Source organism: Citrobacter sp. RHB36-C18 (genome assembly GCF_013814485.1).
GTDB classification, from domain to species: domain Bacteria; phylum Pseudomonadota; class Gammaproteobacteria; order Enterobacterales; family Enterobacteriaceae; genus Citrobacter; species Citrobacter braakii.
Genome location: NZ_CP057125.1, coordinates 3050214 through 3280899, shown reverse-complemented (window position 1 = coordinate 3280899; position 230686 = coordinate 3050214). Strand labels below are relative to the sequence as shown.

Sequence of the window (230686 nt, the reverse complement as noted above, 5' to 3'; positions counted from 1 at the left end):
CCATCAGTGTGAGCAAATCATGGATTGGATCAATGACATCAATGGAGAAAATAAAATATAACTCTCGGTGCTTATCTGGGTGCCTTGAATTATTTTTTATAAATTAAACTATTTTTGTACGCTGCATATGGAAGAGGTTATGAGAGGAAAAATACCCAAGACGGAGTTGCTGGTAACTTTTGAAGTGGTTGCGCGTCACGAAAGTTATACCCGGGCAGCTGAAGAGTTGGCGTTAACACAAAGTGCTGTTTTCCGCCAGGTGAATGCACTGGAGGATTTTCTTAATACCGCGCTATTTAATCATGCCAAAAAACGTATTTTTTTAAATGCGGCCGGCAAACATTATTTAAGTATCGTTAAAGAAACGTTAAATAAACTCGAGCGCGATACGACCACAATAATGACCTGGCAACCGACCGTACAGGTTATTGAGCTGGCGGTAAATCCGACGTTCAGTACGCATTGGTTGATCCCCAACCTGCGCGAGTTTAACAAACTCAATCCTGATATTATTGTGAACATCCATTCGCTGGCGAATATCGGTGATTTTCTTAATCGTGAGTATGATGCGGCAATTATGCGCGAAGATTTCTACTCACCGTGGTCAGAGGTTGAGTACCTGTTTGAAGAGGAAATTCTGCCAGTTTGCAGCCGCTGTCTGCTGGCCGAACCGGAACGGAAACTGTCAGTCCACGAACTGCTGAACGAATACCCGCTGTTGCACCAGAGTACGCGAATCAAAGGCTGGCAGGAATGGTTTGCGCTGTCCAACGTCAGCAGTCCGCTGGTAAATAAAGGCCCGAGATTTGATCTGTTGTCGATGTTGATTGCGGCGGTCCGTTCTAATCTGGGGGTTGCGCTGCTTCCTCGTTTTGCCATTCAGCACGATCTGGATAATGGTGATATGGTCATTCCTTGCGATGTTCCAATGCGCACCGGAAACCGTTTCATTATGACGTGGCGTGAAGAGAAATCGGAGTCTGCGCATTTACAGACATTTCGTAACTGGTTGCTCAGTAAGTCCGTGGTGTCGGCTACCTGATGGTGGTTTGCGCTTTATCAGGCCTACAAAGATTGGTAGGCCGGATAAGACGCGTTAGCATCGTTATCCGGCAAAAGAACGGCTACCAGTCGATTCCAATCTGTGCCTGAATCCCGCGGTCAAACGCGTGCTTGACCGGGCGAATTTCACTGACCGTATCGGCCAGTTCCAGTAGCAGCGCATGGCATCCGCGCCCGGTCACGATGACGCTTTGCTCCGCAGGGCGATTTTCGATGGCGCTGATAACCTCCTGGGTGTCCAGATAGTGGTAAGCCAACATGTAAGTAAGCTCATCCAACACCACCAGATCGTACTGCGGATCAGCCAGCATGCGCTTACTTTCCTGCCAGACTACCGTTGCCGCCTCGATATCCGCTTGCCGATTTTGGGTTTCCCAGGTAAATCCGGTGCCCATAATATGAAATTCGACACCGAGCGGTTGCAGCGTGTTGTACTCGCCATTATCCCACTGGCCTTTAATAAACTGCGCGATGCCAACGGTTTTTCCGTGACCAACCGCGCGCGTTGCCGTACCAAAGGCTGCGGTGGATTTTCCTTTACCGTTGCCGGTGAAGACAATCAGGATCCCTTTCTTCTCCGTTGCTGCCGCCACGCGGGTATCAACCTGTTCTTTCAGTTTCTGCTGACGCTGGCGGTGTCTGTCATTATTGGCTCGCGCTTCCATGGTGACTCCTTAATGTCCTGCCGGACAGGTTGCGCAGCGGTGCTGCTGCTCAAACTGGCTAAAGAAGTTATTGCCTTTGTCATCCACTAATACGAAGGCCGGCATATTTTTAACTTCCATCATCCACACCGCTTCCATTCCCAGCTCGGGATATTCAAGGCAGTGCAGGCTCTTCACGTACTGCTGCGCCAACAAGGCTGCGGCGCCGCCAATGCTGCCAAGGTTAAAACCACCATGTTTGCGACACGCATCCGTGACTTGCGCGCTGCGGTTGCCTTTCGACAACATGATCAGACTGCCGCCCGCGGCCTGGAAAGCATCGACGTAACCGTCCATGCGCCCGCCGGTTGTGGGACCGAGCGAACCGCAGGCCAGATTACTGGGGGTTTTAGCCGGGCCCGCGTAATAGACGATATGGTTTTTCATGTAATCTGGCATCGGTTCGCCGTTATCCAGGCGCTCTTTGATTTTGGCATGCGCGATATCGCGAGCCACAACAATCGGGCCGTTTAACGATAAACGCGTCCCAATTGGCAGAGTGGTGAGATCCTGCAGGATCTCGCGCAGCGGACGATTCAGATCCAGTTGTACGGTCTGAGCGCCATTTTCCACCCGCTGCGAATCGGGAATAAATTTGCCCGGATTATGCTCGAGTTTTTCCAGCCAGATTCCGTGTTTGTTGATTTTGGCCTTGATGTTGCGGTCGGCTGAGCAGGAGAGAGCCATGGCGATAGGGCAGGAGCCGCCGTGGCGTGGCAGGCGGATCACCCGGATATCGTGGGCAAAGTATTTGCCGCCAAACTGCGCGCCGATGCCAAACTCGCGGCTGGCGTTGAGCAGCTCGGCTTCCAGCGCCGTATCGCGGAATGCCTGACCCAGTTCATTCCCGCTGGTGGGCAGGTTATCGTAATATTTAGTTGAAGCCAGTTTAGCAACTTTCAGCGTCTGGTCGGCGGACAAGCCTCCAACGACGAAAGCGATGTGATACGGCGGGCAGGCGGCTGTACCCAGTGATTTCATTTTTTCGATCAGAAACGCGGTGAGCTTTTCCGGCTGCAGAATAGATTTGGTTTCCTGGAACAGCGCCGCTTTGTTAGCAGAGCCGCCGCCTTTGTTGACGAACAGGAAACGGTATTCGTTACCCGGCGTGGCGCTGATGTCGATTTGCGCCGGCAGGTTAGTCTGGGTATTGACCTCGGTATACATGTCCAGCGGGGCATTTTGCGAGTAACGCAGGTTGTTTTCGGTGAAGGTGGTGTACACGCCTTTGCTTAATGCTTCTGCGTCATCGCCGCCAGTCCAGACATGCTGTCCTTTGCAGGCCACAATGGTTGCCGTCCCGGTATCCTGGCAGTTGGGCAGGACGCCTTTGGCCGAAACCTCAGCATTGCGCAGCAGTTGCAATGCGACGTACTTATCGTTACTGCTGGCCTGCGGATCGTGCAGAATGCTGGCTATCTGTTTTAAATGTCCGGCGCGCAGGAAAAATGAAGCCTCATAAAATGCCTGCTGGGCTAATAAGGTTAGCGCTTCTGGCGCAACCTTAATCACTTCCTCTCCGTCTAACTCCGTTACCGCAACGTGCTGGTTACTCAGTAATTCATATTCGGTATTATCTTTACTCTGAACAAAGAGTTCCTGCCAGACAAATGGTTTAGACATGTTTACATCTCACCTTTTAGTTAATATGTCGGATGGCGCTCACGCCATCCGTAATTGCTTAATGCGCTAAAAAGACATTGGCTTTTGTCGCTTCGGCGACATATTCGATCGTTTTCTGGGCGCGAACGCTGTTACCGGCTTCATCCAGCGGCGGAGAATAGACGGCAATCGCATATTCGCCCGGGACAACGGCGACCATGCCGCCGCCGACGCCGCTTTTTGCCGGGATGCCCACGGTGTAGAGCCATTTACCGCTGCCGTCGTATAGTCCGGCAATCGCCATTTCTGCCAGCACCTGCGGAACATATTTTTCATTCAGCAACTGCTTGCCGTTGAATGGAGATTTGCCTTTGTTCGCCAGTACCGCCCCCATTTTGGCCAGTTGCTCAACGGTGATATCCACCGAGCACTGACGGGTATAAATTTCGACAGCTTCGTCGGTATTGCCATAGAAGCTGTTATAGGACTCCATCAGCTTCGCCAGTGCCTGATTGTGCTGGTTGGTTTCCATCTCGGATTTAAAGACCGGCTCATTAACCGTGAGCGTGGCGTCGGCCCAGACGTTCAGGTTGTCGAGGATTTTGTTCCAGCGATCGGTTTTGTCTTTGGCTTCAATCAGGCTAACGGTGCTCATCGCCCCGGCGTTTACCAGCGGGTTCTCAGGTGCGCCTTTGGTCAGCTCAACCGCTAAACCGGAGTTGAAGGGCATGCCAGTGGCATTGGCCCCGAGTTTGTCCAGCACCACCTGAGGGCCGTGCTGTTCCATGGCGAGCGCCATGGTGAAGACTTTGCTCAGGGATTCCATGGGGAAGGGTTTGTTAACATCGCCAACCTGGTAGATCTTGCCGTCCACCGTGGCAATGGTGATGGCAAAGTTATTCGGACTGTAGGTCGCCAGAGCAGGGATGTAGTCGGCGACTTTTCCATCGTGGTTACTTTTATATTTTTGATGTGCCTGGTCGATAAGCTTTGCGTAATCCGGCGTGGTTTGCGCGAGAGTCGTTGCGCTGAACAAAACGCTGAAGGAAAAAATACTCACGCCGAGAAGAGTTTTAGTCATGGTGCAATCCTGTTGGTGTACTCATCATGGTGCCGGATGGCGGTGTACCGCCTTATCCGGCCAACGGATAGTGAAACGTTATGCAGGCCGGATAAGCGCAAGCGCCATCCGGCAATAACGTCGTATCAGGACAACGCGACTTCTGTTTCGGTAACCGGACGTTCTTGTTCCGGGGTCTTCACTGGTGCAGTGCCACGACAACCCTGGCCGAAGTGTTCACCTTCCCAGCGACCTACAATGGCAGCACCCATTGCGTTACTCATGACGTTGGTAGCAGAACGACCCATATCGAGGAACGGATCGACGCCCATCAACAGGATCAGACCGGCTTCAGGAATGTTGAACTGGTTCAGGGTTGCGGCGATAACCACCATTGATGCACGCGGTACGCCCGCCATCCCTTTAGAGGTCAGCATCAGGATTAACAGCATGGTAATTTGCTCGCCCATGCTCAGCTCAATGTTGCACGCCTGAGCAATAAAGACGGTGGCAAATGAGCAGTACGCCATGGAGCCGACCAGGTTAAAGGAGTAACCGATAGGCAGAACGAAGCTGGCGATTTTTGAAGAAACGCCGAATTTTTCCAGCTTGTCCAGGGTGCCAGGGAAGGCGGCTTCTGAGCTGGAGGTAGTAAAGGCCAGCAGTGCAGGCTCGAGGATTGATTTGGTCAAACGCGCGATGCAAGGCCCGACTATCATGGTTGACAGGCCAATCAGGATTGCCCACAGCATACCCAGGGTCAGATAGAATTCACCCATGAAGATCCCGGCGCTGACCATCACACCCAGACCACGTTCGGCAATCAGACCAGAAATAGCGGCAAAAACGGTCAGTGGTGCAAACAGCATGACGTAGCCCGTCAGCTTCAGCATCACGTGTACCAGTGAATCCAGAACCTTCACGATAGGCTCGGCTTTTTCACCAATCGCGGCCAGGCTGCAACCGAGGAAAATTGAGAACACTACGATCTGCAGAATTTCGTTACGCGCCATCGCATCGACAATACTGGTCGGTACCGCGTGCGAGATGAACACTTTCAGCGTGAATGGCTCTGACTTAACGGCGGCAACAGCCCCGACGTCATGTGGCACGAAGTTGATCCCCGCGCCTGGCTGGAAGATGTTAACGATAACCAGACCCAGTGCAATTGACACCAGAGAGGCGCAAATAAACAGGAAGAAGGTTTTCGAAAATATACGTCCCAGCGTTTTGGCATCGCCCATTTTGGCAATACCAACAACCAGAGTTGAAATAACCAATGGCGCGATAATCATTTTTACCATGCGTAAGAATATGGTGGTAAAAATAGAAATATCTGCTGCATAGGATTTTGCGGTTTCAGCCGCGGCCATATTATTTATGGCCACCCCGGCAATCATGCCGAGTATCAGGCCTAATATGATCATCTTCGTTAAACTTATTTTCTTCATGTGTACTCCATCGGATAAAGGCTGGTAATTGGAATTGTGTAGGGTGGCGTGCGCCTGAGCCTGGACAGCAGCTCAGACGCACGCCTGTTGTGACCAACCGCATGAATAATTCGAAGCACTGTGATACCGCTGAATTCTGTGCTCCAATGGTTGTTATTGTGTTTTTTGTTACAAGTCGAACTCAATACTTAATAATGGAGCGTGTTGCTGAGCACCATAAACATCATTATCACCGACGTTGCCGGAAATAATATCGCGCGGCATGACGATTTTTACGGCATTCGCCGGATCGAACCACACGATATTGTGAATGAAGTCAGGTTCAACATTATATAAACTGGCAATGAGCTGCGGTGTTAATTGCTCGCAGGCTTTTACCCGCTGATAGTCTTCCCTGGTTTTAAATAAAATATCTAAAACCAGTTCGTACGGTCCGGCGTTTTTGGAGCGAATAACCTGCGCCAGTGAACAAATTGAGTGTTTCATGCCTGAACTCCTTCTGGCGTCACCTGTTCAATGTGGAAATCAAATCGCAGCGCATCGCTCGCTTCAATCAGGTGATAGATCGAGAACTCATACACCGGTCCACTTTGAATATCAGATGGCGAGAACGGGAAGGCGAGGTTGCCCGCAGTCGCAATGCGATTTTCATAGCCGTAGTGCAGCAGGGTAGAGCGTACCAGCGAGCAAACGCTGTTGGCGATATCCTGCGTCGGCGCAACGACATCCAGTAAAATCCCCAGCTCATGACCGGCGGTTTTCATCGGTTCATGGTTGCCCATCACACCGTTCTTACCATACAGGTGGAACGTCATGCGGATACTGTCGTCATTCAGTGAGAGGTTACGCGCCACGCTTGCCTGTACCTCTTCGAGAATGGTGTCAATCCCGGCAATCATAATTGGGTCGCGCGTTCCGGCGATGGTCAGGCAACGGAAGCCAACCTGACGCGCGCCTTCCAGTTTCAACGCATACGGTGTTTCTTCATGACGTGAACCACTGACATACACTTCGCCCTCGTTAACCTGGGTAAAGGTGCACGCTTTCAGGTTCAGCACGCCGCCTGGTCCTGGCAGGAAGTACGGATCGGACTTCTCATACAGGGTGTGCGCCGCAGCGGAAGTTTCAGTGAACTTACGCTTGGGATTGAACGCCTTCAGCGTAAAGCCGTTGTCATCAATGATCCCCATCGCACAATCTGAGCCGGAGCCAGGGGTGGCGGCAATGGCAGCACACTCAAGGATCTTCCCGCAATGAAGTGCCAGACCTTCATCAAAGCCCTGCATTATTGGCAGCGCGGCGAAGCAGGCCGGATCGTAGGCACGTCCGCCCAGCACCACCTGCGCGCCAGCTTCGAGTGCACGCTGAAAAGGCTCGACGCCCATCTGCGCGACAATGTAGGTGCTCTCTTCAATTGCATCGTGAGTCAGTTCAGGCACAAAATCGAGCGCGGTGATTTTGCCGTTATCCAGCGCCTGATGAACGATTTCTTTGTCGACATCAGACGGGATTAACGCCATTGAGAAGGACAGTTTTTCTTCCTGTGCGATCTCATGGATTATCTGGCGACACCACTCCAGATGCGGAGCTGCGCCAGAACCACCGGCCGTGCCGATCACTACCGGGATGTTGTTCTTCACGCCTGCCACGATCATATAGCGCAGATCGCGTTTCACACCGGCCCGGTCGGTAAAGGGTTTACCCGCCCCCAGATAGTGGGGGCCTGGATCGGAGGAACCTGCGTCAACAGCAATAAGATCCGGTGACTCTTCCATGGCTTTACGAAAACTTTCTTCCGGGAAGCCATAACCCAGGATAGCCGTAGGCGATAAGATCTTAAATGTGCGTGCCATCTCTTAATCCTTAGTTTGCAACAGCGCGATGGTGCGGTTCATTTCGTTAAACACGATGTTGAGACCTTCATCGAAACCCATACCCGGCTTGATCAGCATGCGCATTGGACGCGCAGCCAGCGCGACGTGTACGCAGGTACGCGCACTGATTTCCGTTTCGTTACAGGTACCGCCCTGATAGGCTTCCATTCCGTGTTTGTTGCAATACAGCACTGCATCGACGATGTTGTGAATACCGCCCAGATCCGGGGTCTTGATCTGCACCATGTGGCAACTGCCCGCGTCGGTGAAGTCCACGATATCCTGATAGGTGTTACACCATTCATCCGCAACAATTTTCACGCCGGAACCCAGACGGGTAAGCTCCTGAGTGATCTCGGTGAGCATGCGGATCTGATCCGGCTTGTTACCGGCATCTACCGGGCCTTCAATGTACAGCGGCAGGCCTTGAGCTTCGGCTTCGAGGCTGGCGATGTATTCGGCGCAACGCACCGGATCCATATCGAAGATCAGACCGATGGTGCCGTAGACATCAATATGCAGCGTCGGGTGATAGGTTTCGTTGGTGCGCAGGCTCAGGATGCGGTTTGATAACCAGCGGACGTACTCACGCAGTTTTTCGCCTTTGAAGCCCAGCTTCTCTTCTACGTTATTGATCAGCGCATGCGGCAGGACGTCCACACCTTTGAGGATCATCTTGTCGACGGCGATATAACGGTCGTCGCCGCTCTGGCCAAATAATGGAATGGCTTCCGGGACGCACGGCAGTTGCCATTCATCACAAACCACTTCTGCTTTCAGACGACCGGTAGCCAGTGCCGCCGCGTCGAGCAGCGCCTGAGACAGACCATAACGTACGGCGGTATGCAGCAGATGGCCGTCAATACGCAGTTCGTCAAAGAAACGGGCGTTGGTCAGGAACGAATCAACGTCGCGGCCTTCCAGCAGCGGTTTGATGTGATCGTTAAGGAACGGAATGAAGTTTTCAGCCAGGAACAGCGGATCGCGTCCACCTGCACCTGAATATTGCACCGCTGCACAATCGCCCACTGCTACTGCGCCGTTTTCCAGAATCAGCTGTACGGATACGCATTCACCCGCCTGACGAACAGACGTAAATCCAGGCGTTACCGGAGCGCCGGTATAGATAAATCCGTCATGACCGGCGCCGTTTTTGATGGCCTGCTGATCGTCAAAATAAAATGAGGAGTAGCCAGCTGTGAAAAGGGCCTGTTTAATTTTCATTATGGTCTTCCTATTAATTTACTGTGGGATACGGCGTTGATGTCATCAATGACCATCTGGAAAGAAGGCTTGCGGCCTTCGAAATGCGCGCGCTCTGCGACGTAGTCGTGGTGCAGGGCGAGAATGTCTTTCGGCAGCGGAACGGCACCGGCTTCGAGAATACGGATGGCGCCTGTGTTATCGCGAACAGGCAGGATCTTACCGGCGTTACAGGCGGCGGGCGCGAAAGGTACATCCAGTACGCCTGCTTCAAAGGCCAGCACTGTACCGCGCGCAATGTCGCCATTGCCAAGTTCGAAGACTTTCTTCAGCACCGCGCGGACTTCGCTCTTAATCAGATCAACTTCCTGCTCCACGGCAGCGCACTGCGGGAATTTCTGGTCGCTGACCATGTTGAGCATCTGGCGTGAAGCTTTCAGACCCTGGGCGTTCGCTGCCGCCGTTGGGATACCGAACGCTTCGTGCGGGCTTTTGGTGATCACTTTGGTGGCACCTGACATACCGGCAACCGCTGCGCCCCAGGCGATAACGGAGAAGGCTTTTGCTTCATCTTCCGGGAATCCGCCCATCCACTGGTGGAAAACGGTACTCAGTTCGTAATCGTCGAAGCCGTGGTTATGGAAATATTCGTGGGAAAGTTCGCGCAGCGCCTGAATCGCTGCAATATCCTGCGTTAGGCTACCGACCTGGCCGTAGCCAACGGTAATTGACTTGACGCCTTGTTCCAGAGCCAACAGACCTTCGATAATCGCCACCGAGTGGGACATAAACGGCGGGATCAGGGTGCCGGTCAGTGGGCCAAATGGTTCACGGTTGATACGAATACCGTTCTCTTCGTACAGGCCCATCAGGCGGTCGCAGTACTGCCAGTCGCGGATGGATTTTTCCAGAGTGACACGTTTAGCGTAAGGAATGTTGTAGGAGATGCCGCCGCCTTCGTAGCTGGTAAAGCCACTGGCCATGGCGATTTCTGCCAGCAGGCGCGCATCCGGCGTGCCGTGACGAACCTGGATCGGTTTTTCCAGCGCTTCAGTCATACGACGGCAGGCAGCAACCCCGTGATTGACGACCGGTAAACCATTCAGCTTGGAAGTACCTGCTTCGATAGATTTCTGGATCCCGACAGCGGCTTCTTCATAGCGGTTCAGACGGGTATAGGCATCGATAGTACTCGGCAGGAGGTCGCACTCTTCCTGCAATGTTTTGAGCAGCGCAATATGCTCATCCATTAATGCTACGCCTGCGCGCGGCTGGCTCAGGGTTTTCCCTTCCTGATCGGCCTTCAGCAGAGCAAGGGAGAAGCGCTTTTTATCCGGAATTGATTGCTGGTACTTCACGCCATCTTCGAAGTTCTCAACGTCTTTGCCGGTTTCCCAGGTTTGTAATACCTGATGCCTTTCGGTCATGAATTCGTCATGGGTCAATTTTTTATTTCGAAGTTCCATTCGTAGCTGCCTTAAGTTTTATAGGGTTAAACACTGAATGCTGGTGCGAGCAGCGGCTTGCGGATACAGCCTGGCGACGTTTGCCAGTAGCGGGAGCAGGCCATTTGAATCGCGGTAATACTCAAACTGATTCGGTAACAAAATTCTTTTACCCTGGTCGTCCAGCTCCCGGTATTTGAGCCAGCTATGGATATCGAACTGGCTGGCGCGAGAGAGCCATCCCCCTGAACCGACGACTTTGCGTACGGTGGTGAGATCGCGACCCATCTGTAAATCCACGTTACCCACGCAGGTGCAAACCTGCTTTTTAGTGCCCGCGTGGCGCTCAGCGGCATAGCCCACGCACAAACCTGCCAGCAGGGTGTCGAAATATTTCTCCTCCTCGCTGAGCGGCAGGTAATCCGGTTGCCCAACCAGATGACGCAGGTAGCGGTAAAATGCTTCCTCGCGCTGCGGTTGTTGGGCGAAGATGACTTTCACCATATCCTGCGTGCTTTCTCCCACCACGACGGCGGAAACGCGCATTCCCAGGTCGCCTTCAACGGTACGTTTGACGAACGGTTCAGGAACACCATGCAGGACGGTATCGGGGGAGAGGGTATTCGCGCTGGCCGAATAGACATCCGTGGTGGCTCCGCCCATATCAATCAGCATGAATTCCTTCCATGCGCTGTCGTAATCGCTAATGGCTTTGACTAACTCATATACCGTCCATGGCGTCGGCATTGGCTCTTCGCCGGTTTCGCCGACGATGACGTCCAGACCTTTACCTTTGACAATGCGTGACAAGAACACATCGCAAATCGCCTGGCGCGCGGCAAACGGATTCGGGTGATCGAGGTCAGGCAGAATGTTGTCTACCGTGGTCAGATCTTTATGTCCCAGAATCGTTTGTATTTCGTCCTGAATGTCCCGATTTCCAGCGTAGATAATGGCGCAATCAAGCGTTGAGCCTGCCAGCGCGTGCGCATTCGCCAGGCCGTAGCTTTCTTCGCCACCGTCTGTACCGCCGGTAAACAACAGAATGTCTGGCGGTGATGATTCCAGCTCCTGGATGTCATGCCGGTTCAGTTTGTACGAATAATATTGCGCGATTTTCGCTCCTGCCGAATGGGCGGTAACTTTTGCTGATTCCAGCGTAATGGAAGGCACCAGCCCCATTGCTGCAACGGCGAGTCCACCTTTGGCCGAGGAGGAGTATTTCAACTGCACTTCACCACTTTTCAGTAACGGGCGAGCATCGGCAACGTTCAGCACCTGATTCAGGCTGGCAAAAAAACCGTCTGCCAGATGATGTGTGGTGGTTGGGGTCAGGACATGGTTTACCAGGGTTAATTCCTCGCCTTCATGGGCGAAGAGGGCAGCCTTGGTCCATGTCGAGCCGATATCGACAGAAACTGTTTGCATCAGATAGCCTCTTCCAGGCAACGCTGCTCGAGGCCATTGTGTTGGCGAATATCATTGGTGATAAGCGCGCAGACATCTTCCAGGTCGTGGCTCGGTGCGAAGACGCGGTTAAAACCCATCTCCTTAAACTTCACTTCCACATCGCCGAAGTCATGTTTACCAACTACCAGGTTGCCACCGACGTACAGCAGAATGTCGCCGAGGCCGCGTTCGATGCAGCGCTCACGTAACCCGAGGCAGTCAATGTCGCCATGACCGTAGATAGAGGACACCACGATGGCATCGGCGCCTGTTTCAATCGCGGCATCAATATATTCATCCTGGCTCACCATCACCCCGAGGTTGATTACGTGAAAATCATGAGCAGTAAAAACGCGATCCAGAACTTTATTACCTACTGCATGGCAGTCAGCACCGATGACGCCAATAACAAGTGTAGATTTCTTCATGGGTAATCCTCTGTAGGGCTGATGGTCAATAAGTGAAAATTATTTTCTAATATTTAGAACATGGTTTGTGACAACCTCTTAATAGGGTCGGAGTTTCTGTGTAAGCGGAAAAGGAAGCAATTGATCTATTTTCAAAATATCCTGCGCAAAATGATTGTTATATTTTTTATTTATAAAAATCCTTGTTTATCAGGTAGTTGAATGTTGTTTTTGCGGATTTTTTTAATTTGCCAGGAAAATGACGAATAAATGACTTGCCATGTTTGTGATCGAAATCTTATTTTGTTGTGCGTCTCATTTATGCGTCATTTTTTATAATTTAAAAAATTATCTTTACTAAATAACTTGTGAACGGGATAACGGTTTTTTATTTTTTAATCTTATATGACATAATTATATTTTGTTAAATTTAAGATAAAAATGATAATGAATTGTTTGTGGCATATTTAAACGTTGCCACATAAGAGAAAAAGAGAAGTGAGTGATAACTTTCAGTGATGCTTTAAGCGAAACGCCTGCGCTGTGCTGAGGAACGTCAAACCCAATGCGTCTGTCAATGAGGGACGCTTTCGCTTCCATTTGAGATAGTTACATCTTGGTGTTAATTATAAGTAAAATTTAAATGAATAATTTGTATGAAATAACAATTCCATGACTTGCTAAACAAAAAACTGTGAGCTACCCGGCAATAGTGACTCTTTATCTGCTGGCAATTTTGTCAGTCGGGCAGGTTAAAAGATCGTGTAGATTTAAATAAATATCCTATCATTTGTAGTAACGGCAATTACTCATTGAAAAACATACCGTTAACATGGCGTTCACTAGTCGCCTGACTGTTAAACACTATTAACATTAAATTTGAAAATTGATTTAAATCAATGTTTAAAACTTGGTAAACAGCCTCAAAAGAGGTTAAATTGCTGCAGATCAAATTGGTCTGAAAGTGATAAATTAGCTATAAATTGATCACTATCGAAAAATGCAAATTTACCTCGATAAAAACCTGTTTATTGTAAGGATTTTACGGCGTAATATAATTGCGGGATCAATTTGAGTGTTTTATTAACATGTTTGTAACCTTTCATCATTGTCCTTTCTTCAATTGAGAAGAAAGAGCAGCGGCGGAGGGAAGCAGATAAATTTGTATTGGGGCATGCGTGTGACCCTTTCTAACGGGGTTCACTCTCGGAGTCTTCATGCGATGAGCAAGGAGTCATGATGTTAGATATAGTCGAACTGTCGCGCTTACAGTTTGCCTTGACCGCGATGTACCACTTCCTGTTTGTGCCACTGACGCTAGGTATGGCGTTCTTGCTGGCCATCATGGAAACGGTCTACGTCCTTTCCGGCAAACAGATTTATAAAGATATGACCAAGTTCTGGGGCAAGTTGTTTGGTATCAACTTCGCTCTGGGTGTGGCAACCGGTCTGACCATGGAGTTCCAGTTCGGGACTAACTGGTCTTACTACTCCCACTATGTAGGGGATATTTTCGGTGCGCCGCTGGCGATCGAAGGTTTGATGGCCTTCTTCCTCGAATCCACCTTTGTAGGTCTGTTCTTCTTCGGCTGGGACCGTTTGGGTAAAGTCCAGCATATGTGCGTCACCTGGCTGGTGGCCCTGGGTTCTAACCTGTCCGCACTGTGGATTCTGGTTGCGAACGGCTGGATGCAAAACCCAATCGCCGCGGATTTCAACTTTGAAACCATGCGCATGGAGATGCTGAGCTTCTCTGAACTGGTGCTCAACCCGGTAGCACAGGTGAAATTTGTTCACACTGTGGCATCTGGTTATGTTTGTGGCGCGATGTTCGTTCTGGGGATCAGCTCCTACTATATGCTGCGCGGTCGTGACTTCGCGTTTGCTAAACGTTCTTTTGCAATCGCCGCCAGCTTTGGTATGGCTGCTATTCTGTCTGTTATCGTTCTGGGTGATGAATCCGGTTACGAAATGGGCGACGTGCAGAAAACCAAACTCGCTGCTATTGAAGCAGAATGGGAAACGCAGCCTGCACCGGCTTCCTTTACCCTGTTCGGTATTCCGGACCAGGATGCGCAGGAAAACCATTTTGCGATTCAAATTCCTTATGCGCTGGGCATCATTGCCACCCGCTCGGTTGACACACCGGTCATTGGTCTGAAAGACCTGATGGTGCAGCACGAAGAGCGCATCCGTAACGGGATGAAAGCGTATCAACTGCTGGAAGAACTGCGTGCGGGTACTACCGATCAGGCCGTTCGCGACCAGTTCAACAGCATGAAGAAAGACCTGGGTTATGGTCTGCTGCTGAAACGCTATACGGATAACGTCACCGACGCGACCGAAGCGCAAATTCAGCAGGCAACGAAAGATTCTATTCCTCGCGTTGCGCCGCTGTACTTCGCTTTCCGTATTATGGTGGCGTGCGGCATTCTGATGCTGGCAATCATCGCAGTGTCCTTCTGGACCGTGATTCGTAACCGTATCGGTGAGAAAAAATGGCTGCTGCGCACCGCGCTGTATGCGATTCCTCTGCCGTGGATTGCCATTGAATCCGGTTGGTTTGTTGCAGAGTACGGCCGCCAACCGTGGGCGATTGGTGAAGTGTTACCAACAGCCGTAGCGAACTCTTCGCTGACCGCTGGCGACCTCATCTTCTCGATGCTGTTGATTTGCGGCCTGTATACCCTGTTCCTGGTGGCTGAACTGTATCTGATGTTCAAGTTCGCACGCCTTGGGCCGAGTAGCCTGAAAACCGGTCGTTATCACTACGAGCAGTCCACTGTGACTTCTCAGCCGGCACGCTAAGACAGGAGTCGTCAAATGATCGATTATGAAGTATTGCGTTTTATCTGGTGGCTGCTGGTTGGCATTCTGCTGATTGGTTTCGCGGTCACTGATGGCTTCGACATGGGGGTGGGCATGCTCACCCGTTTCCTCGGTCGTAATGATACCGAGCGTCGAATTATGATTAACTCCATCGCCCCGCACTGGGACGGTAACCAGGTTTGGCTCATCACCGCGGGTGGCGCACTGTTCGCTGCCTGGCCGATGGTGTATGCCGCTGCGTTCTCCGGTTTCTATGTGGCGATGATCCTGGTACTGGCGTCTTTGTTCTTCCGTCCGGTCGGTTTTGATTACCGCTCCAAGATTGAAGACATGCGCTGGCGCAACATGTGGGACTGGGGCATCTTCATTGGTAGCTTCGTTCCACCGCTGGTTATTGGCGTGGCGTTCGGCAACCTGCTGCAAGGGGTTCCGTTCCACGTAGACGACTACATGCGTTTGTACTACACCGGTAACTTCTTCCAGTTGCTGAATCCGTTTGGTCTGCTGGCGGGTGTCGTGAGTGTTGGGATGATCATCACCCAGGGCGCGACCTATCTGCAGATGCGTACGGTAGGTGAACTGCATCTACGTGCGCGTGCAACGTCGCAGGTTGCGGCACTGGTCACTATGGTCTGCTTCGCGCTGGCTGGTGTGTGGGTGATTTACGGTATTGACGGTTATGTTGTGACCTCAGCACTGGATCATCATGCCGCCTCTAACCCGCTGACCAAAGAAGTGGCTCGCGTGGCTGGCGCATGGATGGTGAACTTTAACAATGCACCTATCCTGTGGCTGGTTCCTGCACTGGGCGTGGTTCTGCCGCTGTTGACCATCCTGACTTCTCGTATGGAGAAAGGGGCATGGGCGTTCGTCTTCTCTTCACTGACGTTAGCCTGCATCATCCTGACGGCTGGTATCGCAATGTTCCCGTTTGTGATGCCATCCAGCACCATGATGAACGCAAGTCTGACCATGTGGGATGCAACGTCCAGCCAGCTGACGCTGAATCTGATGACGTATGTAGCTTGTGTGTTCGTTCCGATCATTCTGCTGTACACCGCCTGGTGTTACTGGAAGATGTTCGGTCGCATCACCAAAGAAGATATTGAAAGCAACACCCACTCTCTGTACTAAGTAAGGAGCTTAAAATGTGGTATTTCGCATGGATTTTGGGAACGCTTCTTGCCTGTGCATTTGGGATAATCACAGCGCTGGCGCTTGAGCACGTTGAATCAGGCAAAGCCGGACAAGAAGATAGCTGATGACCAACATTATCGCGATGCAGTATAACGCGATGGATAAGCGCCCCTTGCGGGCGCTTTCCTTTGTGCTGGCAATCGTGTTGGCTGGCTGCATATTCTGGGATCCGTCACGTTTCGCGGCCAAAACCAGTGAGCTGGAAATCTGGCATGGTCTCCTGCTGATGTGGGCGGTCTGCGCAGGCATCATTCACGGCGTTGGTTTTCGTCCTCGCGCCGTACACTGGCAGGGCATTTTCTGCCCGCTAATCGCGGATATCGTCCTGGTTGTTGGTCTGATTTTCTTCTTCTTTTGAATAAGAAACATCCTTAAATATTTATGGGCTTGCATAAGCCCATAAATTTTTACTCTCCGTTTACTTTCCCCCATTCCAAACCACCATTCCCGCGCGTATAGTAGCGAAGTTTGAAAGCATTAACCTAAGGTTGTGCCCTGGAGTTGTGTGCGGTGGCGACACTGGACCATCAGGACGCAACTTAATTGCATTACCGGGATGTAAAGTGAATACAGCGCGATATACAACGACATTCTTGAAGCATCGCGGCGGCAAGAACGCGAGTCACCAGGCGCTTACAAAGTTAAGCGACCGGTGTGAGTGGGCGAAGCCAACAAAGAGGCAGTAAGAATGAACAAGTATATGTTTCGATGGCCGGTTCGTGTCTACTATGAGGACACCGATGCCGGAGGGGTGGTTTACCACGCCAGCTACGTCGCTTTTTACGAAAGAGCACGCACAGAAATGCTGCGTCATCATCACTTCAGTCAGCAGGTCCTGTTGGCCGAACGTGTAGCCTTTGTGGTGCGCAAGATGACGCTGGAGTATTTTGCGCCTGCCCGGCTCGACGATATGCTCGAAGTCCAAACCGAAATTACGTCAATGCGTGGCACCTCATTGGTTTTCACGCAACGCATTGTCAACGCAGAGAACACCGTGCTGAATGAAGCCGAAGTTCTGATTGTTTGCGTTGATCCACTCAAAATGAAGCCTCGTGCGCTTCCCAAGTCTATTGTCGCGGAGTTTAAGCAGTGACTGACATGAATATCCTTGATTTGTTCCTGAAGGCAAGCCTTCTGGTTAAACTTATCATGTTGATTTTGATTGGTTTCTCAATCGCATCCTGGGCCATTATTATCCAGCGGACCCGTATTCTTAATGCGGCTTCACGTGAAGCCGAAGCATTTGAAGACAAGTTCTGGTCCGGCATTGAATTGTCGCGCCTGTATCAGGAAAGCCAGGGGCGTCGTGATAACCTGGTGGGCTCGGAACAAATTTTCTACAGCGGATTCAAAGAGTTTGCGCGTCTGCATCGAGCGAATAGTCATGCGCCGGAAGCGGTCGTTGAGGGGGCATCCCGTGCGATGCGTATCTCGATGAACCGTGAACTGGAAACGCTGGAAACGCATATTCCATTCCTCGGCACCGTCGGCTCTATCAGCCCGTATATCGGCCTTTTCGGTACCGTTTGGGGGATCATGCACGCATTTATCGCGTTAGGCGCGGTAAAACAGGCAACGCTGCAAATGGTCGCACCGGGTATCGCGGAGGCGTTGATTGCAACGGCTATCGGTCTGTTTGCGGCAATCCCGGCGGTTATGGCTTACAACCGACTGAATCAGCGCGTGAACAAGCTGGAACTGAATTACGACAACTTTATGGAAGAGTTCACCGCGATTCTGCACCGCCAGGCGTTTACCGTTAGCGAGAGCAACAAGGGGTAAGCCATGGCCAGAACGCGTGGACGAGGTCGTCGCGAACTCAAGTCCGAAATCAATATTGTACCGCTGCTCGACGTACTACTGGTGCTGTTGCTGATCTTTATGGCAACCGCGCCGATTATTACGCAGAGTGTGGAAGTCGACCTGCCGGATGCGACCGAATCGCAAGCTGTCAGCAGTAACGACGAACCGCCGGTCATTATTGAAGTTTCCGGGATAGGGCAATACAGCGTGGTCGTTGAGAAAGATCGTATGGATCAACTGCCGCCGGAGCAGGTTATCGCGGAAGCGAAAAGTCGCCTGCAGACCAATCCGAAAACGGTCTTTTTAATCGGTGGTGCGAAAGACGTGCCTTATGATGAAATAATTAAAGCGCTGAACTTGTTACACAGTGCAGGCGTAAAATCGGTTGGCTTGATGACGCAGCCAATCTGATGACTGCGTTTTGCTGGCTTGAAAGATAGCGCGTAACAGGCGAACAGTTTTTTGGGAACCGAGAGTGTCAAAGGCAACCGAACAAAACGACAAGCTCAAAAGGGCGATAATTATTTCAGCGGTGCTGCATGTCATTTTATTTGCAGCGCTGATCTGGAGTTCGTTCGATGAGCACATTGATGCTTCAGCCGGCGGCGGTGGCGGTTCGTCCATCGACGCCGTTATGGTCGATCCTGGCGCCGTTGTGCAACAGTACGACAGGCAGCAGCAACAGCAGGCAAGTGCTAAACGTGCAGAAGAGCAGCGTGAAAAACAGGCGCAGCAGCAAGCTGAGGAACTTCGCGAGAAGCAGGCGGCCGAGCAAGAGCGACTGAAGCAACTTGAAAAAGAACGTTTAGCCGCGCAGGAAAAAGTGCGCGAACAGGCGGAACAGCAGAAACAGGCCGAAGCCGCCGCCGCGAAAGCGCAAGAGCAACAGAAACAGGCTGAAGAAGCTGCGGCGAAGGCTGCTGCAGACGCGAAGGCCAAAGCTGATGCTCAGGCGAAACAAGCGGCAGATGCCGCGAAGAAAGCCGCTGCGGACGCACAGAAAAAAGCAGAGGCTGAAGCCGCTAAAGCCGCCGCTGATGCGAAGAAAATTGCCGAAGCACAAGCTGCTAAGGCTGCCGCAGACGCTGCGAAGAAAGCTCAGGCTGAAGCCGCTAAGCAAGCAGCAGCCGAGAAAGCTGCTGCAGAGAAAGCAGAAAAAGCCGCTGCCGCGAAAGCTGCCGCTGCTGAAAAGGCTGCGGCTGATAAGAAAGCCGCAGCGGAAAAAGCAGCAGCAGATAAAAAAGCTGCAGCCGAGAAAGCCGCTGCCGATAAGAAAGCTGCGGCAGATAAAGCGGCGGCTGCGAAAAAGGCTGCGGCCGAAAAAGCAGCTGCAGCCTCTGGCGTTGACGACTTGTTGGGCGACTTAAGCTCCGGTAAGAATGCACCGAAATCGGGTGGTGGAGCGAAAGGAAACGGTCAACCGGCGAAAGATAGTGGTACAAGTGGTGCAAATGGCGGTGCATCTGGCGCTGATATCAGTGCTTACGCATCTCAAATTCGTAATGCGATCCAGAGCCGTCTGTATGGTGCCGATTTGTATGCGGGTAAATCTTGCGTATTACATATCAAGTTAGCACCCGATGGTCTGTTACTGGATGTGACCGAAGAGGGCGGAGATCCGGCATTGTGTCAGGCTGCGCTGACGGCTGCGAAAACAGCCAGAATTCCTAAACCGCCTAGCCAGGCTGTTTATGAAAAAGTAAAAGATGCCAAGCTGGACTTTAAACTGTAATAACGTCCCTGAGAATTCAGGGGAAACGGTCTAAGGTTGAGACAGCGTTCTGGTAGTTTTGTGTATTTGAGTTTGTTAACATTCTGCTAAATTATCGTGGGCTTTCCGTCCAGATAAGGGAGATATGATGAAGCAGGCATTACGAGTAGCATTTGGTTTTCTGATGCTGTGGGCAGCGGTGCTGCACGCAGAAGTACGTATCGAGATCACCCAGGGGGTGGACTCGGCACGCCCGATTGGTGTTGTCCCATTCCAGTGGGCAGGGCCGGGTGCTGCACCTGAAGATATCGGTGGTATCGTAGGCGCTGACCTGCGTAACAGCGGTAAATTTAATCCGTTAGACCGTTCTCGCCTGCCACAGCAGCCGGGTACCGCACAGGAAGTTCAACCTGCCGCATGGTCTGCGCTGGGTATTGATGCCGTGGTAGTAGGTCAGGTTACGCCAAATCCGGATGGTTCCTACAGCGTTGCTTATCAACTGGTAGATACCGGTGGCGCACCGGGTACCGTACTGGCACAGAACACCTATAAAGTGAACAAGCAGTGGTTGCGTTACGCGGGCCATACTGCAAGTGACGAAGTGTTTGAAAAACTGACCGGTATTAAAGGTGCATTCCGTACCCGTATCGCTTATGTTGTTCAGACGAACGGCGGCCAGTTCCCATACGAATTACGTGTATCCGACTACGATGGCTACAACCAGTTCGTGGTACACCGTTCTCCGCAGCCGCTGATGTCTCCGGCATGGTCTCCGGACGGTTCAAAGCTGGCATATGTCACTTTCGAAAGCGGTCGTTCTGCGCTGGTTATTCAGACGTTGTCTAATGGCGCGGTTCGTCAGGTAGCGTCGTTCCCACGTCACAACGGTGCACCTGCGTTTTCTCCGGATGGCAGCAAACTGGCGTTTGCCCTGTCTAAAACCGGTAGTCTGAACCTGTATGTCATGGACATTGGTTCCGGTCAGATCCGTCAGGTGACGGATGGTCGCAGCAACAACACGGAACCTACCTGGTTCCCGGACAGCCAAAACCTGGCCTTTACCTCTGACCAGGCCGGTCGTCCGCAGGTATATAAAGTTAACGTCAACGGCGGTGCTCCGCAGCGTATTACCTGGGAAGGTTCGCAAAACCAGGATGCGGATGTGAGCAGCGACGGTAAGTTTATGGTAATGGTAAGCTCAGCCAATGGTCAGCAGCACATTGCCAAACAAGATCTGGTAGCGGGTGGCGTACAAGTCCTGTCGTCAACGTTCCTGGATGAAACGCCAAGTCTGGCACCTAACGGCACTATGGTAATCTACAGCTCTTCTCAGGGGATGGGATCCGTGCTGAATTTGGTTTCTACAGATGGGCGTTTCAAAGCGCGTCTTCCGGCAACTGATGGTCAGGTTAAATTCCCTGCCTGGTCGCCGTATCTGTGATAATAAATAATTGATTAATAAAGGAATCATTGAAATGCAACTGAACAAAGTGCTGAAAGGGCTGATGATTGCTCTGCCTGTTATGGCTATTGCAGCGTGTTCTTCTAACAAGAACGCCAGCAATGACGGCAGCGAAGGCATGCTGGGTGCCGGCACTGGTATGGATGCAAACGGCAGCGGCAACATGTCTTCTGAAGAGCAAGCGCGTCTTCAGATGCAACAGCTGCAGCAGAACAACATCGTTTACTTCGATCTGGACAAGTACGATATCCGTTCTGACTTCGCTGCAATGCTGGATGCTCACGCTAACTTCCTGCGTAGCAACCCGTCTTACAAAGTCACCGTAGAAGGTCATGCGGACGAACGTGGTACTCCTGAGTACAACATCTCCCTGGGTGAGCGTCGTGCGAACGCCGTTAAGATGTACCTGCAGGGTAAAGGCGTTTCTGCTGACCAGATCTCCATCGTTTCTTACGGTAAAGAAAAACCTGCAGTACTGGGTCATGACGAAGCGGCTTACGCCAAAAACCGTCGCGCCGTACTGGTTTACTAAGAGAATTGCATGAGCAGTAACTTCAGACATCACCTGTTGAGTCTGTCGTTACTGGTTGGCATAGCGGCCCCCTGGGCCGCTTTTGCACAGGCGCCAATCAGTAGTGTCGGCTCAGGCTCGGTCGAAGACCGTGTCACTCAACTCGAGCGTATTTCTAACGCTCACAGTCAGCTTTTAACCCAACTCCAGCAACAACTCTCCGATAATCAGTCCGATATCGATTCCCTGCGTGGTCAAATTCAGGAAAATCAATATCAACTGAATCAGGTTGTTGAGCGACAGAAGCAGATATTGCTGCAGATGAATAATCTTGGCAGCGGTAGTGCGCCTGCGGCACAGTCTACAGGTGGCGATCAGAGTGGGGCGGCAACCCCTGCACCTGATGCGGGAGCTGCAGCAACGTCAGGGGCTCCCGTGCAAACTGGCGATGCGAATACCGATTACAATGCAGCGATTGCTCTGGTGCAGGATAAATCCCGCCAGGATGACGCGATTGAAGCATTCCAGAACTTCATCAAAAAGTACCCGGACTCTACTTACCTGCCCAATGCGAATTACTGGCTGGGTCAGTTGAATTACAACAAGGGTAAAAAAGATGATGCTGCGTTCTATTTTGCTTCGGTAGTTAAAAACTTCCCAAAATCACCTAAGGCTGCAGACGCGATGTATAAAGTCGGCGTCATCATGCAGGACAAAGGTGACACAGCAAAAGCTAAAGCAGTTTATCAGCAGGTTATCACTAAATATCCTGGCACTGATGGCGCGAAACAAGCGCAAAAACGCCTTGGCGCGATGTAATGACCACCATGCGACCAGAAATCGTGTTATTTCTGGTCGTGTCGTGTGATTCCTAAGCAGTTGAGTTATTTACATCGAAATTTTTGTTGCGCTAAAATCTGAAATCAGTAATATATGCCGCCGTTGCCAAGGGATATCAAACAGCCCGAAAGCGGCGAAAAAAAGTGGGGCGTTAGCTCAGTTGGTAGAGCAGTTGACTTTTAATCAATTGGTCGCAGGTTCGAATCCTGCACGCCCCACCACTTAATGCAGTATCCAGCGTAGTATCGGGTGATTAGCTCAGCTGGGAGAGCACCTCCCTTACAAGGAGGGGGTCGGCGGTTCGATCCCGTCATCACCCACCACTCGGGGCGTTAGCTCAGTTGGTAGAGCAGTTGACTTTTAATCAATTGGTCGCAGGTTCGAATCCTGCACGCCCCACCAACTTTAACATTGTACTCAGGTGTTAAACGTGAAGGATAACGTTGCTTTAGCAACGGCCCGTTAGGGCGAGACGAAGTCGAGTCATCCTGCACGCCCCACCAATTCTTATATTGGTGTCGAGTAAAGAATTTTCAGGTGACATCCGAGCGGGTCGTTAGCTCAGTTGGTAGAGCAGTTGACTTTTAATCAATTGGTCGCAGGTTCGAATCCTGCACGACCCACCATCCTGAATAATTGAAGCAGTAAACCCCATACGGGGGCGTTAGCTCAGTTGGTAGAGCAGTTGACTTTTAATCAATTGGTCGCAGGTTCGAATCCTGCACGCCCCACCAGTGTAAAAAGGCGCCCTAAAGGCGCCTTTTTGCTATCTGCGATTTATAAGATTGCCTGATGTCCTTTGCTTATCAGCCTACAGACGACACTACTCGTGTAGGCCGGATAAGACGTCAGACGCCATCCGGCATTCATCACACGCAATTATTGTGACTTTTCTGCGCCAATCCGCTATCTTGTTTAGCATACAAAACAAATCAAACCGAATATGGCGTGCGTCACGCTTTTAATCGGTTATTTCGTTAAGCCAGTGAAACGAGAAAGCAAGATGAGCGTGATGTTTGATCCAGAAGCAGCAATTTATCCGTTTCCGCCGAAGCCAGTACCGCTAAGTGTGGATGAAAAGCAATTTTATCGTGAAAAAATCAAGCGCCTGCTGAAAGAGCGTGATGCCGTTATGGTCGCGCATTATTACACCGATCCTGAAATTCAGAAGTTAGCGGAAGAGACCGGGGGCTGTATTTCTGATTCTCTGGAGATGGCGCGGTTCGGTGCAAAGCATTCTGCCTCTACGCTGCTGGTTGCGGGCGTGAGGTTTATGGGAGAAACTGCCAAAATTCTCAGCCCGGAAAAGACCATACTGATGCCGACCTTACAGGCGGAATGTTCATTAGATCTGGGCTGTCCGATTGACGCGTTCAGCGCATTTTGCGACGCGCATCCGGATCGTACCGTGGTGGTTTACGCCAATACCTCTGCTGCCGTTAAAGCACGTGCGGACTGGGTCGTGACTTCCAGTATCGCGGTTGAACTTATTGAACATCTTGATAGTTTAGGTGAAAAAATCATCTGGGCTCCGGACAGACATCTGGGCAACTACGTGCAAAAACAGACCGGCGCAGACGTGCTCTGTTGGCAGGGGGCCTGTATCGTCCACGACGAGTTTAAAACCCAGGCTTTAACACGCATGAAAGGGCTTTACCCTGATGCCGCGGTGCTGGTGCACCCGGAGTCCCCTCAGTCTATCGTTGATATGGCAGATGCGGTTGGCTCAACCAGCCAGCTCATCAACGCGGCTAAATCGTTACCGCATAAGCAGTTGATTGTGGCGACTGACCGGGGCATTTTTTACAAAATGCAGCAGGCCGTTCCGGATAAAGAGCTGCTTGAAGCTCCGACGGCTGGCGAGGGGGCAACCTGTCGCAGCTGTGCGCATTGTCCGTGGATGGCGATGAATGGCCTGAAAGCGATTGCTGAGGGCCTGGAACATGGCGGCGCGGCTCATGAGATACATGTTGAGGACTCGCTGAGAGAAGGGGCGCTGTTGCCGTTAAACCGTATGTTGGAATTTGCGGCTACACTTCGAGCGTAATTATTTATTTTTGCTCTGGGGGAAAAGATGGACTTTTTTAGCACGCAGAACATTCTGGTACATATTCCGATTGGCGCGGGTGGTTACGATTTGTCGTGGATCGAAGCCGTGGGGACGATCGCCGGGTTGCTGTGTATTGGCCTGGCGAGCCTTGAGAAAATCAGCAATTACTTCTTCGGTCTGATAAACGTCACGCTGTTTGCAATTATCTTCTTTCAGATCCAGCTCTATGCCAGCTTGTTACTGCAAGTTTTCTTCTTTGCCGCAAATATCTACGGCTGGTATGCCTGGTCCCGGCAAACCAACCAGCATGAAGCGGAACTGAAAATTCGCTGGCTACCGCTTCCAAAAGCGATCGGCTGGCTGGCGGCTTGCGTGGTGGCGATCGGCCTGATGTCGATCTATATCGATCCGGTCTTTGCGTTCCTGACAGGCATTGCAGTGAATATTATGCAGGCATTGGGATTACAGGTTGTTGTGCCTGAACTACAACCCGATGCATTCCCGTTCTGGGACTCCTGCATGATGGTGCTGTCGATTGCGGCGATGATCCTGATGACGCGCAAATACGTTGAAAACTGGCTGCTGTGGGTGATCATTAACGTCATTAGCGTGGTGATCTTTGCCCTGCAAGGCGTATATGCCATGTCGCTGGAATATATGATCCTGACGGTTATCGCCCTGAACGGTAGCAGGATGTGGATTAACAGCGCGCGTGAGCGGGGTTCCCACGCGCTTTCTCATTAATGGTGATGATGTGAATGGCCGGACACGCCCTGATACAGGTGACAGTCCGGCCCATTGCACGGCTGATACTCCATCTGGATTGTGGCGTGTTCAATCTGGTAGTGATGGATAAGGAAATGCTGAATACGCTCCAGCAACGCATCGTGATCGTGTGGCGGGATCACCTGAACATGCAGCGTCATTACCGGTTTTTCGCCCACCATCCAGACATGGACATGGTGAACGTTGCGGACTTCAGGAATATCCCGGCTGAGATGGCGCTGCAGTGCGGCGATATCCAGCGTCAGCGGGGCACCTTCCAGTAATTCATTAACGCTATCTTTTAGCAATCGCCAGGCGCTACGCAGCACCAGTACGGAAACCAGAATCGAGAGAATTGGGTCCGCGGGTGTCCAGCCCGTCCAGATAATAATCAGCGCAGCGATGATTGCCCCGACCGAGCCAAGTAAATCACCCATCACATGCAGCGCCGCGGCGCGGACGTTCAAATTTTTCTCTTCACTGCCGCGATGTAAAACCCAAAAAGCGAGCACGTTGGCCAGTAGACCCGCGACAGCAATAACCATCATCATGCCGCCAGCCACGGGGCGAGGTGTCTGGAAGCGCTCAATCGCCTCCCAGACGATTAAAATGGTGATAACGACCAATGCGATGGCATTAACAAATGCGGCCAGCGTCGTGAGCCTCAGCCAGCCGAAGGTGTGTCGTATTGTGGGCGGGCGACGGGAAAACCGGACGGCCAGCAGCGCGAAAAGCAGCGCCGCAGCATCCGTGAGCATATGCCCGGCGTCGGCCAGCAAGGCCAGTGAACCAGAAAGTATTCCACCCACCACTTCAACCAACATAAATCCGGCTGTAATGCAGAATGCGAACATCAGTCGGCGGGCATTATTGTCCTTGGGTTGCTCAGAGGAAGTATGAGTATGTGCGTGCGCCATTATGCCATCCCTTTGTTATTCTCATCTTTACTGTATGCCATCATACCGTTTTTGGGATGATAAAATTAAAAAGGAGAGCTATTGCTCTCCCGTTATTAGCTTTAATTTCAGCGTTACTGCGTGGTGCCATCAGTTTTTGTGTCAACATCATTGTTGATGCCGTTTCCGGTCTCAACCTTCTTATTCACATCAGGGCAGCGACCGTCCTTACACATCGTGTTTTTGTGCATCTCATCTTTGGTCATCCCTTCATGGTTCATTGATGAACCGTCCGGGTGCAGCATTGTGCCACCTGAATTCACGTTACTGTTGTCGACATTATTTGGCGCCACGTTTTCGCGGGCGTCTGGGGCGATTTGTCCTGCATCAGCCGAGGAATTTGCCTGACCGTTATTGGACTGCGCGTTGCTTTCAGCAGCCAGTGCCGCGCCGCTGGCGAGGCTGAGTGTAGCGGTAAGGAAGAGTGAAGCCAGCTTTGTCATATGCATAATATGCTCCTGTTAAGGTCGATATGTCGGATAACGTCTTCCAACAGTGCATGTGCCAGTTACATCATTAATATGTGGTTAATCGTTTTGCTATGGAAATTAAAACCAGCATAGAATCTTGAAATCTATGAAAATTAAAGCTGTTACAGTTAGAAATTGTAGTTTGGATCTCGTTTTTCGCTACTTTATTGCGTTTTTTTGGCCAATTCCAGGATTAATCCGTCCAAAGTGTAAAACCCCGTTTACACTTTATGATTGAAGATATAGATTGGAGGGATTGCATTCATTTATATAAGTATGGCAACGCTGGAATAATCATGAATTATCAGAACGACGATTTACGCATTAAAGAGATCAACGAGTTATTACCACCAGTCGCACTGCTGGAAAAATTCCCCGCTACTGAAAATGCCGCCAATACGGTGGCTCATGCCCGTAAGGCGATTCATAAAATTCTGAAAGGGAGCGACGATCGCCTTCTGGTGGTGATTGGGCCGTGCTCTATTCATGATCCGGCAGCTGCCAAAGAGTATGCCACTCGTCTGCTGGCGCTGCGCGAAGCGTTAAAAGGTGAGCTTGAAATCGTCATGCGCGTCTATTTTGAAAAACCGCGTACCACCGTTGGCTGGAAAGGGCTTATCAACGACCCGCACATGGACAACAGCTTCCAGATCAATGATGGGCTGCGCATTGCGCGTAAACTGCTGCTGGATATCAACGACAGCGGATTGCCGACTGCGGGTGAATTCCTCGATATGATCACCCCACAATATCTCGCCGATCTGATGAGCTGGGGCGCGATTGGGGCACGTACAACAGAATCTCAGGTGCACCGCGAGCTGGCCTCGGGTCTGTCCTGCCCGGTTGGTTTTAAAAACGGTACCGATGGCACCATCAAAGTGGCGATTGATGCAATAAACGCTGCAGGGGCACCGCACTGCTTCCTGTCTGTCACCAAATGGGGTCATTCAGCGATCGTGAATACCAGTGGTAATGGCGATTGCCATATCATTCTGCGCGGTGGCAAAGAGCCGAACTACAGCGCTCAGCACGTTGCGGACGTGAAAGAAGGTCTGGTCAAAGCAGGACTCTCTGCGCAAGTGATGATCGACTTCAGCCATGCCAACTCCAGCAAGCAGTTCAAAAAGCAGATGGATGTTGCGAAAGATGTTTGCGGACAAGTCGCCGGTGGCGAAAAAGCAATTATTGGCGTGATGATCGAAAGCCATTTGGTGGAAGGTAATCAGAATCCGGATAGCGGTGAGCCGCTGACCTACGGTAAGAGCATCACCGACGCCTGCATTGGTTGGGAAGATACCGATGCGGTGTTGCGTCAACTGGCGGATGCGGTAAAAGCGCGTCGCGGTTAACCAAGTCCCATAGGCCTGAGAAGCGTAGCGCCATCAGGCATTCCGGTGCAGACTGCCGGATGGGGCGATGCCTTATTTGGCCTACATTTTCTGGTAGGGCCGAAATAAAAAAGCGTGGAGAAATCCACGCTTTGTCTTCAACTTACCGCGAAAATTACTTCGCTTTACCCTGGTTCGCTACGGCCGCCGCTTTTGCTGCGATTTCGTCAGCGTTACCCAGATAGTAGTGTTTGATCGGCTTGAAGTTTTCGTCGAACTCATACACCAGCGGTACGCCGGTCGGGATGTTCAGTTCAAGGATCTCATCTTCGCCCATGTTATCCAGGTATTTAACCAGCGCACGCAGAGAGTTACCGTGAGCGGCGATAATTACGCGCTCACCGCTTTTCATGCGCGGCAGAATGGTTTCATTCCAGTAAGGGATAACGCGATCGATGGTCAGCGCCAGGCTTTCGGTAACCGGTAACTCTTTGTCGGTCAGCTTCGCATAACGCGGATCGTGACCCGGATAACGCTCGTCGTCTTTGGTCAGTTCCGGCGGGGTAACCGCAAAGCCGCGACGCCACTGCTTAACCTGCTCATCACCGTATTTTTCAGCGGTTTCTGCTTTGTTCAAACCCTGCAGCGCACCGTAATGGCGTTCGTTCAGTTTCCAGGATTTCTCAACCGGCAGCCAGGCCTGATCCAGTTCGTCCAGTACGTTCCACAGGGTGTGGATGGCACGTTTCAGCACGGAGGTATAAGCAAAATCAAAGCTGTAGCCTTCCTCTTTCAGCAGTTTTCCTGCCGCTTTTGCTTCGCCCACGCCTTTCTCGGACAGATCAACATCATACCAACCGGTAAAACGGTTTTCGTTGTTCCACTGACTTTCACCGTGACGTACCAGAACCAGCTTAGTTACAGCCATACATTCACTCCTATAAATCATATCGAATGATAATAATTCTCATTATATTGCCGTAATGTGTAAGCGGCAATGCTTACGCATAACCATAGCGAAAATAGCGCTACAGTGTAAGGTTCTTGTGAACTCAAGGTTGCGATTTTGTCTTTGAGTGGTGGGGATTTGAGCGGTTCTACTGTGATTAACAAGCACCAGGCCCGAAAAGATACGTCATCGGGCCTGGGAGGGGAAACGATCAAGCTGGAATAAACTGATATTCCGTCACGCTGGCATACTCTTCACCCGGACGCAGGAAGCAATCCGCCTGTGGCCACTCAGGGTGGTTCGGGCTGTCCGGCAGAAATTCACTTTCCAGCGCCAGGCCTTGCCAGTCTTCGTAGGCCTCTGGCCCGCGGGAAGGCGTACCACCGAGGAAGTTACCGGAGTAAAACTGCAATGCCGGGGCCGAGGTGTAGACCACCATCTGCAGTTTTTCATCCTGTGACCACAACTGAGCGACCGGCGTACGCGCGTTGCCCTGTGCCTGAAGCAGGAAGGCGTGATCGTAACCTTTCACCTTGCGCTGATCGTCATCGGCCAGAAATTCACTACTGATGATTTTAGGGGTGCGGAAATCGAACGTGCTACCGGCGACGGATTTCAGTCCATCATGCGGGATACCCATTTCGTCAACCGGTAAGTACTCGTCCGCCAGAATTTGCAGCTTATGCTGGCGCACATCCGTTTTATCGCCGTCGAGGTTAAAATAGACGTGATTTGTCAGATTCACCGGGCAGGGTTTATCGACCGTGGCACGATAAGTTATCGAAATACGATTATCATCAGTCAGGCGATACTGCGCGGTGGCGCAAAGATGGCCTGGGAAGCCCTGATCGCCATCGTCAGACGTTAAGGCGAACAGCACCTGACGGTCATTCTGATTGACTATCTGCCAGCGACGTTTGTCGAAACCGTCTGGTCCGCCGTGCAGTTGGTTATTGCCCTGACTCGGCAGTAATTCAACGGTTTCGCCAGCAAAGGTATAGCGGCTGTTGGCGATACGGTTCGCGTAGCGGCCAATCGAAGCCCCCAGAAATGCAGCCTGTTCCGGGTATTGTTCCGGACTGGCGCAGCCGAGTAATGCTTCGCGCACGCTACCATCGCTAAGCGGAATACGCGCAGAGAGCAGGGTAGCCCCCCAGTCCATGAGCGTGACTACCATCCCTGCGTCATTGCGCAGGGTGAGCAGGCGAAACGGTTGACCGTCCGGAGCCTGCACGGGGATTTCGTTTAACATTGTCCGGCTCCTTGTGAAGGTTTGCAGACGTAGAATGTTTCTTTAATACCGGTTTTTGCCTCGTACTGTGCGGCGACAGCCTGCTGTACGGCAGGAACCAAATCTTGTGGGATCAGCGCCACGATGCAGCCGCCGAAGCCGCCGCCGGTCATACGCACACCGCCTTTATCACCGATGGTCGCTTTGACAATCTCTACCAGCGTATCAATTTGCGGCACCGTGATTTCAAAGTCATCGCGCATTGAGGCGTGAGATTCCGCCATCAATTGGCCCATGCGCAGCAGGTCGCCTTTTTCCAGTGCCTGTGCAGCTTCAACGGTACGCGCATTTTCCGTGATGACGTGGCGCACGCGTTTGGCGACAATCGGATCCAGCTCGTGAGCGACAGCGTTAAACGCTTCGAGGCTGACATCACGCAGCGCTGGCTGCTGGAAGAAACGCGCGCCGGTTTCACACTGTTCGCGACGGGTGTTGTATTCGCTACCGACCAGCGTGCGTTTAAAGTTGCTGTTGATGATCACCACCGCTACACCCTCAGGCATAGAAACGGCTTTGGTGCCCAGCGTACGGCAGTCGATCAGCAGCGCATGATCTTTCTTGCCAAGTGCGGAGATCAGCTGATCCATGATGCCGCAGTTACAACCGACAAACTGGTTTTCAGCTTCCTGGCCATTCAGGGCAATCTGCGCGCCGTCGAGCGGCAGATGATAGAGCTGCTGGAATACCGTACCAACAGCGACTTCCAGTGAGGCAGAAGAGCTTAAGCCAGCACCCTGCGGGACGTTACCGCTGATCACCAGATCCGCGCCGCCAAAGGCGTTATTGCGCTTTTGCAGATGTTTTACCACGCCACGCACGTAGTTTGACCACTGCTGGCTATCGTGGGCGATAATCGGCGCATCGAGAGAGAACTCATCAACCTGATTGTCGTAATCAGCGGCGATGACGCGTACTTTTCGATCGTCGCGCGCCGCGCAACTGATGACGGTTTGATAGTCGATGGCGCAGGGCAAAACGAAGCCGTCGTTATAATCGGTATGTTCGCCGATCAGGTTTACACGACCCGGTGCCTGAATAGTATGGGTGGCAGGGTAGCCAAACGTTTCTGTAAACAGAGATTGTGTTTTTTCTTTCAGACTCATTATTTACACTCCGGATTCGCGAAAATGGATGTCGCTGACCGCACGCAGTCGCTCAGCCGCTTGTTCTGCGGTCAGATCTCGCTGGGTTTCTGCCAGCATTTCATAACCGACCATAAATTTACGCACGGTCGCGGAACGCAGCAGCGGCGGGTAAAAGTGCGCGTGCAACTGCCAGTGTTCGTTTTCTTCACCGTTAAACGGCGCGCCGTGCCAGCCCATGGAGTAGGGGAATGAGCACTGGAACAGGTTGTCGTAACGACTGGTCAGTTTTTTCAACGCCAGCGCCAGGTCAGCACGCTGCTCGTTGGTCAAATCGGTAATACGCAGCACATGCGCTTTCGGCAGCAGCAGCGTTTCGAACGGCCACGCGGCCCAGTAAGGGACAACCGCCAGCCAGTGCTCAGTTTCAACGACCGTACGGCTGCCGTCTGCCAGTTCACGTTGGACGTAATCAACGAGCATCGGCGCGCCCTGTTCGGCGAAGTATGCTTTCTGTAGGCGATTTTCACGTTCAGCTTCGTTGGGCAAAAAGCTGTTGGCCCAAATTTGACCGTGCGGGTGCGGGTTCGAGCACCCCATCGCCGCGCCTTTATTCTCAAATACCTGCACCCAGGGATAGGTTTTCCCTAAGTCTTCGGTCTGCTCCTGCCACGTTTTTACGATTTCTGTCAGCGCAGGGACGCTGAGTTCTGGCAGCGTTTTGCTGTGATCGGGGGAGAAGCAAATTACGCGGCTGGTACCGCGCGCGCTCTGGCAACGCATCAACGGATCGTGACTGTCCGGCGCGTCCGGGGTATCGGACATCAGCGCCGCAAAATCATTGGTAAAAACATAGGTCCCGGTGTAATCCGGATTTACATCACCGGTAACGCGCGTATTGCCAGCACACAGGAAACAGTCCGGGTCATGTGCAGGCAGTACCTGCTTAGACGGGGTTTCCTGCGCTCCTTGCCACGGGCGTTTGGCGCGATGCGGTGATACGAGGATCCACTGCCCGGTGAGCGGGTTAAAACGGCGATGTGGATGATCGACAGGATTGAATTGCGTCATGATTGGTCCTTAATCCGAATATCCTTGCGGGTGGCGTGACTGCCAGTGCCAGGTGTCTTGTGCCATTTCATCCAGTGTGCGGGTCACGCGCCAGTTGAGCTCGCGATCGGCTTTGCTGGCATCTGCCCAGTAAGCCGGAAGATCGCCGTCACGGCGCGGGGCGAAATGGTAATTAATGGGTTTACCGCAGGCTTTGCTGAAGGCGTTGACCACGTCCAGTACGCTGCTGCCGATGCCTGCTCCGAGGTTGTAAATATGCACACCCTGTTTGCCCGCCAGTTTTTCCATCGCGACGACGTGGCCGTCGGCGAGATCCATCACGTGGATGTAGTCGCGAACGCCGGTGCCATCTTCAGTTGGGTAGTCGTTGCCAAATATGGCAAGGGACTCGCGGCGGCCCACGGCAACTTGTGCGATGTAAGGCATCAGGTTGTTGGGAATACCTTGCGGATCTTCCCCCATATCGCCCGACGGATGAGCACCAACCGGGTTAAAGTAGCGCAGTAAGGCGATACTCCAGTCGGGGTGTGCTTTTTGCAGGTCGGTCAGGATTTGTTCTACCATCAGCTTGCTTTTGCCGTACGGACTTTGCGGCGTGCCGGTAGGGAAGCTTTCAACGTAAGGAATTTGTGGCTGATCGCCATAGACGGTCGCGGAGGAACTAAAAATGAAGTTTTTCACGTTGGCTGCGCGCATTGCATTCACCAGACGCAGGGTGCCATTGACGTTGTTGTCATAGTACTCCAACGGCTTGGCAACCGATTCTCCAACGGCTTTTAAACCCGCAAAATGGATGACCGTGTCAATGGCATGATCGTGCAGAATCTCGGTTATCAGCGCTTCGTTACGGATATCCCCTTCCACGAAGGTCGGCTGCTTGCCACCTAAACGCTCAATGACGGGCAAAACGCTGCGTTTGCTGTTGCAGAGATTGTCCAGGATCACCACCTCGTGACCGTTTTTCAACAACTGCACGCAAGTGTGGCTTCCAATGTAACCGCTACCACCTGTAACCAATACTCTCATAATTCGCTCCGTTAAGCCTATGGTATGCAATAACCATAGCATAACAAAGATACGAAAAGTGTGACATGGAATAAATTAGTGGAATCGTTTACACTCCATAAGTTTCACGCATTTTTAATGGTTATTTTATTTTAAATCATTATGTTAGGTTGTTATTTCAGCGTTTGTCTGAAAAAAAGCAGAAAAAAAGGGCGTGATAAACGCCCTGCAATGAAAACTAACGCAGAGACGTTAGTCGATAGGCGTAGATGTCGTTCTCGGGCACAAACTCCAGTCGATGGGTAATGCAGGCTGGGGCATCTTCGGCGTGGTGAGAGACGAACAGCAGTTGAGTTTCACCTTCACCGATTAGCACATCCACAAAACGGCGAATCAGTTGGCGATTGAGCGGATCTAACCCTTGCAAAGGCTCGTCAAGGATCAACAACGTCGGGTGTTTAACCAGCGCGCGAACAATCAGTGCCAGCCGCTGCTGTCCCCAGGAAAGACTATGAAATGGCGCATCCGCGGTACGTTTATCGAAGCCAAGGATATCCAGCCACTGTTGCACCAGCTTGTGCTGCCTGTCGGAAACGGCCTGATAGATGCCGATTGAATCAAAATAACCAGAGAGAATAACGTTGCGAACTGTGGTACTCACCCGGTAATCCAGATGCAGACTGCTGCTGACGTAGCCGATGTGTTTTTTGATATCCCAGATAGTTTCACCGCTGCCACGGCGACGGCCAAACAGGGTCATGTCGTTGCTGTAGCCCTGGGGGTGATCGCCGGTGATTAAACTGAGCAGAGTTGATTTTCCCGCTCCGTTGGGGCCGACGATTTGCCAGTGTTCCCCCGGATTTACCTGCCAGCTCAAATGGTGAAGGATAGGGCGATCGTTATACGAGACCGTGCCATCGTTAAGCACAATTCGCGGCTCGTTATCTGACAACGTACGGCGCACCGAAGGCTCGTCCGGTTCAGGTAACTGAATTCCTTCCAGCCGCTCGCTATGGGCAAGCTGAGCGATTAATGCCTGTTGCAGAAGGTCGGTTTTTGCGCCGGTTTCTGTCAGTGTGCAATCGGCAAGTACGCCAGCAAACTGCACGAATTTGGGAATTTCATCAAAGCGGTTAAGTACCAGCACCAGCGTAAAGCCGGCCTGATGCAACTCAGCGAGCAGTTCTGCTAACTGACGGCGTGACGCCACGTCCAGCCCGTCAAACGGCTCATCAAGGATCAGTAAATCCGGCGCGGACATTAACGCCTGACAGAGCAGGGTTTTGCGTGTTTCACCGGTGGAAAGGTATTTGAAACGCCTGTTGAGCAGGGAAGAAATGCCAAACTGCTGCGCCAACGCAGCGCAGCGGGCGGGATCGTTGACCTCATCCTGGATGATTTCGGCGGTGGTGCGCCCGGTGTCGTCTTCACCGGGACTAAGAAGATCGGTGTTGTTTCGCTGCCACTCGTCGCTGACTAGCTTTTGTAGCTGCTCAAAGGAGAGTCGGGTAATACGCGTGAACTGACAGTGGCGCTCGCCTTTCAGAAGCGGCAGCTCACCCGCCAGTGCGCGGGCCAGCGCGGATTTCCCGCTCCCGTTAGCGCCAACAAATGCCCAGCTATCACCCGCGTTTAACGTCAACGCATCTAACTGGAGCGTTTTTGTGTCGCTAAGACGAAACGTGCCTTGCGAAATTTGCAACGATGACATTTTGTATCCCATTATTTGCAGCGATTAATAACAGGGATACGTGTTCTTCAGGCTGATGTCAATCTACTCAGCACAGCGTGGCGATAATCACTCTGTCTGCATTAAACCAGGCGGTGACGTTAGCGCCTTCTTGCAACGTTGCGGCGTCCTGGGCCGGAACGGTGGCGCACAGCGTCTGGCCGTCTGGTAACGTCATCAGCACTTCACACTGTTCCGCACCGCGTTCAATATGGCTAATCGTGCCCTGCAACTGGTTATCGGCGGCCTGAGCGATGGCGTCGTCCTGAGTGATTCCCACCCATGGCGCTTTCAGCAGAATCAGTACTTCTTTGCCTTCCTCAAGACCCAGACGCTCGCCGCTTTGCGCAGTGATCGCCACTTTCAGGCGCGTTTCGCCATCGGCCAGTAGGACGTCGACATGCTGCTGGACCTGATCGTGGTCGCGGGCGGTGATTGTACCAAACCATTGGTTACGGGCGCTGGTTTGCAGTGAAAATCGAGAGATAGCCGCCAGCAGGCTATTGAGCGGTAGCGCATCGTCATCGCTCAAAACATCAAAGGCTTTTTGTTGGATCTGCGCCAGCAAATCATACAACTGAATTAAGCGTTGGCCGTAGCGCGTTAATACCGCGCCGCCGCCGCCTTTGCCGCCTGTGGCGCGCTCAACCAGCGTCTGCTCGCTGAGCTGGTTCATTTCGTTAATCGCATCCCAGGCGCTTTTGTAGCTAATACCTGCATCCTTCGCGCCCTGACTGATAGAGCCGGAAAGCGCAATATGCTTAAGCAGAGAAATGCGACGGGGATCGGCAAACAGTTTTTGCTGAAGTTTCAGCGTAAGAAGGATTTCGGCCTGCATCACAAGCTCCTGGCAAAAAAGGGTATTGTGACGGAAAACCGTGCCTGAGCAAAGTCGACCGCACAAAAGGGGAGTGCTTTTCTGCGTTATGTGGTTAGAATACAGCTAAGGACTACATCTGGAGTTGACCATGTTAGAGTTATTGAAAAGTCTGGTATTCGCCGTAATCATGGTACCTGTGGTAATGGCCATCATTCTGGGTCTGATTTACGGACTGGGTGAAGTGTTCAACATTTTCTCCGGTATCGGTCAAAAAGACCAGTCCAGACAGAATCATTGATTCCCCAAACGCCCGCTCAGTCGGGCGTTTATATTTTTTACACCTTCCAACCCGTTTTCTCTGTCTACCGTTTCTCAAGATCCTGCTTTCCCTGCCGATATTTTCTTCGTGTAACCTCAAATTGGTATCAATAACCACTGGGAAAATCCTGGTTTAATCGTTATATTTGCGGCTACATAACGAAATGCAAAGGAGTTACAGATGGCACGTACATGGTTACGCTTGTTTGCCGGGGCAACACTTTCTCTTACTGTTGCCGGGCATGCGCTGGCGGATGAAGGAAAAATTACTGTTTTCGCAGCGGCTTCACTGACTAACGCGATGCAGGATATTGCGACGCAATACAAAAAAGAGAAGAACGTTGACGTTGTCTCTTCTTTTGCGTCTTCTTCCACGCTGGCGCGCCAGATTGAAGCAGGCGCTCCGGCCGATCTGTTTATCTCTGCCGATCAGAAATGGATGGATTACGCAGTAGACAAAAAATCGATTGATACCGCCACGCGTGAAACGCTGTTGGGTAACAGCCTGGTGGTTGTCGCACCGAAAGACAGTGCGCAGAAAGACTTCACCATCGACAGCAAAACCAACTGGACCCGTTTGTTAAATGGTGGGCGTCTGGCTGTTGGCGATCCGGAACATGTTCCGGCGGGCATTTATGCTAAAGAAGCGCTGCAAAAACTGGGGGCATGGGATACTCTGGCCCCGAAACTGGCACCTGCCGAAGATGTGCGCGGTGCGCTGGCGCTGGTAGAGCGTAACGAAGCGCCGCTGGGGATCGTCTATGGTTCCGATGCTGTCGCCAGCAAGGGTGTAAAAGTTGTTGCGACTTTCCCGGAAGATTCACACAAAAAAGTGGAATACCCTATCGCAATTGTTGATGGGCACAAAAACGCAACGGTCAGCGCGTTCTATGATTACCTGAAAGGGCCGCAGGCTGCTGAAATCTTTAAACGTTATGGATTTACGACCAAGTAATGATACTGACCGATCCTGAATGGCAGGCCGTTATACTGAGCCTGAAAGTTTCTTCCCTGGCTGTGTTGTTTAGTCTGCCGTTTGGGATCTTCTTTGCCTGGCTGCTTGTGCGATGCAAGTTCCCGGGCAAAGCGCTGCTCGACAGCGTTCTGCATTTGCCGCTGGTACTGCCGCCGGTCGTGGTGGGCTATCTGCTGTTGGTTGCCATGGGACGCCGCGGATTCATTGGCGAATGGCTGTACGACTGGTTTGGCATTACCTTTGCCTTTAGCTGGCGCGGTGCGGTACTGGCTGCGGCGGTGATGTCTTTCCCGCTTATGGTACGGGCTATTCGTCTGGCGCTGGAAGGTGTCGATGTCAAGCTGGAGCAGGCGGCCCGCACGCTGGGCGCTGGACGCTGGCGCGTATTTGTCACGATTACTTTACCGCTGATGCTACCTGGCATTATTGTCGGTACGGTGCTGGCGTTCGCGCGTTCCCTCGGGGAATTTGGCGCAACGATTACCTTTGTCTCCAATATTCCTGGCGAAACCCGCACTATCCCGTCGGCGATGTATACCCTGATCCAGACCCCCGGCGGCGAAAGCGCGGCGGCAAGGTTATGTATCATTTCTATTGTGTTAGCGCTGATTTCACTGCTGATTTCTGAATGGCTGGCGCGTATTAGCCGTGAACGGACGGGGCGGTAATCATGCTGGAACTTAATTTCTCCCAGACGCTGGGGACGCATTGTCTGACGCTCAACGAAACGCTGCCAGCCAGTGGGATCACCGCTATTTTTGGCGTTTCCGGCGCGGGTAAAACCTCGCTGATTAACGCCATCAGCGGCCTGACGCAGCCGCAGTCCGGGCGCATCGTGCTTAACGGACGGGTTTTGAACGACGTCGAGAACGGTATCTGTTTAACGCCCGAAAAACGCCGGGTGGGCTATGTTTTCCAGGATGCGCGCCTGTTTCCGCATTATAAAGTGCGCGGCAACCTGCGTTACGGTATGGCGAAAAGTATGGCCGGACAGTTTGATAAGCTGGTGGCCCTGTTGGGCATTGAATCGCTGCTTGACCGTCTGCCTGGCGGTCTTTCTGGCGGTGAAAAACAGCGCGTAGCCATCGGTCGGGCGCTGCTTACCGCGCCGGAACTGTTGTTGCTTGATGAGCCGTTAGCCTCGCTGGATATCCCGCGTAAGCGCGAACTGTTGCCTTACCTGCAACGCCTGGCGCGTGAAATTAATATTCCGATGCTGTACGTCAGCCACTCGCTCGATGAAATCTTGCACCTGGCAGACAAAGTGATGGTGCTGGAAAACGGGCAGGTCAAAGCGTTCGGTTCGCTGGAAGATGTCTGGGGCAGCAGCGTGATGCACCCGTGGCTACCAAAGGAACAGCAAAGCAGCATTCTGAAAGTCAGCGTGCTGGAACATCATCCACATTACGCAATGACTGCACTGGCGCTTGGCGATCAGCATCTATGGGTCAATAAGCTGGATCAACCGCTGCAAACTGCGCTGCGTATTCGTATTCAGGCATCTGATGTTTCGCTGGTGCTTCAACCGCCGCAGCAGACCAGTATTCGTAACGTGCTGCGGGCGAAAGTCGCGCAGTGCTATGACGATAATGGTCAGGTGGAGGTTCAGCTTGAAGTGGGCGGTAAAACGCTGTGGGCGAGGATCAGCCCGTGGGCCAGGGATGAACTGGGTATCAAACCTGGCCTGTGGCTGTACGCGCAAATTAAGAGCGTATCGATTACCGCGTGATTACAGCAGGTGGGAGTAGATAAATTTCGCGATGCTGTCGGTGGTGTTGTCACCAATTACGATGTTGGCGCGGGCTTTGACCGCGTCGTCCGCATTACCCATCGCCACGCCGGTACCTGCGGCTTCCAGCATGCTGATATCGTTAAAGTTGTCACCAAAGGCAATGACGTTTTCCATTGACCCGCCCTGTGCTTCAATCCACTGGGTAAGGCGTCGTCCTTTGCTGTTGCCTTTACGGGCAATGTCGACCTGATCGTGCCAGGACCATTCACACTCCAGCCCCAACTGTTGTTCAACATGCTTACCAAACTGCTGCAGTTTCGGAATATCTTCGTCGGTGAGGGCAAATTTCCAGACGGCGTTAACGTCATGTGCGGCCTGCGCCAGCGAAGGCACCTGGGTGAAGGTCGGGCGCTGTTCCGGCGGCAGGGTTTGCGCCCAGTTAGCGGTACGCACCACATGCCCGGTTGGGCGCTCATACAGCATGGCCTCATCCACATACATCAGCCCGTGGATCTGATGTTCATCCAGCATTTCGATCAGCTGTAATGCCTGGTTTACCGGTAGGGGATCGGATTCCAGTACCTTTTTTGCCTGATAATCATACAAGTAGGTGCCGTTGCAGCAAATTGCAGGTGTATCCAGCGCCAGTGCCTGATAAAAAGGATGAATAGCAACGTGATGGCGACCTGTGACAATGATAAGTTGGTATCCTGCTTCTCTGGCGCGCGCGAGCGCTTCAACAGAGGATGGCAGCAAGGTTTTTTTCGGGGTCAACAGGGTACCGTCTAAATCCAGGGCAATCACGCGTGCGGTCATAGTTATTTCCAGATTAAGGTTGAGAATTTTGTCTGCTGGAATGGTACACCGAGACGGGAGCCGGACAAAATTCTGCGCCTTAATTAAGCATTCACCGTTAAAAGCGTCTACCTTAGGCGTGTGTCAGGCAATTGCAGCCACCTGCCAAAAAGCAAAGGAGTATTCATGAAGCAAACCGTTTATACCGCCAGCCCTGAAAGTCAGCAAATCCACGTCTGGAGCCTGAATCATGATGGTTCTTTGACGCTGACGCAGGTGGTTGATGTGCCGGGTCAGGTACAGCCGATGGTCGTCAGCCCGGATAAGCGCTACCTCTATGTTGGCGTGCGCCCGGAGTTTCGCGTGTTGGCTTACCGCATTGCACCTGATGACGGTGCGCTGACCTTCGCGGCGGAGTCTGCGCTGCCGGGTAGCCCGACGCATATTTCTACCGATCATCAGGGACGTTTCGTGTTTGTCGGCTCTTATAACGCCGGGAGCGTGAGCGTCACGCGTCTGGAAGATGGCCTGCCGGTGGAACAGGTTGACGTGGTTGAAGGTCTGGACGGCTGCCACTCGGCCAACATCTCACCGGATAACCGTATCCTGTGGGTTCCGGCGTTGAAACAGGATCGTATCTGTCTGTTTGAGGTAAGCGATGATGGACATCTGGTGGCGCAGGAACCGGCTGAAGTGACCACCGTTGAAGGTGCTGGCCCGCGTCATATGACGTTCCATCCGAATAAGCAATTTGCCTACTGTGTGAATGAGCTGAACAGCTCCGTTGACGTCTGGGCGCTGAAAGATCCGTACGGCAAGATTGAGTGTGTGCAGACGCTGGATATGATGCCGGCTGATTTCACTGATACCCGTTGGGCAGCGGATATTCACATTACACCGGATGGTCGTCATCTGTACGCCTGTGACCGCACCGCCAGCCTGATTACGATCTTTAGCGTGTCTGAAGATGGCAGCGTGCTGACCAAAGAGGGTTTCCAGCCTACTGAAACTCAGCCGCGCGGGTTTAATATCGATCACAGCGGTAAATACCTGATTGCTGCCGGGCAAAAATCGCACCATATCGCGGTGTATGAGATTGCTGGCGAGCAGGGGCTGCTGGCAGAGAAGGGGCGTTATGCAGTGGGGCAGGGCCCGATGTGGGTCGTGGTGAACGCGTACTAACGCCATCAGTCAGAGCAGGAAAAGCCTGTCCAAAGATAAAAAGCGAGGTTCACATCCGTGTGAACCTCGCGGGGAAAATAAGTTATTTCAACGGATAAACACACTTAGCATCGGCCCAGGGGAAACATATTAAATCCGTCTTTTCTAATTTAAAATAAATCCCTGTAGTTTCAGGAAACTCCCAGTCTGGGTATTGATAATTATAGGAAAGCCCCACCTTGAGAACATCAATGTTCGTGAAATCGATTTCAGTTGCATCACCATGAATAGACGTAGCACCGACATCCCAATATCCCCCCGTATCTCTATTGGGGGGCGACGAAGGGAAAGTAGCCGCAAACATTTCCATCCCCATTCCTGGTTTGGCATGCCTATCCGTTCTTAATATCTTCATTTTCTTGCCCTGCCCCGTGGGAACATATTTCACAGCCGCAATAGGGAAGGTATAAAAGGCGTCCTTTTTAAACATTGTCTTATTTGTATGCTGGAAACCAATGACTTCAATAACGAGATATTCCAGATCGTTACTTGATATAAGTATGTCTTTAGGGACTTGATGTCCATCCTGGCCACCACAGAATCGACTGCCTGCTTTATCACAGGGGGCGTCGCTTTGGGAAAAAAAGATCGCTGAGAGCCGGACATTAGGATCGTCCACCTCATCCTGCTTATTCGCCGGTGGATACTCGTAACCGCCATAGCGATGTTTAAAGAACCGTGTCACTCTGTTAAATTTATCGGGGACCTTGCCCTGAATATAAATACCATTGTCAATCTCGAGATAACTATAAACCAAACCTTCAAGGTGTTCTGACGAAGCCTCCGAATTACCTCTAAGTTTGTCTCTACCGTTATCACATTGCCTTTCCTCTTTAAATGGACAACGCGGTAAATTTGGTGCAGTAACACTAAGATTATTACGACCTTTATCCTGATCGTACCCTTTCGTTTTCCAGTACACGTTCACGCCAAACGATTGTATAGCATCAGTACTAAATTGCCGACTAAAGTTATCTGCCGTTACCCGAACGGTAAAATAATGCGGCCCCAGCGAGGCCGACGTGCGTGTCAGAAAACCAAAATTTGCGCTGACGTCTTTTCCTGAATTGGGAGCATTATTCGAAGATATTGCACTTGTGCTAAAAAGCAGCATTGCCGAGATCAGCCCTGCCGATAAAACAGTCCTTTTCATTTGTCACTCCCTCTTTATGCGACGGAAATAATCTGATATTTACCACTGCGCAACAGCACGACCTGATAGTCGCCAAACACCATACTACCTGGTGCCACGGTGCGCGTTTTGTTGTTAAACCGGACGGTAATCCGGGTTCCGCCCGGTCCCTGAGAAACCAGCACCACCCGAGGTTGAGCGTCGGATTTTTCTTCCGTGGACGCCCGCCCGGCGCGCGCCAGCATCGGGGTGTTGTTCAGCAAGGGTTGCGGGTCGAGCGCCACGCCCCGCCAGGCAATTTCCAGGTGCAGATGGGGACCGGTGCTAAAACCGCTGCTGCCGGATGCGGCGATCTCTTCGCCCGCCGTCAGCTTTTCGCCTTTTCGCACCCGTGTAGAGGCGAGATGAAAATAGCGGCTCTGCCAGCCGTCCGCATGACGGAGTGTGATAAAGTACCCGGTGCCGCGACCGTAGCCGCTCTCCACCACTTCGCCGTCGGCAATTGCATGCACGCTGCTGCCGAATGGCACAGGAATATCCATCCCTTTATGCTGCATCATGCGCCCCAGCACAGGGTGCAGGCGTTGTCCAAATCCTGAGCTGATCTGGCGCTTCGCCACGGGCCAGATAAAGCGTACTGGGGCGTTATCATCATCCACCGCCGCAGCGCTGGACGGCATCCTCAGGTTCTCTTCTGACCACATTTGCGCCGCCTGTAATGACGGAACGAAAGCCTGCTGCCAGGCCTGCTCGCAGCTGGTCGTCGCCAGCGGCGACATTGTCAGCCATATGCTCCATATCAGACACGACACGATCGACCCCCGTCAGAGCAGCAGTAAAAACGCGACCAGCGCGATAGCCGGACCGAACGGAATATAAAAGCGATGTTTGTCATCCTCTTGCGTATAAAAGAACCGCACACCGGCGTAAAACAGCAGCCCGGCCAGCGCCGAAAAGCAGAGTAATTCCGGCAGGCGCTGCCAGCCAAGCCATGCCCCGCAGGCGGCGTAGAGCTTGACGTCGCCGTAACCCAGACCGTCACGTTTGCATAATGTCTCCCACAGCTTCATCACGCTCCACAACAGAAGCCAGGCGGCGGCGACGCCATAAACCGCGTCCTTCACCCGCACCATGGAGTACCCCGATGCAGCAAGCAGTAGCCCGCCCCAGAGCACGGTGAAGACCAGCGCGTCTGGCAGAATCAGATGTTTAAAATCGATAACCGCCGCGCTGTAGAGCACCATAAACAACAGCGCATATGCCAGCGCGAGCTGAGGAGACCATTGCGGCAGGTAAAACCAGGCCAGCGCCCCCCATACCAGCCCCATCGCCAGTTCAGAAACCGGATAAATAACCGGGATCGCAATGCCGCACTGGCGGCATTTGCCCTTCAGTAACAGCCAACTGAGAACCGGAATATTATCCCAGGGCTTAATATCCGATTTACAGGCAGGGCAGTGCGACGGCGGCCACCACAAATTAACAGCCGCCCCTTCTGAATCATCCTCATCTATTACGCCAAGCATCAGCGGCAGACGATAAATAATCACGTTGGCTAAGCTGCCAAACAGCAATCCAAGTGGGATAAAAATAGCCACCATCCATGGCATTAACAGTTCCATGATTTAATTTTCCTAAAAAGAACCGCTGGCGCCCATCGCCGCCAGCTTGTCGCTGAGCGCAAACAACGCGGCAAAAACCCAAATAACGCAACCGCCTAATATCAGCGTGGAGAGCGCTCTTAATAACCCGGAAAGTTTAGTGATATATTCCCGAATGTGTTCACGTGATTTATTCGATACCGCCAGCAGCACCTCATTAAACGAAGGTAGAGCGGCGTAAAGGCTGATATTGAGCAGCGTTTCCGTGTTCAGTAAACCCGAGTTGAGCGCTTCACCATAGCTGACGCCCGCCGCCATTTTCTTCTGCATCCCGGCCAGGTGCCAGCGCAGCCAGCGGCTGGAGTTCAGGCTAATAATGCTGAGCGCATCGTTGAGCGGAATGCCGTTTTTTAACATCAGCGCCAGGTTGTTGAGAAAAATAGAGGCAGTCAACTGCTTATACGTTGAGAACGGCATAATTCGGTCAAGAAACTGATTACGAATATTCCCGGTCATTTTGCCCATTGCTATTTTGATCACGGTAACCAGCGCAATAAATCCAATGAGGATATATATCCACAGCCCTTTACACAGCGCCATCCCAAAAATATAGAGCGCGCGGGTGACGCCAGGCCATTTCTCAACGGGTACCACGCTTTCAAAAGCCGGGAACACCTTATAGGCATAACCCGCAATTACCACCAGCGACAGGACCAGCATAATGAGCGGGAAGGTGATGGCACCGACAATTTTCTTGCGCAGCTCGTCGTTATAATTAATCACGTTTACCAGGGTGATAAAACCGTCGGCCAGGCTGCCGCTGCGTTCCGCCGCGTTAATTACGCTCAGTTCAGATTCAGGGACCAGCCCCTCGAAAACCATCGCAATGGAGGTGGTTTTCGCCATTTTGCTTGTCAGCTCTTCCAGACGTTTAGCAAATCCTTTGCCGAGCAGTTTTTCCCCTTCCGCGCGTAATTTTTGCAACGCGTCATATAGCGGAAGCTCAGCGTTAATCATGTCTGCGCAAAACTGATAAAGATAAATACGCTGTTTCTTACCGAATTTTTTCAACTATTACCTCCAGTTCTTCATGAACGACTTGTCCAAATTCCATTTGAAACCAGGTCGCGCACACGCGTCCCTGAAGTACCGCCGCCATCGTTTTTTCTTTAATTTCGAATCCTTCGCTCAGGCCGGTCTGTTTTAATCGCTTCGCGCGCCAGACGGTATAAACTTTAAGCCATTTCTGTTCAGCAATGGCCTCCAGCTCGTCATACACCGGCAGCAAATACTCCATCACCAACTGGCGTCCGCCAATACCGGTATGTTTGCAGGCCGGACAGCCTTCAGCGTTTTTTTCATAAAGCTGGAATTCTCGTCCCTTAATGGCGGTGGTCCGTAACGACGTTTTACACTGCGGGCACAGTACTGGTATTAGCTTCTGGCACTGTAAGCCCGCAATAAAGCCCGGCGTTGAAAGCTTATCGCTGGTAATCCCGAGCGCGGATAAGCGTTGCAATAACGAAACGATGTTACCTGCGTGCACGGTGGTAAAGCAGTAGTGACCACTTTCCACCGCCCCGGCCAGCGCGTTAGAAGAGATATTGTCGCGAATTTCCCCCACCATCAGTACGTCCGGGTCGCGACGCAGCGAGGATTTGATCGCCGAATGGAATCCTCCGGATTCGCCGCTTAATACCGAACTTTGCGTCGCGCCATAGATCTGATATTCGACCGGATCTTCTACGGTCAGAAAACAGCCGCGATTGTCATAGCGGTTGATCTGCATCCACTCCATCAGATTTTTCAGGGTAGTGGATTTTCCCGAACCGGTTGTTCCGGCAATAATATAAGCCCCGTAGGGGTTGCTCAGGATCCTTTTGAGGTCGCTAATTTCCTCATCGGAAACGCCAAGCTTATCCAGGCTCGCGACGCTGGCTCTGTCCAGACCCGATGGAATAATACGCAATACCGCGTGATAGCAATCGCTGGTCTCGCCAAATATCGGATAGTGCGCATAGCGGAAGCGGTAGCTTTTCCCCGCCAGCGAATAGAGGATATTGGCGTTTTGCGCAATATTGCGGTTCCAGGTGGTGTCGCGGGTGCTTGCCTCAACGTTGTAGAGCACGAACACCAGCTCATCGCAGCGTGACGCCTTCATCTGTATAAACGGACAAAGCACGCCGTTAATGCGCAGCTCAATATTCGCCACCATATCATTACGCGTGATATGCAGGTCGCTGGCCTTCAACGCCACGGCCTTTTTCAGCATCTCTTCCAGCGCAAGCTGTGTGTTACTGCTTTCCTGCTCAAGCAGCTTACTTCCTGCCGACAGCAGCTGTTCAACGATCAGGTAATAATTTTTCTCAGTAACCTGCGCTATTCCCTTAACCTGAATATTATGGGAAACCTGCAGGCGGTGGCACACCGCCTGCATTGGCGCCAGATTATCAATCAAAGGCGTGGATACCAGTAACCAGGCTTCATCCGCATGTTCAGCAACCAGAATATCGCTGTCATACTCCTGGAATTGCCACTCCTGAGAATGAATGTTCTCCTCGTTAAACTGGATATAATCGATCACTTACCCACAACCTCGACCGTCACGTCATTTGCCTGGTTATGACGCGCAATATAGTCATAACCGCCGTAGCTAAAACGCTGATTCAGCGGCACCATCTTCACGCCGCCGTCGGCGCCGGCAATCGCCACGCGTTTTTGACCCGCGATTTCGGAAATCAGCAGCGGCCGCAGCCCAGGCGCAGATTCTGACGTTGCTCCTGGGGAAGCGCTAATATCATCCATTGTGCTGGCGGTGCTCACCGGCATAACCGCTACGCTATCCGCCTTTTTCTCACCGCGTAGCTTACGCAGCTCGCTGCGGACTTTTTCCAGCGCAAGCTGATTCACCAGCTCACGGTACTGGCTCTCGAAGTTGAAATCTTTTTCTATCATCTCAACAACGTGATCCTGCATCGGCGATACGTCGCTTAACGGCGGCGTGCCTTCCGCTTGTACAACCTCCTGCGCAGGGATGATTTCTGCCGTATCTGCGGCGTAAAGAGCAGGTGAAAGCGTCAACACTATTCCCGCAATAATTAATTTCCCTTTTTGCATGCCAGTCCTCCGGTAACAAGCGTTGATTTTTCATTGAATACGATTGATTTGATAATAAACGCGTCGGCAAAGGGTTGCTTATTCAACACCAGCGACACGCCCGAGATATCCATTTGGGTCGGTGAGGTGATCGTCCAACCGGCGAACAGCATGCCGAATGACGTTACCGCACTTTTCAGCGCGCTTTCATTTTTCTCGACGGCAGAGGAGGGCATCCCCGTTAATACCAGTTCAGTATTTCGTCCGCCTAATGAGTTCCAGGTGCTGATATAACTTAATACATCGGTACAGACCGGCAGATTGACCGTGTTTTTACTCTGCCAGGCGCTGAGCCATGGGTGTTTATTCATCCCGGACTCAACGCCCGTATAGTCCAGCGTGTTTTTTGAAAAACTGGGCGACCAGGTTTTGCCCCAGAGATTAATATCGGCCACGCTAAATATCCGCCCTGGATTCAGCGCATAGCTGAGTGAACAGCCCGTACTGATACATTCAATACTTTTTGGCGCAAAGCCCACCTGCGACAGTTTTTTATTCGCCAGCAAGAGCTGCTCCAGCAGCAGGCTGGCATCAGAAATGCTGCCGCCCGTGAGCGAGTTGCGATAAAAATCTTCGATAGCTTTGATTTTTTGCTGGCGGGCAGCCTGTTCAGCCTGGACTCTGGCCAATCGTTCCTGCTCCGGTTTCCAGATAAAATAGTAATAGCCTGACCCGCCGCCGCCAGCTAATAAAATCAGTAGCGTAACGACCCAGACGATAATATTACCTCCTCGCCCGGTAGAACCGCCCCCTATATTACGACGCTTCCAGAAATAGAGATTTTCAGAGACCGCCACGTTCTCATCCTTTTATAAATAATTTCAGTAGTGTCATAAACACCAGTAAAAATACGATGCCGCCTGCTATCAGAACGCCGATCATCATCTGTCGCCGCTTTTTCTGCCGCCGTTGATGTTCAGTACAGCCTTCAATCACCGCCTCAATGTGCTGTTCCGTTAACTGAATTAACGGTAGCTCCGCATACTGTGGCGATTCTTTCAGCTGTTCTTTCAGCTTCATCCAGAAGCGTCTGGAGACCAGACGATCGCTGCCCGAAACGGGAACACCGTGCGAGATAATCAGGAAATAGCAGCTTTCCGCCTGCTCATAATAATAAATACCGTCACCGTACAGGGCTTTCATCCACAGGGCGAAAGGCTCATATAAGGTGGAGTGTTTGGTACAGAAACCCGTAACCATTTCCCCTTCATCAGACTGGCCCGTTAACTGGCGATGGGTTCGCCGCAAATGTGATAACCAGTCAAGATAATAAGGCTCGTGAGAGGCAGGCTCGTAGCTCCAGACCAGATCAATTAATACCCGATTTTCTGATAAGTGCTTAAGCATGATGCCCTCATCGGGTCTGCGTTGGGGCACGGTAATTATCAATACCGACTACCATCACCACGGTTTCGACATGATCGCTGTTGGTAACCGAGCCTGCCAGCACCGACCATCCCTGACCGTCAGAATCCTCTTTCGCTTCGTATTTGCTGACCAGCAGCAGGCTACCCGGCGTAATTGTGGAAATGTTAAACATTTCCGTCGTGCTTACCGACGGCAGTTGAACTTCATCAAAGGTATCGATTGAGTTGAGGTAGCGCTTGGTAAAGCCGCTGGCCACTTCAATTCGCCCGTCCGTTAAGATACGCGGGGTAAGAATAAAGCTGGTACCAGTGACCAGTTCCGTGGTTTCCACCTCCGTACTGACGTCTCCTGAATTGGAATCTTCTTCCCTGGTGCGACTGGAGACATAATATTGCGACGTGGTCATGTTGAGTGGAATAGGGATGTTATTGCGGGTAATAAACGAACCGCTCTGGATCACCTTACTGCCGGTGAGTTCGTACAGGGCATCCAGTTGAGAGCTGATATTCATATGCTGATTGGTCCAGCCTGCGGTTAAGCCTCCGGAGAGCTTCATCAGCATTTCTGAGCTGTCGATACCAAAAGAGGAGGTCCCGTCGTTGAAGGTCATATTGACCCCACCGCCCAGCTCTTTCGTTTTGCGCTTATCAAGGGTAAATATTTTGTAAGTCACGACAAACTGACGGGTATTATCCGCCTGGAATTTCTTCAGCGACTCATTCAGCGCGTGATACTCTGAAGGGCGCGCGGTGATCGTCAGAATCGAGGCGTCTTTAAAAATGCTGTAAACGCCGCTGGAGACAAATTTTTCTGCCATATCCTCAACGTCGTCCCAGAAGCTGGATGAAAATTTGGTCTCGGCTTTGCCTTTCAGACCGCCGCTGGAGGTGGCTTGATTACCGGACAGATCGAGACTGGTCTCAAACTTATTCTCTTCGCCGTAAAAATCGAGCTTCAGCACATAGTTCTGGAAATAAGAGACGACCAGCACGCCGTTGTTATCCAGCACTGGGTTCACGTCATATAGCGCGGAAATATAGCGGGTAAATTCCTCAAACGTTCCGTTGAACTTAACGCTACGGAACTCCGGTTCCCCCGCATCCGATTTTCCACCGGGAATGGAAGTATTAATACGGTAGCTAATACCGGTTTGCGCGGTCACCGCCTCAAGAATTGTCGCCAGATCGGTAGGCTCGTAAGACTGAATACTCACCTGCTTACGCAGCAGCGCCTGTTTACGGGAGTTATATTCAACCTTTTTGCCCAGATAAGGCTCGTTATATTTCATATAACCGGTCGTTTTCATCTCATCCGGAGTGGTCGGGTTGCCGGTTTCCTGCTGGACAATACTTTTATCGTATTTGGTATCAATAGACGTACAACCCTGAAGAGCCAGCGTCAACGCCAGAAGCGAAACTTTAATTTTCATAGCATTTTTCCCTTGCTTAATTACTGCTCATCAATGATCAGTACGTTATTCGCCTGGTAGTCTTTAATCACCAGCCCGTAGTTTTCTGACGTAAATACTTGTCCAAGTTTAACCAGCACATCCTGTATTGATTTACCCTGCAAATGAATTGCCTTGTAAATAACAAAATCAGTTGAGCTGTTCCAGAGCAGCTTATAGCCATTTTGCTGCGCCCATTTTGTGAGCTGCTGGCTTAATAACTCCTCTTCCAGTAAATCAATTTTTATTTCCACTACTGGCGCACTGACAGGTGCGACGCTTTTCACCGTATCATCCCCTGAAAAGGGATTTCGCGGCGTGGTTGTACTTTCTTTCACTGGCGTGGTGGTTAACATCCCTGCGTCAATTTTTTGCCCGGCTGGTGCGCTGGCGGCAAAACTTCCCTGGCTGCCTAATAATGCGGACACGGCAGCCCCAATTATCCATGTTTTTTTCATCTTACTCTTCCAATGATTAATAGGTGATTCTTTCATGGTCCGGAATATCAAGTTCATTACCGTTTTCTTTGTAAAACTTAAGATCGTTATCTTCCGCAACAAGAGAATGGAGCACATACTTATTCGGTACCGCCTCACTCCAGGCGTAACCTTCGGATGAAATCATTCCCCCTTGCGGGATCGTGCTGCACCACTGGTTAATCACCACTGAGAGAGACTGCGGATTCATTTTATTGATACCATCACCATCGGGATTAATCATTGCCGAGGTGGCGCTGATTAACCAGAAGGGGGCGGGGTCGTCCTTGGTACCTGCACCTTTGAACCAGTCTTCCGCGATCCAGTCCTCAAAGGTTCCGTTTTTGTCCCTTTTCACCGGATCGTTGGCAGGGGCTGCAGTATCTTTGTTAATCACAATATTGGCCTGGATCGCAACACCCGCTACCGCCCCCACTTTGTTGCGGGTTTTAACGGTATTCAAACGCGTTGCCCCCTGCTGGGTGTAGTCAGTATAACCAGTGTCTGTTTCAGCATTCTCATCTGCCGCGACCGATGATATGGCGACCGACAGGCGGGGATAGAGGCTTCGCAGCGTGGTGTTACCGTCTTTATCGATACCGGTGACTTTAGGACACGTTTGCAACGGTAAACGAATTACGCCCGGCTCACTTAAGAGACCAGCGTAATTTGTAATATCATTTGCGGCTGTATAAATAGTATCAGCCCCTGTCGGACCTTTACCCTGCGGATAATCGTTTTTAAATGACTGATAAAAGGTGGTGGTGGGCGTCACCAGCTCATACTGACCACTGAAGGCATCAGAAAATACGCGTTCGGCATTATCACCACCCTGTTTGCCATCCTTAAGCGCATTCGCCTCTGCTTGATCGTAAGCCACATGCCATTTTTCCGGATGCTTGCGCGAGGTATTTTCCATCACGATATTGGCGTACAGCGTGCCGGTGGTGCCTTTGAGTGAACTTGGTGAAGCAGGTTCCACCTCGCTACCGTCTGTTTTATCCGCGCTGGTACGCAGATGCAGAATGCGATCGTCCGGGTTATCCGTGCCAGGATTGACGCCGTTGCTGTTCATTGCCGCCAGGCATAGCGTGCTCTTGTTTTGCTCTCTGCTCCAGCACATCGCCGGTTCGTTTTTATCTTTGCCTTCCGCATCGCTGCTGGTAATCAGCAGGCGGTCTTCATCAATCGCCGTAATGCACGGTCCAGCCTCGTCTTTGGCATCGTTCCAGCACAGTTTGGCAGTTGGAATAGAACCATCGGCTGCAATATCTTCACTGCTTTTGTCTAAGCTTAAGCGAATGCCGTAACGTTTATTTGTATTGAGCCTGTCCATATGATTGGGAACGTCCCCCATCTGCAGCGGTTGGCCTGCGGCCGTTGTTACCAGGCTAAAATTACCGTTACCCTCGATTTCAAACACCACCGCCTGCAGATAGCCGAGATCAACGCTTTTCAGCGCTTTTTCCAGCGGCTTAATAAATCCGGCAAAATGGAGACCTTCGTTCTCGGCCTCTGTCTGGTAGGTGAGGTAGAAATCGACACGTTCAATACCTGGCCCGCTGGTGCCTGCTTGCCGAATGTTGTTGACGAAGTCCACGCGTTCCAGCATCAGATCCAGCGATTCGGCGCCAGGGCGCAGTTCACACGGCAGCATGGACTCCGCAAGGGCGAAGGGTAGTTTTCCTTTATTTTTACATTCACTACCCAGAAACAGATAGCGAGAACCCCGGGTCGGTGACACCTGGGCTTGCGTTGATACACCAACAGACCAGCCGGAATAAAACTTGTCTGTATCCGTATTGGGATAGGGTTGATCCTGTAATGTTTTATTGGTGACGCGATTATCATAATTCGCGATGGCGACGTTAGTATTTTTCGTCCCGAATAGTGGGTTGGCTTCTTCACCGCCACCCAGAACATTCAATTTATTTTGCGCAATAAAGCGCATTACGCCAGAAATATCACGGACGATCATATCAGCGACAATAAGCTGGTGACTTTGCTGTGCTTCTTTTCGTTTATAATTTGCATAAGTCATCAGACACATGCCGATAATGGCAAGCACAAGAATCATTTCAAGAAGGGTGACACCTGCCTGCGGGCGAACGTTTTTTTTGAGGTATTTGTACGACATTTTTCCGTCCGTGGTATAAACAATGCCCCCATATACATGGGGGCAATTTATTAGAAAATAACGCTATAAATTAACGGCTACCGAGGATGACTGCGTTAGCAGAACCAGGGTCTGTACAGACAGAAGAACCCGTAATCACGTCCGGAGAGATGATATCACCAGCCAGTGTTTTAATGATCGGTGCAGCAGCCCCCACACCCATCAACAACTTCGCTGCTACAGCAGTACCAGCGTCAGCAGGAGGTGCTACAGCATAGGTACTCTGACTTCCAGCAGCAACAACCGCAGTTGCGACATAATCCCAGTTGCTAGCGGTCTGAGAAAGGAGATTACGACACTCCTCCTGACTTAAACCATTCACGGAAATATAGAAGCCTTTTGCTTTAGTATCAGTAGCATTAGCACCAATGCTTGCAGGCCCAATTTCAAATGGTTCATTGGAGAAACCGTTAAAAGCCTCACCCGTGGTCAGTTTACCCATTTTCAGCATGGTCATAACTGGCCCCTTGTATGTTGGGTTAGCTTCCGTTTTATCTTTATCCAACATAGCTTTAGTGATACCAGTCAGATCAGTAGACCCTGGATAACCGTTCGCATCACGATATACATCAGTCATCGATACGCGAATTGTGTTGGTATTATCAACAACATCGGTCATGTCCTGTGCAGCAAACGCACGCTGTGCCAAAATTACCACGCCCGCAGCAATAATACCGATAATGCCCAGAACGATAATAATTTCAAGTAGCGTTACGCCTTTCTGTTTTTTCAGCTCACGATACTGAGCCGCCTTTTTTTTCCATGAATGAATCATGCTTTTCATGTCTATCAATCCTTAGATATTGCTGGTTACTGAAAAATTAAAAATTAACTCCGCACTCACTGTGCCAAAACATTATATGCGGCATTTTTAAGAAAGCACCAGAAGCTAAAAGTTGTGACGGGATAATTAGGAAAAAGGGTGACTGGTCAGATGAGTTGTTTTTGAATCATTTTCCCATATATATATTTTATATATAACAAATATCATAAGGTTTTTTTTGAGTTATTTTTAGATTACGTTACGGTAATTTTCCTTTTCTGGAGAGTGATATATATTGATATGGTTAATATATTGAAATTAATATGGATTGGCTTTTATCTATTTTGGGTTAAAAATTGAGTTTAGCGGCTGGATAATATTTATCCAGTTAAGCGTTTCTGTAACTGACTTATGTTAGCGCCTGGGCTTGCCTTCATACAACTCGAATTATTTTGGCTATAAATAGATTGATTCACGCGATCGATTTCAAACCTGCGTTGGTGAAAATATGACCTGTGTGAAGAAAAGACGTTGAAAGCGGTGAAGGGGGCTGGCGGGAGTGTTCCCGCCAGCGGTTTGATGGCTGTGATTACTGCTTCGGTTCGGCAACCACTTTGCTACCGATACCGCGGTTGTTGTATTCCCACATGCGGTTAAAGTTGGTGTCGTTCAGGTTGCGCTGGATTTCACCTTTGTCATCTTGTGCACCGGTATTACCGGCAAAAGGACGCTTCGAGATAACGCTGTCAGCCCATGGTTTTGCCATGTTAAAGCCTTCGTTGATCACGCTGTCGCGGATAACGACCTGACCGTTAGTGTTCGAATCGACATCCAGCGAGCGGCCCAACTGTGCCACGCCATCACCACTCGCCGTGAAGCGGCTATTTGTGGCGAGGAAGCCGTAGTAGATGTTTGACAGCGTCGCTGGTGCAAACACATAGGCTTCCTGCTGCGTACGGGAGTTCACAACGCGGAAATCGGTGTTATCGAACACCACGGCGCCGCGACCGGAAACAATATCCACATCCCCTTCAATGTAGCTGTTGGTTACCAAAGTACGCGGTTGACGATCGTTTTCCAGACGGTTTTGTACGCCGCTGTTAGTCACGAAAAACGTATTCTGGCGACCGAGGATGTTGACCTTATTGATCTGCACTTTATCGCCATCGGTACGTAGCGCAACGGCCGGGTGATTACCCGCATCAACGCTGTCACCCAGATTGTTTTCGATGGTCAGGTTCTGCAATTGCAGACCGTTATTTTGCGACCAGACGACGGCAGAACACATCACGCCAATATTTGTGCCGCGCTTGTTCTGGCAATTATCAAACATATACCACGCCGGTTTACCCGGCATGTATTTACCGCCCGGGTTCACCGTACGACGCCAGTCTGCGGTGCTCATGTCACCATCAATAGCCTGGCCAATTTTCACATCCAGCGGTTTTTCGCCCATGCCGTACAGCGTCAGACTCCCCGTTGCTGCCGGGATATATACCGTGCCCTGATACTCGCCCGGCATAATCGCGATGTACTGACGTTTGTTAGTACGTTTGATGATTGCCGCATCAACCGCAGCCTGAATGCTGGTATGGGTGACGCCCTGAGTCCCAGCCGGGCCAACCACGAAGTCAGGCTGTGCAGGCAGAGAAATAGCAGAAGGACTCCACGGCGCGGTGTTTGGCGTCAGCGCGGAAAAATAGTGCGCAGCAACGAAGTTATTCGCTTCATTGGCCGACAAGATCGGGCGCGAAGAAGTACCTGGCGCGGTCTGATCGGAAGGAATTTGATCGGGCGGCGTAGAGCTACAGGCGGTCAGCGTCACGCCAAAAGCCATTGCCAGCGCCAGACGGGAAACTGATGATATGTTCACAGGTTGCTCCGGGCTTTGAAAGTTATCCATTGAAGCCTGCTTTTTTATACTAAGTTGAGCGAAACGGGAAGGTTAAAAGGTAAAAAGTTGTTTTTATCGCCGTAATGCCCGGCGCGGAGAGTCCTTATATCACAAATACATAACAATTACGGTCCTTCAGGTTGACAACATCCGTATAATCAAAAATAAATGTCTATACAACCTATGACAAGTGGTGAGTCGAATGCAGCAATTCTTCCCTGATGATGTTATCTGGCGCAATGTTCGTCTGGCGACCATGGATCCCGAACGTAACACCCCGTATGGGCTGGTGGAGGGTCATGCGCTGATCGTCCGTCAGGGGAAGATTCGCGATATCGTCCCGGAGTCATCGCTCTATCTCACACATGACAATACCTTTGATATGCAGGGCAGGCTAATTACACCTGGCCTGATTGACTGTCATACGCATCTGGTCTTTGGTGGAAACCGCGCAGGTGAATGGGAGCAGCGGCTAAACGGTGTCTCCTACCAGCAGATAAGCGCCCAGGGCGGGGGGATCAATGCCACCGTATCAGCAACCCGCAGCGCCAGTGATGAGCAACTCTTACATCTAGCGCATCAGCGTATGGAACAGCTGATCAAAGAAGGCGTTACGTTGCTGGAAATAAAATCCGGTTACGGCCTGGATTTGCAGACAGAAGAGAAAATATTGCGCGTGGCAGCGGCGCTGGCGGCGGAGAATATCATTGAAATAAGCCCCACGCTGTTGGCTGCCCATGCGACTCCAGCAGAATACCGGGATGATCCTGACGGCTATATTACGCTGGTGTGTGAGACCATTTTGCCGCAGCTGTGGGAACAAGGGCTGTTCGAGACCGTCGATCTGTTTTGTGAAAGCGTGGGTTTTACGTTGGCGCAGAGCGAGCGGGTGTTTCAGGCCGCGCAGGCGTTGGGCATCCCGATTAAAGGTCATGTTGAACAGCTGTCATTGCTGGGTGGCGCACAGCTGGTAAGCCGCTACCACGGGTTATCCGCCGATCATATTGAATATCTCGATGAAGCGGGCGTAGCGGCGATGAGCCAAAGCGGTACGGTCGGCGTGCTGCTGCCCGGCGCATTCTATTTCCTTAAAGAGCAACAGCGTCCGCCGGTGGCGTTGCTGCGTCAGTATCAGGTACCGATGGCGGTGGCGACAGATTTTAACCCAGGTACCAGCCCGTTTATCAGCCTGCACTGGGCGATGAATATGGCCTGCGTTCAGTTTGGCTTAACGCCGGAAGAAGCATGGGCGGGCGTCACCCGTCATGCGGCCCGGGCGCTGGGACGTCATGCCACTCATGGTCAATTGAAGGCCGGGTTTGTGGCCGATTTTGTGGTGTGGGATGCAACTCTCCCGGTCGAGATCCTGTATGAACCGGGGCGTAACCCGCTCTACCAACGCGTATTCAAAGGACAAATAGTATGACTCACTGGCAACCTGTTTCACCTGCGCTGTGGCAGGGACGTGATGACCGCGCCGAATCGCCGAATGCGCTGCGCCTGTTTCAGACTATCACGCTGAGCCCGACATTTAGCCCAGAAATGTATCGCGAGAAGATAGCGCTGCTTGGGTTTGCCTGCGACGAAGGCGTGAAACGTAATCAGGGCCGGACGGGAGCCGCCGGAGCGCCCGATGTGCTGCGCAAGGCGCTGGCGAATTTAGCCAGCCACGATGGGCATCATCGGCTGGTAGATCTGGGAAATATTGTGGCGCAGGCCCCCGATCTTGAGGGCGCGCAGCAGGCGCTACGCAATGCGGTGCAGCGCTGTCAGCAGGAGAATATACGTACCTTTGTTCTGGGGGGAGGACACGAAACCGCATTTGCGCACGGCGCAGGCGTGCTGGATGCGTTCCCGCAGGCGAAAGTGGGGATCGTCAACTTCGATGCCCACCTCGATTTGCGCCATGCCGATCAGGCTACTTCCGGTACACCGTTTCGCCAACTGGCGCAGCTTTGCGATGAACAACAGCGTGAATTTCACTATGCCTGTATCGGTGTCAGTCGGGCGGCAAACACCCAGGCGTTATGGGATGAGGCGCAGCGGCTTGGTGTGACCGTGGTGGAAGATCTGTACTGTGCAACGGCGCAGGCGCAGTTAGCGCAGTTTGTCGCCAACCTGGATGTTATCTATCTGACTATCGATCTCGACGTGCTGCCGGTGTGGGAAATGCCCAGCGTGTCGGCACCCGCTGCGCTGGGCGTACCGTTGGCGACGCTGCTGAATCTGATTGAACCCCTGTGTCGTAGCGGTAAACTGCAGGCGGTGGATATGGTTGAATTTAATCCACGCTTTGACGATGATGGCAGAGCGGCGCGCGTTGCGGCGCGATTAGGTTGGCAAATCGCGCACTGGTGGCACTGATATACCTGATGGCGTTGCGCTTATCAGGTTCGGGTAATGTCTGTAAACTGTACCCACTCACATTCTCAGCTTAAGGAAGGCTTACGCATGCTCCCATCCCGTTCTGCTCCGGCACCTTTTTACGAAAAGGTCAAACAGGAGATCAGCGAAAAGATTGCCAGCGGTATCTGGCAACCTCACGATCGCATTCCCTCTGAGGCGGAGCTGGTGGCGCAGTATGGTTTCAGCCGCATGACCATCAACCGGGCGCTGCGTGAGTTAACGGATGAAGGGTTACTGGTTCGTTTGCAGGGCGTAGGGACGTTTGTCGCCGAGCCGAAGGGCCAGTCTGCGCTGTTTGAAATTCGCAGCATCGCGGATGAAATCAACGCCCGTCAGCATCAGCACCGCTGCGAGGTGATCACGCTTGAACGAACCCAGGCAAGCGCGCAGCAGGCTTTGGTGTTAAACGTCAAAGAAGGCACCTCCATTTTTCACTCTGTCATGGTGCACTACGAGAACGAACTGCCGGTGCAGATTGAAGATCGCTGCGTGAATGCCGAAATTGTGCCAGCGTATCTGGCGCAGGATTACAGCCAGACTACGCCGCACGCTTATCTGTCGCTGATAGCCCCTTTAACGGAAGGCGAGCATATTGTTGAAGCGGTCCGCGCCAGTGCCGAAGAGTGCGCGCTGCTGAATATCAAAGAACACGATCCCTGTCTGCTGATCCGCCGTAAAACCTGGTCTGCGTCATCTATTGTCTCTCATGCGCGTTTGCTCTTCCCGGGGGCCCGCTATCGCCTGCAAGGGCGGTTTATGTCCTGAAAAGCGTGATTGCTACCGCAGTATAATAAAATTGTATCTTTTTTGTTAAAAGCACGCTTGCGATAACTTGTATAGACAAGTATATGTTACTTATCTGTCCGATCGTTCGCGAGGAGTGCTCTACCATGTCTCATAGCAAGTACCGTCAGCAGGATATTCGTGCCCCACGCGGCACCACCTTAACGGCCAAAAGCTGGCTGACCGAAGCGCCGCTGCGCATGTTAATGAACAACCTGGATCCCGATGTGGCGGAAAATCCGCATGAGCTGGTGGTATACGGCGGGATTGGTCGCGCCGCGCGGGACTGGGAATGTTATGACGCCATCGTCAACGCGCTGACCAAACTGGAGACCGATGAGACCCTGCTGGTCCAGTCCGGTAAACCGGTTGGCGTTTTCAAAACCCATGACAATGCGCCGCGCGTGCTGATTGCCAACTCCAACCTGGTGCCACATTGGGCTACATGGGAACACTTCAACGAGCTGGACGCCAAAGGGCTGGCGATGTATGGCCAGATGACCGCCGGGAGCTGGATCTACATCGGTAGCCAGGGCATCGTGCAGGGGACTTATGAAACCTTCGTTGAGGCCGGGCGTCAGCATTATCAAGGTAACCTGAGCGGACGCTGGGTGCTGACCGCCGGGCTGGGCGGCATGGGTGGGGCGCAACCGTTAGCCGCAACGCTGGCAGGTGCTTGCTCGCTGAATATTGAGTGCCAGCAAAGCCGGATCGATTTCCGTCTACGTACCCGCTACGTGGACGAGCAGGCGACATCGCTTGACGACGCGCTGGCGCGTATCGAAAAGTACACCCGCGAGGGGAAAGCGGTCTCCATTGCGCTATGCGCTAACGCCGCCGACGTTGTGCCGGAACTGGTGAAGCGTGGTGTGCGCCCGGATATGGTCACTGACCAGACCAGCGCCCACGATCCGCTGCATGGTTATCTGCCGTCCGGCTGGAGCTGGGAAGCGTATCAGGCGAAAGCGGTGTCCGATCCGCAGGGCACGGTACAGGCGGCGAAACGCTCAATGGCAACACACGTTGAGGCAATGCTGGCGTTCAGCAAAATGGGCGTGCCGACGTTTGATTACGGCAATAACATTCGCCAGATGGCCAAAGAGATGGGCGTGGAAAACGCCTTTGATTTCCCCGGTTTCGTACCTGCTTATATTCGCCCCCTGTTCTGCCGCGGCATTGGCCCGTTCCGTTGGGTGGCGCTTTCCGGCGATCCGCAGGATATTTATAAAACGGATGCCAAAGTGAAAGAGATCGTGGCTGACGATAAACATCTGCACCACTGGCTGGATATGGCGCGTGAGCGGATTAACTTCCAGGGATTACCGGCGCGTATCTGCTGGGTCGGTCTGGAATGGCGTCAAAAACTGGGGCTGGCGTTTAATGAAATGGTGCGCAGCGGCGAAGTGTCTGCGCCGATTGTTATTGGCCGTGACCATCTGGATTCCGGCTCCGTCGCCAGCCCGAACCGCGAAACCGAAGCCATGCGCGACGGTTCTGATGCAGTATCCGACTGGCCGCTGCTGAACGCGCTGCTTAACACCGCCAGCGGTGCAACCTGGGTGTCACTGCATCACGGTGGCGGGGTAGGAATGGGCTTCTCCCAGCATGCCGGGATGGTGATTGTTTGCGATGGCACTGATGAAGCCGCAGCGCGTATCGCCCGGGTATTACATAACGATCCGGCTACCGGGGTGATGCGCCACGCCGACGCCGGGTATGACATTGCGGTGGAATGCGCCGTCGAAGAAGGGTTGAATTTGCCGATGGTCGCGGCGACGCAGGAGAAACGCTGATATGAACACCATGACATTAACGCCGGGTCATCTGAGCTTTGCGCAACTACGCGACATCTGGCAGCAGCCGGTCAAACTGAGCCTGGATGCCGGGGCGATTGATGCTATCAACGCAAGCGTCGCCTGCGTCAATAATATTGTCGCTGAAGGCCGTACGGCGTATGGCATTAATACCGGCTTTGGCCTGCTGGCTCAGACCCGTATCGCCACGGAAGATTTGCAGAATTTACAGCGTTCGCTGGTGCTTTCCCATGCGGCAGGCGTTGGTGAGGCGCTCGATGACGCGATGGTTCGCCTGATTATGGTGCTGAAAATCAACAGCCTGGCGCGGGGTTTTTCGGGTATTCGTCTCAGCGTGATTGAAGCGCTGATTGCGCTGGTGAATGCCGAGGTGTATCCGCTGATCCCGGCGAAAGGGTCAGTGGGCGCATCGGGCGACCTGGCACCGCTGGCGCATATGTCTCTGACGCTGCTGGGCGAAGGTAAAGCGCGCTGGCAGGGGGAATGGCTTCCGGCGACCGAAGCGCTGAAAAAGGCCGGGCTGGAGCCGATTACGCTGGAGGCGAAAGAAGGGCTGGCGCTGCTCAACGGTACCCAGGCTTCCACAGCCTTTGCGCTGCGCGGGTTAATTGAAGCCCAGGAGCTGTTCGCGTCTGCGACGGTGTGTGGGGCGCTGACCACCGAAGCGGTATTGGGTTCTCGTCGTCCGTTTGATGCCCGTATTCATGCCGCACGAGGACAGCGTGGGCAGATTGATGCCGCAACGCTGTACCGCCACGTGTTGACCGACAACAGCGCGCTTTCTCAGTCGCATCATAACTGTGAAAAAGTGCAGGATCCGTATTCTTTGCGCTGTCAGCCGCAGGTGATGGGGGCGTGCCTGACGCAAATACGTCAGGTAATGGAGGTCCTGCTGGTAGAAGCCAACGCGGTTTCCGACAACCCGCTGGTGTTTGCCGAAGAGGGCGATGTCATTTCCGGCGGCAACTTCCATGCTGAACCGGTGGCGATGGCGGCAGATAATCTGGCGCTGGCGATTGCGGAAATCGGGGCGTTATCAGAGCGACGCATTGCGCTGATGATGGACAAACATATGTCGCAGTTGCCGCCGTTCCTGGTGAAAAACGGCGGGGTGAACTCCGGCTTTATGATTGCTCAGGTAACCGCGGCCGCGCTGGCGAGTGAGAACAAAGCGCTGGCGCATCCGCACAGCGTGGACAGCCTGCCGACCTCCGCCAACCAGGAAGATCATGTGTCTATGGCACCGGCAGCGGGCCGCAGGTTGTGGGAGATGGCGGCGAATACGCGCGGCGTGATTGCCGTGGAGTGGCTGGCGGCGTGTCAGGGGATTGACCTGCGTGAAGGGTTAACCTCAAGCCCGCTGCTGGAGCAGGCGCGCCAGGCTCTGCGCGAGCAGGTTGCCCACTATACGCAGGATCGCTTTTTTGCTCCGGATATTGAGTGCGCAACCGAACTGTTAGCCCAGGGGGCGTTGTTGAAATTGTTGCCTGAATTTCTGTAGAGAAGCCTTGTTTAGTAGGCCGGATGCGGCGAAGCCGACATCCGGCACAACACAGCTTAACTGAACATTGCCGTAATCGAGGCGCTGGCGAGCGAGTGGAAGTGAACGTTAAAGCCAACCATCGCGCCGCTGGCGTCCTCATCGACATCAATACGCTCCACATCCAGCGCGTGAACCGTAAAGATATAGCGATGGGTTTCACCCTTCGGCGGCGCAGCACCGCCATAACCTGCTTTACCAAAATCCGTACGGGTCTGAATCACCCCATCCGGCAGCGCAACCAGCCCGGAGCCGAAGCCTTGCGTGAGTACGCGGGTATCTGCTGGCAGATTTACCACCACCCAGTGCCACCAGCCGGAGCCGGTTGGTGCATCAGGATCGTAGCAGGTCACGACAAAGCTTTTGGTCCCTGCGGGCACGTCATCCCATGCCAGATGCGGGGAAATATTATCCCCGTCATACCCCATGCCGTTAAAGACGTGGCGATGCGCAAGCTTTTCGCCATCGCGCAGATCGTTACTGATTAGTTTCATGCTGACTCCTCTCGTTAGCCAAAAAGTGTAGCCAGAAACCGTAGAGCTTACCGCTGATTAATCGCTAAAAAATGTTGCACTGCGCACAGCCTCGTTTACGGCCTGGGTCAGACGACGCAACTGATCGGGCTGAATAATGTACGGCGGCATCAGATAGATCAGTTTGCCAAACGGTCGTACCCACACGCCCTGTTCAACAAAGAACTTCTGTAATGCCGCCATATTCACCGGATGCGTGGTTTCGATCACGCCGATGGCGCCGAGTACGCGCACGTCGGCTACCCAACTCGAGTCTGCCGCCGGGGCGAGTTCTGTCCGCAGTTGCGCTTCAATAGCCGCTACCTGTAAGCGCCACTCACCGGTTTCGAGTAACGACAGGCTGGCGGAGGCGACGGCGCAGGCCAGCGGATTACCCATAAAGGTTGGACCGTGCATGAAGCATCCGGCTTCACCGTTGCTGATGGTTTCCGCGACCTGACGCGTGGTCAGGGTGGCGGAAAGGGTCATGGTTCCGCCGGTTAAGGCTTTGCCCAGACACAAAATGTCCGGGGTTATGTTGGCGTGTTCACAGGCAAAAAGCTTGCCTGTACGACCAAATCCCGTGGCGATTTCATCGGCAATCAGCAGGATCCCTTCACGGTCGCACATCTTACGGATGCGTTTTAACCATTCGGGATGATACATGCGCATGCCGCCAGCGCCCTGCACAATCGGCTCAAGGATCACCGCCGCAATCTCGTGGCGATGCGCGGCCATCAGGCGGGCAAAAGGCACCATATCCAGTTCGTCCCACTCGCCGTCCATGCGGCTTTGCGGGGCGGGCGCAAACAGGTTCTCCGGCAGATAACCCTTCCACAGACTGTGCATCGAGTTGTCGGGATCGCAGACCGACATCGCGCCGAAGGTATCGCCGTGATAACCGTTTCGAAATGTCAGGAAACGCTGACGGGATTCGCCTTTGGCCTGCCAGTATTGCAGCGCCATTTTCATTGCTACTTCTACGGCGACCGAACCTGAATCCGCGAGAAAAACGCACTCCAGCGCCTCTGGTGTCATCGCCACCAACTGGCGGCACAGCGCAATGGCCGGGGCATGGGTAATGCCGCCAAACATCACATGTGACATGGCATCAATCTGCGTTTTCATCGCGGCGTTCAGCTGTGGGTGATTATAACCGTGGATCGCCGCCCACCAGGACGACATGCCGTCTATCAGCTTCTCACCGCTGGCTAAAATCAGTTCGCAACCTTCGGCACGCGCCACCGGATAAACCGGTAACGGGGAGGTCATGGAGGTGTAAGGGTGCCAGATATGGCGTTGGTCAAACGCAAGATCGTCCGTTGTCATAATCGACTTGTAAACCAAATTAAAAAGATTTAGGTTTACGAGTCTACACCAAACTCATAACGAAACGTATACCAATATGGCTCATTCTTCTCGCTGGACAATGTCGCAAGTCACCGAATTATTTGATAAACCGCTGTTGGATCTGCTGTTTGAAGCGCAGCAGATTCACCGTCAGCACTTTGATCCGCGGCAGGTTCAGGTCAGTACGCTGCTGTCGATTAAGACCGGTGCCTGCCCGGAAGACTGCAAATACTGCCCGCAAAGCTCCCGCTATAAAACCGGTCTGGAAACGGAACGTTTGATGGAGGTTGAACAGGTACTGGACTCAGCGCGTAAAGCGAAACAGGCCGGTTCAACGCGGTTTTGCATGGGCGCGGCGTGGAAGAATCCACACGAACGCGACATGCCTTACCTGGAACAGATGGTTCAGGGCGTAAAAGAACTGGGGCTGGAAGCGTGTATGACGCTGGGTACGCTGAACGAAAATCAGGCCCAGCGGCTGGCCAATGCGGGTCTGGACTACTACAACCATAACCTCGACACCTCGCCGGAATTCTACGGCAATATCATCACAACCCGTTCGTACCAGGAGCGCCTGGATACGCTGGATAAAGTGCGTGAGGCGGGCATTAAAGTTTGCTCCGGCGGGATTGTGGGACTGGGGGAAACGGTGACCGACCGCGCGGGTCTGTTGCTGCAATTAGCAAATCTGCCAACGCCGCCAGAAAGCGTGCCGATCAACATGCTGGTGAAAGTGAAAGGCACGCCGCTTGCCGATAACGACGATGTGGATGCTTTTGATTTTATTCGTACTATCGCCGTGGCGCGGATCATGATGCCGACTTCATATGTCCGTCTTTCAGCCGGACGCGAGCAGATGAACGAACAAACCCAGGCGATGTGCTTTATGGCCGGAGCTAACTCGATTTTCTACGGCTGCAAACTGCTGACCACGCCGAATCCGAACGAAGATAAGGATTTGCTGCTGTTTCGCAAGCTGGGTCTCAATCCGCAGCAAACGGCGGTGCTGGCCGGTGATAACGAACAGCAGCAACGCCTGGAGCAGGCGCTGCGTACCCCGGATACCGACGAATACTACAACGCGGCAACCGTATGACCTGGCAGCAAAAAATAGACGATGCGTTAACGGCGCGTCGTCGTGCTGATGCGTTGCGTCGGCGCTATGCGGTGACGCAGGGCGCCGGTCGCTGGCTGCAGGCCGACGGTCGCCAGTACCTGAACTTTTCCAGCAACGACTACCTTGGCTTAAGCCACCATCCGCATATTATCTGCGCGTGGCAGCAAGGCGCTGAGCGTTTTGGCGTCGGCAGCGGCGGCTCGGGTCATGTCAGCGGTTATTCCGTTGCTCATCAGGCGCTGGAAGATGAGCTGGCGCAATGGCTCGGCTATTCACGGGCGCTGCTGTTTATCTCCGGTTTTGCCGCTAATCAGGCGGTCATTGCCGCGCTGATGGGCAAAGAGGACCGGATTGTTGCTGACCGGCTCAGCCACGCCTCACTGCTGGAAGCTGCCAGCCTTAGCCCTGCCGTGCTACGTCGCTTTACCCATAACGATCCCCAACATCTGGAACGTCTGCTGACCACCCCCTGTCCGGGGCAACAACTCGTGGTCACTGAAGGTGTGTTCAGCATGGATGGCGATAGCGCACCGCTGGCGGAAATTCACGCGGTAGCAGAGCGGCAGGGCGCGTGGTTGCTGGTGGATGATGCGCACGGGATTGGCGTCAGCGGTGAGGAAGGGCGCGGTTCGTGCTCCCGACAGCAGGTGAAACCCGAGCTGTTAGTGGTGACGTTTGGCAAAGGGTTTGGCGTCAGCGGCGCGGCAATCTTGTGCTCAGACAGCGTGGCCGATTATCTGCTGCAGTTTGCCCGTCATCTGATCTACAGCACCAGTATGCCTCCGGCCCAGGCCCAGGCCTTGCGCGCCGCGCTGGAGGTGATCCGCAGCCGCGAAGGCGATGAGCGCAGAGAAAAACTGGCGATGCTGATCCAGCGTTTTCGCGCTGGGGTGAATACGCCGGACTTAACGCTGGCGCAGTCAGACAGCGCCATTCAGCCACTGATCGTGGGCGACAATCATAAAGCCTTGCAGCTGGCGGAGGCATTACGTCAACAGGGATGCTGGGTGACGGCTATTCGCCCACCGACGGTGCCGGTTGGTACGGCCAGGCTGCGGCTTACGCTGACCCAGGCGCATGAAGTCCAGGATATCGATCGCTTACTGGAGGTGCTGCATGGCTCAGGTCAATAAGCAGGCGATTGCTGCCGCGTTTGGCCGCGCGGCTACTCACTATGAGCAACACGCGGAACTCCAGCGTCAGAGCGCCGATGCGTTACTGGCGCGACTCGATGGTCGGGCATTCTCTCAGGTTTTAGATGCGGGCTGCGGACCCGGGCGTATGAGCCGTTACTGGCGGGAGCAGGGGAGCGAGGTCTGCGCGCTGGATCTGTCGGCGCAAATGCTGACTGAAGCGCAGCGTCACGATGTCGCCCACCGCTATTTGCTGGCGGATATTGAAGCCATTCCGCAGGCTGCTGCTATTTTCGACCTGGCCTGGAGCAATCTGGCCGTACAGTGGTGCAGCGATCTGCGCGGCGCGTTACGCGAGCTTTACCGGGTGGTGCGTCCTGGCGGGACGGTGGCGTTTAGTACCCTGGCGCAGGGGTCAATGCCGGAACTTCGTCAGGCGTGGCGAGCAGTTGATGAGCGGGAGCACGCCAATCGTTTTTTGCCCGTGGAGCAACTGGAAAACACCCTGCATGGGTGGGACGTTGAATACCAGTCTCATGCCGTCACGCTGTGGTTTGACGATGCGCTGAGCGCCATGCGCTCGCTGAAGGGCATTGGCGCGACGCATTTGCATGATGGCCGCGAGCCGCGCGTCCTCACCCGCTCACAGTTGCGCCAGCTACAGCTAGCCTGGCCCTGCCAGCAGGGGAAATATCCGCTGACCTATCATCTATTTTTGGGAGTGATTCAACGTGACTAACACTTTTTTTGTCACCGGGACGGATACCGAAGTGGGGAAAACTATCGCCAGCTGCGCGTTGCTACAGGCGGCGGGGCAGAGGGGATTGCGAACCGTCGGCTATAAGCCAGTGGCGTCGGGCAGTGAAATGACGGTTGAAGGTCTGCGTAATAGCGATGCCCTGGCATTACAGCGCAACAGCTTTGTGACGGTGGATTATGCGGCTATCAACCCCTATACCTTCGCGGAACCTACCTCACCGCATATCATCAGCGCGGACGAAGGTCGCCCCATTCAGGCCTCTGTAATGTCTGCGGGTTTACGCGCGCTGGAACAACAGGCTGACTGGGTGCTGGTGGAAGGTGCCGGCGGGTGGTTTACGCCGCTTTCGCCAACGCTGAGTTTTGCTGACTGGGTGAAAACAGAGCAACTGCCGGTTATTCTGGTGGTTGGCGTTAAGCTCGGCTGCATCAACCACGCTGTGCTGACCGCCCAGGCGGTGCAGCAGGCCGGACTGACGCTTGCCGGATGGGTCGCCAATGATGTGACGCCACCTGGCAAGCGTCATGCTGAATATATGGCAACGCTCAGGCGTGTGCTTGCGGCTCCGCTGCTGGGGGAGATTCCCTGGCTGGCAGAAGAGCCGGAGCGGGCATCAACAGGACGTTATATCGATCTTAGCGTTTTGTCTGTAGCGCCCCCCAGTCGGTGATTAGCGGGTTGCTGAGCTGTGTGATTTGCCCCTGAGCCACGTTGCGCCCACGGTGTAACAGGCAGTAGCAGTCAGCGACCCGACGTATAAACGGCAGGCTCTGCTCCGCGAGCATTATGGCGATGCCGAGCTCCTGGCTTAACCTTACAACCAGGTTCCCCAGCTTGTGAATATATGCCTGGCCACTTCCCCGCGTGGGCTCATCGAGGATCAGCAGGCGCGGACGTGTGACCAGCGCGCTGGCGAGCGCAAGCTGGTGCTGATCATCTTCCGATAATGCCGCCCCTTTGGCCTGACGCAGTACGAACAACTGTGGAAACAGGCGGTAAATATCACTGCTGTTCATCGTTTCGCTTTCCTCAACCGCCTGGCGCGCAATATGCAGATTTTCCTCTACCGTCAATTGCGAAAAAATCCGTCTCTCTTGTGAAACGTAGTTAATGCCCAGCGCGATGCGATTTGCCGCCGGAATGGGACTCAGGTCGCGCGGTGGTGCGCCAGCCTGATGCCAGAACATGGTGCCGCTTTCGATCGGTAAATTGCCGATAATGCAATTGGTCAGTGTAGTCTTTCCCATCCCTGGAAGCCCCAACACACCGGTACATTTACCGGGCAGCAGGTCGAGATCCACATCCCATAGGGAGTGTTGATTACCGTAATAATGATTCACTGCGCGAAGACTCAACATAGATTCCTCCAGCATGATGCTATCCGCCCCACGTACAGGTCGTCGGAAGAAAATTGCAATTCTCTTGCCAGAAGAGGGATTGGGGTCAAAAAACAGCAGGAGAGTGTGCCGCGCAGGCGGTAACGTCTGGCTAGCCGGAGGGCTGGCGTTGTTTTGTGCACATTGCCAGTGCCTGGCGGTGTCGTAATGGTGCAGGCAAGAAAATGATGAAAATGCGAGCAAGATCCCGGCCATTCCAGGCCGCTTCGTTAGCTGATAAATATCAAAAAATAGCGATAAATTTTTTTTATCCCTCCGGAAAAGGGAGTGAGGGCGTTTTTGCCAGGCTACAGTCCATACGGGCTGGAGGCAGTTATCCACTATTCCTGTGGATAACCTTGTGTATTAGAGTTAGAAAACACAATGTAAGCGAGAGAAGACGCGGCCTGCGACTAAATTGATGCGAAAGACGGCTCGGGATAATAGTCATTAAATTACAGAATGTTAGATAAAATCAATGGCTGTCGCAGAAGTGTCATGCGTTGCCACAAAACTTTCATCGGGCAGCTTGACAAATGTTAAAAAAGTCATTGCTTTGGGGATAACACGTTTTTGCTGGTGTTTTATCTTGTCTGAGGCCAAATTTTAGCCTGCAGTCACGGTCATTCTGATGGCGTATCAGAAATATTCTGGTACGTTACTGTTTTTTCATCCAGTATATTTTACTGGCAAAATATACGACTGCGAGTAAAATTACACACCTGCCCGCCCATTGCTTCAGGTAGCTGCTCATGAGTAAACCGTTCAAACTAAATTCCGCTTTTAAACCCTCTGGCGATCAGCCTGAGGCTATTCGCCGTCTGGAAGAAGGGCTGGAGGATGGTCTGGCGCATCAGACGCTGCTGGGGGTGACGGGCTCGGGGAAGACATTCACCATCGCTAACGTAATTGCGGACTTGCAGCGGCCTACCATGGTGCTGGCTCCCAATAAGACGCTGGCCGCGCAACTGTACGGTGAGATGAAAGAGTTCTTCCCGGATAACGCGGTGGAGTATTTCGTCTCCTACTACGACTATTATCAGCCGGAAGCCTACGTTCCAAGTTCTGACACCTTCATCGAGAAGGATGCCTCGGTTAACGAACATATTGAGCAGATGCGTCTGTCGGCGACCAAAGCGCTGCTGGAACGTCGGGATGTCGTTGTCGTCGCGTCAGTTTCCGCTATCTATGGTTTGGGCGATCCGGATCTGTATCTGAAAATGATGCTGCATCTGACGGTGGGGATGATTATCGACCAGCGTGCGATCCTGCGCCGCCTGGCGGAACTGCAATATACCCGCAACGATCAGGCATTTCAGCGCGGAACCTTCCGCGTGCGTGGTGAAGTGATCGACATTTTCCCGGCTGAATCCGACGACATTGCGCTGCGCGTGGAACTGTTTGATGAAGAGGTCGAACGTTTATCGCTGTTTGACCCGCTTACCGGGCAGGTTGAATCCACGATTTCGCGCTACACCATCTATCCTAAAACGCACTACGTGACGCCGCGCGAACGTATCGTGCAGGCGATGGAAGAAATCAAAGTGGAGCTGGCAGAGCGGCGTAAGGTCCTGCTGGCAAATAACAAACTGCTGGAAGAACAGCGGCTAAGTCAGCGTACGCAGTTCGATCTGGAAATGATGAACGAGCTGGGTTACTGCTCGGGGATTGAAAACTACTCCCGCTATCTGTCCGGGCGTGGCCCCGGCGAGCCGCCGCCGACGCTGTTTGATTACCTGCCTGCCGACGGCCTGCTGGTGGTGGATGAATCCCACGTCACTATCCCGCAAATTGGCGGTATGTATCGTGGTGACCGGGCGCGTAAAGAGACTCTGGTCGAATACGGATTCCGTCTACCGTCGGCGCTGGATAACCGTCCGCTTAAATTTGAAGAGTTTGAAGCGCTGGCCCCGCAGACCATCTACGTCTCAGCGACGCCGGGCAACTATGAGCTGGAGAAATCCGGTGATGACGTCGTCGATCAGGTAGTACGACCGACCGGCCTGCTGGATCCAATCATTGAGGTACGCCCGGTGGCGACGCAGGTTGACGATCTGCTGTCTGAGATCCGCATCCGTGCGGCGATTAACGAACGTGTGCTGGTCACTACGCTCACGAAACGGATGGCAGAGGATCTCACCGAATACCTCGAAGAGCACGGTGAGCGGGTGCGCTATCTGCACTCAGACATCGATACCGTGGAACGTATGGAAATCATTCGTGACCTGCGTCTGGGCGAGTTTGACGTGCTGGTGGGTATCAACCTGTTACGTGAGGGTCTGGACATGCCTGAGGTCTCACTGGTGGCGATTCTGGACGCAGACAAAGAAGGGTTCCTGCGTTCTGAACGTTCGCTTATTCAGACCATCGGTCGTGCGGCGCGTAATATCAACGGGAAGGCTATTCTCTACGGCGACAAAATTACCGCCTCAATGGCTAAGGCGATAGGTGAAACTGAACGCCGTCGTGAGAAACAGCAGCTCTACAACGAAGAACACGGTATTACGCCGCAGGGGCTGAACAAGAAAGTGGTCGATATTCTGGCGCTGGGTCAGAATATTGCGAAGACTAAGGCGAAAGGCAAAGGGAAGTCACGCGCAGGCGCGAAGTCTGAAATTGTCGAACTGGATATGACGCCAAAAGCGCTGCAGCAGAAGATTCATGAGCTGGAAGGGCAGATGATGCAGCATGCGCAGAATCTTGAATTTGAAGAGGCTGCGACAATCCGCGACCAGTTGCATCAGTTGCGCGAGTTGTTTATCGCGGCATCGTAAGATTGTTTCCACTTTCCAATTCGCCATCGCGTAAATGCCATGGCGATTGGAAAAATACAGAATTTATTATCATTTATAATTATATTATTAGTTTTTCTATTGCCATTTATTATTCTTAAAATTAATGCGCTCACTCTAATTGATTCTTTGCTGAATTGATTTTTGTTTTTCCACTTTGTGAACCTCATCGTTTTATTCTTTACATTTCTGACGATTCTTTCAGCATTTTGGCAGCAAGAAAAAGGCTGTCATTGTTCCTTTTTTTATAATTGTCCTGTCATAGAAATTTCCCTGACGAAAATATAAAGGAAAATTATGAAAGAGATAATATGCAATTACGCTGAGAATGATTATGCCATTCAGGACGCCATGATATGTTCTGGCGTTGGTGAACAACACCAGAAAAATTTTGGTGCAGTCAGCCCTCCGCTAGTAAAAACCAGTCTGTTTGTGCAGCAGAGCTATCAGCAATACTGTGATGATATGCAGCACGAAGCTGAACGTTACATCTATTCCCGGGGGCTTAACCCAACAACGGAACTGTTAGAGCATAAACTGGCAGCGTTGGAGCGTGGCGCGGCCTGCAAAGTTTTTGGCTCGGGCATGGGCGCGATAAGCGCAACATTGTTTGGCCTGCTGAAAAGTGGTGACCATATTATTCTGGTGAATAATGTTTATGGTCCAACAGTTGTGCTGGTGAAGCAAATGCAACAACGATTTGGTATTGACTATGACATTGTTCTCAGTGGCGATGTCGAGGATATTCGGCAGAAAATAAAGCCGAATACTCGCATGATATACACGGAATCCCCAGGAACAATGACCATGCGAGTTGTGGATCTGCAGATGATAGCAGAGTTGGCGAAAGAGAATAATATTATTACTGCCATTGATAATACATGGGCTACGCCACTCTTCCAAAAGCCATTGACTCTTGGTTTCGATTTAGTGCTCCACTCTTGTACTAAATATATCGGCGGTCACAGTGATTTAACGGCGGGTGCTGTGGTAGGCGCAAAAGTCTATCTTGATATTATTCGTGATTTTTCACATCAGCTTCTTGGCGCAGTGCTGGCCCCAGATAGTGCATGGTTAGTGATTCGCGGTTTACGAACGTTGCCGCTGCGCATGAGACAACATCAGAATAATACCTATGCAATTCTTACTTTTCTCAATAGCAGAGCAGAGGTTGAGAATATCTGTCACCCTCTTATGGCAGATGCAAAACAACGTGAAATTGTTTCACAACAAATGTTTGGTACTTCTGGTCTCATTAGTTTTGAACTTAAAGATGGCAGTTTTGAAAAAGTTAAAGCCATCATTGATAGTTGTAGAATTTTCAAACCGGGGTGCAGTTGGGGGGGATATGAAAGCCTGATTATTTCTCCAAATCGCGGTTATAACCAGGATGTAATATGCAAAGATGGGATGGCACTTGGTTTAATTAGGATTTCAATTGGACAAGAATCTCCAGAGATGTTAATCGCGGACTTAGAGAATGCGTTTGATTCTATAAAAACATATTAATAGCGGGAAAATAACATGGTAAGCACAAATAAGCAACCGAGCTTTTATGCAGCATTGATGTTATTAGTGGCTATTTTCCTGGTTTTCTTTATAGGTATTGGGATTTTAAATTACCCAGTTGAATTTATCTTAATTGTTATTACGATTATTACAGGTTTTTTTGCCAGATACTATGGCGCGGGCTGGAAGGAAATTCTCCAGACTTTTATAGAAAAAATAAAAGATGCCGTCCCTGCAATGTTAATTTTACTGTCGATCGGTATGTTGATTGGATGCTGGATGGTTAGTGGTACCATTCCGTTAATGGTCTATTATGGCCTGGAAATTATCAACCCAGCTTACTTATATCTTACAGCTTTTTTAGTGACGGTTTGCATCTCGACATTTACAGGCACTTCATGGGGTTCCGCAGGAACAATTGGTGTGGCGTTGGTTGCCGTTGCTGCGGCGATGAATGTGTCATTGCCGATTACTGCTGGAGCCGTTATCTCCGGTGCCTATTTTGGTGATAAATTATCTCCTTTATCAGATACCACAAACATGGCCGCGTTAGCTGCGGGGGCTGAGCTTTATCAAAGTATTAGAAATATGTTGTATACATCGGTTCCTGCTTTTTTGTTTGCCTGCCTGGGGTTTTATATCGCGGGGTTAGATTTAAATTTGGTAAATTCAATCCAACTAGATACTATCCCGGTCATGAAAAAAGCGCTAAACTCATTATTCTGGCTTAACCCTTTATTAATATTACCGACATTGCTGGTCTTTATTGGTGCGATAAAAAAATGGGATACCATTATTGTTTTGATCGCATCTTCTTTTTTTGCTCTGGCAATATGCGCAATTTTTCAGCCGTTTACCATGATGGACCTTGTTCAAGCATCGATTAATGGCTTTAATACCAATATGATCAGCAATTTTTCAGATGTCGCGATGAATGAATCTACGACTAAAAATATTAATATATTGCTTAATCGTGGCGGTATGTATTCAATGGTTAGCCCAATTGTGGTTATGCTTTGTGCATTTATGTTCGCTTCGGCACTTGATGTTTCTGGTGGCCTTAATGTGCTGCTTGGGCGACTGGTTAAGAAATTAAAAACGGTGACCAGTACTCTGTTGGCGACAATGTTCACAAGTTCTTTATTAGTTGCCTGCACTGGCAATGCAGTCATCAGTTTCTTTCTGGTGAAGAATATTTATGATCCTTGTTTTAAAAACAAAAAATTGCATATGGTTAATATGTCCCGATCAATGGAGTCTGGAGCCACGCTACTTGAAGGACTTTTCCCTTGGACAATATCTGGTATGTTCATGGCGAAGACGCTGGGGGTAGCGACGCTGGATTATGCACCCTGGGTTTTGTTCAATTTAAGTTGCCTGGTTATGGCCGTATTCTTTGCCATTCTTGCCCGGTGGTCTAATTTTGGCACAAGATACGAAGAGCCAATATCCGCCGAGCATGTACCTGTGCTGAGAGGTTAATGCAGTAAGCTACAATCCTCATTACGATGAGGATTGTATGCTAATCACGCACTTGGGATTACCCCAGCGCCTGTACCGCTTTCTCCAGCGCGTAATGCAATAGCTGGCGGTCATGGCGGTAGGGAATGTCGCTGGCTTCCAGCACTTCCTGAATAACAACGCGGTCGGTAACGGTGGATACATCCACTTTCGGGCCCACAACCACCGCATCAATCACTTTCCTGCCAACGTACTGTTCAATGATTGCCAGCTTATCGTTAAGCGTCAGGCTGGCTGCTGGCAGGCTTAATTCACGACCCAGATTGCCGATGTAGACCATCGGGGCAGGTGTGCGACGTAATGCCTGCGCCAATTCGTCGAGCAGCAGGAGCGGCATCAGGCTGGTGTAAAAACTGCCGGGTCCGATCAAAATCAAATCCGCTTCGGCGATAGCTTCAACTGCCTCCCGCGTGGTGGGGACTTTTGGCGACAGCATCAGTTCCTGAGGCGGGATGGTGAGCTGATCGATATTCACTTCGCCATAGACTTCATGTCCCTGATCGTCGATAGCCATCAGATCCACCGGCAGCTCCGACATCGGAATTAAATGCGCGTCAACTTTCAGCAGACTACGAATTAAATTGATGGCTTCCAGAGGCCGCACGCTGAGGTGATCGAGCGCCTTTAACATCAGATTTCCGAGGTTATGCCCGGAAAGCTCACCATTACCGCCAAAACGATACTCAAACATGGCGGATGCAACGCTGGGTTGAGTAATTAACTGGTTCAGACAGTTACGCATGTCTCCCCAGGCAATTCCTCCTTCAGAGCGACGAATACGACCTGTCGACCCGCCATTATCGGTCGTGGTGACGATCCCCGTCAGGCGTGAACCTAAAGGGGAAAGAGAGGAGAGAACGCGTCCCAGTCCATGCCCTCCGCCGAGAGCGACAACGCGGTCCAGATCTGCCAGCGTGCGAGTGCGCATATATTTTCCTGATATCAATTGATCGGCGCTACAGTAACGTAAATAGTGTGTTTTCAGCAATTATCCAGGCGGAATCTGGCGTAATTTTTTTCTGCGATCTACTCCTTTCTGACGAGATGCACCTGCCGGCAAGATGATGTATATCAATGCAAAACTGTGGTTTTTGCTTATTCTGTAGCGAAATTGCACGATCATGTCGCTATATATGTGTTTATACAGCGAAAGTGTACATGGCAAAAGCGTCATTTACACGCTAGTATCGGCATAACCACAATGTACTCTGAATAATTTGAGTTGCAGGAAGGCAGTGAGGGAGAAAATCCCCCGTAAGCGGACATAAGTACGTGACTGGGGTGAACGAATAAAGCCCACGCTTCTGCAATTTGAAGTATGACGAGAATAAACACTCTAGCCTCTGCACCTGGGTCAAATGATACGGTGCTTTGGCCGTGACAATACTTGAATAAGTTTGTCACCAGGGCGTAGGAAGAAATGACTACGTCTCCCGTATTTGGAAAGGTGTACATGGGCTCTCAACTTACCGATGCTTTCGCACGTAAGTTTTACTACTTACGTTTGTCGATTACCGATGTGTGTAACTTTCGTTGCACCTACTGCCTGCCGGATGGCTATAAGCCCGGCGGTGTCACCAATAACGGCTTTTTGACCGTTGATGAAATTCGCCGCGTTACGCGCGCGTTCGCCAGTCTGGGAACGGAAAAAGTGCGTCTGACAGGGGGCGAACCTTCATTGCGTCGCGACTTTACCGACATTATCGCCGCCGTGCGCGAAAACCACGCCATCCGTCAGATTGCGGTGACCACTAATGGTTATCGTCTGGCGCGTGATGCCGCTGCCTGGCGCGATGCCGGACTGACCGCACTGAACGTCAGCGTCGACAGCCTCGATGCCCGTCAGTTTCACGCCATTACCGGGCAGGACAAATTTCAGCAGGTGATGGCAGGCATTGACGCCGCCTTTGATGCGGGTTTTGAAAAAGTGAAAGTCAATACCGTGCTGATGCGCGACGTAAACCATCATCAACTGGACACCTTCCTGGCGTGGGTTCAGCCCCGTCCTATCCAACTACGCTTTATTGAACTGATGGAAACGGGCGAGGGCAGCTCTCTCTTCCGTAAACACCATATCTCAGGCCAGGTCCTGCGTGATGAGCTGTTGCGTCGCGGCTGGATCCACCAGATCCGACAGCGCAGCGACGGCCCGGCTCAGGTTTTCTGTCATCCTGACTATGCTGGTGAAATTGGTCTGATCATGCCTTATGAGAAAGACTTCTGCGCCACCTGCAACCGTCTGCGCGTTTCCTCTGTCGGCAAACTGCATCTGTGTTTATTTGGTGAAGGCGGCGTAAGCCTGCGTGATTTGCTGGAAGATGACGCTCAGCAGTCGGCGCTGGAAGAACGCATTTCAGCCGCGCTGCTGGAGAAAAAGCAGACTCATTTCCTGCATCAGAACAATACCGGTATTACGCAAAACTTATCTTACATTGGCGGCTGATCGCTAAAAGGAGTTTTTCATGAGTCAGGTAAGCGCTGAATTTATCCCGACACGCATTGCTATTCTTACTGTTTCCAACCGTCGCGGCGAAGAAGATGACACCTCCGGCCATTATCTGCGTGACTCGGCGCAAGAGGCGGGTCATCAGATTGTCGACAAGGCTATTGTCAAAGAGAACCGCTACGCCATTCGCGCCCAGGTTTCTGCATGGATTGCCAGTGAGGATGTGCAGGTCGTGCTCATTACAGGCGGCACGGGCTTAACCGAAGGGGACCAGGCGCCAGAAGCGCTGCAACCGCTGTTCGACAGAGAAGTCGAAGGGTTTGGTGAAGTATTCCGTATGCTGTCGTTTGAAGAGATTGGCACCGCGACGCTGCAATCCCGGGCGATTGCCGGAGTGGCCAACAAAACGCTGATTTTCGCCATGCCTGGGTCGACTAAGGCGTGTCGTACCGCATGGGAAAATATCATTGCGCCGCAGCTCGATGCCCGTACGCGTCCGTGTAATTTCCACCCACATTTGAAGAAATAAGTATGTCGCAACTGACTCATATTAACGCCGCTGGCGAAGCGCATATGGTGGATGTCTCCGCCAAAGCGGAAACCGTACGCGAGGCGCGTGCAGAAGCATTCGTGACCATGCGTAGCGAAACGCTGGCGATGATTATCGACGGCAGCCACCATAAGGGCGACGTTTTCGCCACGGCGCGTATTGCCGGTATTCAGGCCGCCAAACGGACCTGGGATCTTATCCCGCTGTGCCATCCGCTGATGTTGAGCAAGGTTGAAGTTAATCTGCACGCCGAGCCGGAACACAACCGCGTACGCATTGAAACGCTGTGTCGCCTGACTGGGAAAACCGGCGTCGAAATGGAAGCGTTAACGGCGGCCTCCGTGGCGGCGTTGACCATCTACGATATGTGCAAAGCGGTGCAAAAGGATATGGTGATTGGTCCGGTGCGTTTGCTGGCTAAAAGCGGTGGCAAATCGGGAGATTTTAAGGTGGATGCGCATGATTAAGGTTCTTTTCTTTGCTCAGGTACGGGAATTGGTGAACACGGATGCGATAGAAGTCGCCGCTGAGTTTGCAACGGTAGAAGCGCTGCGCCGGAGTCTTGCGGCAAAAAGCGATCGCTGGGCGTTGGCGCTGGAAGACGGCAAGCTGCTGGCCGCGGTAAATCAGACGCTGGTCAGTTTTGACCATCCCCTTAATGCGGGTGACGAAGTGGCTTTCTTCCCACCGGTAACCGGAGGCTAAGATGGCTGAAACGCGAATTGTTGTTGGTCATGCGCCGTTCAGCGTCGGGGATGAGTATCCCTGGCTGGCCGAACGCGATGAAGATGGCGCGGTGGTCACTTTCACCGGTAAAGTCCGCAATCACAATCTCGGCGATAGCGTGCAGGCGTTAACGCTGGAACACTATCCGGGAATGACCGAAAAAGCGCTGGCGGAGATTGTCGACGAAGCGCGTGCGCGCTGGCCGCTGGGACGAGTAACGGTCATTCATCGCATTGGCGAACTGTGGCCGGGTGACGAAATCGTTTTTGTTGGCGTGACCAGTGCGCATCGCAGCAGCGCGTTTGATGCCGGGCAGTTCATTATGGATTATCTGAAAACCCGCGCACCGTTCTGGAAGCGCGAGGCCACGCCAGAAGGTGAGCGCTGGGTTGATGCCCGCGACAGCGATAAGCTAGCAGCAAAACGCTGGTAGAGTACAATTGGTGTAGGCTCATACTGATTCAGGAGATTGTCATGGACCGATTCCCACGATCCGATTCTATTGTACAGGCCCGTTCCGGCCTGCAAACGTATATGGCGCAGGTGTACGGCTGGATGACCTGCGGACTGTTGCTGACGGCGTTTATCGCCTGGTATGCGGCAAATACGCCCGCGGTGATGATGTTTGTCTTCTCCAGCAAAATCACCTTCTTTGGACTGATCATCGCCCAGCTAGCGCTGGTGTTCGTCCTGTCCGGCATGGTGCAAAGGCTCAGCGCGGGAATGGCGACCACGCTATTTATGCTCTATTCGGCATTAACCGGGCTGACGCTATCAAGCATTTTTATCGTCTATACCTACTCGTCTATCGCCAGCACCTTCGTGGTCACCGGCGGGATGTTCGGGATCATGAGTTTGTACGGCTACACCACCAAACGCGATCTCAGCGGTTTCGGCAATATGCTGTTTATGGCGCTGATCGGTATTGTGCTGGCCTCGCTGGTTAACTTCTGGCTGAAGAGCGAAGCGCTGATGTGGGCGGTGACCTATATTGGGGTGATTGTGTTTGTCGGCCTGACCGCTTATGACACGCAGAAGCTGAAAAACATCGGTGAGCAGATCGACCTGCGTGACAGCTCCAATCTGCGTAAATACGCAATTCTTGGGGCCTTAACGCTGTATCTGGACTTCATCAACCTGTTCCTGATGCTGCTGCGTATCTTCGGCAATCGTCGTTAATTCTCTGTTCCCGGATGGCGTAAGCCGCCATCCGGTGAATCATTTCGCCATTGCCTTCTCGTTTTTTACCCGCAACTTTTTCGCCCGACTCTCCAGCAGCAAATAGCACATCAGCGCCAGCAGCAGCGGAATAAAATAGTACAGCACGCGATATGCGAGCAGGGCGGCAATGATTGTCCCCTGAGAGGTGTTCTCTCCCGCCAGCAGCGCCATAAAGACCGCCTCCAGCACGCCAATCCCCGCCGGAATATGCACGATAACACCGGCGATACTGCTCACCAGCAGCACGCCCAGCACGAAGAAATAGTTGATATTCTGACCCAGCAACAGCCAGATAATCGCCCCCATTACCATCCAGTTAGTACCGGATATCGCCATTTGCGCGAGGGCAAATTTCCAGGAGGGCAGCACCAGTTTTTGGCCCTTGATGGTGATGTGGCGATGTTTAGCGAAAGCGCAAAACCACAGATAAACAACAATCATCAGCAGCAGCGCAATGCCTAAGAGGCGTAGCGTACCTTCATCGATATACCAGTGCGCGGGCAGTTCAACGACGCCGAAGGTGAAAATAAAACCGCCCAGCAGAATATAGCCCAGCCAGTTGGTGGTAATGCTCAGTGAAAAAATTCGCGTAATTGTGCTCCCCGGTAACCCGAGACGCGAGTAGAGACGATAACGCATCCCAATACCGCCCACCCATGTGCTTAACGTCAGGTTGAAGGCGTAACAGATAAACGACACCAGCATGACCTGGCGTTTTGCCAGCTTGTGCCCGCAGTAGTAGCGCCCGAGCAAGTCATAGCAGCCGTAAAGTAAATAACTGACGATCACCAGCCCTACGGCGCTGAGCAGGGCGATCCGATTGTAATCGCGGATTACCGTCCACACTTCCTGCCAGTTGACCTTACTGGCATAAACGACCAGCAATACGATGACCGCAATAAAAAATAGCCATGTGAGGATCTTTTTCGCTAAGCGCCAGCGTCGGTGGTTTTTTGGCATCAGGTTTCCCCTCCTGCATCCTCAGTTGGAATACGATCCTGGGTTTCCAGAGTTGGCTGTGCGGGGGGGGCTACCTCGGCCAGATGCGGGGTATGCGCCGGTAGCCAGCCGACCAGCGCCGGGAAGTGGCGTAAAAAGTGGAAGGCCAGCACGCTTTTGGTCAGGTTCCACCAGGTACGTTTTGGCAGCATTGATTCATCAACTCGCTTGCAGTCCTGCGCAATAATGGGGTTCAGGTTGTCACGCAGGGTCTGGTTAAACGTGCGGTCATGAATAATAAGATTCGCCTCCAGATTGAGCGACAGACTGAGCGGGTCGAGATTGCTGGAACCTACCGTCGCCCAATGATCGTCCATCAGCGCGACTTTACCATGCAGGGGCTTACGCCGGTATTCATAGACATGGACGCCGCCTTTAACCAGATAGTTATACAGCAGGCGGGCACCCACTTTCACAATCGGCATATCCGGTTCACCCTGGACGATGAGTTTTACCCGAACACCGCGTCGCGCAGCTTTTCGTAGGGCATGCAGCAGGCGATAACCCGGAAAGAAATAGGCATTGGCAATGATCACTTCTCGCCGGGCCTGGGTCAGCATTTTCAAATAGTGGCGTTCAATATCATCGCGATGCTCTTCGTTATCGCGCCAGACAAACAGCGCCTGCGCTTCGCCTGGCCGATGATTTTCAATTGCCCGGTGATGACGTCGCCACCAGCGTCGTACGGCGCTCTGTCCCGGTAAGTTATCCAGCACGAATTTCAGGATGTCGGCCACGACAGGACCTTCCACGCGAACGGCATAATCCTGCTTGGCCTCGGGACCGTAATCAGACATGTGCTCAGCGGAATAATTGATGCCGCCGACAAAGGCAACACGGTCATCAATGACCACAATTTTGCGATGCATACGGCGAAAGAGATTGGTGCGCATACCGAACAGACGCGGGCGCGGATCGTAGTAGCGGAAAACAACGCCTGCTACGGTCAACTCTTCGACAAAACTGTCGCTAAGATCCGGCGAGCCGTAACCGTCCAGCAGCACCTCTGCTTGGATTCCGCGCTGGGCGGCTCCGAGCAAGGCGGCATGCAGCTGTTTTCCGACCGCATCTTCAAACCAGATAAAAGTCTCAAGGATAATTTTTTGCTGTGCCTGTTCAATAGCGTCAAAGACGGCGGGATAGTATTGATCGCCGTTTTCCAGCAGTTGAATTTGATTGCCATCACGCCAGCCATTTTTCATAAATGAATCTCCGCACTCAGGGGGGCATGATCGGACAAATGTCGCCAGTGACGCAGCGCCAGCGTCGTTGGAGTACTGGCATTCGCGTTTTTCACATAGATCCTGTCCAGACGCAGCAGGGGAAACTGCACCGGAAACGTCCGCGCCGGGCGACCGTGGGCGCGGGTAAAAATCTCGTCAAGGCCGGCCCTGGCTTTCAACGGGTGATTGGCCGTTTGCCGCCAGTCGTTAAAATCTCCGGCGATCACCACAGGCTCCGCGTCGGGCAGGGCATTGACCCAGTCAGCCAGCATAGCGAGCTGGGCCTGACGGTGTGCTTCACGCAAACCGAGATGCACGCACATGACATGAATTGGGTGCGAGAGCATTGGCGGCACGATGCGGCAGTAAAGGACCCCGCGCTTTTCACTCGCGCCGACGGACACATCGCGATTTTCATAATGTTCAATGGGATAACGCGACAGCACCGCGTTACCGTGATGCCCTTGCGGGTACACGGCGTTACGCCCGTAGGCGAAGTCGCTCCACATGGAGTCCGCCAGAAATTCGTAGTGGGTGGTATCCGGCCAGTTCTCAATCTGCAGCGAGTGAGCATCGTGCGCGCCCATAACTTCCTGTAGGCACACAATGTCTGCACCGACCGTTCTGACAGCCTCCCGTAGCTCAGGCAAAATAAAACGCCGGTTGAAGGCGGTGAACCCTTTGTGAGTATTAATGGTGAGCACATTGAATGAAAATTGAACTCCCGATCCGCTCATGAGCCTCCCGTTGGCGTCACTTCCTAAATAAAATAGTGTAGTCGTCGTCACAAAAAGATGCGGTGTTGCGGAATTTTCCGTAAAGTCCGGTACTCTGAATAATTAGTTGAAAATCCTTCAGGAGAAAAGCCATGAGGTGGCAACAACGTGTTCGTGTCGCAACGGGTCTAAGTTGCTGGCAGATTGTGTTGCATTTACTGGTAGTGGCGTTGCTGGTAATGGGCTGGATGAGCGGTACGCTGGTGCGCGTCGGCCTGGGATTATGCGTCGTTTACGGCGTAACGGTTTTATTAATGCTGGCCTTGCAACGTCACCATGAACAGCGGTGGCGCGACGTAGCTGATGTGCTGGAAGAACTGACTACCACGTGGTATTTCGGTGCCGCGATGATCGTACTGTGGTTGCTGTCGCGCGTGCTGCAAAACAACGTCTTGCTGGCCCTGGCGGGGCTGGTGATCCTTGCCGGACCCGCCGTGGTCTCGCTGTTGGCGAAAGACAAAAAGCTACATCACCTTGCGTCTAAACATCGCATACGCCGCTGAGCCGGTCGTGGCCGCTATTACCAACAGCGGCCACAAACTTCCCCACACAATCTGCAGACTCGCATCCTTCAGGTAAATCTGTTTCGTGATGTCCGTAAAATGGCGGATTGGGTTTATCCACGTCAGATTCTGTAGCCAGACCGGCATATTTTCGACCGGCGATACGTAGCCTGAAAGTAAAATCGCCGGCATCATAAACACAAACACGCCGATAAACGCCTGCTGCTGGGTGGCACACAGTGATGAAATCAGCAGACCAAAGCCGACCAGCGACAGCCCGTAAATCACCATCGTGAAATAGAACAGCCCCAGTGAACCGGCAAACGGAATGTGATAAGCCCAGATGCCGATCGCCAGCACAATGGTGGCCTGAAACGTTGCCACAATTAACGCGGGCACCGCTTTACCGATGAATATCTGCCAGGTGGTAAGCGGGGAGACCAGCAACTGATCCAGCGTGCCTTGCTCGCGCTCACGGGCAACCGAGAGCGAAGTGACGATCATGACGCCGATGGTGGTGATCATGGCGATCAGCGACGGAACCACAAACCATTTGTAATCCAGATTCGGGTTATACCAGTTACGCACCACCAGCTCGCTGTTGTTCGGTTTCGGCTTGCCGTCCATCAGATCCTGCTGATACTCCTTAACGATTTGTTGCAGGTAATTCGCGGCAATTTGCGCACTGTTAGAGTTACGCCCGTCGAGAATAATCTGCATGGGAGCCTGCTGGAAGGTATCCAGATTACGCGAAAAGTTGGCCGGGAAACGCACCAGCAATAGGGCTTTTTGCGTGTCGATGGTGGGCTGGATCTCCTGCGGGCTTTTCAGCAGCAGAACGTGCGTAAAGGCGCTGGCGCGAGCGAAGCGCTGGGTTAGTTCCACCGAATGTTTACCGTTGTCTTCGTTATAGATAGCGATAGTGGCGTTGGTGACTTCCAGCGTGGCCGCGAACGGGAACAGAATAACCTGAATCAGCACCGGTAAAATCAGAATGGCTCGCGTCTGCGGTTCACGTAACAGCGATTGCAGCTCTTTACGAATTAATGTCCATAAGCGATGAAACATGCCCGTCCCCTTAATCCAGCCGACGTTTGGTTTTAAGCCACGTCAGGCCAATAAACATCACCGCCGAAGCGATTAAAAACAGCACGTTGATAATCAGCACCACCGGAATATTTCCCGCCAGAAACAGGCTTTGTAGGGTGCTGACGAAATAACGAGCCGGAATAATATAGGTTACTGCCCGGATAATCGCCGGCATGCTGTCTATCTGGAAGATAAAACCCGACAGCATAATCGAGGGCAGGAAGGCGGCGTTTAGCGCGACCTGCGCGGCGTTAAACTGGTTGCGGGTGATGGTGGAGATAAGCAACCCCATGCCGAGCGTGCTGAGCAGGAACAGGCTGGTAATAAAAAACAGGATCAGCAACGAACCGCGATAGGGCACGCCGAGAATAAACACCGACACCAGCATACACAGCAGCATCGCCAGCATGCCCAGAAAGTAATAGGGGATCAGTTTGCACAGCAGCAGTTCGACGCGGGTGACTTCGGTAGACAACAGCGCTTCCATGGTTCCGCGCTCCCATTCGCGCGCCACCACTAATGAGGTGAGGATAGCGCCAATAACCGTCATGATGATGGTTACCGCCCCGGGAATAATAAAATGTTGGCTGATGGCCGCCGGGTTAAACCAGTAGCGGGTCTGCACGTCGATCAAAGGTTCAAATGATTCTCCGCGATCTTCCGCCCGCTGTTGTTGCCAAATCTGCCAGATGCCTTCGACATAACCCTGCACAAAGTTAGCGGTATTCGGTTCACTGCCGTCGGTGATCACCTGGATCGGCGCCACGTCGTTGGGTCGCGCCATCTGCTGGGCGAAATCCACCGGGATCACCACCAGCCCGCGAATGCGCCCGGCCTGCATTTTCTCAATCAATTCCTGACGGTTATCGCTGATGGTGGCGTCAATATACGGTGAACCGGTCATGGTATGGGTAAAATCCAGCGCCTCTTCGCTTTGCTGTTCGAGCAGAATCCCTACCCGCAGCTTGCTGGAGTCGAGGTTGATCCCGTAGCCGAAGATAAACAGCAGCAGCAGCGGGATCACCACCGCAATCAGCCAACTGCTGGGATCGCGGACGATCTGGCGCGTCTCTTTCACGCACAGTGCGCGTACGCGACGCCAGGAGAGAACGGAGTTACTCATGCGTATGCTCCTTATCCCAGTCATTGATTAGCGTGATAAACGCCTGTTCCATGGTCGGGTCTGGCGTCTCACTGTCAGCAGCCTGAGCTTTCAGGTCGTCCGGCGTACCGCTGGCAATCAGTTTGCCGCGATACACCAGCCCGATGCGATCGCAGTATTCTGCCTCATCCATAAAGTGGGTGGTCACCATCACCGTGACGCCTTTTTCCACCATGCTGTTGATATGTAACCAGAACTCCCGACGGGTGAGGGGATCGACCCCGGAAGTGGGTTCATCGAGGAACAGAATGTCGGGTTCATGCATCAGCGAACAGGCCAGCGCCAGGCGCTGTTTAAAGCCCAGCGGCAGTTCGTCGGTGGCGTGGGAGGCGATACTCTTCAGGCCGAATGCCTCGCTCATCCGCTCGATTTTCTCCTTCTGCGCCCGACCGCGCAGGCCGTAGACGCCGGAGAAAAAGCGCAGATTCTGTTCAACCGTCAGGTTGCCATACAGGGAGAATTTCTGTGCCATATAACCCAGATGCTGACGCGCTTTACCGGAGCTGACCTTCAGGTCCATGTCCAGCACCAGCGCTTTACCCGAGGTGGGGACCAGCAGGCCGCACATCATTTTAAAGGTGGTGGATTTGCCCGCGCCGTTGGGTCCTAACAAACCAAAAATCTCGCCGCGCTGCACGGCAAAGTCTACGTGGTCGGTAGCGGCAAAATCGCCAAATTTTTTGGTCAGCGCTTTGGCTTCGATCACCGTTTCACCTGGCGTGCCTTCCACGGTATGCAGGATAGCACCCAGCGGGGACTCCGATGTTCCGGCCCCGCCAAGTAAATCGATAAAGGCATCCTCGAAGCGGGGGGCGGTTTCGTTGATGGTTATCTCCGGCATGCCGTCAGCGTTTTGAATCTGCTGGGCCGTCGCTTCTTTTTTCAGGATTAAGCGGACGGATTTCCCCTGAATCATCCCGTCGCTAACCTGCGGCAGTTTTAACGTGCGTTGCAGCAGTCGGCGGTTATTTTCCTGCGAACTGCTCATCAGGAAGCTGCGACCCGACATGGTTTGCGTAAGCTGAGTGGGATCGCCCTGATACAGCAATTCACCTTCGTTCATCAGCAGCACATCACGGCATTGTTCAGCTTCATCCAGATACGAAGTGCTCCAGAGGATCAGCATGCCGTCCCCGGCCAGCTCATGAACCATTTGCCACAGTTCGCGACGGGAAATAGGGTCGACGCCCACGCCAGGCTCATCCAGCAGTAACACGCTGGGTTCACCGACCAGCGTACAGGCAAGTCCGAGCTTCTGTTTCATGCCGCCGGAAAGCTTGCCGGCCAGGCGTCCGGTAAACGGCCCCAGCGAGGTAAATTCCAGTAACCGGGCAAAGGTTTTTTCTCGCGCTTCACCGGTAACGCTACGTAAATCTGCATAGAGATTGAGGTTCTCCATGACGGTCAAATCTTCATACAGACCAAATTTCTGCGGCATGTACCCCAGTACCGCATGCAGCGCGCTGTCGTCTTTGATGGGATCAAAACCAATTACCGTTGCGCTTCCGGCGTCGGGTTTCAACAGCCCTGCCAGCATTCGCATCAGCGTGGTTTTGCCAGCGCCATCCGGCCCGACCAGCCCGGTCACGTAGCCCGCATGAACGGTACAGTCGAGCGGGGCGACCGCCGGTTTATCCATTCCGGCAAAGTTTTTCGTCAGTCCATTCAGCGTAATGACGGCGTCATTCATGCCGTGCCTCATCGCTGAACTTTATCGTTACCGGCATTCCCTGGCGCAGCGCATCGTCCGCGTCGGTCACCACAATACGCAGGCGATAAACCAGGTCGGTGCGCAGGTCAGGGGTCTCGACTGTTTTTGGGGTAAACTCGGCGGTGGGCGACACGAAGCCGATTTTACCGTGATACGGTTTGTCCGGACGGCCATCGGTGTAAAGCAGGATTTCGCGTCCTGGCTGCGCCTGGCTCAGATTTCGTTCATCAACGTAGGCGCGAACCCATACCGGACGCGTGAGTGACAGCGTCAGTACCGTGCCCCCTTCGTTCAGCATGCTGCCGGGTTCGACCGCACGGGTGAGTAACGTGCCGTCAGACGGCGAGGTCAGCGTGGTGTCATGCAAATTAAGCTCTGCCTGGGCCAGCTCGGCCTGAGCTTGTTCGAGCGTGGCTTTCGCCTGCTCGATGTCCTGCACACGATTACCGCTGCGGTATTGGGTGAGTTTATCCTGTGCGGATTTCAGAGAGGCCAACGCCTGATCGCGTGATGAACGGGCGTTTTCCAGATCGTTGGCGGAGATAGTGCGGCTTTTCCACAATCCCACCTGCCGATTGTAAAAGTTTTGCGCGTAATCATAGGCTGCCTGCGCCTGTTTGACTGCCGCTGCGGTTTGCGCGATCTCTTCTTCACGATACCCTGCCAGCATCAGATCGTATTGCGCCTGCGCGGCGGCAACATTCGCTTTTGCCTGCATTAATGCGTTTTCGTAAGGTGCACGGTCCAGTTCGCCCAGCACCTGACCGGCGGTAATGGCATCGCCTTCGTCAACCGCCAGCGAGGCCAGCCTGCCGCCGACGCGAAAACTCAGGTTGACGCTACGGATATCGACATTGCCGTACAGCGTCAGACCGTTATCTTGCCGACTTTGATACCACCACGTTCCACCGGCAATCACGGCAACGAGGGCCGCGATGACCAGCCCGAGAACGACAGGTTTTTTCATGACTCCAGACTCCTTTGCGTTAAACCTTGCAGAATAAGATCGATGTGACAGGTGATCGTTTGGTCAATCAGCGCGGTTTTATCCTCATCAAATTGTGACCAGCCCGTACGCAACAGAATGGTTTCTTTCCCCAGACGAAAGGCCAGTACCTCGCCGAGTAGGGCGTGGGTGTGCAGGATCATTTGGGTATCGTTGGCATCGCCGCCGGTATAGGCAGCAATCAGGCGCGTCAGGTGAGTATGTAGCGGATTGATAACCTGGTCGTGCACCAGTTGATAAGCCGCGGTGGGGGAAAGCTGTTCGCGCGAAATAAATTTGCTCAGGTTAACGGTATCGTCCTGGGTTAACAGCATGATCATATTTTTGCAGGCGCGGAGGATCAGTTCGCGCATCGCGCCACGATCCGGTTCCGGCTGAGCAAACAGACGCTCGGCTTCTTCAGCATGCGGGCGAAACTGTGAGCCGATAAAATCCGCAATCCACTGGGCGCAGGCGAGATATAAATCCTCTTTTGAGCCAAAATAGTAGGTGATGGCAGCAATATTTTGCCCGGCCTGCGCGGCGATATCGCGAGTAGTGGCGTGCAGACCATACTCGCCAAACTGCGCCAGCGCGGCGGCAATGAGCTGATTTTTCGCCTGTTCACCTTTGGTTGTCATGGTGGGTGTATTCATAGCACGACTCAGATATTAATCAATCGATTGATTAAGATTATGACTGATGTGTAACCTTGTCCAGTCCGGACCGTTATTTTTCAGCGCAGGGATAATTTATGCGGCACATCACAAAAACTGCTACACTCCGCCCCTTCATGACATTGTGGTTTTTGTCATCTTTATTATATGTATCTCCCTGAAAACGACACCGGTAACGGTCAGGGTGGTTCGGAGTTGTTATGTCTTTTGATTCCCTTGGTTTAAACCCTGATATTTTACGTGCCGTTGCCGAGCAGGGTTACCGTGAACCTACCCCTATTCAGCAGCAGGCGATCCCTGCCGTGCTGGAAGGCCGCGATCTGATGGCTAGCGCCCAGACCGGTACGGGGAAAACGGCAGGTTTTACCCTGCCGCTGTTGCAGCACCTGATTACCCATCAGCCGCATGGCAAAAGCCGTCGTCCGGTGCGTGCGCTGATCCTCACGCCAACTCGCGAACTGGCGGCCCAGATTGGCGAAAACGTACGTGATTACAGTAAGTATCTGAATATTCGCTCGCTGGTGGTCTTCGGCGGCGTGAGCATTAACCCACAGATGATGAAGCTGCGCGGCGGTGTGGATGTGCTGATCGCCACGCCTGGTCGTTTGCTCGATCTGGAACACCAGAATGCGGTGAAACTGGATCAGGTTGAGATTCTGGTACTGGATGAAGCTGACCGCATGCTGGATATGGGCTTTATTCATGATATCCGTCGCGTTCTGGCGAAACTGCCGGCAAAACGCCAGAACCTGCTGTTCTCAGCAACGTTCTCTGATGATATTAAGTCGCTGGCCGAAAAGCTGCTGCACAATCCACTGGAAATCGAAGTGGCGCGCCGTAATACCGCGTCAGAGCAGGTGACTCAGCACGTTCATTTCGTTGATAAAAAGCGTAAACGTGAACTGTTGTCGCAGATGATCGGTCAGGGCAACTGGCAGCAGGTGCTGGTGTTTACCCGTACCAAACATGGTGCAAACCATCTGGCGGAACAGCTGAATAAAGACGGCATTCGCAGCGCGGCGATCCACGGTAATAAATCTCAGGGGGCGCGTACGCGTGCGCTGGCTGATTTTAAATCCGGTGATATTCGTGTGCTGGTGGCGACCGATATTGCCGCGCGCGGTCTGGATATTGAAGAGCTGCCGCACGTGGTGAACTACGAGCTGCCAAATGTCCCGGAAGATTACGTGCACCGTATTGGTCGTACCGGTCGTGCGGCCGCTACCGGCGAAGCGTTGTCTCTGGTGTGCGTCGATGAACACAAGCTGCTGCGTGACATCGAGAAGCTGCTGAAAAAAGAGATCCCGCGAATTGCGATGCCAGGCTACGAGCCGGACCCGTCCATCAAAGCCGAGCCGATCCAGAATGGTCGCCAGCAGCGTGGCGGCGGTGGTCGCGGTCAGGGTGGAGCTGGGCGTGGTCAGCAGCCGCGTCGTCAGGATGGCGGTGCGCCAAAAGCGAAACCGCGTAGCGGCGAAGGCAAACCGGCGGGCGATAAGCCTCGTCCACCGCGCCGTCCGCGCAAACCGTCTACAGCGCAGTAATTGCGAGCCCGGCCGAAAGGTCGGGCTTTTCTTTTTGCGACACGTATCAGAAAGTGCCACAATAGTGGCTGTTTATACAGTATTTCAGGTTTTCTCATGGCACTAACGGCTGCGCTAAAAGCGCAAATTGCCGCCTGGTATAAGGCGCTTCAGGAACAGATCCCCGACTTTATTCCCCGTGCGCCGCAGCGGCAGATGATTGCTGACGTCGCGAAAACGCTCACTGGGGAAGAAGGGCGGCATCTGGCAATTGAAGCGCCGACCGGGGTGGGGAAAACGCTGTCGTACCTGATTCCCGGTATTGCCATAGCGCGTGAAGAACAAAAAACGCTGGTGGTCAGTACCGCCAACGTTGCTTTACAGGATCAGATCTACAGCAAAGATTTACCGCTGCTGCGCAAAATTATCCCCGATCTGCGTTTTACCGCCGCGTTTGGTCGCGGGCGTTATGTCTGCCCGCGTAATTTAGCGGCGCTGGCCAGTAGCGAACCCAATCAGCAGGATCTGTTGGCCTTTCTCGACGATGACCTGACGCCCAACAACCAGGAAGAACAAAAGCGCTGCGCCAGGCTAAAAGGCGATCTCGACAGCTACAAGTGGGACGGGCTGCGCGATCACACGGATATCGCTATCGACGACGGACTCTGGCAGCGCCTGAGCACTGATAAAGCCAGCTGTTTGAATCGTAACTGTCACTACTATCGTGAATGCCCCTTTTTTGTCGCCCGCCGTGAGATTCAGGAAGCCGAAGTGGTGGTGGCTAACCACGCGCTGGTGATGGCGGCCATGGAAAGCGAAGCTGTTTTGCCGGAGCCGAAGAACCTGCTGCTGGTCCTTGATGAAGGTCACCATTTGCCGGACGTCGCGCGCGATGCGCTGGAGATGAGCGCAGAAATCAGCGCCCCCTGGTATCGGCTGCAGTTGGATCTGTTTTGCAAATTAGTAGCCACCTGCCTGGAACAGTTTCGTCCAAAAACCACGCCGCCGCTGGCGAATGCCGAGCGTCTGAACGGTCACTGTGAGGAACTGTATGAGCTGATTTCATCGCTCAATAACATTCTTAATCTGTACATGCCTGCGACCCAGGAGGCGGAACACCGCTTCGCGATGGGCGAACTGCCTGCGGAAGTGATGGAGATTTGTCAGCGTCTGGCGAAGCTAACAGAAATGCTGCGCGGTCTGGCGGAACTGTTCCTCAACGATCTCAGCGAAAAAACCGGCACCCACGATATTGTGCGTCTGCATCGGGTTATTTTGCAGATGAATCGGGCTTTGGGCATGTTTGAGGCGCAAAGCAAACTGTGGCGGCTGGCTTCGCTCGCGCAGTCGTCAGGCGCGCCGGTGAGTAAATGGGCGACGCGCGAAGTGCGTGACGGGCAGATCCACGTCTGGTTCCACTGTGTGGGGATCCGCGTGAGCGATCAGCTTGAACGACTGCTGTGGCGCAGCGTACCGCATATTATCGTGACCTCCGCCACGCTGCGTTCGCTCAACAGCTTCTCGCGTTTGCAGGAGATGAGCGGGCTGAAAGAAAAAGCAGGGGACCGCTTTATCGCGCTGGATTCACCGTTTAATCACGTTGAGCAAGGCAAAATCGTCATTCCGCAGATGCGCTACGAACCGTCAATTGATAACGAAGAGCAGCATATCGCGGAAATGGCTGCCTATTTCCGCGAACAGCTGGAAAGTAAAAAGCATCAGGGCATGCTGGTACTCTTTGCCAGCGGTCGGGCAATGCAGCGTTTTCTTGAGCACGTTACCGATCTGCGCCTGCTGTTGCTGGTACAGGGCGACCAGCCGCGCTATCGACTGGTGGAGCTGCACCGCAAGCGGGTGACCAACGGCGAGCGTAGCGTACTGATTGGGCTGCAATCTTTTGCCGAAGGTCTGGATTTGAAAGGCGACTTGCTGACCCAGGTGCATATTCACAAAATTGCTTTTCCGCCTATCGACAGCCCGGTGGTGATCACCGAGGGCGAGTGGCTGAAAAGCCTGAACCGCTACCCCTTTGAGGTGCAGAGCTTGCCCGCGGCGTCGTTCAATCTGATCCAGCAGGTTGGGCGACTCATTCGTAGCCACGGCTGCTGGGGAGAAGTGGTTATTTATGACAAGCGTTTATTGACCAAAAGCTATGGCAAGCGTTTACTGAACGCATTACCCATATTTCCGATAGAGCAACCTGCTGTGCCAGACGTTATAGTAAAACCAAAAGAAAAAGCGAAACCCACGCGTCGCCGTCGGCGTTAACGATGCGAGCAACAGGCAAGGAGTTATCGATGGATTACCGCAAAATCATCAAAGAGATTGGGCGAGGAAAAAATCACGCGCGTGACCTGGATAAGGATACCGCTCGCGGACTGTATACCCATATGATGAACGGCGAGGTGCCCGATCTTGAGATGGGCGGTGTACTGATTGCGCTGCGCATTAAAGGCGAAGGCGAAGCGGAGATGCTGGGCTTTTACGAAGCGATGCAGAACCACACCATTCGCCTGACTCCGCCAGTGGCCAAACCCATGCCGATTGTCATTCCCAGCTACAATGGCGCGCGCAAGCAGGCAAATTTGACTCCGCTGCTGGCGATTTTACTGCATAAGCTGGGCTTCCCGGTGGTGGTGCACGGTGTCAGCGAGGATCCAACCCGCGTGCTGACTGAAACCATTTTCGAACTGATGGGGATTGCGCCGACGCAGCATGCCGGGCAGGCGCAGGCAAAGCTGGATGGTCATGAGCCGGTGTTTATCCCGGTGAGTGCGCTGTGTCCTCCGCTGGAAAAACAGCTGGCGATGCGCTGGCGAATGGGCGTGCGTAACAGTGCGCATACGCTGGCTAAATTAGCCACGCCGTTTGCCGAAGATGCCGCGCTGCGTCTTTCCAGCGTTTCCCACCCGGAATACGTATCGCGCGTGGCGAAATTTTTCGGCGATATCGGTGGGCGTGCCCTGTTGATGCACGGTACCGAGGGTGAAGTGTACGCCAACCCGCAGCGCTGCCCGCAGATAAGCCTGATAGATTCGTCCGGCGTGCGAGTGCTACAGGACCGGCAGAGCGAGATGCCCGATGAGCCGGTCCCACTGCCGGTGGCTAAAGACCCGGAAACTACCGCGCGCTGGATTGAGCGTTGTCTGGCGGGCAGTGAGCCGGTTCCGGCATCGCTGAAAATCCAGATGGCCTGCTGTCTGGTAGCAACCGGTGAATCCGCAACGCTGGCTGAAGGACTTGGTCGCGTCGAGCAAAGCTTCTGATTTTTCTTTCTCTCGACGGGTCATTTGCCTGGCCCGTCGCTTCACGCCTTCCGGCAACGTGAAATTTCTGCACGTTTATTGACCTCCTGAGCGCTGTGGCGCAGCATAGTTTGTTGAAAAATAAGAACCACAATCAACACGCGACACAACAGGAGATAACAATGAACAGTGGACATCGCTTCCATGTGCCAACGCTGCACGCCTTTATCCAGGCCGTTTTTCACCAGATGGGAAGCAATGAGCTGGAGGCGCGGCTGGTGGCCGATCATCTGATAGCCTCTAACCTCGCCGGCCACGACTCCCACGGTATCGGCATGATCCCAAGCTATATTCGCTCATTTTCGCAGGGACACCTGCAGATCAACCGCCATGCCAAAGTGGTCAACGATGCGGGAGCGGTGATTACGCTTGACGGCGACTGCGCATTTGGTCAGGTGGCGGCCCACGAGGCAATTACGCTTGGGATCGAAAAAGCGCGCCAGCACGGTATCGCTGCTGTGGCATTACATAATTCGCACCATATTGGACGCATTGGCTACTGGGCGGAGCAATGTGCGGCGGCGGGTTTTGTTTCGGTGCACTTTGTGAATGTGGTAGGGATCCCGATGGTCGCACCGTTTCATGGCCGCGATAGTCGATTTGGCACCAACCCCTTCTGTGTGGTGTTCCCACGTAAAAATACGTTCCCGTTGTTGCTGGACTATGCAACCAGCGCCATCGCGTTTGGCAAAACCCGCGTGGCATGGCACAAGGGTGAGCCGGTGGCTCCGGGATGCCTGATTGATGCTAATGGGGTACCCACAACCGATCCTGCCGTAATGCAGGTCTCTCCGCTGGGGTCGTTGCTGACCTTCGCCCAACACAAAGGTTATGCGCTGGCGGCAATGTGCGAAATTATGGGGGGAGCGCTTTCTGGTGGTAAAACCACACATGAAGAGAGCCTGCAGACCAGCGCGGATGCCATCATTAACTGTATGACGACCATCATTATGAATCCGGAACTGTTTGGCGCGCCGGACTGCGACAACCAGGTCGCGGCATTTGCTAAGTGGGTGAAAGCGTCCCCCCATGCTGAAGATGCCCCGATCCTGTTGCCAGGGGAGTGGGAGGTGAATACTCGTGAAGAACGGCTGGAGCAAGGTATTCCGCTGGATGCCGGAAGCTGGCAGGCGATTTGCGAGGCGGCGTTGCAAATAGGGATGCCAGACGCCGTGTTGCAGGAATTCCGTCAACGACTGGAACACTAAGCAAAAAAAAAGCCCGTCCAGTGGCGGACGGGCAAACAAAGGGTAACAAACAGGGTCAATGAGGGTTGGAGCATTGGGTCGTACAGGTAATCTTTCGGTTATTTATAGATAACCGCGGTGCCGCTCATTTTGTCTTTGCCGATAGCGGAAGTGATGCTGTAACCCGTTGCGCCAGCAGCCGTCGCTTTTTCAGCCAGTTTTGCTTCCAGGCCGTCCAGCGTGGTGGCGCCGTCAGCAGATACCACACCAATTTTGTTCATGTTTTGCGCCTGAGTAGAGGAAACTGGCTCGGCAGCGAAAACGCCAAATGACAGGGTAGACAGAGCGATGGCGGCAACAGCAAATTTGATATTTTTCATGATTAATTTCTCGCAGGTTTGTTCTGTTAGTCAGTGTTCTTTAAGAAGACGTTGTTTCGTCGATGTGAGAAGTATCACGTTTTTTTATGCGAGATAAAATCGAATAGAATTGACGACATCAATCAAAAAAATTGAATGACAAATAACTTATTGAATATTAATAAATTCGAAAGAGGGATTTACAGTTCTTGTCATTGCGCTTTACAGAGAAACCGACAACGGCACATTTTGCTACACAGAGTGCAAAAAAGCGTGCTCGTAAAGGAAATCGTATGCGCTGAAACTTTCGGTAAAGATAAGTCAACGTAGCTGGCTGTCTTTCGAACCTCTGCGATTATATCCTGAAAATGCAGCGCTATGTGAATCTTTATCCTGCTGGCATGTGATGCACAAGCGCACGCCGGGCACGGCCTCCCGTCTGGCCTGAGGGATTGGATTACCACATTCTTCGCATTCATACAGACTTTCCCCCGTCGGTAACTCACCGCGGGCGCGGGCAACAGCATCTTCAATAGTATTGTTGATCTGTTCGTTAACAGCGTCGTCATTTGCCCATCCGGATGCCATACCTACCTCCTGCTGATGTCTACAGAATAAGTATAGCGAATGTGATGGCTGAAAAACGACCACGCGTCAGCGGTATCAGATTTCAGACCATTCGCGCAGCAGGTTATGGTAGAGATTGAGAAGCGACAGGATCTCGCTACTCTCCCCATGACGTGTCTTCAGGGACTGGATGTTTTTATCCAGTTCAAAAAGCATGGCGCGATTTTTATCGTCCCGGATCATCGACTGGATCCACATAAAGGACGCCACCCGAACACCACGGGTCACTGGCGTAACGCAGTGCAGGCTGCTGGAAGGATAAAGTACCAGATCGCCTGCCGGAAGTTTTACCGCATGCTGGCCGTAGGTGTCATTGACCAGCAGCTCTCCTCCCTCATAATCGTCGGGATTACTCAGGAATAAGGTGGCGGAAAGATCTGTGCGCATCCAGCCGTTTTCCGGATGACTACGCACCGCGCCGTCAACGTGAAAACCGTAGGTCTCGTTGTCCTGGTAGCGATTGAACAGCGGTGTGGAGAGCGTTTTCGGTAATGCAGCGGTGAAGAATAACGCGCTGTTGTTCACCGCGTTTTGTACCGCCTGTTGTAAAACGCCGTAACGCTCACTTTGCGTATCCACCTGCTGGTTGTTTTTAACCTGCGCACCCTGAGCGCCGGTGGTTGCGCGTCCATCAACCCAGTCGGCAGCGTCCAGTTGTTCGCGAAACCAGGCGACATCCTGCGCCGACAGAATGCCGGGAATGTGATACATCATCAGTGTTTCTCCTGAAAGTGGGGCTTACGCCCCACGTAAAAGATCAGAAATGCATATTTGCCGTGAGCAGGAAGGTTCTTGGCTCACCCGGATGGTAACGGTATCCGCTCTTGTTAATGGAGGATACATAATCGGTGTCGAACAGGTTATAGACGTTCAACTGGAAATCGAGATTGCGATTCACGCGATAACCCAGTTTCGCGTCGGCGACCCAGTAACCTTCGGTGTAGGATGGCGTACCCACGGCCCCGTCGGAACCGCGATGCATACTGCCCACGTAGCGAGCGCCTGCGCCAACAGAGATATCATCGGTAGCCTGATACTGGTTCCACAGCGTGAACGCATGTTCTGGCGTATACGGCAGGGATGAAGAACCATCCTGAGCAACGTTTTTGCCGCTGTGGATCGTCGCGCGCTGCTGGGTGTAACCCCCAATAACCTGCCATGCGGGAGTGATGTTCCCTGCTACCGAGAGTTCGTAACCTTCAACGCGCTTCTCCCCGTACTGGGAATATGTGCCGTCGTCGTTCTGCTCAACTTCGTTCTCAATATCCGTACGGAAAATCGCGGCAGTTAACAGCAGGCGCTTATCCAGCACCTCCCATTTGGTGCCGATCTCGCTGGTTTTTGCTTTCTGTGGTTTGAAATCGGTACGGTTCGCACTGTTACCGCTTCCGCCCTGAGCGAGGGCAAAGTTGCTGCCGCCTGGCGGTTGCTGAGAAACAGCGTAGTTAATGTAAACGTTACCGTTATCGGTCAGGTGATACAGTGCGCCCGCTTTCCAGTTCACCAGATTGCCTGATTTGGCAGTATCCACGGTGGTGACCGGAGAACCTTTCGCCACGCCTGTCGGACACGCGACCGCGCCGCGACCAGAAGCGCCGCAAGCGGTGGCGCTGTCATATTCCGTGCGGTAATTGTCGAGGCGAATACCACCGTTTAGTTCAAACTCACGGGTAATCTGTAGCGTATCAAAGGCGTATACACCGAAGGTATCGGTTTGCCCGTTAGCATTAGCGCCGTTACGAGACAATCCGCCGATATTCACATTGCTGTCGGGATGATAGATATTTACCGGCGGCGGGGTGATCGGGTTTACACCATAGTTGGTTTGCGTTTCGCGCGTTAGCTCCACGCCGGTGCTGATGTCGTGACTGATGGATCCGGTGTAAAATTTTGAGGTTAGGTTGGTCTGGTTGGTCAGGATCTTATTGCTGACATCTTTGGTATTTGCCAGGCGTGACCAGGTCCAGGTGTCGACGCTGCTGGTGGGTTGAGTGATGTTAGTCGCGCCGCCCATCACCGCCGTCATCAGATAATCCTGCTTAATGCGTGACCAGCGGGTGGTGTTGCGAATAGTGGTGCTGTCGTTCAGGTCATGTTCAAAACGCATCGTTGCGGTATCAGTCGTTGAATCGTCGTAATCCGAGTTGGTACCGTAGAAGTTATGCGTATCCACTTTTCCTGACTGATTCAGTGCAGCAGTCCCCGCGGAAGGTGCGGAATATCCCGGCAGACCGATGGTGGGGACACCGCCATCCGGGGTGTTGTGCTGGGTGACATGCAGATAGTTCAGATACAGTCGGTTCTCAGTGCCTAAGCCAAAGGCGAGAGAGGGGGCCACACCATAACGTTCATTCTTAACGTTATCGCGACCGGCATCATGCGTTTTTTCACCCATCAGGTTTAACCGTGCAGCGGTGGTCTCACCGATGACCTGGTTAATGTCCAGCGTACCACGGCGGAACCAGGCGCTACCGACGCTGGCTGAGGCATCGATCCCTGAGTCGGTGCGCGGCTGTTTGCTGATCATATTGATGGAGCCCGTTGGCGCGCTACGGCCATAGTCGGTGCCGGAGGGGCCTTTGATCACTTCAACCTGTTCGGTATTGAAAGTGTCGCGCGTAACGCTGCCAATATCTCGGATACCGTCGATATAAATACTGTTCGAGGTATCCGCACCACGCATGTACACCGCGTCACCGGTAGTGGAGTTACCGTTCTCACCGGCGAAAAACGCGCCAACACCCGGTACGTTTTTCAGCGCATCGGTCAGATTGGTTGCACCTTGATCCTTAATCACCTGCTCAGAAATCACTGTCATGGTGCGGGTTGTATCCGCTACCGGGCGGGAGAACTTAGGGTCGGCAGACTGCGTTGGGGCGTATAGAGAAGGTTTGGCCGCTTCAACAACCAGCGTATCTTCTTGTTTTTTATCTTGATCGCCCGCGGCGACAGCCTGAGCTACCGGAGACAGGCCAATACACAGACCGGCAAAAAAAGTCAGTGAATGAAAACTACTGGCAGGCAAATTGCGATTTTTATCCATGTTAGTGAGTGACTTATTATTTTTTGAGTAGACGGTTTCACTCGCGCGAAGGGACATCTCTGTGGATGTTATACCCTGCAGGCCTCGCGGGAGTGAATGTGTAATTGATAATGATTTTGATAAGCATTACTAATCAGTGCGACGTTTTAGCATTCATTAATTCAAAAATAAATACATTTATTTACATTGGACTCAAAATTGCTACACGATGATTACAATTTGAGCGGTGAACGACGTGAACAGTAAGGTAGCAAACTGCATTCGGGGTGAATGCAGTTGGGCTAAGGTGAGGGACTACTTATAGATAGTTGCGCTGCCGTACATCTGGTTTTTACCGCCCGCAGAATTGACGACAAAGCCTTTTGCGCCTTGCTCTTCCGCTTTCTCTGCCAGCTTGTCTTCGAGATCGCTCAGGTTAGAGGCTCCGCTAGCGAAAACAGTGCCGGAAGCTTGTAGCTGGCCGGTTTGAGGGCTGGTGTAGGGCTGTGCAGCAAAGGACGCAAATGTCATGCCGGTCAGTACGGTAGCGGCAAGGAATGTGAGGCATTTCTTCATGGTGATATCCTCTGAGAAATAACAGGTCGTGCCTGATAAGTTTAGGCCGTCAGCGGATGACATTTACCGCAAAAAACTGGTGATGAGCTGTCTGTTTTTTGAACAATCAGCAAGCCATCAAATAGGTATAAAAAAAGCAAATTTCCTTGCTGTGTGTTTACCGCGTGGCGTTATGCGGGTATCTTACGCCGCTGTTAAAAGGAGAATGCTATGCCCCCCCAGAAACCGGGATTACACCCACGCAACCGCCACAATGGCCGTTATGATCTTGCGACTTTATGCCAGGTTACACCCGAGTTGACGCAATTTCTCACCCTCACGCCTGGCGGCGAGCAGAGTGTTGATTTCGCGAATCCGCAGGCAGTGAAGGCGCTCAATAAAGCACTGCTGGCGCATTTTTATGCGGTGAAAAACTGGGATATTCCAGACGGTTTTCTGTGCCCGCCGGTTCCTGGTCGCGCTGACTACATTCACCATCTGGCCGACCTGTTAGGTGAAACCAGCGGAACCATTCCGGCAAATGCGAGCGTGCTGGACGTGGGAGTTGGGGCAAACTGTATTTATCCGCTGATCGGCGTGCATGAATACGGCTGGCGATTCACCGGTAGTGAGACCAGTAGCGAAGCGTTTAACAGCGCTCAGGCGATCGTAAATGCCAATCCGGGGTTAACTCGTGCTATTCGTCTGCGTCGCCAGAAAGATGCTACGGCAATCTTCAACGGTATCATTCACAAGAATGAGCAATATGAAGCCACATTGTGTAACCCGCCGTTCCATGATTCTGCGGCTTCAGCCCGCGCCGGAAGCGAGCGCAAACGTCGTAATCTGGGGCAGGATAAAGATGATGCGCTGAACTTTGGCGGGCAGCAGCAGGAGCTGTGGTGTGAAGGCGGTGAAGTGGCATTCATCAAAAAAATGATCGCCGAAAGCCAGGCCTTTGGCCGTCAGGTGATGTGGTTCACCACGCTGGTTTCGCGCGGTGAGAATTTGCCTCCGCTGTACCACGCGTTAACGGATGCGGGTGCGGTGAAAGTGGTTAAGAAAGAGATGGCCCAGGGGCAAAAGCAGAGTCGCTTTATTGCCTGGACCTTTATGGATAACGATCAGCGTCGCCGTTTTATGGCGCGTAAACGCTAAAGCGTTGGCTCGGTTGGCGGCAGCGGTTCGCTTGCTGCCGACGCAGGGCCATTCACCGGTGCAGGCAAGACCTGATAGGTCTGTACCGGCGCGCGTACGTTGGCCAGATCGAAGTATTTCTTCACCTGGCTGTCGAGCGCGAAACGTACCGTCCACTGTTTCAGCGGTAATGTGGTAAATGAGACCCGTAGCGTGAAGGCCGTATTGGTTAACCCCACAATCCCGGCAAACGACGGCTCGCCAATAATCAGCCCGCGAATATCGTCCTGTTCCATCACTGCAGCCACAGCGTCTTTCAACGCCTGATTCGCTTTATCCGCATCCTCATGGCGGTCTACGTCGTAATTGGCGACGACCGATCCAATCCCGCGCACAAAGTTGGCGAAGGTCGTTATCGATGACCAGGGAATGATATGGTACGCCCCGGTGTCCTGACGGACGCCCACAGAGCGGATGGACATCCGTTCAACCGTACCGGTGAGTGGACCGATGGTCACCAGGTCGCCGGTGTTCATACCATTTTCGAACTGAATAAAGATCCCGGTAATAATATCTTTTACCAGCGTTTGCGAGCCGAAAGAGATAGCCAGCCCCAGCGCCCCGGCCCCGGCCAGTAAGGGTGCGATATTGACGCCAATTTCGGATAGCACAATCATGATGGTGATCGTGCTGATGATCACCGCCAGCGCGTTGCGAAACAGCGTCAGCAGGGTGCGGGTACGAGCGCTGGGGAGCGGGCGGCCGTGAATATCGGAAGCCAGACGATTTTCAATCAGGCTGGCAAGGATCGTCCAGCCGATGGCGGAGAAGAATAAAATCAGCGCGATACGGATCAGGATGTCCACCGTTTTTTCTCCTGCGCCGTAATGCAGCCAGTTCCAGAAGTCGAATAATCCCCAGGCATTCAGTAACAGCATTACCGCGACGCACACCGTCAGGATCCTGGCCACGCTTAACGCCGTCGACAGCCAGCCATTCAACCGTTTTTGTAATTCCGGATAGCTGCGCTGGGTGTGTGGAGAAAGGGTAATGGTCTTGGCTATCCAGCGGGAAAGCATACCGGAAACAAAAGCGGCGATCCCAATGATCACCAGGCTGCGCAGCGTAGCGCCCATCATGAATTTCAGGCTGTTGCCAGGATCAAACAGCGAGAAGAAAAACAGCACAATGAAGTAGGCGCTGGCCAGCCAATGCCATACCAGTGCAAAGGCGCGGATAAACAGGCTGAAAAACGCTAACGATCTTTCCGCCAGATTCAGCAAATGCTGCGTTATCTCTTTCTTGTTTCTGAAAATCAGGTACAGCGCCCATAGCGTGATACACAGCATGATGATGACGTTGGCCATCGCGCCGACCTGCACGTTGACCTGATTCGAGATAATGGGAACGGCAACGATAAGTCCGTATCCAATCAGGCTGCTCAATGAACTTAAACGGCGATTCCAGTAGCGCGCACCGGCATCCTGAATGTTAAACGGGCGCAGTTCGGCCACCGTTGGGCAAAATATCAGGCGCAGAATGGCTTTGAAGAACTCAATCAACGCAAAGGCATTGAGAAACAGACTTTGCTGAAAGGCGATAGTGCGGCTACCGGCGTTCATTCTGTCGCTCAGTATCTGCCCGACAAACAAAGTCAGCGCCAACAGAAGCAAATCGATAATGAATGCGCCGATGATCATCGCCGGAAGCTGGAGCCAGTTGCTGCGTTCGCGGTTTTTCCGTCGTGCCCATTGCCCCATTTTGCGATACAGCGGCAGCGCGCACAGGCGAAGCAGCCAGAAAAAACCGAACACTGACGCCGCCAGCATTAAAAAATGGGTCAGGGCATTGGTGAATGTTTGCGGGTTAAAGGTTTTGTGTGGTGCATCGGTAATATTGCGGTAAAGCTGAGCAAAGCGGCTGGAGAGCGCCTCACCGTAGTGGCGGGTGACATCCGTGACGTTTTCCAGCACCGTTTTTTCTTCCGTTAACGTGGGCGGAACAATGGTTGGCACCGGCTCGGCAGGGGGCGCTGTCGCCACTTTGCGTAACTGACCGATCAGTTCCTGGCGCGAGGCGTCATTTTCCAGCACATCAGCCAGTGCGCCGTAGGCCGCTTTCTTCTGTTCAACATCCGGCTCTTTCGCCGGCGCGGTTTGCGCGTTGGTTGACGTTGGCGTAGTGACGCCAGGTATCGTCACCGCCTGAGTCGGGAGACTCACCAGACAAACAAAGATGAACAGGATCCAGCGCATGACTCCTCCCATGAGAAAATAAATTCAAAAGGATAAGTATAGATGTCAGGGCGGGGGAGAAATGAAATGAGAGGATTCTGGTGAAAAACCTCCCTTCAGGCGAAGGGAGGGAGAGCTATCAGGAAACGTGCTGCAAGAATTCCTGTAAACGTTGGCTGGGCGGATTTTCAATCAGGGCCTGCGGATTACCGTCTTCGGCAATACGTCCCTTATCGATGAAAATCAGGCGTGAAGCCACTTTTTCGGCAAAGCCGATTTCGTGGGTCACAATGACCATGGTCATCCCTTCCTCCGCCAGATCCTGCATAACTTTCAGAACTTCGTGGCGCAGTTCCGGGTCCAGCGCTGAGGTTGGCTCATCAAACAGCATCATTTTAGGCTTCACCGCCAGCGCACGGGCGATCGCCACACGCTGCTGTTGACCGCCAGACAGTTCAGAAGGGTAGTGATGCGCACGCTCGGCCAGACCTACTTTCGCCAGCAGCTCTTTAGCCAGTTTCTCGGCCTGTTCTTTATTCGCCCCGCGTACGCGCTGCGGTCCGAACATGACGTTTTCCAGCGCCGTCAGATGCGGGAACAGGTAGAACTGCTGAAACACCATCCCGGCTTCCTGGCGGATTAACCGCTCGTCTACCTTTGGATCGTTTACCTTCAGACCGTCGACGATCAGATCGCCAGAGGTTATCTCTTCCAGTTTGTTAATGCAGCGCAGCAGGGTTGATTTGCCGGACCCGGATGGCCCGATAATTACCACCACTTCGCCCTGCTGAATGTTCAGGTCAATATTGTGCAGCACCTGGGTTGGGCCAAAGTGCTTAGAAACGTTTTTAAATTCAATCACAGGATTTTCATCCTTCTTTCCAGACGACGCAGAATGAAGCTCAGCACCAGCGTAATGATCAGATAGAACACCGCAACGGCGCTCCAGATTTCCAGTGCGCGGAAGTTACCGGCAATGATTTCCTGGCCCTGACGGGTCAGTTCAGCGACGCCAATGACAATAAACAGCGAGGTATCTTTAATGCTGATGATCCACTGGTTGCCCAGCGGTGGCAGCATACGACGCAGCGCGAGAGGTAAAATAACGTGGCGGATAGTCTCTGTACGTGAAAGCCCAAGCGCCAGTCCGGCTTCGCTGAATCCTTTATGGATTGAGAGCACCGCGCCGCGGGTGATTTCCGCAATATAGGCACCGGAGTTGATCATGATGGTGACAACGGCGGCGCTAAAGGGATCAATGCGTAAATCGTTAAATGCCATTGGCAGGGCAAAGTAAATAAACATCACCTGCACAACGATTGGCGTACCGCGAATGACTTCGATAAACACCAGCGCTACGTGGTTGGCTATCCAACCGCCGAAAGTACGCGCAAACCCTGCTGCAAGCCCGATTATCAGACCGCCTGCCAGACCGAGGACCGAGATCCACAGGGTCATTTTGGCGCCTTCAATCAAAAGCGGGATGGCGGGCCAGATGGCACTCCAGTCAAACTGCATATTTCGTTCCTGTTACCGTGGTGAGAAAAGTAATGAGCCATAACGCGATGACTCAAAATTGCAGGCCCGGCGGCGCTGGCGCTACCGGGCGTTACAGAACGTTCTTGTTATTTAGGTTCGGTACCGAACCATTTTTTGTAGATTTCGTTGTATGTGCCGTTCTCTTTCAGCGTTTTCAGCGCGCCGTTCACTTTCTCACGCAGTTCATCGCTGCCTTTCGGGAAGGCGATACCGTACTGCTGGGCTTCCAGGGATTCGCCTACAGCTTTGAACTGACCGTTGCCAGCGGTTTTGATGAAGTAAAGAATGTTTGGCGTGTCGTGCAGCACGGCGTCTGCGCGGTTGGTGCCCAGTTCCATATATGCGTTATCGATATTCGGGAACTGACGCAGATCTTTGGTTTTGATGTTAGCTTTCGCGTAATCAACGGAACCCGTGCCGCTCTTCACTGCGACGACTTTACCATCCAGATCTTTCACGCTTTTCACGTCGTTATTATTCGCTTTGACCATCACTAACAGACCGCTTTTGTAGTAGCCGTCAGAGAAGTCGATCGCTTTTTTACGCTCATCAGTGATGGTGATACCCGCCAGCGCCAGGTCGATATTCTTGGTTTGCAGAGCCGGGATGATGCCGCTGAAATCCATTGGTTTCAGTTCATAATCCAGCTTCAGTTCTTTGGCCACGGCAGCCCACAGATCCACATCAAAACCAACGTATTTGTCACCCTGTTTGAATTCGAACGGTACAAATGCGGTGTCGGTTGCGACAACCAGTTTCTTATCTGCGGCATGGGAGGACACCGCAAAAGCCAGGGTAAGTGCAGCCAGTGAGACTTTTAATACAGACTTCATAGGATTTCCTTTTTTATCCACGGGGCGATCCCCTGCGAGAACATATGACTTAATGAAAAAATCGTGCCAGTTTTGCAACTCATTGTTTTAACAAGAGGGTGTCTCGTTTCTCTGCACAATAAGTAGGGCAAAGTGGGTAATCTGCACTGTTTTGGGGCACTCATTTGGTGCGTACCTGACACAGTGCAAACGGTATGACTATTTAGCGTAAAAATTGTTGATAAAACAATCTTTCGTTAACGATTGTGTGAAGTGATTATTACAAATAATTTACTTTGGAGTGACGAACGATCAATGTCATGCACCATAGATGTGCAAAACCCCCGCCAGGGCGAGGGTTATATAGGTAATTCTTATGTCTGCTGTTATTCAATGTTGGCTTCGATAAACCACAGGAATTTGTCGAGGTCGCGTGAAGCGGCGGTGAAGATATCTGCTGTATCTTCGTCTTTTGCTTCGCTAATGGCTTTACGGACGCTGTTAGCGACGACGGCATAACGATCGGCCAGCTCTTTTAAGTGGTCCTGTACGCTATGGATATCCAGCGGATAGCTTTTCAGAGGCGTTTTGCTGTTAATAACCTGGGTGGTACCCAATGCCACACCGCCTAACTGTACGGCGCGCTCAGCCATGGTATCGAGGTGGTCGGTCAGGGCAGTACGGAAGCCATCGAGCATTTCATGCACAGCAATGAAGTTCGCGCCGCGCATGTTCCAGTGAGCCTGTTTGGTGATCAAAGACAGGTCGATGAACTGGATCACTTGCTGATTCAGCAGCTCTACGGTCGCTTTCTTTTCGCTATCTGTTACATCGTTGCGGGTATAAAGGAGGGCAGATGCTTTTGTTTTTACCAGTTTTGCGGTACTCATATTTTCATATCCTCTTGATAATTATGTCCCAGCTCTTCAACGGGAATAAGTATAGCGTGAATTTTGGATTTATTTTTCTGGTGTTACCTATCACTTTAATAGCAAAGAGAGGGGTAGATATGAAATAACTAATAAAATCATATAGATATGATGTTTATTAATGGAGGTGTGTTATTTTTATGTTAATGTAAAAATTTCAAGAAATATGCAGATGAGAAAATTATATTTATTAGAATAATTATCACGCAGATTTACAATTGGATATTCTGCATGATTATGCAAACCATGCAGAATATTAAGTGGTTAATTCACGTCAACTTGCTTAATTTGTGGTTCTTTGCGAATAGTGAGCGTCGAACCCATTGATGCGACAATAATGGCGCCCAGAGCGAGCGTCTGGACAAGCGTCAGCGTTTCACCGAGGAAAATCATTCCTGAAACCGCAGCCAGTGCGGGTTCCATACTCATCAGAGTACCAAAAGTGCGTGTTGGCAGCCGCGTCAACGCAATCATCTCCAGCGAGTAGGGAAGCGCAGTGGAGAGGACCGCAATGGCCAGGCCTAACGGTAGAATGGACCAGTGCCACAAGGCATCCCCGGCCTGGAGCGCGCCGATGGGTACAAAAATCAGCGCCGCAATTAATGACCCTACCGCGACGGTCGCCGGACCATGTTCCGCGCCGGCACGCTGCCCGGTAAGAATATAGATTGCCCAGCAGGCGCCAGCGCCCAGCGCCAGTGCAGCGCCGGTTAAATCCACGTGAGAAACGTCCTGACCTAACGGCAGCAGGAACCAAAGCCCGAGTACAGCCAGTGCAACCCAAATGAAATCCACCGGACGTCGGGATGAAAACAGCGCTACCGCGAGCGGGCCGGTGAATTCCAGCGCTACGGCAATTCCCAGCGGGACGGTCTGGATTGACAGGTAGAAGAGATAGTTCATCCCGCCCAGAGACAGACCATAAAACAGCAGTGGCAGGCGTTGTTCTTTGGCGAATCGCAAACGCCAGGGTTTAAAGAAGGCAATAAGGATGAGGGTGCCCAGCGCAAGGCGCAATGCGGTAACGCCCGGCGCACCGACGAGTGGGAATAGCGATTTTGCCAGAGATGCTCCGCTTTGAATGGAGGACATAGCAATAAGCAAAACCAAAATAGGCAACCAGACTGGCGCTTTACGTGACGACCCCGGCATCCTTTCTCCTGTCAAATGATAAGTACACGCCTTCATCTGCGCGACGTTGCAAATTTGCTACGACACGGATGACGTGATGTATAGAAAAGTAAAACAGCGAGTGTAATGGAAATACGCACCGCTGGTTGAGTATTCGTTGAAAAAAAAATTGCTCAGTTCCGTACAATGGCATGAAAGTGATGGATTAATAATCTGTGTGATTAGGAATATTCTGGATGAATGTGCCATATTGTGCGCGCAATAATGGCATTTTAGGTTAGAAAAGTGATGTTAATTGAAAGAGATAGCGGGTTTCTGAAACGTTCTGTTACATGAAAGACCCCGTTAGACATCGCGAATCGCAAAGAGTTTCCCATCAATTTTTGGTATATTTAAAACTTAGGATTTACTTGAAGCACATTTGAGGTGGTTATGAAAAAAATTGCATGTCTTTCAGCACTGGCCGCTGTTCTGGCTTTCTCCGCAGGTACTGCTGTAGCTGCGACTTCTACCGTTACCGGTGGTTACGCTCAGAGCGATGCTCAGGGCGCAGCGAACAAAATGAACGGTTTTAACCTGAAGTATCGCTACGAGCAGGACAGCAACCCGCTGGGTGTTATCGGTTCCTTCACTTACACTGAAAAAGATCGTACCGATGCGTCTGGCGACTACAACAAAACCCAGTACTACGGCATCACTGCTGGCCCGGCTTACCGTCTGAACGACTGGGCAAGCATCTACGGTGTAGTGGGTGTTGGCTACGGTAAATTCCAGAACGCTGCATCCCCGGCTGATAACCACACCACCAGTGACTACGGTTTCTCTTACGGTGCTGGTCTGCAGTTCAACCCGATCGAAAACGTTGCTCTGGACTTCTCCTACGAGCAGAGCCGTATTCGTAGCGTTGACGTTGGCACCTGGATCGCTGGCGTGGGTTACCGCTTCTAATCACTTCGGTGATACAAAAAATCCGCCTCTCGGGGCGGATTTTTTTTGTGCGCAACTCAGAGATTAACGAGATTTGGTCTCAAAGATGTCGGTACCCAGATGGTTGTAGTCCACCTTCTGCAATTTGAAGTTGGTGATGTACACCGGGCCAGCCTTTTTCTCTGAAATAAAGCGATAGCTGTTGGTGATTTCCTTCGCGCTTATCCCCGTCCACTGCGAGAAAAAGCTGAGGAAATCATTGGCGGAGCGACGGGCTTTAATCACCCGGTGCGCTTTATCATCGCTCGACAGCACCATAAATGGTACCTGGAAATTCTGCTGGAATTGATCGTCATGCGCCAGGTACTGCACCTCTTTCCCCCGCTCTTTAAACGCGAGGCCATGATCGGAGAAATAGACCATCGAGAAGCTGTTACCGCTGTTACGTAACTGATCGTAAAGCTGGCGCAGCAGGTCATCCGTCTGCGTCATGGTGTACAGATAGCAAGATGTCTCTTTCGACTGGACGAAAGTCTCGTATTTACCCTGCGTACGGTCGCAGGCCTGCGGATGCGAGCCCATTAAATGCAGCACGATAAGCTGTGGCTGAGTGCGCTCGGTTGCCAGCACCTGGGCGGTCATCTTCAACAACGCTTCGTCACGGGTATTTTTATCCGCTTCGAAATCACCGCTTTTGAGGAACTGAACTTCATCAGCTCGCTTCGCAATGCTGGCGATGGCCGTATCGTATTCACCAATCTGTCCCTGATTGGAGAACCACCACGTCTGGAATCCCGCGCGGTTGGCCAGAGTGACAAAGTTATCCTGGAACTGGGGTTTATTGTCGACCACCCGATTTAGCGTCAGGCCGAGTGATTTTTGTGTCGAACCGCTTGCCGCGATGTAATCCGCGAAGATGTAGCCGTTAACGGAACTGGCAAACGGGGTGTTATCCCAGTGACCGCCAAAAGCACCTAACGCATCGCGGCGGGCGCTTTCGCCGATGACCACCACGTAGGTATGATACTTCGGCTTCACGGCGGTTACCGTCCAGCTGTCTTTCACGCTCGCCAGCTTCGCCATACGCTCTTGTTCGTCGAGCACTTCGTTGTTATTAACGATAACGTCCTTGGCAAAGCGGAAAACCGGATAGCCGGTGTCTTTCAGCTTGAACACGCCGCCCCAGGCCAGGTTTTGCACCGGGGTAACAAAAAACGCGACAACGCTGAACAGCAAACAAATGCTGTCGAACTTATTCCAGCTACGCTGCTGCACCTCTTTTTTACGGCGTACGGCGATAACACCGAGGGCGAAAATAAACACCCCAACCAGATAACTGTACCAGGGGAAGATGGTCAGGATTTCAGTAGACTCTTCCATATTGGTTGAGTGCAGCGCCAGCAAGGTATTGAAGTTCGGCGAACCGTAAGCCTGGCCAAACGGGAAGTACATTGCCGCTACCAGCGAGCAAATGCCAATCAGCACTTTCTGCGCACGCGGCGCGCTGCGCCACAGCAGCATCAATATACAGGTGAAAGCAACGCTATAGAGCAGGCTAAGCGGATAGCCCAGCGCAAGGTTGATCAGCAGAGACTGTAAGAAATAGAGGCCAGTCCACGGACTAATCGCCCGGCTACGAGCAATGATTGAATCTTTGAGGGTTAAATTCATATGCCACTGTTACAAAAACGCCATGTGCTTACCCTGGCGCTAAGGGTCATTGCCTGCCTGAGAGAGCGAGAAGGGGGATAGGGTCCGCATCCGCGAGCCGCAATATATGCAGGGCTGCGAAAAGATAGAGTGTGTGCAAGAGAAGGTCAACTACTACTAAGAAATTGTTTTGCGAGGGGCGTGGCAAAACTGACAAAAAGAAGGGTTATTGGCACGAAAACGATCACCGTATCCGAGTTACGGCAGGAAAATAAAGCGGCGTGCCGCGACGCCGCATTATTTATCTGCAGGTTTATCCTGCTCTGGTTTGCTGTTAATCATGTCGCACAGCATAGAGATCAGCATTAACCGTACTTTAAAGGGAGAGTGGCTAAACACGCGTATACACCTCTTAAATTCATTCATATAAACCTCCTGACTTCACGATCCCATCAGTCCTTGAGGGATGTCTTTATTATATACAGATATAGCACAGGCTATATTATATAGCTATTGCTAAAACGTTAATTTTTTGTGCCCACGCAACTCTGGTTTACAATGAGCGTTCTCTAATCAGATGCCGTTAACGCGTCACAGTAACGAGGAAGCAGAATGAGTCGTCGCGCAGGTATGCCAACAACAAAAAAAGTGACGCAATTGGTGAATGTCGAAGAACACGTTGAAGGATTTCGTCAGGTCCGGGAGGCACATCGCCGTGAGCTGATTGATGACTACGTAGAGCTGATTTCCGATCTCATTATTGAGGTGGGTGAAGCGCGCCAGGTAGATATGGCAGCACGGCTTGGGGTTTCCCAGCCGACGGTTGCTAAAATGCTTAAGCGTCTTGCTTCAGTTGGGTTGATTGAAATGATCCCATGGCGGGGCGTGTTTTTAACCGCAGAGGGTGAGCGACTGGCTCAGGAGAGTCGGGAGCGTCACCAGATTGTGGAGAATTTCCTGCTGATGTTAGGTATCAGCCCGGAAATTGCCCGTCGCGACGCGGAGGGAATGGAGCATCACGTCAGTAAGGAAACGCTGGAGGCTTTTAGCCGGTTTACGCAACAGCAAGGCACAGGCTCTGAATGAGTTTTCCTTTACTACGCGCCTTACAGCGCGATCGCTTTTTTCAGCTGTTAATCATCGTCGGGGTTGTACTGAGTCTGTTCGTACCGTTTACGCCAAGGTCGTGGCCGGGGGCGATAGACTGGCACACGATTATTACACTTAGCGGCCTGATGTTACTGACCAAAGGCGTGGAGCTAAGCGGTTACTTCGATGTGTTAGGGCGCAAGATGACCCGCCGCTTCAACACCGAACGTCAATTGGCGATATTTATGGTGCTGGCGGCGGCGCTGCTGTCGACGTTTCTGACCAACGATGTTGCGCTGTTTATTGTTGTTCCGCTGACGATCACCCTGAAAAAATTGTGCGCCATTCCTGTAAATCGCCTGATTATCTTTGAGGCGCTGGCGGTAAACGCCGGATCGTTGCTCACGCCAATAGGTAATCCGCAAAACATTCTGATGTGGGGACGCTCCGGCTTATCGTTTACCGCGTTTACCTGGCAGATGGCACCGCTTGCGGGGGCCATGATGCTGACGCTGGTGGTGTTGTGCTGGTTCAGTTTCCCGTATAAAGCTTTGCATTATCATACCGGTACGCGCGCGCCTGACTGGCAACCGCGCCTGGTGTGGAGCTGTCTGGGGCTGTATATCATTTTCCTGGCGGCACTGGAGTTAAAACAAGAGCTGTGGGGCCTGGCGATCGTCGCGGCAGGATTCATGGTGCTGGCTCGCCGCGTGATCCTCAGCGTGGATTGGACGCTGCTGTTGGTGTTTATGGCGATGTTCATTGATGTGCACTTGCTGACGCAACTCCCGGCCTTGCAGGATATTACCCACCAGATTGGCACGCTTTCAGCGCCGGGGCTTTGGTTGACGGCCATTGGCCTGTCGCAGTTTATCAGTAATGTTCCCAGCACGATTTTGCTGCTGAACTACGTCCCGCCAACGCTGCTGCTGGCCTGGGCGGTCAATGTGGGCGGTTTTGGGTTGTTGCCGGGATCGCTGGCGAATCTTATTGCTTTACGGATGGCAAACGATCGACGGATCTGGTGGCGTTTTCATTGGTATTCGGTGCCGATGCTGATATGGGCGGCGCTGGTAGGGTATGGTTTATTGCAGGTGATGTGAGGATTGTGCCCGATGGGGCTGGCGCTTATCGGGCCTACAGGTTAAGTAGGCCCGATAAGGCGAAGGGACAGTTTTGATGCTTAGTTCAGACGAACCGGCATACCTGAACGGTTCTGTACCGCCTGCTCAACGACGGCCTGATCGACGTCAGACTGACCGGTGATGCTGGTAATGCTCTTGTTCAGCGTAATCGGTACGATTTCCCCGCCTTCGAACTGTGCTTCAGTGGTAGACAGTGGGTTGTGTACCTCGATGTAACGGCTGCCGTCTGGTTCAGTCGTGGCTTTTACCGGCTCATCGATAAACTGTACGCGGGTGCCGACCGGCACATTTTCAAACAGGAATTTGATGTCGTCGTTACGCAGACGCACGCAACCGTGGCTGACGCGTAAGCCGACGCCGAAGTTAGCATTGGTGCCGTGGATGGCGTACAGGCGACCGATATACAGCGCGTACAGGCCCATCGGGTTATCCGGACCTGCCGGAACAACAGCTGGCAGCGGTTCGCCCGCAGCGCGGTATTCCGCATGCATTTTTGCCGTTGGCGTCCAGGTTGGGCCCGCTTTTTTACGTTCTACTTTGGTGGTCCAGTTGATTGGCGTGTCTTTGCCCAACTGACCAATACCGATCGGCAGAACAATAACGGTGTTGGTGCCTTTCGGGTAGTAGTACAGACGCATTTCAGCGCTGTTAATAACAATACCTTCATGCACGGTATCCGGCAGGATCAATTGCTGAGGTATGTTCAGGACGGTGCCGCCCTTCGGCAGGAAGGTATCCACGCCCGGGTTGGCTTCCAGCATATTAGACAGACCCATCTGATATTCCGCCGCAAAATACTCCAGCGGTTGGGTGTTGCCTTCAGGAATAGTGATGACCTGGTTTTGGCCGATCAAACGGCTGCCATCGGTAGGCAGCGGGTACGTGACGGCAGAAGCGGTGTTACAAAAACCAACTATTGCGAGTGCCGCCGCGAAAAGCGTTGTTAATTTCATATTCATGTTCATGTATGCGAGATTCAGTGCCAGGCAGGCTAGTGGGTTGAGATTTATGTAGTGTTGGGCACGCATTATATGTGCAATCTGAGCAACAAGGAATTCGGATGTGTACTAAATCACATTTTTTTCCTTTTGCTTTCACTTTATCCCTTCAGCATCAAGGCGCGATCTTATTGCAGACTTATGGCATAATAAGCGGTTCGTCACATATTTCTTTCTCTTTCAGGATACGCCAGTGTTAGTTTCCAGCAACGTCACCATGCAGTTCGGCAGTAAGCCGCTGTTTGAAAATATTTCCGTCAAATTTGGCGGCGGCAACCGTTACGGCCTGATTGGCGCGAACGGTAGCGGTAAATCCACTTTTATGAAAATTCTCGGCGGCGACCTCGAACCGACGCTGGGCAACGTTTCCCTCGATCCGAACGAGCGTATTGGTAAGCTGCGTCAGGATCAGTTCGCCTTTGAAGAGTTCACCGTGCTTGACACCGTGATCATGGGTCACGGTGAACTGTGGGAAGTAAAGCAGGAGCGCGATCGCATTTACGCCCTGGCCGAAATGAGCGAAGAAGACGGCTATAAAGTTGCTGACCTTGAAGTTCAGTATGGCGAAATGGACGGCTACTCTGCGGAAGCGCGTGCGGGTGAATTGCTGCTGGGCGTAGGTATTCCGGTAGAACAGCATTATGGCCCGATGAGCGAAGTCGCCCCCGGCTGGAAGCTGCGTGTGCTTCTGGCACAGGCGCTGTTCTCTAACCCGGACATTCTGCTGCTCGACGAACCAACGAACAACCTGGATATCGACACCATCCGCTGGCTGGAGCAGACGCTGAACGAGCGTGACAGCACCATGATCATCATTTCGCACGACCGTCACTTCCTGAACATGGTCTGTACGCACATGGCGGATCTGGACTACGGCGAACTGCGTGTTTATCCGGGTAACTACGACGAATATATGACGGCGGCAACCCAGGCGCGTGAACGTCTGCTGGCTGATAACGCCAAGAAAAAAGCGCAGATTGCCGATCTGCAATCCTTCGTCAGCCGCTTTAGCGCCAACGCATCTAAATCTCGTCAGGCGACTTCTCGTGCGCGTCAGATTGATAAGATCAAGCTTGACGAAGTGAAGGCGTCCAGCCGTCAGAACCCGTTCATCCGCTTCGAACAGGATAAGAAACTGTTCCGAAACGCGCTGGAAGTGGAAGCGCTGACGAAAGGTTTTGATGAAGGTCCGTTGTTTAAAAACTTTAACCTGCTGCTGGAAGTCGGTGAGAAAATTGCCATTCTGGGTGCCAACGGCGTGGGTAAATCAACCATGCTGAAAACGCTGGTCGGCGAATTACAGCCGGATAACGGTACCGTGAAATGGTCTGAAAACGCCCAGGTTGGTTACTACGCGCAGGATCACGAGTACGAATTCGAAAACGATCTGACGGTCTTCGAGTGGATGAGTCAGTGGAAACAGGAAGGCGATGATGAGCAGGTAGTACGTAGCTTCCTTGGTCGCTTGCTGTTCAGCCAGGACGATATCAAGAAACCTGCTAAAGTGCTGTCCGGTGGTGAAAAAGGACGCATGCTGTTCGGTAAGCTGATGATGCAGAAACCGAATATTCTGGTAATGGATGAACCGACCAACCACCTGGATATGGAATCTATCGAGTCGCTGAATATGGCGCTGGAAATGTACCAGGGCACGCTGATCTTCGTTTCTCACGACCGTGAGTTCGTCAGTTCGTTGGCAACCCGCGTGATTGAAATTACGCCGGAACGCGTAATCGACTTCACCGGTAACTACGAAGATTACCTGCGTAGCAAGGGCGTCGAATAATTTTCCCGTCGTCTTTCGTGTTACAGGTGTGTTGGCTGCACCTGTACACCCCGGTCACTTACTTGTGTAAGCTTGCGGGGATTTACAGGCTGGCCGCCTTCCTGTAACGCGAAATACTTAGGGAAACTTGTGTAAGTTACAGATTAAATAATCCCCAGCGCACGCTTGCCATGGATATTCAAATCATCCAGCGTGAAGCGTCCTTCCCAGTGAGTTTCATAATCCTCGCGTGGGAAATCACCCGGCGATACGCCTTTTTCCAGCGCGGCCTTCACTTTATGGGCGTAGGCCAGATTCTTTTCGCACATCGGTGCGGCAGGGATGTACATCACGTTGCCCCAACCCTGCTGATTTTCTACCGGCGCGACGGAGTGGATCACATCGCAATGCCACCAGACGGAGTCTCCGGCGTCCAGTTGCGGAATGCTGGTTAACGCTTCAATCAGCAGCGGATGCCATTGCGCAGAAATCGGCAGAACTCTGCCGGGTGCTACGCCGCAAAGTTCATCTTCCGGCACATCGTCAAGCAATGGACGTAACAGTACCCAGGCCATCGCTTCAGGGATAGGGACCACGTGCAACAACCCCTGACCTGGCAGCATATCAGAGAGAGCAGTCCAGCCCTGGAAGGTACGGAATACTGAACATTTGGTGGTGTTATCCACCGTGTACTCTTCTACTTCAGTGCGATGCGCGGCCTGCCACGGGTCGTAATCTTCCAGCTTACCATTGAAAACATTAGCAAAGACCTGCTGATATGCCGGCAGAAGCCAGCGTTCTAGCGCACCGGAATCCGTATGCGCGCCCAGCCCTTTGGACGTCGTTCCCGGTGGATGACGGCGTATGCGGTCGGGGTAGATAACGCTGACATCCGGGTTAAACCATTGCTTACCTTCGCCTGCAAATGTCCAAAGACGGTTGAGAAATGACTGCGCATTTGCCATTTCTTCACTCTGACGGGCCTGCATCTGCGCCTGGGACCAGTAGATGGGGTAGATTTCAGGCCGCGATGCGCTCAGGGTACCAAAGAAATTATCGCCCGGTCCTTGGTAAACGTCGTCAAAATGGTTGCGGTCCAGATAGTCCAGCATTGACCTATCCCAATCGAGGGCTTGTTCGCGAGAGAAATGGCCTTTAATGACCGCGCATCCGCGACGCTTAATTTCTTCACGCTGCTCAGCACTCACGCGACCCGCCTTGATATCCGCATAGGACAACACAGGCCATACCGGAGAGCCTTGCGCTTTGAGGGCATTGATTTCCGCCACGCGATTAGCAATGGCCTCGCTCAACTGATTGAAAATCAACTGAACATCTCCAAGCTGTTCACGCAATTGCTTTTTCATCTGCCGGATTGCCGCTTTGTGATCGGTGGGCAACGTGTCGCTGGTAAAAGTAAAAGCCATATCCACCTCGCATTAACTTTCATTCGAAACTTATTTAACTTGCAGGTGATAATATAAGTTAAAATTTAGTTAACGCAAGTTTAAAATTTGATGGTGTGAGAAACATGAAAAAGCGTGGAAACCGGGGCAAGGGGATACCCCGGTTGGGCAGGATTAGCAATTAAAAGGGGAAGTGTTATCCAGCACCGCCTGAATCACGTTCAGCGCGCCCTGATGGTTATTGTCGTCGGTCTGATAGCGGGCAATCGATTTGATACTCTCTGCCGCGTTGGCCATGGCGAAAGAGTAGCGCGCCATTTTCAGCATTTCTGCGTCGTTGCCGCTATCGCCAATGGCGACCACATTTTGCGGGGACAGGTTCCAGCGCTTTAGCAGACGGCTGATTCCGTTGGCTTTATGCAAACCAGGAATGATCAGGTCGATAAACCCAAAGCCGCTGGTGACAGGCTTCATTATACCGTCAAGGGCAGAATGAAGGTGATCGATCACTAATGGGATTTGTTGGTCCGGTAAATTCAGCGAGAACTTGAACAGCACATCATCGATGTCCTGATAATCCTTCACGGGTTTCAGGCGATGGTAGTGTTTTGACATCAATGCGACAAAGGACTCGGGGGCATTTTCGCTAACGTAGGCGCTTTGCAGGCCGCAAGCCACAAAGTTGAGATGCGTATCTTTGAGCAGTTCGCCAATGACAATGCGGGATTCGTGGCGGGTCAGCTCACCGTGAAACAGCTGTTTGCCATGTTCAAAGACTAACGCCCCGTTCTCGGCAACAAAAGAGATCTCATCTTTGAGTTCCGGGAAAAAGGAGATCAGTTGGTAATACTGATTGCCGCTGGCCACGACAAATTCAATATCCCGTTTTTTTAGTTTCTGATACTGCGCCATAAAACGTGCATGATCGTATTTTTTGGCGTCGTCGAGAAAAGTTCCGTCCATATCAGTGACGATAACTTTGATGGTCATACTTGCTCCTGGCTCATAACTGCGACCAGAAACATTTTAATAACAATGTGAGCTAAAGCACAAATTTATTTCATTCGAAAGAAGAATACCCGGCAAGCGAAATGCCGCCGGGTAAGGGGGATTACAGCATATGTTCAGTACGTGCGATGATATCGTCCTGCGCATCTGGAGACAGCGCGGTGAAGAAGGCCGAATAACCTGCTACACGGACCACCAGGTCACGATACTGATCCGGGTGCTTTTTGGCTTCCAGCAGCGTTTCACGGGAGACAATGTTGTACTGAATATGCCAGCCTTTGTGCTCCTCAAAGAAGGTACGCAGCAGGATCATCAGCTTTTGCTTATCGGATTCATTCTCCAGCGTGGCCGGGTTCAGCTTCTGGTTTAACAACACGCCGCCGAGGATTGAACCGGTCGGCAGTTTACCCACCGAGCCAATTACCGCTGTTGGGCCGAGATGGTCCGTTCCGGAAGCCGGGCTTGCGCCTTCTGCCAGCGGAGTATGCGCCTTACGACCATCCGGCGTGGCCATTGTTGCCGCGCCAAACGGTACGTTTGCGGAGATCGATGAGGTACCCGCGTAGTAATTGCCGCCAACCGGGCCACGTCCGTAACGCGGATTATGATACTGTTTCAACTCATTGATATAGGTCTGATAAGCACGAGCCAGCAGCGTATCAACGCTATCGTCATCGTTGCCGTATTTCGGTGCGCCGTTAATTAGCCGCTGGCGTAATTGTTCGTGGGTCAGACCGTCAAAATCGTCGGCCAGCGCGGCGGCCAGCTGTTGCTGACCGATAGCGCCTTGTTCAAAGACCAGTTTCTTCACCGCAGCCAGGCTGTTGCCGAGGTTGGCAATACCCACCTGCAAACCCGATACCCAGTCGTATTTCGCGCCGCCTTGCTTAATGCTTTTCGCGCGTTCAATACAGTCATCTACCAGCGCAGAGCACAGAATATCGTGTACGTTCTCTTCCAGCATGGTGTCGACAACATACTCAATTTCGATAGATTTACGCGTGTAGTAGCGAATCTGCGCATCCCAGGCATCCATCACTTCGTCGAAATTGTTGAAGTTACCAGCCGAGAGCGCTTTTTCCTGTGGCAGAAATACTTTACCGCTGGTGGCATCGCGACCACCTTCCAGCGCTGCCAGCATCACGCGGGCAAAGTTAATAAAGCTCATACCGGTACAGCGGTAGCCCCATTTGCCGCCAACGGCGGTTTCGATGCAACCAATGGCCGCATAGTCATAGGCGTCCTGCGGTTCAATGCCAAGCTTAATGAATTCAGGTATGACGATTTCGTCGTTATTAAAGGCAGGCATCCCGAAGCCGCAGCGGATCACCTGTACACAGGCATCCAGGAAATCATTACTCATCCCTGCATGATAACGCACGCTCAGGTTTGGCTGAGTAGAACGCAGGCGACCGCAGGATTCCAGAATGGCGTAGGAGAGCGGATTGACAGCATCCATTGCCTGACCGTTAACCAGGTTTTGGCCACCAATGGTCACGTTCTGATACAGCGGGCTACCCGCCGAGGCTTTCGAATGGGAGCCGGAGCGGATTTTGTTCACTTCCAACAGTTTCAGCCAGCAGTTGTGCAGCAGCTCAATGGCGTGCTCACGATCGAGGCTCTGGTTCAGTTCTACGTCACGACGGTAGAACGGATAGAGGTACTGATCCATGCGACCAAACGACACTGAGTGACCATTTGATTCAATTTGCAGGATCAACTGGATGAAATAGCACAACTGCAGCGCCTGCCAGAACGTTTTTGGCGGCTCATGGGCGATCACATCGCAGTTGTCCGCCATGGTCAGCAGTTCATCACGACGACTGGCGCGAGTTTCCGTGGCCGCCATTTTACGTGCCAGCGCGGCAAAGCGCTCAATGTGCAGACTGACGGCCTCCAGCACGATATCAATCGCTTTCAGAAACTGATCGCCATGGAGGTCTTCCAGACAAGTCAGATTGATGCGGGAACGACGTTCATCAACTTTGTGGCGCAGGCCGTCGAGACCTTTTTCCAGCAGCAGCGGGAAATTTACCGCCAGGTGTGCGTCACCGGAGGTCATGTTACCTTCGGCTTTGATAATGCCGGTTTCCAGCAGCCCTTTCTGCTCGTCAGTAAACATCCCGTAGCAGCGATCCTGCACGGTCTGACCACGCCACCATGGACACACCTCGTGCAATACGCGTTTGTTCTCTTCGCTTACCGCAAAGCCCGCGCCCGGCCTGTCGGCGAGGTCATCGATCTCTTTTTCAATCCACGACACGGTGTATTCCGGGAAGATTGGCGCGGCACGCACTTCGCTTGCCTGGTTACCAATGATCAGTTCGTCATGCTTGATCCAGATGGTGCGTTCCGCCAGATGATGGGCCAGCGCCAGCGCGCGGCGAACCGGAATAGGTTTATCCAGATGCTGTTGGTACATCTCGGTATAGTGCTGGGCGCGCTCGGTACAAACCGGCGGCTTCACGATGTGGATCAGGGCCGTTTTATGCGCTTTGATACGGTCGCTGAGTGTGTCCAGTTTCAGAGTGGTCATGGCGATTATCCTCGTAGGGTCGCGGTTAAACCTTTCAGGCTGGCGTACTGCTGGGCAAATTCGAGCAGCGCAGGCGCATCAAGCGGTTTATCCGGTGCGTTGTAGGGTTGACTGAGTAAGTGGTATTTGTTGATGCCCAGCGTGTGGTAGGGCAAAAAATGGATCTCATCGACGTGAAGCTCGTCGGCAGCAAAATCGGTAATGGCCTGAATAGCGGCTTCATCAGCGTTGAACCCCTGAATCAGGGGGACGCGGATAACCATTCTTTTACCGGCGGCGGCCAGTTTTTTCAGATTTTCCAGTACGCGAGAGGCGCTGCCATCGGTCCACTGTTTAAACGGCGCGTCGGCGACATGTTTTAAATCGGCCAGGAACAGGTCGACGTCAGGTAATGACGGTTCAATATACTTCCACGGGACATGCAGACAGGTTTCAACCGCTGTATGAATACCTGCATCGTGGCTGGCTTTGAGCAGCGCTGCCGCCAGTTCTGGCTGCATAAAGGGTTCACCGCCAGACAGGGTGAGACCCCCGCCGCTGCGATCGTAAAACGGTTTATCACGCACTACGGTCGCCATGATGTTGTCCACGCTTTTTTCCTCTCCGCAGACGGTCAGCGCCTGGGTTGGACAGCAGTGGGTCAGCGCCGTGAGCGCATCATCGGTCAGTTTTTCGCGTTGAATCAGCAATCCACTCAGCGCGCGTTCAATCACCTTCGGTGCGGCCTGAGCACAGAGATCGCAACCGTCGAGGCACAAACGCGCGTCATAGAGCAGATCCTGCGTGCGGGCGCGGCTTTCCGGATTCTGGCACCACCGACAGCCCAGAGAGCATCCCTTAAGGAACACTACAGTACGGATACCGGGACCATCATGTGTGGAATAGCGCTGGATATTGAAAATCATAAGCGGCCTCTCATCTTTCGTATAAAGATTAAATTACTTTCGAATGAAAGTTATATTGACGTACGTCAACTAACCGTGAGGTTTCGCCGTGCTACCTTTTATTCATGCTAATTATTCGTTTGAGGAAAGGTTATGGAACTCTATTTAGATACGTCTGACGTTGACGCGGTAAAAGCTCTGGCGCGGGTTTTTCCGCTGGCAGGGGTGACCACTAACCCAAGCATTGTGGCGGCAGGTAAGCAGACGCTGGACGTGTTACTGCCGCAACTGCAGGAAGCGATGGGAGGGCAAGGACGCCTGTTTGCTCAGGTAATGGCGACCACCGCCGAAGGCATGGTCAGCGATGCGCGTAAGCTGCGGGCAATCATTGCGGATATCGTGGTCAAAGTGCCGGTCACGGCAGAAGGTCTGACGGCCATTAAATTGCTGAAAGAAGAAGGGATCCCGACGTTGGGTACCGCGGTATACGGCGCTGCTCAAGGGCTATTAGCTGCGCTTGCGGGGGCCGAATACGTTGCGCCATACGTTAACCGTGTGGATGCGCAGGGGGGGGACGGCATTCAGACGGTGACCGATCTGCAGACCTTACTGAAAATGCATGCCCCGCACGCCAAAGTACTGGCCGCTAGTTTTAAAACGCCGCGTCAGGCGCTGGATTGCCTGCTGGCAGGCTGCGAGTCCATCACGCTGCCGCTGGATGTCGCTCAGCAGATGATTAGCTCTCCGGCCGTGGATGCTGCCGTAGCGAAGTTCGAGCACGACTGGCAGAGCGCATTTGGACGCACTTCTCTGTAAGTCTGTTTAGCCGGATGGCGGCTGACACCTTATCCGGCCTACACAATGCGCTGTTGTAGGCCTGATTGGAGGCATTAGCATCGCCCTCTGGCAATAGTGTGGTGCCGACGATTTCTCTGCTAACTCCCGCAGACCTCACAGGTGGGATTGCGCATCAGCTTCATTTCGCGAAACTGGCAGGTCATGGCGTCGTACATGACGATTTTTCCTGAAGCCGGTTTACCGTAGTTAGCCAGTAGCTTAATGGCTTCCATCGCCTGTAACGAGCCGATCACGCCGATCAGCGGGGCCATCACTCCGGCCTCTACGCAGGTCAGGGCGTTTTCACCGAACAGACGGCTCAGGCAACGGTAGCAGGGCTCTCCTTCCTGGTAGGTAAATACGGTAATTTGTCCTTCCATGCGAATTGCCGCACCGGAAACCAGCGGAACCCTGGCGGCGAAGCATCCGGCATTCAACTGATTGCGGATGCTGACATTATCCGTACAGTCCAGCACCAAATCGTGTTCGGTAATAAGCGTGTGAATCTCGCTCTCGTCCAGCAGGGCATTCACCGGCGTAATGGCGATATAAGGGTTAATCCGCGCCAGTGCGTCGCGGGCGGATAGCACTTTTGGCTGTCCAACGGTCGCATCGCTGTGCAGCGTCTGGCGCTGGAGGTTCGACACGGAGACCGTGTCAAAGTCGAGCAAGGTTAAATGCCCGACGCCAGCGCCTGCAAGGTACTGAGTTGCTGCGCATCCCAGTCCCCCCACACCAACGACCAGTACCCGCGCCTCCTTGAGCGTTTCCTGACCTTCGAAATCGAAGCCGCGCAGAATGATTTGCCGGTTATAGCGCATCATCTCCTGGTCGCTGAGTTCTGCCATTACAGGCCTCCAAACAGTGCGTTAAACGGCTCGACCTCAACCCATTCGCCAGCTTCGACGTTACCGCGATCGCGCTCCAGCACGATAAAACAGTTACCCTGGCTAAAAGAGCTAAAAATATGCGAGCCCTGGTGCCCGGTAGTGGTGACTTCCAGTTCGCCTTCAGCGGTACGCTGCAATACGCCGCGCTGAAAATCCAGACGGCCAGGTGTTTTCTTCAGGCGTGAGGCGGTGCGCACACGCTGGCGAGGCGGCAGTCCACAGGCGGTGTTGCCGCTGAGTTTCGCCAGGAGCGGTTGTACCAGTTGATAAAAGGTGAGGGCCGCAGACACTGGATTACCCGGCAGACCGCAAAACCAGCTGTTGCTCAGTTTGCCAAACGCGAACGGTTTGCCCGGTTTGATGGCCAGCTTCCAGAAGGCAATTTCTCCCAGCTCTTCCAGAATAGTTTTAGTGTAATCCGCTTCGCCTACTGAAACGCCGCCGGAGCTGATGACGACATCGGCCTGGCTGTCGGCTTCGATAAACGCGGCACGCAGCGCGTTGGGATCGTCGCGAATAATCCCCAGGTTGTTCACTTCGCAGCCCAACTGTTGCAGCATCAGGTGAACGGTCAGACGGTTAGTGTCATAAATCTGCCCGTCTCCCAGCGGCTGACCTGGCAACTGCAGTTCATCACCGGTGGAGAACAGCGCCACGCGGACTTTGCGCACAACGGGAGCATCGGCAACACCGAGCGAAGCCAGAACGGGAAGCTCGGCGGTTGTCAGGCGAGTCCCGGCGGGAAACACCACCGCGCCGTTTGCAATATCTTCACCGCGCAGACGAATATTTTGCCCGCGGCGGACTTCGGCGGTAAAACGCACCCCGTCCTCAGTTTGTTCCGTTTGCTCCTGCATCACCACCGCTTCACAACCAGCAGGCACTGGGGCGCCGGTCATAATACGGATGCAGGTTCCCGCAGGCCACTCGCCATGGAAAGGCTGACCGGCAAAGGCTTTACCCGCCACAGCAAGCGGCTGATCAGATTGTAAATCGGCTAATCGTACCGCATAGCCATCCATTGCTGAGTTATCGAATCCCGGTACATCAATGGGGGAGACAACGTCGGTGGCCAGAATGCGGCCAAAGCATTGAACCAGCGGCAGCGTTTCGACGGCGGTGAGCGGGGTAATACGCGAAAGCATCTGAGAGAGAGCCGTTTCAAGCGGCATCAGTCCGGCGGTAAATTCCATGAGAAGACTCCTGCGGGGCAAAATCGAATCTGCTCATTATGTCAGAAAATGGACGCGGGCAGTATGCTACCTCAGGCTTAGAATCAGATCTGGTAAAGGTTTTGTGCCAGGGATAGCGCTGCAGGAAGAATGCAGTATAGACTCAATATTTCCGCTCATTTTTCCCTGGGGGCTAAATGGCTAATATTATTCCAGACGCAATTCGACGACAGGTGGAGGCAGCCAGTGCGTGCATCCGCCAGATTTTCGAGGGGAATCTCATTGCCCTTCATTTGTATGGCTCTGCGGTTGAAGGCGGCTTAAAACCCCAAAGCGACATTGATTTATTGGTCACCCTGCGTGAACCAATAAATGCCCGACAAAGAGAAAAACTGATGCAGGATTTGCTGACCATTTCAGCGCCTCCCGGCACCTCCGGGCCATATCGTGCGCTGGAAGTGACCGTTGTTCTGCACTCGCAGATCGTGCCGTGGCGATTCCCACCGGCGAGAGAAATGCAGTTTGGTGAATGGCTGCGTGATGATATTCGCGCTGGCGTGTTTGAACCGGCAATGGTGGATCCTGATCTTTCTATTCTGCTGACCCAGGCCCGGCGCGCCAGCGTACCGCTGTTCGGTGAACCGGCTGAGACGTTATTTAACGTCATTCCGTTTAGAGATGTATTGCAAACATTTCGGCATATCCTTGAGATGTGGCAGAAACCGGCTGATTTAGAGGGGGACGAGCGTAATATCATTCTTGCTCTGGCACGTATCTGGTATAGCGTGGTTACGGGTAATATTGTCGCTAAAGATGAGGCCGCATCCTGGCTTCTGCCGCAATTACCCGCTGAGCATGCTGATTTGCTGCAAGCAGCGCGTGCGGAATATCTGGGGTTAACCAAACATAACTGGGCAGCGTGTATGCCGTCTGTAGAACGCTTTGTGTTTTATGCAAAAAAACAGATTACCGATCGGCTTGAATAATTTAGCACCAACGTCGAGAGATCTCCTTTCCGTTAAACACATCTGAATGACCTGATGAGACGGGGTGTGAGGTGCGGGCCTTTACCTTTACATGACGTCTGCATCTTTCTATATTCAAAAATCGAATCAATAAGTCACCGAAATTCTGATATTTATAACCCCCCGGTACCCGCCACCTAATGGACGAATAAAATGGGTAAAGCAGTCATTGCAATTCACGGCGGCGCAGGGGCTATCACCCGCGCGTTACTGAGCCAGGAGCAAGAATTGCGTTATATACAAGCGCTGTCGGATATCGTTGAAACCGGCCAACGGATGCTTGAAGACGGTCGTAGCGCACTGGATGTGGTCACCGAAGCCGTGCGTTTGTTGGAAGAGTGTCCGTTGTTTAATGCCGGAATTGGCGCGGTGTATACCCGTGATGAAACCCATGAACTGGACGCCTGTGTGATGGACGGTAATACGCTAAACGCGGGAGCCGTCGCCGGGGTTAGCCATCTGCGCAATCCAATTCTCGCGGCTCGCCTGGTGATGGAGCACAGCCCCCACGTCATGATGATAGGTGAAGGGGCTGAAAACTTTGCCATTGCGCAGGGTATGGAGCGCGTTTCGGCGGATATTTTCTCGACGCCAGAACGCTACGCTCAACTGCTGGCAGCGCAATCGGCGGGTGAAACGGTGCTGGATCATAGCGCGACCCCGCTGGATGAAAACAACAAAATGGGTACTGTGGGTGCGGTCGCGCTGGATATGTTTGGCAATCTGGCGGCGGCAACATCGACCGGCGGAATGACCAATAAATTACCGGGTCGGGTAGGTGACAGTCCGCTGGTCGGCGCTGGCTGTTATGCCAATAACGCAAGTGTGGCCGTTTCCTGCACCGGAACCGGTGAAGTCTTTATTCGTGCGCTGGCGGCCTATGACATTGCGGCGTTGATGGACTATGGCGGCCTGAGTTTATCGGAGGCGTGCGAACGCGTAGTAATGGAAAAATTACCGGCGCTCGGCGGTAGCGGCGGTTTAATTGCCGTCGATCACGAGGGCAACGTCGCCTTGCCGTTTAACAGCGAAGGCATGTACCGTGCCTGGGGATATGCAGGCGATACGCCAACCACCGGTATTTATCGGGAAAAAGGAGATACCGTTGCCACACAGTGATGAGCTTGACGCCTGCGACGTGCTGGCAGTCAGCAACCTGAACATTGCCTTTGAACAGGAGCAACAGCGCATCAGTGCGGTGCGTAATCTGTCATTTCGCCTGAAGCGTGGTGAAACGCTGGCGATAGTGGGTGAATCCGGTTCAGGAAAGTCGGTAACAGCCTTGTCGCTGATGCGTTTGATTGAACAGTCAGGCGGCGAGGTGAGCTGCGATGAAATGCTCCTTCGACGCCGTAACCGACAGGTTATTGAGCTGGGTGAACAGAGCGCGTCGCGGATGCGTCACGTGCGTGGCGCAGATATCGCCATGATCTTCCAGGAGCCCATGACATCGCTTAATCCGGTATTTACCGTGGGTGAGCAGATTGCTGAGTCAATCCGTTTGCATCAGGGGGCCAGCCACGAAGAGGCGATGGTGGAAGCGAAACGGATGCTCGACCAGGTGCGTATCCCCGAGGCGAAGGCTATTTTATCGCGCTATCCGCACCAGCTTTCTGGCGGCATGCGCCAGCGGGTAATGATCGCCATGGCGCTATCGTGTCGCCCTGCGGTTTTAATTGCCGATGAACCGACTACCGCGCTGGATGTCACTATTCAGGCACAGATCCTGCAACTGATAAAAGTGTTGCAGCAGGATATGTCGATGGGAGTGATCTTTATTACCCACGATATGGGCGTCGTGGCGGATATTGCCGATCGCGTGCTGGTGATGTATCAGGGCGAGGCGGTAGAAACCGGCAGCGTTGAGCAAATTTTTCACGCTCCCCAGCATCCTTACACTAAAGCGCTGCTGGCAGCCGTGCCGCAGCTTGGGGCGATGACCGGACAAGCGTACCCGCGCCGGTTTCCACTCATTTCATTACACGATCCCAGCCATGTAGAACCACAGACTGAACAGGATACTGTGGTTGAAGGCGAGCCTATTTTGCAGGTACGTAATCTGGTGACGCGTTTTCCGCTGCGCAGCGGCATTCTTAATCGGGTGACCCGCGAGGTGCATGCGGTGGAAAACGTTAGCTTTGACCTGTGGCCCGGAGAGACGCTCTCGCTGGTGGGGGAGTCAGGCTGCGGGAAATCCACCACCGGTCGGGCGCTGCTACGTCTGGTAGAGTCTCAACGCGGGGAGATTGTTTTCAACGGACAGCGTATCGATACCCTGGCCGCCAGTAAGCTACAGCCGCTGCGTCGGGATATTCAATTTATCTTCCAGGACCCCTATGCTTCGCTCGATCCGCGTCAGACCGTGGGATATTCCATTTTAGAACCGCTGCGGGTGCATGGGCTACTGCAAGGCGATGCGGCGGCAAAACGGGTTGCATGGCTGCTGGAACGCGTAGGATTGCTCCCTGAGCATGCCTGGCGCTATCCGCATGAGTTTTCCGGTGGTCAGCGTCAGCGTATCTGTATTGCCCGGGCGCTGGCGCTCAATCCCAAGGTGATTATTGCCGATGAGTCAGTCTCGGCGCTGGATGTCTCAATTCGCGGGCAAATTATCAACCTGTTGCTCGACCTCCAACGAGAAATGGGGATTGCGTACCTGTTTATTTCCCACGATATGGCGGTGGTGGAGCGGATCAGTCATCGGGTGGCGGTGATGTACCTTGGGCAAATCGTCGAGATCGGCACCCGACGCGCGGTGTTTGAAAATCCGCAGCATCCGTACACCCGCAAACTGATGGCGGCAGTCCCGGTCGCCGATCCCTCACATCACCGGCCCCAGCGCGTGCTGCTGTCGGATGATATCCCCAGTAATATCCGCAAACGCGGTGAAGAGATTTCCCCCGTTTCACTACAGCAAGTTGGCCCGGGGCATTATGTTGCGCGTCCGCAACCAGAAAATGCGCTTTCGCGTTTATAACAGGCAGGCAGGGTTTAAGGAGAATAACATGACAAAAATTGTTGCTCGAAAATGGCTGGTTGCTGTGGGAGTGGCCTCTGCGCTGGCCGCCACACCTGGCTGGGCCGCCAAAGATGTAGTAGTGGCGGTAGGATCCAATTTCACCACCCTCGATCCCTACGACGCAAACGACACGTTGTCGCAGGCGGTAGCGAAGTCGTTTTACCAGGGGCTGTTTGGCCTTGATAAAGAGATGAAGCTGAAAAATGTGCTGGCGGAGAGTTATACGGTTTCTGATGATGGCCTGACTTATACCCTTAAGCTGCGACAGGGTGTGAAGTTTCAGGACGGCACCGACTTCAACGCCGATGCGGTTAAAGCTAACTTCGACCGGGCCAGCAACCCGGAAAACCATCTGAAACGCTACAACCTGTATAAGAATATCGATAAAACCGAGGTCGTCGATCCGTCGACGGTGAAGATAACGCTGAAGCAGCCGTTCTCTGCATTTATCAATATTCTGGCGCACCCGGCTACGGCGATGATCTCTCCCGCCGCGCTGGAGAAATACGGCAAGGAGATCGGTTTCCATCCCGTGGGGACCGGGCCGTATCAGCTTGAGACCTGGAATCAGACGGATTTTGTAAAGGTTAAGAAGTTCGCGGGTTACTGGCAGCAAGGGCTGCCAAAGCTGGATACGATTACCTGGCGTCCGGTGACCGACAACAACACGCGTGCGGCAATGCTGCAGACCGGGGAAGCGCAGTTTGCCTTCCCGATCCCTTACGAGCAGGCGGCGCTACTGGCGAAGAATAAAAACCTGGAACTGGTGGCCAGTCCGTCTATTATGCAGCGTTACATCAGCATGAACGTCACGCAAAAACCGTTCGATAACCCGAAGGTGCGTGAAGCGCTGAATTATGCCATCAACCGTCAGGCGCTGGTGAAAGTGGCGTTTGCCGGTTACGCGACGCCAGCAACCGGCGTTCTCCCACCGTCGATCGCCTATGCGCAAAGCTATACGCCATGGCCATACGACCCGGCAAAAGCGCGCGAACTGCTGAAAGAAGCGGGTTATCCGAACGGTTTTACCACCACGCTATGGTCTTCTCATAACCATAGTACCGCGCAAAAAGTGCTGCAATTTACCCAGCAGCAACTGGCTCAGGTGGGCGTTAAGGCTCAGGTGACGGCGATGGATGCCGGTCAGCGCGCGGCGCAAGTCGAAGGTAAAGCGCAGAAAGAGAGCGGGGTACGCATGTTCTACACCGGCTGGTCTGCCTCTACGGGTGAAGCAGACTGGGCGCTGTCACCGCTGTTTGCATCTCAAAACTGGCCGCCAACGCTGTTTAATACGGCGTTCTACAGCAATAAGCAGGTGGACAGTGATTTAGCGGCAGCGTTGCAAACCAACGATCCGGCCCAGAAAGCGAAGCTGTACAAGGATGCGCAGGATATTATCTGGAAAGAGTCGCCGTGGATCCCACTGGTAGTGGAACAACTGATTTCGGCGCACAACACCAGATTGACCGGGTTCTGGATCATGCCGGATACCGGATTTAGCTTTGATGATGCGGATTTAAAATAAGCTATTCATCCGGCCCCGCCACGCAGGGGCCGGCGAAGGGAGTGTGATGCTTAACTATGTTTTCAAGCGCCTGCTGGGGTTGATTCCAACTCTGTTGATCGTAGCGGTGCTGGTATTTTTATTTGTTCACCTGCTACCCGGCGATCCGGCCCGGCTGATTGCCGGACCGGAGGCTGACGCTGAGGTTATCGAACTGGTGCGTCAGCAGTTGGGTCTGGACCAGCCGCTGCATATTCAGTTCTGGCATTACATTACTAACGTGTTGCAAGGCGATTTTGGAACCTCAATGGTTTCTCGTCGCCCGGTCTCCGAAGAGATAGCCAGTCGTTTTATGCCATCGCTATGGCTGACCATTGCCAGCATGGCGTGGGCGGTGTTATTCGGCATGACGGCAGGGATTATTGCTGCTGTATGGCGTAATCGTTGGCCGGACAGATTGAGTATGACGCTCGCTGTCACCGGGATCTCTTTCCCGGCGTTTGCGCTCGGCATGCTGCTCATGCAGATATTCTCCGTTGAGCTTGGCTGGTTGCCCACCGTTGGAGCTGATACCTGGCGGCACTATATCCTCCCGTCTATTACCCTGGGTGCGGCGGTGGCTGCGGTGTTAGCCCGGTTTACCCGCGCTTCGTTTGTCGATGTGCTCAGTGAAGACTATATGCGTACCGCGCGGGCCAAAGGGGTGAGTGAAACCTGGGTGGTGTTAAAACATGGTTTGCGCAATGCGATGATCCCGGTGGTCACCATGATGGGGCTACAGTTTGGCTTTTTGCTTGGCGGCTCGATTGTGGTTGAGAAGGTGTTTAACTGGCCAGGGCTTGGGCGGCTGTTGGTGGACTCAGTCGAAATGCGCGACTACCCGGTGATTCAGGCCGAGGTGCTGTTGTTTTCTCTGGAGTTTATTCTTATTAACTTAGTGGTGGATGTGCTCTATGCCGCCATTAATCCGGCTATCAGGTACAAGTAAGGATGCGATTTTTTAACTGGCGCCGACAGGCGATTTTAAATGCGATGCCCCTTGTTAAGCCTGAGCAGATACGCACGCCGTGGCATGAATTCTGGCGTCGTTTCCGTCGCCAGCGCATGGCGATGTTAGCGGGGTTATTTGTCGTGCTGCTGATAATGGTGGCGATTTTTGCTCGCTGGTTAACGCCATTTGATGCCGAGAATTACTTCGATTATGACCGTCTGAATGACGGACCGTCGATGCTGCACTGGTTCGGCGTTGACTCGCTGGGGCGGGATATTTTTAGCCGCGTGCTGGTGGGGGCGCAAATCTCGCTGGCGGCGGGGGTCTTTGCCGTATTTATTGGCGCGGCGATTGGCACCGTGCTGGGTCTGCTGGCGGGATACTACGAAGGCTGGTGGGATCGACTGATTATGCGTATCTGCGATGTGCTGTTTGCCTTTCCGGGTATTTTGCTGGCGATAGCCGTGGTCGCTGTGCTGGGCAGCGGCATTGCAAACGTGATTATTGCCGTGGCCATTTTCTCCATTCCGGCCTTCGCGCGGCTGGTGCGCGCAAATACGCTGGTGCTAAAGCAGCAGACCTTTATTGAATCCGCGCGCAGTATCGGCGCCAGCGATGCGACCATCATCTTCAACCATATCCTGCCGGGTACGGTTTCATCGATCGTGGTCTTTTTTACCATGCGAATTGGCACGTCGATTATCTCTGCCGCGAGCCTGTCATTTCTGGGATTGGGTGCGCAGCCGCCGACCCCGGAGTGGGGGGCAATGCTCAATGAAGCCCGCGCTGATATGGTGATCGCGCCGCACGTGGCGATTTTCCCGGCGGTGGCGATATTCCTGACGGTACTGGCGTTTAACTTACTCGGAGATGGTCTGCGCGACGCGCTGGACCCGAAAATTAAAGGATAAATCACAGGGCCGGATAAGACGTAACGCTTATCCGGCCTACAGTTGGGTTGCGCTTATTTAAACGCGGGTGCCCCACAGATCGTATTCATCAGCGTTTTCGACCTTCACGCGGATGATATCGCCAGGTTTCACCTTGGTTTCGCCATTCAGGTATACCGCCCCGTCGATTTCCGGAGCGTCAGCCATGCTGCGGCCAATCGCGCCTTCTTCGTCAACTTCATCAACGATAACCAGAATTTCGCGGCCCACTTTCTCCTGCAAACGTTCAGCAGAGATTTGCTGTTGCAATTGCATAAAGCGGTTCCAGCGTTCCTCTTTCACCTCTTCCGGGATTTGGTCCGGCAGGTCATTGGCGCCAGCGCCTTCTACCGGGCTGTATTTAAAGCAGCCCACGCGGTCCAGACGTGCTTCCTTCAGGAAGTCGAGCAGCATCTGGAAGTCTTCTTCCGTTTCACCTGGGAAACCGACAATGAAGGTTGAGCGCAGCGTCAGTTCAGGGCAGATTTCACGCCACTGCTTGATGCGTGCCAGTTGTCTGTCCACGGAGCCTGGGCGTTTCATCAGCTTAAGAATACGCGGGCTGGCATGTTGCAGCGGGATGTCCAGATACGGCAGGATTTTCCCTTCCGCCATCAGTGGGATCACGTCATCAACGTGCGGATAGGGATAGACGTAATGCAGACGAGTCCAGATCCCCAGTTTTGATAACTGCTCGCACAGATCAACCATGCTGGTTTTGACCGGCTCGCCGTTATGGAAACCGGTGCGATGCTTCACATCCACGCCGTACGCGGAAGTATCCTGAGAAATGACCAGTATCTCTTTTACGCCCGCATCCACCAGACGTTTGGCTTCGCTGAGGACGTCGCCAATCGGACGGCTCACCAGATCGCCACGCATCGACGGAATAATGCAGAACGTGCAGCGGTGGTTGCAGCCTTCAGAAATTTTCAGATAGGCATAATGACGCGGAGTGAGCTTGACGCCCTGTTCAGGAACCAGGCTCAGGAACGGGTTGTGCTTTGGTTTGGGCACATAGTGGTGAACGTGTTCCAGAACCTGTTCGTAGCTATGCGGCCCGGTGATTTCCAGCACCTTCGGGTGGACTTCACGGATCTGATCGACTTTCGCGCCCAGACAGCCGGTGACGATCACCTTGCCGTTTTCGTTCAGCGCTTCGCCGATTGCTTCCAGCGACTCCTGAACCGCGCTGTCGATAAAGCCACAGGTGTTAACGATAACCATATCCGCGTCGTCGTAGCTTGGCACAACGTCATAGCCTTCGGTACGAAGTTCGGTCAGGATGCGTTCAGAATCGACGAGGTTTTTCGGGCAGCCGAGGGAGACAAAGCCGATTTTCGGCTGGTGGGTTACATTGCTCATAGCGTAAAAATTGTTCAGTTATTGGAATATTCAGGGCACGGATTCTACAGAGTTCTGAATAAAAATTGTATCGCAATCTCATACCATCAGTCGCCACGCCCAGCGTGGAATTAAAGATTATTTGTAAATTATGTTAATTTTAGGTGATGGATTGATCCTGGACACGACTTTGTTCAAAAAACGACCATACTATTAAGTTGCACCATAGTTGGAAAGAGGAGGAACAAAGTATGGTTGTTGACAGACTGAGAACCGATCTTCTCAACAAATTGATAAACGCCCGTGTCGAACTTGCCGCTTATCTGCTGTTGAGAAAAGCGAAAGGCTACATGTCAGTCAGCGAGAGCGATCGTCTGCGTGATAATTTTTTTGTACTGAATCGCGAATTGCACGAGCAATCACAGCTTCACGGTATGCATCTTGATCAGGAAGAGTGGAATGCCCTTCATCGTGCTGAAGGGGCGTTAGCCGCCGCCGCTGTTTGTCTTATGAGTGGACATCACGATTGTCCAACTTTTATCGCCGTTAACGCAGAGAAACTGGAAAACTGCCTGACAACGCTGACGCTAAGTATCCAGTGTTTGCAATCTTATTCAACGCTGGAACACGTCTGAATCAGGGGGAGGGCGCTCCCCCTTTTCGTTAAGATTATGTAAATGTGGCGGGATAATTCCCCTTGCTGGCTACGCTTTATGCAGAGCCATTAAGGAGGTGTTATGCGTCGACTCTTTCTCTGTGCTGTCCCACTTGCGCTATTTTCCTCTTATGCCGCCGCGGTAGAAGTGGAAGTGCTGCAAACGAAACTCGATCATCCGTGGTCGCTGGCGTTTTTACCCGACAATCGCGGTATGCTCATTACGCTTAAAGGCGGCCAGCTTCGACTTTGGCAGTCAGGGAAGGGGCTTTCCGACCCGCTGACCGGCGTACCCAAAGTCTGGGCGAATGGTCAGGGGGGATTGCTTGATGTGGCATTAGCACCGGATTTTAAACAATCCCGCCGGGTGTGGCTTAGCTTTGCTGAAGCTGACGGTGAAGGTAACGCCGGGACAGCGGTTGGTTACGGACGACTGAGCGACGATCTCAAACATCTGCAAGGGTTCCAGACCATTTTTCGCCAACAGCCGAAGCTCTCCAGCGGAAACCATTTTGGCGGACGTATGGTTTTTGATGGCAACGGTTATCTGTTTATTGGCCTTGGTGAAAACAATCAACGTTCTACCGCACAGGATCTGGATAAGCTGCAGGGCAAGGTCGTACGACTGACCGATGAGGGAAAAATTCCGCCGGATAATCCGTTTGTGAAGAGGGCAGGAGCGCGGGCAGAGATTTGGTCATATGGTATCCGCAACCCGCAGGGGATGGCGATGAATCCCTGGAGCGATACGCTGTGGCTCAATGAGCATGGTCCACGCGGGGGCGATGAAATCAATATCCCGGAGAAAGGGAAAAACTACGGCTGGCCGCTTGCGACCTGGGGCGTTAACTACAGTGGTCTTAAAATTCCCGAAGCAAAAGGCCCAATTGTTGCTGGAACAGAGCAACCCATCTTTTACTGGGAAAAGTCACCGGCGGTCAGCGGAATGGCTTTTTATAATAGCGATACCTTCCCACAGTGGCGGCAGAAGTTATTCATTGGCGCGTTGAAAGATAAAGAAGTGATCGTGCTGAGCGTCAAAGGGAATGCCGTCACCGAAGAGGGTCGTCTGTTGCAGGAAAGGGGACAGCGGATCCGTGATGTGCGCGTCGGACCAGACGGGTACTTATATGTACTAACCGACGAGTCCGACGGGGAATTACTGAAAGTGAGTCCCTGATTGAGTTAGCTGACCGGGATCATCACGACTTTTTGAAACGCCGGACGTTCGGTCAGTTGTTGATACCAGTGTTCCAGATGTGGGCGCGGGGTCCAGCTCAGACCAACGTTGAACAGGTTATAGATGAACGGCGCAACGGCGATATCGGCAGTGCCAAATTCAGCCCCGGAGAACCATGGCTGGTCCGCCAGCGCGTTATCCAGAATAGCAAACAGGTTATCGCACACCTGACTACCCGCCTCGATTGCCGCCATATCGCGTTTCTCGGCAGGGGTTCTGACCAGGCCAAACAAGATAACCCGATGCGCAGGACTTAGCGTCTGGTTTGCCCAGTCCATCCATTTTTCACCGACGGCGCGCGCGGCCGGGGCGTCAATCCACAAACGCTTTTGTCCGTACTGAGCTGCCAGATAGCGGACAATGGTATTGGATTCCCACAGAACAACGTCCGTTTCATCATCGCGTAGCAGCGGGACCAGTCCGTTCGGGTTGAGTGCCAGATAGTCGGCATCGCGGTTACCGCCATGCTGTCCGCCCGCCAGAATTTGGTTATACGGCAGTTCCAGTTCCTCGAGCGTCCACAATACTTTTTTTACGTTGGTCGAGTTATTGCGACCCCACAGTGTAATCATAGTAACCCCGCAAATTAATTGAGCAGCTTTATGGCTGCAGATGCCATCTGACTAGCCCACATGGTGGGGTAAACCTAATATTTACGCAACAAAGTCTAAAAAAATCGTGCCAGGAGCAGCGCAGCGCGGTGTTATTGCATAAACTTTAAAAACTTTACCAACTTACGGTTTCTTTAAGCTCGTTAGTGCGTTATTACTCACCGCACTTATTTTACACGTCATCCATCAGACCTTTTCTGCATGGGTTGGCCAGGGTCGCTTGGCTGGTTTTGTGTAAACACGGTGTGGTATGACGTGGTTTTTTGGAATGGATACTCGGGTGGCATTTATGACGCAATACTTCTCTTCACTTCGCAGCTTTGCTGCAGGTTCTGCACTCTTAATCCTTTTGTCGCCGAGCGTACAGGCGGCGGAGCAACCAACGGCCCCACCGAGCGTCGACGCGCGCGCGTGGATCCTAATGGATTACGCCAGCGGTAAGGTACTGGCGGAAGGTAATGCTGATGAGAAACTGGATCCTGCCAGTCTGACCAAGATCATGACCAGCTATGTAGTCGGTCAGGCGCTGAAGGCCGGGAAAATTAACCTCAACGATATGGTCACCGTGGGCAAAGACGCCTGGGCGACCGGTAATCCGGCCCTGCGCGGTTCGTCGGTTATGTTCCTCAAGCCCGGCGATCAGGTTGCAGTGTCCGATCTGAACAAAGGCGTTATCATCCAGTCTGGTAACGATGCCTGTATCGCACTGGCTGATTACGTTGCCGGCAGCCAGGAATCCTTCATTGGTCTGATGAACGGCTACGCGAAAAAACTGGGGCTGACCAATACCACTTTCCAGACCGTGCATGGCCTGGATGCGGCAGGACAGTTCAGTACCGCACGTGATATGGCCCTGCTCGGGAAGGCGCTAATCCACGATGTACCGGAAGAGTATGCTATCCACAAAGAGAAAGAATTTACCTTTAATAAAATCCGCCAGCCGAACCGCAACCGTTTGTTGTGGAGCACCAACCTGAACGTGGACGGTATGAAAACCGGTACTACGGCCGGGGCGGGATACAACCTGGTCGCTTCTGCGACCCAGGGGGATATGCGCCTGATCTCCGTGGTGTTAGGGGCGAAAACCGACCGCATTCGTTTTAATGAGTCAGAAAAGTTGCTGACCTGGGGCTTCCGCTTCTTTGAAACCGTTACGCCGATTAAACCGGATGCCACTTTCGTGACGCAGCGCGTCTGGTTTGGCGATAAGAGTGAGGTTAATTTGGGCGCCGGAGAAGCGGGCTCGGTGACTATCCCGCGTGGTCAGCTCAAAAACCTGAAGGCCAGCTTTACCCTGACCGAACCACAGTTAACCGCGCCGCTGAAGAAAGGCCAGGTTGTGGGGACTATCGACTTCCAGTTGAACGGGAAATCCATCGAGCAGCGTCCACTGATGGTGATGGAGGCCGTGGAAGAGGGGGGATTCTTTAGTCGCATGTGGGACTTTGTGATGATGAAATTCCACCAGTGGTTTGGCGGCTGGTTCTCTTAATCTTAGCGTTTGCCGGATGACGCTATCGCCATCCGGCAGTATCGCTTAATACATCAGTTTGATACGTTGCGCTTTCGCGTACTCAACAAACGCCTCGTCAGGACGGCTATCGCTGACGATGGTATTAAAGCGTTTTACTTCACCCATCCGCGCAGGACGCACCTTACCAAATTTGCTGTGATCGACCACCAGCACGTGATGCTGCGCCATCGACATCGCCCAGTGTTTCACCGGTAGCTCTTCCAGGTTAAAACAGGTCGCGCCTTTCTCAATATGAACGCCAGCTGCGGAATAAAAAGCGATATCCGGGCACAGGTTGTTCAGCGTTTCCTGGAAATCAAGCGGTTTGAAAATTGCGTTGCTGGCATGGAATTCGCCACCACACAGAATGACGCGGCACTGCGGTTTTTCCTGTAGCACCAGAAACGTATTCAGCGAGTAGCAGATTGCGGTGAAAGGCAATTCATTGTCGATAGCCTCAATGATCCACGGCGTGGTGGTACCACAGTCGAAAAAGATAGTCTGGTGTGCCTGCACGAGGCTTGCCGCCATCTGGGCGGCATGGCGCTTTTCATCAACCAGTCGGGATTTTTGATCGCTGATTAAATAGTGATTGGCGCTGCGGGGTTCCAGAACAATATAGCCCCCGAGCAAGACGACGGGAGCATCGTGATTATTCAGGTCGCGACGAATGGTCATCTCAGATACGCCCAGCAGCGTCGCGGCTTCTTTGAGGTGTAATTTATCGCTGCGTTTCAGCGCCTGCAGTAATTGACCAATACGCTCGTCGCGTCGAGTTTCCATAGTTCCCCTGGAGAGTAGAATAAGTGCTCAGTATCGCGCTTAATACTACTCTTTTTACCGTGGGTTAGTCACGCACCCAGCCTTTACGGATGGGCAGAGCGAAGCAGGCGCGATAGCCATTTTGCAAGCCGAGGTACAGGGGCGTGCCAAACCGCTGCCAGATCATCTGGGCGCTCAGGCAGCCAATCAGTCCGGCGAGTAATCCTCCCAGCATATCCAGCGGCCAGTGTACGCCAAGGTAGACCCGCGACCAGGCAATCGCCACAGCAACGACCATCAGCAGAGCGCCCGTCCACAGGCGATGCCAGAACAGGAAAGCCAGTGCAAAGGTAAAGATAACCGTACCGTGATCGCTCGGGAAAGAGTCATCCGCCGCATGATGCAGGAAGTTGTAACCGATGTGGTTAACAAACGGACGATCGTGAGGGAACAGATGCCCCATCAGCCATGAAATCGTCAGACCGACGATCAGCGCAATCGCCATTTTTATAACTAACTGGCGCTGGAGAGTAACCTGGGCCCGCGGCCCCCAAAGCCAAAGCACAACGGCTAATAGCGGTACGATGTTAATCAGGTCTTTGGCAATAAAAATGGCAAGCGATATCATCCATTGCGCAGAGTCCGGCGTGGCATTGATGAGATAAAAAAGTGAGTTGTTCAGATTTTCCAGCATAACGTCCAGACTCAGTGTAATCGTTAAAAAGGCCCAAGAGGGGAGAGCATAAAATTGCTTTCACGGGATAAAAAGCGGTCTTGTCTTATTTGTCTGTTAAATGACTATTTTTCAGACAATTAATGAGACTTATTGAACATGATAGCGGCCTCAACTTAAATTAACCTTAACGCAAAATGTTCCTGAGCAAATGAGTGTAAAAATGTGCGCAATTTGCTTTCAAATCACATAATTCACTATCACCAGTACGGCGCATTTATTACACTTTGCGCGATTTTTCTATAGTTAAGAGACTGCATGCAGAACCGTTTATCTTCAGGCGCCCGTTTGGGGCGTCAGGCATTACTTTTCCCTCTCTGTCTGGTGCTTTACGAATTCTCTACTTATATCGGCAACGATATGATCCAGCCCGGAATGTTGGCGGTGGTGGAGCAATATAATGCCGGATTAGATTGGGTGCCCACATCCATGACCGCCTATCTGGCTGGCGGCATGTTTTTGCAGTGGTTATTAGGACCGCTGTCGGATCGAATTGGACGTCGCCCGGTGATGTTAACCGGCGTGCTCTGGTTCATTGTGACCTGCCTTGCAACCCTGCTTGCGCAGAATATTGAGCAATTTACCTTCCTGCGTTTTTTACAAGGGATAAGCCTGTGCTTTATTGGCGCGGTGGGTTACGCCGCAATTCAGGAATCCTTTGAAGAAGCGGTGTGCATAAAAATTACCGCGCTGATGGCAAACGTAGCGTTGATTGCGCCCCTGCTGGGGCCGTTGGTCGGTGCAGCCTGGGTACATGTTCTGCCGTGGGAAGGGATGTTTATCCTGTTTGCCGCCCTGGCCGCCATCTCTTTTTTTGGTCTGCAACGCGCGATGCCGGAGACGGCAACCCGGCTTGGTGAAAAGCTGTCGATTAAAGAGCTGGGCAAAGATTATAAGCTGGTGCTGAGGAACGTGCGCTTCGTTGCAGGTGCGCTGGCCTTGGGTTTTGTCAGCCTGCCGTTACTGGCGTGGATTGCGCAGTCCCCGATTATTATCATCAGCGGTGAACATCTCAGCAGTTACGAATATGGCCTGTTGCAGGTACCGATTTTTGGCGCGTTGATTGCCGGTAACCTGGTACTGGCGCGCCTGACCTCGCGAAAAACCGTACGTTCGCTGATTATCATGGGCGGCTGGCCAATCGCCGTCGGGCTGGTGATTGCCGCAGCGGCCACGGTGGTGTCATCCCATGCGTATCTATGGATGACGGCGGGTTTAAGCATCTATGCGTTTGGTATTGGCGTGGCGAATGCGGGACTGGTACGTCTGACGCTGTTTGCCAGTGAAATGAGTAAGGGCACGGTTTCTGCCGCCATGGGTATGTTGCAAATGCTGATTTTTACCGTCGGTATTGAGCTGAGTAAACACGCTTATCTGCTCGGAGGAAACGGCTTGTTCAGCCTGTTCAATCTGGCAAGCGGCGTACTGTGGGTGATTCTGATGGTTATCTTCCTGAAAGATAAACGGGTAGGGGATTCACGGGAAGGTTAAAGCCCGGTTGCCCGGGCCAGGCAAAAACTTAGTGGTGATCGTCAATCTGGTGTTCGATGATCATTCCTTCACCGACGCTTGCAACATGTCGCGCATAAGGATGTGCGCGATAGACAGGGGCCGGGGCAGGCGCCGGAGCAACATACACCGTTTGTGGCGCGGTGGTAACGCTGACCGCCTGCGGAACGCTGACGGAAGAGGGCACTACCACCACCTTATAACCGCTTGGTACATCAACGGTAACGCTTTGCGCAAATGTTGTCCCCGCAAAACCCAGCAACAATGTCGCTATCAGTACACTTTTCTTCATAATCCGCTCGTCTGAATATTCACTGGAGGTAATAATCCAGCGGGTTAATTTGAGGCGGATTATGAATAGATCATGCCATCATTTTGTTGCCGTCTGTGCTGAGGCGTTATTGCGTAAACGGTGCTTCATTCTTTAACACGCGGTCGATAATATCCAGCACGCCCTCTTCGTTGTTCGACCCTGCGCGATATTTTGCCGCCTGGATAACCGGCTCATGGGCGTTCGCCATTGCAAAACTAAATCCTGCCTGACGCAGCATCTCAATATCATTGCCGCCATCGCCAAACACAACAACCTCATCGTCGGTAATATTCCAGCGTTGTTGCAGCAGACGCAGACCGTTTGCCTTATGCACACCGGGTATAATTAAATCGATGCTGCCGTAGCCGGTATGTACCGGCACCATAATGTCGCCAATCGCCTCATGGAGGTCAGCCTGCACCTGGGGGATACGATCGTCTGAAATATTTAGCCCGAACTTGAAGAAAATGTCGTTGAGGTTGTCAAAATTATCCACAAATTCAAGACGATGATAATACATGGCGGAGACCGTCTTATGCTCATCGCTGTACCGCTTCAGGGTATAGGCGCTATTTTTACCGCAGGCGATAATGTCGATGTCCGTACGTGTCAGCAGATGTTCCACAATGGCCTGGAAATCGTCTTTTGCCAGCTCGCCGTTAAAGACATCTTCCCCTTCACTGACCACCCATCCGCCGTTTTCGGCGACAAATGAGATTTCACTGGCCAGTTCAGGGAAAAAGGAGATGAGCTGGTAATACTGGTTGCCGCTGGCGACCACAAAGCGGATCCCTTGTTCTTTCATCTGACGGTATTGCGCCATAAAGCGCTCACGATTATAGGTTTTTTGGTCGCTTAAAAATGTGCCGTCCATGTCGACTGCAATCAGTTTGATACGCATTAGCTGTTCTCCATCACAGTGGTGTTTTTGAGATCCGGTTTTGCCACCGCTTTCGCGACGATGGCGGCGACAAGCACCAGCGCCAGCACCACCAGCATAGCGCTACGCAGGCCGTAGTGTTCACCCAGGTAGCCCAGCAGCGGTGGTCCAACCAGGAATGCCAGATAGCCGGTAGTGGCGACAACGCTGACGCGGGTTGGCGCATCGGGGCCGGTGTCGCTGGCAGCCGAAATGGTCAGTGGGAAGCCCAGTGATGCGCCGAGTCCCCACAGAATAACGGAAACACCCGCCACCCAAGTGCTGTCGACAAAAATAATCAGGCTAATCCCAAGAGCACCCATTAGCGCACTGGCGCGTACTACCGCGACGCGGCTGTAGCGGTCGATGAACCAGCCGCCAGTAAATCGTCCAACGGTCATGCCCAGCGTAAATCCGGCATAAATCAGCGAGCCTGATGTCGGGCTAAATCCATGTCCGTCCACCATCAGTAGCGGAAGCCAGTCGTTGGCGGAACCTTCAGCAAATGCCATTGCGAGCACCACGACGCCAATCAGCAATAGCTGAATATCGCGATAAAAAGGCAGTCCTTTTTCGCCGGAGTGAGACCCGTCAGCGGCATTTTTACCCGTACCGTCAGGAATGGCTTTGATAGCGATGAAGATAGGGGTGATAGCCACCATCGCCGCCAGCAAGATATGCGCGGTCGCCGGTACGCTGAAGGCGGTAAGCATCATCCCGACTCCGGCACCCGCCAGCGTTCCCAGGCTGTAAAAACCGTGCATCATCGGCAGTACGGTTTTATTCATTTCGCGCTCAACAGCCGCACCTTCGACGTTGATGGCAACTTCTGCTGCGCCAAAGCTGGCGCCGAACACGCCCAGACCAAATGCGAAAAGCCATGCGGAATGCAGCCAGAGCGCCACGCTGAGGATTGCCATTCCGAGGACTGCGCAAGACATGGTGGTGCGGATCACTTTACGCGTGCCAAATCGTTTCACCAGCCAGGCCGAACAAAGAATGCCACTCATCGAACCAATTGAAAGTCCAAACAGCACCGCGCCCATTTCGGCGGTTGAGATGGAGAGGATATCTCTGATGGCAGGGGTACGCGTTGCCCAGGAGGCCATTAATAATCCTGGTAAAAAGAAGAACGTGAACAGTGCCCAGGTGCGACGTCTTAAGGCTTTGCGTGATGAGATGCCAGTCATGAATTCGAGCCGAAGAAAAGAGGAAAGAAGACAACCTTAGCAAGGTTGTGTACATTTGTACACAAATGCAAGAAGAGGTAATGCAGTGCGACGTGCGAACGATCCGCAACGGCGGGAAAAAATAGTTCAGGCGACTCTGGATGCGGTAATAGCCCATGGTATTCATGCGGTTACACATCGGAAGATTGCGACAATTGCTCAGGTGCCCTTGGGTTCTATGACCTATTACTTTTCGGGAATTGATGAGCTTTTAATGGAGGCGTTTGACCGTTTTACTGACAGGATGATGCTGCAGTATCAGGCTTTTTTTGCCGACGTTGCGGATGCGTCGCAGGCTTGCCATGCGATTACCGATATGATTTACAGCTCCCAGGTCACGACACCCGATAACATGGAACTCATGTATCAGCTGTATGCCTTCGCCAGCCGTAAACCGGCACTAAAAACGGTGATGCAAAACTGGATGTTACGCAGCCAACAAACGCTGGAGCAGTGGTTTGCTCCGGTTACGGCGCGGGCGCTGGATGCGTTTATTGAAGGGATGACGCTGCATTTTGTCACGGACAAAAAGCCGCTGCGGCGAGAAGATATCTTGCTGATGGTGGAGCGTATTGCGGGGTTGCCCGCAACGGTCAGTTGTGCATAGCGCCGCCGGTAATATTCACCACCGTTGCGGTGATTGCTCCGGCATGGTCTGAAGCCAGAAAGGTCATTACCTCAGCGATTTGTGCAAGCGTAGGCAGACGCCCAAGCATGGTACTTTGCGCCGCACCAGCTAACCATTGTGCGACGGTAATACCCATTGACTGCGCTTTAGCGGTAAAAATTTCCCCGGTATAGGAACCGGCCTGAACGGCATCCACAATCGCATGCGAACGCACGCCGACGACCCGAATATTCGCCGGCCCCAGTTCGCTGGCAAGCGCTTTAATAAAGGCCTCTGTTCCCGCGCAGCCGACGATGTGTCCCAGATGTCCAGGCATCGCCATCGGGGCCGCGGGCGCAACAACGGTGAGAATGACGCCCGCACGATTGCCACCCATGTGTGGTGTTACGGCTTTTGCGATATTGAACTGCGCCGAGAGGAAAGGGGTGATACCGCTCATAAACTCAGAAAGGGATAATGCCTCGATGCGTTTGCCCTGTTCATGCATAAAGCCGGTTGCGTTAACCACCACATCCATTCCACCGGTTTGCTGCGCAAGGTGAGTAACTAGTTTTGAGGTGCCGTATTCGTCGAGTACATCGGCGACAAAGGTTTCGACGGCACCGCCCGCGGTTCGAATGCTACTGGCCGCCCAATCCAGCTTTTCCTGACTGCGCGCGCCCAGATACACATGAGCGCCTTCACGCGCCATAGCATGCGCAACTGCACTGCCTATAGCGCCGCTGCCACCGAAAATTACCGCGACTTTGCCTGCGAGTAACATAGCAACCACCTATTACCATTTAGCTCTGACTAAAAGTATGTGTCATAACCAGCATGCTGCAAATGCGAGAGAGTTTCGGGGGGAGGGAGTCAGCGAACGCAAAATTCAGGCAACAAAAAACCCATTTATGTAAATGGGTTAATTAAAACAACGAGTTGCATAATAATCAATAAGTTAGTTTAGTGGTGAGAAGTGACGACTACGGGGCATTGCCAACTGCTGCCGCCACTTTGTCGCCACTTGGCAGCGTAGCCAACGGGTTGAAGCGCAGGGCAGTTTCAAGATGATCTGGTGCCAGATGAGCATAGCGCATAGTCATTTTAATGTCGTGATGACCTAGGATTTTCTGCAAGGCGAGGATGTTTCCACCTGACATCATAAAGTGAGCAGCGAATGTGTGGCGCAGAACGTGGGTAAGCTGCCCGCGTGGCAGCACGATAGAGGTCTTATCCATTACAGATAAAAACTGGAAATAGCAGTCGGTAAAGAACCTGAAGCCGTCAAGGGCAATGATTTCCTCATACAGCTCTTTGCTGATCGGAATGCTACGGTTCTTTTTGCCTTTGGTCCTGACGAAAGTGATTCGATATTTTGTGACTTGAGAGCGGGTGAGGTTCACTGCTTCGCGCCAGCGTGCTCCGGTGCTCAAACAGATTTTAACGACCAGTGCGAGTAGGGGACTTTGGCGGTTGCAGTCGTACAAAAGCTCAGTAATTTGTTCATGCGTCAGCCAGGCCATCTCCTTTTCTGCGATGGTGAATTTGCGCATGTTCTCCAGCGGGTTCGGCGCTGTCCATTCACCTAGTCGGGCCAGTTCGCTAAAAACGCCGCTAAGATAGCTTTGCTCAAGGTTGATAGTTACCGGGCTGGCACCTTTTTTCCACTTGTTGCTAAAGTAAATTTCACCCGTTAGGCGTTTATCACGGTAATGCGCGAACAATTTGGAACTGAGATCTGTAGCGAGAGGATTTCCGAGGGCATCGACCATCAAGAGTAGCTTGTCGTAAACATGCTCGCCAGCGGTAAGGGATTTGCCGTGCAGTTTGAACCAGAGTTCAACGATGTCTTTCAACGTCCGACGGTCTACCGATTCACCTAGCCAGGGTTTCGCCTCCGTCTCATCCATAGTGTGGCGTTCAAAAGCCAATGCTTCACCTTTGGTGACGAACTGTTTACGCACACGCCGCCCGCTGCGCCCTGCGGGGTAGCATTCGCATATCCATTTACCTGTGTCGAGTTTTCGTACTGCCATAAAAAAGCCCTCATGTTTGAGGGCTAAATTTAACTGTATGTTTGAACAGTGGTCAATGTATGAATTTCATAAATTCAAACATCATCTACTTAAGTTCTTAAGGCCTTTGATAAGCGGTCACCTATTGCTCGTTTCCAAACTTTATTATGAACGATACGCTCATATTCAAGGTCACCATTAATGATCTCTGCTTTAGTTAATTGGGATAATATTTCCCAATCTTTTTTAAAAATGTAAGTAGCGTTATCAAGAAAAATGCTTTCAAGTACGTATATATTTTTACTTTCAAAACCAAAGATAAAATATCCGTTGAATCCCGCATGACCAGTAGCAATGAAATCAGGTTTGTAGACATTGATTAACTTGAGTCTGGATTCAATGACCTCTCTATCGCTATCTGATGCTGAAGTTTTTTGGGTGTTAGAAACTATTATTTTCGAAATTTCGTCCCATGGGTATTTCCCTTTAGGTAATACAGTCCATAACACTTTTTTGAATTTTGTTGTTATTAATGGTTCTTTTTCTGTATCTAAAATTTCTATCTCCTCGAAACATTCGAGCATTAAGTTTATAATGTGGATGTTTAACTCTGAATTTTCTTCGGATAAATTTAGTAAAGGTGAAGTTATGTATGTCCCATTTTTTGTTTTAGCAACAGAGATCATTATCGCAGGAGCTGGAATATGCTCTCTTGCTATCCGCATAGCTGTTCGTGTGCGCATCCCATAATGAGGATTTCTATGCCAGTCGTATGTAGTGCTTGTATATGAAACGCTGTATTGTTCTTTTGGCAAATCAGGTCGTAGGATTTCCTTTCCGTTAGCATTGAAACTAGTAAACTTACCAATAACACTTGGTATTATCGATAGGCCTTCTTCTGGCGAAACGCCAAAACCAATTTCAACTAGCTTTTCAGGTCCTAAATCATCTAATTTGATACCTAATGTTATATTTTCTTGACCACCACAACATTTCAAAAAACGATCTAATGTTCTAATGGAATTAGCTTTAAATTTCATTACAAACTCTCCTTAGCTAAGCAACGATCAGTTCATCTTCGGGGATTTTATCAGTAAGGATTTTTTCAGTTAGGGCTAGTGATTCACGATATTCTTTAGCCTCTGCAAACATCGTCCAATGCGCATCAATACTCATTTCTTGAATCGTAGATTTGATGTCTTTTATACCAACATTGAAGAACTCTTTGCGTGAGTTAACTTTGTTCACTTGCTTATCGTTAAACACTTTGTGGAGATGATTTTCGAGTGATGGTGCATCATCACTGTAGATCATTGCATGCACATCGAATGAGAAAGGTACGCTGGCATCACCCAACTCACGGACGCGATCGAGCGGTTCAAGTCTGCGCGTCATCCCAATCTTATAAACGTTTTCTCCAAAGGAGCCGATGTTACTGATCACATATACGTGACCAGAGCGTGTTTGCTGCGCCATCGAGATAGCTCTTTGGTTTTTTGCTTCAGCTTCTTCGTATTTAATTTGTAGCTCAGCCAGTTTCTGTTCGAGGGCTATACGTTGTTCTTCGCCAGCAAGCATCAGTTCTTTAGTCGCTTTATCAATGGCCTGTTGAATTGCTTTTTCTTCTTTTTCAGCTTCTTTTATCGCTTTTTCATACTCGCGACGTGCTTTTTCTTCTTCACGTAACTGCTCTTTGATTCGTCTTTGTTCTTCTTTTTCCTCGAGCATAATTTCATTTACAGCAACCCCCCATTTAAGCTCGTTGAGTCGAGCCTGTAAGTAAATATCGGTGATCTTAGCGGACCTAAAGGCTGAACCGTTAAAATTCACAAGCTCAAATGCATCTTTTATTTCTTGGGATAGTTTACCGTAATTGTTATGCTTAATTTTCGAAAGGGTGCTATCAACCTTCCCGTTAAAAGCATCTAGTACAAAATTGATTGCGGTGTTTCGTCTGTTCGGTTCGACATATTCACAGCTTGCAGCTTTGCTTGTTTTGATAAGAGACTTGGTTAACTCCCTGGCTTTTTGCAGCTCTTTCCCGGCATCCGTAAATTCATAATTCTCTGCCAGTTCGTCCAAAACACTTCGGTTTGGAACTATCCATTCATCACCGTACCCTTCAATTTTATTTTTCATTGACTTGGCTACAGCCTGATAGGTCTCTGCGAACTCTTTTGCTTCATATGCGGACCCCGCAATTTCTTTTGCACGTATCTCAGCATCTGCGATTATTTTCATCGCATTATCATTTGCATTAGAGATCAGTTCATCCGCTTTACTATTCGCGTTATCGAGTCGTTCTTTGGCTTTCAAGCGGGCATCACGAGCATCTTGGGTGATAGCGACAGCTTCGCTATTGGCATTGCTTATTGTTAATTCAGCCTGGTGGTGGGCTTCGTTCACTGCTCTTGCAGCTTTTTTTTGAGCTTCTTCTATCTTTTCTTTGGCTATGGCGTCAGCAGTTTTTATCTTCTTCTCAGCATTTAGGACTGCATTATGCAATTCTTGATACTGCCATAAGGGAGCTGCTTTCCCTTCAAGTTCTGCGTGTTCGCGTATAGCCTGGGCTAATTTTTCCTGTGTTTCACCTAATTCACCTCCAAGAGTTTTATTACTGGAGGCTAAAACACTCATTTCCTCTCGATATTTTTTACTTTTCTTGAAAAGTACAACGGATAAAATGGGAGAGAGCAATGCTAATAAGAGTACTACTATAATAAATAAATCCATTTCAAAATCCTTTTACCATATCAATTTGAAACAGTTGTGCTTCTTACATATGCGATCACTTCTATATCTGCAAAAGCACATTCAAAACTATTATCTGTAGTGGAAATTTTAATCATGCCCTTAGGCAATCTGGTGATGAGTCTGATGGAATAAGTTCCATCAATGTTGATCAACCAGTGCCCATCAAGCACTTCTGTAAATTTTTGCTCACAGATGTATGTAGTAGGTCCGTCGAGAACAACAATCGGGGCAGAAAGCTTCGCAGGAAGAAATGACGCGTCAAAAACATATGAGCCATCTTCAACCATTTTTCCCGCAACCAGACGAAACTTCACGAGCTCTTCGGTGGTTGCTGTTTGAGAACTTAGTTTAAGGCCTTGCCCGGTGGTTAACCAATTGAGTGAAGTGCCTGTTTCGAGGGCACACTGAATTATCCAATCTGCGGGAAAGGTATCTCGCATGTATCTATTAGCCAAAGTGCTTTTTGACACTTCTAAGTGGTCAGCAAGGGCCTGCCGTGTCGTAAACCCATATGCCTCGACCAATCGCTCAATCGCAGCCTTGCCACCCTGATTGGGATTTATTTTGATCTCATTTGGGTACTTTGATGTTGACATATCTCTTATGCGATCCTAGTATCAATTTCGTTCCCATTTGGGGACTTGTCACGATTACTACCGGCTCACCACAAGCCAATAGGAGATGTTGCATCATGACCCCTAACATTTCAATCACTCTGAATACACCGCACGTCACAATTGAACGCTATAGCGAGCTAACAGGACTGCCTGTAGACACCATTAACGACATGCTCGCTGATGGTCGTTTGCCTCGCCACCGTCTGCGTAAGGACAAGAAGCGCGAGAAAGTGATGATTAATATCGTCGCGCTGACGGTTGATGCGCTTTCTGATTGCAATGTCGCTATTAGTTAGTTCCATTTTGAGATACATCGGAGTTTCTTGCTATGTTTGACTATCGAGTTTCCAAACACCCGCATTTCGATGATGCCTGCCGTGCCTTTGCCTTACGTCATAACATGGCGAAGTTGGCAGAACGCGCTGGCATGAATGTCCAGACGCTGCGCAACAAGCTAAACCCGGAGCAACCGCATCAACTTACGCCGCCGGAGATCTGGCTGCTGACTGATATCACAGAAGACTCAACGTTGGTTGACGGTTTTCTGGCTCAAATCCATTGCCTGCCGTGCGTACCATTGAATGAAGTGGCAAAAGAGAACCTGCCACATTACGTCATGAGTGCAACTGCGGAGATTGGGCGTGTAGCTGCAGGCGCAGTATCCGGTGATGTGAAAACCAGTGCTGGTCGCCGCGATGTTATCAACAGCATCAACGCTGTTACACGCCTTATGGCCCTCACTGCAGTTTCATTGCACGCGCGTTTGCAGGCGAATCCGGCGATGGCAAGTGCAGTAGATACCGTAACGGGCCTTGGTGCTTCGTTCGGTCTGATCTGAGGTGGTTATGCTGACTAAAGAACCCTCTTTTGCATCACTTCTCGTTAAGCAAAGTCCTGCAATGCACTGCGGTCATGGCTGGATAATGGGGAAGGGTGGCAAGCGCTGGCACCCGTGCCGCTCTCAGGATGCGCTGCTGGCTGAACTGTCTACTAAAAAGCAGGGGAAACCATGGCTATTGAAGGCGATGCTGCGACTGTTCCGCTAAGTGCTGGCCTCCGCCTTAATGGGTTAAACCACATCGCGGAATTAAGGGCGAAAGTGTTTGGCTTAAATATTGATTCAGAACTGGAGCGCTTTATTAGCGATATGCGGGACCAACGGGATATTAACCATGAGCAGAATAAACGCTCATTAGCTGCAATATTCTTTATGGCAAAGATTCCGGCGGAACGTCATAGCGTCAATGTTAGTGAGCTGACGACTGACGAAAAGCGGGAGCTGATTAAAGCAATGAACCATTTCCGTACAGTGGTGAGTTTATTTCCAAATCGGCTAGCCATGCCGAATTAATTCACAACCGAAATTAAAGGCGTAAACCCGCCGGGCATCTTATTGCCCAAATTCAGGAGAAACAACAATGCGAAATATTGAAACCCGAATCACCAAAACAGGACCAGATGATGCTGGCCTTAACCAGATGCTGACTGATGCGCGCATGGAAGAACGCCGTGCACGTGCTGCGGCAATGGCAGCCCGTCTTGATAGCCTGGCTTGCCATATCACGTCACGCCAGCTTAATCACGTTGAAGCGGCGGAGCTGCTGCGTATTGCGGCTGAAAACATTCAGAACGAAGCGCAGGAGATCCACTGATGGCTGATTCAATGGACCTTGTACAGCAGCGCGTTGAAGAAGAACGTCAGCGCCACATCCACACCGCCCGCAACAGAACGCCGGGCGTTTCCCGTGTGCTTTGCATTGATTGTGATGCACCGATCCCGCCAGCTCGCCGCCGCGCCATTCCGGGCGTGCAGTGCTGTATCACTTGTCAGGAAATTGCAGAGCTGAAAGGCAAACATTACATAGGGGGGGCTGTATGAGCACCATCCTGAAATGGGCGGGAAATAAAACCGCAATAATGCCGGAACTGATTAAACACCTTCCTGCGGGCCCGCGACTGGTTGAACCTTTCGCGGGTTCCTGTGCTGTGATGATGGCGACAGACTATCCTCATTATCTTGTCGCGGATATTAATCCAGACCTGATTAATCTTTATCAGGTGATTAAGAATGATGTTGAATACTTCATCAAAGAGGGCCGATACCTTTTTGAAGCCCGTAATGATTCAGAGGCATATTATAAGACGAGACAGGAGTTTAACTTGCGCCATGGTGGCGCAATTGAACGCGCATTGTATTTCTTATATTTAAATCGCCATGGTTATCGCGGACTGTGTCGCTATAACTTGAACGGTTATTTTAATGTTCCTTACGGTAATTATAAAAAACCGTACTTCCCTGAAAATGAAATATGCGCTTTTGCCGAGAAAGCAAAACGCGCAACGTTTATCTGCGCCAGCTATGACGAGACGCTGGCACTGCTGCAGACGGGGGATGTGGTTTATTGTGATCCGCCATATGACGGAACGTTTACCGGTTATCACACCGATGGTTTTACAGAGGATGACCAGTATCATCTGGCGTCTATTCTTGAGCGCCGGTCATCAGAAGGTCATCCGGTTATCGTGTCCAACAGCGACACATCCCTGACTCGCTCCCTTTATCGTAATTTCACCCATCACCGTATAACCGCTAAGCGCAGCATGGGCGTGGCTGCCGGTGATAGTAAAACTGCAGTAGAAATCATCGCCGCAAAATCAGCATGCTGGTTTGGTGTTGATTTGGCGTCTGGTCCTGATATCTCGGTGGAAGCTGAGGTGCGGGCGTGGCAGTGAGTAAATTCACATTACATCATGCACAAACCATCGGCGACTCGAATGAGGCCGCCGTGGCTTTTCCATGGAATGCCCCAAAAAAAGCGGTTAACCCGTATCTGGACCCGGCGGAAGTTGCGCCGGAGTCTGCGCTTTCAAACCTCATCACTCTGTACGCTGCGGATAACGAGCTGGAGCATCTGCGCCGTGAGGCGCTGAGTGATAAGGTTTGGGAACGTTATTTCTTCAATGAATCCCGCGATCCTGTCCAGCGTGAAATAGAGCAGGATCGGCTGATTAGCCATGCAAAAATGGCCCGCGAACAGCAGCGCGTTAATCCCGATTTGGTGATTATTGCCGATGTAAGCGCCATGCCTGCCCATATCAGCAAGCCTCTGCTGGAGCGGATTAAATACTTCCATAGCCTGGGCAGGGCTAAAGCTTATTCCCGCTATCTGCGCGAAACAATCAGACCGTGTCTTGAGCGGCTGGAGCACGTGCGTGACAGCCAGGTGTCTGCGTCTTTCCGGTTCATGGCGAGCCAGGACGGGCTGGAGGGGCTACTGGTACTGCCTGAAATGAGTCAGGATCAGGTCAAACGTTTGTCCACGCTGGTTGCGGCACATATGAGCATGTGTCTCGATGCGTCCTGCGGTGATCTGTTCGTCAGCGATGATGTAAAACCAGAAGAAATCCGCCAGGCATGGGAAAGGGTTGCTGCAGAAGCCATGCGCCTTGAGGTCATCCCGCCAGCGTTTGAGAAGCTACGTCGCAAAAAGTACCGCCGCAAGCCGGTGCCTTATGAACTGATCCCACCATCGCTGGCGCGTATGCTGTGCGCGGACTGGTGGTATCGCAAACTGTGGCAGATGCGCTGCGAGTGGCGGGAGGAACAGCTGCGTGCCGTCTGCCTGGTCAACAAGAAAGCGTCCCCGTATGTCAGCTATGAAGCCGTGATCCACAAACGCGAGCAGCGCCGCAAATCGCTGGAGTTCTTCCGCTCGCATGAGCTGGTCAATGAAGACGGCGACACGCTGGACATGGAAGATGTGGTGAACGCCAGCAACAGCAACCCGGCACACCGCCGTAATGAAATGATGGCCTGTGTTAAGGGGCTGGAACTGATAGCGGAAATGCGCGGAGACTGCGCGGTGTTCTATACCATCACCTGCCCGTCACGCTTCCACGCAACCCTCAACAACGGCAGACCTAATCCGAAGTGGACCAGTGCCACTGTTCGGCAGAGCAGTGATTATCTGGTTGATACGTTCGCCGCTTTCCGCAAGGCCATGCACAAGGCCGGGTTGCGCTGGTACGGCGTCCGCGTTGCAGAGCCGCACCATGACGGCACCGTGCACTGGCATCTTCTGTGCTTTATGCGCAAAAAAGACCGTCGTTCCATCACCGCGCTGCTGCGTAAGTTCGCCATCCGTGAAGACCGCGAGGAACTGGGCACCAATACCGGCCCGCGCTTCAAGTCCGAGCTAATCAACCCGCGCAAGGGTACACCGACCAGCTACATCGCCAAATACATCAGTAAGAACATCGACGGGCGCGGGCTGGCTAAAGAAATCAGCAAAGAAACCGGCAGATCATTGCGTGACAGCGCCGAGCATGTCTGTGCCTGGGCGTCACTGCACCGTGTCCAGCAATTCCGTTTCTTTGGTATTCCGGGGCGTCAGGCATACCGTGAGCTGCGCCTGCTGGCTGGTCAGGCGGCGAGAGTGCAGGGCGAACGCAAAGCGGGTGCACCGGTACTGGATAATCCGCGTCTGGATGCGGTACTGGCAGCTGCAGATGCGGGTTGCTTTGCCACTTACATCATGAAGCAGGGCGGTGTACTGGTTCCCCGCAAACATCACCTTGTCCGCACGGCTTATGAGCTTAACGACGAACCGAGCGCCTACGGCGATCACGGTATCCGTATCTATGGCATCTGGTCCCCGATTATAGAGGGCAAGATTTGCACGCACGCGATGAAGTGGAAAAAGGTTCGTAAGGCCGTTGACGTTCAGGAGGCGACAGCCGACCAGGGCGCTTGCGCCCCTTGGACTCGTGGCAATAACTGTCCCCCTGTTGAAAATCTGAACAAATCAGGGGGTGATTTACCCGATATTAAAACCATGGATGAGAAGGAACTGCACGATTACCTCCACGGCATGAGTCAGAAGGAACGCCGGGAGCTGACAGCCAGGTTGAGACTGGTAAAACCGAAGCGGCAGAATGGGTACAAACAGCAGATTAGCAATCATCAGCGCCAGCAGCTTGATACTGAACTAAGGTCTAGGGGATTTGATGCGAGCGATACCAAGGTGGATCTGCTTCTGCGTGGCGGCAGTATCCCGTCCGGAGCCGGGCTGCGTTTGTTCTACCGAAATCAGCGCCTGCAGGAAGATGACAAATGGCGGCAGTGGTACTAAGAGGGCTGGAATGAGGCTATCTATTAATCAAAGGGTTAGCTGAGTAAAAAACTATTTCAGCTTTAAATACATATGATGTACTGTATATATAAACAGTAATATTGGGAGGGAGTTGTGAACGATTTGTTCATGGAGTCACTTGCACTGCAACGGATAGAACTTATGGCCCGGCTGGTCGCCAGCTCAGATTGTAGCGATGACGACAAGGAGGTGGCGATTTCGTGGCTGTCAGAGCTGACGAGCGATCTGGTTACCAGGCTAAATGAGTACGGAGTAAGGCAAGATGAAAGCACGCATTAGTGATTTTGCACCGTGGGAATCTCCCTCCCATACAGCATACGGCGACTTGATAACGCAGTGCATGTCTATGGTGCATGGATTCGCATGATCCAAAAAGGATCACAATGGACCGGGGCCGCCAGAACTGGCGCGCTTTCCGGTCCGTCATGCACCTGCATGAAAACCACTCCATAAAGCGGGCAGGCGTGGCGGGGATACGAGCGCGCGCTTGTGGCTTTGAATACTCAAATCATGTAATGTTAATAGTTTAGACTTAGATGTTATTTTAGAATCGTAGCTCACTAGAACTGTGTTAATTGGGAAGTATTCATGGATAAACAACGTGCTTCACAAGTTTTTGTGCCAGGTGGTATGCCGAGATTGACTTATGTTGAGCGCTCTGAAGGAGAGGTTCATGGAAAACTGGAGAGTGCTAAAGATAATTTATGTAAGTTAGTAACTTTAACTGGGCAAACAAAGTCTGGTAAGACTGTAATTACAAGAATGGTATTCCCAGCCATCGATGATGATGTTGTATGGATTGATGGTGGGAGTATTACAACAGAAGATGATATTTGGGAGCAGGTATTAGAAAAACTAAATGGCTACCATAGCATTGAAGTTAATTCTGGAGAGAATAGTGCTCTGGCAGTTAGTGGGAAGGTATCTGGGACTGCAAGTGCATTAGTTGTTAAAGGAACTGGCGAGGCTGGTTTAGTTCAGACGGATGGAAAGTCAAACGGTAGTAAAAAATCGCGAACGACATCCGCAAAAAGTTCTGCACTAAAAGTGCTCTCTCAAACTAAGTCTAGTCTCATAATTGATGATTTTCATTACCTTGATCGTGACCTACAAGGGAACTTTATTAGAGCGGTAAAACCATTAGTGTTTGATGGGGTACCTGTTGTACTGATAGCCATTCCACATCGAAGATATGATGCTGTAAAAGTTGAAAAAGAAATTACCGGACGGCTAGAAAATATTTCTATGCCTTCATGGGAAATGGATGAGCTAAAACAAATAGCAAAAGTAGGTTTTCCTCTGTTAAATATGGAAGTTAGTGATTCAGTAATTGATAAAATTGCTAATGAATCATTGGGGAGCCCTCATTTAATGCAAGAGTTTTGTAAGGCTATATGTTTAGCAAATAATGTTAAAGAAACTCTGTCGAGTAAGTTGGTTATTAATGTTTTAGATGATGATATTTTTAGAAAAGTTGCGGAATCAACAGGGAAAATAGTATTTGATAAGCTGGCTAGTGGCCCTAATCAGCGAACTGACAGAATTCCGAGAAAACTTAAGAATGGTGAGGAAGTAGATATATATAAAGTTGTATTATATGCTTTGTCACATATGAAACCAGGAATGCAAAGTATTCAGTACGAGGAGTTAAGATCAGCCATACGTGAACTGGTGCAAGATACTCCTCCACAAGCTCATGAGGTAACTCGTGTTATAGAAAAAATGGCTAAAATAGCTGCAACGGAAGAAGCTTCAACCCCTGTAATAGATTGGGATAAGGAAGACCGAAAGTTGCATATCACTGATCCATTTTTTGCCTTTTACCTAAAATGGCGATAAAAATTCTGGCTGCCAAACTGGCAGCCTTAAAGCTAATTTGAATGAAGTTTATATTCTTCGAACTGGATCACTTTTTCTTTTAACCATACATTTAGCTCTTCAAATCTTTTTTGCAATGGTATTAGTTCATTGCGTACAAATACGTTACTCGCCTTTTCAACATCCCCAAACCCTCCAACATTGCTTGGCATAATCCCCATCATTTGCGGCGGCACGCGGTGCGCTGCCATCATGTCGTCACGGCTCACATTCTTGATGTTCAGAAACTCATCCTTTGCCGCCACCTCCGACAGCGGGATAATCTGGATGCCGTCTTTTTTGCCGTTGGGTGAGTACATAAACAGGTTGCGGAAGTTACCCGGACCTTTGGCGCTTTTCATGGCCTGGCGGATGTTGTTCACGTCCTCCTGGTTCTGCGCGGCGTCAGTCATGTACATGATGAAGCCTGCGTGGCTGCCGTTAATGTAGTACTTCCGGCGGAACAGTGTTGCGGACTCATTCAGCAGGGCGGAAGGGATGGCTGACAGATATTCCGGCAGGCCGTAAATCTCCTGGTTTAAATCCGGCTCCATCAGGTGAAAGATGCTGCCTTTGGTGAACTCGTAGGGCTGCGTGGTCATGCCGTACTGCACAAACCAGTAAGTATCCAGGTCCACGCCGCGGCGGGTGTATTTCGCCAGCGATGGCTCCAGCGACAGAATACCGCCAAGGCGGTTGGTGCGTTTCTCCAGATAGGCGTTACCGAATACCAGATAGTCCTGCACAAAGCGGCTGAATGCCTGCTGGCTCAGTAGTGGATGAGGGATAAAGGTGCTGGTCAGAATGTTGCGTTTGACGGCTATCGGCGAGCTGTGATGCACGGCTGCGCGGTAGGTGCGCGCCAGTCCGTCAAAGCTGACCGGCGGCTCATACCAGCGGTCCATCTGCACGCATTCCACATAGTCCAGCAGCTCGCGGCGGTCCAGCACCGGGACTGGGTCACCAAAGCTGAAAGCCTCGGCAGTCACGCCTGCGTTTTTAGGCACTGTATCTTCTGTTGGCGTTGTGCTGGTTAAGGCTTCGGGTTCACTCATCAAAAAATCTCCACAATATTGCTGGTATTGGCGGATTCGCCCTGCAGCGGTTCGTTAAACAGTGCGTGCATCGTTGCCCAGGCCAGGTCTGCATGGCTGGCTTCTTCGCTGCGACTGGCTTCGTAGGTTGGGCGGTTACCGCTGGCGGTGGTGGCCCGGCGGATAGCCATAAAGGACTGCGCAATGTCGGTGTGCCCGGCATCAAACTCCAGACGGCGGTGGCTGATAATGTCGTATGCCTTGAGCACCAGGGCGTTTTTGACGTTGGGGTTGTAGACAAACTCCCGCACGGCAGGAAAGAACGCTTTTACGTTCTCATAAACACCGTGCCCGACGCCGGTCGAGTCGATGCCGATATAGGTCACGTTGTACTGCTGCGTCAGCTTTTTGATAGCGTCCGCCTGGGCGCGAAAGTCCATCCCGCGCCACTGATGACGCTCCAGAATGCGGAACTTCCCGCCCGGTACAGTGGGCGGTGCCATAACCACGCAGCCTGCGCTGTCACCGTTCTGCGTACCTTTCGCCGGGTCGTAACCGATCCAGACTTCTCGCCAGCCAAACGGGCGCAGCGCCAGAGCCTGAAAATCGGTCCAGACTTCCCAACTGTCCACCATGCACGCCTGCAGCTCGCTGAGCGGGAATACTGACGCCAGATCGTCAATAAATTCGCACATCAGCAGGTTCTGGTATTCGTCCGGGCTGTACTCCATGCGCAGCTGGTCGAGGTCGAACAGGTTACAGCCGCCGCGCACCGCATCCTCCACGGTGACGATCTGGCGGTACTGTCCGTCAGGGCAGAGCAGGCCGCGCGCAAGGTTGCTGTGGGTCAGGTCAATATCCACCTTGTCGGCTTTGGCACGGCCCCGGTTAAACAGCGCGCCGGACCAGAACGGATAGGCGCTGTGGGTCAGGCTGGACGGTGTGGAAAAGTAGGTTTGTCGCCATTTCTTGTGAATGGCCATACCGGAGGCAACCTTGCGCAGCTCCTGGAATTTCGGTATCCAGAAATATTCATCAAGATACAGGTTGCCGTGGTAGCTCTGCGCCGTGCGGGCGTTGGTGCCGAGAAAGTACAGGCACGCGCCGTTGCTGAGCGTCATCGGGTCGCCTTTCAGCTCAACATCCACCTCTTTTGCAAAGTCGATGATGTACTGCTTAAAGACGTGCGCCTGTGCCTTACTGGCTGAAAGGAAAATCTGGTTGCGCCCGGTGGTGATGGCATCAATCAGCGCTTCGCGGGCAAAAAAGTATGTTGCCCCAATCTGGCGTGACTTAAGCAGGTTGCGAATGCGGTGTTTTACGCCTGCCTGCCACCAGTGGCGCTGATATTCAAACATGCCGTTGCGGAAGATTTCTTCCAGCTTTTCGGTCTGTTCATCAGTGAAAACATTCTTTTCGGGCTGGCGGCGTGGCCCTTTGTTACGGTTGGCAACTTTCGGGTTTAAATCAGCTTCGTTCCCGCCATCGTTAAATTTTCCGATCCGGGCATGGCGCTCTGACTGGCGCGCCAGCAGGTCAATTTCCTTGAAGTCTTTTCCTTCTTTCTGCTCCTTCATAATGAGCTGGCAGTAACGTGCGGCGGTGGTGAGCTGCATCTGATCCAGCGGCCCATAGTCGCCCCACTTGTCGCGCTTCTTCCAGCTGTGAACGGTTGCAACTTTCTCGCCCAGCATTTCAGCAATGCGGGCTACGCGGTATCCCTGAAAGTACAGCAGCATGGCCTGCCGACGGGGATCGAGGTCTGCGGGGGTCAGTGTCGTGTTCATGGCCCAAACATACGGCCTTGTATGGCGGCTTTCCCCGGCTGCGTTTTGTGTGGTTTACCGTACAAATACAGCGCGTTGTCTCACTCCCCCCATCACCGCAAACATAAGGCTCCAGTAAGTTATTTCTAACGGAGCATGGCTCATGACAGTGAAAGCAAAGCGTTTCCGTATCGGGGTGGAAGGTGCCACCACTGACGGGCGCGAGATCCAGCGTGAATGGCTGGTACAGATGGCTGCCAGCTACAACCCGACGGTCTATACCGCGCTGATTAACCTTGAGCACATCAAGTCTTATCTGCCGGAGAGCACGTTTAACCGCTATGGCAGGGTGACGGGGCTGGTTGCAGAAGAAATCCAGGACGGCCCGCTGGCGGGCAAGATGGCACTTTATGCCGATATCGAACCCACTGACGCCCTGGTGGAACTGGTGAAAAAAGGCCAGAAGCTTTTCACCTCCATGGAGGTCAGCACGAAGTTTGCCGACACCGGCAAAGCCTACCTTGTGGGGCTGGGTGCGACAGACGATCCTGCGAGCCTTGGCACCGAAATGCTGGCTTTCAGCGCCAGCGCCGCACATAACCCGCTGGCAAACCGTAAGCAGAACCCTGAAAACCTGTTTTCGGAAGCGGTTGAAACGCTGATCGAACTTGAAGAAGCCCAGGACGAAAAGCCGTCCCTCTTTGCCCGCGTCACCGCGCTGTTCACCAAAAAAGAGCAGACCGACGATGCGCGTTTCTCAGACGTGCATAAAGCCGTGGAACTTGTCGCCACCGAGCAGCAGAACCTGAGCGAGCGCACTGATAAATCCCTGGCTGAAAACGGTGAACGCCTTTCCGCGCTGGAGTCCTCCCTGCAGGAACAGCAGGCCGCCTTTGCCGAGTTACAGCAGCAGCTGAGCCGTGAAGACAGCCGTAAAGACTACCGCCAGCGCGCGCCGGGCGGTGACGCACCGGCAGGCACCCTGACCAATTGCTGATGGAGCATAAAACCCGATGAAAAAGAAAACCCGCTTTGCCTTTAACGCTTACCTGCAGCAACTGGCGCGCCTGAACGGTGTGGAGGTTGAAGAACTGTCCAGCAAGTTTACCGTGGAGCCGTCCGTGCAGCAGACGCTGGAAGACCAGATCCAGCAGTCCGCCGCTTTCCTGACGCTGATTAACATCACGCCGGTCACTGAGCAGTCCGGTCAGTTGCTGGGGCTGGGCGTTGGCAGCACCATTGCCGGAACCACCGATACCACCACCAAAGAGCGCGAGCCTACCGATCCGACGCTGATGGAAGACGTGGAATACAAATGCGAGCAGACCAACTTTGATACGGTGCTGACCTACGCAAAACTGGACCTGTGGGCGAAATTCCAGGACTTCCAGGTGCGTATTCGCAACGCCATCGTCAAGCGTCAGGCGCTGGACCGCATCATGATCGGCTTTAACGGCGTGAAGCGCGCCAAAACCTCCAACCGTGCTGAAAACCCGCTGCTGCAGGACGTCAATAAAGGCTGGCTGCAGAAAATCCGCGAAGACGCGCCGGATCACGTCATGGGCAGCAAAACCGCAGAAGACGGCACCACTACTGCAGAACCGGTAAAAGTCGGTCCGGGTGGTAAGTATGTAAATCTTGACGCGGTGGTGATGGATACCGTCAACGAGCTGATCGATGTGGAGTATCAGGATGATGACGAGCTGGTTGTTGTCTGCGGACGTGAACTGCTGTCTGACAAGTATTTCCCGCTGGTCAACAAAGAGCAGGACAACAGCGAGAAAATCGCCGCCGATCTGATCATCAGCCAGAAACGCATGGGCGGCCTGCAGGCTGTGCGCGCGCCTTTCTTCCCGGCAAATGCCCTGCTGATCACCCGTCTGGATAACCTGTCCATCTACTGGCAGGAAGACACCCGCCGCCGTTCAGTTATCGACAACCCGAAACGCGACCGGATTGAAAACTTTGAATCCGTCAACGAGGCGTATGTGGTCGAGGACTACCGCTGCGCGGCACTGGTGGAAAACATCGAAATCGGTGATTTCACCCCGCCTGCAGCAGAAACAGGAAACGGAGAGTAACGCATGAGCCTGAGTCCCGCACGGCAGCACCGCCTGCGCATTCAGGCCGAACAGGCCGCCCGTGAGGGCGGCAGTGTTCGCCATGCGTCGGGTTATGACCTGATGCTGCTGCAACTGGCAGAAGATCGCCGCAGGCTTAAAGGCATCCAGTCCACGGTGAAAAAGGCGGAAATCAAGGTGGAGCTGCTGCCGAAATATTCTGCCTGGGCAGAGGGCGTGCTGGCTGCCGGAGGCGCGCAGCAGGATGACGTGCTGATGTACGTGATGTTGTGGCGCATCGACGCCGGTGATTATGCCGGTGCGCTGGAAATCGGGCGTCATGCGCTGCGCCATGGCTGGGTGATGCCGCTGGGCAACCGTAACGTGCAGACCGTGCTGGCAGAAGAAATGGCAGACGCGGCGCAAAGCGCTCTGCTTGCTGCTGCCGGTTTTGATGCCGATCTGCTTCTGCAGACGCTGGACCTGACAACCGATCTGGATATGCCGGACCAGTCGCGGGCGCGCCTGCATAAAGCCATCGGCGCTGTACTGAGCGAAAGCAATCCGGCGTCTGCCCTGAATCACCTTACCCATGCGCTGCAGCTTGATCCCCGCTGCGGTGTGAAAAAAGAAAAGCAGCAGCTGGAGCGCAGACTGCGCAATGACAGTCGCTAACGAACGTGCCCCGCGCACGGGCGGCACGGGATGGCGAAAGGCACTGCCACATCAAAATTCCGTCCACCGCCCACTTATTCAGGAGAAAGCCGCATGAAGTTTGTTGCGCCCGAACAGGCACCGGAACAGGCGGAGGTCATCAAAAATACGCCGTTCTGGCCTGATGTGGACCTGTCGGAATTTCGCAGTGTGATGCGAACTGACGGCACGGTGACGCAGCCGCGTTTAAAGCAGGTTGTGCTGACGGCTATTTCTGAGGTTAACGCTGAGCTGTACGACTTCCGCAACCGCCAGCAGATGCTGGGCTGGCGGACACTTGCTGAGGTTCCTGCAGAAATGCTGGACGGCAAAAGCGAGCGTATTCAGCACTACCACAACGCCGTTTTTTGCTGGGCGCGCGCTGTGCTCAATGAGCGTTATCAGGACTATGACGCCACGGCGTCAGGCGTGAAGCGAGGGGAGGAGCTGGCGGAGGCCAGCGGCGATCTGTGGCGTGATGCCCGCTGGGCTATCAGCCGGGTGCAGGATGCACCGCACTGTACGGTGGAGCTTATCTGATGAAAGTGCGTGCGCATCAGTATGACACGGTGGACGCGCTTTGCTGGCGTCATTACGGGCGCACGCAGGGTGTCACTGAGCAGGTTCTGAAGGCGAATCCGGGGCTGGCTGAGTACGGCCCATTTTTACCGCACGGGCTGCAGGTGGAGCTGCCGGACATTACGGCGTCAACCACAGCGCAGACCGTCCAGCTATGGGACTGAATTATGACGCTTGAACGAATCAGCGCCTTTATCACTTACTGCATCGCCGTGCTGCTGGCATGGCTGGGCGATCTGTCGCTCAAAGATGCGTCAACGGTTGGCGGCGTACTGATTGGTGTGCTGATGCTGGCTATCAACTGGTACTACAAACACCAGTCTTTCAAATTGTTACGTGGCGGCAAAATTTCGCGGGGGGAATATGAATCCTTCAATCGTTAAGCGCTGCCTTGTCGGGGCGGTGCTGGCTATCGCCGCCACGCTGCCCGGTTTCCAGTCGCTTCATACCTCCGTCGAGGGGCTGAAACTGATTGCCGATTACGAGGGATGCCGCCTGCAGCCTTATCAGTGCAGTGCGGGCGTGTGGACTGACGGGATCGGCAATACTTCCGGTGTGGTGCCGGGGAAAACCATTACGGAGCGGCAGGCGGCGCAGGGACTTATCACCAACGTGCTGCGCGTGGAGCGGGCGCTGGAAAAATGTGTGGTGCAGCCGGTGCCGCAAAAGGTCTATGACGCGGTGGTGTCGTTTGCTTTCAACGTGGGAACCGGCAACGCCTGCAGCTCCACGCTGGTTAAGTTGCTGAACCAGCGGCGCTGGGCGGATGCCTGCCATCAACTGCCGCGCTGGGTATATGTCAAAGGTGTGTTTAATCAGGGGCTGGACAACCGCCGCGCGCGGGAAATGGCCTGGTGCTTAAAAGGAGCATAACGGAATGAAAAAGAAAGTCATGAGCGTTTTTTTCCAACTGGTATGGGCTGCGCTGTTGGTTATCAGCCTGCTGTATCCGCGCAGCGGTGCGCCGGTTCTGGTTGGTGCGTCTGTCTGGGTGTCATGCTTCCTCGCCTGGCTGCTTGCTGCGCTGTGCGCGGTCGGGTGGTTCGCCGGAGATCGGGCGCGCGATGAGGTCAGGGCGGCATTGCTGAAATTCAGGGCGCACCCCGTAAAACCCGTGCGTACATGGGTAATCAGGCTGCTTATTGTTCTGTGCCTGGCGTTTTCTGGATGGGTGATCACCCTGGTGTTTTACCTGCTGACGTTGGTTTTGTATCAGATTGCCCGCGCGCAGCTTCATGAGCCGATGGCGGCCTGATGCGTGCGCTGGCGGTAGTGCTGGCGCTGGTACTTGCGGCGCTGGGCTGGCAGTCATGGCGGCTTAACAATGCCAGCCACACCATCGAAACGCAGGGCGCGGCGCTGAAAAGCAAAACGCAGGAGCTGACGAAGAAAAACAGCCAGCTGATCGGCCTGTCCATTCTGACCGAAACCAACAGCCGAGAGCAGGCGCGGCTTTATGCGGCAGCGGAACAGACCACCGCACTTCTGCGCAGCCGCCAGCACCGGATCGAGGAACTGAAACGTGAAAATGAGGATTTGCGCCGCTGGGCTGATACTCCTTTGCCTGCTGACATTATCCGGCTGCGGGAGCGTCCGGCCCTCGCCGGAGGTGCAGCTTACCGTGAGTGGCTGTCCCAGAGTGACGCAGTGCCGTCTGGAAAGGTCAGCGCCGCGCAGTAACGGCGATCTGAACGCGGTGCTGGATGAAACCGAGGCCGCCTGGGCGGTCTGTGCTGACAAAGTGGACACGATTATTGCGTGTCAGGAGCGAGACAGTGAACAAACCGCAGTCCTTACGCAGCGCCCTGAATAAAGCGGTTGCTTATGTCCGCGACAACCCGGACAAGCTGCACCTTTTCGTTGATAACGGCTCACTGGTGGCAACCGGTGCCAGCTCCATGTCATGGGAATACCGCTACACCCTGAACGTGGTGATCGAGGATTTCAGCGGCGACCAGAATCTGCTGATGGCTCCTGTGCTGCTGTGGCTAAGTGACAACCAGCCGGATGCTATCAATAACCCGGAGCTGCGCGAAAAACTGTTCACCTTTGAAGTGGATATTCTGCGCAACGATGTGTGCGATATCAGCCTGAACCTGCAACTGACGGAGCGCGTGCTGGTCAGCACTAACGGCAGCGTGTCAAGCGTTGAAGCGGTGCCGGAGCCGGACGAACCCGAAGAAATGTGGACGGTGAAACGTGGATGAACTGCAGAGGGTGGATGACTGGCTGACGGCATTGCTGGCAAATCTGGAGCCTGCTGCACGCAGCCGTATGATGCGGCAACTGGCGCAACAGCTGCGCCGGACGCAGCAGCAGAATATCAGGCTGCAGCGTAATCCTGACGGCAGCGGCTATGAGCCGCGCCGGGTGACAGCCCGCAGCAAGAAGGGACGTATCAAACGCCAGATGTTTGCAAAGCTTCGCACCACAAAATACCTGAAAGCCGCTGCCAGTGCGGACTCCGCCAGCGTGCAGTTTGATGGCAAGGTGCAGCGCATTGCCCGTGTTCATCATTACGGTCTGCGTGATCGCGTCAGCCGCAAAGGCCCGGAGGTCCGCTACGCAGAGCGCCGCCTGCTGGGCGTGAATGATGAGGTGGAAACCGTTACCCGTGACACTCTGTTGCGCTGGCTGGCGGGGTGATATTTGTTTCATCGCTGGTACAAGCACCAGAACTGCCTACCTTTTCCCACTGATGGCAACCTTTCGTTATGAATGCACAACTGACCGAAATTATGCGCCTTATCACCAATCTGATCCGCACCGGCACTGTGACCGAAGTGGACCGGAAAAAGTGGCTGTGTCGGGTGAAAGTGGGCGAACTTGAAACTAACTGGATTAACTGGCTGACGCTGCGCGCCGGTGGTGCCCGTACATGGTGGTGTCCGTCGCCGGATGAGCAGGTGGTGGTGCTGAGCATGGGCGGCAATCTGGAAACCGCTTTTGTGCTGCCCGCTATCTACTCCAATCAGTTTCCGCCACCGTCGGATTCCGTGGACGGCTGCGTGACGGAGTACCCGGACGGGGGATGGTTTGAGTATGAACCCGCCACCGGACGGTGGCATGTCAGGGGCATCAAATCCATGGTGATCGAGGCATCAGACAGTGTCACCTACAAAACCGCTGAGTTTGTGGTGGAGGCTGACACCACGCGCATTAACAGCGAGGTGGTGATCAATGGTGGCGTCACTCAGGGCGGTGGCGCAATGAGTTCTAACGGGATCGTAGTTGATGACCATGAGCATACTGGTGTTCTGAAAGGCGGCGCTAACACGGGAGGTCCGGTATGACGTTGTATATCGGTATGAGCAGGAATGACGGGCAGGCTATTGCAGATACAGACCATCTGCGCCAGTCGGTGCGGGATATTCTGCTGACGCCGAAGGGCAGCCGTCTTGCTCGCCGGGAATATGGCTCCCTGCTGTCTGCCCTGATTGACCAGCCACAGAACCCGGCGCTGCACCTGCAGATTATGTCTGCGGTCTATGTGGCGCTGAACCGTTGGGAGCCGCGCCTTACGCTGGACTCCATCACCATCAGCGGAAATATTGACGGCTCTATGGTGGTTGAGCTTACCGGACACAGCAATAACGGCGCGCCAGTTTCCCTTTCCGTTTCAACAGGAGCAGACAATGGCAGTCATTGATCTTTCCCAACTACCGCCGCCGCAGATTGTGGACGTGCCGGACTTTGAAGCATTGCTGGCAGAACGCAAGGCCGCCTTTGTGGCCCTCCATCCGGCTGATGAACAGGAGGCCGTTATGCGCACGTTAGCGCTGGAGTCAGAACCTGTCACCAAACTGCTGCAGGAGAATACTTACCGCGAAATCCTGCTGCGCCAGCGTATTAATGAGGCTGCGCAGGCGGTCATGGTGGCCTATTCCATGGGAAATGACCTTGAGCAACTGGCAGGTAACTGCAATGTGAAGCGCCTGACGGTAGTCCCTGCCGATAATGACGCGGTGCCGCCGGTCGCTGCAGTGATGGAAAGTGATGAAGCATTACGCCAGCGCATTCCTGCAGCATTTGAGGGGCTGTCCGTTGCAGGGCCGACGGGAGCCTATGAGTTCCACGCCAGAAGTGCCGACGGGCGCGTGGCGGATGCCAGCGCAACCAGTCCTGCACCGGCAGAGGTGGTGCTTACCGTACTGAGCCGCGAGGGTGACGGTACGGCAGGGGCTGACCTGCTGGCAGTGGTTGAGAAGGCGCTTAACAGTGAAAAGGTTCGCCCTGTGGCAGACCGCCTGACGGTGCGCAGCGCTGAAATTATTCCGTACAGCGTGGACGCAACGATCTTCCTTTATCCGGGGCCGGAGGCTGAGCCGGTGATGGCAGAAGCAAAAGCCAGTCTGCAAAAATACATCGCCAGTCAGACGCGGCTGGGACGTGATATCCGCCGCAGCGCCATTTATGCCGCGTTGCATGTGGAGGGCGTCCAGCGTGTGGAGCTGACGTCCCCGCTGGGTGATGTGGTGCTGGATAAGACGCAGGCGGCATCCTGTACTGAATGGAGCGTCACCAACGGGGGCACGGATGAATAGCCTGTTGCCGCCGGGTTCGTCGCCGCTTGAGCGCCGACTGGCGCAGACCTGCAGCGGGATTTCCGATCTGCAGGTATCGCTGCGTGATTTGTGGAACCCGGAAACCTGCCCGGTCAGATTCCTGCCTTATCTGGCCTGGGCGTTTTCTGTTGACCGCTGGGATGAGGGCTGGACAGAAAGCGTCAAGCGCCGTGTTGTGCAGGACGCGTTTTATATCCATCAGCACAAGGGGACAACCAGCGCCGTGCGGCGCGTGGTGGAGCCGTTCGGTTTCCTGATCCGCATCATTGAGTGGTGGCAGACTGGCGAAACACCGGGGACGTTCCGTCTGGATATTGGCGTGCAGGACCAGGGCATAACAGAAGAAACCTATCTGGAACTGGAGCGTCTGATCGGTGATGCCAAACCGTGCAGCCGTCATCTGGTTGGCATGTCCATCAACCTGCAGACAGGCGGCCCGTATTTTGTGGGTGCAGCCACTTATACCGGCGAAGAAATCACGATCTACCCGTATATCAACGAAACCATTATTTCCGGCGGCACCGCTTATGAGGGCGGCGCGGTCCATGTTATTGACACGATGAGAGTGAACCCATGAGCGCAAAATTTTATACCCTGCTGACGGATATCGGCGCGGCGAAACTGGCAAGCGCCGCCGCGCTCGGTGTCCCACTAAAAATTACCCATATGGCGGTGGGCAGCGGTGGCGGTGTGCTGCCCACACCCAACGCGCAACAGACCGCGTTAGTGGCTGAGGAACGCCGCGCAGCGCTGAATATGCTGTATATCGACCCTCAGAACAGCAGCCAGATTATTGCTGAGCAGGTGATCCCGGAAAATGAGGGCGGGTGGTGGATTCGTGAAGTCGGCCTGTTTGATGAAACAGGTGCGCTAATTGCTGTGGGAAACTGCCCGGAGAGCTACAAGCCGAAGCTGGCGGAGGGCAGCGGACGCACGCAGACCGTGCGCATGGTACTGATTACCAGCAGCACCGATAACATCACCCTGAAAATTGACCCCGCTGTGGTTCTGGCAACCCGCAAATATGTGGATGATAAGGTGCTGGAACTTAAGGTGTATGTGGATGACCTGATGGCAAAGCATCTTGCAGCTGTTGATCCTCATTCGCAGTATGCACCAAAAGACAGTCCGACTCTGACAGGCATGCCTAAAACGCCAACGCCACCGGCAGGAAACAACAGCACCCTGATTGCCAGCACCGCCTTTGTACAGGCCGCTATTCTTGCCGTGATTGGTGGCGCACCGGCAACGCTGGATACGCTGAAAGAAATTGCAGCAGCTATCAATAATGACCCGAATTTCAGTACCACCATTAACAATGCGCTGGCACTGAAAGCACCGCTGGCAAGCCCGGCCCTGACCGGAACGCCAACGGCTCCGACTGCGGCGCAGACTGTGAACAATACGCAGATTGCCACTACAGCATTTGTGAAGGCAGCTATTGCCGGACTGGTTGGTTCGTCGCCGGAGGCGCTGGACACATTGAATGAACTGGCAGCTGCGCTGGGGAATGATCCTAACTTTGCGACAACAGTGATGAACGCGCTGGCGGGGAAACAGCCCCTCGATGCCACTTTGACTAACCTCAGCGGGAAAAGTGTTTCAGCCCTTCTACAATACCTTGGTTTGGGAGAAGGCTCTGCGTTGCCGGTGGGGGTTCCGGTGCCGTGGCCTCTCCCGAACCCGCCGCAGGGATGGTTGAAATATAACGGCGCGCACTTCGATAAGAATATGTATCCGAAATTAAGCGCGGTATATCCGGCTGGCATATTACCCGACTTACGCGGTGAATTTATTCGTGGCTGGGATGATGGAAGGGGGATCGACAACAGTCGATCATTGTTGTCAGCTCAAGGTGATGCAATCAGGGATATTACAGGAGGTACAGCAGTCAAAAATTATAATGGCTGGCTTGCTAATGGCGAAATGAAAACAACAGATGGTACAGGAGCTATTAGAATTAATAGCGAAGGTCCTCGTGTTTATTCCCCCGGCGCAGCATCTGGGACTATTTCAACAAACTGGTTTTATTGGGATTTTGCAGCTTCTCGTGTTGTGCCAACTTCATCAGAAAATCGCCCACGTAACCTGTCGTTTAATTACATTGTGCGGGCTATGTAACAACATCAATATCAAGAATAACCGAGAACGGCCAGTATAGTAGAATCCTGCCCCAGCACGAAGGATGAAAGAATGAGTAAAGCAATTTTGAATACATATGGGATCGCATCATCGGCAGGTGAAATCACCGTTTATAACTATGATGCCATCACCCGTGAGTACCTGTCATCAACCGTTGAATATCTTGCAGAAGGCGTGGGCGTGCCTGCCCATTCGTGTACTGATAAACCCGGCAAATTCAAAGCTGGCTTTGCTATTTGTCGTAATGAAGCTCTGAACGGCTGGGAGTATGTTGAAGATCACCGTGATGCAGAAATTTATAAAACTGATACAGGGGAAAAAATCACTGTTCGGTTTTTAGGAGAGCTTCCTGAAAATACCACCACAATTGCGCCAGAAACTGAATTTGATGTCTGGAATGGTACTGAGTGGATAACGGATATCGATGCCAAAAGAGCTGCTGACGTTCAAGCATTTGAAATGAAAATTCAGACGCTGATTGATGAGGCCAATGCTGTCATTAACAAAAATAACTGGCCTTCAAAGCTACAACTCAACAGAATGAGCGAAGCAGAAACAAGCAAGTTTAACCTGTGGCTTGATTATATTGATGCTCTGAATGCCATCAACCCATCAGATTTCCAAACTGCGAAACTACCTGAACCGCCCTCAATTTGATAAAGATGATTAAGCCGTCATTCAGACGGCTTTTCATTTAAGCTGCACGAACAATGTAGTTGAAAGCCACATTACGTGGGCGAGATTCGTTCCCACCACTGGTCTGATTTCGAACGCCGGTATTGTTAATTCCTTCCCAGCCTGAACCAGCCCCACTAATTTGCGCTCTCAATACCTGTACAAATATATTATTTGGGGTATGTGACACTGAATTTCCTGAGTTAAAATCAATGTACGGATTTGCATTCCCCCATGTCGTTCCGCCATCCATACTTGATTCAAACAAATGCCTGTGAGACTGGTTCATATCAGCTTCAGTTGATAGCAATGCCCTGCCAGCATTAACCCCCCGCCCATCATCCCAGCCGCGAATAAACTCGCCGCGTAAATCCGGCAGTACGCCACCAGGATAAATAGCACCTAATCTCGGAAATCTGTTTTTATCGAAGGGTGCGCCGTTATATTTCAGCCAGCCTTCTGGTGGGTTCGGGAGAGGCCACGGCACCGGAACCCCCACCGGCAACGCAGAGCCTTCTCCCAAACCAACATTTAGCCAAAGCCAGTATTGAATCAGTTACGTAGCAAATGATTCCAGCATCTGAAAATCATGGCATGCTGTTTACCTTTTAAGAGGTTATTTTTCATGCAAATAGGCTATGTGAGGGTGTCAACAAATGACCAGAACACTGCTTTGCAACGTGATGCACTGGAACGCTCAGGATGTGAGCTAATTTTCGAAGACAAAATGAGCGGAAAAACAGCAGACAGGCCAGGGCTAAAAAGGTTGCTCAGGACGTTATCGGAGGGAGACACGCTGGTTGTATGGAAGCTCGACAGGCTGGGAAGAAGCATGCGACACCTTGTTACCCTGATAGAAGAACTCCGGCAGCGCGGAGTTAATTTCCGTAGTCTGACTGACAGCATAGACACCAGTACGCCAATGGGGCGGTTTTTCTTTCACGTTATGGGGGCACTGGCGGAGATGGAACGCGAGTTGATAGTGGAACGAACCCGTGCGGGACTGGAAGCTGCAAGAGCTAAAGGCAGGATTGGAGGGCGAAGACCAAAACTGACGCCAGAGCAATGGGCACAGGCTGGCAGGTTACTTGCTGCAGGTGAAACACGGCAGCGGGTTGCTTTAATTTTTGATGTGGGGATCTCGACGTTATACCGCAAATATCCTGCGACATTGTGTGATTAACAGGACAACGCCGCGCAGCTGTCTGCGTGACGTAATCAATACAACATAGGGCGAAGCCTATTCCAATCAGGAGGTTCGCCGCTATGGCTCAGGATTACCACCACGGGGTGCGCGTTGTTGAAGTCAACGAGGGCACCCGATCTATCACCACGGTGAGCACCGCTATCGTGGGCATGGTCTGCACCGGCGATGATGCTGATGCGTCCGTATTCCCTCTCAATAAGCCGGTTCTGCTGACTGATGTGCTGGAGGCCAGCGGTAAAGCAGGCGAGTCCGGCACGCTGGCCCGTTCGCTGGATGCGATTGCCGACCAGTCAAAACCCGTGACGGTTGTTGTGCGCGTGGCGCAGGGCGAAACCGAAGCGGAAACCACCTCCAATATTATCGGTGGTGTCACGTCCGACGGTAAAAAAACGGGCATGAAAGCGCTGCTTTCTGCGCAGTCGCAACTGAAAGTTAAGCCGCGCATTCTCGGTGTGCCTGGGCACGACACGCAGGCCGTTGCCACTGAGCTGCTGAGCGTAGCGCAGAGCCTGCGCGGGTTTGCCTACTTGTCCGCCTATGGTTGTAAGACGGTGGAGGAAGCCATTGCATACCGGGACAATTTCAGCCAGCGAGAGGGGATGCTGATCTGGCCTGATTTCATCAACTTTGACACCGTTCTGAAAGCCGATGCAACGGCTTACGCTTCCGCACGTGCGCTCGGTCTGCGTGCCAAAATCGACGAACAGACCGGATGGCACAAAACCCTGTCCAACGTGGGTGTGAATGGCGTCACCGGTATTTCCGCTGATGTATTCTGGGATCTGCAGGACCCGGCAACGGACGCGGGACTGCTGAACCAGAATGACGTCACCACGTTGATCTGCAAAGACGGCTTCCGCTTCTGGGGTTCCCGCTGCCTCAGTGACGATCCATTGTTTGCGTTTGAGAACTACACCCGCACGGCGCAGGTGCTGGCTGACACGATTGCAGAGGGGCATATGTGGGCGGTGGATAAGCCACTGAATCCGTCACTGGCCCGCGACATTATCGAAGGTATTCGCGCCAAATTACGCAGCCTGGTAAATCAGGGATACCTCATCGGGGCTGACTGCTGGCTGGATGAGTCAGTGAACGATAAAGACTCTCTGAAAGCCGGGAAGCTCACCATCGACTACGACTACACGCCTGTGCCGCCGCTTGAAAATCTGATGCTGCGCCAGCGCATCACCGATCGCTACCTGGTCGATTTTGCCAGCCGTGTCAGTGCATAAGGGGGATACATGGCATTACCACGCAAGTTAAAACACCTGAACCTGTTCAACGACGGGAACAACTGGCAGGGGATCGTTGAGTCCCTGACTCTGCCGAAATTCACCCGCAAGTTTGAGAAGTATCGCGGCGGCGGTATGCCGGGCGCGGTGGATGTGGATATGGGGCTGGATGACGGCGCACTGGACACGGAATTTTCAATCGGCGGCACCGAACTGTTGTTATTCAAGCAGATGGGCAAGGCAACCGTTGATGGCATCCAGTTGCGTTTCACCGGCTCTATTCAGCGTGACGATACCGGCGAAGTTCAGGCCATTGAGCTGGTTGTGCGCGGGCGTCATAAAGAAGTGGATTCCGGCGAGTGGAAAACCGGCGAGAGCAGCACCACCAAAGTCAGCAGCACCAACAGCTACGCGAAGCTGACCATTAACGGCGAAGTGCTCTATGAGGTTGATCTGGTCAACATGATTGAAATCGTTGACGGCGTGGACCTGATGGAAGCACACCGTAACGCCCTTGGCCTCTGATTTAACTTAACGGCGCGATGATCCGCGCCAGTATCTGATTAACAGGAAACGAACATGAGCGACAAGCTGACTGAAAAAACCGTACAACTGGATACGCCAATCATGCGCGGTAAAACCCAAATCACCGAAATTGTGCTGCGTAAGCCGCAGTCCGGTGCGCTGCGCGGCACCCGCCTGCAGGCCATTATGGATATGGACGTGGGGGCCATGATGACAGTGATCCCGCGTATTTCCACCCCGACGCTGACCGCACAGGAAATGGCTGAACTGGACCCCGCCGATCTCACCGCGCTGTCGGTCGAGGTGGTGACTTTTTTGTTGAAGAAGTCGGTGCTTGCCGGTTTACCGACAGCCTGACGATTGATGACCTGGTGGCGGATATCGCCACCATCTTTCACTGGTCGCCGTCCATCACTGACGTTATGCCGCTGACAGAGGTGCTGGAGTGGCGGCACAAAGCGATTCAGAGAAGCGGGGCCAGCGATGAGTGACAATAACCTGCGTCTGCAGGTGATTCTGAATGCGGTTGACAAGCTCACCCGCCCATTTCGATCCGCGCAGGCCAGCTCAAAAGAGCTGGCTGCCGCTATTCAGCAAAGCCGCGCCCGGCTGAAAGAGTTAGATTCTCAGGTGGGCAGAATTGATGGCTTCCGTAAGGCCAGCGCGCAGCTGGCAGTCACAGGTAACAGCCTTAAAGCCGCCCGCGAAGAAGCGGCAAAGCTCGCCACGCAGTTTACTGCGACCAACCGCCCGACGGCAGCACAGGCCAGGCTGCTTGAGCAGGCTAAAAATCGTGTCACCGATTTACAGGGAAAATATAACGGGCTGCGTCAGTCAGTGCAGCGTCAGCGCCTTGCGCTGAATGAGGCAGGGCTTGATACAAAGAAACTGAGCAGCGCACAGCGTGAGCTACGGCAGAACGCCGATGAAACCCGACTGGCACTGGAGCGACAGCAAAAATCCCTGAAACGCCTGGGTGAACAGCAGGCGAGAATGAATGCGGTTCGTGATCAGTATTCGCGCCGTCTTGAGGTTCGGGATCGCATAGCCGGAGCCGGAGCCACCACCACAGCTGCCGGGCTGGCAATGGGTGCGCCGGTTATGGCTGCAGTGAAAAGCTACGCCAGCATGGAAGATGCCATGAAAGGCGTGGCAAAGCAGGTAAACGGGCTGCGGGACGATAACGGCAACCGTACAAAACAGTTTTATGACATGCAGGATGCCATTAAGGCTGCCAGTGAGCTGCTGCCGATGGAGAATGGCGCTATAGACTATGCCGCGCTGGTTGAAGGCGGCGCGCGCATGGGCGTGACCAGCCAGGACGATCCCTTTGAGGACCAGAAACGTGACCTGCTGGCCTTTGCTTCCACGGCGGCAAAAGCTGCAACGGCCTTTGAGCTGCCCGCCGATGAGCTGGCGGAAGGGCTGGGGAAAATCGCGCAGCTCTATAAAGTTCCGACGCGCAATATTGAACAACTGGGCGATGCGCTGAACTACCTGGACGATAACGCCATGTCAAAGGGTGGGGACATTATCAACGTCCTGCAGCGTATGGGGGGCGTGGCTGACCGCCTTGACTTCCGAAAGGCTGCTGCGCTGGGTTCAACATTCCTTTCTCTTGGGGCTGCCCCGGAAATTGCCGCCAGCGCCTCTAATGCCATGGTGCGTGAACTGTCCATTGCCACTATGCAAAGTAAGCGCTTCTTTGAAGGTATGAACCTGCTGAAACTCAATCCTGCGGAGATTGAAAAGCAGATGACCACCGATGCCATGGGCACCATTCAGCGGGTTCTGGAGAAGGTCAACAATCTGCCGCAGGATAAACGCCTGTCAGCCATGACAATGATTTTTGGTAAAGAGTTTGGCGATGATGCGGCAAAGCTGGCTAACAACCTGCCGGAGCTGCAGCGTCAGCTGAAACTCACATCAGGCAGTGGTGCTAATGGCTCCATGCAGAAAGAATCCGACATTAACAAGGATTCATTGTCTGCGCAGTGGTTGCTGGTTAAGACGGGGGCGCAGAACGCTTTCAGCAGTCTGGGGGAAACGTTGCGCCAGCCGCTGATGGATATTATGGGCATGGTTAAGGGCGTGACCGGGGCGCTGCGTCGCTGGGTGGAGCAGAATCCCGTGCTGGCTGGCACGCTGATGAAAGTGGCGGCGGCTACGGCGGCTGTCACTGTCGGGCTGGGTACACTTGCCGTGGCAGTGGCTGCTGTGCTGGGGCCGATTGCGGTGATTCGGTTTGGCCTGTCTGTGCTGGGCGTAAAAACATTACCTTCCGTTGCTGCAGCGGTAACACGTACTGGCGGTGCCCTGTCATGGCTGGCAGGTGCGCCACTTTTCCTGTTGCGTCGTGGTATGGCGTCATCCGGTGGCAGTGTCGGGTTGCTGAGTGCCCCGCTTAATTCCCTGCGTCGCTCAGCCGGAATAGCGGGTAATGCACTGAAAACGGTGGCAGGTGCGCCGCTTGCCGTGTTCCGTGCCGGTATGTCAGGCATCCGTAATATTATCGGTATGGTGATGAACCCGCTGGCGGCGTTGCGGAGTGGGCTGACAGCTACCGGTGGCGTATTGCGTTTTCTTGTTTCTGGTCCGCTGGCATTACTTCGCGGCGCGCTGTCTGGTATTTCCGGCATGCTGGGTGCGCTGCTCAGTCCGATAGGGCTGGTTGTGGCTGCGCTGGCTGGTGTGGCGCTGGTTGTGTGGAAATACTGGCAGCCCATCAGTGCATTTCTGGGGGGCGTGGTGGAAGGATTCAAAGCCGCTGCTGCACCCATCAGCGCCGCCTTTGAGCCGCTCAGACCCGTGTTTCAGTGGATTGGTGACAGGGTGCAGGCCTTGTGGGGCTGGTTCAGTGATTTACTTACGTCGGTTAAATCCACTTCCGAAGAACTGAACAGCGCAGCTGCAATGGGGCGCCGGTTTGGTGAGGCGCTGGCGGAAGGTCTGAATAGGGTGATGCACCCGCTGGAGTCTCTTAAATCCGGTGTGTCATGGCTACTGGAAAAGCTCGGTATTGTCAGTAAGGAGGCGGCAAAGGCGAAACTGCCTGCGCAGGTCACGCAGCAGCAATCCGCCACGGTGAACAGTGACGGCAAAGTGGTGCTGCCGCCAGGCGGGTTTCCGGCTTACGCAGGGATGTACGACACGGGCGGGATCATTCCACGCGGGCAGTTTGGCATTGTTGGAGAAAATGGCCCTGAAATTGTGAACGGACCGGCAAATGTCACCAGCAGACGGCGTACTGCTGCACTTGCCTCTGTCGTTGCTGGCGTGATGGGGGTAGCTGCGGCACCTGCAGAAGCGGCTCCGCTTCATCCGTTCAGTCTGCCTGCGAGGGCATACCAGACTCAGCCAGTGAAGGCTGACAGCCCGCCGTCAGTTATTCGTTATGAGATAAATGCGCCCATTCATATCGTCGCGCAGCCGGGACAGAGTGCGCAGGATATTGCCCGTGAAGTGGCACGCCAGCTTGACGAGCGGGAACGCAGGGCCAGGGCAAAAGCGCGCAGCAATTTCAGCGATCAGGGGGGGTATGAATCATGATGATGGTGCTGGGTTTATATGTATTTATGTTGCGCACTGTCCCTTATCAGGAGCTGCAGTATCAGCGCAGCTGGCGACATGCAGCCAACAGCCGGGTGAATCGCCGCCCGTCAACGCAGTTTCTTGGTCCGGATAATGATTCACTGACACTGTCCGGGGTTCTGCTGCCGGAAGTGACCGGAGGCAGGCTGTCATTGCTGGCGCTGGAGTTGATGGCAGAGCAGGGCAAAGCCTGGCCTTTGATTGAAGGCAGCGGAACCATTTACGGCATGTTTGTTATTGAGAGTCTGAGCCAGACAAAGACGGAGTTTTTTGCAGGCGGAATGCCCCGGCGCATTGAGTTTACGATCACCCTCAAACGGGTTGATGAATCGCTGTCTGACATGTTCGGGAGCCTGAGTGACCAGCTCAGCAACCTGCAGGACTCTGCAGCTTCTGCGATTGGGGGGATTAAAAACACGGCTGGAGGATTGCTACAGTGAACGTTAATTCTGATCTCCTGAATCTGAACAGCAAAAGCCCGGCATTCAGTATCGTCATTGAAGGTAAGGACGTGACGACCGTGCTGGATACGCGCCTGATGAGTCTGACGCTGACGGATAACCGGGGCTTTGAAGCGGACCAGCTTGATCTGGAGCTGGACGACGCCGACGGTCTGATTGCTCTGCCGCGACGTGGGGCAGTGATTCAGTTGGCGCTGGGCTGGAAAGGCCAGCCGCTTTTCCCTAAAGGGGCTTTTACCGTGGATGAAATTGAACACAGCGGTGCCCCTGACCGACTGAGCATCCGGGCGCGTAGCGCAGATTTCCGTGAAACCCTCAATACACGGCGCGAAAAATCATGGCATCAGACAACGGTGGGGGAGGTGGTAAAGGAAATCGCCGCCCGGCATAACCTCAAAGTGGCGCTGGGTAAAGACCTGACGGATAAGGCGCTGGATCATCTGGACCAGACCAATGAAAGCGATGCAAGTTTTCTGATGAAACTGGCGAGACAGTATGGGGCGATTGCTTCTGTTAAGGACGGGAACCTGCTGTTTATCCGGCAGGGACAGGGAAGAACGGCAAGCGGCAAGCCGCTGCCGGTTATCACCATCACGCGCAAAGCCGGTGACGGTCATCGGTTCACCCTTGCTGATCGTGGTGCCTATACCGGTGTTATTGCCAGCTGGTTGCATACGCGTGAGCCCGGGAAAAAAGAGACAACCAGTGTTAAGCGTCGGCGAAAGAAAACCACCACACCCAAAGAGCCGGAAGCAAAACAGGGAGATTATCTGGTGGGAACGGATGAAAACGTGCTGGTTCTTAATCGTACCTACGCCAACCGGAGCAATGCAGAGCGCGCAGCAAAAATGCAGTGGGAACGTCTGCAGCGTGGGGTTGCTTCATTTTCCCTGCAGCTGGCTGAGGGACGGGCTGATCTCTATACGGAAATGCCGGTGAAGGTGACGGGGTTTAAGCAGCCGATCGATGATGTCGAATGGACCATTACCACCCTGACGCATTCTGTCAGCCCGGATAATGGATTTACGACCAGCATGGAGCTTGAAGTGAAAATAGATGAGTTCGCAATGGAATGATTAGTTCCAAATTGCGAACAATGATGTATCATTATTGCGAACTGGTTAATAATGAGGGCTGATTATTATGATGAATTGTCCTATGTGCGGGCAGGCTGCACATACCCGAAGCAGCTTCCAGGTTTCCAATGAGACCAAAGAACGCTACAACCAGTGCACTAACATCGAATGCGGGCATACTTTCGTGACGCATGAGACTTTTGTGCGCTCAGTATGCCGTCCGCAAAAAATCAGCGCAGCACCGCCTCATCCAAAGGGTATGCAGGAACAATTTGCTTACTAATACTGACCCGCCGCTGGCGGGTTTTGTACGTCTGGTGCCGCCATAACAAAAGCGCTGTCGCCATTTTGTCGCCACACATGAAAAAGAAGTTATCTAAGTGGTTGATTGGAATGGGGATGAATTTCAGGCAACAAAAAACCCATCAACCTTGAACCAAAACGGCGGGGTTGATGGGCTCCACAAATTGGGGACATCAAAGAAAAGCAGTGGCAATAGTTATGACTGACGTCTTGAAGAAAAGTTCTGCTTACCTGCAAAAAATTTTCGTTTAAGAGTAAATTTCAGCGCTAACCAAGCCCAGGCCAGACAATAACGATGAGTGTCCCCGCTAATGTCAGCAGTACGTTGGCAATTGCGTAGGTCCCGGCATAGCCTAATGCGGGGATGTTGCTGCGTGCCGTATCGCTGATGATTTCCATTGCCGGAGCGCAGGTACGCGCGCCCATCATGGCGCCAAAAAGCAGGGCGCGGTTCATGCGCAATACGTAAGCACCGAATAAGAAACAGATGACAACCGGCACCAGGCTGACAACCAGGCCGGCAATCAGCATTTGACCACCCACGGCGCCAAGGCCATTGCCAATGCCGCTGCCCGCGCTTAAACCGACGCCTGCCATAAATACCATCAGGCCAAACTCTTTGACCATGTTCAGCGCCCCCTGTGGGATATAGCCAAACGTTGGATGGTTGGCACGCAGGAAGCCCAACATTATCCCGGCGAATAGCAGTCCAGCCGCGTTCCCGATGCCGAAGCTGAAATTACTGAACTGGAAGGTGATCATCCCGATCATCAGACCGATGATAAAGAAGGCGCAGAAGGCCAGCAGATCGGTCACCTGACTGTGAATGGAAATGAAGCCGATACGATCGGCAATGGTTTTGACGCGGCGAGCATCCCCACTGACCTGCAGCACGTCGCCTTTATTAAGCACGACGTTATCATCGATAGGCATTTCAATCTGGCTACGGATCACGCGGTTGAGAAAACAGCCGTGATCGGTCAGTTTCAACTGGGCCAGGCGGCGGCCAACGGCATTGTGGTTTTTCACCACAATCTCTTCAGTGACGATGCGCATATCGAGCAGATCGCGATCGAACACCTCTTTACCATTACGGAAACTGGGATCGAGGCGGGCATGCGCATCCGGATAACCCACCAGGGCTATCTCATCGCCCATTTGCAGTACCGCGTCGCCATCCGGGTTGGCCAGGATGCCGTTACGACGGATGCGTTCAATGTAACAACCGGTCTGGCGATAGATACCCAGCTCGCGCAGATTTTTGCCATCGGCCCATGCCACCAGTTCCGGGCCAACGCGATAGGCACGAATTACCGGCAGATAAACCTTACGGTTGGCATCAGTGTCCAGACCCCGTTCACGTGCGATTTGTTGGGCGCTGGTTTGCAGATCCTGATGCTGAAGTTTCGGCAGGTAGCGCGCGCCAACAATCAGACTGACCAAACCAATCAAATAGGTGAGCGCATAACCGAGGCTCAGGTTATCGAGGGCGGTTGAAAGCGATGTCCCCGACATTCCGGAATGGCGCAAGGTGTCACCCGCGCCGACCAGCACCGGCGTTGAGGTCATCGAGCCGGCCAGCATACCTGCCGTCAGGCCGATGTCCCAGCCAAATAGCTTACCCAGCCCCAGAGCGATCAGCATGGCGCTGCCGACCATCACCAGAGCAAGCATTAGATAATTTTTCCCATCGCGAAAAAAAATCGAAAAAAAGTTGGGACCGGCTTCGACGCCGACACAAAAAATAAACAGCATAAAGCCGAGATTTAATGCATCGGTGTTAATACTAAAGTGCTGTTGACCTAATAATAGGGACACCACTAAAACGCCAATGGAATTACCGAGTTGGACTGAACCCAGACGTAATTTACCCAGACACAGGCCCAGTGCCAGGACCACAAATAATAACAGGATGTAATTCCCATTTAACAAATCTGCGACGTTTATATTCACGGAGACTAACTTCTTGTTTACTAGTAAGCTATTGAAAGAAATGGCAATTTACGCTAATGTTTTTGCCAGAAATTAAGGGGCGACAGCTTCGTACACAGCCCCAAATAATGCAGCATAACAATATATGCGGTTAGTTTAATCTCATTACGTATCAACGGCTATAAGAATCGTGTGAGTGTGTTTTTGGCATGGAATGCCTGGTTACTTTATCTGACTGGACGCCTGCGGGCGAAAAGAGTGTTCGATAGAGAATGTGTCAGGAGGAACAATTGAAACATAAGCAAAGTTGGGCGGGTGCGGTCTGCTGCTTTGTGCTCTTTATTGTGGTGTGTCTTTCATTAACGCTGAACGTGAAAGGGGCATTCAGAGCGGCAGGGCATCCTGAGGTCGGATTGTTGTTTTTTATCCTGCCTGGTGCTGCAGCAAGCTTTTTCTCCCATCGTCGGGAGGTGCTCAAACCCCTTCTTGGTGCCATGTTGGCGGCGCCGTGCTGTCTGTTACTGATGCGGTTCGTTTTTATGCCGACGCGTTCGTTGTGGCAAGAGCTGGCGTGGTTGTTTAGTGCGGTGTTTTGGTGCGCGCTTGGCGCATTGTGTTTTTTGTTTATCAGCAACTTGTTCAATCAGCATCATCGACGGAAAAAGAACTGAAGACGCCCTCCAGCGGAGGGCGTAGAAACGGCGATCAGGCGAACAGATTCATGTTCTCTTTTGCCCACGCTTCAAAATCCGTGCAGCCGCCGATGTGTTTTTGATCAACAAAAATCTGCGGAACGGTTTCAACTGGCTTACCTACCGTCTTTTCCAGATCGGCTTTCGTAATACCTTCGGCATGGATATCAATGTAGCGGAAGTTAAAATCGTCATGCTCATTGCTTAATTTTTCTGCTAATTCTTTTGCGCGCACGCAATACGGGCACCCTGGACGACCAAAAATAACGGCAAACATCTCTCTCTCCTCGAACTTATCAGGCCGGATGGCAATACTTGTTATGATGCCGCGATTTGTGACGGATGAAAAGCAGGTTCAGCCTGTTGCTTTGATATCCTCAAGCTATAACTGTTAAACACGACAAGCCGGAACGTTTTATAATGAAAGCCATTTCGCCGGGAGGCCGCTTATGCGCGCAATTGGTGCATTACCCAAAAGCGTATTGATGCTGGAAATAATCGGGATGGTTTTGTTATCGCTGGCGCTGCTATCGCTTAACGATTACCTCACTTTACCCGCACCGCTTGGCAGTCCTTTAGCCTGCGTGGTGATGATATTTCTGGGTGTGCTGCTGATGCTTCCCGCCGCGGTGGTATTAACGTGGCGTATTGCTCAACTGGTTGCGCCGCAGCTGATGTCACGAACCCCCGGTGATTCTTCACGTTCAGACAGAGAAAAAAGAGATGACGCCAACCATTGATTTACTTCGTAGCCACCGTTCCATTCGCCATTTCACCAATGATGCCATTTCGGATGCGCAGCGGGAGGCGATTATTGCCGCCGCTCAGGGGACCTCAAGCTCCAGTTTTTTACAATGCACAACAATCGTTCGCATAACAGATAACGCCCTGCGTGAATCACTGGCTACTTTATCCGGCGGACAAAAACATGTGGCGCAGGCCGCCGAGTTCTGGGTGTTTTGCGCTGACTTTAATCGCCATTTGCAGATTTGCCCTGACGCGCAACTCGGGCTGGCGGAACAACTGCTACTGGGCGTTGTTGATACCGCGATGATGGCGCAAAATGCGCTGACGGCGGCAGAGTCTTTGGGGCTTGGCGGCGTGTTTATTGGCGGTCTGCGAAATAATATTGAGTCGGTCACTGAGCTGCTGAAGCTTCCGCAACATGTTCTGCCGTTGTTTGGGCTATGCCTCGGCTGGCCTGCTGATAACCCGGATATCAAGCCGCGACTGCCAGCGTCGCTTGTGGTGCACGAAAATCAGTATCAGCCACTCAACAAAGACGTTTTGTCGCAATATGATGAGCAGCTCGCGCAGTACTATCTGACCCGCGGGAGCAATACGCGTCGTGACACCTGGAGCGACCATATTCGCCGCACCATCATTAAAGAAAGTCGTCCCTTTATCCTGGAATATTTGCATAAACAGGGATGGGCTACGCGCTAAAGATTTTAACGCAGTGTATGATACGCCAGCTTTTACCAGGTCATTCAGAGAGGTGCAGGGTGAAAATTGCCATTTTGTCCCGGGACGGAACGCTCTATTCTTGTAAGCGCCTGCGTGAAGCGGCGATGCAGCGTGGTCACCTGGTTGAAATTATCGATCCCCTTTCTTGCTATATGAACATCAGCCCGGCGGCGTCCTCTATTCATTACAAGGGCCGCCAGCTTCCTCATTTCGATGCAGTGATCCCAAGGATTGGTTCAGCGATTACCTTTTACGGTACCGCGGCGTTGCGCCAGTTTGAGATGCTGGGTAGCTATCCGCTGAATGAGTCGGTAGCGATTACGCGTGCGCGCGATAAGCTGCGTTCGCTGCAGCTGCTGGCGCGTCAGGGAATCGATTTACCCATCACCGGGATTGCTCACTCTCCGGACGATACCAGCGACATGATTGACATGGTTGGCGGCGCGCCGCTGGTGGTGAAACTGGTTGAAGGTACGCAGGGGATCGGCGTGGTACTGGCGGAAACGCGCCAGGCCGCAGAAAGCGTGGTGGATGCCTTTCGTGGGTTGAATGCCCATATTCTGGTTCAGGAATATATCAAAGAAGCGAAAGGGCGAGATATTCGCTGTTTCGTGGTGGGTGACGAGGTGGTGGCCGCCATTGAGCGCCGGGCCAAAGAAGGTGATTTTCGTTCTAATCTCCATCGCGGTGGGGTTGCCACTATTGCGAATATCACGCCGCGCGAAAGGGAAATTGCGCTCAAAGCCGCTCAGACAATGGGTCTGGACGTTGCTGGCGTTGATATTCTGCGTGCTGAACGTGGGCCGCTGGTCATGGAGGTCAACGCTTCTCCTGGCCTGGAAGGGGTGGAGAAAACTACCGGAATAGACATTGCCGGCAAGATGATCCAGTGGATTGAGCGTCACGCTACGCCTGAATTTTGCCTTAAAATCGGCGGCTAAGCACAATATCGATTGCGATCGTAGTATGACACGCTCTTTTTGCGTAAGCTGTGCCGGTATTTTTTTCATCAATAGAGGTCGCACATTATTATGACATCACTGGTCGTTCCCACTCTGGATACGTTGCGTCAATGGCTCGACGACCTGGGCATGAGTTTTTTTGAATGCGATACTTGTCAGGCGCTGCATTTGCCGCACATGCAGAATTTTGACGGCATCTTTGATGCAAAAGTTGATTTGGTCGATAACGTCATTCTGTTTTCCGCGATGGCAGAAGTCAGACCTTCTGCACTACTGCCGCTGGCCGCCGATCTGTCTGCGATTAACGCCAGTTCACTGACGGTGAAAGCCTTTCTGGATATGCAGGATGATAATCTGCCAAAGCTGGTGGTCTGCCAGTCTTTATCCGTTATCCCGGGCGTGACGTTTGAGCAGTTCGAATATTTTGTTCGCCAGAGTGAAGAGCAAATATCGATGGTGATCCTCGAGGCCGGTGCGCATCAGCTGTTATTTAACGCTGAAGAAGATGCGCAAAACAGCAACGCCGAAGTTCATTTCCTCCATTAATTCTTCCTGAATCTGGACATATATTGCGCAGCCGCTGCCAAAGCGGTTGCGTATTGCCTGTTTTTATTCTGCATTTAACCGTTCATTAAAGAATTATTCACCTCCATTCAGCGCCTTCCGCTGTATGTCATAGACAATTCATGCATAAAAAATTGATAAAAGACGTTTTTTAATCTGGGCTATATCCACAAATCCTGGCTAAAGTTATTCTTGCGAAGCTTATCAACGTCATCATTCAAACAGCCCCTTGTGGCCTGACCTGTGGCCACAATGCATATTGAATGCATGGGCGGATAACAGCGCGCAATAGCGGCGTGAGGAGAGGCCTCTCTTTTCATGGGGGCCGCTTGAAAGAATATGCACGTTTCTTGCATATCATTAGAGTGTGACATTTTTGTTCGTTTGTTAACGAACTTTCAGAAGGAAAGAGATTATGACCGCCTTAAATAAACGATGGTTACCAGGCCTGGTTGCGGGTGCTCTGATGGCCATCTCTGCTGGCACGCTCGCTGCTGAACAAAAAACGCTGCATATTTATAACTGGTCTGATTATATTGCCCCGGATACGGTGGCTAATTTTGAAAAAGAGACCGGAATTAAAGTTATCTATGACGTATTTGATTCCAATGAAGTGCTGGAAGGTAAGCTCATGGCTGGCAGTACCGGCTTTGACCTTGTCGTTCCATCCGCCAGTTTCCTTGAGCGTCAACTGACCGCGGGCGTCTTCCAGCCGCTGGATAAGAGCAAATTGCCTGGCTGGAAAAACCTCGATCCTGAATTGCTGAAGCTGGTGGGTAAACACGATCCGGACAACAAGTTTGCGATGCCGTATATGTGGGCAACAACCGGTATTGGCTATAACGTGGATAAAGTGAAAGCGGTACTGGGGCCGGATGCGCCGGTTAATAGCTGGGATTTGATCCTCAAGCCAGAAAATCTGGAAAAACTCAAAAGCTGCGGCGTCTCTTTCCTCGACGCGCCCGAAGAAGTGTTTGCCACCGTGCTGAATTATTTGGGTAAAGATCCAAACAGTACCAAAGCGGATGATTACACCGGACCGGCAACCGATCTGCTGTTGAAACTGCGCCCGAACATTCGCTACTTCCACTCCTCGCAGTACATTAACGACCTGGCAAACGGTGATACCTGCGTGGCGATTGGCTGGGCCGGGGATGTATGGCAGGCGGCAAACCGGGCGAAAGAAGCGAAAAATGGCGTCAATATTTCCTTCTCAATTCCTAAGGAAGGTGCGATGGCCTTCTTTGATGTGTTCGCGATGCCAGCCGATGCGAAAAACAAAGACGAAGCCTATCAGTTCCTCAACTACCTGCTGCGCCCTGATGTAATTGCGCATATTTCTGACCACGTGTTCTATGCCAATGCCAACAAAGAAGCGACAGCACTGGTCAGCCAGGACGTGCGCGACAACCCGGGCATTTACCCGCCTGCCGATGTCCGCGCCAAGCTGTTCACGCTGAAAGTACAGGATCCGAAGATCGACCGTGTACGTACTCGCGCCTGGACGAAGGTAAAAAGCGGGAAATAACCCGATGTACGGGACATGACCCGGCAGGATTTACGCCTGCCGGGCAGTGTTGATCCCGGACACACATAACCCGGCAATACGCACCACCGTGGTGCGTTATTTGCACCGTTTCTTTGTTTTATGCCGGAGAGCGCCTAATTGAATGATGCAACCCCACGCCCACAAGCGAAAATCCGCAAGGCGCTGACCCCGCTGCTTGAAATTCGCAACCTGACCAAGTCCTTTGACGGTCAGCACGCCGTTGATGACGTCAATCTTACTATCTATAAAGGCGAAATATTTGCTCTGCTCGGGGCGTCCGGCTGCGGTAAATCGACCCTGTTGCGGATGCTGGCGGGATTTGAACAGCCAACAACCGGGCAAATTATGCTTGATGGCGTCGATTTAGCGCATGTCCCGCCTTATCTGCGTCCGATTAATATGATGTTTCAGTCCTATGCACTGTTTCCGCACATGACGGTAGAGCAGAACATTGCCTTTGGCCTCAAGCAGGACAAGCTGCCAAAGACTGAAATCGCCAGCCGGGTGAGTGAGATGCTGGGACTCGTGCATATGCAGGAGTTCGCCAAACGTAAGCCGCATCAGCTTTCTGGCGGTCAGCGTCAGCGCGTGGCGTTGGCGCGTAGCCTGGCGAAACGCCCGAAGCTGCTGCTGCTGGATGAGCCGATGGGGGCGCTGGATAAAAAGCTCCGTGACCGCATGCAACTGGAAGTGGTGGATATCCTTGAACGTGTCGGCGTGACCTGCGTGATGGTGACGCACGATCAGGAAGAAGCCATGACGATGGCGGGCCGCATTGCGATCATGAACCGTGGAAAATTTGTCCAGATCGGCGAGCCTGAAGAGATCTACGAGCATCCGACTACGCGTTACAGTGCAGAATTTATCGGTTCGGTTAACGTCTTTGAGGGGCTGCTGAAAGAACGTCAGGAAGATGGTCTGGTTATTGAGTCTCCAGGACTGGTACATCCGCTGAAAGTGGACGCAGACGCTTCCGTTGTCGATAACGTCCCGGTGTATGTTGCGCTGCGCCCGGAAAAAATCATGCTCTGCGAAGCCCCTCCGCCAGAGGGATATAACTTCGCGGTAGGCGAAGTGGTGCACATTGCCTATCTGGGTGATTTGTCGGTGTACCACGTACGCTTGAAAAGTGGCCAGATGCTGAGCGCTCAGTTACAAAATGAACATCGTTATCGCAAGGGATTACCAACCTGGGGTGACGAAGTCCGTTTATGTTGGGATGCGGACAGCTGTGTGGTGTTGACGGTTTAAGGAGCAAAGATGAGTACACTTGAACCTCCGGCGCGCGTGGATAACGTGGGGCGTTTCACGCTGTTTATGTCGCGGCTGCAAATGAAGCACGGGCGCAAGCTGGTCATCGCGCTGCCGTATGTGTGGCTGATGCTCCTGTTTCTGCTGCCGTTTCTGATCGTCTTCAAAATCAGTTTGGCTGAAATGGCGCGGGCTATTCCGCCGTATACTGACCTCATTTCATGGGCTGACGACCAGTTATCCATCACCCTCAATTTAGGCAATTTCCTGCAACTGACGGACGATCCGCTCTATTTTGATGCGTATCTGCAATCTTTGCAGGTAGCGGGGATTTCGACTGTCTGTTGCCTGCTGTTGGGATATCCGCTGGCATGGGCGGTCGCGCACAGCAAACCCTCGACACGCAATATTCTGTTGCTGCTGGTGATCCTGCCGTCCTGGACGTCATTTTTGATTCGCGTATACGCCTGGATGGGGATCCTGAAAAATAACGGTGTCCTGAACAACGTTCTGATGTGGCTGGGTGTTATCGACCAACCGTTGACGATTCTGCACACCAATCTGGCGGTCTATATCGGTATTGTTTATGCCTATTTGCCCTTTATGGTGCTGCCGATTTATACCGCGCTGACGCGTATTGATTACTCGCTGGTGGAAGCGGCGCTGGATTTAGGCGCCCGACCGTTGAAAACCTTCTTTAGCGTGATCGTGCCGTTGACCAAGGGCGGGATTATCGCCGGGTCAATGCTGGTGTTTATCCCGGCGGTTGGGGAGTTTGTGATCCCGGAACTGCTGGGCGGCCCGGACAGCATCATGATTGGGCGTGTGCTTTGGCAGGAGTTTTTCAATAACCGTGACTGGCCGGTGGCTTCTGCCGTCGCCATTATTATGCTGCTGTTACTGATTGTGCCGATCATGTGGTTCCATAAATATCAGCAAAAAAGCGTGGGGGAACACGGATGAATAACTTACCGGTCGTTCGCTCACCGTGGCGTATTTTTATCCTGGTACTGGGTTTTACCTTCCTGTACGCGCCGATGCTGATGTTGGTTATCTACTCGTTTAACAGCTCCAAGCTGGTGACGGTCTGGGCGGGGTGGTCAACGCGTTGGTATGGTGAGCTTTTCCACGATAGCGCGATGATAAGCGCCGTCGGCATGAGCTTAACGATTGCCGCCTGCGCTGCGACGATGGCGGCAATTCTCGGTACCATCGCCGCCGTGGTGATGGTGCGCTTTGGTCGTTTTCGTGGATCAAATGGTTTCGCCTTTATGATCACCGCACCGTTGGTGATGCCGGATGTCATTACCGGTTTGTCGCTGCTGCTGCTGTTTGTGGCTTTGGCGCACGCCATCGGCTGGCCAGCGGATCGCGGTATGTTGACCATCTGGCTGGCGCACGTCACATTCTGTACAGCGTACGTGGCGGTAGTGATTTCCTCGCGTTTACGCGAACTGGATCACTCCATTGAGGAAGCGGCGATGGATCTTGGTGCCACGCCGCTGAAGGTTTTTTTCGTCATCACGCTGCCGATGATTATGCCGGCGGTGATCTCAGGGTGGTTACTGGCCTTTACGCTGTCGCTCGATGACCTGGTCATTGCCAGTTTTGTCTCTGGTCCTGGCGCCACAACGTTACCCATGCTGGTGTTCTCCAGCGTACGTATGGGGGTCAATCCGGAGATCAACGCGCTGGCGACGTTGATACTTGGCGTGGTAGGAATTATCGGATTTATCGCGTGGTATCTGATGGCGCGAACAGAAAAACAACGGATTCGCGATATCCAACGTGCAAGACGCGGCTGAAAAAACTAAAATCTGCCAACCTGTCTATACGGCGCAGCTGCGGTGGCTGCGCCGTTTTCATGGAAGACGACGCGTTGGGATTTTTTAAGAAATCATCCACATCACATGCCCGTTTAAACGTCCCTACTTTAGTGCAGGTGGCGGCGCTGGCTATTATCATGATCCGCTGTCTCGATCTGTTGATGATTTTTAATACGCTCGGGTTTCGCGGAACCAGCGAGTTTATTCATCGCAGCGTCCAGACCTGGAATTTGACGCTGGTGTTTCTGGGTAGCCTGGTGCTGCTATTTATCGAAATTTACTGCGCATTTTCGCTGGTTAAAGGTCGGAACTGGGCACGCTGGGTCTATCTACTGACCCAGATTATCGCCAGCGTCTATCTGTGGGCGGCCTCATTGGGCTATGGATATCCGGAACTGTTCAGTATTGCGGGAGAGTCCAGACGTGAAATCCTGCATACGCTGGTGATGCAAAAATTGCCGGATATGCTGGTGTTGCTACTGCTGTTTGTTCCTGCGTCCAGCAGGCGGTTCTTCCGCTTGCAATAACGTGTATAATCTTCGCCCCCTGTTAATTTTTAGGTTTTTGTATGCAGTGCGCACTTTATGACGCCGAACGCTGCCGCTCTTGTCAGTGGATAACGCAGCCTGTCGCCGATCAACTCTTCGCCAAAACAGCCGATCTGCAGAATCTGCTGGCCGATTATCCGGTCGGAGAATGGTGCGCGCCGGTCAGCGGCCCGGAGAGCGCTTTTCGTAATAAAGCCAAAATGGTGGTCAGCGGCAGCGTGGAAAAACCGCTGCTGGGGATGCTGCATCGTGACGGTACGCCGGAGGATTTGTGCGAGTGTCCGCTCTATCCTGAGTCTTTTGCGCCGGTGTTTGCCGCACTAAAACCGTTTATCGCCCGTGCGGGGTTGACGCCCTATAACGTGGCGCGCAAACGCGGGGAGCTGAAATATCTGCTGTTAACGGAAAGCCGGTTTGATGGCGGTATGATGCTGCGTTTTGTTCTGCGCTCCGATGCGAAACTGGCACAACTGCGTACGGCGCTGCCATGGTTACAGGCCCAGCTTCCGCAGTTAAAAGTGATCACCGCCAATATTCAACCTGTGCATATGGCGATTATGGAAGGGGAGAGCGAAATCTTCCTGACGGAACAACAGGCGCTGGCTGAACGCTTTAACGATGTGCCATTGTGGATACGCCCACAGAGCTTCTTCCAGACCAACCCCGTGGTGGCTGGGCATTTATATGCCACGGCGCGCGACTGGGTGCGACAGCTTCCGGTTAATCACATGTGGGATCTGTTTTGCGGCGTAGGGGGGTTTGGTTTGCACTGCGCCACGCCGCAGATGAAACTGACGGGTATTGAAATTGCGCCAGAGGCCATTACCTGTGCGAAACAGTCGGCGCAGGAGCTTGGGTTGCAGAATCTGCATTTTCAGGCGCTGGATTCAACCCAGTTTGCTACCGCGCAGGGAGAAGTGCCGGACCTGGTGCTGGTGAATCCGCCTCGTCGGGGGATTGGGAAGCCGCTGTGCGATTTTCTCTCCCGCATGGCACCGCGTTTTATCGTTTACTCCAGCTGTAATGCACAAACCATGGCAAAGGATATCCGCGAGTTGCCTGGGTATCGCATTGAACGCGTCCAACTTTTTGATATGTTCCCACATACCGCGCATTACGAAGTGTTAACTCTGCTCAGCCGACAATAACCGACATGCCTGATGGCGTGACGCTTATCAGGCAAATGCAACATGCGAAAAAAAAGCCCGTACTTGCGTACGAGCTCTTTCTCGAATATGGCGGTGAGGGGGGGATTCGAACCCCCGATACGTTGCCGTATACACACTTTCCAGGCGTGCTCCTTCAGCCACTCGGACACCTCACCATATTGTATTGCTGCCTGACCGCTTGGGGGGCAACGGGGCGCTACTATAGGGAGTTGCGCTAAAACGGTCAAGCAGAATTTACGTGTTAACTCTCGTTTGGTTACGCAATGTACATATTCCTCCGCCCGGACAGGCGCGGAGAATATGATTAGCGCTGAGAGTCCAGTTTTTCGCCGTTGGTCACGACTTCCTGGGCCTTGCTATAGCTCTCGATCAGCAACTGATAAGCCGGGAAGATTTTGGTATACACTTCCGCCCATTCAGCGGCGTCTTCACGGTTCCATGTTCCCTGAATTTCAGAAGCGACGGCGGCGGTATCCATCGGTATCACGCCAGCCTGAACAACACGTGCCAGGGTGATTTCCTGCGCCATTTTGCTGTAAGTACCGGAAGCATCGATCACTGCGAAGACCTTGTAGCCCTCAGCAACCGCGCTGATGGCTGGGAAAGCCATGCACACGCTGGTGATCGTACCGGCGATAATCAGCGTCTTACGACCCGTTGCTTTGACCGCTTTCACGAAGTCTTCGTTATCCCAGGCGTTGATTTCGCCTTTACGTGCTACGTATTGAGCATGTGGCGCATTGGCATGGATCTCTGGGATCAACGGGCCGTTAGGCCCCTGCGGTACCGATGCCGTGGTAATTACCGGCATCTTCGCCAGGGTTGCTATTTTAGCCAGCGCGGCGGCACGCGCACGCAGTTCCGGCATTGGCATATCGCCGACGGTCTGGAACAGCCCACTCTGATGATCGATAAGCAGCATGACGGAATCATTCACATCGATGACCGGACGTGAACCATTAAAGTTTGCAGGACTGGACATATTCTTCTCCTTCGATTCAGATTTGGCCAAAGCGGCCGGAGTTAAAATCGCGGACGGCTTCAGCGATTTCTTGTTTCGTATTCATCACAAACGGACCGTAACCTACAATCGGCTCGTTCAACGGTTCGCCAGACAGCAGCAGCACGCTGGCGTCGCTGGTGGCTTCAATGTGTAGCGTTTTCCCCTGCTGGCTTAGCACTACCAGTTGTGCTTCGCTGGCAGGCGTGGTGCCGTTTACGGTGATATTCCCTTTTAATACCACCAGAGCGGTGCTCCACCCTTCAGACTGGGACAACGTCAGCTGATGATTACGTTGCAGGCGCATATCCCAGACGTTCAGCGGTGAAAAGGTGTGTGCCGGGCCTTTCGTATCCTGATAGCTACCCGCGATCACGCGAACGCTGCCTGCATCATCGGGCAAGGCGACGGTGGGAATAACATCGCTGCTGATGCCCTGATAACCCGGTACGGCCATTTTGTCTTTTGCCGGCAGATTGACCCATAGTTGCACCATTTCCAGTTCACCGCCCTGACGGGTAAATTCCGGGGAGTGGAACTCTTCGTGTAATATTCCTGCACCAGCGGTCATCCACTGCACATCGCCAGGGCCGATAATGCCGCCGCGACCGGTTGAATCACGGTGTTCAACTTCGCCGCTGTAAACGATAGTCACCGTCTCAAAACCGCGGTGAGGGTGTTCACCTACGCCGCGTTTTTCGTTACCCGGCGTGAACGTATGCGGACCCGCGTAATCAAGCAGCAGGAACGGACTTAATTGCTCAGCATGAGACTGGTAAGAGAACATCGAGCGAACCGGAAATCCATCGCCAACCCAGTGTGGGCGAGGTGCGGTGTAGACGCCTGTTACTTGTTTCATATGTGTCTCCTCAGTGGCGTTGTTTTGATGTAAATAAGCTTATATTCATGACAGCGAGCTGAGTAGTAGCTAAAATAGCTCACACTGTCTCAAAAATAGGACAATGAAATGGCAAGGCCGGATCTCAATGATTTTGCATGGTTTGCGCATGTTGTAGAGGAAGGGGGATTCGCGGCGGCGGGTCGGGCGCTTGATGAACCAAAATCAAAACTGAGCCGACGAATAGCGCAACTCGAAGAGAGACTGGGGGTACGACTGATTCAGCGAACCACCCGGCAATTTAACGTGACTGAAGTCGGGCAAACCTTTTACGAACACTGTAAGGCGATGCTGGTGGAGGCGCAGGCGGCGCAGGATGCCATTGCCGCGTTACAGGTTGAACCGCGTGGCGTTGTGAAGCTGACTTGTCCTGTTACGTTGCTGCATGTGCATATCGGGCCAATGCTTGCCCGTTTTATGGCACGTTATCCTGACGTATCAGTACAACTGGAGGCCACTAACCGTCGTGTTGACGTCGTTGGAGAAGGTCTGGATGTGGCGATTCGCGTCAGACCTCGGCCATTTGAGGATAGCGACCTGGTGATGCGCGTCCTGGCGGACAGAGGACATCGCTTGTATGCCAGCCCGCAGTTAATTGAGCAGATGGGGGCGCTACACTCTCCGGCAGAGCTGACCCGTTGGCCAGGTTTGAGTCTGGCCTCTGGTAAACATGTGCATCGTTGGGAGTTATTCGGCCCGCAGGGCGCGCGGGCGGAGGTGCATTTCACGCCGCGTATGATCACCACCGATATGCTGGCGTTACGCGAAGCCGCAGTCGCCGGCGTAGGTGTTGTTCAACTTCCGCAGTTGATGGTAAAAGATCAATTAGCTGCGGGTGAGTTGGTGGCGTTGCTCGATGGTTGGGAACCTAAGCGAGAAATTATTCACGCAGTCTTTCCATCACGCAGGGGATTATTACCGTCAGTGCGCGCATTAGTGGATTTCTTAACGGAAGAATATGCGCGGATGATTGAGGATTAAATACCAGGCTTTAGCCCACAAAAAAGGCCGGTTAAACCGACCTTTTATTATCTGGACGCCATTCGGGCGTTAAAAACAATCAGCGACTACGGAAGACAATGCGGCCTTTGCTCAGGTCGTACGGGGTCAGCTCAACAGTCACTTTGTCGCCCGTCAGGATGCGGATATAGTTTTTACGCATTTTACCGGAGATGTGTGCAGTAACCACGTGACCGTTTTCTAACTCTACGCGGAACATGGTATTAGGTAACGTATCGAGAACGGTACCCTGCATTTCAATATTGTCTTCTTTGGCCATCTAATCCTCTGGGGTATCACTACCGTAATTTGAACCGGCAAGATAATGCCGAAGTTCTTTTAATAAGTAAAGATTTGTGCGTTTAAAACACAGCAAATCGGGTTTGGCGCATTACTCTATCCACACACGGCAAAGCCGCACTTAAAGCGCAACGTGTAAGGGAACGAGGAGATAAACGATAGGCGTTGCCTGACGCGAACTGTTCCTTAACGGCGGCGGGGTAATGGGCTAAACCAACTCTGCGCGACAATTATAACACCCCGACAAAAAATGTGCCGAAAACATTCACTCCTGAGGTGAAAATAACGTCCTGGGAATCCAGAAATGGCTCGGTAGCCGCTGCTGGCGCAGTCTGCTCAGGTGCTCAAGGTACTCCCGACGCGGTGTTTCGACGGCGCCCAGCGAGGCTGTGTGGCTATTTAATACCTGGCAGTCGATTAATTTTCCGCCCTGACGGATAAATTCAGCGCAAAAAACAAGCAGTGCGGTTTTCGACGCATTTTCCTGACGGCTGAACATCGATTCGCCACAAAACAGCGTACCTTGCGCCACGCCATACATACCGCCCACTAATTCATTTTGTCGCCACACCTCAATTGAGTGGGCATGCCCCAGTTCGTGCAGCCGATGGTAAGCATCCACCACATCATGCGTTATCCAGGTGCCTTCTTCCCGGTCATTCGCGCAGCCTTCAATTACCTGACCAAACGCGTAATTGAGCGTCACGCGATAAGGCGAATTTTTATGAAAGCGTTTCATGCTGCGGCTGAGGTGAAATTTCTCGGGCCAAAGAATGGCGCGCGGATCGGGCGACCACCAAAGGATGGGGTCGCCAGGTGAAAACCATGGGAAAATACCGCGCTGATAGGCCATCAGCAGGCGGGCAGGGCTGAGATCGCCGCCAAGCGCCAACAAACCGTTAGGCTCGCGTAAAGCGCCTTCCGGTGACGGGAAGGCTATGGAATGGCGGGACAGTTGCACCAGGCGCATGACAGCGAAACTCCACTACGCGAGTTTGATCGTTCAATGATAGCTTACAGACGTTGCTTAAACTGGTAATAACGCCCCTGCCTGGCTAACAGATCTGCGTGATTACCTTGCTCAATAATTTGTCCGTTGTCCATTACTATTATTTGATCAAAATGTGACAGCCCACGCAGACGATGTGTAACCATTAATACGGTTTTGTTGCGCATGACATCGCTAATTAATTCAAGCATTTGACTTTCCGTTGTGGCATCCAACCCTTCGGTGGGTTCATCCAGCAGCATCAGCGGAGCATCGTGCAATAAGGCGCGGGCGATAGCCAGACGACGGAGCTCGCCGCCAGAAAGCTGACGACCGCCTTCGCCCAGCCATGCGTTGAGTCCATCATCCTCAAGCAGTTTGTCCAGACCGACGCGGCACAACATCGCGGTTAAGGCGTCATCGCTGGCGTGCGGTGCCGCCAGCAACAGGTTATCGCGAAGCGTAGCGCTGAACAGATGCACGCGCTGTGGCACGACGCTGATACTCTGGCGCAGCGTGGCTTCACTAAGGGTCGCAATCGGCTGTTCGTTAATCAGGATCTCGCCACTCTGCGGATCCCATGCGCGGGTTAGCAATTGCAATAATGTTGACTTACCACAGCCGGTGCGACCGAGAATCGCAATGTGTTCACCGGGGTTGGCCTGCAGGGAAAGTGTATCGAGCGCCTTTTGCGCCTGTCCTGGATAGCTGAATGACATATCGCGTAGCGTAAGGGTTACCTGCTCTGAAACCGAGGAACCCGCATCCGGGAAGGTCACTTCTGGCTGCTGTTCGGTCAGTTCGGTGATGCGCAGCGCAGAGGCAATAACCTGGCCGAGATGCTGAAACGCGCCGGTGACAGGCGCTAGCGCTTCGAACGCGGCTAGTGCACAGAAGACAAACAGCGCGATCAGTGCGCCTGGCTGGGTGTTACCGCCCACGCCGCCTGAGGCCATCCATAGCATCATAATTACCGCCAGCGCGCCAACTAACAGCATGACCGCCTGCGACAACGCCGTTAATTCAGACTGGCGCCTCTGGGCTTCGTGCCATTGCAGCTCGGTGGCTTCCATTTGAGCGCGGTAGCGTTCACTGGCGCCAAAAATGGTCAATTCAGCCTGGCCCTGTAGCCAGGAGGTTAACTGCTGACGATATTGCCCACGCAGATGCGTCAGACTTTGTCCGGTGCTTTTGCCTGCCTGATAAAAGAGTGGGGGCAGAATAAATAAGGTCAGCAGCATAATACCGCCGAGGGTGATAGCCAGCGTGAAATCGAGAACGCTTAGACCCAGCGTGACCACCATGATGACGACAAAAGCCCCTACCAGCGGGGAGATCACGCGCAAGTACAGATGATCGAGCGTGTCGACATCAGCCACCACGCGGTTAAGTAATTCACCCTGTCCATAACGGGACAGGCCCGCAGGGGAGAGTGGCAGCAGTTTGCTGAAGGTATAAATACGCAAATGCTGCAGCACACGGAACGTTGCGTCATGGCTGACTAGTCGTTCGAAATAACGCCCCGCGGTGCGGGTGATCGCTGCGCCGCGTACGCCTGCGGCAGGGAGCATATAGTTAAAGCTGTAAATCCCGGTGACACCAACCACCGCAGAAGCCGACAGGAACCACCCTGAAAGCGTCAGCAAACCAATACTTGCCAGCAGCGTGACGATCGCCAGAACGATCCCCAGCGTTAACATCCATTTGTGGCGTTTATACAGCGTCAGATAAGGTAGCAAAGCGCGCATTTAGATGTCCTCCTGACGATGAGCCAGTAATGTCGCAAAAGCCCCGTTGGCTGAGCTAAGTTCGGTCCAGGTACCTTGTTCAACGATCTGTCCATCCTGCATCACCCAGATAGCGTCCCAGTCGGCAAGATCTTCCAACTGGTGCGTTACCATCAGCGTGGTCTGGCGGCGAGATGCCGCGTTCAACGCCTGCATCACGCGTTGTTCGCTGTGCGCATCAAGGCTGGCGGCGGGTTCGTCCAGCAGCAGTAACTGACAGGGATTGAGTAAGGCACGAGCAACGGCAACGCGCTGCGCTTGCCCGACGGAAAGTCGGGCCGCCTGATCACCTACTGGCGTATCCACGCCCTGCGGCAGCAGCGGTAAAAACTCGCTGACCCAGGCGCTGTCGAGTGCGGCTTGTAGCTGTTCTTCGCTGGCATCGGGGCGAGCCAGCAGAACATTTTCGCGTAACGTGGCGGCAGGAAGCTGCGGATTTTGCCCGACCCATGACAGCTGTTTACGCCAGGAATCAGGTGACAGGTCGCGAAGTTCAAAGCCGTTAATTCGCAGCGATCCCCGATAAGAGAGGAAACCGGACAGGACATTAAGCAGCGAACTTTTACCGGAACCGCTGCGTCCAACCAGCACCGCACGTTGCCCGGCAGCCAGGGTAAAGTTGAGCGGGCCGGCCAGCACTTTACCTTCCGGCGAAGTGATAATCAGATCGTGTGCCTCAATTGAAACGGCGTCTTTCGTCGCCAGCTCAATGTCGCCACGCTCTGGATGAGCCAGCGGGGTTTCCATGAAGGTTTTCAGACTATCAGCTGCACCAACGGCTTGCGCTTTGGCGTGATAAAACGTGCCCAGATCGCGCAGGGGCTGGAAAAACTCCGGCGCCAGAATGAGCGCGAGGAAGCCTGCCGCCAGCGTGACGCCCGTCCCGTAGTGGCCGAAATCGAGCTCTCCGAGGTAGGAAAAACCGAAGTAAACCGCCACCAGCGCAATAGACAGAGAGGTAAAGAACTCAAGGACACCGGATGACAGGAACGCCAGGCGCAGGACTTCCATGGTGCGCTGGCGGAAATCTTGCGACGCAGCGCGGATGCTTTCCGTTTCGGCTTCACCGCGACCAAATATTCTTAGCGTTTCCATGCCCCGCAGACGATCGAGGAAATGACCGCTGAGGCGGGCAAGAGCCTGAAAATTGCGGCGGTTAGCATCGGCAGCGCCCATACCGACCATTGCCATAAATAACGGGATCAGCGGGGCTGTTCCGAGCAGAATAAGTGCGGCTACCCAGTTTGACGGGAATACCGCCGCCACAATCAATAATGGGACGCATACGGCCAGCGCCATTTGCGGCAGATAACGTGCATAGTAATCATGCATATCGTCAATCTGTTCCAGGATCAGCGTGGCCCAGCTCCCGGCCGGTTTGCCCTGTATCCAGGCCGGACCAGCCTGTTGCAGACGGTCAAGCACCTGGCGGCGAATTTCAAAACGAATATGTTGCCCTGCGTGAAACCCGACCCGTTCGCGTAACCAGACGACCCATGCCCGCAGGATGAAAATCAATACCAGCACGATGAACGGAAGCAGCAGCGCCTCTCGGGGAATATTGGCCATGATCATATGGTCCAGAATGCGGGCCATGAGCCAGGCCTGAGCGACGATTAACAGACCACTCACGAACCCCAACAGGCGTGAAATGTTCAGCCATCGTTGGGAAATTACACTTTGCTGTTTTAACCAGCGGGTCAGCTCTTTTTGACGGGTTTTATTCATTGCACGCTTAGCAGGTGAGTTATTGGAATTTTTGGGCAGGGCAATGTTACAACGAGGCAAAAATAAAGGCGACTTATAGTCGCCTTTTTTACTTTTGTTACTGATTTGTAAAACTTATTTGCAAGCGTCCGCCAGACCGTCGAGATAACGTTCTGCATCAAGCGCGGCCATACAGCCCGTGCCCGCAGAGGTGATCGCCTGGCGATAAATATGATCCATCACGTCACCGGCTGCGAAGACCCCCGGAATGCTGGTTTGTGTGGCATTACCGTGAATACCGGACTGAACTTTGATGTAGCCGTTTTCCAGTTCAAGCTGACCGTCGAAAATGGCGGTATTCGGGCTGTGACCGATAGCGACAAACAATCCGGCAACGTCAAGTGACTCCACATTGTCAGTGTTTTGCGTATCGCGCAGGCGCAGCCCGGTTACGCCCATTTGATCGCCGGTTACTTCTTCCAGCGTGCGGTGGGTGTGCAGCACGATGTTGCCGTTTTCAACTTTATCCATCAAACGCTTGATGAGAATTTTCTCAGCGCGGAAACTGTCGCGACGGTGAATCAAATGCACTTCAGATGCGATATTCGCCAGATACAGCGCTTCTTCAACCGCAGTGTTGCCACCGCCAATCACCGCAACTTTTTGGTTACGGTAGAAGAAACCGTCGCAGGTTGCGCAGGCGGAAACGCCGCGGCCTTTGAATGCTTCTTCTGAAGGCAGGCCCAGGTAACGTGCTGATGCGCCGGTAGCGATGATCAGTGCGTCACAGGTGTACTCTCCGCTATCGCCGGTCAGACGGAAAGGGCGGTTTTGCAGATCAACTTTGCTGATGTGATCAAAAATGATTTCTGTATCAAATTTGGTCGCATGTTCGTGCATACGCTCCATCAGCAGCGGGCCAGTGAGATCGTGCGGATCGCCAGGCCAGTTTTCCACTTCTGTTGTTGTGGTCAGTTGACCACCTTTTTCCATACCGGTAATCAGTACCGGTTGCAGGTTAGCGCGTGCAGCGTAGACCGCAGCGGTATATCCCGCAGGGCCTGAGCCCAGAATAAGAAGTTTACTGTGTTTGGTTGCGCCCATGAGATCCCCATAGTTGTTGGCAGGCAATGAGCAGGATTGTAGGGAATTTACAGGCGTAAAAAAAGAGTATGGCGATTTTGTTAACAATTTGTGTAATAGCAGAAACCGATGAGCGGGGGAATAAGTCGTAATACTATAACGATTTCTACTAAAAATCGGTCAGTTATAAGGTGATAAAATGACGATTTTCCATCACTGCGAATGAATAACTGGCATGTTGTACTAAAAATCGATGTTTTACTTTGACAATCACCTGCTGTTTTGCGAAAACAGTCAAGGAAGAAAAAAAATGTGTCATGTATGTGCTGCATAATCATGCATGTAGTTACCATGTTTACCGTGTTAGCGAAATCTACGCATGGTGTGGACAGATGCCATTCGTGATGTCGATAGCCGCCGACAGGCAACGGTCTTCTCACCATAAGCCCAGGCATTACAAACCGAAAATCCCTCTGGGTTGCGGTTTATTTTGATGGGTAGCGACTCTGAACAGTGATGTTGGTAGAGTCAGGCAGGAGTAGGGAAGGAATACAGAGAGACAATAATAATGGTAGATAGTAAGAAGCGCCCTGGCAAAGATCTCGACCGTATCGATCGTAACATTCTTAATGAGCTGCAAAAGGATGGGCGTATTTCTAACGTCGAGCTTTCTAAACGTGTGGGACTTTCACCAACGCCCTGCCTTGAGCGTGTGCGTCGGTTGGAAAGACAGGGTTTTATTCAGGGCTATACAGCGCTGTTAAACCCGCATTATCTGGATGCATCACTTCTGGTTTTTGTTGAGATTACTCTGAATCGTGGCGCCCCGGATGTGTTTGAGCAATTTAACTCTGCAGTACAAAAACTTGAAGAAATTCAAGAGTGTCATTTGGTTTCCGGTGATTTCGACTATTTGTTGAAAACACGCGTACCGGATATGTCGGCGTACCGTAAGCTGTTGGGGGAAACCCTGCTGCGTCTGCCTGGCGTGAATGACACACGTACTTATGTCGTAATGGAAGAAGTCAAACAGAGCAATCGTCTGGTAATTAAGACGCGCTAACACGGAACAGGTGCAAAATCGACGCAGTTTGATTACACTCCTGTTAATCCATACAGCAACAGTGCCGGGGCAACCCGGTGCTGTTGTCCGTTTTAGCATCGGGCAGGAAAAGCCTGAAACCTGGAGAGCCGTTTTTGAGCCAGGAATACACTGAAGACAAAGACGTCACATTGACGAAGTTAAGCAGCGGGCGCCGACTCCTGGAAGCGCTACTGATCCTTATTGCCCTTTTTGCCGTCTGGTTGATGGCTGCCTTACTCAGCTTTAACCCTTCGGATCCCAGTTGGTCGCAAACCGCGTGGCACGAACCTATCCATAATCTGGGGGGAATACCCGGAGCATGGCTGGCAGACACACTGTTCTTTATTTTTGGCGTCATGGCCTACACCATTCCCGTCATCATTGTCGGCGGCTGCTGGTTTGCATGGCGACACCAGGCCAGCGACGAATACGTCGATTATTTTGCCGTTTCGCTGCGTATTATTGGCGTTCTGGCGCTGATCCTTACCTCCTGCGGGCTTGCCGCAATCAATGCCGATGACATTTGGTATTTCGCCTCTGGCGGCGTGATCGGCAGCCTGCTCAGCACCACGTTGCAACCATTACTGCACAGTAGCGGCGGTACGCTGACGCTATTGTGCATTTGGGCTGCGGGATTAACGCTGTTTACCGGCTGGTCATGGGTGAGCATTGCGGAAAAACTGGGTGGCTGGTTACTCAATATCCTGACGTTTGCCAGCAACCGTACCCGCCGCGACGATACCTGGGTCGATGACGAAGAATATGAAGATGAAGATGAGTCTTTCGACGCCGCTGATGGCAAACCTCATGAATCGCGTCGGGCGCGTATTCTGCGCGGTGCGTTAGCGCGCCGTAAGCGTCTGGCGGAGAAATTTACCAACCCGCTTGGCCGTCATACTGATGCTGCGCTGTTTTCCGGCAAACGCATGGATGATGAAGACGAAATTGAATACAGCGCTCGTGGCGTTGTTGCCGATCCTAACGATGTGCTGTTCTCCGGTAATCGTGCGACGCTGCCTGAATATGACGAACTTGACCCACTGCTGAATGGCCATTCGGTGACAGAGCCAGTTGCCGCCGCAGCGGCAGCGACAACGGCAGCTCAGGCCTGGAGCGCACCGGTTGATCCGCTGCTGCAAACATCGCCAGTGACCAATACTGTTATGGAACAACCGGCCCCAGCCGTAGCCTGGCAAGCCGTGCCTGGTCCGCAAACCGGTGATGCGGTGATTGCGCCAGCACCTGAGGGGTATCCTCAGCCAGCCCACTACGCACAGCCACCGGTGCAGCAGTATGAACCATGGCAGCAGCCGGTTGTGGAGGAAAGTCCGCAGCCGCAGGAATTTACCGCGGAGCACAACTGGCAGCCGGAACCTGCTTATCAGCCGGAGCCCGTGCAGCAACCTGTTTATCAGCCGGAATCAACCTTTCAACAAAACGCCGCGTTCCAGCAGCCTGCGGTTGAACAACCGCCTGTAGTGGAACCTGAGCCGGTGGTTGAAGAGGCTAAACCGACTCGTCCGCCACTCTACTATTTTGAAGAAGTTGAAGAGAAACGTGCACGTGAGCGCGAGCAACTGGCTGCCTGGTATCAGCCGATTCCAGAGCCTGCTCAGGAGCCTGAACGTGTTAAGCCGTCTATGCCGACGGCAGCATCCATACCGCCCGTTGAGTCAGTAGCTGCCGTTGCGCCGCTGGCCGCCGGGGTGAAAAACGCCGCTTTAGGGGCGGGTGCGGCTGCCGCAGCACCTGTCTTTAGTCTTGCGGGTAGCGGTGCGCCGCGTCCACAGGTGAAAGAGGGGATTGGTCCGCAGTTACCGCGTCCGAATCGTGTGCGCGTGCCTACTCGTCGGGAGCTGGCGTCGTATGGCATAAAACTGCCGTCACAACGTATGGCTGAAGAGAAAGCGCGCGAAGAGCATCTTGATACAGATGCGTACAGTGACGAAGAAATTGACGCAATGCAGCAAGATGAGCTGGCGCGTCAGTTCGCCCAGTCGCAGCAGCACCGCTATGGCGACGAGTATCAGGATGATGCCAGTCAGACTGATGATGATTCAGCCGCAGAAGCAGAACTGGCACGCCAGTTTGCCTCTTCCCAGCAGCAGCGCTATTCCGGTGAACAGCCTGCCGGAGCGAATCCGTTCTCGCTTGATGACTTTGAATTTTCGCCAATGAAAACGCTGGTGGATGATGGTCCACATGAGCCGCTATTTACTCCAGGCGTAATGCCGGAGCCTGCGCCGCAGTACCAGCAGCCTGTCGCACCGCAGCAGCATTACCAGCAGCCAGCGCAGCCAGTCGCACCGCAGCAGCATTACCAGCAGCCAGCGCAGCCTGTCGCACCACAACAGCATTACCAGCAACCGGCGCAGCCTGTCGCACCACAGCAGCATTATCAGCAGCCAGCGCAGCCAGTCGCACCGCAGCAGCATTATCAGCAGCCGGCGCAGCCTGTTACAGCGCCGCCGCAGGATAGCCTGATCCATCCGCTCCTGATGCGTAATGGCGACAGTCGTCCGGCGCACCGTCCAAGTACGCCGTTGCCATCGTTGGATCTGCTCACGCCGCCGCCGAGTGAGGTTGAGCCGATAGATACTTTCGCTCTGGAGCAAATGGCTCGTCTGGTGGAGGCTCGTCTGGCGGACTTCCGCATTAAAGCCGATGTGGTGAACTACTCACCTGGTCCGGTTATTACCCGCTTTGAGCTTAATCTTGCTCCTGGAGTTAAAGCGGCGCGTATTTCCAACCTGTCGCGAGATCTGGCGCGTTCATTGTCGACCGCAGCGGTACGCGTGGTCGAGGTAATTCCGGGCAAACCGTATGTCGGGCTGGAGTTACCAAACAAAAAACGTCAAACCGTTTATCTGCGCGAAGTGTTGGATAACGCCAAATTCCGTGATAACTCATCTCCGCTGACCGTGGTACTGGGTAAAGATATTGCGGGCGAACCGGTGGTTGCCGATCTGGCGAAAATGCCGCACCTGCTGGTGGCAGGGACAACCGGTTCCGGTAAGTCGGTTGGGGTGAACGCCATGATCCTCAGCATGTTATACAAGGCGCAGCCGGAAGACGTTCGCTTTATCATGATTGACCCGAAAATGCTGGAACTGTCGGTTTATGAAGGCATTCCGCATTTGCTGACTGAAGTTGTGACCGACATGAAAGATGCTGCCAACGCCCTGCGCTGGAGCGTCAATGAAATGGAACGTCGCTACAAGCTGATGTCGGCGCTTGGCGTGCGTAACCTTGCCGGTTATAACGAAAAAATTGCTGAAGCCGCCCGTATGGGGCGTCCGATTCCGGACCCGTACTGGAAGCCGGGCGACAGTATGGATGTTCAGCATCCGGTGCTGGAAAAACTGCCGTATATCGTTGTGCTGGTGGATGAATTCGCCGACCTGATGATGACCGTGGGTAAAAAGGTGGAAGAACTGATTGCTCGTCTGGCGCAAAAAGCGCGTGCGGCGGGGATCCACCTGGTGCTGGCGACCCAGCGACCGTCGGTTGACGTTATCACTGGTCTGATTAAAGCGAACATCCCAACGCGTATCGCCTTTACTGTGTCCAGTAAAATTGACTCGCGTACCATCCTTGACCAGGGCGGCGCGGAATCGCTGTTGGGTATGGGTGACATGCTTTATTCCGCACCAAACTCAACGATCCCAGTGCGAGTACACGGCGCCTTTGTACGCGATGAAGAAGTTCACGCTGTGGTTCAGGACTGGAAAGCGCGCGGTCGTCCACAATACGTTGACGGCATAACGTCTGACAGCGAAAGCGAAGGCGGCGGTGGCGGCTTTGATGGTGGCGAAGAGTTGGATCCGCTGTTCGATCAGGCGGTAAACTTTGTCACCCAGAAACGCAAAGCCTCAATCTCCGGCGTCCAGCGTCAGTTCCGTATCGGTTACAACCGAGCGGCGCGTATCATCGAACAGATGGAAGCGCAGGGAATTGTCAGCGAGCAAGGGCATAATGGTAATCGTGAAGTGCTGGCTCCACCGCCCTTCGAATGATTGCAAAGTTAAGTAATTCAGTATTTTCTACTTTCCTCATGCTGATTTTTGGCCTGAAATGGATAGCAGAGGGATCTCCCCGTTGGGAGTGACGTATTTTGAGGAATAACGATGAAAAGAATCGCAATCACCTGTGCATTATTGTCGAGCTTTGTGGTGAGCAGCGTCTGGGCAGATGCTGCCAGCGACCTGAAAAGCCGCCTGGATAAAGTCAGTAGCTTCCATGCCAGCTTTACTCAGAAGGTCACGGACGGTAGCGGTGCGGCGGTGCAGGAAGGTCAGGGTGACTTATGGGTTAAACGTCCCAATCTGTTTAACTGGCATATGACGCAGCCTGACGAGAGCATCCTGGTTTCTGATGGTAAAACGCTGTGGTTCTTTAACCCGTTTGTTGAGCAGGCGACTGCGACATGGCTGAAAGACGCCACGGGCAACACGCCGTTCATGCTGATTGCGCGTAACCAGGCCAGCGACTGGCAGCAGTACAATATTAAGCAAAATGGCGATGATTTCGTGCTGACGCCAAAAACCAGCAGCGGTAACCTTAAGCAGTTTACTATCAATGTTGGGCGTGACGGGACGATCCACCAGTTCAGCGCCGTTGAACAAGACGATCAGCGCAGCAGCTATCAGTTGAAATCTCAGCAGAATGGTGCGATTGAACCCTCTAAATTCACCTTTACCCCGCCGCAAGGTGTAACGGTTGACGATCAACGTAAGTAGAGGCGTGTGAGTGAGCAATCTGTCGCTCGACTTTTCTGATAATACTTTTCAGCCGCTGGCCGCGCGTATGCGGCCAGAAAATTTAGCGCAGTATATCGGCCAGCAGCACCTGCTGGCTGCTGGCAAACCCTTGCCGCGCGCTATCGAGGCCGGGCATCTGCACTCCATGATTTTATGGGGACCGCCGGGGACCGGGAAAACGACGCTTGCCGAAGTTATTGCCCGTTACGCCAACGCCGATGTCGAACGAATTTCGGCAGTTACGTCTGGCGTTAAAGAAATTCGTGAAGCGATTGAGCGTGCGCGTCAGAACCGTAACGCGGGTCGACGCACGATCCTGTTCGTGGACGAAGTTCACCGTTTTAATAAAAGCCAACAGGATGCGTTTTTACCGCATATTGAAGACGGTACCATTACGTTTATTGGCGCCACCACTGAAAACCCCTCGTTTGAGCTCAACTCGGCGCTGTTGTCGCGTGCACGCGTTTATCTACTGAAATCGTTAACTTCCGACGACATTGAACAGGTGCTGGACCAGGCGATGTCAGACAAAGCGCGTGGTTATGGCGGCCAGGATATTGTTCTGCCGCCAGAAACGCGTCGGGCTATTGCCGAACTGGTTAATGGTGACGCGCGGCGGGCGCTGAATACGCTGGAAATGATGGCCGATATGGCCGAAGTTGATGATTCCGGCAAGCGCGTATTGAAACCAGAATTGCTCACCGAAATTGCCGGTGAACGTAGTGCGCGTTTCGATAATAAAGGCGATCGTTTTTACGATCTCATCTCCGCATTACACAAGTCGGTACGTGGAAGCGCCCCAGATGCGGCGCTTTATTGGTATGCGCGAATTATTACCGCTGGTGGCGATCCGCTGTACGTTGCCCGTCGCTGTCTGGCGATTGCCTCAGAAGATGTCGGCAATGCCGATCCCCGCGCCATGCAGGTGGCGATTTCCGCATGGGACTGTTTTACCCGCGTGGGACCCGCGGAAGGCGAACGCGCGATTGCTCAGGCGATTGTTTATCTGGCCTGTGCGCCTAAGAGTAATGCGGTTTACACCGCCTTCAAAGCCGCGCTGTCTGATGCCCGCGAACGTCCGGATTACGACGTGCCGGTTCACCTGCGCAATGCGCCGACTAAGCTGATGAAAGAGATGGGCTACGGTCAGGAGTATCGTTATGCCCATGATGAGCCTAATGCCTATGCCGCCGGAGAAGAGTACTTCCCGCAGGAAATGGCACAAACGCGCTATTATCGCCCCACAAACAGAGGTCTTGAAGGCAAGATTGGCGAAAAGCTCGCCTGGCTCGCCGGACAGGATCAAAATAGCCCTATAAAACGCTACCGTTAGTGTTATCGTTGCGGTAATGTTGTCTCTGTATCCCTGTGACCGCAGGCTGTGGTCACTTTCTCCTATTTTAATTCGATAAGCACAGGATAAGCATGCTCGATCCCAATCTGCTGCGTAATGAGCCAGACGCAGTCGCAGAAAAACTGGCAAGCCGGGGCTTTAAGCTGGATGTAGATAAGCTGCGCGCTCTTGAAGAGCGTCGTAAAGTTCTGCAGGTACAAACTGAAAACCTGCAGGCAGAGCGTAACTCGCGATCGAAATCCATCGGCCAGGCAAAAGCGCGCGGGGAAGATATCGAGTCTTTACGTCTGGAAGTGAACAAACTGGGCGAAGAGCTGGATGCCGCGAAAGCTGAACTTGATACCTTACAGGCCGAGATCCGCGACATTGCGCTGACTATTCCTAACCTGCCAGCGGACGACGTTCCGGTGGGTAAAGATGAAAATGACAACGTCGAAGTCAGCCGCTGGGGTACTCCGCGTGAGTTTGATTTCGAAGTGCGCGATCATGTTACCCTGGGTGAAATGCACACGGGTCTTGATTTCGCCGCTGCGGTTAAGCTGACCGGCTCTCGTTTCGTGGTCATGAAAGGGCAGATTGCGCGTATGCACCGTGCGCTGTCTCAGTTCATGCTGGATCTGCATACTGAACAGCATGGCTATAGCGAAAACTACGTCCCGTATCTGGTTAACCATGACACGCTGTACGGTACAGGCCAACTGCCGAAATTCGCTGGCGATCTGTTCCATACCCGTCCGCTGGATGAAGAAGCTGATAGCAGCAACTATGCGCTGATCCCAACGGCAGAAGTTCCGCTGACCAACCTGGTGCGCGACGAGATCATCGATGAAGATGCGCTGCCGATCAAAATGACTGCGCATACGCCGTGCTTCCGTTCTGAAGCAGGTTCTTACGGTCGTGACACGCGTGGTCTGATCCGTATGCACCAGTTCGATAAAGTTGAGATGGTGCAGATTGTTCGCCCGGAAGATTCGATGGACGCGCTGGAAGAGATGACCGGCCATGCCGAGAAGGTCCTGCAACTACTGGGGCTGCCGTATCGCAAAATCATCCTGTGCACTGGCGACATGGGCTTCGGCGCATGCAAAACTTACGATCTGGAAGTGTGGATCCCGGCGCAGAACACCTATCGCGAAATCTCCTCTTGCTCCAACGTGTGGGATTTCCAGGCTCGTCGTATGCAGGCGCGTTGCCGCAGCAAATCCGACAAAAAGACTCGTTTAGTGCATACTCTGAACGGTTCCGGTCTGGCGGTTGGGCGTACGCTGGTTGCGGTAATGGAAAACTATCAGCAGGCTGATGGCCGCATTCAGGTTCCGGAAGTATTACGTCCGTACATGAATGGCCTGGAATTCATCGGTTAAGCTACCTTTCTCTGCTAAAAAAGCGCCTCAGGGCGCTTTTTTTATGCCCGCTTGACGTCGGACAATAACGACTACTCCCATAGGGGTAATACTGACTTCGAATGAAAGTCAGTATTTTTCTCTGTCTTTTAGCAAATTCAGTTTCTACCAGCCTGTATATCGATATTAACGTTATATAAAAAACTATACATCGAATATTTGTATTTTGTTTATTGTGAGCAGCAGAGTGAGCCACTATGAAAACTAAGATCCCCGATGCCGTGCTGGCAACTGAGGTTAGTCGCCGCGGTTTGGTGAAAACGACGGCGATAGGCGGACTGGCGGTGGCCAGTAGCGCGTTTACCCTGCCATTTACCCGTATTGCAAATGCTGCAGAAGCCCTTAATCCGACACCGATTAATGAGAAAGTGATCTGGAGCGCGTGTACGGTGAACTGCGGCAGCCGCTGCCCGCTGCGTATGCATGTGGTCGACGGTGAAATAAAGTATGTCGAAACCGACAACACCGGCGATGACAACTATGACGGTCTGCACCAGGTACGCGCCTGTCTGCGTGGTCGTTCCATGCGTCGCCGAGTCTATAATCCCGATCGTCTGAAATACCCGATGAAACGCGTTGGTAAGCGTGGCGAAGGAAAATTTGAGCGCATCAGTTGGGATGAAGCCTACGACATCATTGCCAGCAATATGCAGCGTCTTATCAAAGACTACGGCAATGAGTCTATCTACCTGAACTACGGTACCGGTACGCTGGGTGGCACTATGACGCGCTCGTGGCCGCCGGGTAAAACGCTGGTAGCACGGTTGATGAACTGCTGCGGCGGCTATCTTAATCACTACGGTGACTACTCTTCAGCGCAAATCGCTGCCGGGTTGAACTATACCTACGGCGGCTGGGCTGACGGTAACAGCCCGTCCGACATTGAAAACAGCAAGCTGGTGGTTCTGTTCGGTAATAACCCTGGTGAAACCCGTATGAGCGGGGGTGGGGTAACCTATTACCTTGAACAGGCGCGACAGAAATCCAATGCCCGCATGATCATTATCGATCCCCGTTATACGGATACCGGTGCGGGGCGTGAAGATGAATGGATCCCGATCCGTCCTGGTACTGATGCAGCGCTGGTTAATGGTCTGGCGTATGTCCTGATCACCGAAAACATGGTTGACCAACCGTTCCTCGACAAATACTGCGTGGGTTACGACGAGAAAACCTTACCGGCCGACGCACCGAAGAACGGTCACTATAAGGCGTATATTCTTGGGCAGGGTAAGGATGGCATTGCCAAGACCCCGGAGTGGGTGGCGCAGATTACCGGTATTCCCGCTGAACGTATCGTCAAACTGGCGCGTGAAATAGGTAGCGCTAAACCGGCATACATCAGCCAGGGGTGGGGGCCGCAGCGTCATGCTAACGGTGAAATAGCGACCCGCGCCATTTCTATGCTCGCTATCCTGACCGGTAACGTTGGGATCAACGGCGGCAACAGCGGGGCGCGTGAGGGCTCATACAGTTTGCCGTTTGAGCGTATGCCAACGCTGGAAAACCCTGTTGAAACCAGCATCTCGATGTTCATGTGGACGGACGCGATTGAGCGAGGCCCGGAGATGACGGCCCTGCGTGACGGCGTACGCGGCAAAGACAAGCTCGATGTTCCTATTAAGATGATCTGGAACTATGCCGGTAACTGTCTGATAAACCAACACTCTGATATTAACCGCACGCATGAAATCCTCCAGGACGAGAAGAAGTGCGAGATGATCGTCGTCATCGACTGTCATATGACTTCCTCGGCGAAATACGCGGACATTTTGCTGCCGGACTGCACCGCCTCCGAACAGATGGATTTCGCGCTGGATGCCTCATGCGGGAACATGTCCTATGTGATTTTCACCGATCAGGCGATCAAACCACGCTTCGAATGCAAGACTATCTACCAGATGACCAGCGAGCTGGCGAAGCGCCTTGGCGTTGAGCAGCAGTTTACAGAAGGTCGTACTCAGGAAGAGTGGATGCGCCATCTGTATGAGCAGTCGCGCAAAGCGATTCCTGAACTGCCTACATTTGAAGAATTCCGTCAGCAAGGGATCTTTAAACAGCGCGATCCGCAAGGACATCATGTGGCGTACAAGGCATTCCGTGAAGATCCTAAAGCCAATCCGCTGACCACGCCGTCAGGTAAGATCGAAATTTATTCGCAGCAGCTTGCCGAGATCGCGGCAACCTGGGAACTGCCGGAAGGTGATGTAATTGATCCGCTACCGATTTATACCCCAGGCTTTGAAAGCTTAAACGATCCGCTGGTGGAGAAATTCCCTTTGCAGCTGACCGGCTTCCACTATAAGTCTCGCGTTCACTCGACCTATGGCAACGTCGATGTCCTGAAAGCATCCTGCCGCCAGGAAATGTGGATCAACCCGATGGATGCGCAGCGACGCGGTATTAACAACGGCGACAAGGTACGTATATTTAACGATCGTGGTGAAGTGCATATCGAGGCGAAAGTGACGCCACGTATGATGCCCGGCGTGGTGGCATTGGGCGAAGGGGCCTGGTATGACCCGGATGCAAAACGCGTGGATCAGGGCGGTTGCATTAACGTCCTGACGACCCAGCGTCCGTCTCCTCTCGCAAAGGGGAATCCGTCACACACGAACCTTGTTCAGGTTGAAAAGGCGTAAGGAGTAACCGATGACAACCCAGTATGGATTTTTTATTGATTCCAGCCGTTGCACCGGTTGCAAAACCTGCGAACTGGCCTGCAAAGATTTCAAAAATTTAACCCCGGAAGTCAGCTTCCGCCGCATTTATGAATACGCAGGCGGCGACTGGCAGGAGGACAACGGTGTCTGGCATCAGAACGTCTTTGCTTATTACCTCTCCATTGCGTGTAACCACTGTGAAGATCCGGCCTGTACCAAGGTTTGTCCGAGCGGCGCGATGCACAAACGTGAAGATGGTTTTGTCGTTGTCGACGAAGATGTTTGCATTGGCTGCCGGTATTGCCACATGGCCTGTCCTTACGGCGCGCCGCAGTACAATGCTGAAAAAGGGCATATGACTAAATGTGATGGCTGCCATGAGCGCGTCGCTGAAGGCAAGAAACCTATCTGCGTGGAGTCCTGCCCACTGCGTGCGCTGGATTTTGGTCCGATTGAAGAGCTGCGCAAAAAACACGGTACTTTGGCTGCTGTAGCGCCACTGCCGGGCGCGCACTTTACCAAACCAAGTATTGTCATCAAACCTAACGCCAATAGCCGCCCGACAGGGGATACTACAGGTTATCTGGCCAATCCGAAGGAGGTGTAAGATGGGAAGTGGATGGCATGAATGGCCGCTGATGATCTTCACTGTCTTCGGACAGTGTGTAGTTGGTGGCTTTATCGTTCTGGCGCTGGCGTTGATGAAAGGGGACTTACGCCCTGAATCGCAGCAGCGCGTGATTGCCTGCATGTTCGGGCTGTGGGTATTAATGGGCATTGGCTTTATTGCTTCCATGCTCCACCTGGGCTCACCGATGCGCGCCTTTAACTCACTCAATCGTGTAGGATCTTCTGCGTTGAGTAATGAAATTGCCAGCGGCTCAATCTTCTTTGCCGTTGGCGGCATCGGCTGGCTGCTGGCAACGTTGAAAAAAATGTCGCCCGTATTACGCAATCTGTGGTTAGTTGTCACCATGGTACTGGGCGTGGTTTTTGTCTGGATGATGGTGCGCGTGTATAACACCATCGATACCGTACCGACCTGGTACAGCATCTGGACGCCGCTGGGCTTCTTCCTGACGATGTTTATGGGCGGTCCGCTGCTGGGATATCTGTTGCTGAGAATTGCTGGCGTGGACGGTTGGGCGATGCGCCTGTTGCCGGCTATTTCAGTGCTTGCTCTGGTCGTGAGCGCCATCATGTCTGTAATGCAGGGGGCTGAACTGGCGACGATCCACAGTTCCATTCAACAGGCGTCTGCGCTGGTTCCGGATTACGGCTCGCTGATGGCGTGGCGGATTGTCGCTCTGGCATTAGCGTTGTGCTGTTGGATTGTACCGCAAGTGAAAGGCTACCAGCCTGCAGTTCCGCTGCTTTCCGTCGCGTTTATTCTGCTGTTAGTCGGCGAGTTGATTGGTCGTGGCGTGTTCTACGGGCTGCATATGACCGTCGGTATGGCGGTTGCCAGCTAAATGACAAACCGGGGCATAGCCCCGGTTTTTTTACTTCTGTTTAGTTAACGTGTCGTAGCTGGTCATCAGATTGCGATAATCAGGAATGTGATTAGAGAACAGCGTTGCCAGACCTTCGATATCGTTGCGCCAGTCGCGATGCAACTCACATGCGACACCAAACCACGTCATCAGTTGAGCACCGGCCTGGGACATCCGATCCCATGCTGAATGGCGAGTAATTTCATTAAACGTACCCGACGCATCGGTTACGACAAAGACATCAAAACCTTCTTCAATAGCCGAGAGTGCAGGGAAAGCGACGCAAACTTCCGTCACGACACCGGCAATAATCAGCTGTTTTTTACCGGTTGCTTTCACTGCTTTCACGAAATCTTCGTTATCCCACGCGTTAATGTTTCCGGGGCGAGCAATATAAGGCGCATCGGGAAATTGAGCTTTCAGTTCCGGTACCAGTGGCCCGTTTGGTCCTGTCTCGAAACTGGTTGTCAGAATGGTTGGGAGTTTGAAATATTTTGCTAAGTCGCCGAGGGCAAGCACGTTGTTTTTAAATTTATCGGGATCGATATCCCGAACCAGAGAGAGCAGGCCAGCCTGATGGTCGACCAGCAGTACTGCCGCATTATCTTTATCAAGTCTTACGTAAGGTTTAGTCATGATATTTCTCCTGTTCAGCATCAGTGGGGGAAATTTGATGAGTTTAAGTCTACAGAAAGAACGATATATGGATTAGATACCTAAATAAGAACTCACTGTTCTATTTTGAAGACAATGCAGATCTGCATCCCGCATAGAGTTTAGTAAGAAATAAAAGTAAGGGGAGTCCATGAAATTTTTCGACTGAACGCAACGCGAGATTTTTGTTTTAGATCAATAAAAACAAGCAGATGTGTTTTTGTGTTTTTTATCTATTCACATTAAGAATCAGTAATGCAAATCGATCGTCCGGAAAGCGCCTCAGCCCTCTGATTGCGCCGATTGACAATGTTTTTGGCAGTGGCATGATGCGCATGAAATTTGAACTTCCTCACGGTTTTTATTCATGTCCATCTATACCCGTCCCGTCATGCTGTTGCTGTGCGGGCTGCTTCTGCTGACCCTGGCGATCGCCGTGTTAAACACGCTCGTCCCGCTTTGGCTCGCCCATGAAAATCTGCCAACCTGGCAGGTAGGTGTGGTGAGTTCTTCCTACTTTACCGGCAATCTGGTAGGGACGTTGCTGACCGGGTATTTAATAAAACACCTTGGTTTTAATCGCAGCTATTACATTGCCTCGCTTATTTTTGCCGCGGGCTGTATCGGCCTGGGGGTTATGGTGGGGTTCTGGAGCTGGATGACCTGGCGTTTTATCGCCGGTGTTGGCTGCGCCATGATTTGGGTGGTAGTGGAAAGTGCGCTGATGTGCAGCGGGAATTCGCGTAATCGCGGACGCTTGCTTGCCGCCTATATGATGATCTATTACGTGGGGACGTTTTTAGGCCAGCTACTGGTCAGTAAAGTATCAACAGAATTGATGAACGTCCTGCCGTGGGTGACGGGTACGATCCTGGCTGGCGTTTTGCCATTGCTCTTTACGCGCATTGCCAATCAGCAGGGTGATGAACAGCAGTCTACTCCTATTACCTCCATGCTGAGGCTGCGTCAGGCGCGTCTGGGCGTTAACGGCTGTATTATTTCCGGGATTGTGCTGGGGTCTTTGTATGGCCTGATGCCGCTGTATCTCAACCATCAAGGGGTGAGCAACGCCAGCATTGGTTTCTGGATGGCGGTTCTGGTTAGCGCCGGTATTCTGGGGCAATGGCCGATTGGCCGCCTGGCAGACAAGCTGGGGCGCCTGCTGGTTTTACGCGTCCAGGTCTTCGTGGTTATCGTCGGAAGTATCGCCATGCTGAATCAGGCGGCGATGGCGCCTGCGTTGTTTATGTTGGGTGTGGCAGGTTTTACCCTCTATCCGGTGGCGATGGCCTGGGCCTGTGAAAAGGTTGAACATCATCAGCTGGTCGCCATGAATCAGGCATTGTTATTAAGCTATACCGTTGGCAGCCTGCTTGGTCCTTCATTCACCGCAATGCTGATGCAGAATTATTCCGATAATCTGTTATTCATTATGATTGCCAGCGTATCGTTTATTTATCTGCTGATGTTGTTGCGTAGCGCCAGACATACACCGACTCCGGTGGCTCACGTATAAAGCGCGCCAGACGGTATGCAAGGCAAAATGTTTGCATACCGTGACTCATTTTCCCATTGCGGGTATGCCGGAAGTTGCGAGGTATTCGCATGCTTTCAGCGTGCAGTGAAGTTGCGCCTGACTGGTCATACTCGTCAGCTGTTGTAAATGCTCCCCTTCATCCAGCCAGCAAACCAGTTTTTGAATCATTTCAATATGTCGGGTGCTGCTGGCAGCCGCCAGGACAATAATTAACCGCACATCTGGATGCCCTGGAAAAGGCACCGCCTCTTTCAGACACAAGAGCGACAAATGTGTCTCACTGCTTATCACTCCTTCTTCCGGACGAGCGTGCGGCAGGGCAAACTCAGGGCTTAAGATGTACCACGGACCCAGTTGTTCTGTTTCACGGATGATTGCCTGTGCGTAGGCGGACGTAATCGCGCCCAGTTCTTCCAGAGGCTGGCAAGCCAGCGTCACGGCCTCCTGCCAGGATCGGCATTGTTCACGAAACTGACAGGCAGAAAATAGCGCAGATGTCATTGTGTTCTCCTTATTTCAGAGCAGCAGACCGCATTGCGGTCTGCCAACCCGAACTATCTCAGGGCTTCAAAGAGTGCGGTCGCCGAAATACCGTATTTCTCTTTCAACTGGCGGCTATTGCCTGATTCCGTAAACGTATCTTGTGTCCCCAGTCGGATTAATCTCGTGGTTAATCCTTCCTCCGCCAATACTTCAGCAACCTGTCCGCCAAGCCCACCGGTGATCGTGTGATTTTCAATCGTTGCGATCTGCGGGCAGTTGGCAATCAGTTGCAGAAAGCGCTGGCGGTTAAACGGTTTTAGCATGGCGACGTGAATCAGCTTGCCACGTTTTCCCTGGGCGTACAGCTGCACATAACCTGCGCTTGCCTGCTCCAGAACGGTCCCTTCATAGAGAATGGCGAAGTCATTGCCTGAGTCCTCCACGGCGGCGATATCGGTCACTCGCGGAACGGCAGATTTATCGCGCACGGGCATAGGTTCTCGGGCTACGCGAATATAGACCGGACCGGGAATGTTTACTGCCTGTTCAAATGCGGACTCAACTTCTTCAGCGTCGGCAGGCGTTAGAATTGTGAGCCCGGGCAGTACGCGCGTCAGGGCCAGATCTTCCAGCGCATGATGCGATGCGCCGTCAGGTCCATCATCCATTCCTGGGTGGCTACCAACTAATTTAATGTTAGCTTTGGCGTAGCACGCCTGGCGCAGTTGAGTCCAGGCGGTGCCTGTCACAAACATCGCAAAGTTAACGTAGAACGGAATATTTCCTTCCAACGCCTGGCCAGTGGCAAAGCTCATTGCCGATCCTTCCGCAATACCCATTTCAAAGAAAGCGTCTGGATAGACGGCCTGGAACTGGTCAGTGCGGGTGGAGCTGGCTAAATCACTATCAATGGCGACAATGGGATAGCCCTTTTTTTTCAGGGCAATGAGTGCGTTACCAATTTCATCACGTGGGGCTTTCATCACTGCAACTCCTCCATAGCCTGCTGATATTGTTCGGTGGTTGGGGTTTTTGAATGCCAGTCACCGTTATTTTCCATATAGCTAACGCCACTGCCTTTGGTGGTATGCGCAATAATGGCGACAGGTTTTCCTTTCAGATGGCGTGAAAGCATCAGCGTGTCGGCAACCTGATGCATATCGTTACCGTTATGGAGTTCGAGTACGTGCCAGCCGAAAAGACGCACTTTGTCGGCCAGAGGTTCCAGATTCACCACCTGATTAACGGGGTCGTGGGAGGAAAAACCGTTGTAGTCAATAATCGCCACCAGGTTATCCATCTTCATATGGCCTGCCTGTTGTAGCGTTTCCCAGATTTGCCCTTCGTGCATTTCGCCATCGCCAATGATGGCGAAAACGCGCTGTGATTCCCCCCGCTGTTTTTTGGCCGCCGCCATACCAAAGGCAATGGATAATCCCTGGCCCAGCAGGCCGGTTGTTGCATCGACTTCGGGAAGAGATTTGATGCTAGGGTGCCCCTGTAAACGTGAGTTAATTTGTCGAAAAGTATTAAATTCGCTGCGCTCAATTTTGCCTTTTTGATGCAGCATGGCGTACTGAGCAGCAACCGCATGACCTTTGCTCATGACCACGCGAGCGCGAGGGGCGCAGGAGAAGTCCACCTCTTGATCGTAAATCCAGGTCAGAATGTCGATGATGGACAATGCACCGCCAGGATGGCCAATGCCTGATTCATAAATCATGGTGACAATATCCCGGCGAGCAGCCAGCGCATGGGATTTTAATTCGTCAATATTCATGTTCATTCCTTATCAGGGCAACATTTTGCCGATGTAATAAACCACTAAGCCGAGGGCGACAAAATCTGTCTCCGGGAAGCTAGTACCGGACAATCCCACCGATTCCATGATGGGATAGATGAGTGCCGGGCCAATACCAATTAATATGCCAGTGACAAAGCTACCGGCGATGGCCCCTTTCCAGCCTCCTGACGCATTACCGAAGACGGCGGCGGTAGCACCAATGAAGAAGTAGGGGATGGCGACGGGGATAATGACCGTTTGCCCAATTGATGCGAGTACCCCCATAACCACCAATCCACCCACAAAGGAAGAGATGAAACCTAAAACGGTGGCGGTTGGGGCATACGGAAAGACGACTGGACAATCCAGTGCGGGTTTGGCGTTCGGGATAAATTTTTCAGAGATGCCCAGAAATGCCGGGACTATTTCTGACAACAGCAAGCGAACTCCGGTGATGATGATATAAAGCGATGCGGTAAACGTGAGTGACTGGAATAGCGGATAAACCAGCCAATGCATTCCACCGGCGGCGGCCGTTACCGCTTCTTCGCCTGCTGCAAGCGCCGCGATGTAATAGAAAATACTGACAGAGATGGACACGGAGACGATGTAGTCTTTAAAAATCCCCAACCATCCGGGAAGATTTAGCTTTTCTGTTGACTGCTTAGGATCGCCCACTTTCGAACCGATCCATCCCGATAGCGCGTAGGCCAGAGTAACGTAATGACCCATCGCAATTTCATCATTACCGGTAATCTTACGCATCCACGGCTGAGCGATAGCTGGATAGACACAGGCCGCAAGCCCCAGCAGTATGGAACCGACGATGATTGTTGTTACATCGCTGTAGCCAAGCGCCTTAAGCGTAACGGTTAAGAGGGCAGACAGATACAGATTATGTTGGCCCGTCAGGAAGATGTATTTGAACGGCGTTACGCGGGCAAAAAACAAGTTCCAGCCGAAACCAACGACCATGATGAGTGAAACGCACATGGCAAACTTGGTCTGTGCCAGCCCAGTTAACGCTTCGGCTAACGGCATCACACCTTTCAGACCGAATCCATCGCTGAATAAGGTCTGAAAATTACCTAAGGATGTCACCGCAATCCCTGCTCCGCCGGCAAATACCAGAAATCCGACGATGGTTTTAAAGGTACCTGAAAGCACTTTTTCGATGGGTTTACGCTGGATAAGCAAACCAATTAGCGCAATAAAGCCAACTAAAAGTGGGGTTACACCCAAAATGTCGAATACAATGAACTTTAGGAGATCCATATTTCCCCCGGAGAGGTTAGTTGTTTTGAACAACGCTGGTGAGCGCAGATTCCATTTCTTCGCTGTTCATCAGATCGGTGATACCGATTGCTCTGAACCCGGCGGCTTCTACCTCATCGGTCAGGTCGCTCATGGTGATCACGAAGTCGATGTTTTGCCAGGTTCGTAGCCCTGACAGGACATCGTGTTCAAGATCGATATCCCAGCCATGTTTATCGATGACTTTTTGGGCTTTGATTTTCAGCATTAGCGAACTGCCCATACCGGTACGACAGACGATCAGACCTTTCATTAGACGTTCTCCTGTTTGTAAAAATAATTATTTTTAATTATCATTGGCGCGATAAAAATTATTATCGCAAAGCCAGGCAAAGTATGTGACAGCATTTGCATTTTGTGCAAAAAGGCGAAAAATGAGTCAGATAGATACTAATTTATTGATTAACATAAGAAATGGGGCTTCAGAGCTTAGTCCGATCCTGGAAAAGGTAGGGCGTTTTATCACTGAAAATCCTGATTTTGTGATGCGGCATACGATAACCGAGCTGGCCGATTCTATTGATACCAGTGAGGGGAGTATCACTCGTTTTTGCCGTGCCTTTGGTTTTAAGGGGTTTTCTGATTTCAGAACGGCTCTTGCTCTGGAGCAAGGAGCTGCACGGCCGAATGATGGCGGAAGTGAGGAGACGGCGGCGGTACTGGCAAGCGTTTGTGACAGCAATGCCATCATCGACAGCAAAGAGTTGCAGGCGGTTGCGACCTGGTTAAATCAGCTCAGTAATATTGCAATTTATGCGGTAGGTACTGCGGTGCCGGTGGCGTTATTCCTGCAAATCAATCTGGTGCAGATGGGAAAAATAGCCAGTTATATCGACCGATTTTATCCGGCGGCTATCTCTCCGTTGGCGGACAGCCAAAAAACAGGGATTATCGTTATTCATACAGAACAAGTCTCTACCGATATGATGCAGTCGCTGACGCTAGCGAAGGAACAAGGCATAAAAATTCTCTCGTTAACTCGCGGATCGTTTGCGCCATTAAATCGGCTTTCTGACTGGAATTTGCAGGCGGCGGTTGCATTACAGGGGGAAGGTGAGTCTGGTTTTGCTGAAATTGCTGGTGCGATGATGGTGGCGGATCGCATACTCAGTGCTCTGGAAGAGCAGGATGAGCGTTACGTGCAGTGTCGTAAAGCACACCAGAAACGTATTTTCTCTATTGAAAGCGTGACCAATAAACTTTCAGAATATTTTATGTCGTAGGCATCGAACGTTGGCGTCGCGCTACTCAAGCAGAGCGCTGCGACGCCGTGGTCGTCATACCTTAGTACATTACTTTATGACCATACTGCTCAAGAATGCCTTTCACGCGCTCCATGGTCTCTTTCTTCGGTGGCTTAACACCGTCAAGTTTGTACTCTTCACCCATTGCCACCCATTTGTGTTTGCCCAGCTCATGGTATGGCAGCAGTTCGATTTTCTCTACGTTGCCCATATCGCGGGTAAACTCGCCCAGGCGGTGCGCGGAGTCGTCATCGTCAGACCAGCCAGGCACAACGACGTAGCGGATCCACACCTTGATGTCTTTATTGGACAGGTAACGTGCGAACTCAAGCGTGCGATGGTTAGATACGCCCACCAGATTCTGATGGATTTCATCATTCATCTGTTTGAGATCGAGCATCACCAGGTCGGTGACTTCCAGCAATTCATCAATCACCGGATCGTAGCGGCGAACAAAACCGTTGGTATCCAGACAGGTATGAATACCTTCTTTTTTACAGGCACGAAACCAGTCGCGTACAAATTCAGCTTGCAGGATAGCTTCGCCACCGGACGCTGTCACACCGCCACCGGAGGCGTTCATAAAGTGGCGGTAGGTCACGACCTCTTTCATTAACTCGTCGACGGTGACTTCTTTGCCACCGTGCGTATCCCATGTGTCACGGTTATGACAATACAGGCAGCGCATCAGGCAGCCCTGGAAGAAGGTAATAAAACGGATGCCCGGGCCATCAACAGTGCCACAGGATTCAAAGGAGTGAATGCGACCAATAACTGACATTGCGGTGTTTCTCCAGGTGTGGCCCATCCGGGGCCAGTGTTAGTGCACAGTTATTAACTGTGTCGAGTCTGTTTTGGCTGCTATCCATAAGTATAGATAGCTGACAAAGCAGGCTATTAAAAAGGCCCCACTTACGTGGAGCCTTTATTGTACGCTTTTTAAAGTACGATTTCAGTCAAAACCAATTACATGGTCTGAGTGAAGGTACGAGTAATAACGTCCTGCTGCTGTTCTTTAGTCAGGGAGTTAAAACGTACTGCGTAGCCAGAAACACGGATGGTCAGCTGCGGATATTTTTCCGGATGTTCCATCGCATCCAGCAGCATTTCACGGTTCATGACGTTCACGTTCAGGTGCTGACCACCTTCGATGGACGCTTCGTGGTGGAAGTAACCATCCATCAGACCAGCCAGGTTGGTCTTACGAACTTCGTCGTCTTTACCCAGTGCGTTTGGAACGATAGAGAAGGTGTAAGAGATACCATCTTTAGCGTAAGCAAACGGCAGTTTAGCAACGGAGGTCAGAGAGGCAACAGCACCTTTCTGGTCACGACCGTGCATTGGGTTAGCACCCGGTCCAAACGGCGCGCCAGCACGACGACCATCTGGGGTGTTACCGGTTTTCTTACCATAAACCACGTTAGAGGTAATGGTCAGAACAGACTGAGTCGGGATAGCGTTACGATAAGTAGTCAGTTTCTGAATTTTCTTCATGAAACGTTCTACCAGGTCAACCGCCATGTCATCAACGCGAGAGTCGTTGTTACCAAACTGCGGGTATTCGCCTTCGATTTCGAAGTCGACAGCCAGACCGTCTTCGTCACGAATCGGTTTAACTTTCGCATATTTGATTGCAGACAGGGAGTCAGCAGCAACGGACAGACCAGCGATACCACACGCCATGGTGCGGATAACGTCACGGTCGTGCAGCGCCATCAGAGAGGCTTCGTAGCTGTACTTGTCGTGCATGTAGTGGATAACGTTCAGTGCAGTGACGTACTGTTTAGCCAGCCAGTCCATGAAGTGATCCATGCGCTCCATAACTTCGTCGAAGTTCAGAACGTCGCCTTTGATCGGTTCAGATTTAGGACCAACCTGCATTTTCAGTTTTTCATCAACGCCGCCGTTGATTGCGTACAGCATGGTTTTCGCCAGGTTTGCACGCGCACCGAAGAACTGCATTTGTTTACCAACAACCATCGGGCTTACGCAGCAAGCGATAGCGTAGTCGTCGTTGTTGAAGTCCGGACGCATCAGGTCATCGTTCTCGTACTGCAGAGAAGAGGTGTCGATGGACACTTTAGCGGCGAATTTCTTGAAGTTCAGAGGCAGTTTTTCAGACCACAGAACGGTGATGTTCGGCTCCGGAGAAGGACCCATGGTGTACAGGGTATTCAGGAAGCGGAAGCTGTTTTTGGTAACCAGAGTACGGCCATCAACGCCCATACCACCGATAGATTCAGTTGCCCAAATCGGGTCACCGGAGAACAGTTCATCATATTCAGGGGTGCGCAGGAAACGAACCATACGCAGTTTCATGACCAGGTGGTCAATCATTTCCTGAGCGTCTTGCTCGGTGATTTTGCCTGCTTTGATATCACGTTCGATGTAGGCATCCAGGAAGGTGGATACGCGACCGAAGGACATTGCTGCGCCGTTCTGAGATTTAACCGCGGCCAGGTAGCCGAAGTAAGTCCACTGGATAGCTTCCTGAGCGTTGGTTGCCGGACCAGAGATATCGCAGCCATATTTAGCAGCCATTTCTTTGATCTGACCCAGTGCGCGGTGCTGTTCAGCAATTTCTTCACGCAGACGGATAGTGGCTTCCAGGTTTACGCCGTTTTCCAGATCGGACTGCAGAGAGACGAACTGAGCGTATTTGTCTTTCATCAGGTAGTCGATACCGTACAGCGCAACGCGACGGTAGTCACCGATGATACGGCCACGGCCATAGGCATCTGGCAGACCAGTCAGAACACCGGATTTACGGCAGTTCAGAATGTCTTTGGTGTAAACATCGAATACGCCCTGGTTGTGGGTTTTGCGGTATTCGGTGAAGATTTTTTTCAGCATCGGGTCCAGTTCGCGATTGTACGCTTTGCAGGAACCTTCAACCATTTTGATGCCGCCAAACGGAATGATCGCACGTTTCAGCGGAGCTTCAGTCTGCAGACCAACAATTTTCTCGAGCGCTTTGTTGATGTAGCCAGCGTCGTGAGAAGTGATGGTAGAAGCAACGGAGGTGTCAAAGTCAACAGGCGCGTGAGTGCGGTTTTCCTGTTTAACGCCTTCCATCACGCTGTCCCACAGTGCAGTGGTCGCATTAGTTGCGCCAGCCAGGAAGGACTCGTCACCCTCATACGGAGTGTAGTTTTTCTGAATGAAGTCACGGACGTTTACTTCATTCTGCCAATCACCTTTGGTAAAACCTTCCCAGGCTGTGGCTAACTTTTCATTAAGCTCGGACATGTAACACCTACCTTCTTAAGTGGATTTTTTATTTACTGCGTGTAATGGGCATCATCAGATTAATGATGATCGTTACCACGCAGATAAATGACCCAGTATGTCAACCCGACCAACAAACCGCCGCCGATAATGTTGCCGATCGTAACCGGAATCAGGTTATCGGTGATGAAATTCATCACGGTCAGGTGAGAAAAATTCTCCGGAGAAGACCCAACAGCGGTCCAGAATTCCGGGGTGGCGAAATCGCGAATTACAATACCCATAGGGATCATAAACATGTTTGCGATACTGTGCTCAAAACCGCTGGCAACAAACATTGCGACCGGTAATACCATGATAAACGCTTTGTCCATCAGACTGCGACCCGAATAGCTCATCCATACTGCCAGACACACCATCAGGTTCGCCAGGATGCCAAGACTTACCGCCTCAACAAAAGTATGGTGCACTTTGTGGTCGGCTGTTTGCAGGACGTTGAGACCCCACGCGCCGTTAGCGGTCATATACTCGCCAGAAAGCCACATGAGTAACACGAAGATCAGGGCGCCAATCAGATTGCCGACATAAACGTTAAGCCAGTTTTTAGCCAATTGGCCCCAGGTGATGCGACCACTGGCTTTCGCTACGACAATCAGTACGGTTGAGGTGAAGAGGTCTGCACCGCAGACAACGCAGAGAATCAGCCCCAGGGAAAAGCAGATACCACCTACTAGCTTCGCCATGCCGAAAGGCATTGTGCCGGTACCGGTTGTGGCGGTGATATAGAAAACAAAGGCAATTGAAATGAATACACCGGCAGTAATTGCCAGATAGAACGTCTTAAGCGGATGTTTCGTTGCTTTATAGACGCCTGCTTCTTCGGCAACTTTGGCCATTGCAGCAGGAAGAATAAGATCAAAAGGGTTGTCAGCTTTCACACTAACTCTCTCTTTATTAAGTCGGCGACGAGATACTAACAAAGCATTATAGATGAGAATTTGATATAGATCATATCTCGCCTGGCTTATAGGCCCGTAAGGCGCATGGTTTTTATGCGATTACGGTGTAACTTGTTGATTATCCAAATAAAAATAAATTTTAAAAATTATAAAGTGAGTTGAATTTTTTCTTTCTGTCTCCTCTGGGGCGGTTAATTAAAATGGAGTAATTGAGATAAAAAACCACATTAATAAGCTAATTTTCTTAATATCAACTACTAATATTTAACCTTGTTTTTACATTTATTTTTTGATTTGACCAAAATAAAAAACAGGGCGCATTAAGCGCCCCGTAATATAGCCCAGACAATACCTTTAGCCTACTCAGCGCAGGCTGATTGTCACTATTTTGACCAATGTGCTGCTTTCGCGCGCTGCAGTTTTTCGTAAGCTTTCAGCAGAGACTGATGCGCCGGGAAAGCCTGCAGATCGCTATCAACAGTTTGAAGCCCGTAGAACGGCGCTTCGCCACTTAATGCTGCACTTGCGGCTTCAACCGCCTCGGCACCGTACATGCGAACAAACGCGTTCAGATATTGTAGCGGCAGACGATCTTCTTCCTGAGATAGCAACAGCAGCGTTTGCAGACAGCGGTAGTAGTTGGCACGTTCAGCGCTAAAGACAGAGGCGTTGAATTCCATCGTCCATTCTGTCCAGACCAGCGCCTGCTCCAGGTCGCCGCCGGCCAGCGCCAGCATCACTTTAAGCTCGCCAATGCGCAGGGTGTACCAACCGTTATCCGCACCGGTTGCCAGACCGAGCAGCTCGCGTACGCGGGTGAAGTCGTCAAAGCCTTCCTCATCCAGTTGTTCGATCAGATTGAGATAGTCTTCTTTATCCCATTCACTGCCCGGGAGCGAGAGAATAGTGTCACGCAGATGGGCGCCCATGGCGTTGTTGGCTAACCACAGATCTTCAGCCGGATAGATGTCAGACATTCCCGGAACAATAATGCGGCACGCGTAAACGCTCAGGTGCTCGTAGTCGGCGATATACACTTCTTTATCTTCAGCATTGAAGATGGCCATCAGGGTGGCGAACTCTTCTTCGGTGGTACCGGAGAAATTCCAGTCAACGAACGGATAGTCAGCATCCTGCTTGAACAGATCCCAGGAGATCAGGCCGCTGGAATCGATGAAGTGGGTTTCAAGGTTAGTGTGTTCAGCCACTTCTTCGTCGTCAAAGGTTGGTGGGGTGAAGACATCAAGATCTTTCAGACCACGGCCCTGCAGCAGTTCAGTGACAGTACGCTCCAGCGCAACGCCGAAATCCGGGTGCGCACCGAAGGAGGCAAAGCAGGTACCATTGGCCGGGTTGAACAGGACAACGCAAATCACCGGATACTTGCCGCCCAGCGAGCCATCGTAGGCGAAAATTGGGAAACCTTCCGCTTCCAGTTTGGCGATGGACTCCACCACTGCCGGGTAGCGCGTCATGACTTCGGCCGGGATTTCCGGCAGGCTGATGCTTTCCGCAATAATACGGTTCTTCACATGGCGCTCAAAGACTTCAGACAGGCCCTGAACGCGCGCTTCGTTTCGGGTGTTACCCGCAGACATGCCGTTAGAAACGTACAGGTTGCCAATAATGTTCATCGGAATATAGACGGTCTGGTTATCCGACTGACGGGTAAACGGTAGGCCGCAGACCCCACGTTCTTCATTACCGGATTGCAGATCGATAAGCATGCTGCCAGTCAGTTCGTTGTCTGGATCGTAAAACGCACGCAGACGAGCATCCAGTAGACCTTCTGGTACGTCGTCTTCTTCAGTCAACGGGAACCATTTTTCGTTCGGATAATGCACGAATGGGCCGTTGGCGATGGTTTCACCCAGCCAGAAATCCGCAAAGAAATAGTTAGTCGACAGACGCTCAAAATATTCGCCCAGCGCGGAAGCCAGCGCCGCTTTTTTCGTCGCGCCTTTACCGTTGGTGAAGCACAGCGCGCATTCTTTGTCGCGAATATGTACAGACCAGACGTTAGGGACGGGATTCAACCACGAGGCTTCTTCAATTTGAAAACCAAGGTCGAGCAATTTTTGCTGGAAGCGAGCGATGGAGTCTTCCAGAGCGGCATCTTTGCCGGGGATAAATGTTTGCGTCATGAAAATCACTTTTGTCGTACGGAAAGCGCGCAATGATACGGGTTTTAAATGAATGGCGCTATCGTCGCCGGAGTTCAGACGTAAATAAAAGTATTAGCTATGCTTTCCTACAGCCAACCACGTTTAGAGCATAATAATGAAAGCTTTCGATTTACACCGAATGGTACTGGATAAGGTGCCCATGGATTTTCTGGGAGAAGTTGCTCTGCGCAGCCTCTATACCTTTATATTGGTTTTTCTGTTTTTAAAAATCACCGGACGTCGCGGCGTACGCCAGATGTCGCTTTTTGAAGTGCTGATTATCCTTACGCTGGGATCCGCGGCGGGAGACGTGGCATTTTATGATGATGTCCCGATGCTGCCGGTGCTGGTGGTCTTTATTACGCTTGCCGTGCTGTATCGGCTGGTTATGTGGCTGATGGCGCATAGCGAGAAAATGGAGGATTTGCTGGAGGGCAAGCCCGTTGTGATCATTGAGGACGGCGAGCTGGCATGGTCGAAGCTCAATAGCGCCAATATGACGGAATTCGAATTCTTTATGGAATTGCGTTTGAACGGCGTGGAGCAATTGGGACAGGTGAGACTGGCCATCCTGGAGACTAATGGGCAAATCAGCGTCTATTTCTTTGCCGATGAAGACGTAAAGCCGGGGCTCAGTATTTTGCCTAAACGCTGTACACAGCGATTTAAAGTGATACCTGAAGCTGGGGACTATGCCTGTATACGGTGTAGTGAAGTGGTGCAAATGAACGCCGGAGATCATCAATTATGTCCACGCTGTGCAAATCCAGAATGGTCGAAGGCCAGTCGGGCAAAACGGGTCACCTGACAGCGAAAATCTCGGTTTTTACCCGTCAATCCGATAGATTCTGTTGTGTGACCAATGACACATTTTTACCCTGGCCAGTTTTACCCATTGCGGCGCGTGTCACTGAATGATAAAACCGATATCCACAGGAATAACTTATACCAATGTCTGTCACCGGATTATCGCCAATGACAGGATGTTGATTGGACAACAACACAACGTGGTGAGGGGAAATGGCTCAGGTCTTCAATTTTAGTTCAGGTCCGGCAATGTTACCGGCAGAAGTACTTAAACTGGCTCAACAGGATCTTCGCGACTGGAACGGTCTTGGCACGTCGGTGATGGAAATTAGCCACCGTGGCAAAGAATTCATCCAGGTCGCAGAGGAAGCGGAGCAGGATTTTCGCGATCTTCTCAGCATCCCCTCCAACTATAAAGTGTTGTTCTGCCATGGCGGTGGGCGCGGGCAGTTTGCGGGTATCCCGTTAAATATTCTGGGTGACAAAACCACGGCGGATTACGTTGATGCCGGTTATTGGGCCGCCAGCGCAATTAAAGAAGCGAAAAAATACTGTACGCCAAACGTTATCGACGCCAAAGTCACCGTTGACGGACTGCGTGCTGTTAAGCCAATGAGCGAATGGCAGCTTTCTGACAACGCGGCGTATTTGCACTATTGCCCGAATGAAACCATTGATGGCATTGCGATCGATGAAACGCCGAATTTTGCCAGCAATGTGGTGGTTACGGCGGATCTGTCCTCTACCATTCTTTCTGCACCGCTTGACGTGAGCCGTTATGGCGTAATTTATGCCGGGGCGCAGAAAAACATCGGCCCGGCCGGGCTGACCATTGTCATCGTACGTGAAGATTTGCTGGGTAAGGCTCATGTGTCATGCCCGTCAATCCTCGACTATACCGTGCTGAATGACAACGACTCCATGTTCAACACGCCGCCAACCTTTGCCTGGTATCTGTCTGGCCTGGTCTTTAAATGGCTGAAAGAGCAGGGCGGTGTTAACGCGATGGATAAAATTAACCAGCAAAAAGCGCAACTGCTGTACGGCGTAATTGATAACAGCGATTTCTACCGTAACGACGTGGCAAAATCGAACCGTTCACGCATGAACGTACCGTTCCAGCTTGCTGACAGCGCACTGGATAAACTCTTCCTGGAAGAGTCTTTCGCTGCGGGTCTGCACGCGTTGAAAGGGCACCGTGTGGTCGGTGGTATGCGCGCGTCCATCTACAATGCAATGCCGCTAGAAGGTGTAAAAGCGCTGACCGATTTCATGGTCGATTTCGAGCGCCGCCGCGGTTAATCTGCTGTATTTTCATCCCCACAGCCAGTCTGTGGGGTTTTTATGTCTGTTTTTGAGAGTCGAGTTTCATGGAATCCCTGACGTTACAACCCATTGCGCGGGTGGATGGCACCATCAATCTGCCTGGATCCAAAAGTGTTTCTAACCGCGCTTTGCTGCTGGCTGCATTAGCAAATGGCACCACTGTCCTGACCAACCTGCTGGACAGCGATGATGTCCGCCATATGCTTAATGCTCTGAATGCGTTAGGAATTAGCTATACCCTTTCTGCCGACCGTACGCGTTGCGAGATTATCGGCAATGGCGGCGCGCTGCATGCCGAAGGCGCAGTAGAACTGTTCCTTGGCAATGCCGGAACCGCAATGCGCCCACTGGCCGCTGCGCTGTGTCTGGGCAGTAATGACATCGTGTTGACAGGCGAGCCGCGCATGAAAGAGCGCCCGATTGGCCATCTGGTTGATGCGTTACGCCAGGGCGGAGCCAACATTGAATACCTGGAGCAAGAAAACTATCCACCTTTACGTCTGCGCGGTGGCTTTACCGGGGGACAGGTTGAGGTAGACGGCAGCGTATCCAGCCAGTTCCTGACTGCGCTGCTGATGACTGCGCCACTGGCGCCGCAGGATACGACGATCGCCATTAAAGGCGAGCTGGTATCTAAACCTTACATTGATATCACACTGAACCTGATGAAAACGTTTGGTGTTGAAATTGAGAATCAGAACTACCAGCGCTTTATTGTGCAGGGTCAGCAGCAGTATCAGTCACCGGGTGCATATCTGGTTGAAGGCGATGCTTCTTCCGCTTCCTATTTTCTCGCAGCAGGAGCCATTAAAGGCGGTACTGTAAAAGTCACCGGGATTGGCCGCAACAGTATGCAGGGTGATATCCGCTTTGCTGATGTGCTGGAAAAAATGGGGGCGACCATTACCTGGGGCGATGACTTTATTGCCTGTACTCACGGTGAGCTGAACGCGGTAGACATGGATATGAACCATATTCCCGATGCGGCGATGACCATTGCCGCGGCAGCGCTGTTCGCTAAAGGCACCACGACCTTACGTAACATCTACAACTGGCGCGTCAAAGAGACCGACCGCCTGTTCGCGATGGCGACTGAGTTGCGTAAAGTGGGCGCGATCGTTGAAGAGGGCGAAGACTATATTCGTGTCACACCACCGGCGACGTTACAGTTTGCGGAGATCGCGACATACAACGATCACCGCATGGCGATGTGTTTCTCGCTGGTGGCGTTGTCTGACACGCCGGTGACCATTCTGGACCCTAAATGTACCGCCAAAACCTTCCCGGATTATTTCGAACAGCTGGCGCGTATTAGTATACCTGCCTGATCCTCACATCTGACGATCGCGCTCCGCATATTCGTGAGCGCATCGCTGCAGATAAAAAGTAAATCAGTGTCATCTTCCGGGCTGGTTTCTCGCCAGCCCGCTATAATTGCGCAATTCTTCCTCACATCGTTACAGACTAATCGGGTTTTTACACTCTGTGTTAACGATTATTAGCGTTGGCGCGTATAATGCGCGGCGTTCACGTTAACGTATGCCCGTTTAAGGAGAAAAAGATGACGGCAATTGCCCCGGTTATTACCATTGATGGCCCAAGTGGTGCAGGAAAAGGCACCTTGTGCAAGGCAATGGCGGAAGCATTGCAATGGCATCTGTTAGATTCAGGCGCGATCTACCGCGTACTGGCGCTCGCAGCGTTGCATCACCATGTGGATGTCACATCTGAAGATGCTCTGGTACCGCTTGCCTCACACCTGGATGTGCGTTTTATCTCAACGGACGGCAACCTGGAAGTCATTCTGGAAGGTGAAGATGTCAGCGGCGAAATCCGCACCCAGGAAGTAGCGAATGCCGCATCTCAGGTCGCTGCGTTTCCTCGCGTACGCGAAGCGCTGTTACGTCGTCAACGCGCGTTTCGTGAAGCGCCCGGCCTGATTGCCGACGGACGAGACATGGGGACCGTGGTGTTCCCGGATGCACCAGTGAAAATTTTCCTGGACGCCTCCTCGCAAGAACGTGCGCATAGACGTATGCTACAGTTGCAGGAAAAGGGCTTTAGTGTTAACTTTGAACGCCTTTTGGCCGAGATCGAAGAACGCGATTTCCGCGATCGTAATCGTGCTGTAGCGCCGCTGGTTCCCGCTGCTGATGCTTTAGTTTTGGATTCAACCCGATTAAGCATTGAGCAAGTGATTGAAAAAGCGTTACAATACGCGCGCCAAAAACTGGCACTCGCTTAAGTGCGACCGAATTTGCAGTACCCCCGTTGCAATGGATTGACAGCGGGTATGTTAAACAACCCCATCCGGCATGGAGCCAGGTGGACGTTAAATATGAAACCTGAAGATTAAACATGACTGAATCTTTTGCTCAACTGTTTGAAGAATCCTTAAAAGAAATCGAAACCCGTCCGGGTTCCATCGTTCGTGGTGTTGTTGTTGCTATCGACAAAGACGTAGTACTGGTTGACGCTGGTCTGAAATCTGAGTCCGCCATTCCGGCAGAGCAGTTCAAAAACGCCCAGGGCGAGTTGGAAATCCAGGTTGGTGACGAAGTTGACGTTGCTCTGGATGCAGTAGAAGACGGCTTCGGTGAAACCCTGCTGTCCCGTGAAAAAGCTAAACGTCACGAAGCTTGGATCACGCTGGAAAAAGCTTACGAAGAAGCTGCAACCGTTACTGGTGTTATCAATGGCAAAGTCAAGGGTGGCTTCACTGTTGAGCTGAATGGTATTCGCGCGTTCCTGCCGGGTTCCCTGGTAGACGTTCGTCCGGTCCGCGACACGCTGCACCTGGAAGGCAAAGAGCTTGAATTCAAAGTAATCAAGCTGGATCAGAAGCGTAACAACGTTGTTGTTTCCCGTCGTGCCGTTATCGAATCCGAAAACAGCGCAGAACGCGATCAGCTGCTGGAAAACCTGCAGGAAGGCATGGAAGTTAAAGGTATCGTTAAGAACCTCACTGACTACGGTGCATTCGTTGATCTGGGTGGCGTTGACGGCCTGCTGCACATCACCGACATGGCATGGAAACGCGTTAAGCATCCGAGCGAAATCGTAAACGTTGGCGACGAAATCACTGTTAAAGTGCTGAAGTTCGACCGCGAGCGTACTCGTGTATCTCTGGGCCTGAAACAGCTGGGCGAAGATCCATGGGTAGCTATCGCTAAGCGTTATCCGGAAGGTACCAAACTGACTGGTCGCGTGACCAACCTGACCGACTACGGCTGCTTCGTTGAAATCGAAGAAGGCGTTGAAGGCCTGGTTCACGTTTCCGAAATGGATTGGACCAACAAAAACATCCACCCGTCCAAAGTTGTTAACGTTGGCGATGTAGTGGAAGTTATGGTTCTGGATATCGACGAAGAACGTCGTCGTATCTCCCTGGGTCTGAAGCAGTGCAAAAACAACCCATGGCAGCAGTTCGCGGAAACCCACAACAAGGGCGACCGTGTTGAAGGTAAAATCAAGTCTATCACTGACTTCGGTATCTTCATCGGCCTGGACGGCGGCATCGACGGCCTGGTTCACCTGTCTGACATCTCCTGGAACGTTGCAGGCGAAGAAGCAGTTCGTGAATACAAAAAAGGCGACGAAATCGCAGCTGTTGTTCTGCAGGTTGACGCAGAGCGTGAGCGTATCTCTCTGGGCGTTAAACAGCTCGCAGAAGATCCGTTCAACAACTGGGTTGCACTGAATAAGAAAGGCGCAATCGTAAACGGTAAAGTCACTGCAGTTGATGCTAAAGGCGCAACCGTAGAACTGGCTGACGGCGTTGAAGGTTACCTGCGCGCTTCTGAAGCTTCCCGCGACCGCGTTGAAGATGCAACTCTGGTTCTGAGCGTAGGCGACGACGTTGAAGCTAAATTCACCGGCGTTGATCGTAAGAACCGCGCAATCAGCCTGTCTGTTCGTGCTAAAGACGAAGCTGATGAGAAAGATGCAATCGCAACTGTTAACAAACAGGAAGATGCTAACTTCTCTAACAACGCAATGGCTGAAGCTTTCAAAGCAGCTAAAGGCGAGTAATATCGAGTGCTCCTAAATCCTTTGTGCTGTTAACAGCACAAAGGGCGACGAGTAGCTTGACAGATTACAGGATTCGTCCTGTAATCAATGACAAAGGGCGGCTAAGGCCGCCCTTAATCAATGCAGCAGCTAATTATGCCTTTAAGGAACCGGAGGAATCATGACCAAGTCAGAATTGATTGAAAGACTTGCAACCCAGCAACCTCATATTCCCGCGAAAGCGGTTGAAGATGCAGTTAAAGAGATGCTGGAACATATGGCCTCGACTCTTGCGCAGGGCGAGCGTATTGAAATCCGCGGTTTCGGCAGTTTCTCTTTGCATTACCGCGCACCGCGCACCGGACGTAATCCGAAGACCGGCGATAAAGTGGACCTGGAAGGAAAATACGTTCCGCACTTTAAACCAGGTAAAGAACTGCGCGATCGCGCCAATATTTACGGTTAAGTTTTTAGCGAGACTTAACGCCGAGAAAAGCACCCGCATGGGTGCTTTTTTCATTTCTGCCAACCCATCCTGGAATCTCCATCCCAGTTAATTTGCACGTTACAAGCGCCGCTAAATGTTAGCGGAATGCATACCGTATAACGCTAAATTGGCACCAGACAACCGTCGAACATTACTGCACACTTCCTGCTACAGGGAGGTGACTGATGAAAATAACAACGGTTAGTACGAGTGCATTATTCGGCATTCTCCCGCTTATGCTATTACCTGCGTTACCTGACATGCTGTGCATCGGCGTTATATTTGGTCTGGCAATTCTGCTCTGTCTTATTTCTCACAGCCCTGTACGTTTCGCCGGATTAACCCTGCTATTTTTTCTTTGGGGAGTTCAGGCTGCGAAAGATGCGCTGTGGGCCGGTAATACGCTGCCTGCAAAAAGTCAGCAGGCCATCGTGCGGATAACCGGAACCGATAATATGACAACGCACTACGGCCAGATCACGCATCTGCAGGGGAAGCGGGTATTTCCTGCTATCGGAATTACTCTGTATGGGCAGTACCTACCCGGCAACGTTTGTGCGGGCCAGACATGGGCGATGACGTTGAAGGTTCGTGCTATACACGGTCAATTGAACGAGGGCGGGTTTGATAGCCAGCGTTACGCATTGGCGCAGCACCAGCTGCTGACGGGAAGATTTTTGCAGGCTTCGGTTATCACACAACAATGCAGTTTGCGTTCGCGGTATCTCTCCTCGTTGAAAAGCGCGCTCGCTGACTATCCCTGGCAGCAGGTTATACTGGGCCTGGGAATGGGGGAGCGCTTGTCCGTGTCACAAGCGGTGAAAACCATTATGCGTGATACCGGTACGGCCCATTTGATGGCTATCTCCGGGCTGCATATTGCATTTGCCGCACTTCTGGCAGCAGGATTAATTCGCGCGGGGCAATTTTTTATGCCAACCAGATGGATTTGCTGGCAGGTTCCGTTAGTTGGCGGGATCGTCTGCGCAACATTCTATGCCTGGTTAACAGGGCTACAGCCCCCGGCATTACGTACGGTTGTTGCGCTACTGGTCTGGGGAGGGCTAAAACTCAGCGGCAGGCAGTGGAGTGGATGGTCGGTGTGGATCTGCTGTCTGGCAGCCATTCTGGTGGTGGATCCTGTCGCCGTTCTTTCACAAAGTCTGTGGTTGTCTGCTTTTGCCGTTGCGGCGCTGCTGTTCTGGTATCAATGGGTTCCGATGCCGGATTGGCCGCTGTCTCGCGTTGGACGCCAATTTCTGGCGCTTGCTCATTTGCAATTGGGAATTACGCTCCTGCTTCTGCCTGTGCAAATCGCGATGTTTCACGGTTTTAGCCTGACCTCATTTCTGGCGAATTTGTTTGCTGTACCGCTGGTTACGTTTATTTCCGTACCATTGATATTAGCAGGCATGATCGTGCATTTAACCGGGCTGGCGATGGTTGAGTCGAACCTATGGTATTTAGCGGAT

At 52.5% G+C, this 230686-nt stretch carries 225 protein-coding genes, 6 tRNA genes, 1 pseudogene and 1 riboswitch (1 of these 233 running past the window's edge); of the genes and pseudogenes, 131 read left to right on the top strand and 101 right to left on the bottom strand.

Features of this window, described 5'->3' with window-relative positions:
• The first annotated feature begins 139 nt into the window (after positions 1-139).
• Complete coding sequence (locus HVZ52_RS15795) at positions 140-1042, top strand: LysR substrate-binding domain-containing protein (RefSeq protein ID WP_016152298.1); 903 nt, start codon at positions 140-142, stop codon at positions 1040-1042.
• 82 nt (positions 1043-1124) lie between these two features.
• Here HVZ52_RS15795 and cobO read toward each other — a convergent pair whose 3' ends face one another.
• From cobO to glmS, 10 genes are all read right to left on the bottom strand, one after another.
• Positions 1125-1727, bottom strand: a complete 603-nt coding sequence (gene cobO, locus HVZ52_RS15790) for a cob(I)yrinic acid a,c-diamide adenosyltransferase (protein WP_016156012.1) — start codon at positions 1725-1727, stop codon at positions 1125-1127.
• A 9-nt stretch (positions 1728-1736) separates the two neighbouring features.
• Entirely contained in the window at positions 1737-3389 is a 1653-nt protein-coding gene (locus HVZ52_RS15785; protein ID WP_016152300.1) for a class I fumarate hydratase, read from the bottom strand.
• Between the two features lie 58 nt (positions 3390-3447).
• Positions 3448-4449 carry a glutaminase A gene (glsA, locus tag HVZ52_RS15780; RefSeq protein WP_016152301.1) on the bottom strand — a complete coding sequence of 334 codons (1002 nt, stop codon included), beginning with the start codon at positions 4447-4449 and terminating at the stop codon, positions 3448-3450.
• A gap of 125 nt (positions 4450-4574) precedes the next feature.
• A complete protein-coding gene (locus HVZ52_RS15775) occupies positions 4575-5879 on the bottom strand; it encodes a dicarboxylate/amino acid:cation symporter (RefSeq protein ID WP_016152302.1) in 1305 nt (434 codons plus the stop codon).
• Between the two features lie 168 nt (positions 5880-6047).
• Positions 6048-6365 (bottom strand): DUF4387 domain-containing protein, encoded by a 318-nt coding sequence (locus HVZ52_RS15770; RefSeq protein ID WP_016152303.1) that lies wholly within the window; start codon positions 6363-6365, stop codon positions 6048-6050.
• On the bottom strand, positions 6362-7732 hold the full coding sequence (locus HVZ52_RS15765; protein WP_016156013.1) for an acyclic terpene utilization AtuA family protein: 1371 nt from the start codon (positions 7730-7732) through the stop codon (positions 6362-6364). The genes HVZ52_RS15770 and HVZ52_RS15765 overlap by 4 nt, the downstream gene beginning before the upstream one ends.
• A 3-nt stretch (positions 7733-7735) precedes the next feature.
• On the bottom strand, positions 7736-8977 hold the full coding sequence (locus tag HVZ52_RS15760) for a methylaspartate ammonia-lyase (RefSeq protein ID WP_016152305.1): 1242 nt from the start codon (positions 8975-8977) through the stop codon (positions 7736-7738).
• Positions 8977-10422, bottom strand: a complete 1446-nt coding sequence (locus tag HVZ52_RS15755) for a methylaspartate mutase subunit E (RefSeq protein ID WP_016156014.1) — start codon at positions 10420-10422, stop codon at positions 8977-8979. The genes HVZ52_RS15760 and HVZ52_RS15755 overlap by 1 nt, the downstream gene beginning before the upstream one ends.
• Positions 10423-10440: 18 nt before the next feature.
• Positions 10441-11829 carry a methylaspartate mutase accessory protein GlmL gene (gene glmL / locus HVZ52_RS15750; RefSeq protein WP_047497777.1) on the bottom strand — a complete coding sequence of 463 codons (1389 nt, stop codon included), beginning with the start codon at positions 11827-11829 and terminating at the stop codon, positions 10441-10443.
• Positions 11829-12278, bottom strand: coding sequence for a methylaspartate mutase subunit S (gene glmS / locus HVZ52_RS15745; RefSeq protein ID WP_016152308.1), 450 nt, complete (start codon positions 12276-12278; stop codon positions 11829-11831). Before glmS ends, glmL begins: the two co-directional genes overlap by 1 nt.
• Before the next feature lie 1218 nt (positions 12279-13496).
• Here glmS and cydA point away from each other — a divergent pair.
• The 18 genes from cydA to pnuC all read left to right on the top strand — a co-directional run bounded on the left by cydA (position 13497) and on the right by pnuC (position 25404).
• The gene (gene cydA / locus HVZ52_RS15740) at positions 13497-15065 is read left to right on the top strand and encodes a cytochrome ubiquinol oxidase subunit I (protein WP_016152309.1); all 1569 of its coding nucleotides are present in this window, start codon (positions 13497-13499) and stop codon (positions 15063-15065) included.
• Positions 15066-15080: 15 nt separating this feature from the next.
• Entirely contained in the window at positions 15081-16220 is a 1140-nt protein-coding gene (cydB, locus tag HVZ52_RS15735; RefSeq protein ID WP_181598442.1) for a cytochrome d ubiquinol oxidase subunit II, read from the top strand.
• 14 nt (positions 16221-16234) lie between these two features.
• The gene (cydX, locus tag HVZ52_RS15730) at positions 16235-16348 is read left to right on the top strand and encodes a cytochrome bd-I oxidase subunit CydX (RefSeq protein ID WP_003022970.1); all 114 of its coding nucleotides are present in this window, start codon (positions 16235-16237) and stop codon (positions 16346-16348) included.
• Positions 16348-16641: a cyd operon protein YbgE gene (gene ybgE / locus HVZ52_RS15725; protein WP_016152311.1), complete on the top strand. Its 294-nt coding sequence runs from the start codon at positions 16348-16350 to the stop codon at positions 16639-16641. The genes cydX and ybgE overlap by 1 nt, the downstream gene beginning before the upstream one ends.
• A gap of 330 nt (positions 16642-16971) precedes the next feature.
• The gene (gene ybgC, locus HVZ52_RS15720; protein ID WP_003831439.1) at positions 16972-17376 is read left to right on the top strand and encodes a tol-pal system-associated acyl-CoA thioesterase; all 405 of its coding nucleotides are present in this window, start codon (positions 16972-16974) and stop codon (positions 17374-17376) included.
• Positions 17373-18065, top strand: a complete 693-nt coding sequence (gene tolQ / locus HVZ52_RS15715) for a Tol-Pal system protein TolQ (protein ID WP_016152312.1) — start codon at positions 17373-17375, stop codon at positions 18063-18065. Before ybgC ends, tolQ begins: the two co-directional genes overlap by 4 nt.
• A 3-nt stretch (positions 18066-18068) precedes the next feature.
• A complete protein-coding gene (gene tolR, locus HVZ52_RS15710; RefSeq protein ID WP_003022978.1) occupies positions 18069-18497 on the top strand; it encodes a colicin uptake protein TolR in 429 nt (142 codons plus the stop codon).
• Positions 18498-18561: 64 nt separating this feature from the next.
• Complete coding sequence (tolA, locus tag HVZ52_RS15705; protein ID WP_016152313.1) at positions 18562-19818, top strand: cell envelope integrity protein TolA; 1257 nt, start codon at positions 18562-18564, stop codon at positions 19816-19818.
• A 127-nt stretch (positions 19819-19945) separates the two neighbouring features.
• Entirely contained in the window at positions 19946-21238 is a 1293-nt protein-coding gene (tolB, locus tag HVZ52_RS15700) for a Tol-Pal system beta propeller repeat protein TolB (RefSeq protein ID WP_003022981.1), read from the top strand.
• A 34-nt stretch (positions 21239-21272) separates the two neighbouring features.
• On the top strand, positions 21273-21791 hold the full coding sequence (pal, locus tag HVZ52_RS15695) for a peptidoglycan-associated lipoprotein Pal (RefSeq protein WP_003022983.1): 519 nt from the start codon (positions 21273-21275) through the stop codon (positions 21789-21791).
• Between the two features lie 9 nt (positions 21792-21800).
• Complete coding sequence (gene cpoB, locus HVZ52_RS15690; RefSeq protein WP_016156016.1) at positions 21801-22589, top strand: cell division protein CpoB; 789 nt, start codon at positions 21801-21803, stop codon at positions 22587-22589.
• A gap of 166 nt (positions 22590-22755) precedes the next feature.
• Positions 22756-22831 (top strand) — tRNA-Lys (locus HVZ52_RS15685).
• A gap of 26 nt (positions 22832-22857) precedes the next feature.
• Positions 22858-22933: transfer RNA gene (locus tag HVZ52_RS15680), tRNA-Val, on the top strand.
• Positions 22934-22936: 3 nt separating this feature from the next.
• Positions 22937-23012: transfer RNA gene (locus HVZ52_RS15675), tRNA-Lys, on the top strand.
• A gap of 148 nt (positions 23013-23160) precedes the next feature.
• Positions 23161-23236: transfer RNA gene (locus HVZ52_RS15670), tRNA-Lys, on the top strand.
• A 32-nt stretch (positions 23237-23268) separates the two neighbouring features.
• A tRNA-Lys gene (locus tag HVZ52_RS15665) sits at positions 23269-23344 on the top strand.
• 269 nt (positions 23345-23613) lie between these two features.
• Positions 23614-24657 carry a quinolinate synthase NadA gene (gene nadA, locus HVZ52_RS15660; protein WP_181598441.1) on the top strand — a complete coding sequence of 348 codons (1044 nt, stop codon included), beginning with the start codon at positions 23614-23616 and terminating at the stop codon, positions 24655-24657.
• Between the two features lie 27 nt (positions 24658-24684).
• Positions 24685-25404 (top strand): nicotinamide riboside transporter PnuC, encoded by a 720-nt coding sequence (gene pnuC / locus HVZ52_RS15655; protein ID WP_016152316.1) that lies wholly within the window; start codon positions 24685-24687, stop codon positions 25402-25404.
• Here pnuC and zitB read toward each other — a convergent pair.
• Together zitB and HVZ52_RS15645 are read right to left on the bottom strand one after the other, a co-directional pair.
• A complete protein-coding gene (gene zitB / locus HVZ52_RS15650; protein WP_019076308.1) occupies positions 25401-26342 on the bottom strand; it encodes a CDF family zinc transporter ZitB in 942 nt (313 codons plus the stop codon). The genes pnuC and zitB overlap by 4 nt on opposite strands.
• A 113-nt stretch (positions 26343-26455) precedes the next feature.
• Positions 26456-26830, bottom strand: coding sequence for a YbgS-like family protein (locus HVZ52_RS15645; RefSeq protein WP_016156018.1), 375 nt, complete (start codon positions 26828-26830; stop codon positions 26456-26458).
• A 317-nt stretch (positions 26831-27147) separates the two neighbouring features.
• Here HVZ52_RS15645 and aroG point away from each other — a divergent pair, with 317 nt between their 5' ends.
• Positions 27148-28200, top strand: a complete 1053-nt coding sequence (gene aroG / locus HVZ52_RS15640) for a 3-deoxy-7-phosphoheptulonate synthase AroG (RefSeq protein ID WP_016152319.1) — start codon at positions 27148-27150, stop codon at positions 28198-28200.
• A 154-nt stretch (positions 28201-28354) separates the two neighbouring features.
• Here the strand turns inward: aroG and gpmA are convergent, their stop codons facing one another.
• The 7 genes from gpmA to modE all read right to left on the bottom strand — a co-directional run bounded on the left by gpmA (position 28355) and on the right by modE (position 36144).
• Complete coding sequence (gpmA, locus tag HVZ52_RS15635) at positions 28355-29107, bottom strand: 2,3-diphosphoglycerate-dependent phosphoglycerate mutase (RefSeq protein WP_003022999.1); 753 nt, start codon at positions 29105-29107, stop codon at positions 28355-28357.
• Between the two features lie 232 nt (positions 29108-29339).
• Positions 29340-30380: a galactose-1-epimerase gene (gene galM, locus HVZ52_RS15630; protein WP_019076309.1), complete on the bottom strand. Its 1041-nt coding sequence runs from the start codon at positions 30378-30380 to the stop codon at positions 29340-29342.
• A complete protein-coding gene (gene galK, locus HVZ52_RS15625; protein ID WP_047359465.1) occupies positions 30374-31522 on the bottom strand; it encodes a galactokinase in 1149 nt (382 codons plus the stop codon). The genes galM and galK overlap by 7 nt, the downstream gene beginning before the upstream one ends.
• 3 nt (positions 31523-31525) lie before the next feature.
• Positions 31526-32572, bottom strand: a complete 1047-nt coding sequence (galT, locus tag HVZ52_RS15620) for a galactose-1-phosphate uridylyltransferase (RefSeq protein WP_016156021.1) — start codon at positions 32570-32572, stop codon at positions 31526-31528.
• Between the two features lie 9 nt (positions 32573-32581).
• Positions 32582-33598: a UDP-glucose 4-epimerase GalE gene (gene galE, locus HVZ52_RS15615; protein WP_016152323.1), complete on the bottom strand. Its 1017-nt coding sequence runs from the start codon at positions 33596-33598 to the stop codon at positions 32582-32584.
• 217 nt (positions 33599-33815) lie between these two features.
• Positions 33816-35288 carry a molybdate ABC transporter ATP-binding protein ModF gene (gene modF, locus HVZ52_RS15610; RefSeq protein ID WP_181598440.1) on the bottom strand — a complete coding sequence of 491 codons (1473 nt, stop codon included), beginning with the start codon at positions 35286-35288 and terminating at the stop codon, positions 33816-33818.
• Positions 35289-35355: 67 nt separating this feature from the next.
• On the bottom strand, positions 35356-36144 hold the full coding sequence (gene modE, locus HVZ52_RS15605) for a molybdenum-dependent transcriptional regulator (protein WP_016152325.1): 789 nt from the start codon (positions 36142-36144) through the stop codon (positions 35356-35358).
• 130 nt (positions 36145-36274) lie between these two features.
• On the opposite strand from modE, the gene HVZ52_RS15600 reads away from it, so the two are divergent.
• From HVZ52_RS15600 to modC, 4 genes are all read left to right on the top strand, one after another.
• Positions 36275-36424, top strand: coding sequence for an AcrZ family multidrug efflux pump-associated protein (locus tag HVZ52_RS15600; RefSeq protein WP_003023026.1), 150 nt, complete (start codon positions 36275-36277; stop codon positions 36422-36424).
• A gap of 201 nt (positions 36425-36625) precedes the next feature.
• On the top strand, positions 36626-37399 hold the full coding sequence (gene modA / locus HVZ52_RS15595; protein ID WP_016152326.1) for a molybdate ABC transporter substrate-binding protein: 774 nt from the start codon (positions 36626-36628) through the stop codon (positions 37397-37399).
• Positions 37399-38088: a molybdate ABC transporter permease subunit gene (gene modB / locus HVZ52_RS15590; RefSeq protein ID WP_016152327.1), complete on the top strand. Its 690-nt coding sequence runs from the start codon at positions 37399-37401 to the stop codon at positions 38086-38088. Before modA ends, modB begins: the two co-directional genes overlap by 1 nt.
• Positions 38089-38090: 2 nt before the next feature.
• A complete protein-coding gene (gene modC / locus HVZ52_RS15585; RefSeq protein ID WP_016152328.1) occupies positions 38091-39149 on the top strand; it encodes a molybdenum ABC transporter ATP-binding protein ModC in 1059 nt (352 codons plus the stop codon).
• Here the strand turns inward: modC and HVZ52_RS15580 are convergent, their stop codons facing one another.
• Complete coding sequence (locus HVZ52_RS15580) at positions 39150-39968, bottom strand: pyridoxal phosphatase (protein WP_181598439.1); 819 nt, start codon at positions 39966-39968, stop codon at positions 39150-39152.
• Between the two features lie 165 nt (positions 39969-40133).
• On the opposite strand from HVZ52_RS15580, the gene pgl reads away from it, so the two are divergent.
• Positions 40134-41129: a 6-phosphogluconolactonase gene (gene pgl, locus HVZ52_RS15575; protein WP_049042052.1), complete on the top strand. Its 996-nt coding sequence runs from the start codon at positions 40134-40136 to the stop codon at positions 41127-41129.
• 82 nt (positions 41130-41211) lie between these two features.
• Here pgl and HVZ52_RS15570 read toward each other — a convergent pair whose 3' ends face one another.
• The 13 genes from HVZ52_RS15570 to HVZ52_RS15510 all read right to left on the bottom strand — a co-directional run bounded on the left by HVZ52_RS15570 (position 41212) and on the right by HVZ52_RS15510 (position 55160).
• A complete protein-coding gene (locus HVZ52_RS15570) occupies positions 41212-42321 on the bottom strand; it encodes a hypothetical protein (RefSeq protein WP_103929039.1) in 1110 nt (369 codons plus the stop codon).
• Positions 42322-42335: 14 nt separating this feature from the next.
• Positions 42336-43112 carry a M23 family metallopeptidase gene (locus HVZ52_RS15565; RefSeq protein ID WP_241024957.1) on the bottom strand — a complete coding sequence of 259 codons (777 nt, stop codon included), beginning with the start codon at positions 43110-43112 and terminating at the stop codon, positions 42336-42338.
• A 12-nt stretch (positions 43113-43124) separates the two neighbouring features.
• Positions 43125-43922, bottom strand: a complete 798-nt coding sequence (locus HVZ52_RS23150; RefSeq protein ID WP_103929041.1) for an A24 family peptidase — start codon at positions 43920-43922, stop codon at positions 43125-43127.
• 12 nt (positions 43923-43934) lie between these two features.
• The gene (locus tag HVZ52_RS15555) at positions 43935-44972 is read right to left on the bottom strand and encodes a type II secretion system F family protein (protein WP_101699839.1); all 1038 of its coding nucleotides are present in this window, start codon (positions 44970-44972) and stop codon (positions 43935-43937) included.
• On the bottom strand, positions 44956-46338 hold the full coding sequence (locus HVZ52_RS15550; protein WP_131382555.1) for an ATPase, T2SS/T4P/T4SS family: 1383 nt from the start codon (positions 46336-46338) through the stop codon (positions 44956-44958). Before HVZ52_RS15550 ends, HVZ52_RS15555 begins: the two co-directional genes overlap by 17 nt.
• Positions 46339-46481: 143 nt before the next feature.
• The gene (locus HVZ52_RS15545) at positions 46482-47018 is read right to left on the bottom strand and encodes a hypothetical protein (RefSeq protein ID WP_016156032.1); all 537 of its coding nucleotides are present in this window, start codon (positions 47016-47018) and stop codon (positions 46482-46484) included.
• Positions 47000-47854, bottom strand: a complete 855-nt coding sequence (locus HVZ52_RS15540) for a hypothetical protein (RefSeq protein ID WP_181598438.1) — start codon at positions 47852-47854, stop codon at positions 47000-47002. Before HVZ52_RS15540 ends, HVZ52_RS15545 begins: the two co-directional genes overlap by 19 nt.
• Positions 47855-47858: 4 nt before the next feature.
• Entirely contained in the window at positions 47859-48404 is a 546-nt protein-coding gene (locus HVZ52_RS15535; protein ID WP_016156034.1) for a hypothetical protein, read from the bottom strand.
• A 7-nt stretch (positions 48405-48411) separates the two neighbouring features.
• Entirely contained in the window at positions 48412-49854 is a 1443-nt protein-coding gene (locus HVZ52_RS15530; RefSeq protein WP_131380953.1) for a type II and III secretion system protein, read from the bottom strand.
• 20 nt (positions 49855-49874) lie between these two features.
• The gene (locus HVZ52_RS15525; protein WP_101699843.1) at positions 49875-50330 is read right to left on the bottom strand and encodes a TcpQ domain-containing protein; all 456 of its coding nucleotides are present in this window, start codon (positions 50328-50330) and stop codon (positions 49875-49877) included.
• A 16-nt stretch (positions 50331-50346) separates the two neighbouring features.
• Entirely contained in the window at positions 50347-52485 is a 2139-nt protein-coding gene (locus tag HVZ52_RS15520) for a prepilin-type N-terminal cleavage/methylation domain-containing protein (RefSeq protein ID WP_101699844.1), read from the bottom strand.
• Between the two features lie 70 nt (positions 52486-52555).
• Complete coding sequence (locus HVZ52_RS15515) at positions 52556-53308, bottom strand: prepilin-type N-terminal cleavage/methylation domain-containing protein (RefSeq protein ID WP_101699845.1); 753 nt, start codon at positions 53306-53308, stop codon at positions 52556-52558.
• 568 nt (positions 53309-53876) lie between these two features.
• Positions 53877-55160 carry a putative acyl-CoA thioester hydrolase gene (locus HVZ52_RS15510; RefSeq protein ID WP_046274669.1) on the bottom strand — a complete coding sequence of 428 codons (1284 nt, stop codon included), beginning with the start codon at positions 55158-55160 and terminating at the stop codon, positions 53877-53879.
• 223 nt (positions 55161-55383) lie between these two features.
• Between HVZ52_RS15510 and hutI the strand changes: the two genes are divergently transcribed.
• From hutI to hutH, 5 genes are all read left to right on the top strand, one after another.
• Positions 55384-56607 (top strand): imidazolonepropionase, encoded by a 1224-nt coding sequence (hutI, locus tag HVZ52_RS15505; protein WP_155574080.1) that lies wholly within the window; start codon positions 55384-55386, stop codon positions 56605-56607.
• A complete protein-coding gene (gene hutG, locus HVZ52_RS15500) occupies positions 56604-57545 on the top strand; it encodes a formimidoylglutamase (RefSeq protein ID WP_181598437.1) in 942 nt (313 codons plus the stop codon). The genes hutI and hutG overlap by 4 nt, the downstream gene beginning before the upstream one ends.
• A gap of 87 nt (positions 57546-57632) precedes the next feature.
• Positions 57633-58352, top strand: coding sequence for a histidine utilization repressor (locus tag HVZ52_RS15495; protein ID WP_181598436.1), 720 nt, complete (start codon positions 57633-57635; stop codon positions 58350-58352).
• A gap of 125 nt (positions 58353-58477) precedes the next feature.
• Complete coding sequence (gene hutU, locus HVZ52_RS15490; protein ID WP_049043080.1) at positions 58478-60163, top strand: urocanate hydratase; 1686 nt, start codon at positions 58478-58480, stop codon at positions 60161-60163.
• Between the two features lies 1 nt (position 60164).
• Positions 60165-61685 carry a histidine ammonia-lyase gene (hutH, locus tag HVZ52_RS15485; RefSeq protein WP_181598435.1) on the top strand — a complete coding sequence of 507 codons (1521 nt, stop codon included), beginning with the start codon at positions 60165-60167 and terminating at the stop codon, positions 61683-61685.
• Between the two features lie 56 nt (positions 61686-61741).
• On the opposite strand, the gene HVZ52_RS15480 is transcribed toward hutH, so the two are convergent.
• Together HVZ52_RS15480 and bioA are read right to left on the bottom strand one after the other, a co-directional pair.
• Positions 61742-62218 carry a kinase inhibitor gene (locus HVZ52_RS15480; RefSeq protein WP_016156043.1) on the bottom strand — a complete coding sequence of 159 codons (477 nt, stop codon included), beginning with the start codon at positions 62216-62218 and terminating at the stop codon, positions 61742-61744.
• Between the two features lie 57 nt (positions 62219-62275).
• A complete protein-coding gene (gene bioA / locus HVZ52_RS15475; protein WP_181598434.1) occupies positions 62276-63565 on the bottom strand; it encodes an adenosylmethionine--8-amino-7-oxononanoate transaminase in 1290 nt (429 codons plus the stop codon).
• Positions 63566-63641: 76 nt separating this feature from the next.
• On the opposite strand from bioA, the gene bioB reads away from it, so the two are divergent.
• The 4 genes from bioB to bioD are packed head-to-tail and all read left to right on the top strand — an operon-like array spanning position 63642 to position 67266.
• Positions 63642-64682: a biotin synthase BioB gene (gene bioB, locus HVZ52_RS15470; RefSeq protein WP_181598433.1), complete on the top strand. Its 1041-nt coding sequence runs from the start codon at positions 63642-63644 to the stop codon at positions 64680-64682.
• Positions 64679-65836, top strand: coding sequence for an 8-amino-7-oxononanoate synthase (gene bioF, locus HVZ52_RS15465; RefSeq protein WP_181598432.1), 1158 nt, complete (start codon positions 64679-64681; stop codon positions 65834-65836). Before bioB ends, bioF begins: the two co-directional genes overlap by 4 nt.
• Positions 65820-66575, top strand: a complete 756-nt coding sequence (gene bioC, locus HVZ52_RS15460; protein WP_181598431.1) for a malonyl-ACP O-methyltransferase BioC — start codon at positions 65820-65822, stop codon at positions 66573-66575. Before bioF ends, bioC begins: the two co-directional genes overlap by 17 nt.
• Positions 66568-67266: a dethiobiotin synthase gene (gene bioD, locus HVZ52_RS15455; RefSeq protein WP_181598430.1), complete on the top strand. Its 699-nt coding sequence runs from the start codon at positions 66568-66570 to the stop codon at positions 67264-67266. Before bioC ends, bioD begins: the two co-directional genes overlap by 8 nt.
• On the opposite strand, the gene HVZ52_RS15450 is transcribed toward bioD, so the two are convergent.
• A complete protein-coding gene (locus HVZ52_RS15450) occupies positions 67232-67954 on the bottom strand; it encodes an ATP-binding cassette domain-containing protein (protein ID WP_047359446.1) in 723 nt (240 codons plus the stop codon). The two genes, bioD and HVZ52_RS15450, sit on opposite strands and share 35 nt — an antisense overlap.
• A 770-nt stretch (positions 67955-68724) precedes the next feature.
• On the opposite strand from HVZ52_RS15450, the gene uvrB reads away from it, so the two are divergent.
• The 3 genes from uvrB (at position 68725) to nhaC (ending at position 73755) form a co-directional block, all read left to right on the top strand.
• Positions 68725-70746: an excinuclease ABC subunit UvrB gene (uvrB, locus tag HVZ52_RS15445; RefSeq protein ID WP_016152344.1), complete on the top strand. Its 2022-nt coding sequence runs from the start codon at positions 68725-68727 to the stop codon at positions 70744-70746.
• 315 nt (positions 70747-71061) lie between these two features.
• Positions 71062-72273 (top strand): PLP-dependent aspartate aminotransferase family protein, encoded by a 1212-nt coding sequence (locus tag HVZ52_RS15440; protein ID WP_019076339.1) that lies wholly within the window; start codon positions 71062-71064, stop codon positions 72271-72273.
• A 15-nt stretch (positions 72274-72288) separates the two neighbouring features.
• Positions 72289-73755 (top strand): Na+/H+ antiporter NhaC, encoded by a 1467-nt coding sequence (gene nhaC, locus HVZ52_RS15435; RefSeq protein WP_181598429.1) that lies wholly within the window; start codon positions 72289-72291, stop codon positions 73753-73755.
• A gap of 58 nt (positions 73756-73813) precedes the next feature.
• Here nhaC and yvcK read toward each other — a convergent pair whose 3' ends face one another.
• Complete coding sequence (gene yvcK, locus HVZ52_RS15430) at positions 73814-74722, bottom strand: uridine diphosphate-N-acetylglucosamine-binding protein YvcK (RefSeq protein ID WP_016152345.1); 909 nt, start codon at positions 74720-74722, stop codon at positions 73814-73816.
• 392 nt (positions 74723-75114) lie between these two features.
• Positions 75115-75260, top strand: a riboswitch (molybdenum cofactor riboswitch).
• Here yvcK and moaA point away from each other — a divergent pair.
• The 6 genes from moaA to HVZ52_RS15400 all read left to right on the top strand — a co-directional run bounded on the left by moaA (position 75248) and on the right by HVZ52_RS15400 (position 78695).
• Positions 75248-76237, top strand: coding sequence for a GTP 3',8-cyclase MoaA (gene moaA / locus HVZ52_RS15425; protein WP_016152346.1), 990 nt, complete (start codon positions 75248-75250; stop codon positions 76235-76237). Its footprint overlaps the riboswitch before it by 13 nt.
• Before the next feature lie 19 nt (positions 76238-76256).
• The gene (moaB, locus tag HVZ52_RS15420) at positions 76257-76769 is read left to right on the top strand and encodes a molybdenum cofactor biosynthesis protein B (protein WP_016152347.1); all 513 of its coding nucleotides are present in this window, start codon (positions 76257-76259) and stop codon (positions 76767-76769) included.
• A 2-nt stretch (positions 76770-76771) separates the two neighbouring features.
• Positions 76772-77257: a cyclic pyranopterin monophosphate synthase MoaC gene (gene moaC, locus HVZ52_RS15415; RefSeq protein ID WP_003035188.1), complete on the top strand. Its 486-nt coding sequence runs from the start codon at positions 76772-76774 to the stop codon at positions 77255-77257.
• Complete coding sequence (gene moaD, locus HVZ52_RS15410; RefSeq protein ID WP_016152348.1) at positions 77250-77495, top strand: molybdopterin synthase sulfur carrier subunit; 246 nt, start codon at positions 77250-77252, stop codon at positions 77493-77495. Before moaC ends, moaD begins: the two co-directional genes overlap by 8 nt.
• 1 nt (position 77496) lies before the next feature.
• Positions 77497-77949 (top strand): molybdopterin synthase catalytic subunit MoaE, encoded by a 453-nt coding sequence (moaE, locus tag HVZ52_RS15405; RefSeq protein ID WP_046274634.1) that lies wholly within the window; start codon positions 77497-77499, stop codon positions 77947-77949.
• 41 nt (positions 77950-77990) lie between these two features.
• Positions 77991-78695: a Bax inhibitor-1/YccA family protein gene (locus HVZ52_RS15400; RefSeq protein ID WP_003831536.1), complete on the top strand. Its 705-nt coding sequence runs from the start codon at positions 77991-77993 to the stop codon at positions 78693-78695.
• Positions 78696-78734: 39 nt separating this feature from the next.
• On the opposite strand, the gene HVZ52_RS15395 is transcribed toward HVZ52_RS15400, so the two are convergent.
• Genes HVZ52_RS15395 through HVZ52_RS15385 form a run of 3 tightly spaced genes read right to left on the bottom strand, consistent with a single transcriptional unit; the run spans position 78735 to position 81696 of the window.
• Positions 78735-79697, bottom strand: a complete 963-nt coding sequence (locus HVZ52_RS15395) for a YbhN family protein (RefSeq protein ID WP_016152350.1) — start codon at positions 79695-79697, stop codon at positions 78735-78737.
• Positions 79697-80938, bottom strand: coding sequence for a cardiolipin synthase ClsB (gene clsB, locus HVZ52_RS15390; RefSeq protein WP_181598428.1), 1242 nt, complete (start codon positions 80936-80938; stop codon positions 79697-79699). Before clsB ends, HVZ52_RS15395 begins: the two co-directional genes overlap by 1 nt.
• Complete coding sequence (locus HVZ52_RS15385) at positions 80935-81696, bottom strand: endonuclease/exonuclease/phosphatase family protein (RefSeq protein ID WP_181598427.1); 762 nt, start codon at positions 81694-81696, stop codon at positions 80935-80937. Before HVZ52_RS15385 ends, clsB begins: the two co-directional genes overlap by 4 nt.
• Positions 81697-81827: 131 nt before the next feature.
• Here HVZ52_RS15385 and HVZ52_RS15380 point away from each other — a divergent pair, with 131 nt between their 5' ends.
• The gene (locus HVZ52_RS15380; RefSeq protein WP_016152353.1) at positions 81828-82238 is read left to right on the top strand and encodes a YbhQ family protein; all 411 of its coding nucleotides are present in this window, start codon (positions 81828-81830) and stop codon (positions 82236-82238) included.
• Here the strand turns inward: HVZ52_RS15380 and HVZ52_RS15375 are convergent.
• From HVZ52_RS15375 to cecR, 5 genes are read right to left on the bottom strand one after another with little or no spacing between them, the layout of a single operon-like run.
• Positions 82200-83306: an ABC transporter permease gene (locus tag HVZ52_RS15375; RefSeq protein WP_181598426.1), complete on the bottom strand. Its 1107-nt coding sequence runs from the start codon at positions 83304-83306 to the stop codon at positions 82200-82202. The two genes, HVZ52_RS15380 and HVZ52_RS15375, sit on opposite strands and share 39 nt — an antisense overlap.
• Positions 83307-83316: 10 nt before the next feature.
• Positions 83317-84450 carry an ABC transporter permease gene (locus HVZ52_RS15370; protein ID WP_016156059.1) on the bottom strand — a complete coding sequence of 378 codons (1134 nt, stop codon included), beginning with the start codon at positions 84448-84450 and terminating at the stop codon, positions 83317-83319.
• Positions 84443-86179 carry an ATP-binding cassette domain-containing protein gene (locus HVZ52_RS15365; RefSeq protein WP_016152356.1) on the bottom strand — a complete coding sequence of 579 codons (1737 nt, stop codon included), beginning with the start codon at positions 86177-86179 and terminating at the stop codon, positions 84443-84445. Before HVZ52_RS15365 ends, HVZ52_RS15370 begins: the two co-directional genes overlap by 8 nt.
• Entirely contained in the window at positions 86172-87167 is a 996-nt protein-coding gene (gene hlyD / locus HVZ52_RS15360; RefSeq protein ID WP_019076344.1) for a secretion protein HlyD, read from the bottom strand. The genes HVZ52_RS15365 and hlyD overlap by 8 nt, the downstream gene beginning before the upstream one ends.
• Positions 87164-87841 (bottom strand): transcriptional regulator CecR, encoded by a 678-nt coding sequence (cecR, locus tag HVZ52_RS15355; protein ID WP_016152358.1) that lies wholly within the window; start codon positions 87839-87841, stop codon positions 87164-87166. Before cecR ends, hlyD begins: the two co-directional genes overlap by 4 nt.
• Before the next feature lie 221 nt (positions 87842-88062).
• Here cecR and rhlE point away from each other — a divergent pair, with 221 nt between their 5' ends.
• The 4 genes from rhlE (at position 88063) to HVZ52_RS15335 (ending at position 93898) form a co-directional block, all read left to right on the top strand.
• The gene (gene rhlE / locus HVZ52_RS15350; protein WP_047415258.1) at positions 88063-89406 is read left to right on the top strand and encodes an ATP-dependent RNA helicase RhlE; all 1344 of its coding nucleotides are present in this window, start codon (positions 88063-88065) and stop codon (positions 89404-89406) included.
• 96 nt (positions 89407-89502) lie between these two features.
• Positions 89503-91653, top strand: a complete 2151-nt coding sequence (dinG, locus tag HVZ52_RS15345) for an ATP-dependent DNA helicase DinG (RefSeq protein ID WP_046274637.1) — start codon at positions 89503-89505, stop codon at positions 91651-91653.
• 29 nt (positions 91654-91682) lie between these two features.
• Positions 91683-92651, top strand: a complete 969-nt coding sequence (ybiB, locus tag HVZ52_RS15340) for a DNA-binding protein YbiB (RefSeq protein ID WP_181598425.1) — start codon at positions 91683-91685, stop codon at positions 92649-92651.
• A gap of 161 nt (positions 92652-92812) precedes the next feature.
• Positions 92813-93898 (top strand): malate/lactate/ureidoglycolate dehydrogenase, encoded by a 1086-nt coding sequence (locus HVZ52_RS15335; RefSeq protein ID WP_016152362.1) that lies wholly within the window; start codon positions 92813-92815, stop codon positions 93896-93898.
• Between the two features lie 98 nt (positions 93899-93996).
• Here HVZ52_RS15335 and ybiJ read toward each other — a convergent pair whose 3' ends face one another.
• The 5 genes from ybiJ to mcbA all read right to left on the bottom strand — a co-directional run bounded on the left by ybiJ (position 93997) and on the right by mcbA (position 98461).
• Positions 93997-94257, bottom strand: coding sequence for a DUF1471 family protein YbiJ (gene ybiJ, locus HVZ52_RS15330; RefSeq protein ID WP_016152363.1), 261 nt, complete (start codon positions 94255-94257; stop codon positions 93997-93999).
• A gap of 300 nt (positions 94258-94557) precedes the next feature.
• Positions 94558-94824 carry a DksA/TraR family C4-type zinc finger protein gene (locus HVZ52_RS15325; protein WP_003035233.1) on the bottom strand — a complete coding sequence of 89 codons (267 nt, stop codon included), beginning with the start codon at positions 94822-94824 and terminating at the stop codon, positions 94558-94560.
• Between the two features lie 75 nt (positions 94825-94899).
• A complete protein-coding gene (gene ybiX, locus HVZ52_RS15320) occupies positions 94900-95577 on the bottom strand; it encodes a PKHD-type hydroxylase YbiX (protein ID WP_101699859.1) in 678 nt (225 codons plus the stop codon).
• Positions 95578-95620: 43 nt separating this feature from the next.
• Entirely contained in the window at positions 95621-97906 is a 2286-nt protein-coding gene (locus HVZ52_RS15315; protein ID WP_181598424.1) for a catecholate siderophore receptor Fiu, read from the bottom strand.
• A gap of 294 nt (positions 97907-98200) precedes the next feature.
• On the bottom strand, positions 98201-98461 hold the full coding sequence (mcbA, locus tag HVZ52_RS15310) for a DUF1471 family periplasmic protein McbA (RefSeq protein WP_181598423.1): 261 nt from the start codon (positions 98459-98461) through the stop codon (positions 98201-98203).
• Positions 98462-98671: 210 nt separating this feature from the next.
• On the opposite strand from mcbA, the gene rlmF reads away from it, so the two are divergent.
• Positions 98672-99598: a 23S rRNA (adenine(1618)-N(6))-methyltransferase RlmF gene (gene rlmF, locus HVZ52_RS15305; RefSeq protein ID WP_047359435.1), complete on the top strand. Its 927-nt coding sequence runs from the start codon at positions 98672-98674 to the stop codon at positions 99596-99598.
• Here rlmF and ybiO read toward each other — a convergent pair.
• The 6 genes from ybiO to rhtA all read right to left on the bottom strand — a co-directional run bounded on the left by ybiO (position 99595) and on the right by rhtA (position 106243).
• Complete coding sequence (gene ybiO, locus HVZ52_RS15300) at positions 99595-101832, bottom strand: mechanosensitive channel protein (RefSeq protein WP_049043042.1); 2238 nt, start codon at positions 101830-101832, stop codon at positions 99595-99597. The two genes, rlmF and ybiO, sit on opposite strands and share 4 nt — an antisense overlap.
• Positions 101833-101950: 118 nt before the next feature.
• Complete coding sequence (gene glnQ / locus HVZ52_RS15295; RefSeq protein ID WP_003035246.1) at positions 101951-102673, bottom strand: glutamine ABC transporter ATP-binding protein GlnQ; 723 nt, start codon at positions 102671-102673, stop codon at positions 101951-101953.
• Positions 102670-103329: a glutamine ABC transporter permease GlnP gene (gene glnP, locus HVZ52_RS15290; protein ID WP_003035248.1), complete on the bottom strand. Its 660-nt coding sequence runs from the start codon at positions 103327-103329 to the stop codon at positions 102670-102672. Before glnP ends, glnQ begins: the two co-directional genes overlap by 4 nt.
• A 107-nt stretch (positions 103330-103436) precedes the next feature.
• Positions 103437-104183 carry a glutamine ABC transporter substrate-binding protein GlnH gene (gene glnH, locus HVZ52_RS15285; RefSeq protein WP_016152370.1) on the bottom strand — a complete coding sequence of 249 codons (747 nt, stop codon included), beginning with the start codon at positions 104181-104183 and terminating at the stop codon, positions 103437-103439.
• Between the two features lie 365 nt (positions 104184-104548).
• The gene (gene dps, locus HVZ52_RS15280; protein ID WP_006685362.1) at positions 104549-105052 is read right to left on the bottom strand and encodes a DNA starvation/stationary phase protection protein Dps; all 504 of its coding nucleotides are present in this window, start codon (positions 105050-105052) and stop codon (positions 104549-104551) included.
• A gap of 303 nt (positions 105053-105355) precedes the next feature.
• Entirely contained in the window at positions 105356-106243 is an 888-nt protein-coding gene (gene rhtA / locus HVZ52_RS15275; protein ID WP_016156069.1) for a threonine/homoserine exporter RhtA, read from the bottom strand.
• 411 nt (positions 106244-106654) lie between these two features.
• On the opposite strand from rhtA, the gene ompX reads away from it, so the two are divergent.
• Complete coding sequence (gene ompX, locus HVZ52_RS15270) at positions 106655-107170, top strand: outer membrane protein OmpX (RefSeq protein ID WP_016152372.1); 516 nt, start codon at positions 106655-106657, stop codon at positions 107168-107170.
• A gap of 63 nt (positions 107171-107233) precedes the next feature.
• On the opposite strand, the gene HVZ52_RS15265 is transcribed toward ompX, so the two are convergent.
• Positions 107234-108820, bottom strand: coding sequence for a phosphoethanolamine transferase (locus HVZ52_RS15265; RefSeq protein ID WP_016156070.1), 1587 nt, complete (start codon positions 108818-108820; stop codon positions 107234-107236).
• Positions 108821-109096: 276 nt separating this feature from the next.
• Positions 109097-109225 (bottom strand): manganase accumulation protein MntS, encoded by a 129-nt coding sequence (gene mntS / locus HVZ52_RS15260; RefSeq protein ID WP_016152374.1) that lies wholly within the window; start codon positions 109223-109225, stop codon positions 109097-109099.
• Positions 109226-109411: 186 nt separating this feature from the next.
• Here mntS and mntR point away from each other — a divergent pair, with 186 nt between their 5' ends.
• Positions 109412-109885 carry a manganese-binding transcriptional regulator MntR gene (gene mntR, locus HVZ52_RS15255; protein WP_003831586.1) on the top strand — a complete coding sequence of 158 codons (474 nt, stop codon included), beginning with the start codon at positions 109412-109414 and terminating at the stop codon, positions 109883-109885.
• Positions 109882-110991: an anion transporter gene (locus HVZ52_RS15250; protein WP_181598422.1), complete on the top strand. Its 1110-nt coding sequence runs from the start codon at positions 109882-109884 to the stop codon at positions 110989-110991. Before mntR ends, HVZ52_RS15250 begins: the two co-directional genes overlap by 4 nt.
• Positions 110992-111071: 80 nt before the next feature.
• Here HVZ52_RS15250 and ldtB read toward each other — a convergent pair whose 3' ends face one another.
• On the bottom strand, positions 111072-111992 hold the full coding sequence (gene ldtB / locus HVZ52_RS15245) for a L,D-transpeptidase (RefSeq protein WP_003035268.1): 921 nt from the start codon (positions 111990-111992) through the stop codon (positions 111072-111074).
• A 232-nt stretch (positions 111993-112224) separates the two neighbouring features.
• Here ldtB and HVZ52_RS15240 point away from each other — a divergent pair, with 232 nt between their 5' ends.
• Positions 112225-113817, top strand: coding sequence for an ABC-F family ATPase (locus tag HVZ52_RS15240; RefSeq protein ID WP_016156073.1), 1593 nt, complete (start codon positions 112225-112227; stop codon positions 113815-113817).
• 143 nt (positions 113818-113960) lie between these two features.
• On the opposite strand, the gene HVZ52_RS15235 is transcribed toward HVZ52_RS15240, so the two are convergent.
• The 4 genes from HVZ52_RS15235 to HVZ52_RS15220 form a co-directional block, all read right to left on the bottom strand.
• On the bottom strand, positions 113961-115223 hold the full coding sequence (locus HVZ52_RS15235; RefSeq protein ID WP_181598421.1) for a DUF1479 domain-containing protein: 1263 nt from the start codon (positions 115221-115223) through the stop codon (positions 113961-113963).
• Between the two features lie 153 nt (positions 115224-115376).
• Positions 115377-116192 carry a Cof-type HAD-IIB family hydrolase gene (locus HVZ52_RS15230; protein WP_181598420.1) on the bottom strand — a complete coding sequence of 272 codons (816 nt, stop codon included), beginning with the start codon at positions 116190-116192 and terminating at the stop codon, positions 115377-115379.
• A gap of 121 nt (positions 116193-116313) precedes the next feature.
• Entirely contained in the window at positions 116314-118746 is a 2433-nt protein-coding gene (locus HVZ52_RS15225; RefSeq protein ID WP_181598419.1) for a glycyl radical protein, read from the bottom strand.
• 5 nt (positions 118747-118751) lie between these two features.
• Entirely contained in the window at positions 118752-119651 is a 900-nt protein-coding gene (locus tag HVZ52_RS15220; RefSeq protein WP_181598418.1) for a glycyl-radical enzyme activating protein, read from the bottom strand.
• A gap of 132 nt (positions 119652-119783) precedes the next feature.
• Between HVZ52_RS15220 and fsa the strand changes: the two genes are divergently transcribed.
• Positions 119784-120446 (top strand): fructose-6-phosphate aldolase, encoded by a 663-nt coding sequence (gene fsa, locus HVZ52_RS15215; RefSeq protein WP_019076360.1) that lies wholly within the window; start codon positions 119784-119786, stop codon positions 120444-120446.
• 119 nt (positions 120447-120565) lie between these two features.
• On the opposite strand, the gene moeB is transcribed toward fsa, so the two are convergent.
• Both moeB and moeA read right to left on the bottom strand, forming a co-directional pair.
• Positions 120566-121315, bottom strand: coding sequence for a molybdopterin-synthase adenylyltransferase MoeB (gene moeB, locus HVZ52_RS15210; protein ID WP_181598417.1), 750 nt, complete (start codon positions 121313-121315; stop codon positions 120566-120568).
• Complete coding sequence (gene moeA / locus HVZ52_RS15205) at positions 121315-122550, bottom strand: molybdopterin molybdotransferase MoeA (protein WP_181598416.1); 1236 nt, start codon at positions 122548-122550, stop codon at positions 121315-121317. The genes moeB and moeA overlap by 1 nt, the downstream gene beginning before the upstream one ends.
• Positions 122551-122726: 176 nt before the next feature.
• Between moeA and HVZ52_RS15200 the strand changes: the two genes are divergently transcribed.
• The 6 genes from HVZ52_RS15200 to gsiD all read left to right on the top strand — a co-directional run bounded on the left by HVZ52_RS15200 (position 122727) and on the right by gsiD (position 129979).
• Complete coding sequence (locus HVZ52_RS15200; RefSeq protein WP_181598415.1) at positions 122727-123515, top strand: aminoglycoside adenylyltransferase family protein; 789 nt, start codon at positions 122727-122729, stop codon at positions 123513-123515.
• 192 nt (positions 123516-123707) lie between these two features.
• Positions 123708-124673 carry a beta-aspartyl-peptidase gene (gene iaaA, locus HVZ52_RS15195; protein ID WP_016156081.1) on the top strand — a complete coding sequence of 322 codons (966 nt, stop codon included), beginning with the start codon at positions 123708-123710 and terminating at the stop codon, positions 124671-124673.
• Entirely contained in the window at positions 124660-126531 is a 1872-nt protein-coding gene (gsiA, locus tag HVZ52_RS15190) for a glutathione ABC transporter ATP-binding protein GsiA (protein WP_047415279.1), read from the top strand. The genes iaaA and gsiA overlap by 14 nt, the downstream gene beginning before the upstream one ends.
• 28 nt (positions 126532-126559) lie before the next feature.
• Positions 126560-128098: a glutathione ABC transporter substrate-binding protein GsiB gene (gene gsiB, locus HVZ52_RS15185; RefSeq protein ID WP_181598414.1), complete on the top strand. Its 1539-nt coding sequence runs from the start codon at positions 126560-126562 to the stop codon at positions 128096-128098.
• A 46-nt stretch (positions 128099-128144) separates the two neighbouring features.
• Positions 128145-129065, top strand: a complete 921-nt coding sequence (gene gsiC / locus HVZ52_RS15180; RefSeq protein ID WP_016152391.1) for a glutathione ABC transporter permease GsiC — start codon at positions 128145-128147, stop codon at positions 129063-129065.
• 2 nt (positions 129066-129067) lie between these two features.
• Positions 129068-129979 carry a glutathione ABC transporter permease GsiD gene (gsiD, locus tag HVZ52_RS15175; RefSeq protein WP_016156084.1) on the top strand — a complete coding sequence of 304 codons (912 nt, stop codon included), beginning with the start codon at positions 129068-129070 and terminating at the stop codon, positions 129977-129979.
• 57 nt (positions 129980-130036) lie between these two features.
• Here the strand turns inward: gsiD and rimO are convergent, their stop codons facing one another.
• Positions 130037-131362, bottom strand: a complete 1326-nt coding sequence (gene rimO / locus HVZ52_RS15170) for a 30S ribosomal protein S12 methylthiotransferase RimO (protein WP_016152393.1) — start codon at positions 131360-131362, stop codon at positions 130037-130039.
• 230 nt (positions 131363-131592) lie between these two features.
• On the opposite strand from rimO, the gene bssR reads away from it, so the two are divergent.
• Both bssR and HVZ52_RS15160 read left to right on the top strand, forming a co-directional pair.
• Complete coding sequence (bssR, locus tag HVZ52_RS15165; protein ID WP_094760733.1) at positions 131593-131976, top strand: biofilm formation regulator BssR; 384 nt, start codon at positions 131593-131595, stop codon at positions 131974-131976.
• 102 nt (positions 131977-132078) lie between these two features.
• Positions 132079-133176 (top strand): PQQ-dependent sugar dehydrogenase, encoded by a 1098-nt coding sequence (locus HVZ52_RS15160; protein ID WP_181598413.1) that lies wholly within the window; start codon positions 132079-132081, stop codon positions 133174-133176.
• A 5-nt stretch (positions 133177-133181) separates the two neighbouring features.
• On the opposite strand, the gene HVZ52_RS15155 is transcribed toward HVZ52_RS15160, so the two are convergent.
• Positions 133182-133808: a glutathione S-transferase family protein gene (locus HVZ52_RS15155; protein ID WP_016152396.1), complete on the bottom strand. Its 627-nt coding sequence runs from the start codon at positions 133806-133808 to the stop codon at positions 133182-133184.
• A 328-nt stretch (positions 133809-134136) separates the two neighbouring features.
• On the opposite strand from HVZ52_RS15155, the gene dacC reads away from it, so the two are divergent.
• Entirely contained in the window at positions 134137-135339 is a 1203-nt protein-coding gene (dacC, locus tag HVZ52_RS15150) for a serine-type D-Ala-D-Ala carboxypeptidase (RefSeq protein WP_065554553.1), read from the top strand.
• 45 nt (positions 135340-135384) lie between these two features.
• Here the strand turns inward: dacC and deoR are convergent, their stop codons facing one another.
• Both deoR and ybjG read right to left on the bottom strand, forming a co-directional pair.
• Positions 135385-136143, bottom strand: a complete 759-nt coding sequence (gene deoR, locus HVZ52_RS15145) for a DNA-binding transcriptional repressor DeoR (RefSeq protein WP_131381001.1) — start codon at positions 136141-136143, stop codon at positions 135385-135387.
• Between the two features lie 64 nt (positions 136144-136207).
• Complete coding sequence (gene ybjG / locus HVZ52_RS15140) at positions 136208-136816, bottom strand: undecaprenyl-diphosphate phosphatase (RefSeq protein WP_016156091.1); 609 nt, start codon at positions 136814-136816, stop codon at positions 136208-136210.
• Positions 136817-137113: 297 nt separating this feature from the next.
• Here ybjG and HVZ52_RS15135 point away from each other — a divergent pair, with 297 nt between their 5' ends.
• Positions 137114-138346, top strand: coding sequence for an MFS transporter (locus tag HVZ52_RS15135; protein ID WP_047501216.1), 1233 nt, complete (start codon positions 137114-137116; stop codon positions 138344-138346).
• Between the two features lie 28 nt (positions 138347-138374).
• Here HVZ52_RS15135 and HVZ52_RS15130 read toward each other — a convergent pair whose 3' ends face one another.
• The 3 genes from HVZ52_RS15130 to HVZ52_RS15120 form a co-directional block, all read right to left on the bottom strand.
• Positions 138375-138656, bottom strand: a complete 282-nt coding sequence (locus HVZ52_RS15130) for a hypothetical protein (protein WP_019076373.1) — start codon at positions 138654-138656, stop codon at positions 138375-138377.
• Between the two features lie 106 nt (positions 138657-138762).
• Positions 138763-139578 (bottom strand): Cof-type HAD-IIB family hydrolase, encoded by an 816-nt coding sequence (locus HVZ52_RS15125; RefSeq protein WP_016156094.1) that lies wholly within the window; start codon positions 139576-139578, stop codon positions 138763-138765.
• A complete protein-coding gene (locus tag HVZ52_RS15120; RefSeq protein WP_029139467.1) occupies positions 139578-140786 on the bottom strand; it encodes an MFS transporter in 1209 nt (402 codons plus the stop codon). Before HVZ52_RS15120 ends, HVZ52_RS15125 begins: the two co-directional genes overlap by 1 nt.
• An 85-nt stretch (positions 140787-140871) precedes the next feature.
• On the opposite strand from HVZ52_RS15120, the gene HVZ52_RS15115 reads away from it, so the two are divergent.
• Complete coding sequence (locus HVZ52_RS15115; RefSeq protein ID WP_029139468.1) at positions 140872-141432, top strand: TetR/AcrR family transcriptional regulator; 561 nt, start codon at positions 140872-140874, stop codon at positions 141430-141432.
• Here the strand turns inward: HVZ52_RS15115 and HVZ52_RS15110 are convergent.
• The 5 genes from HVZ52_RS15110 to HVZ52_RS15090 form a co-directional block, all read right to left on the bottom strand.
• Positions 141419-142216, bottom strand: coding sequence for an SDR family oxidoreductase (locus HVZ52_RS15110; RefSeq protein ID WP_181598412.1), 798 nt, complete (start codon positions 142214-142216; stop codon positions 141419-141421). The two genes, HVZ52_RS15115 and HVZ52_RS15110, sit on opposite strands and share 14 nt — an antisense overlap.
• A 199-nt stretch (positions 142217-142415) precedes the next feature.
• A complete protein-coding gene (locus HVZ52_RS15105) occupies positions 142416-143468 on the bottom strand; it encodes a tyrosine-type recombinase/integrase (RefSeq protein WP_181598411.1) in 1053 nt (350 codons plus the stop codon).
• Between the two features lie 89 nt (positions 143469-143557).
• Positions 143558-144487 (bottom strand): hypothetical protein, encoded by a 930-nt coding sequence (locus tag HVZ52_RS15100; protein WP_181598410.1) that lies wholly within the window; start codon positions 144485-144487, stop codon positions 143558-143560.
• Between the two features lie 16 nt (positions 144488-144503).
• Positions 144504-146180 carry a DUF4041 domain-containing protein gene (locus HVZ52_RS15095; RefSeq protein WP_124038722.1) on the bottom strand — a complete coding sequence of 559 codons (1677 nt, stop codon included), beginning with the start codon at positions 146178-146180 and terminating at the stop codon, positions 144504-144506.
• A 20-nt stretch (positions 146181-146200) separates the two neighbouring features.
• Complete coding sequence (locus HVZ52_RS15090) at positions 146201-146797, bottom strand: phage repressor protein CI (protein WP_087052922.1); 597 nt, start codon at positions 146795-146797, stop codon at positions 146201-146203.
• Between the two features lie 95 nt (positions 146798-146892).
• Between HVZ52_RS15090 and HVZ52_RS15085 the strand changes: the two genes are divergently transcribed.
• The 10 genes from HVZ52_RS15085 (at position 146893) to HVZ52_RS15045 (ending at position 153810) form a co-directional block, all read left to right on the top strand.
• Complete coding sequence (locus tag HVZ52_RS15085) at positions 146893-147114, top strand: regulator for prophage (RefSeq protein WP_004201303.1); 222 nt, start codon at positions 146893-146895, stop codon at positions 147112-147114.
• Between the two features lie 32 nt (positions 147115-147146).
• Positions 147147-147656 (top strand): phage regulatory CII family protein, encoded by a 510-nt coding sequence (locus tag HVZ52_RS15080; RefSeq protein ID WP_087052923.1) that lies wholly within the window; start codon positions 147147-147149, stop codon positions 147654-147656.
• A gap of 7 nt (positions 147657-147663) precedes the next feature.
• Positions 147664-147864 (top strand): phage filamentation protein Fil family protein, encoded by a 201-nt coding sequence (locus HVZ52_RS15075; RefSeq protein ID WP_072105325.1) that lies wholly within the window; start codon positions 147664-147666, stop codon positions 147862-147864.
• Positions 147828-148169, top strand: coding sequence for a DUF5347 family protein (locus HVZ52_RS15070; protein WP_181598409.1), 342 nt, complete (start codon positions 147828-147830; stop codon positions 148167-148169). Before HVZ52_RS15075 ends, HVZ52_RS15070 begins: the two co-directional genes overlap by 37 nt.
• Before the next feature lie 67 nt (positions 148170-148236).
• Entirely contained in the window at positions 148237-148470 is a 234-nt protein-coding gene (locus HVZ52_RS15065) for a DUF2732 family protein (RefSeq protein WP_001244238.1), read from the top strand.
• Positions 148470-148697, top strand: coding sequence for a TraR/DksA family transcriptional regulator (locus HVZ52_RS15060; protein ID WP_111465855.1), 228 nt, complete (start codon positions 148470-148472; stop codon positions 148695-148697). The genes HVZ52_RS15065 and HVZ52_RS15060 overlap by 1 nt, the downstream gene beginning before the upstream one ends.
• On the top strand, positions 148694-149551 hold the full coding sequence (locus HVZ52_RS15055) for a DNA adenine methylase (RefSeq protein ID WP_181598408.1): 858 nt from the start codon (positions 148694-148696) through the stop codon (positions 149549-149551). The genes HVZ52_RS15060 and HVZ52_RS15055 overlap by 4 nt, the downstream gene beginning before the upstream one ends.
• The gene (locus HVZ52_RS15050; protein ID WP_181598407.1) at positions 149542-151950 is read left to right on the top strand and encodes a replication endonuclease; all 2409 of its coding nucleotides are present in this window, start codon (positions 149542-149544) and stop codon (positions 151948-151950) included. Before HVZ52_RS15055 ends, HVZ52_RS15050 begins: the two co-directional genes overlap by 10 nt.
• Positions 151951-152064: 114 nt before the next feature.
• On the top strand, positions 152065-152250 hold the full coding sequence (locus HVZ52_RS23070) for a hypothetical protein (protein WP_032431649.1): 186 nt from the start codon (positions 152065-152067) through the stop codon (positions 152248-152250).
• Positions 152251-152559: 309 nt separating this feature from the next.
• The gene (locus HVZ52_RS15045) at positions 152560-153810 is read left to right on the top strand and encodes a hypothetical protein (protein WP_181598406.1); all 1251 of its coding nucleotides are present in this window, start codon (positions 152560-152562) and stop codon (positions 153808-153810) included.
• Between the two features lie 32 nt (positions 153811-153842).
• Here the strand turns inward: HVZ52_RS15045 and HVZ52_RS15040 are convergent, their stop codons facing one another.
• Together HVZ52_RS15040 and HVZ52_RS15035 are read right to left on the bottom strand one after the other, a co-directional pair.
• Positions 153843-154883, bottom strand: coding sequence for a phage portal protein (locus tag HVZ52_RS15040; protein WP_181598405.1), 1041 nt, complete (start codon positions 154881-154883; stop codon positions 153843-153845).
• A complete protein-coding gene (locus HVZ52_RS15035; RefSeq protein WP_048232606.1) occupies positions 154883-156649 on the bottom strand; it encodes a terminase ATPase subunit family protein in 1767 nt (588 codons plus the stop codon). The genes HVZ52_RS15040 and HVZ52_RS15035 overlap by 1 nt, the downstream gene beginning before the upstream one ends.
• Before the next feature lie 142 nt (positions 156650-156791).
• On the opposite strand from HVZ52_RS15035, the gene HVZ52_RS15030 reads away from it, so the two are divergent.
• From HVZ52_RS15030 to HVZ52_RS14950, 18 genes are all read left to right on the top strand, one after another.
• Positions 156792-157625 carry a GPO family capsid scaffolding protein gene (locus HVZ52_RS15030; RefSeq protein ID WP_019077489.1) on the top strand — a complete coding sequence of 278 codons (834 nt, stop codon included), beginning with the start codon at positions 156792-156794 and terminating at the stop codon, positions 157623-157625.
• Between the two features lie 16 nt (positions 157626-157641).
• Complete coding sequence (locus tag HVZ52_RS15025) at positions 157642-158709, top strand: phage major capsid protein, P2 family (protein WP_000730754.1); 1068 nt, start codon at positions 157642-157644, stop codon at positions 158707-158709.
• 3 nt (positions 158710-158712) lie between these two features.
• A complete protein-coding gene (gene gpM, locus HVZ52_RS15020) occupies positions 158713-159363 on the top strand; it encodes a phage terminase small subunit (RefSeq protein WP_040230488.1) in 651 nt (216 codons plus the stop codon).
• A 93-nt stretch (positions 159364-159456) separates the two neighbouring features.
• Positions 159457-159921, top strand: a complete 465-nt coding sequence (locus HVZ52_RS15015; protein WP_025711939.1) for a head completion/stabilization protein — start codon at positions 159457-159459, stop codon at positions 159919-159921.
• Positions 159921-160124 carry a tail protein X gene (locus HVZ52_RS15010; protein ID WP_001397651.1) on the top strand — a complete coding sequence of 68 codons (204 nt, stop codon included), beginning with the start codon at positions 159921-159923 and terminating at the stop codon, positions 160122-160124. Before HVZ52_RS15015 ends, HVZ52_RS15010 begins: the two co-directional genes overlap by 1 nt.
• Before the next feature lie 3 nt (positions 160125-160127).
• On the top strand, positions 160128-160343 hold the full coding sequence (locus tag HVZ52_RS15005) for an HP1 family phage holin (protein WP_000171565.1): 216 nt from the start codon (positions 160128-160130) through the stop codon (positions 160341-160343).
• Positions 160324-160833, top strand: coding sequence for a lysozyme (locus tag HVZ52_RS15000; RefSeq protein ID WP_019077486.1), 510 nt, complete (start codon positions 160324-160326; stop codon positions 160831-160833). Before HVZ52_RS15005 ends, HVZ52_RS15000 begins: the two co-directional genes overlap by 20 nt.
• A 4-nt stretch (positions 160834-160837) precedes the next feature.
• The gene (locus HVZ52_RS14995) at positions 160838-161215 is read left to right on the top strand and encodes a DNZ54_00345 family protein (RefSeq protein WP_181598404.1); all 378 of its coding nucleotides are present in this window, start codon (positions 160838-160840) and stop codon (positions 161213-161215) included.
• The gene (lysB, locus tag HVZ52_RS23065) at positions 161212-161640 is read left to right on the top strand and encodes an Rz-like lysis system protein LysB (RefSeq protein ID WP_172725519.1); all 429 of its coding nucleotides are present in this window, start codon (positions 161212-161214) and stop codon (positions 161638-161640) included. Before HVZ52_RS14995 ends, lysB begins: the two co-directional genes overlap by 4 nt.
• Positions 161525-161773, top strand: a complete 249-nt coding sequence (lysC, locus tag HVZ52_RS22960; RefSeq protein ID WP_223151184.1) for an Rz1-like lysis system protein LysC — start codon at positions 161525-161527, stop codon at positions 161771-161773. Before lysB ends, lysC begins: the two co-directional genes overlap by 116 nt.
• Positions 161736-162167, top strand: coding sequence for a phage tail protein (locus tag HVZ52_RS14985; protein ID WP_001528539.1), 432 nt, complete (start codon positions 161736-161738; stop codon positions 162165-162167). The genes lysC and HVZ52_RS14985 overlap by 38 nt, the downstream gene beginning before the upstream one ends.
• The gene (locus HVZ52_RS14980) at positions 162160-162606 is read left to right on the top strand and encodes a phage virion morphogenesis protein (RefSeq protein ID WP_181598403.1); all 447 of its coding nucleotides are present in this window, start codon (positions 162160-162162) and stop codon (positions 162604-162606) included. Before HVZ52_RS14985 ends, HVZ52_RS14980 begins: the two co-directional genes overlap by 8 nt.
• Before the next feature lie 68 nt (positions 162607-162674).
• Positions 162675-163253 carry a phage baseplate assembly protein V gene (locus HVZ52_RS14975; RefSeq protein WP_181598402.1) on the top strand — a complete coding sequence of 193 codons (579 nt, stop codon included), beginning with the start codon at positions 162675-162677 and terminating at the stop codon, positions 163251-163253.
• On the top strand, positions 163250-163609 hold the full coding sequence (locus HVZ52_RS14970; RefSeq protein WP_181598401.1) for a GPW/gp25 family protein: 360 nt from the start codon (positions 163250-163252) through the stop codon (positions 163607-163609). Before HVZ52_RS14975 ends, HVZ52_RS14970 begins: the two co-directional genes overlap by 4 nt.
• On the top strand, positions 163596-164504 hold the full coding sequence (locus tag HVZ52_RS14965) for a baseplate assembly protein (protein ID WP_181598400.1): 909 nt from the start codon (positions 163596-163598) through the stop codon (positions 164502-164504). The genes HVZ52_RS14970 and HVZ52_RS14965 overlap by 14 nt, the downstream gene beginning before the upstream one ends.
• Complete coding sequence (locus HVZ52_RS14960) at positions 164497-165102, top strand: phage tail protein I (protein WP_181598399.1); 606 nt, start codon at positions 164497-164499, stop codon at positions 165100-165102. The genes HVZ52_RS14965 and HVZ52_RS14960 overlap by 8 nt, the downstream gene beginning before the upstream one ends.
• Positions 165099-166646 (top strand): phage tail protein, encoded by a 1548-nt coding sequence (locus HVZ52_RS14955; RefSeq protein WP_181598398.1) that lies wholly within the window; start codon positions 165099-165101, stop codon positions 166644-166646. The genes HVZ52_RS14960 and HVZ52_RS14955 overlap by 4 nt, the downstream gene beginning before the upstream one ends.
• A 72-nt stretch (positions 166647-166718) precedes the next feature.
• Positions 166719-167324, top strand: coding sequence for a tail fiber assembly protein (locus HVZ52_RS14950; protein ID WP_181598397.1), 606 nt, complete (start codon positions 166719-166721; stop codon positions 167322-167324).
• A gap of 37 nt (positions 167325-167361) precedes the next feature.
• Here HVZ52_RS14950 and HVZ52_RS14945 read toward each other — a convergent pair whose 3' ends face one another.
• A complete protein-coding gene (locus HVZ52_RS14945) occupies positions 167362-167829 on the bottom strand; it encodes a phage tail protein (protein ID WP_249417939.1) in 468 nt (155 codons plus the stop codon).
• Positions 167830-167967: 138 nt separating this feature from the next.
• Between HVZ52_RS14945 and HVZ52_RS14940 the strand changes: the two genes are divergently transcribed.
• The 9 genes from HVZ52_RS14940 to HVZ52_RS14900 all read left to right on the top strand — a co-directional run bounded on the left by HVZ52_RS14940 (position 167968) and on the right by HVZ52_RS14900 (position 175717).
• Positions 167968-168525 (top strand): recombinase family protein, encoded by a 558-nt coding sequence (locus HVZ52_RS14940; RefSeq protein WP_053264365.1) that lies wholly within the window; start codon positions 167968-167970, stop codon positions 168523-168525.
• An 83-nt stretch (positions 168526-168608) separates the two neighbouring features.
• Positions 168609-169781: a phage tail sheath protein gene (locus tag HVZ52_RS14935; protein ID WP_181598396.1), complete on the top strand. Its 1173-nt coding sequence runs from the start codon at positions 168609-168611 to the stop codon at positions 169779-169781.
• Positions 169782-169790: 9 nt separating this feature from the next.
• Positions 169791-170306: a phage major tail tube protein gene (locus HVZ52_RS14930; RefSeq protein ID WP_016150797.1), complete on the top strand. Its 516-nt coding sequence runs from the start codon at positions 169791-169793 to the stop codon at positions 170304-170306.
• A gap of 54 nt (positions 170307-170360) precedes the next feature.
• Complete coding sequence (locus HVZ52_RS14925) at positions 170361-170663, top strand: phage tail assembly protein (protein WP_001744189.1); 303 nt, start codon at positions 170361-170363, stop codon at positions 170661-170663.
• 14 nt (positions 170664-170677) lie between these two features.
• Entirely contained in the window at positions 170678-170797 is a 120-nt protein-coding gene (locus HVZ52_RS14920; RefSeq protein ID WP_001397628.1) for a GpE family phage tail protein, read from the top strand.
• Positions 170790-173855 (top strand): phage tail tape measure protein, encoded by a 3066-nt coding sequence (locus HVZ52_RS14915; protein WP_181598395.1) that lies wholly within the window; start codon positions 170790-170792, stop codon positions 173853-173855. The genes HVZ52_RS14920 and HVZ52_RS14915 overlap by 8 nt, the downstream gene beginning before the upstream one ends.
• Positions 173852-174337, top strand: coding sequence for a phage tail protein (locus tag HVZ52_RS14910; RefSeq protein WP_181598394.1), 486 nt, complete (start codon positions 173852-173854; stop codon positions 174335-174337). The genes HVZ52_RS14915 and HVZ52_RS14910 overlap by 4 nt, the downstream gene beginning before the upstream one ends.
• Positions 174334-175434: a phage late control D family protein gene (locus HVZ52_RS14905; protein ID WP_181598393.1), complete on the top strand. Its 1101-nt coding sequence runs from the start codon at positions 174334-174336 to the stop codon at positions 175432-175434. The genes HVZ52_RS14910 and HVZ52_RS14905 overlap by 4 nt, the downstream gene beginning before the upstream one ends.
• A 67-nt stretch (positions 175435-175501) precedes the next feature.
• A complete protein-coding gene (locus HVZ52_RS14900; protein ID WP_058842448.1) occupies positions 175502-175717 on the top strand; it encodes an ogr/Delta-like zinc finger family protein in 216 nt (71 codons plus the stop codon).
• Between the two features lie 287 nt (positions 175718-176004).
• On the opposite strand, the gene HVZ52_RS14895 is transcribed toward HVZ52_RS14900, so the two are convergent.
• Positions 176005-177690 (bottom strand): aspartate:alanine antiporter, encoded by a 1686-nt coding sequence (locus HVZ52_RS14895; protein WP_016152406.1) that lies wholly within the window; start codon positions 177688-177690, stop codon positions 176005-176007.
• 269 nt (positions 177691-177959) lie between these two features.
• On the opposite strand from HVZ52_RS14895, the gene HVZ52_RS14890 reads away from it, so the two are divergent.
• The gene (locus HVZ52_RS14890) at positions 177960-178340 is read left to right on the top strand and encodes an inner membrane protein YbjM (protein WP_016152407.1); all 381 of its coding nucleotides are present in this window, start codon (positions 177960-177962) and stop codon (positions 178338-178340) included.
• Positions 178341-178374: 34 nt separating this feature from the next.
• On the opposite strand, the gene HVZ52_RS14885 is transcribed toward HVZ52_RS14890, so the two are convergent.
• The gene (locus HVZ52_RS14885; RefSeq protein ID WP_016152408.1) at positions 178375-178638 is read right to left on the bottom strand and encodes a GrxA family glutaredoxin; all 264 of its coding nucleotides are present in this window, start codon (positions 178636-178638) and stop codon (positions 178375-178377) included.
• A 172-nt stretch (positions 178639-178810) separates the two neighbouring features.
• Here HVZ52_RS14885 and HVZ52_RS14880 point away from each other — a divergent pair, with 172 nt between their 5' ends.
• The 10 genes from HVZ52_RS14880 (at position 178811) to rlmC (ending at position 187676) form a co-directional block, all read left to right on the top strand.
• Positions 178811-179101 carry a YbjC family protein gene (locus HVZ52_RS14880; protein WP_019076379.1) on the top strand — a complete coding sequence of 97 codons (291 nt, stop codon included), beginning with the start codon at positions 178811-178813 and terminating at the stop codon, positions 179099-179101.
• Positions 179085-179807 (top strand): nitroreductase NfsA, encoded by a 723-nt coding sequence (gene nfsA, locus HVZ52_RS14875; protein ID WP_181598392.1) that lies wholly within the window; start codon positions 179085-179087, stop codon positions 179805-179807. Before HVZ52_RS14880 ends, nfsA begins: the two co-directional genes overlap by 17 nt.
• Positions 179808-179866: 59 nt before the next feature.
• Entirely contained in the window at positions 179867-180769 is a 903-nt protein-coding gene (gene rimK / locus HVZ52_RS14870) for a 30S ribosomal protein S6--L-glutamate ligase (RefSeq protein ID WP_016152412.1), read from the top strand.
• Positions 180770-180859: 90 nt separating this feature from the next.
• Positions 180860-181336, top strand: a complete 477-nt coding sequence (locus HVZ52_RS14865) for a YbjN domain-containing protein (RefSeq protein ID WP_016152413.1) — start codon at positions 180860-180862, stop codon at positions 181334-181336.
• A 433-nt stretch (positions 181337-181769) separates the two neighbouring features.
• A complete protein-coding gene (potF, locus tag HVZ52_RS14860) occupies positions 181770-182882 on the top strand; it encodes a spermidine/putrescine ABC transporter substrate-binding protein PotF (protein ID WP_016152414.1) in 1113 nt (370 codons plus the stop codon).
• A gap of 138 nt (positions 182883-183020) precedes the next feature.
• Positions 183021-184154: a putrescine ABC transporter ATP-binding subunit PotG gene (gene potG / locus HVZ52_RS14855; RefSeq protein ID WP_049040678.1), complete on the top strand. Its 1134-nt coding sequence runs from the start codon at positions 183021-183023 to the stop codon at positions 184152-184154.
• Between the two features lie 9 nt (positions 184155-184163).
• Positions 184164-185117: a putrescine ABC transporter permease PotH gene (gene potH / locus HVZ52_RS14850; RefSeq protein WP_016152416.1), complete on the top strand. Its 954-nt coding sequence runs from the start codon at positions 184164-184166 to the stop codon at positions 185115-185117.
• Positions 185114-185959 (top strand): putrescine ABC transporter permease PotI, encoded by an 846-nt coding sequence (gene potI, locus HVZ52_RS14845; protein ID WP_016152417.1) that lies wholly within the window; start codon positions 185114-185116, stop codon positions 185957-185959. The genes potH and potI overlap by 4 nt, the downstream gene beginning before the upstream one ends.
• A 59-nt stretch (positions 185960-186018) precedes the next feature.
• On the top strand, positions 186019-186507 hold the full coding sequence (locus tag HVZ52_RS14840; protein ID WP_016152418.1) for a YbjO family protein: 489 nt from the start codon (positions 186019-186021) through the stop codon (positions 186505-186507).
• Positions 186508-186548: 41 nt separating this feature from the next.
• Complete coding sequence (gene rlmC, locus HVZ52_RS14835) at positions 186549-187676, top strand: 23S rRNA (uracil(747)-C(5))-methyltransferase RlmC (RefSeq protein ID WP_049259765.1); 1128 nt, start codon at positions 186549-186551, stop codon at positions 187674-187676.
• An 88-nt stretch (positions 187677-187764) separates the two neighbouring features.
• Here the strand turns inward: rlmC and HVZ52_RS14830 are convergent.
• The 3 genes from HVZ52_RS14830 to HVZ52_RS14820 form a co-directional block, all read right to left on the bottom strand.
• Positions 187765-187852, bottom strand: a tRNA-Ser gene (locus HVZ52_RS14830).
• Positions 187853-188001: 149 nt separating this feature from the next.
• Entirely contained in the window at positions 188002-188679 is a 678-nt protein-coding gene (locus HVZ52_RS14825) for an isochorismatase family protein (protein ID WP_016156101.1), read from the bottom strand.
• A 16-nt stretch (positions 188680-188695) separates the two neighbouring features.
• A complete protein-coding gene (locus HVZ52_RS14820) occupies positions 188696-189556 on the bottom strand; it encodes a pirin family protein (protein WP_137367135.1) in 861 nt (286 codons plus the stop codon).
• A gap of 108 nt (positions 189557-189664) precedes the next feature.
• On the opposite strand from HVZ52_RS14820, the gene HVZ52_RS14815 reads away from it, so the two are divergent.
• Complete coding sequence (locus HVZ52_RS14815; RefSeq protein ID WP_181598391.1) at positions 189665-190576, top strand: LysR family transcriptional regulator; 912 nt, start codon at positions 189665-189667, stop codon at positions 190574-190576.
• Positions 190577-190655: 79 nt separating this feature from the next.
• Here the strand turns inward: HVZ52_RS14815 and infA are convergent, their stop codons facing one another.
• The 6 genes and pseudogenes from infA to trxB all read right to left on the bottom strand — a co-directional run bounded on the left by infA (position 190656) and on the right by trxB (position 196480).
• Positions 190656-190874, bottom strand: a complete 219-nt coding sequence (infA, locus tag HVZ52_RS14810) for a translation initiation factor IF-1 (RefSeq protein WP_002211347.1) — start codon at positions 190872-190874, stop codon at positions 190656-190658.
• Positions 190802-191159 (bottom strand): annotated as a pseudogene (locus tag HVZ52_RS14805) (hypothetical protein). The gene infA and the pseudogene HVZ52_RS14805 overlap by 73 nt, the downstream one beginning before the upstream one ends.
• On the bottom strand, positions 191160-191864 hold the full coding sequence (gene aat, locus HVZ52_RS14800; RefSeq protein WP_016152424.1) for a leucyl/phenylalanyl-tRNA--protein transferase: 705 nt from the start codon (positions 191862-191864) through the stop codon (positions 191160-191162).
• A 44-nt stretch (positions 191865-191908) separates the two neighbouring features.
• The gene (cydC, locus tag HVZ52_RS14795; protein ID WP_181598390.1) at positions 191909-193630 is read right to left on the bottom strand and encodes a cysteine/glutathione ABC transporter ATP-binding protein/permease CydC; all 1722 of its coding nucleotides are present in this window, start codon (positions 193628-193630) and stop codon (positions 191909-191911) included.
• The gene (cydD, locus tag HVZ52_RS14790) at positions 193631-195397 is read right to left on the bottom strand and encodes a cysteine/glutathione ABC transporter permease/ATP-binding protein CydD (RefSeq protein ID WP_047359392.1); all 1767 of its coding nucleotides are present in this window, start codon (positions 195395-195397) and stop codon (positions 193631-193633) included. It lies immediately after the preceding gene.
• Positions 195398-195511: 114 nt separating this feature from the next.
• Positions 195512-196480, bottom strand: coding sequence for a thioredoxin-disulfide reductase (trxB, locus tag HVZ52_RS14785; protein WP_016152427.1), 969 nt, complete (start codon positions 196478-196480; stop codon positions 195512-195514).
• 547 nt (positions 196481-197027) lie between these two features.
• Between trxB and lrp the strand changes: the two genes are divergently transcribed.
• The 8 genes from lrp to HVZ52_RS14745 all read left to right on the top strand — a co-directional run bounded on the left by lrp (position 197028) and on the right by HVZ52_RS14745 (position 209195).
• Positions 197028-197522 carry a leucine-responsive transcriptional regulator Lrp gene (gene lrp / locus HVZ52_RS14780; RefSeq protein WP_002439523.1) on the top strand — a complete coding sequence of 165 codons (495 nt, stop codon included), beginning with the start codon at positions 197028-197030 and terminating at the stop codon, positions 197520-197522.
• Positions 197523-197656: 134 nt separating this feature from the next.
• Positions 197657-201559 (top strand): DNA translocase FtsK, encoded by a 3903-nt coding sequence (ftsK, locus tag HVZ52_RS14775; protein ID WP_075847027.1) that lies wholly within the window; start codon positions 197657-197659, stop codon positions 201557-201559.
• Between the two features lie 111 nt (positions 201560-201670).
• On the top strand, positions 201671-202282 hold the full coding sequence (gene lolA / locus HVZ52_RS14770; protein WP_003831898.1) for an outer membrane lipoprotein chaperone LolA: 612 nt from the start codon (positions 201671-201673) through the stop codon (positions 202280-202282).
• Between the two features lie 10 nt (positions 202283-202292).
• Entirely contained in the window at positions 202293-203636 is a 1344-nt protein-coding gene (gene rarA / locus HVZ52_RS14765; RefSeq protein WP_016152429.1) for a replication-associated recombination protein RarA, read from the top strand.
• Between the two features lie 92 nt (positions 203637-203728).
• Complete coding sequence (gene serS, locus HVZ52_RS14760; RefSeq protein ID WP_003831902.1) at positions 203729-205021, top strand: serine--tRNA ligase; 1293 nt, start codon at positions 203729-203731, stop codon at positions 205019-205021.
• Positions 205022-205257: 236 nt separating this feature from the next.
• Complete coding sequence (gene dmsA, locus HVZ52_RS14755) at positions 205258-207702, top strand: dimethylsulfoxide reductase subunit A (protein ID WP_181598389.1); 2445 nt, start codon at positions 205258-205260, stop codon at positions 207700-207702.
• A gap of 10 nt (positions 207703-207712) precedes the next feature.
• Entirely contained in the window at positions 207713-208330 is a 618-nt protein-coding gene (locus tag HVZ52_RS14750; protein ID WP_003035741.1) for a DMSO/selenate family reductase complex B subunit, read from the top strand.
• Between the two features lies 1 nt (position 208331).
• Entirely contained in the window at positions 208332-209195 is an 864-nt protein-coding gene (locus HVZ52_RS14745; protein WP_016152432.1) for a dimethyl sulfoxide reductase anchor subunit family protein, read from the top strand.
• Between the two features lie 30 nt (positions 209196-209225).
• Here HVZ52_RS14745 and ycaC read toward each other — a convergent pair whose 3' ends face one another.
• Positions 209226-209852: an isochorismate family cysteine hydrolase YcaC gene (gene ycaC / locus HVZ52_RS14740; protein ID WP_016152433.1), complete on the bottom strand. Its 627-nt coding sequence runs from the start codon at positions 209850-209852 to the stop codon at positions 209226-209228.
• Positions 209853-210237: 385 nt separating this feature from the next.
• Here ycaC and HVZ52_RS14735 point away from each other — a divergent pair, with 385 nt between their 5' ends.
• Positions 210238-211386 (top strand): MFS transporter, encoded by a 1149-nt coding sequence (locus tag HVZ52_RS14735; RefSeq protein WP_016156109.1) that lies wholly within the window; start codon positions 210238-210240, stop codon positions 211384-211386.
• Between the two features lie 45 nt (positions 211387-211431).
• Here the strand turns inward: HVZ52_RS14735 and HVZ52_RS14730 are convergent, their stop codons facing one another.
• The 5 genes from HVZ52_RS14730 to HVZ52_RS14710 are packed head-to-tail and all read right to left on the bottom strand — an operon-like array spanning position 211432 to position 215240.
• The gene (locus HVZ52_RS14730) at positions 211432-211908 is read right to left on the bottom strand and encodes a PTS sugar transporter subunit IIA (RefSeq protein WP_046274696.1); all 477 of its coding nucleotides are present in this window, start codon (positions 211906-211908) and stop codon (positions 211432-211434) included.
• 53 nt (positions 211909-211961) lie between these two features.
• Positions 211962-212873, bottom strand: coding sequence for a transketolase C-terminal domain-containing protein (locus tag HVZ52_RS14725; RefSeq protein WP_181598388.1), 912 nt, complete (start codon positions 212871-212873; stop codon positions 211962-211964).
• A complete protein-coding gene (locus HVZ52_RS14720) occupies positions 212873-213670 on the bottom strand; it encodes a transketolase (protein WP_016156111.1) in 798 nt (265 codons plus the stop codon). Before HVZ52_RS14720 ends, HVZ52_RS14725 begins: the two co-directional genes overlap by 1 nt.
• Before the next feature lie 12 nt (positions 213671-213682).
• Positions 213683-214948: a PTS ascorbate transporter subunit IIC gene (locus tag HVZ52_RS14715; RefSeq protein ID WP_016156112.1), complete on the bottom strand. Its 1266-nt coding sequence runs from the start codon at positions 214946-214948 to the stop codon at positions 213683-213685.
• A 16-nt stretch (positions 214949-214964) separates the two neighbouring features.
• Complete coding sequence (locus HVZ52_RS14710; protein ID WP_016152439.1) at positions 214965-215240, bottom strand: PTS sugar transporter subunit IIB; 276 nt, start codon at positions 215238-215240, stop codon at positions 214965-214967.
• A gap of 121 nt (positions 215241-215361) precedes the next feature.
• On the opposite strand from HVZ52_RS14710, the gene HVZ52_RS14705 reads away from it, so the two are divergent.
• On the top strand, positions 215362-216210 hold the full coding sequence (locus tag HVZ52_RS14705; RefSeq protein ID WP_016156113.1) for a MurR/RpiR family transcriptional regulator: 849 nt from the start codon (positions 215362-215364) through the stop codon (positions 216208-216210).
• Positions 216211-216271: 61 nt separating this feature from the next.
• On the opposite strand, the gene pflA is transcribed toward HVZ52_RS14705, so the two are convergent.
• From pflA to ycaO, 4 genes are all read right to left on the bottom strand, one after another.
• Positions 216272-217012 carry a pyruvate formate lyase 1-activating protein gene (gene pflA / locus HVZ52_RS14700; RefSeq protein WP_003035751.1) on the bottom strand — a complete coding sequence of 247 codons (741 nt, stop codon included), beginning with the start codon at positions 217010-217012 and terminating at the stop codon, positions 216272-216274.
• Positions 217013-217197: 185 nt separating this feature from the next.
• Positions 217198-219480, bottom strand: a complete 2283-nt coding sequence (gene pflB, locus HVZ52_RS14695) for a formate C-acetyltransferase (protein ID WP_181598387.1) — start codon at positions 219478-219480, stop codon at positions 217198-217200.
• A gap of 59 nt (positions 219481-219539) precedes the next feature.
• Positions 219540-220397: a formate transporter FocA gene (focA, locus tag HVZ52_RS14690; protein WP_003831909.1), complete on the bottom strand. Its 858-nt coding sequence runs from the start codon at positions 220395-220397 to the stop codon at positions 219540-219542.
• A 404-nt stretch (positions 220398-220801) separates the two neighbouring features.
• Complete coding sequence (gene ycaO, locus HVZ52_RS14685) at positions 220802-222562, bottom strand: 30S ribosomal protein S12 methylthiotransferase accessory factor YcaO (protein ID WP_181598386.1); 1761 nt, start codon at positions 222560-222562, stop codon at positions 220802-220804.
• 136 nt (positions 222563-222698) lie between these two features.
• On the opposite strand from ycaO, the gene HVZ52_RS14680 reads away from it, so the two are divergent.
• The 7 genes from HVZ52_RS14680 to HVZ52_RS14650 form a co-directional block, all read left to right on the top strand.
• A complete protein-coding gene (locus HVZ52_RS14680) occupies positions 222699-223391 on the top strand; it encodes a DUF421 domain-containing protein (RefSeq protein WP_016156114.1) in 693 nt (230 codons plus the stop codon).
• A 212-nt stretch (positions 223392-223603) separates the two neighbouring features.
• Positions 223604-224692 (top strand): 3-phosphoserine/phosphohydroxythreonine transaminase, encoded by a 1089-nt coding sequence (gene serC, locus HVZ52_RS14675; RefSeq protein ID WP_137367140.1) that lies wholly within the window; start codon positions 223604-223606, stop codon positions 224690-224692.
• Positions 224693-224760: 68 nt separating this feature from the next.
• Positions 224761-226044 (top strand): 3-phosphoshikimate 1-carboxyvinyltransferase, encoded by a 1284-nt coding sequence (aroA, locus tag HVZ52_RS14670; RefSeq protein WP_181598385.1) that lies wholly within the window; start codon positions 224761-224763, stop codon positions 226042-226044.
• A 233-nt stretch (positions 226045-226277) separates the two neighbouring features.
• The gene (gene cmk, locus HVZ52_RS14665; protein WP_016152447.1) at positions 226278-226961 is read left to right on the top strand and encodes a (d)CMP kinase; all 684 of its coding nucleotides are present in this window, start codon (positions 226278-226280) and stop codon (positions 226959-226961) included.
• 113 nt (positions 226962-227074) lie between these two features.
• On the top strand, positions 227075-228748 hold the full coding sequence (rpsA, locus tag HVZ52_RS14660) for a 30S ribosomal protein S1 (RefSeq protein WP_003035776.1): 1674 nt from the start codon (positions 227075-227077) through the stop codon (positions 228746-228748).
• 160 nt (positions 228749-228908) lie between these two features.
• Positions 228909-229193, top strand: a complete 285-nt coding sequence (ihfB, locus tag HVZ52_RS14655; protein WP_003035780.1) for an integration host factor subunit beta — start codon at positions 228909-228911, stop codon at positions 229191-229193.
• 206 nt (positions 229194-229399) lie between these two features.
• Positions 229400-230686, top strand: the 5' portion of a protein-coding gene (locus tag HVZ52_RS14650) for a ComEC family protein (protein ID WP_181598384.1). Its footprint extends 978 nt past the window's final position; 1287 of the gene's 2265 nt are visible here — the first part of the coding sequence; the start codon lies at positions 229400-229402; its stop codon lies beyond the right edge, outside the window.

What these genes read in the sequence shown, in the direction of transcription:
- HVZ52_RS15795 (WP_016152298.1), top strand. Translation starts at nt 140, where the DNA reads ATGAGAGGAAAAATACCCAAGACGGAGTTGCTGGTAACTTTTGAAGTG.
- cobO (WP_016156012.1), bottom strand. Translation starts at nt 1,727, where the DNA reads ATGGAAGCGCGAGCCAATAATGACAGACACCGCCAGCGTCAGCAGAAA.
- HVZ52_RS15785 (WP_016152300.1), bottom strand. Translation starts at nt 3,389, where the DNA reads ATGTCTAAACCATTTGTCTGGCAGGAACTCTTTGTTCAGAGTAAAGAT.
- glsA (WP_016152301.1), bottom strand. Translation starts at nt 4,449, where the DNA reads ATGACTAAAACTCTTCTCGGCGTGAGTATTTTTTCCTTCAGCGTTTTG.
- HVZ52_RS15775 (WP_016152302.1), bottom strand. Translation starts at nt 5,879, where the DNA reads ATGAAGAAAATAAGTTTAACGAAGATGATCATATTAGGCCTGATACTC.
- HVZ52_RS15770 (WP_016152303.1), bottom strand. Translation starts at nt 6,365, where the DNA reads ATGAAACACTCAATTTGTTCACTGGCGCAGGTTATTCGCTCCAAAAAC.
- HVZ52_RS15765 (WP_016156013.1), bottom strand. Translation starts at nt 7,732, where the DNA reads ATGGCACGCACATTTAAGATCTTATCGCCTACGGCTATCCTGGGTTAT.
- HVZ52_RS15760 (WP_016152305.1), bottom strand. Translation starts at nt 8,977, where the DNA reads ATGAAAATTAAACAGGCCCTTTTCACAGCTGGCTACTCCTCATTTTAT.
- HVZ52_RS15755 (WP_016156014.1), bottom strand. Translation starts at nt 10,422, where the DNA reads ATGGAACTTCGAAATAAAAAATTGACCCATGACGAATTCATGACCGAA.
- glmL (WP_047497777.1), bottom strand. Translation starts at nt 11,829, where the DNA reads ATGCAAACAGTTTCTGTCGATATCGGCTCGACATGGACCAAGGCTGCC.
- glmS (WP_016152308.1), bottom strand. Translation starts at nt 12,278, where the DNA reads ATGAAGAAATCTACACTTGTTATTGGCGTCATCGGTGCTGACTGCCAT.
- cydA (WP_016152309.1), top strand. Translation starts at nt 13,497, where the DNA reads ATGTTAGATATAGTCGAACTGTCGCGCTTACAGTTTGCCTTGACCGCG.
- cydB (WP_181598442.1), top strand. Translation starts at nt 15,081, where the DNA reads ATGATCGATTATGAAGTATTGCGTTTTATCTGGTGGCTGCTGGTTGGC.
- cydX (WP_003022970.1), top strand. Translation starts at nt 16,235, where the DNA reads ATGTGGTATTTCGCATGGATTTTGGGAACGCTTCTTGCCTGTGCATTT.
- ybgE (WP_016152311.1), top strand. Translation starts at nt 16,348, where the DNA reads ATGACCAACATTATCGCGATGCAGTATAACGCGATGGATAAGCGCCCC.
- ybgC (WP_003831439.1), top strand. Translation starts at nt 16,972, where the DNA reads ATGAACAAGTATATGTTTCGATGGCCGGTTCGTGTCTACTATGAGGAC.
- tolR (WP_003022978.1), top strand. Translation starts at nt 18,069, where the DNA reads ATGGCCAGAACGCGTGGACGAGGTCGTCGCGAACTCAAGTCCGAAATC.
- tolB (WP_003022981.1), top strand. Translation starts at nt 19,946, where the DNA reads ATGAAGCAGGCATTACGAGTAGCATTTGGTTTTCTGATGCTGTGGGCA.
- pal (WP_003022983.1), top strand. Translation starts at nt 21,273, where the DNA reads ATGCAACTGAACAAAGTGCTGAAAGGGCTGATGATTGCTCTGCCTGTT.
- cpoB (WP_016156016.1), top strand. Translation starts at nt 21,801, where the DNA reads ATGAGCAGTAACTTCAGACATCACCTGTTGAGTCTGTCGTTACTGGTT.
- nadA (WP_181598441.1), top strand. Translation starts at nt 23,614, where the DNA reads ATGAGCGTGATGTTTGATCCAGAAGCAGCAATTTATCCGTTTCCGCCG.
- pnuC (WP_016152316.1), top strand. Translation starts at nt 24,685, where the DNA reads ATGGACTTTTTTAGCACGCAGAACATTCTGGTACATATTCCGATTGGC.
- zitB (WP_019076308.1), bottom strand. Translation starts at nt 26,342, where the DNA reads ATGGCGCACGCACATACTCATACTTCCTCTGAGCAACCCAAGGACAAT.
- HVZ52_RS15645 (WP_016156018.1), bottom strand. Translation starts at nt 26,830, where the DNA reads ATGCATATGACAAAGCTGGCTTCACTCTTCCTTACCGCTACACTCAGC.
- aroG (WP_016152319.1), top strand. Translation starts at nt 27,148, where the DNA reads ATGAATTATCAGAACGACGATTTACGCATTAAAGAGATCAACGAGTTA.
- gpmA (WP_003022999.1), bottom strand. Translation starts at nt 29,107, where the DNA reads ATGGCTGTAACTAAGCTGGTTCTGGTACGTCACGGTGAAAGTCAGTGG.
- galM (WP_019076309.1), bottom strand. Translation starts at nt 30,380, where the DNA reads ATGTTAAACGAAATCCCCGTGCAGGCTCCGGACGGTCAACCGTTTCGC.
- galK (WP_047359465.1), bottom strand. Translation starts at nt 31,522, where the DNA reads ATGAGTCTGAAAGAAAAAACACAATCTCTGTTTACAGAAACGTTTGGC.
- galT (WP_016156021.1), bottom strand. Translation starts at nt 32,572, where the DNA reads ATGACGCAATTCAATCCTGTCGATCATCCACATCGCCGTTTTAACCCG.
- galE (WP_016152323.1), bottom strand. Translation starts at nt 33,598, where the DNA reads ATGAGAGTATTGGTTACAGGTGGTAGCGGTTACATTGGAAGCCACACT.
- modF (WP_181598440.1), bottom strand. Translation starts at nt 35,288, where the DNA reads ATGTCATCGTTGCAAATTTCGCAAGGCACGTTTCGTCTTAGCGACACA.
- modE (WP_016152325.1), bottom strand. Translation starts at nt 36,144, where the DNA reads ATGCAGGCCGAAATCCTTCTTACGCTGAAACTTCAGCAAAAACTGTTT.
- HVZ52_RS15600 (WP_003023026.1), top strand. Translation starts at nt 36,275, where the DNA reads ATGTTAGAGTTATTGAAAAGTCTGGTATTCGCCGTAATCATGGTACCT.
- modA (WP_016152326.1), top strand. Translation starts at nt 36,626, where the DNA reads ATGGCACGTACATGGTTACGCTTGTTTGCCGGGGCAACACTTTCTCTT.
- modB (WP_016152327.1), top strand. Translation starts at nt 37,399, where the DNA reads ATGATACTGACCGATCCTGAATGGCAGGCCGTTATACTGAGCCTGAAA.
- modC (WP_016152328.1), top strand. Translation starts at nt 38,091, where the DNA reads ATGCTGGAACTTAATTTCTCCCAGACGCTGGGGACGCATTGTCTGACG.
- HVZ52_RS15580 (WP_181598439.1), bottom strand. Translation starts at nt 39,968, where the DNA reads ATGACCGCACGCGTGATTGCCCTGGATTTAGACGGTACCCTGTTGACC.
- pgl (WP_049042052.1), top strand. Translation starts at nt 40,134, where the DNA reads ATGAAGCAAACCGTTTATACCGCCAGCCCTGAAAGTCAGCAAATCCAC.
- HVZ52_RS15570 (WP_103929039.1), bottom strand. Translation starts at nt 42,321, where the DNA reads ATGAAAAGGACTGTTTTATCGGCAGGGCTGATCTCGGCAATGCTGCTT.
- HVZ52_RS23150 (WP_103929041.1), bottom strand. Translation starts at nt 43,922, where the DNA reads ATGGAACTGTTAATGCCATGGATGGTGGCTATTTTTATCCCACTTGGA.
- HVZ52_RS15550 (WP_131382555.1), bottom strand. Translation starts at nt 46,338, where the DNA reads ATGCAGGCGGTGTGCCACCGCCTGCAGGTTTCCCATAATATTCAGGTT.
- HVZ52_RS15545 (WP_016156032.1), bottom strand. Translation starts at nt 47,018, where the DNA reads ATGCAAAAAGGGAAATTAATTATTGCGGGAATAGTGTTGACGCTTTCA.
- HVZ52_RS15535 (WP_016156034.1), bottom strand. Translation starts at nt 48,404, where the DNA reads ATGCTTAAGCACTTATCAGAAAATCGGGTATTAATTGATCTGGTCTGG.
- HVZ52_RS15530 (WP_131380953.1), bottom strand. Translation starts at nt 49,854, where the DNA reads ATGAAAATTAAAGTTTCGCTTCTGGCGTTGACGCTGGCTCTTCAGGGT.
- HVZ52_RS15525 (WP_101699843.1), bottom strand. Translation starts at nt 50,330, where the DNA reads ATGAAAAAAACATGGATAATTGGGGCTGCCGTGTCCGCATTATTAGGC.
- HVZ52_RS15520 (WP_101699844.1), bottom strand. Translation starts at nt 52,485, where the DNA reads ATGTCGTACAAATACCTCAAAAAAAACGTTCGCCCGCAGGCAGGTGTC.
- HVZ52_RS15515 (WP_101699845.1), bottom strand. Translation starts at nt 53,308, where the DNA reads ATGAAAAGCATGATTCATTCATGGAAAAAAAAGGCGGCTCAGTATCGT.
- hutI (WP_155574080.1), top strand. Translation starts at nt 55,384, where the DNA reads ATGCAGCAATTCTTCCCTGATGATGTTATCTGGCGCAATGTTCGTCTG.
- hutG (WP_181598437.1), top strand. Translation starts at nt 56,604, where the DNA reads ATGACTCACTGGCAACCTGTTTCACCTGCGCTGTGGCAGGGACGTGAT.
- HVZ52_RS15495 (WP_181598436.1), top strand. Translation starts at nt 57,633, where the DNA reads ATGCTCCCATCCCGTTCTGCTCCGGCACCTTTTTACGAAAAGGTCAAA.
- hutU (WP_049043080.1), top strand. Translation starts at nt 58,478, where the DNA reads ATGTCTCATAGCAAGTACCGTCAGCAGGATATTCGTGCCCCACGCGGC.
- hutH (WP_181598435.1), top strand. Translation starts at nt 60,165, where the DNA reads ATGAACACCATGACATTAACGCCGGGTCATCTGAGCTTTGCGCAACTA.
- HVZ52_RS15480 (WP_016156043.1), bottom strand. Translation starts at nt 62,218, where the DNA reads ATGAAACTAATCAGTAACGATCTGCGCGATGGCGAAAAGCTTGCGCAT.
- bioA (WP_181598434.1), bottom strand. Translation starts at nt 63,565, where the DNA reads ATGACAACGGACGATCTTGCGTTTGACCAACGCCATATCTGGCACCCT.
- bioB (WP_181598433.1), top strand. Translation starts at nt 63,642, where the DNA reads ATGGCTCATTCTTCTCGCTGGACAATGTCGCAAGTCACCGAATTATTT.
- bioF (WP_181598432.1), top strand. Translation starts at nt 64,679, where the DNA reads ATGACCTGGCAGCAAAAAATAGACGATGCGTTAACGGCGCGTCGTCGT.
- bioC (WP_181598431.1), top strand. Translation starts at nt 65,820, where the DNA reads ATGGCTCAGGTCAATAAGCAGGCGATTGCTGCCGCGTTTGGCCGCGCG.
- HVZ52_RS15450 (WP_047359446.1), bottom strand. Translation starts at nt 67,954, where the DNA reads ATGTTGAGTCTTCGCGCAGTGAATCATTATTACGGTAATCAACACTCC.
- uvrB (WP_016152344.1), top strand. Translation starts at nt 68,725, where the DNA reads ATGAGTAAACCGTTCAAACTAAATTCCGCTTTTAAACCCTCTGGCGAT.
- HVZ52_RS15440 (WP_019076339.1), top strand. Translation starts at nt 71,062, where the DNA reads ATGAAAGAGATAATATGCAATTACGCTGAGAATGATTATGCCATTCAG.
- nhaC (WP_181598429.1), top strand. Translation starts at nt 72,289, where the DNA reads ATGGTAAGCACAAATAAGCAACCGAGCTTTTATGCAGCATTGATGTTA.
- yvcK (WP_016152345.1), bottom strand. Translation starts at nt 74,722, where the DNA reads ATGCGCACTCGCACGCTGGCAGATCTGGACCGCGTTGTCGCTCTCGGC.
- moaA (WP_016152346.1), top strand. Translation starts at nt 75,248, where the DNA reads ATGGGCTCTCAACTTACCGATGCTTTCGCACGTAAGTTTTACTACTTA.
- moaB (WP_016152347.1), top strand. Translation starts at nt 76,257, where the DNA reads ATGAGTCAGGTAAGCGCTGAATTTATCCCGACACGCATTGCTATTCTT.
- moaC (WP_003035188.1), top strand. Translation starts at nt 76,772, where the DNA reads ATGTCGCAACTGACTCATATTAACGCCGCTGGCGAAGCGCATATGGTG.
- moaD (WP_016152348.1), top strand. Translation starts at nt 77,250, where the DNA reads ATGATTAAGGTTCTTTTCTTTGCTCAGGTACGGGAATTGGTGAACACG.
- moaE (WP_046274634.1), top strand. Translation starts at nt 77,497, where the DNA reads ATGGCTGAAACGCGAATTGTTGTTGGTCATGCGCCGTTCAGCGTCGGG.
- HVZ52_RS15400 (WP_003831536.1), top strand. Translation starts at nt 77,991, where the DNA reads ATGGACCGATTCCCACGATCCGATTCTATTGTACAGGCCCGTTCCGGC.
- HVZ52_RS15395 (WP_016152350.1), bottom strand. Translation starts at nt 79,697, where the DNA reads ATGCCAAAAAACCACCGACGCTGGCGCTTAGCGAAAAAGATCCTCACA.
- clsB (WP_181598428.1), bottom strand. Translation starts at nt 80,938, where the DNA reads ATGAAAAATGGCTGGCGTGATGGCAATCAAATTCAACTGCTGGAAAAC.
- HVZ52_RS15385 (WP_181598427.1), bottom strand. Translation starts at nt 81,696, where the DNA reads ATGAGCGGATCGGGAGTTCAATTTTCATTCAATGTGCTCACCATTAAT.
- HVZ52_RS15380 (WP_016152353.1), top strand. Translation starts at nt 81,828, where the DNA reads ATGAGGTGGCAACAACGTGTTCGTGTCGCAACGGGTCTAAGTTGCTGG.
- HVZ52_RS15375 (WP_181598426.1), bottom strand. Translation starts at nt 83,306, where the DNA reads ATGTTTCATCGCTTATGGACATTAATTCGTAAAGAGCTGCAATCGCTG.
- HVZ52_RS15370 (WP_016156059.1), bottom strand. Translation starts at nt 84,450, where the DNA reads ATGAGTAACTCCGTTCTCTCCTGGCGTCGCGTACGCGCACTGTGCGTG.
- HVZ52_RS15365 (WP_016152356.1), bottom strand. Translation starts at nt 86,179, where the DNA reads ATGAATGACGCCGTCATTACGCTGAATGGACTGACGAAAAACTTTGCC.
- hlyD (WP_019076344.1), bottom strand. Translation starts at nt 87,167, where the DNA reads ATGAAAAAACCTGTCGTTCTCGGGCTGGTCATCGCGGCCCTCGTTGCC.
- cecR (WP_016152358.1), bottom strand. Translation starts at nt 87,841, where the DNA reads ATGAATACACCCACCATGACAACCAAAGGTGAACAGGCGAAAAATCAG.
- rhlE (WP_047415258.1), top strand. Translation starts at nt 88,063, where the DNA reads ATGTCTTTTGATTCCCTTGGTTTAAACCCTGATATTTTACGTGCCGTT.
- dinG (WP_046274637.1), top strand. Translation starts at nt 89,503, where the DNA reads ATGGCACTAACGGCTGCGCTAAAAGCGCAAATTGCCGCCTGGTATAAG.
- ybiB (WP_181598425.1), top strand. Translation starts at nt 91,683, where the DNA reads ATGGATTACCGCAAAATCATCAAAGAGATTGGGCGAGGAAAAAATCAC.
- HVZ52_RS15335 (WP_016152362.1), top strand. Translation starts at nt 92,813, where the DNA reads ATGAACAGTGGACATCGCTTCCATGTGCCAACGCTGCACGCCTTTATC.
- ybiJ (WP_016152363.1), bottom strand. Translation starts at nt 94,257, where the DNA reads ATGAAAAATATCAAATTTGCTGTTGCCGCCATCGCTCTGTCTACCCTG.
- HVZ52_RS15325 (WP_003035233.1), bottom strand. Translation starts at nt 94,824, where the DNA reads ATGGCATCCGGATGGGCAAATGACGACGCTGTTAACGAACAGATCAAC.
- ybiX (WP_101699859.1), bottom strand. Translation starts at nt 95,577, where the DNA reads ATGATGTATCACATTCCCGGCATTCTGTCGGCGCAGGATGTCGCCTGG.
- HVZ52_RS15315 (WP_181598424.1), bottom strand. Translation starts at nt 97,906, where the DNA reads ATGGATAAAAATCGCAATTTGCCTGCCAGTAGTTTTCATTCACTGACT.
- mcbA (WP_181598423.1), bottom strand. Translation starts at nt 98,461, where the DNA reads ATGAAGAAATGCCTCACATTCCTTGCCGCTACCGTACTGACCGGCATG.
- rlmF (WP_047359435.1), top strand. Translation starts at nt 98,672, where the DNA reads ATGCCCCCCCAGAAACCGGGATTACACCCACGCAACCGCCACAATGGC.
- ybiO (WP_049043042.1), bottom strand. Translation starts at nt 101,832, where the DNA reads ATGCGCTGGATCCTGTTCATCTTTGTTTGTCTGGTGAGTCTCCCGACT.
- glnP (WP_003035248.1), bottom strand. Translation starts at nt 103,329, where the DNA reads ATGCAGTTTGACTGGAGTGCCATCTGGCCCGCCATCCCGCTTTTGATT.
- glnH (WP_016152370.1), bottom strand. Translation starts at nt 104,183, where the DNA reads ATGAAGTCTGTATTAAAAGTCTCACTGGCTGCACTTACCCTGGCTTTT.
- dps (WP_006685362.1), bottom strand. Translation starts at nt 105,052, where the DNA reads ATGAGTACCGCAAAACTGGTAAAAACAAAAGCATCTGCCCTCCTTTAT.
- rhtA (WP_016156069.1), bottom strand. Translation starts at nt 106,243, where the DNA reads ATGCCGGGGTCGTCACGTAAAGCGCCAGTCTGGTTGCCTATTTTGGTT.
- ompX (WP_016152372.1), top strand. Translation starts at nt 106,655, where the DNA reads ATGAAAAAAATTGCATGTCTTTCAGCACTGGCCGCTGTTCTGGCTTTC.
- HVZ52_RS15265 (WP_016156070.1), bottom strand. Translation starts at nt 108,820, where the DNA reads ATGAATTTAACCCTCAAAGATTCAATCATTGCTCGTAGCCGGGCGATT.
- mntS (WP_016152374.1), bottom strand. Translation starts at nt 109,225, where the DNA reads ATGAATGAATTTAAGAGGTGTATACGCGTGTTTAGCCACTCTCCCTTT.
- mntR (WP_003831586.1), top strand. Translation starts at nt 109,412, where the DNA reads ATGAGTCGTCGCGCAGGTATGCCAACAACAAAAAAAGTGACGCAATTG.
- HVZ52_RS15250 (WP_181598422.1), top strand. Translation starts at nt 109,882, where the DNA reads ATGAGTTTTCCTTTACTACGCGCCTTACAGCGCGATCGCTTTTTTCAG.
- ldtB (WP_003035268.1), bottom strand. Translation starts at nt 111,992, where the DNA reads ATGAATATGAAATTAACAACGCTTTTCGCGGCGGCACTCGCAATAGTT.
- HVZ52_RS15235 (WP_181598421.1), bottom strand. Translation starts at nt 115,223, where the DNA reads ATGGCTTTTACTTTTACCAGCGACACGTTGCCCACCGATCACAAAGCG.
- HVZ52_RS15230 (WP_181598420.1), bottom strand. Translation starts at nt 116,192, where the DNA reads ATGACCATCAAAGTTATCGTCACTGATATGGACGGAACTTTTCTCGAC.
- HVZ52_RS15225 (WP_181598419.1), bottom strand. Translation starts at nt 118,746, where the DNA reads ATGACCACTCTGAAACTGGACACACTCAGCGACCGTATCAAAGCGCAT.
- HVZ52_RS15220 (WP_181598418.1), bottom strand. Translation starts at nt 119,651, where the DNA reads ATGATTTTCAATATCCAGCGCTATTCCACACATGATGGTCCCGGTATC.
- fsa (WP_019076360.1), top strand. Translation starts at nt 119,784, where the DNA reads ATGGAACTCTATTTAGATACGTCTGACGTTGACGCGGTAAAAGCTCTG.
- moeB (WP_181598417.1), bottom strand. Translation starts at nt 121,315, where the DNA reads ATGGCAGAACTCAGCGACCAGGAGATGATGCGCTATAACCGGCAAATC.
- moeA (WP_181598416.1), bottom strand. Translation starts at nt 122,550, where the DNA reads ATGGAATTTACCGCCGGACTGATGCCGCTTGAAACGGCTCTCTCTCAG.
- HVZ52_RS15200 (WP_181598415.1), top strand. Translation starts at nt 122,727, where the DNA reads ATGGCTAATATTATTCCAGACGCAATTCGACGACAGGTGGAGGCAGCC.
- iaaA (WP_016156081.1), top strand. Translation starts at nt 123,708, where the DNA reads ATGGGTAAAGCAGTCATTGCAATTCACGGCGGCGCAGGGGCTATCACC.
- gsiB (WP_181598414.1), top strand. Translation starts at nt 126,560, where the DNA reads ATGACAAAAATTGTTGCTCGAAAATGGCTGGTTGCTGTGGGAGTGGCC.
- gsiC (WP_016152391.1), top strand. Translation starts at nt 128,145, where the DNA reads ATGCTTAACTATGTTTTCAAGCGCCTGCTGGGGTTGATTCCAACTCTG.
- gsiD (WP_016156084.1), top strand. Translation starts at nt 129,068, where the DNA reads ATGCGATTTTTTAACTGGCGCCGACAGGCGATTTTAAATGCGATGCCC.
- rimO (WP_016152393.1), bottom strand. Translation starts at nt 131,362, where the DNA reads ATGAGCAATGTAACCCACCAGCCGAAAATCGGCTTTGTCTCCCTCGGC.
- bssR (WP_094760733.1), top strand. Translation starts at nt 131,593, where the DNA reads ATGGTTGTTGACAGACTGAGAACCGATCTTCTCAACAAATTGATAAAC.
- HVZ52_RS15160 (WP_181598413.1), top strand. Translation starts at nt 132,079, where the DNA reads ATGCGTCGACTCTTTCTCTGTGCTGTCCCACTTGCGCTATTTTCCTCT.
- HVZ52_RS15155 (WP_016152396.1), bottom strand. Translation starts at nt 133,808, where the DNA reads ATGATTACACTGTGGGGTCGCAATAACTCGACCAACGTAAAAAAAGTA.
- dacC (WP_065554553.1), top strand. Translation starts at nt 134,137, where the DNA reads ATGACGCAATACTTCTCTTCACTTCGCAGCTTTGCTGCAGGTTCTGCA.
- deoR (WP_131381001.1), bottom strand. Translation starts at nt 136,143, where the DNA reads ATGGAAACTCGACGCGACGAGCGTATTGGTCAATTACTGCAGGCGCTG.
- ybjG (WP_016156091.1), bottom strand. Translation starts at nt 136,816, where the DNA reads ATGCTGGAAAATCTGAACAACTCACTTTTTTATCTCATCAATGCCACG.
- HVZ52_RS15135 (WP_047501216.1), top strand. Translation starts at nt 137,114, where the DNA reads ATGCAGAACCGTTTATCTTCAGGCGCCCGTTTGGGGCGTCAGGCATTA.
- HVZ52_RS15130 (WP_019076373.1), bottom strand. Translation starts at nt 138,656, where the DNA reads ATGAAGAAAAGTGTACTGATAGCGACATTGTTGCTGGGTTTTGCGGGG.
- HVZ52_RS15125 (WP_016156094.1), bottom strand. Translation starts at nt 139,578, where the DNA reads ATGCGTATCAAACTGATTGCAGTCGACATGGACGGCACATTTTTAAGC.
- HVZ52_RS15120 (WP_029139467.1), bottom strand. Translation starts at nt 140,786, where the DNA reads ATGACTGGCATCTCATCACGCAAAGCCTTAAGACGTCGCACCTGGGCA.
- HVZ52_RS15110 (WP_181598412.1), bottom strand. Translation starts at nt 142,216, where the DNA reads ATGTTACTCGCAGGCAAAGTCGCGGTAATTTTCGGTGGCAGCGGCGCT.
- HVZ52_RS15105 (WP_181598411.1), bottom strand. Translation starts at nt 143,468, where the DNA reads ATGGCAGTACGAAAACTCGACACAGGTAAATGGATATGCGAATGCTAC.
- HVZ52_RS15100 (WP_181598410.1), bottom strand. Translation starts at nt 144,487, where the DNA reads ATGAAATTTAAAGCTAATTCCATTAGAACATTAGATCGTTTTTTGAAA.
- HVZ52_RS15095 (WP_124038722.1), bottom strand. Translation starts at nt 146,180, where the DNA reads ATGGATTTATTTATTATAGTAGTACTCTTATTAGCATTGCTCTCTCCC.
- HVZ52_RS15090 (WP_087052922.1), bottom strand. Translation starts at nt 146,797, where the DNA reads ATGTCAACATCAAAGTACCCAAATGAGATCAAAATAAATCCCAATCAG.
- HVZ52_RS15085 (WP_004201303.1), top strand. Translation starts at nt 146,893, where the DNA reads ATGACCCCTAACATTTCAATCACTCTGAATACACCGCACGTCACAATT.
- HVZ52_RS15080 (WP_087052923.1), top strand. Translation starts at nt 147,147, where the DNA reads ATGTTTGACTATCGAGTTTCCAAACACCCGCATTTCGATGATGCCTGC.
- HVZ52_RS15075 (WP_072105325.1), top strand. Translation starts at nt 147,664, where the DNA reads ATGCTGACTAAAGAACCCTCTTTTGCATCACTTCTCGTTAAGCAAAGT.
- HVZ52_RS15070 (WP_181598409.1), top strand. Translation starts at nt 147,828, where the DNA reads ATGGCTATTGAAGGCGATGCTGCGACTGTTCCGCTAAGTGCTGGCCTC.
- HVZ52_RS15065 (WP_001244238.1), top strand. Translation starts at nt 148,237, where the DNA reads ATGCGAAATATTGAAACCCGAATCACCAAAACAGGACCAGATGATGCT.
- HVZ52_RS15060 (WP_111465855.1), top strand. Translation starts at nt 148,470, where the DNA reads ATGGCTGATTCAATGGACCTTGTACAGCAGCGCGTTGAAGAAGAACGT.
- HVZ52_RS15055 (WP_181598408.1), top strand. Translation starts at nt 148,694, where the DNA reads ATGAGCACCATCCTGAAATGGGCGGGAAATAAAACCGCAATAATGCCG.
- HVZ52_RS15045 (WP_181598406.1), top strand. Translation starts at nt 152,560, where the DNA reads ATGGATAAACAACGTGCTTCACAAGTTTTTGTGCCAGGTGGTATGCCG.
- HVZ52_RS15040 (WP_181598405.1), bottom strand. Translation starts at nt 154,883, where the DNA reads ATGAGTGAACCCGAAGCCTTAACCAGCACAACGCCAACAGAAGATACA.
- HVZ52_RS15035 (WP_048232606.1), bottom strand. Translation starts at nt 156,649, where the DNA reads ATGAACACGACACTGACCCCCGCAGACCTCGATCCCCGTCGGCAGGCC.
- HVZ52_RS15030 (WP_019077489.1), top strand. Translation starts at nt 156,792, where the DNA reads ATGACAGTGAAAGCAAAGCGTTTCCGTATCGGGGTGGAAGGTGCCACC.
- HVZ52_RS15025 (WP_000730754.1), top strand. Translation starts at nt 157,642, where the DNA reads ATGAAAAAGAAAACCCGCTTTGCCTTTAACGCTTACCTGCAGCAACTG.
- gpM (WP_040230488.1), top strand. Translation starts at nt 158,713, where the DNA reads ATGAGCCTGAGTCCCGCACGGCAGCACCGCCTGCGCATTCAGGCCGAA.
- HVZ52_RS15015 (WP_025711939.1), top strand. Translation starts at nt 159,457, where the DNA reads ATGAAGTTTGTTGCGCCCGAACAGGCACCGGAACAGGCGGAGGTCATC.
- HVZ52_RS15010 (WP_001397651.1), top strand. Translation starts at nt 159,921, where the DNA reads ATGAAAGTGCGTGCGCATCAGTATGACACGGTGGACGCGCTTTGCTGG.
- HVZ52_RS15005 (WP_000171565.1), top strand. Translation starts at nt 160,128, where the DNA reads ATGACGCTTGAACGAATCAGCGCCTTTATCACTTACTGCATCGCCGTG.
- HVZ52_RS15000 (WP_019077486.1), top strand. Translation starts at nt 160,324, where the DNA reads ATGAATCCTTCAATCGTTAAGCGCTGCCTTGTCGGGGCGGTGCTGGCT.
- HVZ52_RS14995 (WP_181598404.1), top strand. Translation starts at nt 160,838, where the DNA reads ATGAAAAAGAAAGTCATGAGCGTTTTTTTCCAACTGGTATGGGCTGCG.
- HVZ52_RS14975 (WP_181598402.1), top strand. Translation starts at nt 162,675, where the DNA reads ATGAATGCACAACTGACCGAAATTATGCGCCTTATCACCAATCTGATC.
- HVZ52_RS14970 (WP_181598401.1), top strand. Translation starts at nt 163,250, where the DNA reads ATGACGTTGTATATCGGTATGAGCAGGAATGACGGGCAGGCTATTGCA.
- HVZ52_RS14965 (WP_181598400.1), top strand. Translation starts at nt 163,596, where the DNA reads ATGGCAGTCATTGATCTTTCCCAACTACCGCCGCCGCAGATTGTGGAC.
- HVZ52_RS14960 (WP_181598399.1), top strand. Translation starts at nt 164,497, where the DNA reads ATGAATAGCCTGTTGCCGCCGGGTTCGTCGCCGCTTGAGCGCCGACTG.
- HVZ52_RS14955 (WP_181598398.1), top strand. Translation starts at nt 165,099, where the DNA reads ATGAGCGCAAAATTTTATACCCTGCTGACGGATATCGGCGCGGCGAAA.
- HVZ52_RS14950 (WP_181598397.1), top strand. Translation starts at nt 166,719, where the DNA reads ATGAGTAAAGCAATTTTGAATACATATGGGATCGCATCATCGGCAGGT.
- HVZ52_RS14940 (WP_053264365.1), top strand. Translation starts at nt 167,968, where the DNA reads ATGCAAATAGGCTATGTGAGGGTGTCAACAAATGACCAGAACACTGCT.
- HVZ52_RS14935 (WP_181598396.1), top strand. Translation starts at nt 168,609, where the DNA reads ATGGCTCAGGATTACCACCACGGGGTGCGCGTTGTTGAAGTCAACGAG.
- HVZ52_RS14930 (WP_016150797.1), top strand. Translation starts at nt 169,791, where the DNA reads ATGGCATTACCACGCAAGTTAAAACACCTGAACCTGTTCAACGACGGG.
- HVZ52_RS14925 (WP_001744189.1), top strand. Translation starts at nt 170,361, where the DNA reads ATGAGCGACAAGCTGACTGAAAAAACCGTACAACTGGATACGCCAATC.
- HVZ52_RS14915 (WP_181598395.1), top strand. Translation starts at nt 170,790, where the DNA reads ATGAGTGACAATAACCTGCGTCTGCAGGTGATTCTGAATGCGGTTGAC.
- HVZ52_RS14910 (WP_181598394.1), top strand. Translation starts at nt 173,852, where the DNA reads ATGATGATGGTGCTGGGTTTATATGTATTTATGTTGCGCACTGTCCCT.
- HVZ52_RS14900 (WP_058842448.1), top strand. Translation starts at nt 175,502, where the DNA reads ATGATGAATTGTCCTATGTGCGGGCAGGCTGCACATACCCGAAGCAGC.
- HVZ52_RS14885 (WP_016152408.1), bottom strand. Translation starts at nt 178,638, where the DNA reads ATGTTTGCCGTTATTTTTGGTCGTCCAGGGTGCCCGTATTGCGTGCGC.
- HVZ52_RS14880 (WP_019076379.1), top strand. Translation starts at nt 178,811, where the DNA reads ATGCGCGCAATTGGTGCATTACCCAAAAGCGTATTGATGCTGGAAATA.
- nfsA (WP_181598392.1), top strand. Translation starts at nt 179,085, where the DNA reads ATGACGCCAACCATTGATTTACTTCGTAGCCACCGTTCCATTCGCCAT.
- HVZ52_RS14865 (WP_016152413.1), top strand. Translation starts at nt 180,860, where the DNA reads ATGACATCACTGGTCGTTCCCACTCTGGATACGTTGCGTCAATGGCTC.
- potF (WP_016152414.1), top strand. Translation starts at nt 181,770, where the DNA reads ATGACCGCCTTAAATAAACGATGGTTACCAGGCCTGGTTGCGGGTGCT.
- potH (WP_016152416.1), top strand. Translation starts at nt 184,164, where the DNA reads ATGAGTACACTTGAACCTCCGGCGCGCGTGGATAACGTGGGGCGTTTC.
- potI (WP_016152417.1), top strand. Translation starts at nt 185,114, where the DNA reads ATGAATAACTTACCGGTCGTTCGCTCACCGTGGCGTATTTTTATCCTG.
- HVZ52_RS14840 (WP_016152418.1), top strand. Translation starts at nt 186,019, where the DNA reads ATGGAAGACGACGCGTTGGGATTTTTTAAGAAATCATCCACATCACAT.
- rlmC (WP_049259765.1), top strand. Translation starts at nt 186,549, where the DNA reads ATGCAGTGCGCACTTTATGACGCCGAACGCTGCCGCTCTTGTCAGTGG.
- HVZ52_RS14825 (WP_016156101.1), bottom strand. Translation starts at nt 188,679, where the DNA reads ATGTCCAGTCCTGCAAACTTTAATGGTTCACGTCCGGTCATCGATGTG.
- HVZ52_RS14820 (WP_137367135.1), bottom strand. Translation starts at nt 189,556, where the DNA reads ATGAAACAAGTAACAGGCGTCTACACCGCACCTCGCCCACACTGGGTT.
- HVZ52_RS14815 (WP_181598391.1), top strand. Translation starts at nt 189,665, where the DNA reads ATGGCAAGGCCGGATCTCAATGATTTTGCATGGTTTGCGCATGTTGTA.
- infA (WP_002211347.1), bottom strand. Translation starts at nt 190,874, where the DNA reads ATGGCCAAAGAAGACAATATTGAAATGCAGGGTACCGTTCTCGATACG.
- aat (WP_016152424.1), bottom strand. Translation starts at nt 191,864, where the DNA reads ATGCGCCTGGTGCAACTGTCCCGCCATTCCATAGCCTTCCCGTCACCG.
- cydC (WP_181598390.1), bottom strand. Translation starts at nt 193,630, where the DNA reads ATGCGCGCTTTGCTACCTTATCTGACGCTGTATAAACGCCACAAATGG.
- cydD (WP_047359392.1), bottom strand. Translation starts at nt 195,397, where the DNA reads ATGAATAAAACCCGTCAAAAAGAGCTGACCCGCTGGTTAAAACAGCAA.
- trxB (WP_016152427.1), bottom strand. Translation starts at nt 196,480, where the DNA reads ATGGGCGCAACCAAACACAGTAAACTTCTTATTCTGGGCTCAGGCCCT.
- lrp (WP_002439523.1), top strand. Translation starts at nt 197,028, where the DNA reads ATGGTAGATAGTAAGAAGCGCCCTGGCAAAGATCTCGACCGTATCGAT.
- lolA (WP_003831898.1), top strand. Translation starts at nt 201,671, where the DNA reads ATGAAAAGAATCGCAATCACCTGTGCATTATTGTCGAGCTTTGTGGTG.
- serS (WP_003831902.1), top strand. Translation starts at nt 203,729, where the DNA reads ATGCTCGATCCCAATCTGCTGCGTAATGAGCCAGACGCAGTCGCAGAA.
- dmsA (WP_181598389.1), top strand. Translation starts at nt 205,258, where the DNA reads ATGAAAACTAAGATCCCCGATGCCGTGCTGGCAACTGAGGTTAGTCGC.
- HVZ52_RS14750 (WP_003035741.1), top strand. Translation starts at nt 207,713, where the DNA reads ATGACAACCCAGTATGGATTTTTTATTGATTCCAGCCGTTGCACCGGT.
- HVZ52_RS14745 (WP_016152432.1), top strand. Translation starts at nt 208,332, where the DNA reads ATGGGAAGTGGATGGCATGAATGGCCGCTGATGATCTTCACTGTCTTC.
- ycaC (WP_016152433.1), bottom strand. Translation starts at nt 209,852, where the DNA reads ATGACTAAACCTTACGTAAGACTTGATAAAGATAATGCGGCAGTACTG.
- HVZ52_RS14735 (WP_016156109.1), top strand. Translation starts at nt 210,238, where the DNA reads ATGTCCATCTATACCCGTCCCGTCATGCTGTTGCTGTGCGGGCTGCTT.
- HVZ52_RS14730 (WP_046274696.1), bottom strand. Translation starts at nt 211,908, where the DNA reads ATGACATCTGCGCTATTTTCTGCCTGTCAGTTTCGTGAACAATGCCGA.
- HVZ52_RS14725 (WP_181598388.1), bottom strand. Translation starts at nt 212,873, where the DNA reads ATGAAAGCCCCACGTGATGAAATTGGTAACGCACTCATTGCCCTGAAA.
- HVZ52_RS14720 (WP_016156111.1), bottom strand. Translation starts at nt 213,670, where the DNA reads ATGAATATTGACGAATTAAAATCCCATGCGCTGGCTGCTCGCCGGGAT.
- HVZ52_RS14715 (WP_016156112.1), bottom strand. Translation starts at nt 214,948, where the DNA reads ATGGATCTCCTAAAGTTCATTGTATTCGACATTTTGGGTGTAACCCCA.
- HVZ52_RS14710 (WP_016152439.1), bottom strand. Translation starts at nt 215,240, where the DNA reads ATGAAAGGTCTGATCGTCTGTCGTACCGGTATGGGCAGTTCGCTAATG.
- HVZ52_RS14705 (WP_016156113.1), top strand. Translation starts at nt 215,362, where the DNA reads ATGAGTCAGATAGATACTAATTTATTGATTAACATAAGAAATGGGGCT.
- pflA (WP_003035751.1), bottom strand. Translation starts at nt 217,012, where the DNA reads ATGTCAGTTATTGGTCGCATTCACTCCTTTGAATCCTGTGGCACTGTT.
- pflB (WP_181598387.1), bottom strand. Translation starts at nt 219,480, where the DNA reads ATGTCCGAGCTTAATGAAAAGTTAGCCACAGCCTGGGAAGGTTTTACC.
- ycaO (WP_181598386.1), bottom strand. Translation starts at nt 222,562, where the DNA reads ATGACGCAAACATTTATCCCCGGCAAAGATGCCGCTCTGGAAGACTCC.
- HVZ52_RS14680 (WP_016156114.1), top strand. Translation starts at nt 222,699, where the DNA reads ATGAAAGCTTTCGATTTACACCGAATGGTACTGGATAAGGTGCCCATG.
- serC (WP_137367140.1), top strand. Translation starts at nt 223,604, where the DNA reads ATGGCTCAGGTCTTCAATTTTAGTTCAGGTCCGGCAATGTTACCGGCA.
- aroA (WP_181598385.1), top strand. Translation starts at nt 224,761, where the DNA reads ATGGAATCCCTGACGTTACAACCCATTGCGCGGGTGGATGGCACCATC.
- cmk (WP_016152447.1), top strand. Translation starts at nt 226,278, where the DNA reads ATGACGGCAATTGCCCCGGTTATTACCATTGATGGCCCAAGTGGTGCA.
- rpsA (WP_003035776.1), top strand. Translation starts at nt 227,075, where the DNA reads ATGACTGAATCTTTTGCTCAACTGTTTGAAGAATCCTTAAAAGAAATC.
- ihfB (WP_003035780.1), top strand. Translation starts at nt 228,909, where the DNA reads ATGACCAAGTCAGAATTGATTGAAAGACTTGCAACCCAGCAACCTCAT.